The following is a 229,241-nucleotide window of genomic DNA, read 5'->3' on the forward strand; positions in this document are numbered from 1 at the left end:
AAGAAGCACGCGTCGCCCGCGAACGTGAAGAAGCCCGCCTCGCACGCGAAGAAGAAGCACGCGTACGACGCGAACAAGAAGACGCCCGCATACGACGCGAGCAAGAAGCACGACGCGAAGAAGCACGCGTACGACGCGAAGAAGCTCGAGCACGGCGCGAAGAAGAAGCACGCCTACGACGCGAAGCAGAGGAAGCCCGCGTACGACGCGAAGAAGAAGAGGCCCGCGTACGACGCGAAGAAGAGGAAGCCCGCGTACGACGCGAAGAAGAGGAAGCCCGCGTACGACGCGAAGAAGAAGAGGCCCGAGCACGACGCGAAGAAGAAGAGGCCCGAGCACGACGCGAGGAGGAGGAACCGCGTCGTCGCGGTGGGCTCCGTGGTGCGATGGATCGACTGCGTGGGATGGTTGGGCTTGGTGGGGACGATGCTCCGCCGATAGCCCGAGAAGGAGAGAACCAGCCTACCCGGGAGCCGGAACGCGAGCTGGCGCCCCCGCTCGGGTCTCGCAACAACCGTTCGGAAAATCAGCGTCAGTTCATGAAGGACGACTTCATCAAGATGTGGGAGAAAAAGATCGGCCGTGAAATGACCCCTGAGGAGCTGAAAACCCTCGATCGAGGGTGCATCGGTGTTACAGCGGTGCGCCTCGGCGTGGATGGTAACCCGCCGCTGAATCTCTCCTTTGATGACCCTATTGCACATCAGGCGATTGCGAAGGCTCAGAAAGTGTTGGCGCCCGGCGATGCAGCCAACGGCAGGGTGTCGGAGGCAAAGCATTTACTTGCGGATGCGCGCCGAAACCTCGCAAAAATACTAAGGGATGGTGCAACCGAGGACTCCCAAGTCGTGAGAGACGCGCGCACGAGAGTCGAGAGGAATGAAAAGAACGTAGCGGAAGCCGAAGCCACTGCAAAGAAGACTTGGGCGAAGATATCCGACGAATACAAAGCGGAAAAAGCCAGGACGGAGGCGAAAATCGAAGGTGGTATGCGCACCTTCGAGAAGGTATCGAAGTATGCGGAGAAGTTCAACGCGATTCTTGCGACCAAGCCAGCAAATGTCATGGAATTCATGCGACTGGTGAAGGCGGATAAGGACCTCGCGCAGTTGAGCAACGTGGATACGTGGCTGCCGGACGGCAATCCGTCGGAGTGGGAAGCTGTCATCTTCTCCAAACACTTCTGGTCCGGCAGCCGTGACGGCGTACCCGATCCCGCACGCTTTGCCCCCGACCCGATCACCGGCCAGGTGAGTATGTCGGGCCAGTTCACCACCGCGAGTCGCGGCTATATCAACTTCGACTACGGTTGGTACGACCCGCAATCAAAGAGCTGGTGGCATGCCAACCATATGGAGTACACAAATGCTGATAAGCGGGCATCGAGTCCGATGAAAGTTTATCAGAGTTCCCCGAGGACATTCTTCACCGGCTACACGGATTTCGACAGTTCGGTGATTTCTATCGGATTCGTGCGTAGGCCGCCGCAATGACCATCGATACCGACGACCTTGTGAGGAATTATGGATCTTGAACAATACGTCAACAGCACCGTCACTCTGTACGGTTTAGCCGAGGATGCCATGGCCGGGGCCATCCTTCTGTGCGGCCCGAGTTCCCACGTCTATATCGATGGACTTCAAGAATGGAGCGATAGTGACCGGTACAGCGCCTTCGAGGTCACCGGCATGCTCGTCAAGGAGGGTGATGACGCCGATCTCGTCTCCGATGACGGCAGCGTAGCGCACGGTATCGGAGAGCATTATGTGATGAAGAACCCTACTTGGGAACGCATCTCCTGAATCCGGCGGATTACATCGACAGAATTCCGCCGAGCTTTGACCGAGGATGACGACGGCGCGGCCGAACAGCCGACGGCCGTTGCTCGGCGCCCGCTCCATCGCCATGCCGACCGCGGCGGACCATAGCATCAGATCATGGCGCGCACCTGCCCCTGCGGCTCTAGCGGTCAGTGCTGTCGAGTGATACAGGGTGCCGGGGGTGTGAATGGCGTGCTGCAGGCCGACATGGGCGTCGCGTCAGAAGCGCTGCATGACGTGCTGCCGCCGCACCGCACTGCCGCCGGAGCGTACGAATATCTCGTCGACCGCTGCCACCGCTCGCCACGCGCAGCGAATCTGGTTGCGCCGCACCAGCGAACGGTCTTCGAAGGTGATCGGCGTGCCGGTGTCGGCCAGGTCGTGGAGGCAGATGCCGTCCAACAACTGGGTGCGTGAGGCCGCGTCTACTCCACACGTGCCACCACGGGTCGAGTACACCTCACCAAGCCGAGTTGGGCCAGGCCATGCCGAGCCGTTTCGTGACCCCAGATCAAACCCGGGCGCCAATTACCTTGTCCCATAGGGCGTTCGACCGATGACGCTCCGCCCACTCGGCGGCGTCGGATCGGGTGGCCGGAGTCAACCGGCTGCGGGTACTGCTCGGCTCGATCTTCCCCGCACCGGAAGCCGCGTTCGACCACTCGAACCGGACCCCGGTTGTTCGGCGGTGAAGGATGACGCATCCTGTAGGGCGAGCGGCACTCGACGGGTCCGGACACTCGTCAGACGGTCCGGACGCTCGTCAACGGTGTTGCTTACGTAGTGAAGAGAAGAAGCTCGTTGGCCAGTCGCCACACAGGCGGGCGTTCTGCCAGCGGATGAGTGGAGGACCTATGAGAGAGATCCACCCTGACGTTCAAGCCGCGCTCGACACGTCGCGGGAGTTGCGGCACCGCGTTGCCGACATGCGCGAACGAGCCGATCGGATCTTTGCGCGGCGCCCGTCCCCGAGCGGCTTGGTCATCCCCGAGGTCGACGCGATGGGACGGCTGCGCGATCTGTATCTGGCGCCAGGAACCTGTGCCCGGTTCGACAATCAGGAACTGGCCGCCGACATCATGGCCGCCATCAAGGAGAGCGCCGCGGACGCGAAGCAGCAGTACAACATTGCCATGAACGACCCCGCCAATCTGCCGCGCCCGCTCGAGGAAATCATGCGGGAACGCCAAGCCAGAACCGAGGCGGACCAGCAGGTTCCCAACTTTGGGAAGGCAGAACAATGAACCTGGAATAGGTGGCGGGAAGGATTGACCAAACATGCCCAACTACTTGGATGTTAGGCCGGAGGAGCTGCGCGAAACCGCCAAGCAGCACGATCTCGCCGCCGCAAACATCCGGAAGTGGGGTGAGATCCCAGACGGTTGGCTCGCCGGATTCGAATCTTCTTACGGCAAGATGGCCGACCCGGTGCGGGCATCTCTGGTGGACTACTACAACAGGCGCCACGACAAGGCGGAACGCCTCGCCGCTAACCATGAGCGGACGCGAGACCGATTGATCGCGGCGGCAGCGGCACTCGAAGACACCGACCGTACCAACGGGGGCGACATCGTCCGGACGGGTGATGTCGACCGGGAGGGGCCGCCGGTCGGTCCGACACCCGGCGCACCCCCGGATCCCGTGGCGAGGGTGGACACCAGCCCGGTCCACGACACCCAGCCGGAGCAGCCTTCCGCCACCACACCCGCCGCCCCTGGCATGCCGGACGAGACCGGCCACCCCACCCAGGTTGCCCCGCCACCGCCCGCATCGGCACCGCAGACCTACGACACCGCGCCCGCCGGAGCTTCCGCACCGACCTGGACGACACCGCCCACGATCGACATACCGATGACGCCGCCCACGATCGGCATACCGGAGCCGGACGCCGACATACCCGGAACTCCGGCGGTCGAGGCGAACAACGCCCCAGACATGGTCAGCGACGCGAACAATGCCCCAGGCTTGGTCGGCGACGCGAACGATGCGGCGGGCATGACCGGCGGGATAGGTGCACCGCTGGTGCCGGGCCCGTTCGCGGCAGCAGTCGGCGATGCGGGCATGGCCCGCGCATTGCCGACACCACTGGCGACGGGCCCCTTCGCGGCAGCGGTTCACGTGGCCGAGGACAAGCAGACGCTACCGTCGTTCGTGGTAGGCGAACAGACTGAAGACGACTTGGTACTTGCCCGCACTCTGCTCGCCGCAACCCTTGCCGCCGTAGCTGATTCGGCGCACCGTCTGGAATGGGCGGTGGCGGTGCTGCGCACCCCCGTCGGGCCCGTCGTTGTGCTGACCTCTACCGAGGGCCGTGGCTGGCTGCCTCCCGGACTGTTCCTGCCGTCGGAGGTCCTCGTCCCATGGAAGTGGGTCGATGCCGCCCTCACCAACGCGGGTCGAGAGGCCATCGCGGCATTCGAGGGCACCACCGACCCGGCCAGGATGCTCGCCGAGTTCGGCCGAAAGATGCGTCACATAGGTACCCGAATCAGCGCCCTGGTGTCGTCCGTGGCAATCCCCGACGCCCTGCGCGCAGCCCTCGGCGCAAATGTCGCCGTCGAGGACTGGGTGTCGGCGGTCGAGTCCGCCGTCGACTTCACCTTGCCCGGTGTCGGACTGGTCGACCGGCTCGCGCTGGCCGGCTCGGACGAGTTGCTGCGACAGGCTGCGACGGTGCCCGAAACGGAAATTCGGGCCAAGTGCCTCGAACTGGCGCAAGCCGCGGATGCGCGAGTCCGCGCGGCCGTCTCCAGCATCGACGCGGAGCTCTCCACACACCGCGCCCTGCGGCAACGGATCCTCGATGCACTACACGCTGGTTTGCCCATCCCGGCGAGCTGGTGGGATCAGATGCGCGCTGCCGATGACACGGCGGCGGCGACACTGCGGTCGCGGCGGGTGGACGTGTCCCATGTTCCCGCCGACGTCCGCCTGGACTTATCCGACACGGAAGCACTGCGCGGCATGGTTTTCGAGCGCCGTGCCGACGAACTGTTGCTGTTGCTCGCCATAGGCGAATCCGACCGGCAGACTCTGCGCGACGCGTTCTATACCTACGGCCAGATAACTGAGCACCCAATGTTCTCGGCGACAGCATCTGTAGTGGCGACGCGGACAGCAGGAACGACCGATCCAGGTTGGGCGGTCCCGAACGTCGAGATTGCGCGCAATGTCGGGCCAGGCGCCTACGGCGTCAGTTCCGTCAGCGTCAATTTCGTCGATCGCGGCGGAGCTCCGTCGTCCATCGCTGATTTGCTGAGAGGTCCGGCGGAGTCCGAGGGCTCCGGCGAGCAGAGGAGAGCCTGATGGGAAAAGCAGAAGAAGTTGTCGATCAGATAGAAGGCTACGACACTTATGGTGGCGGCGGTTTCAACAAGGGCGAGGCCGAGAAATCACTGAAGGCTCTGCATGAATTGAATGCAGCCGATTTCAAGAAGGTTGTGAATGATCTCGACCCCGGCATTTCACAAATGCTCTTCAACGCATCCCGCAGCAACAATTTGCATGAAAAAGAAGAATACAGGAAAATTGTAGCCGCGATCAAGTCCGGCGATACGACAGATGTCGAAAGAGACAAGACTGCGGCGGCGACAGCGGCGGCGACAGCGGCCGAGACAGCGAAGTTCGAGAAGTACGGCAAAGTCGGAATAGACGACGAGAGCACACATCTGGAGCGAGTTAAATTGTGGCGGCCGAAGGGCCGCAGTGCCGCTCTGGATTTGCTGATCACGGACACCGAGTTCACAATGCAGCGGGGATTCGATACAATCGCCATTAGTGATCCGAAATCCGCGCCCGACTTCACCAAAGTGCTCGAAGGTAACGACGTCACGACCGTGGATGGCTGGTCACACATCAGAAACGAGCACACAAGCCTGAAAACGCAACTGACTGACCGGCAGGATACATACAAAAAAGCTCACGGTGAGGTCAAAATAGAAACCCTCGACACTGAGCTACTGGGCAAGCAAACCGTCAAGAACCTCGTGACAATCAAGGAAGAACTCGACAAGCACCTCAAGTACGAGCCGCCTACCACGAGGGAGGGCGACAATCTCACGGAAAGCTCCGGGGGCCCTGCCCAGTCCCAAACACGGGTCACCGTCTACGCGAAGCACACGGACGCGAATAACAAAGAGCTTGTTGTCGGCAGCTTCTACCTGACCCCTGAAGCGGAACAGCGTTACTACGTCAGACACATCGACGAGGCTGCCGAGAAATGGCATAGCGATTACAAGAAAGCGATCGAGGAATTCCAGAAGAAGGCTGCGGCGGTCGACACAAAGAATGACGACGCCGACGACCACAGCGGCGGTAAAGACACCAAAGGTGGTAAGGACACCAAAGGTGGTAAGGACACGTCCGGCACCACCGGCACCACAGGCACCACCGGCACGACAGGCACCACCGGCACGACAGGCACCACCGGCACGACAGGCACCACCGGCACGACAGACTTCACGGGCGAATTCAAGGACCTGCTCACCACAGGGGAGGAGGGCGCGGACGGCTCTGTCCTCCCGGCTTCGGACACCAGCACAACCGGCGATTCCACTGGCGATGGGTCCAAGAACGACGCTCTTTCCCGTATCGAAGCAATGATGAGCGGGATCGGCACGCAGCCGCAGGTCACGCAGGCGGGCGGGTCGAACTCCGGGGCGTCGGGTGGGGGGCAGGGTTCCGGATTCAATCCGATGTCACTGCTGGGTCCGCTGATGGGGATGGGTGGGATGGGTGGTGGTCTAGGTGGGGACAAAGCCACCGCGGCCAGCTCGCAGATCGCCGAGGAGAACGCGAACCTTCGCAGACGTCTGCGAGAGGCCGAGCAGGGCAAGGCAACTGCGTCGGCGACCGCGACGACTCCTGGTGCACAGGCACAGGCGGTGCCTGCGGTGGCAGCCGATCCGACGGCACCACCGCCACCGGCGACTGGGCCGAACGCCAAGGTGGATTTGAAGTTGGAAGGTGCTTCGCCACAGCAGGTGTCGTCGGCGGTGGCAGAGGCGGTGCAGAAGGCGATGAACGACCCGACTGGCGATGCGCGCTCCGCCTACCAAGGCACGCGAGGAGATTCGACTACGTGGCGCCCGGTCGAACTCGCCGATCTGAAGACCGGCGATGTCGTGGAGTGGGAGGATCGCAGCGGCGTGCTCGTGAAGACCGACGATGGCTGGGGCATCATCTCCAACAAACAGGTGGTGCCGTTCAATCAGCACTTTCCGCCGGACGATGGCCATGGCCGTTTCGGCGCATTCGTACGTTTCGCGCACCCGAGTGGCGCCGACCTCGACAACTCCGGACAAGCGCCTGCCGCGCCGCCCGCGGTTGCGGCACCCGCCTCACCGCCGAGACCGCCGGCCGTTCCCACGCCTACCGGGATCTGACGTGAACGTGGTACTTGACGTGACCGTAGGAGCATCGGTGCCACGGTCGGCCGATTCCTCCGCACTCGCCGCCCTGCCTCAAATCACCGGACCCACCCGACAATTCCGACGATGGTGACGGCTGGAGCTGCCGGAGATCTCCTGGTCGACTTGGCCGAGCGGTTGACGCTGCGTTGCGATCCGACGCCCCTGCGAGCCATGGTGGAACGCGCTTCCGGCGGGCAGTTGGAGCCACTAGCGCCGGATGGACGCCGGGCCAGCACGCTGACCGCCTCTGGTATTCCGCTCGAAGTCAGTGTGACCGGCGGTCTAGGCAAGGTCGCACCCGCCCTTCGCTATGTCACCGAGACCGCGACGCAACAAACGGAGTTCGGCCCTCGCGTCGCTGCTCAAGTCGCGGCTATTCGGGATCTCGTCGCATGGTTGCCGAACGCGGATGAGGCGGTCGCAGACATGCTGCAGACCTTCGTCTCAACGCTGTATCCCGATCCGGCGACAGTTTCGGGACTGCATCGCTCCCCCACGTGGATAGGGGTCGTCCACCATGCCGCGGCGCCACATCATGCAGCCCGCCTCAAGGTATACGGCGGTCCGAAGATCGTGCCGGGGGCGCTGGACCGGTTGTGCAGTGCATGGCCGGGATTCGCCGGTTTGGTGTCCGTACCCGACCACGAGCTGCTCTTCAAGCCTGTCGGTGCTGCGCTCGAGGTGGACGCGCGAGGCGAGGTAAACCACAAGATCTACCTGAGGGCCCGGCTCGACGACGTCGCCGTGCCGATGAAAATGGTCCGCTACTTTGGTGATCCGGCATGGGAAGTGCTGTCCGAGCTCGTTCGGTGTGGCATCGACGCGGCCGAACTCCACCGGCAGAGATTCTTCGTCTGCTGTTCGCGCGGTACCGGCGCCCCCGCCTTCGGGCTCACCCTGATCCCGAAGGAACACGACGACATGACGTGGCTCGTACGCGAACTCGCGTCCCGGCATTACGGCACCCCCCATGCCGTCGACGCCCTCGCCCTGGCAGCAGAATCGTGTGGGGCTACCTTGCGTTACTCGGGAGTCGGATTGGGCTCCTCCGCCGACCACGGCGTCGACAAACTCAACGTCTACGGGACACCCACATGGGGACCCTGTAGTGCATAAGCGATTGACTGCGGGGAGTTCCCCACTCCGGGAAGGCCCATACTCGGGTGCGAGCCGGTTTCCCGAAGGTGCGGCCACTAGTTCCTGTGAGGTTCCCATCGCCGAGTTCACCACTGACTTCGGCGGGTTTCGACGCGCCGTCCCACAGGCCGTGCACCGGATGCCCGCCGCGTTTCCCTCCGCACTGCTCAGCTCTGGTCGATCGTTGACGCTGCGCGGTGCGGGACATTCCGTTGATGGGCAGACTGTCACCGATGGTGAACTACTCGTCACCTACGCGCCGGACACCGCGGCCGCGCAAATACGGGACGTTGGCGAGGGCCTGATCGAAACACCCGCCGGTATGAGCTGGTACGAGCTGGAGCGTTACCTGAACCGCCACGCCAGAGCCTTCCCTGTGCTGACCGACTACCTGCACTTATCGGTAGGCGGAACCCTCTCGGTGGGCGGCATCGGAAGCAACTCGGTGCGGTACGGCATGCAGGTCGATCACGTGGAGCGGATCCAGCTGACCGACGGAACAGGAGCCAGCCGATGGTGCTCGCGGACCGACCATCCGGAGCTGTTCCGGTTCGCACTCGGCGGGCTCGGTACCGTCGGACTGATCGAACGGGCCGTGCTGCGCACCGTGCCGTACCACAGCAACAGCCACGTGCACCGCGCGCAACATGCCGCACTGAACGAACTCGTCGAGCACACCGAACGGATCGCACAGCGCGAAGATGTCGACATCTACTTCGCGTCCCAGCGCGGCAGCATGCTCCGCTCCACCACCGGCTGGAGCGGCAGCGATCTGCAGCGATGCGGCGACGAGAACTGCGCGATTGTGGCCCGCTTACCGTTCAAGATGCACCATGAAGTCACACGGATGGCCACTCAGCCCTCGGACCACGTGCGCCTGTGGACCGATTACCTCGTGCCTGCCGGGCAGCTCGCACCGATGGTCGCGGCCGTGGAGGCACTACAACACCGAGCTCCGCTGAACCGTGGTCTCTCGGCCTTGTACATCTTGATCGTGCGACGCCCCTCCGACCCAACCCAATTCGCCTTCGCCCCAGTCGGCACTGCCCCTGTCTCGATCGGACTGGGCGTGTACACCTGGATCGACCGCGACCCGGCCGCCATCGCCGCCACCCGCCAAGTGTTTCGCGACCTTCTGGCTCGCTGCTGCGAGCTGGGCGGACGTCCTTACCTTTATGGCGTCAACGACATCGACGACTCGCTGGCCGAGCGACTCTACGGAACCGACCTGGATCAGCTTGCAAAGCTGCGCTCCTCGCACCGACTGGAACACATCAACGCCCACCTCCCGCTCGTGAAGGCCACCGTGCCTACCTGATCCTGGCCGGGTCCAGGGTTCCTCCCTGTTTTCAGTCGCCTTCGTAGACCGTCTTGAATGCGTTCTCGGTCAGTCTGACCGGTCTCGCCAGGGTGGATCCGTCGGAGTCGACCATCGTTATCGGCGTGCCGCTGGTGAGAGATCGCGTTCCGTTGGTCGTAAAGGCGATGATCTCGTCGAAGTACACCACGCCGAATCGAGCCAGCGGATTGAACGGGGCGTTGAGCTGGCTTCGGCTGATACCCGCGTCGATTGTGACGGCTGGCGGGAATCCGGTATCCATCTGGAAATTCATGGTCTGGGACGTTGTTTCGTTGGCCAAGAAGTAGGCTGCGGTGCCGGCGGAGTTGGTTTGCAGGCACAGGGTGGCGGTAATCGCATCGCCTGGGCTGACCGGAAGGGCGACTTGCGTTCCGTTGTGGATCTGAATCTGAGCGGTGACGTTCTGGGCGGGATCGACGGTCATTTCCACATGGACATCGAGGAACCCGAGGCCGAGGAATGTGTGGAAATGATTCGGCTCCATGCTGGTGGGCCGGTGGTTCAGGTTCGGTATGGTCCAGGTCGCAAACAGCTCGACGAACGGCTCGGTGCTGAACAGCGTGTATCCGCAATCGTCTCTTTGCGACAGGCCGAAACTCGCTTCCCCGGTGACAGGCTCCGTCGGCGTATCGGCGGGGATCAGCTCGGGCTCCAAGTGCTCGAAACTACCGTAGCGGCGCGCGCCCTGCTCCCACAGCGCTGACAGCCCTGGCTGTGTCCGAGGGTCAGGGCGCGGCGGCAGCCCGTGCCGCGCGAGATCTGTTCTGGTCGCGACGAGCGCGTCGAAACCCTGTGGCGCAGGCGGGAAGACCCGCGCTCCATTCGTATTGGGGACGACTTTTCCGACCATGACATCCGTCCTTCCTGCCGTTGCTCAATGCATTCGGATTGAAAGAGACATCCACTCGCGCTCCCGCGCAGATCGAACGATCCAGATCATCAGTTTTGCGCACAATCGATCATCACGCGCTTCGGCCTCCGGTTCGACGAGTCGGATCCTATGCCTATTCGACAGCAATGCACCGCCGCTACCGGCTAGCCACACTCATATCGAGTGATTCCACGAGCGTCTCACCGACGTCGAACACAACTGCGGTGATCTTCGGCTTGGCCTTTTCCCAGCAGAAGAGTTCTTTGTCAGTCTTAACGACCGCTTGGGCGGGGTGCGGCGACGTCAAGCGAGCCGTAGGACGAACCAAGCTGCTGTGTGGGGCCTCGGAAGGTTTTGCGGTAGGCCGAGGGGGTGGTGCCGATGGCGCGCCAGAATTGTTCGCGCATGGTGACCGCGCTGCCGAATCCGCAGAGTTCGGCGATGCGGTCGATGGGGTAGTCACTGGTTTCGAGCAGGCGCTGTGCCATGACCGTGCGCTGGGTAGCCACCCAGGCGGCGACGCCGGTGCCGACGGTGTCACTGAAGCGGCGGGTGAAGGTGCGGCGACTCATGTTGGCGCGGGCGGCGAGCCGGTCGACAGCGAGGTCCTCGTCGAGGTGTTCTATGGCCCACCGCAGTGTGCTCGTCAATGGATGCTGGGAACCCGTTGCGGGCAAGGGGTGTTCGATGAACTGCGCCTGCCCGCCCTCGCGATGCGGTGGGGTAACCAGGCGGCGTGCGACCCGGTTGGCTAGTTCGGCGCCGTGTTGGCGGCGCAGCAGATGCAGGCAGGTGTCGATCGCGGCCGTGGTCCCCGCCGAGGTGACGATGTCGCCGTCGTCGACGTAGAGGGATTCCCTATCCAGCAGTACATCCGGGAACCGGCGGGCGAACACATCGGCCCATTTCCAATGGGTGGCCGCCGGTCGGTGCGCCAGTAGACCGGTGTCGGCGACGACGAACGCACCCAGGCACAAACCGACCACTCGCGCACCGTTGTCGTGGGCGATGCGGATCGCGTCGATGATGGCAGGCGGGGCCGGTAGGTCCGGATCCGGCCAGCTGGGCACGATCACCATCGACGCACCCGTTACCTCGTCGAGGCCGTGACCGGTCGAGACAGTGAACCCCGCGGTCGTGGTGATCGGCGCCGCCTCGGGCGTGCAAACACGGATTTCGCACGGCGGCAACTCAGGTGAGGGCTGTTCCTCGCCGAATACCAGGCACGGCACCGACAGGTGGAAAGGGTTGATCCGGTCGAACGCCACGACGGCGATCACATCCACCGCTGTCCTCCCCGCAACCTCGTTGGCCCAATTCCGTTGATTGTAGGCACACGAGCCACTGTCGGGCGGGGGCCGGTCACGAGATCGTGGACGCCGACCCTGATATCCCGTGAAAGGAACCCCATGAATTCGCTCGCTCCGAAGCGTGCTCACCACATGCGTCGCATCACTCGCACCATCCTGCCCGCGCTGGCGGTGGCAGTCTCGGCAACCGCGTGCGAGAACACATCTGCCGCCCCCGCACCCGCCACGACTTCACCGACACCGGCCTCGACCGCGCAGGCACCGGCCAACGCCCCTGCCATCTCATTCCCGTCCGGCGATCTGGTCTGGCGCGACCTTCCCGACAGCGGCGGCGTCGAGTTCGCCGATGTCCGCGGCGACCTCGCCGGGCACGGACCGTATGAAGCCTTCGTCAAATTCCCTGCCGGAAAAGACAATCCGATGCACTACCACACGAGCGACCTGCCAACTGTCGTGCTCAGCGGTACGTTTTATGCCGTCTTCGACGGCAAGAGGATCGAGTACCCTGCCGGGTCCTTCTACACCCTTTCCGCCGGCATCCCCCACCTGAGTGGATGCGAACCCGGCACCGAATGCCTGCTCTTCCAATACCAAACCGATAACTTCGACCTCGTCCCCACAGCTGCCCGCTGACCCCTTGCACCGGAGGCTGTCCAGCCCGGGCGGGACAGCCTCTCCGCACGTCTCCACCCCGCGACCCGCAGACCTTTGCGAAAGATCCGGCTGGCAAGTCCGCAACCAACCCCGCCAAGCCGCAGGCCACTCACACCGAGCCGTCCGCATTCATGTCCGGGTCGACGCGGCGCAGCGCTGACGCCAGCCATTCGGTCCGGCGGTGCTCGGCCGGCATCGCAGCCAGCCCCTGTGTCGCCTCCCCGATTGCTTCGGCCGTGTGCCCCAGCAGCGCCAGAACGCCACCGCGCTGCACGGCCCCGAATCCGGTGCTCCACCAATACATCGACGCGGGAGGGTCGATGCCGTCCGCCGCTTCGATCGCCGCATCGGCCAGGGCGAGCGCGCGTTGCGCTTCGCCCGTCTCTCTGTGCGCGGCCAACAGCTCAGCACGCCGCATTCGCCCGTAGGCGGTGATGATGGGGTGTGCGTCCCGCACCGCCAGCGCGGCGTCCGAAAGGGCGACAACCGCGCCGTAATTCCCCGCGCTCACAGTCACGTAGCCGAGAAAACCCAGGCTGTGCGCAAGCCGGTCCGGATCGCGGGACGCCTTCGCCAGGTTCACGGCCGTGCCGAGGCTGCGCCGGGCGGCGGCGTCGGCTCCGATCGCGTGCTCCAGCCATCCCCGATATTGAACGACCTCGGATGCGATGCCCGCCGACGCTTCGGCGCGCGCTGAACGCGCCTGGCCCGCAAACGTCTCGGCCATCTCCGCCATACCCCGGACAGCGGGTAGAACCGTCAAAGCCCCTGCCGCGTCCTCGATTCGGCGCGTAGCTGCCAGCACCACCCCTACGTCGGACAGGGCGGCGGTGTCCACACCGGCTGGCATTCGCGCCACCGCCGTCAGCCGTCCCAGGTCCACGTCCAGCACCCTGTCGTAGGCAGCGGCGACACCGGCAGGCACCGGGCGCTGGCCGGTCTCGATCAGCGACAAGTACGCCTTGCTGTAGTAGCTCCGCTCGGCCATCGCGCGCAGCGAGATACCCGCTGCCTCGCGAGCGGCACGCATCAGCGCACCGGGTTCCATAGGACCAGCCTAACGCGCATTGTCCGGTGTAGACGGCTGTGGACGCCGAACTACCCGGTTCCCGAACTATGCACGCCTAGCGTATTTTTCAGCCCAGCCTCCGGGTCGATGCCTTGGTAGTCCCCGGCGGTGGGTGCATACCAACCGGACGACTGAAGGGGGCGCGAGGTGGACGCGATCGGATGGATAGATCCGTCGTCGCCGATACCGGAATGGGATTCGGCGCAGGTGCGGCGGTTGGCACGGCGGTTGGGATACGCGCTGCGGTGGGCCGATCCTGGTTCACCGCTCGGCCTGGCCGAACAGGTCGAGTCCTCGGGGGCCGATGTGCTGCTGTTGTCGTCATCGGCGCATGCGGACGTGCTGACGTTGGATCGGGTGATGGCGACCGTCGATGTCGAATGTGCCGCTCCTCGCGCATCCTTCGGCCGCTGGTCGCCGGTCGCCGGAGTCCACCGATGATCATGCTCGGGTGGGTGGCCGTGATCGGGCTACCTCTGGCCGTGGTCTTCGCGGTGATCTTCTTGCCCGAGCGCATCCCGAAAGAGCGCACGGTGGAAGCGATTCGGCAGCGGTTGGAGGATGAGGAATCCGGCCGCCCGGTGGGCGCGCAGCGTGTCGTCCGTTCCTGTCACACCTGGCAGGCAGGGCTCATCTTCGGGCGTGGTCGTCGATGATCCCGGTGAGTAGGTTGACCAGCTGGCGGCGCTGGTCTCCCGAAAGGGCGGCGAGCAGTTCGTCCTGGGCACGGTCGAGCCTACGGTCCAACTCCTCGAGATGATCGGTGCCCGGTTCCGTAATGGTGACGACATTGCGGCGGCGATCGCCGGGGTCGGGGCTGCGATCGATCAGACCACGCTCGGCCAGGTCATTGAGCGCGGCCACGATATCGCTGCGATCGATGCGGGTGCGGCGGCCGAGGTCTGCCTGACTGGCGGGACCGAACTCACACAGAGTGGCGAGCAGCGCGTAGTGATGCCGACGTGACCCGGTATCGGCAAGGGCACGCTCGGTGGCGCGATCAGCCAGGACAGCGACCTGGTTGACCAGCCGGGTCGGCAATCCGCGCAACCTGCTCGCTGCGCCGTCATGCGCTATCTCCATGCGCCCAATCTACCAACACTTGTTGGTGACACCCACAACCGCTATTGTTGGTGTCACCCACGTTGGGGTGACCAACAATAATGCCGAAAGGGCCGCCCGATGAACAAGCTCCGCCGCACACTCCCGATCCTTGCGTTGCCGTTGGCGCTACTGGCTACCGCGTGCTCGACCGGCGCCACCGCGACCGAGGATGACTCCACCCGGCGTCAACTGCGAGAACTGCTGGACCGTCAGGAGATCCAGGCCTTGGTCGACCGTCTCGCAACCGCCCTCGACGAAGGTCGATTCGACGCGTTCAACACGATCTACACCGCCGACGTGAAGGCCGAATCCCCCGGCGGCGAGGCGCAAGGACGTGATGCCGTGATCGCGCTGGCCAGCCGGAACCATTCGAACGAACGGCGAGCTCCGCACTACATCAGCAACGTGCAGATCGACTTGGCGGGCGACCACGCGGCGGTCCGTACGAACGCAGTCCTCGCGATCGTTCCGACATCCACCGTGGACGGCAAGATCGCCCCGGAACCCCTGTTCACAGCGGGAGGGACCTACCGATTCGATGCCGTCCGCACTCCCGAAGGCTGGCGATTCTCACGCGTGGAAACCGCACTTGTCTGGACCACAGGCACCCTGCCGTCCTGATCCGGTCACACCGATTCCCGGACTCCTGGCCGACGCGACTACCGCCATGGACGCATCTGGCCGCCGCCGCGTCGGCCATGTTCGATGCGGAACGCTGGAATCGACTGATTGCCTTCATGTTTCGGACCTCCTCAGGCCATCCGGTCGAGCAATAGGGCAAGAACCTCATCAGCGGGCTTCATGGCGGCGATCCTGCGCGCCATCTCGGACGCGGCCACCGCGAACGACGGGGTGCCCAGGACTCGAACGGCGGCAGCACCTGCCTGGCGGGGATCTTGGATGACCGCTGCGGCTCCCACCGCTGCCGCGCGTTCGGCATTGAGCGGCTTGTCCAAGCCCAGCGGCAGGATGACCATCGGAACAGCCGCACCCAACACCGAAAGCACTGTGCCCGCACCTCCGGAGGTGACCACCACATCAACCCCGTCCAGCAGGTAGCGCATGGGGACGAAACCCGTCACGTGGACCCGGCTCGCGTCGACGGTGAGATCCTGCGGGTCCGACGCGGGGTTGACGGCCACAACGACATTCACATCCTGGTCGAGGAGCGACTCGATAATCGCGGCGAGCGTGCCCCCAGGTCGATCCGTGCACCGCCGAAGAACTCGGCCACCGTCGCCAGACTCATATCGGTACTGGCGTCGGCCCCGGTACGGCGGTGCACTTCGGCTAAGGCCGCCCCCAGCGTCGCACCGGCCGAGAGCACCTCGGCGGGAGCGACGATGTCGGCGACGGATCCGTGGGTCAGAAAGGCGGTGACGTGCCCGGCCCGGCGGGCCGCTCTTTCGAGCGGGACCAGTGGCAGCAGATGGCCATGAGCGGGCGTGCTGGAGAACAGAATTCGCGTGCGCATCACTGCGCCGTCGCTGACGTCGACAGCGGCGATGCTTGATCACCCGAGGCAGGGTTCGGTTCTGGCAAGAAGTCCAGTAGCAGTTCGTTGACTTGGTTCGGTGCCTCGAGTTGCATCCAGTGGCCGATGCCGTCGAGACGTTCATATCGCCACGACCCTTTGACGTACTTCTCGTTGCCGAGCATCGATTGCTCGGTGAGGAACGCGTCGTCGCTGCTCCACACGCCCATCATCGGTGCGAGTACCGGTGGAAGGACGGGTGGATCGACGAGGAACTCCGGTCCGGCTCCGGTGCGGTACAGCCCCAGGCTGGTGCTGAGCGCCCGCGGGTCACGCATCCGTTCGATGACCTCGAGCAGGTCCGGATGGCTGGCGAGCCATTGCCGGGTGTTGGCGAAATCGTCTTGCGAGAGCCAGCGTTCGGCGATGCCCAAGGACTGGAACAGCAGGAAATACCAGGACTTCTCGCGTTGCGGCAGGCCTGCGCCCACTACCGCCGCCGGAGTTCCGACCGACAGGGTGGTAAGGCTGTCGACCCGCTCGGGATGCAGCCCGGCGAGCAGCACCGACAGCGAGGCACCCCAGTCGTGTCCGATGACGTGGGCGCGCTGCACGTCGAGGTCGTCCAGCACGCCCACCAGATCGGCGACGTACTCGGCGAGCTCGTACTGCGCCAGTTCCGTGGGTTTGTCCGAGGACCCGAAGCCACGCAGATCAGGCGCGATCGTGCGAAAGCCAGCGGCATTCAACACCGGCACCTGGTAGCGCCACACGGCGTGGGTGTCCGGATAGCCGTGCACCAGCAGCACATCCGGGCCCGACCCGCTGACCTGTACCCGCAGTTCGATGCCATTGGTTTCGATACGCATTACTTCGCTCCGATCACGGTGAGCAGCTCGGCACGGAACGGGCCGGGCTCGGGATAGCCGGCAGCACCGCTGCCGAGTTCCTTGATTCGATCGAGCACGCCGGGTCGCGCGAGCGTTTCCTCGGGGCTGCTCAGTCCCGAACCGACATCGCCGAAGGCCCGCAGTACGTCGGGATCCCACAGCTTCGCGGCCTCCAGCGCCTGCCGCAGGTTCCAGTCCTCATCGTCGGTCCGATAGGTGATGCCGTCTTGATAGGGGATGGCGTCGATTTCCAGGTCGATCTGAGCGAGTCGATGCAGATCCCAGGCGGCCGAGGCCTGCTGGGTGGGTCCGAGCGTGGCGTTGGTGATCTCGTCGAACCGGAGTGCGAGCTTCTCCCGATCGCCGATGCCGACCTCGCGCAGCACGTCCCGCAGCAGCAGGCCGTGTGACATGCCCATCGTGAGGCCGAAGCCGAAGGTGGGATTGGTTGTCGCCCAGGCATCTCCGATGCTGAGCAGTCCGGTCACCACCGGCTTGCCGTCGACGATGAAGCGCCGGTGCCGGGCCTCCATACCGGACATGGCCAGCACCCCGGTAAGGGGCTCGCCGTGCGAAGCCCACTGCGCCATACCGGGATACAGCGCTGCGACCCGCTGCCAGACCTCCGGCTCGCTCAATGCCCGCATGGCGCGGTCCTTGGCCGAGACGAACAGGGCAAGGGCCCAGGTTCCCGCATCGCCGGGAACGGTGGTCAGCCCCAGACTGTCGTGGTGTTCCAGCGGCCACGCTGCCTGTTCCGGATAGGATCCGTCGGCGGACCGGAAGTAGCGGCTGTAGGCCAAGAACCCGGTCTCGTGCTTGTCCAATACCGGGGTGGCCGCGCCGATGTCGGTGAGCATCTTGCTCGCGGGAGAATTGCGGCCAAGGGCGTCGACGACCAGGTCGGCGTGGATCTCCTCGCCCTGCGCGGTCCGCACGCCGGTGATGTGCGGGATCCCGGAGGCCGCCGCGCCGTCGGTCAGGAATCCAGCGACCGCGGTGCCCCGGATCACGGTGACCCCGGCCCGCGCGGCGGCATTGCCGAGTCCCTGCTCGATGACGGGCCGGCGAGCGGCGAGCGTGTCGAACCGTTCGTCGCCGGGTTTGCGGCCGCCGATCGCCGCCAGATCGAAGGCGCCGTCGAGCATATTGTGGGTCCGCGCGCCCAGCGCCCGCAGCTCGGTGATGGCGTCCGGCAGTTCGGTCGAGAGCAGCTGATACCCCCCGGGCAGCATGATGTGCGGATGCCGGAACTGGTTGACGCCCGGTCGCCGCCACTGGTCCCAGGCCTGCTCGGCATCGGTACCGGGCCCACCGGAATCCTTGTCCAGCAATGTGACTCGATGACCTTCACCGGCCAGCAGCATCGCCGCGGTCAGGCCGGTAGGCCCGCCGCCGAGCACTACCACGTGCATCGGCCGGCCTTCCTTGGTGGTTCGCATGATGGATCCTTTCGACTCTTCGGAGCAGGTCTGGTGTAACTCTCGGCTGGAATGGCGCTCAGTTCCCAGACCGGAAACTGCTCATTCGCGCTGACGTCTGGCGGTGCCGCGTGCTCCTGCACGCGGCACCGCATCGACATCGGCAGGGTGATCAGGAAACGGCGCCCGCGGCGTCGACGATGACCTTCGCCACGGCGTCGGGCTGCGAGACCGTGAGCGCGTGCGAGGCGCCTGGGATCTCTACGGTCGCGCGGGCCTTGGCGCGTTCGGCCATGAACCGGTGCGCGGCGACCGGGATGTTGTAGTCGGCATCGGGGTATACGAACCAGGACGGCAGGGTCTTCCAGCTGGGCGCACCGGATTTGCCGTTGAGCGCGCGATCGTTGAGCGGGCGCTGGGTGCGGGCGTCGAGGGTGGCCTGCGCGTTGGGCACGTCGGCGGCGAACTGCTTCTGGTACTTCTCGGGCAGGATGTAGAGGTCGGTGCTGCCGTCGGCGAGCGTGACCTTGTTCAGGGTTTCGCCGAGGGTGCTGCCCGGGAACTTGCCGGACAGCTCGCCGATGGTCTCGCCCTCCTCGGGGGCGAAGGCGGCCACGTAGACCAGACCCTTGACCTTGGGGTCGTTGATCTGCGAAATGACCTGTCCGCCATAGGAATGCCCGACCAGCACGACCGGCCCGTCGATGGAGGCGACCACACCGCGGACAGCGTCGGCGTCGCCCTGGACGCTGCGCAGCGGATTGCCCACCGCGATATTGGCCAGGCCCTGCTGGTTCAGCCGGTCGATGACTCCGTTCCAGCTGGCGGATTCGGCGAACGCGCCGTGGACCAGGACGACGGTCGGCTTCACCGGGGCGGGTTCGGCGGAGGCGCAGCCGGAGCTGGCGAGGGTCGCGCTCAGGCCAACGGCAGCGGCGGCGATCTTGGCGGAGTTGGTGATTCGCATGACGGATTCCTTTGCTGTGCAGGGTGTTTCGTGATGGTTTCGGAAATGGGGGGAGTCAGTTCTTCAGGAACTCGAGCAGGTCCGCTTCGAAGGCGGTCCGGAATTCGCCGTGCAGCCCGTGCGCACCGCCGGGGTAGACGCGCAGAATCGAGTTCTTGATCAGCTCAGCGGATTTCACCGCCGAGTCGTGCAGCGGGACGATCTGGTCGTCGTCGCCGTGGGCGACCAGCACCGGTACGTCGATGCGCCGCAGATCCTCGGTGAAGTCGGTCTCGGAGAACTGGGTGATGCATTCGTAGGCGGCGCGGACGCCGGCCTGCATGCTCAGCCGCCAGAACGCGCGGCGCATCCCTTCCGAGGCGACCGCACCGGACCGGTTGAAGCCGTAGAAGGTTTCGCTCAGATCCCAGTAGAACTGCGAGCGATCAGTGGCGACGCCAGTGCGGATGCCGTCGAACACCTCCATCGGGGTGCCCTCGGGATTGGTCTCCGACTTGACCATGACCGGCGGCACGGCGCCCAGCAGCACCGCCTTAGCGACCCGGCCGCTGCCGTGGCGGCTGAGGTAGCGGGCGACCTCGCCGCCGCCGGTGGAATGTCCGACGAGCACGGCGTCGCGCAGATCGAGCGTCTCGATCAGCTCGGCCAGATCGTCGGCGTAGCGGTCCATGTGGTTGCCGTCCCAGGTTTGGGTGGATCGGCCGTGGCCTCGGCGGTCATGGGCAATCGCGCGGTAACCGTGCTCGGCGACCAGGCGGGCCTGGTCGTCCCAGGCGTCGGCGTTGAGTGGCCAGCCGTGGCTGAAGACGACCGGCTGTCCGGCGCCCCAGTCCTTGAAGAAGATCTCGGCGCCATCTGTGGTGGTGAATGTCGATGTCATGGCTATGAAATTACGAAGTGGGGCACCCCTGCCGAATCCGTCGAACGACTGCATCGGCGACTGAGTCGATGACTGAGTCGCGTTGTCGAACCGCGGCGGTTCTGCCAGGCTTCGGGGATGGGAAGCGAGATTGCGGCACCGGCGTCCTTCACCAGAGACGTGCTGGCGACCACACCCACCGGTGGTCGTGGCCTGGTCGGACGCGACCAATACCTGGCGGCTCTGTGGGAACTGCTCGACCGTGCGGCGGACGGAAACGGGTCCGCGCTGGTGTTGCGCGGTACGGCCGGTATCGGTAAGTCGGCGCTGCTGGCGGCGGTCCGGGACGCCGCGCTGGAACGGAACCTGACGGTCCTGTCGGCGGTCGGCGTGGAGAACGAAGCCGGTTTGTGTTTCGCCGCGCTGCATCAGCTGCTACATCCCCTGCTGCCCGAAGCCGTGAAACTGCCACTGGCACAACAGCGCACGCTGCGCGCAGCGTTCGGGCAGGAGGAGGGCGGCCCGGATCTGTTCAGTGTGGCGCTGGCGGCCTTGCAGCTGATCGGGGAGGCGGCGGCGCAGCAGCCGATCGTACTGATCATCGACGACCTGCACTGGCTCGACCCGGCCAGCGCCGACGCGCTGAGCTTCCTGGCCCGCCGCATCGGCAAGGACGCGGTCCTCGTACTGGCCGCCACCCGCGCCGACCAGGGCGATCCGGCGGACCGGGCCGGACTGCCGGATCTGGTGGTCGAACCGCTCCCCGAGGACGCTGCCGCCGAACTGCTCCAGGCGCAAGCGCCGACGTTGACGACCACCGCGCGCCAGCGGCTACTCGCGCAAGCATCCGGAAATCCCTTGGCGCTGACCGAACTTCCCCGTGCCCTGCGGCGCAGCGGCACCGACCGAGTGGTCGAGGAGTTCCCACTCACCGCTCGGCTGGAGGCCGCGTTCGCGGCCCGGTCCGCCGAACTCTGCCCGGCCGCGCGCACGCTGCTCGTCGTGCTCGCCGCCGATGTCGGCTGCGAGCTGCGCCGGTTGCTGTCCGCGGCCACCGAACTCGCCGGCGCGCCGGTAACCGCCGACCATCTGCAGGACGCCCTCGACATCGGCCTGGTCGAATTGTCCGGCGCGGGAATGCGATTCCGGCATCCGATGATGCGCACAGCCATCTACGCGCGCGCACCGCTGACACAGCGTCTGGGCGCACACTCCTGCCTGGCCGCAGCGCTCGCGGATTTCCCGGACAAGCAGCTCTGGCATCGCGCTGCCGCTACCCTCGGCACCGACGACACCCTGGCCGCGGAGCTGGAGGCGTTCGCCGAACGGTCCCGCCGCCGCGGCGCGATCATGACGGCGGTGAACGCGCTGCACCGCGCGGCCGAACTCGCCGAACGCCCCGATCGCACCACCACGCTGCTGCTCGGCGCGGCCGAACTGGCCAGCGAGATCGGCGCCCGCCGGGAAGCACAGGACCTCGTGGACCGCGCCAACCCGAGCGCACTCGCGCCCATCGATCGCGCCCGGCTCGCGACTGTCCAGGAGGTCATCGCCTTCAGCCATTACGACCCGGAGAACCGGATGCTCGAACTGGTCGACATCGCCGGGGACGTGCACCGGGCGGGCAATACCGATCTCGCGGCAGAGCTGTTGTGGCGGGCCGCTTCCCGCTGCTTCTTCCAGGACGCCGCCAAGTCGGCCCGGACAGCAATCGCCGAGCAACTCGATGTCCTCGAGCTGCCCGCGCAAGATCCCCGCCGCCTCGCCATCGAGGCGTACACGGTGCCGTGGGATCGCGGTCCCGCGGTGCTCGATCAGCTCGCCCGGCTCACGCCGGACCGCTCCGATGCCGACACCATGCGCTACCTCGGCTATGCCGCGCTCTTCCTCGGTGACCTCCGGCGCGGCTCCGCCTACATCGACGCCGCTGCCGGGATCGGCCGCAATCAGGGGCGGCTTGGCCTGCTCGCGGGCATTCTGGGGGCGGGCAACTGGAGCCGCATCTGGCTCGGCGAATGGGATACGGTGCGCGCTGAAACCGAGGAATCCCTGGCCTTCGCCGCCGAGACCGGCGAGGAGTTCTACGGCGTCGCGGGACGCACCAACCTGGCCATGATCGCCGCCCTGCGCGGGGAAACCGAACTCGCCGAGGATCATCTGCGCGAGATCCACGCCAGCCCGATGGCCGTCGGCATGCGCTGCATCCAGGTCACCGCTCAGCAAACCCGCGGCATGATCCAGCTGCTCGCGGGCCGCGCCGAAGACGCCTTCGCGACACTGCGGCGCGTCTACGACCCGGCCGACCCGGTCAGCCATCCGATGCGGCGCTGGTGGATCGCAGCCGAACTCGCCGATGCCGCCTTCTCGGCCGAAAAGGTCGACGAGGCAAGGCAATTGCTGGCCGAACTGCCCGCACTGGCGACCCGGCTACCGGCGCCCATGCTGCTGGTCGTCGACGAATACAGCCGTGCGGTCCTCGCCGCCGACGACGACGCGGACGCCGTCTACGCCGCCGCGCTCACCAGCCACGTCGGCAGCTGGCCGCTCTACCGGGCCCGGCTGCAGTTACACCACGGCCGCCGCCTGCGCCGCCAGCGCCGCATGACCGAAGCCCGTGAACCCCTGCGCGCCGCCCGCGACAGCTTCGACGCCCTCGGCGCCGCCCCCTGGGCCGAGTCCGCGCGCATCGAATTGCGCGCCGCAGGCGAGGCCAGCACCCGGCGCGCCGCGAACGCCCGCGACCAGCTCACCCCACAGGAACTCCAGATCGCCACGCTCGCCGCCGAAGGACTCACCAACCGCCAGATCGCCGAGAAGCTCTACCTTTCGCACCGCACCGTCGGCTCGCACCTGTATCGGATCTTCCCGCGTCTGGGCATCACCGGCCGGGTCGAGTTGGCCGCGGCCCTGGGGAGTGTCGCCGCCTAACGCCGATTCGATCACTACCAACGCCGATTCGAGCACTGCTGGGCAGCCGAATGGGCTGGCAAGTGAGCAGCTTTCGCCGTGATCATGGGCTCCTACCCAGAGTGAGGAGTACGAGGCGGTGTCGAACACGGAGATGACGTTGTTGCGGCTTTCGATGCTCGGACCTGTGGAGGTGTGGTTCGGGGAGGATCCGGTGGCGATCCAGCAGCAGAAGCCGCAGACGCTGCTGGCGATGCTGGCCCGGAACGCGGGCCGGGTGGTGTCGATCGACGAGCTGATCGATGGCCTGTGGGGTGTAGACGAGAGTCCTGATTCGGCGGTCGGGGCCATCCGGAATTTCGTGTGGTCGGTGCGCCGGCAGCTGGCCGTCCACGACCGCGCCGACGCCGTGGTCTCGGTGCGCGGTGGCTACCGTCTGGCGCTACCGGTCGATACCGATGCCGATGCCGCCGAACGGCATCGGCTCGCGGCGGAGATTGCCCGCGCCGCAGGCAATCTCGCGGGCGCCGACCGGGAAGCACTGGCCGCACTGACACTGTGGCGCGGCGATCCGCTGTCCGGGCTGCCGGGGCCGTGGGCGGCGATGGAGCGTGCGCGGCTGCGGCGGCTGCGGCGCACCCTGCAGGAGTCTGCTATCGAAATCGACTTGGCAACAGGCGAATTCGATTGCGCGATCGCGGAGGTCGAGGCGTTGCGGATCACGGATCCGCACTGCGAACGGTTGACGGCGCTGATGATGACGGCCCTGCACGACAGCGGCCGCCGGGCCGAGGCATTGGCGGTCTATCTGGACGCCAGGCACCGCCTGGTGACGGATCTGGGCCTGGAGCCGAGCGCCGCGCTGGCCGCACTGCACCAGCGCATCCTCACCGACGACGTCGTGCTGCACCGCTGCGCGACCTGCGCCTGACCCGGAATTGTCGAAGTGAGCAGCTCCTGGACTGGTGAATGAGCTGTAGAGGAGGCCACGGTAGGTGCCGTGCCGGCTCGGAGTGAGCTGGACGGGCACAACGAGGAGACCACATGCCGATTCCGCTCACCGTTCTCGTCGTCGGGGCCGGGGTCGCCGGGCTGGCTGCCGCCGGTGCGATGGATCGCCACGGGCTGTCGGTGGACATTGTCGAGCGACGGACGCAGCACCCGGCCGGGGCTGGACTTTTCTTGCCGGGCAACGCCGTTCGGGCGCTGACCGAACTCGGAGCAGGGTCGGCGCTCAGCACGAATGGCATACCAATCCACATCCAGCGCATTCAGGACGATCAGGGCCGGACGCTCGCCGAGATCGACATAGACCGTTTGTGGCAGGGCGTCGGGCAACCGGTCGGCATTACTTACGACCGGCTGCGGGCGACGCTGGTGGAGAACCTGCGTGTTCCGGTCCGCACCGGTGTCACCGTGCGCGCGCTCACCGAGTCCGAATCCGGTGTGGATGTGGAGTTCAGCGACGGCAGCAGCGGCCGCTACGACGTCGTGGTCGGCGCGGACGGGGTGCATTCGGAGCTGCGCCGCGTGGTGAATCCGCGCGCCGAGGCACGTTATGCGGGGCAGGTCTGCTGGCGGTTCGTCACCTGCAATCGAGCGAATATCGATGACTGGACCGTGTGGCTCGGACGTGGGGCGACCTTCCTCACCGTGCCGGTCGGCAAGGACCGGCTGTACTGCTATGCCGATCTGTCGACGTCCGCAGCCGCCACCGCAACGCCAGCAGAATCCCCACTGGCCGAGCGCTTTTCGAATTTCGACAGTCGAGTTCGCGACCTGCTCGCGGGGCCGGACGCCGCCGCGGCCCACTTCTCCCCCATCGAGGAAGTCACCGACCCGACCTGGCGGACCCGGCGAATCATCCTGATCGGTGACGCCGCGCACGCCAGTTCACCCAATATGGCCCAGGGCGTGGCGATGGCGGCCGAGGACGCCCTCGTCCTGGCTGAATCTCTCAGCAGGACCGGCGAACTCGAGCATCTCCTGGAACGGTATCGGCTGCGGCGTCTCGCGCGCACCCGGTGGGTTCGGGCGCGGACCCAGCGGCGCGACAGCACCAGAAGCATGGCCCCGATTGTTCGCAACGCGGTGCTTCGTCTGGCGGCGCCCCGCATCTACGAGCGCGACTACGCCCGCCTCCGCGCCCTGCCGTGAGAAAGCCCCGAAACCTTGCTGCTCAGCACTTTCGAAAAGAGGAACTCGAATGACTGTCGTCTTCGTCCATGGCGTCCCGGAAACCGCCGCCCTGTGGGACAGCCTGCGCGCCCACCTCGACGGCGACAGCATGGCACTGTCGCTGCCCGGCTTCGGGAGCGCCAGACCGGAATCGTTCGCCGCCACCAAGGACGCATACGCGGACTGGCTGGCCGCCGAGCTGCACCGAATTCCCGGCCCCATCGACCTGGTCGGCCACGATTGGGGCGCCCTACTGACCTACCGTATCGTCACCAAATACGATGTCCCACTGCGTAGTTGGGTAGCCGACGGAGCGGCCATCATGCACCCGGACTACCGCTGGCACGAGCTGGCCCAAACCTGGCAGACCAGCGGCGCCGGCGAGGAATTCGTGCGGCAAGCGACCGATATCGACACCCGCATGGGCAACTCCATCCTCGATCTCTACCGTTCCGCCACCCCCAATCCCTACCGCGACTGGGGGCCCGACCTGAAGCGCTCCACCGCGCCAGGACTCGTCATCACCCCGCTGCAAGACCCCTACGACGATTACCAACCGGCAGCCGAAATCGCCCGGCAACTCGCGGCGAACCATTACCTGATGCCGGACGCGGGCCACTGGTGGATGGTCGAGCACCCTGCGGCAGCAGCCGAAGCGCTGCAAGACTTCTGGACGTCACTGTTTCCCGCACACGGACCTTGGCTTTCCTGGTGAATCCGCGACCTCAGTGGCCGTTCAACTCGTGATGCCAGAGCAGCTCACTCATGCGCTCCACGGCAGTGCCGAGATGGCGGCGGTAGGTGCTGAACGGCAATCCCAGCAGCTCCGCCGCCACCTCCTGGGTGGGCGCACCCTTGAAATAGGCGACACTGACAGCCCGATGCAACTTCTCGCCACCGCGCTCGTTCAGCAGTGACTGCGCCGCGCCCGCGAGTACCTCGGTCAGCGACTTCCCGCTCTCTTTCACCAGGCGGCTCCGGTTGAGCGGATTGTCGCCGAGCGCAACCGGTCTGCGCAACGTGCGCAGTGCGTCGCGAATGGCCGCGTCGAACTCCGGACGAGACAGCACCACCAGCTCCGCGGGCCCGCGAACCGGCCCATCGGCCATGGAGGCGCCCGCGAGCATGGCGGCGGACTTCTCCTCCAGCCATGGGCCCGGTGGTTGCGTGCGCCAGTCGTGGGCGAACAACGCGTATCGGTGAGCGCCGACGACCGGCGGAGAGTCGATGGGCAGCATATTGATATCGCCGAGATGCCCGTCCCAATAGCCGTCGTCGCGCATGACGACGAAGGACCAGGCAAGCCGTTCACCGCGAACCATCTCACCGGTGGCACGCCACTGGGCAAGGGTGGTGGCGGCCGCAGGCCGCTGGTAGGCGGTGGCATCGATGGTGAAGCGAGCCAGGGCCAGGTACTCCCCCGATCGCAACGGCCCGTTGGCCCGCGCGTATCGCCACGCCGCCGCGACCACCGGATCGACCTCCAGCCCGACGGGATCGGCGACTTCGAGCCAGGCGGAGAACGCGTAGAGTTCGCCGGTCTGCGTGGCGAGGTAGACGCGGAAGGCCTGGGGCTGATGGTCCAGCCAGAATGCCGCGATCGCGACCGATTCCTCTCCTTCGTGGCGTCGCACCAGCTCCAGCACCTGCTCGCGCTGCGACTCGACGTACGGATGGTCCTCGACGAGCCCGACGTCACGCCAGACATTGAATTCCGAGATCTGCCGGTCGGTGCGATACAGGAAGATCAACGCACCGGTCGCCTGCAGCAGCTGTGACTCCGGAACCGAACGCAGTTGTGCCAGATGCACTTCCCGCATCTGGTGATGCATCTCGGCGAATCCCGCTGGGTCGCGCCACTTCAGATCGGCCTCCAGCGCCTCCCGCACCACATCGTGTGGAAACAGCCCGGCGCCGGTGGATTCGATGAACGGCTGCACTCGCAGCCACGCGAACAACTCCGCCGCCCGGACGCCGAATACCGCGCGCAGCAGCGACTCCGAGGTGACATAGGCGTGTGCGCATACTTCGAGCGCCCTGCTGTGCTCGGGACTGGGTGTGCTGCCGATCAATTGGCGCAGCAGCGTCGCGATGGTGTCTTGGCTCGGGCGCCAATCTCCATTCGGCGCATCGTCTTTCACCGCCACCACCGCCGCCAATGCCAGCGCGAGCGGATTGCCGCCGGTGAATTCGAGCACGGCCTGCTGCACACTGGCCGGCACGTGCCGGGCGTGCAGAAACTCCGCGGCCTCCTGCGGCGCCAGATTGCGCAGCGCGGTGACCCGCAGTAGATCGACCCACCCGGGGTCGGAGGTCCACAGCAGATCCGGCTCGGCCCGCCCGGCGACCGCCACCACCGCGCCGACAGGCAACTGCGGCAGAAACCGCTCCCACAGCCAGCCTTCCAACCCCTGGCACTTTTCGAAGGTGTCGATCAGCAGCACCACCCCGGGCTGATGCAGGGCCGTCCCCGCCGCGGCCAGGAACCCTTCGGGCGTGGGAACCACTGTCCGGCCGTCGATTTCGACCACGGGACGACCGGCGCGCTGCGCCATCCCGGCGAATATCCGCAACAACGTCGACTTCCCGATGCCGCCCGGCCCGTGCAAGTAGTGCACGGGCCGAGCCTCCGGTGCCCCGTCGAGTGCCGCGGCGAACCACTCGAGTTCGGCGCGCCGGCCAACGAAAGCCCGGTCCCGCCCGGCGGCCAGGGTGTGCGCCAGCCTGGATGGTGTTCGTGTGGTGTCTGTCGGCATGCCAACAAATGTACGAGTCGACGGCGGGTGTCGAATCAGTCGAATGACTGTGCCGTACCACCGCCTTGTCCCGTATCCGGAGTCCACCCGAACCGATGCTCAGTCCAAGCTAACCTCGATTGACTTTGACGAATTTCAAATCGTGTTCCAGGGAGTTGAACCTGTCGCGGTTGACTACATCTGTCGCATCGGAATCGAACCGCACGCCGTCCTCTTGCCTGAGGACGGTCCAGAACCCGGCGCAGGCAACCCCCGCGATGAAGATGCCCCCAAAGAGCGCGATTCCAGGAAATTCGAACGGGTTTGTGAGCGTGCCGATGCTCAGCGCGACGAGCGCGAGCACGACCGCGCCCGACACCGCAGCCAACCAGCGCCATCGCTTACGCAGTGCCCGAGTGCGATTGGCATCGAACACACGGTAGACCCCGATCGCGCCGCAGCCGCACGGCACTTGGGTAACGACTTCTCCGTTCGAGGGACGCAACGCCGTGACCGGAGCGACCAGATACCTGTTGATCGATGCGATACCGTAATCGCTGCTTCCGGTCTTGTGCGTCTGATAAATATTCGGCTCCGGACCTATCGGAGGCATTGGCATGGTCGTCTCCTGAACTACCGAAACAGCCTGGGCACCAGCATCTTCGATGCGGACTCGGACGCATCAGGGCTAGAGGTCGACTTTACAGTCGACCAGTCGCGCCGAGTGGACGGTTTGTGCAGAAGTTGGGGGCGCTGATCGAACTGGCCACACGGCGGGGCCGACGGCGCACTCTCATGCCGCGTGACGCGCGGTTCGACCGACCACGCGCTACGCCCTAAAGATCAACGGGTCGAGATCTTCTCACGGCAATTGCTACTGAGACCCTAGTGAATTCCACCGAACCCACCGGCTCCGAAGCTGCCGTAGGTGCTGGAGACACCCCCGCGATATCGCGAGTGCAACTCGCTCGGATCCCGCGGATACGGATCGATCAGGTCATCGGTGAGCGCCTTCCAGCCAGCATCCCTGGTCTGGTATTTGTCCTCCAGCGCTTGCCCTGTTTCCGGGCCCGAGATCACGCCGGTGTACGGGTCTGGACGCGTTCGGCGACCAACTCGGCTTGGACCTCGGCCGGAGTGAGCCCGCCTCGCCCCGCGCGGCGATCAAGGTCGGACAGGTAGATCCAGAAGGTGCGGCTGCCGCCGGAGGCGGCAGGTATCTCATAGGCCCACCGGCCGAAACCGAGCGAATCCTTTTGAGCCGTCGGCGCCTCTTACGTGTGGCATCTGGATCAGGACGGTATGGCCGAGGTCGCTGATCGCCGAGCCGGTTGGCGTGCCAACGATCGGGCTGTACCCAGCGGGACACTGTCTCGATTCTGGTCCGTCCCGCAACTAGAAGGAGCCCACATGTCCGCTTTCCATCCGCCGCAACCGACCTCAGTCGCACCCGATGGCGGGTCGTTGCACCTCCGGCCCGCCTCAGGACGCGGGACACCCGTCGCGGCCGTGCTGGCGGCACTGGCCACCAGCATGCTGTTGGTCGGGCCCGGCATCGCCAACGCCGACCCTGCTCCCAATGAGCCCGCCTCCACGACAGATATCGCATGGACAACGGCTGACGGTTTCCGCGGGTCGCCGTCGTTGACAGCGCCCACCCACGTCGTCGATGTCGCTGGGGTACCGATCGCTTACCGCAGCTTCGGACACGGGCCAACCCTGGTGTTGACTCCGTGCCTCGGATTGAGCATGGACGACTGGGATCCGGCGCTGCTCGATCGCCTGGCCGCGACCAACCATGTGGTCATCTTCGACTCCGACGGCGTGGGACGGACCCCGGCGAGCTCTTCGGCCATCTTGACCGTCCGGCAACTGTCCGATCAGGCCGCCGGTCTGATCCAGGCCCTTCATCTGGGCCGCCCCACCGTCGTGGGTTACTCCCTGGGAGGATTCGTCGCGCAACGTTTGGTCGTGGATCACCCCGGTGTTGTCGGCGCCCTGATTCTGATGGGTACGGGCCCCGGCGGATCGCAGCAGGTGCTGCCCGATCTTCCCGATCTGATCGCGGGCGCGCCAGCGTTCAATCCGGTGGCGCCCGCCGACCAGGTCATTCCACTGTATTTCAGCGATCATCCCGACGCTCTGGCTGCGTGGCGTCAACGAACAGCTCTGCGCCCCGACCGGGTCGGGGTGAACTTGACCGGCCTCAACCGGCAACGCGCGGCAATGAGCGACTGGCTCATCAACCCCACCGCCAATGTCATCGCCAGCCTGCCGAACCTGCGGCTGCCCACCCTGATCCTGGGCGCCGACAACGATAAACAAGAACCCGCCGCCAACTCAGTCCTGCTGCATCGCTACATCAACGGTTCGGAACTGCTGATCTACCCCCAGCTCGGTCACGCGTTCCCCTTCGAAGCACCGGCGCGCGTTGCTGAGGATATCGCCGAGTTCACTCGGTAGCAGCCTGACCCACCGTCAGCGCCAGGTACGCGGGTTCCCGGGCAGGCCCGGCCGGAACAGCCCGAGTGCGCGACAGTGTTGCGGTACAAAAGATTCAGCAGGGAGTACGACCCCGCCGAATACCTCACCGGGTACGACCCCGACGCAGGTTCCTCGCCCACTGCAAGCGATCCGCGCATCAGTCATACTGTTGACAGCCTTTGTCTCCCAACATATTTGACAGACGCTAAAGCGGGATCGATCAGTGTAGTCGGCCCGGGCGGCCGCCGAGAGAGGGAAATCATGGGATTGCCAAGTGAATTCGGCAAGGCGGCCGGTGCGGGCGTCGCACTGCTCGCACTGCTCGCGCTGCTGCCCGGTACCGCACAGGCGGCCATTGGCCGGGCCTCCTACGTCACTGTGGCGGGAGAGATCTTGTCGATCACACGGCCGGACAGCGGCGCCTGTATCCAATTGCAGGATGCCACAGTGCGTTTCGAGAACGGCACCAGCGACCGGGCCTACCTGTTCGGCGATTCCGCGTGCGGTGCGGGATCCGAGATCGAGGGTGTCGATCTCATCTGGAAAGCTCCGGCCGGGGTGCAGGCCCTGTCCGTGCGCTTCGAGCCAACCGGGTAGCCCGCGACATCGACGCCGGAAGACCCGAAAACCGCCATCCCGTAATTAGTTGTGCGGCGACGGCGCCGTGGTCGCTAGGCGACCGTGAGCACGACCTTGCCTGCGCGACGCCATCGACGGTGTCGCAGCCAGCACCGCCAAGTACCTGCACCTCGACATCATGGACGGCCACTACACACCCGCGATCAGGTCGGCCTGCGCACCGTCGCCGCCATCCGCCACCACACTTCTCTGCCGCTCGATGTCCACCTGCAAACCCTCAAACCCGAGCGCTACATCGACGACCTCATCGAGATCGGGGCCGACCGGGTCTGCTTCCACGTCGATGCCACCACCGACGTCGGCACTGCCCTCGACACCCTCCAAATGGCCGGCATCCGCAAAGGGCTCGTACTCAACCCCGACCTCGGCCTCGAACTCCTCGATCCCTACCTCGGACGCTTGGACTTCGTCGTCCTCATGACCAGCCGACCCGGCACCAGCACCTTCGATCCCACCGTCCCGGACAAGATCCGCACCCTGCGCACCACCCTGTACAACCTGCACCTCGACACCGTCGAACTCGTCGCCGACGGCGGCATCACCACCATCACCGCACCACAGACAATCGACGCCGGAGCCGACACCCTCGTCGCGGGCAGTGCAATCTTCAGCTCCACCGACCCCGACCTGTCCACAGCAGTCCACCGCCTCGCCCAACCCGTCCAGACCACCGCCACCGTGCGGGAACACTGACCGAATCAGAAGGCAGTCGTGCGAAACAGCGAGACGCACCAGCGCGTGGCCGCCGCAGGCCCACCCGGTACCACACGAGATACGCTGGTGCCAACGCCGCCGCTGCCATCTGGCCGGTTCTAGTGGAATAGTCGAAATCGTTCCGGCCCAGCACTTTTCGACCCATTTCGAGGCGTCGAATCCGTAACGCAACGCAGGAGGAGTCCATGGTTTCGCAGACACCCGAGGCAGTTGTGATCGACATCGTGACTCAGGTAGACGACGAGACGCTGGCGGCGCTGACTGCCCTCCTACCGCAACTGTCCACCACCGCAGCACCTCTGACCCGTGATCTCCTGGAGGCGGTCATCGATTCCTCCTCGACGCGGCTGCTCACGGCACGTGTCGATGGAGCGATCGTCGGCGCGCTGACACTGGTCATGTACACCATCCCCACCGGGCTGCGAGCACGCATCGAAGACGTCGTCGTAGACCAAGCCGCACGTGGGCACGGCGCCGGACGAGCCCTGACCACCGCTGCGCTGGCCATCGCGAGGGACCACGGGGCGCGCACAGTCGACCTCACGTCGACCCCGACAAAATCCGCAGCCAACCAGCTCTACCAACGGCTCGGATTCACCCCACGCCAGTCCACGACATACCGCATGACCCCCTGACCTACGTCGAACAGCCACTGCGACAACGCCGATCCGACCAAAGGACCCCGGATGGACAACACTCAACCAACAGCCGAGACCCAGATCCGCCAACACGCCCTTGCCCTGGCCGCCCTCGCGCACAACGGCCTCGTCTTCGCCACCGACGTCTTCGACCGGCAACGCTACGAACAGGCCAAGCAGATAGCCGCCGACCTGCTGGCCCTCATCAGCAGCGGCACCGTCGAGGACCTTCACCAGAACGTGTTTCTCGAACAGGGCTACATGACACCCAAAGTCGACGTCCGTGGCGGCGTCTTCGATGACAAGGGCCGCATCCTGCTGATCCGCGACCGCAGCGACGAGAAGTGGACCCTGCCCGGCGGCTGGTGCGATGTCCTGGAATCACCCTCACTCGCAGTCGAACGCGAAGTCCACGAAGAATCCGGAATCACCGTGCGAGCCCGCAAACTCGTGGCACTGCACGACCGCGATGTGCAAGGCCACCAGCCCGCCTTCCCTTACCACGTGTACAAGCTGTTCTTCCTGTGCGAGACCATCTCCCACGGCCAACCCAGCCCCGTCGAGACAATGGAAGTCGGCTGGTTCGACGTCGACAAGCTGCCCGAACTGTCGACAACCCGGGTACTCGACACCCAAATCCATCTTCTCCACAACCACTGGAACAAGCCAGAACTGCCAACCGTGTTCGACTGACCACTCGCGCCGACGATCGGCTGGCCGACACTGGCGGTGCTGTTTAGACAGCATCCGACCGCAAGGGGCCTGGCCAGCGGTGCTGCCCTGCATAGCTCTCGGAAGGTGTCGCGCTGACGCGGGCCGATGGCGGTGCCGTTACTCGTTTGCTACGCGAAGGGTCGGCGGCACCATCTGTTCGGGGAAGTTCGCGTTGACGTAGTCGATGGCGTGCTCACGCGAGGCGTCGTAGTTGAGCGCGTCCTTGAAGAAGCGGAGTTGCTCTTCGCGCTCGTCCCGGGTCCGACACACTTCCGGCGACGACTGTGCGCTTGAGATCTCCCGGCGTGTCTACTGCCGTCGTGGTCCATTTGATGTTCTCGCCGAGTGCGAAGCCTCGGATGCGACCTTGGCCATCACGTCCGTTCAAGCGTCGTTGGGTGTTCGGTGAGAGTTTCGCTGTCTTCTTCCACGACCCTCCGAGCCGACCGAAGTGTGTGCCGACCAGTTCCGGAGGAACGCCGTGGCCGTCGTCCTCGATCACGACCCTGGCGACGCCATCCAGGCCGTCCGATTCCACCGCGACGGTGACCGTGTTCGCCTCCGCGTCGAGCCCGTTCCACACGAGCTCGATCACCGCCCGGACCGGGTCATCTCGGTGGGCGATGCGCAGTACGTAGTCAGCTTGCGCGTCGATGTGGAAGCGAGTCGTCACAGAAGTAGTATCTCTGAGGGACCAACACCTTTGCAGCGGGTTGTGATTCGTGTTTGGCGGGTGCGGTCTGCGGGGTCCATACGTCGGCCTACGTGCCCCAGTACCGGGTATCTGCGACTCTCGCTGAAACCGTCACCGCGACAATCGAATTCATCGGCAGGACAAGTACCCCTTCTCGACTATCTGCCTGCTGCCACCGGGGAGCTGCGGCAGTGTCGGATCCGGTTGCTCGGCGTTGTACCAGTCGGTGGCCGCCCGACTCCCGCCCGGGGCGTCGACAACCGTTATCTGCTGGCCGAGGCTGTCACGGGGTGAATGTTGCGCTATTTGCAGATCGGACAGCCTGTTCCGCTTCTGACTCGATATCCGATCCCGGTCGACCATTCATGCCCGTAGGCGCACCGCCACCAGACGTGTCGAGCGGATCCGATCTGCATGTCGTTCGGGGTCAAGGGCTTGTTCCGGTCTGGATGCCACTCGGCGACCAGATTCGGGAAGGCCGCAGCCAGATTGACCGTATTGACCGTCCTGGGCCGACCAGCGCCAGCAGTGACACGAGAAGCCGTTTCGCGACCGCTGACAAGTGCTGCCAGCTGTCTTTTGTACTGCCGCATCGACTCGCGGTCGATCTCCCCCTGGTCGAATCGCCGGTGGCAGTTCGGGCACAACACGATCATGTTGTCGAAGGCGTGTTCGCGGACCCGCGACCAGGGCACGATATGGGCGAAATCCACCGGTGTTGACCGGCACGTCGTGATCGCGCAACGATGACCGGCTTCAACCAGCAGCGCTCGCCGCAGGGGTCTCGGTATCGGTGGACGGCGATCGGGCATAGGCGCAAGTGTATCGCTGGAACCTCCATGTCTCCCTTCAGTTTTCACAACTTCCACAGGGCATCGAGTCCCTCAGACGGCAGGTCCACGTCGATGGACCTGTACGGCATCGGACCCCTGTGCGGCAAGCTTCTCGCCGACACCGGAGACGTCGGCCGGTTCGTCAACCGAGACCGACTCGCCTCCTGGAACGGCACCGCGCCCCTGGACGCCTCCGCCGGAGACCAGAATCGGCATCGGCTCTCCCGCACGGGGAACCTCGAGATCAACCGGGTCCTGCACATCATGGCCGTGGCCCAGCTACGCAACCCCAGCGCCGGGCGCACCTAGTCGCCAAGCCTCTGGTTCAGCACCCTCGCGTCACCACCGAAAACCGCCTGCAAACTGAGGGCGTTACGTGCCATTGTGATCGAGTGTCATCGACTCCGGGCCTCCCCCAGGATCCAATGAACTGCCTCGAACTGGCCGATCCGTATATAGCGTTGGGCCCGGGTTATGTCGAGGTCCTGGTCTTCCAGTACCGACTCTGTGCACTGATCTGGCTGCACAGGACCACAAGCGCAGCGATCGACACAGAACTCGCGCGACTTGCAGAGACGGAGGAGACCGGGTCGCATCGGGTACCCGGATGGGAGGGCGAATCGGACCTGGTGCTCAGCGAACTACAAGGCATACTCAACGGCGAGGCCGCACCCCTGGGTGCGGGCACCATCATGGCATCGTGTTGCAGCGCACTCGAATCGCTGCTGACCGACATGCTCCCCACCTGCTCACGACGCGGACTCCGTCCGAAGGCTCAAGCTGTGGCCAACCTCCTGGCCGACCGGAAGGAGGCGGACGCGATCGTCGAGCACGCCGACTGGCTCGCGAAACGACGCAACTCGTTCGCCCACCGACTGACCGACGAAGGCGGCCACTGGGACGACCCGAACAGCCAGCGGTACGACTTCGACGACGACGCCGTTGAGGAGACCTTCGAACGATGCGGAGAAATCGCCACGCTCCTCGACAAACGACACGAGGAAATTACCCGCTGGCGTGAAGCGAGGCCATAGCGCCGATAACCCCGCCGATCACACGCGCCGCCACCAGATCCTCCACACCGCATCTCAGATCTCCACCGGCAGGATCGAACTGGTACCCAGACATCTCACCAGCTCACTCACTCCCGGCCGCCACAACCGGCAGGACGACACTCCGACAGACTTCGAATTTGCCAAAATTCGGCGATTACGACCGGAACACATACCGGGTCACCGGCGACCGGTCCAGGCAATCCAGGTCGGCTATGCCCTTGGACGTCGTAGCCGACCACCTTCGATCAGCCGCCGAGGCAGGGCTGGCTGGGAGCATAATGGCCTGCCATGCACAATTTCCGCGATTAACGGCCGTGTTCGGAGTCCCGGTTCATGCTCTCACCGCTGAGCGGATCGCCGACGCTATCGCCGCGCAGGTTCCCGAGGCCGAGGATCTCGACTGGAAATCTGAGCTCTACAGTGACAAGGCCGAGGGGCGGCAAGAGCTCGCCCACTGAAAATGCTCAGGTCAAACAGCGCACCGGCGCCTAGCTCTCCGCGAGGAATTCCGCGGCAATCGGTGCGAACTGCTCGTGGTATTGGAAGATGCCGCCGTGGCCGGAGTTGGGGTAGATGATCAGTTCCGATCCCGCGATGCGCCGATGCAGGTCTTCGGACAGCACAGAGGGCACCATACGGTCGTGGTCGCCGTTGGCGATAAGCGTGGGTTGGGTGATCTTCGACAGATCCGATGGCGTTGACCGACCGAAGGCCTTGATCGCCGCGAGTTGGGACCGGAAGGCACTGATCTTGATGTCTTTGTCGCGGTCGGTGGTGCGTTCCTCGAGGCGGCGCACGAACTCCTTACCGGCACGCTTACCCACTGCGTCGCGGTTGAAGAACAGGAACTCCTTGGGATCCGAACGGGTCACCGTGGCCCGCAACATGTCCCAGTAGGTGACGCCGGCGACCTTGTCCACATCCTTGCCGCCACGCGGACCGGTCCCGGTCAGGACGAGCTTGCGCACCAGCCCGGGATGCTCGAGCGTCAGATCCTGGGCGATCATGGCGCCCATCGAGAACGCGAACACATCGATCTTGTCGAACCCCAACGCTGTGATGAACGTGTAGGCATCATCGGCGGCCTCCTCGATGGTGGCGGGCACCTTGCCGGTGGACGCTCCCACCCCCTTGTTGTCGAAGGCGATCACGTGACGGGTCTTGGCGATCGGGTCGATGATTCGCGGATCCCAATTATCCAGGGTCGCCGCGAGGTGCACGAAGAACACCACCGGGATACTGCCCTTGGGGCCCAGCTCACGATAGGCGTACGTGGTGCCATCGGCGATCACGGTACGAGTCGGCGCCTCGGCGTAGGACGTGATGATGGAGTCGTCGCTGGTAGTGCTCATGATGTCCTCGTTTCTTCGAAGTCGGTGCGGGGGAAAAGATTCGATACCGCCGAGCAGTAGCTCAGTCGGCGAGGAACCGAAGTGCGTCGGGAACAAAGGTCGAGTGATGCTGAAATATCCCGCCGTGTCCGGATCGCGGGTAGATTTTCAGTTCCGCGTTGGGGAGTCGGTGCGCCATGTCCGCCGACAGGCTGCTCGCCACCATGAGGTCGTCGTCGCCGTTGGCGACCAGGACGGGCACCGTGATCTGTGACAGATCATCGGGTGCGGCCTTGCCGCCGTTGACGATCGCCTCGAGCTGGGCCAGCCCGGCCTGCGTCGAGATCTTCTTGTCGCGGTCGAAGGTTCGCTCCTGGAGTCGGGCGAGGTAGGCGGATGCGGCTTGCTTGCCTTCGGCTGTGCGGGGGAAGAACAGAAACTCTCGTGGGTCCTTGCGCGACAGGAACGCCTTGGTATAGGCGATGGCGACGATCGTGCGCATCTTGCCGATACCGCCGCCACCGCGTGGTCCGGTACCGGCCAAGATCATTCGCCGGACCAGATCCGGCGCTTGAAGCGCAACCAACTGGGCGACGCCACCGCCGAGGGAGAATCCGACCAGGTCCACCTTCTCCAACCCGAGCGCGCGGATGAACGCGATCGCGTCGTCGGCCATCTGTTCGATGGTATTCGGGACGGCAGATCCGGAGGCTCCGACACCACGGTTGTCGAAGGTGATCACGCGGTGGTGTGCCGCGATTCCGTCGATCACCCGGGGATCCCAGTCGTCGAGCACGGCGGTGAGGTGGTGCAGGAACACGACGGGCACGTCGGACTCGACACCGAGTTCTCGGTACGCGAACGGCACTGAGTCGACGTCGATCGTCTTGGTCGGCGTGTCTTTCCAGGTGAGCATGGTGGGCCTTTCCGCGCTGGTATGTGGTTCGGGGTTCATCGCGTCATCGGATTCCGCGTGTTGGGCGCAGCGCCGCCGTCCCGTTGCGTTTGAGCATTGCCAGGGTGGTGACGAGGCGACCGCGGTCCGGGTCGGGATCGAGTCCGGCGCCGAGGCGGTGTAGCTGATCGGTGTTCCAGCCGATGTTGAGCACGCCGTCGAGAGCTTTGACATCGACGAATCTGCTTATCAGGCTGCGCATTCCGGTCCTGAGTTCGTGTGTCGGAAGCACGCCGATCCGACCGGACAGGATGGCATCCGCAGCGTCGGGCATGGTCACCGTCGGGCGAGCCAGCCCCACCACATCGCAGTCGTAAAGCCTCACCAAACGTTCGTCGGGGGCGTGGCGCGCATCTGCCAGCGCCTCACTCATCGCGGCCTTCATGATCCGGTTGGGCAGCACCAGGCCACCGGGCATCGATCGGTTCCTGCAGGGCGTTCATTCCAGCCTCCCAACTCGGCCCCCTTGAAATTACGATCATACTATTATGACTGTACTACAATCGTCGAGGACGGGCAGACGAGACAGGTGGAGGTGAGTTCCATGGCCAGATACGGCGTGGAGCACAAGGCCGAGACGCGTAGGCGCATTATCGAGGCGGCCGGTCGGCGACTCAAGCAGCACGGTATCGACGGCTCGGGAATCGCCGCGGTGATGTCAGATGCGGACCTCACCAATGGTGCGTTCTACGCGCACTTCGGTTCCAAGAGCGACCTGGTCGCGAATGTCGTCACCGATCAGCTCGAACGGCAGCGTGCCAGTATCGGCGCGTTACCGGCCGATCGGGACTCGCTGGAGGACTACATCCGTGGCTATCTGTCTACCGAACACCGAGACGACCACACGGGCGGCTGCCCGACCGCGGCGCTGCTGAGTGAAATCGGTCGGTGCGACGCCACAGTCAGGGACGCCTATTCCGAGGGCGCACAGTCGATCGTCCAGGAGATAGCCGCGCACCTACCCCCCGGACGATCGGACACGAACCAACTCCAGACGGCGTTGGGCCTGTTCAGCATCCTGGTCACGTCCCTGCAACTCGCCCGAGCCATCAGCGATCCCGCACTGTCCGACCAGGTACTCGACACCGGAATTCACAATGCCCTTCGCATCCTCGACGACCCAGCCTGACCCCGCCGCAAAGCTCAGACAGTGCCCGGGACCCTCAACACTCAATGCTTGACGACGATCTTCCCTTTGGCGTGCCCTTGCTCAACGTAGGCCATGGCCTCGAGAGTCTGATCGAACGGGAATGTGCGGTCGAGAACCGGTCGCAAGGTTCCGTTGTCATAGAGTGCGGCCAGTTCCGCGAGGCGTGCGCCATCGGCCTTCATAAAGAAGAAGGAGTATCGCACTTTCAGCTTCTTCGCCTTCCAGCGAATCTTGAGGCTCAACAGCGCCATAACAGGGGCAAGGATGGGTCGGCCGAGTTGTCTTGCGAAGGAAGAGTCGGGCGGGCCGACCACGCTGATTGCGAGCCCGCCGCTCCTGAGCACTGTTAAGGACTTCTCCAGGTTGGCACCCCCGAGAGAGTCGAGGACGACGTCATATCCCGCCAGGATCTCAGCGAAATCCTGTTTGATGTAATCGATCACCTCATCCGCGCCCAAGAGGCGCGCCTTCTCGACATCGCCGGTGCTCACAGTAGTGGCCACATACGCGCCCAGATACTTGGCGACCTGGATAACGGTCGAGCCGAGGCCGCCCGCACCGGCATGGACGAGGACTTTTTGACCCGGCTCGACGTGTGCGAGATCGACTAGCAGCTGCCAGGAGGCCAGAGCAACCAGCGGGACCGCAGCGGCCTCTTCGAACGAAAGCGATCGCGGTTTGAGCGCTACATCGTCTTCGTCGATCGCGATAAATTCGGCGAAGGTGCCGATCCTGAGATCCCTCGGCCGAGAATAGACTTCATCGCCCACCTGAAATCCACGAACGTCCGCGCCGACTTCCGTCACAACACCGGAGACATCATGCCCCAGAATGAACGGAAGCCTGTACTTCAGCAGCTGCTTGAACTCGCCGTTACGAACCATCTTGTCCAGCGGGTTGATACTGGCGCCGCGAACCTGGACCAGAACATCACGCGGACCTACCGTTGGCTCAGGAACGTCTGCCGCCCGTAGTCCACCCTCACTATAGGACTCGACAAGGAACGCCTTCATGTCAGACTGCCCTCTCTCGAACAATGCGAGTGTGATGGCCGAGGAACAGCTTTGCCACTGTTGATGACGCCACGCTGAGGTGCCGCCCGAAGGTTCGATGAACCACGGCCAAGAAATCAACCAGTAGCTCTTCGACCCGGACGCGACAACGCTTCAGCCTAACCTCTTCCATCTGACCCGACGGGGCTGATCGCCAAGCCGCGCGTGCCGGTGGGCGTCCCGTGCCGCCCGTCGGCAACCGACGCGCAGCACGGGCTGATCAGTCCTACCGCTCAGGCGATAACTCGAATTCGGCTTCAACAATCAGCTGTCCGCCCAAACCTGCTGGTCACGACCGTTCCCATCTGTAGCGTGCCCCGCCGAGGGCTCCATTGAAACGGTAGCGGCGGGCTACCAACGCACCGTCATCGCGACGCTTAAATTGGATAAGTACCCACAATGACCAGGCGTTTTTCAGTTGCCCATGTTTTGCGTGTCCTGCCGAAGGCACCGACCTGCGACAGCGGCTTCTGCATGTCCGCAAGGTTTCCGGGCTCCGGTCAGTTCATATGTGTGGCGTATCGAGGTGACCTCCGCGCTACCGCTGACGGACAGGTGGTCGGTGCTGCAGGGGCCCTTCCGTCCATCGGCGGGTTCAGCGAGGCTTCGAGTCGTGCCAGCACGTCGAGGCCGAGGCAGCTGCGACCTTCGATCCAGTGGCGGTGGACCGTCGGGAATTACTGCGCCTGTGTCAGCCTCATCAGAGACAATCTCGATCGATGGACGATCAAGAACTCGAGAAGCTGCGGACCCTGCTGCACGCACCCTTCGCGCACGACACTCATAAAGAGCTGAGCGCTCGATTCGAACGACTGGGGCTGACCCGGTACGACGTCGAAGGCACCAAACGAGAACGGGTTACCGCCGTCATGAAAGCCATTCCAGCGAGCGAGCTTCCGCGGATCGCAGAACAGATGATGGTCGAGTCGATGGTGACGCACAGCGACGGCATCACCATCCAGGACACGCTCTGGGCAGGATCCGGTCCGACGATCGTCGAACGCACGCGCCGCGAGTTGGCTGAGGCGCTCGATATCGAGGAAATAGTCGGCCTTGACACCCAGCGGTTCCTCGACATGATCGGCCGGTGGTGGGACCTCGACCGATTCGATGGCCTTTTCATCGACGGACAAACCCTGCGCGAGAAGGTGATTCGCCATGTCTTCCGTAACCAGGGTGACTGGTCGGTGTCGTACCTGTTCACCCAACTCGAAGCGTTCGAGGCCCCGAATCCACGGTTCGCGGCCTTCCTGGAAGACCTAGTCTCCCCAAAGGTAGTGCTCGACGAACCCAAGCAACGCAGGCTGGTCGACACGATCAACAACCACCTACGCAGAGACCACCTCGCACTGCGCGAGGACGGCACTCATGCCGGCTACCCAGTCTTCCGCATATCAGCAACGGGAGTCGCGGCGACGCCGCCGAAAACGCTGGTCTTCAGCGGCAAATTCAAGCCCGATATCCGACTCAGCAGCGTGCCCGACAACCGCCTCGAGATCGTCGACAACGGCGCGGATGCCCTGATCTACGACCGACCGACCGATCGGCTCGGACGGCTTGCGCTGGCGTGATCTACACCGCTGGTGGTGCGACCGACACCCAACCATGGACAGCGACACTGCAAAGAACCAGCTCTACCAGCGACTCGGCCAATACTTGCCCGAATCCTCACCACCACAGCGCCTGCTGTACCGGCTCTACCACGAGATTCACGGGCAGCGTGTATGGGACCTCCCAGCGCTGCTACCCGAAGTATGGCTGCACTGGGACCACCAGACCGTGCGCCAACGCGGCGCGCAAGCGCTGCTCAACCAACGAATGGACTTCCTGCTCCTGCACCCTGGCGGGCACCGTGTCGTTCTCGAAGTCGACGGTAAAACCCACTACACCGACCAAGATGGCAACGCCTCACCGCAGGTCTATGCACGCAACACCCGAATCGACAGGAACCTGCGGATGCGCGGCTACGAGGTTTTCCGCTTCGGTGGCGCCGAGCTGACCGACCCCGAAACCGCGAAACCGTTACTCACCGAGTTCTTCACGGCGCTGTTCGACAGATTTACAGACCCCCGCAGACCAGTATGAACTGGACCATCGCGCTGCCAGGCCACAACCACCCGTGCCAATGGACCAACGCCGGGACTGCTGCTGAGATAAGTGAGATCTGGACATGGCCCACCGTTGGGGAAGGCCATGTTAGGCAGCAGCTCGGCACGCCCGCCAGGAGCATGGGAGTAGTCGGCGTCGTCCGGGCTATCAACACTGTTCGCGCGTTCGACCTGCCGGGGTGCGTAACCTATGGTCACCAGCGGGCGACGCCGCAAGCCTGTGCGGCGAACTTGACCCGCCCAAGAATTCCATCCCGCGACCGAAAACAATCACTGGACGGCGAAAAAAGATCCCCCGGACAGGCTTCACTGTCGACTGCGGGCCGCATCGCCCATCGCGGCGGATCGGAACCACGGCGGTCCGCACGCCGCATCCATCAAACACACAACCAAAACGGGGGGTTTACGGGGGGACAGGACCGGAAAAACAGGTCAGGCCCAGTCAATGACTGGGCCTGACCTGCTATTTCTGTGGAGCTAAGGGGACTCGAACCCCTGACCCCCACAAAGAGGTTCATGAGACTAATCGGTCCGGCGAGACCTCGATGTTCGGCACCGACACCAACGATCGCCCCCGCGACGGCAACGAAAGTGGCCGCACCCTCCGACTATGAAGCCGCCGAATTACGTTCGGCCACAACGGAAATACAGCGCACAGCGAGGAACTCCCGTCGAGTCCGAACTGCACGACCTCCCCACCGGGCTACCCCGAACGCACCCCCACAACGGATACTCAACCCTCTATGACCCGCTCGTCAGAACGTCAAGTCGACCGGCGGCAACCCAGCCTCCCGGCCCACTGCGTCCAAGACGGTCCGTGACACCCGAGCAGACGACTGAGCAGGGAAAAAGGCAATACGGCCGACGATCTCCCTTCGGCTCCGCGAGCAGTCCTCCCCCGGTAGGCACCCGACGTCGACGTCACATCGATGACGACAGAGTGGGGTAACCGTGGGGCCGGCTCAAGTCTGCACCCACACCCGCGAACCGCCACCAAACGATACGCAACCTGCACCGCGAGTTACCTCGAACGCTCGGTAGTGCCGATTTCCGTCCAGTCGTCTTGCCTACGGTCTGTGGCGTTGCCACCCTCGGTCGCCGGTCGCATCCCCGGCAGCGAGCGTCAGGATCATGTCCCGTGATGGCGGCCGGGGCCCCGCTCAGGCGGATCAAAAATGCACCCTGAATAGACGTGATAGATCCTCCGACTCGGAGGTCCGCGCCTTGGGCGGGTGGCCTTGGCGGCTGTGTATACCGGCGAAAGCGTGGGGTAACCGCGAGTAGCGGGCGTCGAATAAGTGTGGCCACTCCGCGACGAGATCAAATCCCGGACACGGGGTCAGATCACCGAGTGCTGCCCACCCACGCGTGACCTTCCAGTCGGCAGCGCGAATCGGTTCCGCCTGTTTCGACAGCGGATCGGCCGCCGTTGGTCCGTCACTCCGGCGGGCGCCGATCCTTGCCCCGGCCATCTCGGAGGGTTTGCTGTAGTTCGCTGTTGATGCGCTGGGCTTCGGCGAGCTGATCTTCGAGGATGACGATGCGGCACGCGGCCTCGAGTGGGTTGCCTTCGTCGACGAGTTGCCGGACCCGAGCCGCGATACGCAATTGGTAGCGAGAGTAGCGGCGGTGGCCGCCCTCGGAGCGTTGCGGGGTCAGCAGTTCAGCGGCGTCGAGACCGCGCAGGAAGGCTTGAGTGACTCCGACGATTTCCGCGGCCCGGCCCATGCTGTAGGCGGGGTAGTCATCGTCATCGAGCCGGTCGGCGGGCGTGCTGTCAGGGTTCGCTTGCGGATCTTCCACTACACCTCTTGAGGATTTCATGCCTCCAGGCCCCGGCGCGTACAGCGCCAGGGCCTGGGGTCGATCTATCTGTTGTTTCAATTCCGACTATCGGCCGGCAAGGCCGGTGTCGCACACCGCGTCCGGACATGTGCACAGGGACGCGTAGTGCGTATGTGTTTGCTCGTAGACCACCTCCCGGTTCGTTGGATGCGCACCCCGCGTCAACCAGCGACGCGGTCCCGCCCGGAAACTCGTCGAGACGCTTCCTGCGCTTACTTGCGGTGTTCTTCGTCCCCTCCGGCGGTACAACCAAACATCAACTACTTCACTTCACCCCAGCCGGAGGGGACGGCCGAACCTAACATCTTCCGGGCAGTTCATCTCTGCCACGGCCACCGGACTTCCTACTCTCTGAACAAGAGCGACAGTACAACAGTCCGCATCGGTTGTCTACACTCACCACTACAGATTTCTTCTTCGCCGATCCGTAGCCCACTCCACCATTGACGGCCGCAACCGCTCGACTGTCACGAGCGGCAACCATTGCGAGGCAAGACCACGCCCAACAGCGCTCCCCGGCCTCGGTCAACGCACGTTGGTGCACGAATAAACCCGGCGTACAGGCATTTCCCTGCTGGGACGGCGCGCCCGAAGCAGCGCACCATCCCACAGGGTTACGCCAGGGACGAATCCTGTCGACGCTCGCTGGTTGCACACAGTCACCCCCGGTGCTATAAGAAATATGCACCCACTGGCACAGATTATCTTGCCAGTCGATTCGAGATGAAAGGACAGTTGGAGGTGGCGACCATGTTGATGCGTACCGATCCGTTCCGGGATCTGGACCGGTTCACACAGCAGGTATTCGGCACTGCGGCACGTCCGGCGACGATGCCGATGGATGCGTGGCGCGAAGGCGAGGAATTCGTGGTCGAGCTGGATCTACCCGGCGTCGATCCGGATTCGCTGGATCTGGATGTCGAACGCAACGTACTCACCGTGCGAGCACAGCGTCCGGAGTTGAACGCGGGCCGGGAATTGATCGCCGCGGAACGAGCACGGGGCGTGTTCAGTCGGCAGTTATTCCTCGGCGAGTCCCTCGACACCGAGGCCATCAGCGCCGACTACAACGATGGTGTGCTGCGACTTCGCATCCAGATCGCGGAGAAAGCCAAGCCACGCAAGATCGACATCGAACGCAGCAACCGACGGCAGGTCATCAACGCCTGACGCGAACGAGTACGCCGGAAAACGAACAGGTACTCCGCGAGCCCGGCCATCTCGGCCGGGCTCGCGTCGTGCACGTCCCTGCACAGCACCTCAACCGGCCGAACAACCGCTCGCTGAGACCGACCCGATCGCGTGGGATACCGGAACAACGCGACGAGCGTTCGCTGCCCTCATTACTCCGGTCGACCGTGTCGAGTGCTCGGTCCACGAGCCCCGGACGTGCGGATTCTGCGGTTCATGGCATAGTTGGCTGTTGAGACCGGGCGTATCGAAGTGATCTGCACGGCTCACCTACAGAGAAGAAGTTGTTAATAACATGGCTCAAGGCAGTGTGAAGTGGTTCAACGGTGAAAAAGGCTTCGGCTTTATCGCTCAAGACGGAGGCGGCCCTGACGTCTTCGTGCATTACTCGGCTATCGGCGGGGCGGGTTTCAAGTCGCTCGAAGAGGGCCAGCGCGTGGAGTTCGAGGTAGGCCAGGGCCAGAAGGGTCCGCAGGCCCAGGATGTCCGCGCTATCTGATCCAGCGTGACCTGTAAAGGCTCCGCACCATCGAGGTGCGGAGCCTTTCTCATTCGTGTAGCGCCGGGCTCCGCCAGGCATTCAACAAGCCGGCCCGATCCCGAAAGAACAGCGCGCCCGCAAAAGCGGAACGCGAACACGCCGTGAACGACCGCTCATCAAGCGGCAGTGCCGGGTTCGTCACGCGCCGGTAGGAACGGTGTCGCATCAGGTGACCGTCCTTGCTCGATGCCGCGCCCACGCGCTAGTTCGGCATCGAACGCCGCACCCATCAGCACCGCGAGATTCGTGATCCACAACCACACCAGGAAGACCACCGCAGCGGCCAATGAGCCGTAAACCTTGTTGAACGAACCGAAATTCGCGACATAGACCGCGAATCCGGCTGAGGCAGTGGTCCAGACAATTACCGTAAGCACACTTCCCGGTGTCAGCCAACGGAACCCGGGGTGCCGAACATTCGGCGCGGCCCAGTAGAGCAGCGCGCACACCAAACTCACCAGCACAGCCAACACAGGCCACTTGATTACATCCCAGATCCGGACACCCGCCGAGCCGACACCGAACCACCCACCGATCTCGCGAGCCACCGCTCCGGTGGCGACCACCCCGACCGTGCACGCCGCGACGACGACCAGCAGCGCGACGGTCAATCCAAGCCGCAGTGGCAACGTCTTCCACATCGAACGGCCTTCATCGATCTCGTAGATCGAGTTCGCGGCGCGAATGAACGCGCCGACGTAGGCGGAGGCGGTCCACACCGCGACGGCAAGCCCGGCCACCGCCACGGGCCCCGACAGCGAACGTGCATTCTGCAGATTCTCGATCGCGTCGACGAGAAGGGCGATACCGCTGCCCGGTCCGAGCTGCTCAACGGTGTCGATCAGCGTATCCGTCGAGCTGGGCTCCAGCATGCCGAGAACCGCAGTGAGCACCAACAGACCCGGAAAGAGCGACAGCACGCTGTAATAGGTCAGCGCCGCAGCCCAATCCGTGAGCTTGTCCGACCAGACCGCGCCAATCGTGCGCCACAGCGCATCACGCCAGGACCTCCACCGCAGGTCCGTCGGGCCCGACACCCGCTCAACAGTCATCCACGCACCTCCCGGCCAGCACGCGGATACCCAGGCGCCGTCACCCAAAACACATGGCCGGCTACAGGTCGTGAGCCTCCGGGCCTCGATTGATCGCACTTTGTCGACAAGCCACGCCCGAGACTGGTCGCGGGCAGCGCTGGTGCACCTCGAGCGCAACCCTGAGTCCGGGCGCAAGCCACGGCGTCCAGGTCAGGAACAGCCACCCTCCCACACGTCCCCCAGCATGATGAAAACATTGGGGCGAAACCGTGGGGTAAACGTGGGGTCGGCGCAAATGAAACAGGTCAGGACCAGTGCGATACCGGTCCTGACCTGTATTAATACGTGGAGCTAAGGGGACTCGAACCCCTGACCCCCACACTGCCAGTGTGGTGCGCTACCAGCTGCGCCATAGCCCCTGGTTATTGCTTTCGGGTTTCCCCGACTGCCTGAACGAAGTTACACCACGGGCGCGTCAGCAACCAAATCGCCTTGATTCGGGGCTGGCGGAGGGGGTGGAGGAGTCCGTAGAATCGAACATATGTTCGATAGCGATGACCTCTCGGCGGTGGACTTCAGAGCCATTAGTGACGAGGGGCTTATCGACGCCCTTCGGACGGCACATGGGGCGGCGGCGGCCGCGCAGGCGGCGGAGGTGTTCGCCGTGCGGGAGTTGTATCGGAGGTATCGCGCGGATAGTGCGGATCCGGGGCCGGGCGGGGCGCGGGGTGGGGAGTTCGCGGCGACGGAGGCGGCGGTGGCGCTGCAGGTCGACGAGGCGACCACCGGGGCGCTGATCGATATCGGTCTGGCGCTGGAGGATTCGCTGCCGCGCACGCGGGCGGCGTTCGCGGCGGGGCGGATCGATCTGGCGAAGGTGCGGGTGATCGTCGACAACACACGCGCGGTGGCGCGGGAGGTGCTGGAGGATTTGGAGCCGCGGCTGCTGGAGGTGGCGGGGCGGACCAATCCGGTGCGGCTGCGGCAGGCGGCTCGGCGCTGGGCGGCTCGGCTCGATCCTGGTGGCACGCGGCAGCGGCGGGAACGGCGGCAGGAGGAACGTGACGTCCGGCTGCGCGCTGTTCAGGACAGCATGGCTGTCTTCGATGGGCTACTGCCCGCGCCGGGGGCACAGACAGTGGCGATGCGGCTGCGGGAAATGAGCATGCAGGTGTGCGCGTCGGATCCGCGGACCATGCCGCAGCGTCGGGCCGACGCACTGGTGGCGCTGGCCGATGGGTCGGGACAATTGAGGTGCCAGTGCGGGCGCGGTGGACGGTGCCCGAAGTATGGCGTGCCGATCGAGCAGCCGCGCCGCCCGCTGATCCAGATCGGAATCCCCGCCGACAGCCTGCTCGGATTTCAGGACGCACCCGCCTTCCTGGCCGGCTACGGGCCCATCGATGCGGCGCTGGCCCGACTGCTGGCCGAACATGCCCGATTCCAAGTGATTCCGGAGCAGTCGGACGCCGACGACCCGGCGACCGCCGAAGAAGCCGCACAGTGGCAGCCCGCATCACGGCTGGAACGAGAAGTCCGGGCACTGGACGGAATGTGCCGCTTCCCCGGCTGCGCAATGCCTGCCGCCGAGTCCGAACTGGACCACAACCACCCCTTCGACCACGAGCGACCAGCCCGCGGCGGACCGACCGCGCGCACCAACCTCGCCGTGCTCTGCGGTCGTCATCATCGCCTGAAGACATTGGCCGACAACGACAAACTCCCCTGGAAAGTCTGGCGCGCGGACCTGGAACGTTTGCAGTGGACCGCACCCACCGGCGACATACACACCACCGTCCGAGAGGGAGCCCGATACCTCTTCCCACGCACCGACACCGGCGCACCCACCGTCCCGTACACCGGCGTCCACAGATCCGAGCCGCCCGAAGCGCCACCGATCGACGCGCCCACAGCACTCCCCGACCGCCGCACTGCCGAAGACATGGCATATCCCTTGAACGGCTACGTCGTCATCCACGGGCAACTCCGCCGCATTCCACCCGAAGACGAAATCCCCGACGACAAACCGGCACCCACCCGAAACCACGCGCCTTAATCCATCGTTCGTCGCGCCAGAGCTTCGTCCCTGCACGATTCACTCTGCATGCCTTGGCAGCAGATCCTCCTCGACCCCCGGATCACCTGATGCCCAGCGACTAGGAACAAACAAGCAGTTGTTTCCAGAACAGTGATGCAAATCACGGACGGTCGCTACATTGTTTCCACCCGGCTACTCGTCCTGAACTGCGGATGGTTCAGTCTTCTGCGAAATGCCGTGGCCAGAAAGGCATCTCGACCATGAGTTCGACCACGACTGCGGCCCCGCCGACCCTGATCACCGGGTTATGGCAGCGCAAGCTACCGCACTATCCCGATACGCCCGCCCGCTCCTGGTACCTGGCCGTGGTGGTCATCACCTCGATCGCGCTGTACTACCAATTGTTCGTCACCGGCGCGGTGGGCAATGAGCTCATCGCCTACTTCGATCTATCTTTCGCGTATTTCGTGTGGATCTTCATTATCGGCGCCGCGTTCGGCGCGGTCGCTTCGGTGCTGGCGGGTGTGCTCGATCGGTGGGGGCGGGCGAATATCGTCGCGTACGGCGTGGTGATCTGCTCATTGCTGACGCTCTTCGCGGTACCCGCGACAACCACGAAGGAGGCGTACCTCGTCGTCTACATCCTGGTGAGCATCGTCGAGGGCGCTGTCCTGGTGGCGACACCGGCACTGATCCGCGACTTCTCGCCGCAGCTGGACCGTGCGTCCGCGATGGGTTTCTGGACCCTCGGACCCGTTATCGGCGCCCTTGTCACCACCCAGATCTCCACACGGACCCTCGACGCACATCCGGACTGGCAGTTCCACTACCGGCTGTGCGGCGTGATCAGTCTCGTCATCGCCGTAGTCGCGGTCATCGGACTACGTGAGCTGAGTCCACAACTGCGCGACCAGATCATGGTGTCGCTGCGCGACCGCGCGCTGATCGAGGCACGAGCCCGCGGCATCGATGTCAGCAAGCTGGAGCAGGGTCAGTGGCGGCAGATGTTGCGCCTCAATATCATTGGGTCAGCCCTCGGAATCAGCCTTTTCCTGGCCTTCTTCTACACAATCGTGTCGTTCCTACCGGTCTACATGGCCACGAATTTCGGCTTCAGTCCGGCCAAGTCCAACGCACTCGGCAACTGGTATTGGACCGCCAACGCGATCGCTCTCGTGCTCGCCGGTATCGCGTCGGACAAACTCAAGGTGCGCAAGCCGTTCATGATCGTCGGCGCGCTGATCAGCATCGTCGGCATGTACGTGTTCATCGGCTACACCGACAAGCCCGACACCGGCTACTACGCGTTCGCTACGGTTTTCGTGGTCATCGCGGTCGGCACGGGCATCGCCTACTCCACCTGGATGGCGAGCTTCACCGAAACGGTCGAGGACCGGAGTCCGGCAGCGACCGCCGTCGGGCTCGCGGTGTGGGGCGGCACCCTGCGCGGCGTCGTCACCGTCGTCCTGTTCGGCTTGCTCATAGTGGTGAACGCGGCGGGTCCGCTGGTCAATTACGGCCCCAAGCTCCAGGAAATCCAGCACCGGTTCGGCCCGCAGCTGGCGACCATCCAGCAGGTCGGACCGGAAACCCTTGCGGCGCTCAAAGCCAACCCCAACGATCAGGCCGCACAGCTCGCGGCACTGACGAAGCTGACCGGCGCCACACCGGCCGAAATTCAGGCAGCCTTCGGCCTCAGCATGAAGTACCCGCAGGAGGTTGCGACGCTGCAAGCTATCGACGCAGCCACGTTGGCGGCGCTCGCGGCCAACCCGGCCGATGCGAACGCCGGACTCGCGGCGGTCGGTCAGGTAGCCAAGAAGTTCGGGATTCCGCCGGACCAGGCGATCGCCCGCCTCACCGCCGTCCAGCAGATTCCGCCCGCGGATCTCACGGTGGCCGCGAAGGTGGGGCCGCAACTGGAACAGGCGACGGCGAAACTGCAAGCGGTCGGCACCATTCCCGCCGAGGACCAGGCCTACCTGGCCGAGCACGCCGAGGAAGTGCAGCAAGCGCAAGCCGATTCACCCTCGCAGTGGAAGCGCTGGTGGTGGATCTGCTTGATCGCGCAGATCGCCTTCCTGCCGTTCGTCTTCCTGATGGCCGGACACTGGAACCCGAAGAAGGCCGCGGCGGAAGCCGAGGAGCACGACAAACTGGTCGAGCGCGAACTCGCCACGCTGTCAACGAAATAGCAGTCGCCAGCGGAACCGGATCGGGCGGCGCGGTCGCGTCGCCCGGACCGGGCGCTTCGACGATCAGATCGTCAGCGGCCCTCGAGGTAGCTGTCGGCCAACCGAGCTGGGGCGCAAGCCAGCCAGCCGTCGAGCAGGAGTTCGCGCAGCCGCTCGGCGGTGGTGAGGTTCAATTCGACGAGGACCGCGGCGTAACCATCGAAGTGCGGGATGGTGAACACGCCAGGGCGATCCTCGGCGAGGACGGCTTCCTTGTCGTTGAGATCGGCCAGCCGCACCGCGAGGATCGGCCCCTCGGGCCGCTCGGTATCGCCGAATCGCTTGATATCAGCCTTGCTGAACGGTCGTTCCCACGCGAAAGCCTTGCCCGCGACCGACCACGTCCGGTTGTCATATCGCAGGCCTTCGATGACTTCGGGGAGCTGAAGAGCAATGTCAGCGGCATCGTTCAGGGTTGCCACCTCTACAACGCTAGCGTGTCTCCCAATAGTTTGTTCGACAAAGTCGACGCGGGCAATTGTTGTCGGTGGCTGGGCGGTCCAGCTGATTCGGGCGTTCAGCGTGCGACGTCGGCGACCCACTCCTCGCTATTGACGTCCAGCTTGGTCTTGCCGTCGAACACCGAGGGGGTGGACGCGCGCCCATCGAGGAGTTCATTGAGCGTGCCGAGTGCGACCTGGGCGTTGGCCCGCGCGGCATCGACCTTCGCGCCGGTGGCGATGCACTGCGCCACCTGATCGGATGCGCCCGCCTCCCGTGCCACCGCGGCGAGCTCCTCGTTGTTCAGGTCCGCGCCGCCCTCCTTCGGCTGCTTGGTGGTGAACAACAACGCGTGGAACTTCGAGTACACCGGACCCGAACCGGCCTCGGCGACACACTCGTTCGCGGCGATCGCGCGCGTCGAGTAGTTCTTGCTACTCGACTTGGATTCGAGAAAATTGACCAGGTGATAACGCAGCGCGAGTGTGCCTTCGTCCTGCTGCTGCGCGATTTCCTGACCGTAGACGCGCTCCATCGACCCGCATCCCGGGCACAGTGGATCGGCATACACATCGATCGTCTTCCGCGCGTCCGGGCGACCGACCAGGATCACGCCGTCGGGCTGCAGCGCCGCGACCACCGCCGAGCTGTGCACCGGACCGTATCCGTCGTTGCGCACGGCGGGTTCGTCGCGACCCCACCGCAGCGCCAGGATCACAATCACCACGATGAGCGCGAGCGCCACGCCGCCGAGGGCGTACGTGGTCTTGCTGGACATCGGTCGCGGAGTGTAGTTCGAACGCGATTCGCTCACCCCGAACACTCTGCCGCAACCGTCCGCGGCGACCCTCGCCGGGTGCGCGGCGAACAACCGCGTGTCCTGCTACCCGGACTCGACCTTGGTGCGCCCGTCCGCGTCATCGAACAATTGCTCATCGCCGTCCCCGCACGACTCCGCGGCGCGATGCGCCAGCTGGTATTCGGCGTCGTCGCAGGGCACGCCGCTGACGTGGTCGGACCGATCCGGTTCGGCGGCACGGGTCCGCGTCTGCAACGGCTCCGGCGCCACCACCCACACCACCGCGGCGATGGCGAGCAGCGCACCGGTGACGGTGAGCGCGACCCCGTAGGAGACGTGTTGCGCGAGCGCACCGATCGCGACGGGACCGATGACGGTGCCGAGGTCAGCGGACATTTGGAAGCCCGCGAGCACCGGCCCACCGCGCGCCTTCGGCCCGATCACATCGGCAAGCGCGGCCTGCTGTGTCGGACTCAGCATGCCCGAACCGAGTCCGGCCACCACCGAAGTCACCATCAGCCACAACAGGTTCGGCGCGAAACCGAGCCCGACCGTGCCGACCGCACACACCAGCGATCCGGCGATGAGAAACGGCTTGCGCCCCCAACGGTCCGACAACCGGCCCGAGACGAACAGCACCGCGACATTGCCTGCCGCGAACACCGTCAGCGCGACACCTGCCATCCCCGCGGGCTGATCCAGCACCTCGACCACGAGCAGCGGCACCAACGCCATCCGCACGCCGAAAACCGCGGCGCCGTTGGCGAAGTTCGACCAGAGCACCGCCCGATACTCCGGGCGCTCCCAACCCTGCCGGAAGGTCATCACCCGCACGGCACCGCTCATTTCCGGCGCGGCCAGGTGCGAATTCCGCAAACTCAGGTGGACGGCCGCGGTGACAGCGAGCAGCGCGGCCATGTAGATCACGAACGGCGCCCGCAGCCCGAGCCCGGCCAGCGCGCCACCGACCAGCGGCCCGCTGACGGAGCCGATCAGGAAGCTCGTCGACCACAGTCCGGACACCCGTCCGCGCTGCGCGGGCGGCGACAGCCGAATCACCAGCGCCAGCGAGGAAACGGTGAACATGGTCGACCCGATGCCGCCGACCGAGCGTAAAACCACCAGCTGCCAATAACTCTGGGCCAGCGCACTCGCACCCGTCGACACCGCGACGATCAGCAGCCCGCTCAGATAGACCGCGCGCTCCCCAAGCCGTTGCACCAATCGACCGCTCACCGGGGCGAACAGCAGCCGCATCAAGGCGAATGCGCTGATCATCGCCGAGGCCGCCGCGACACCGACGCCGAAACTGCGGGCGTACTGCGGCAGCACGGGTGCGACCAAGCCGAATCCGATGGCAATGACGAACGCGGCCCCGACCAACACCCAGATCTCGGTGGGCAGGGCCTTCGATCTACTACTCACCCGACAGCGCCTGCCCCACCATCTCCTCCGCGGCGGCCTGCACCTGTGCCAGGTGGTCGGCGCCGTGGAACGATTCCGCGTAGATCTTGTACTTGTCCTCGGTACCGGACGGGCGCGCGGCGAACCACGCGTTCTCGGTCGTGACCTTCAGCCCGCCGAGCGGTGCGCCGTTGCCCCTTGCCCGGGTGAGTACCGCGGTGACCGGCTCGCCCGCGATCTCCTGTGTGGTGATCATGTCCGGCGTCAACTTCGCGAGCAGCTCTTTCTGTTCCCCGGTGGCGGTGGCGTCGATCCGCGCGTAGGCGGGGCTGCCGTAGCGCTTTTCGAGTTCGACGTAGCGTGCCGACGGGCTCTGGCCGGTGACCGCCGCGATCTCCGCGGCGAGCAGCGCAAGCAGCAGGCCGTCCTTGTCGGTGGTCCAGACCGTGCCGTCCATCCGCAGGAACGACGCGCCCGCGCTCTCCTCACCACCGAAAGCCAGGCTGCCGCTGAACAATCCGGGCACGAACCATTTGAAGCCGACCGGCACCTCGTGCACATCCCTGCCGAGCACGCCGACCACCCGATCGATCATCGACGAGCTCACCGCCGTCTTACCGATCTTGGTCAGCGCGTCCCAGCCCATTCGGTTCGCGACAAGGTATTCGATGGCGACGGCGAGGAAATGGTTCGGGTTCATCAGCCCACCGTCCGGCGTGACGATGCCGTGCCGGTCGGCGTCGGCGTCGTTGCCGGTGGAGAGGTCGTAGTCGTCCTTGATCGCGATCAGCGAGGCCATGGCGTAGCGCGACGACGGATCCATTCGGATCTTTCCGTCGCTGTCGAGGGTCATGAACCGCCAGGTCGGGTCGACGAACGGGTTGACGACCTCGAGCTCGAGATCGTACCGCTGGCCGATTTCCTCCCAGTAGTCGACGCTCGCCCCACCCATCGGGTCGGCGCCGAGCCGGATCCCCGCGCCGCGAATGGCGTCCAGGTTCAACACGTTCGGCAGATCCGCGATGTAGTGGTCGAGGTAGTCGTAGCGTTCGACGCTGGTCTCCAGCGCGTGCTGCAGCGTGGTGCGCCGGATACCGGCGAGTCCGCTGCGCAGCAGTTCGTTGGCACGAGCGGCGATGGCATCGGTGGCGACGGTGTCGGCCGGACCGCCGTGCGGCGGGTTGTATTTGAAGCCGCCGTCGCGCGGCGGATTGTGCGAGGGGGTGACCACGATGCCGTCGGCCTGATGGCGGGTGCCGCCGCGATTGTGGCGCAGCACCGCGTGACTGAGCGCTGGGGTCGGGGTGTACCGGTCGCGTGCGTCGATGATCGCGGTCACGTCGTTGGCCGCGAGCACCTCGAGCGCGGTGGTCCACGCGGGCTCCGACAACGCGTGTGTATCTCTGGCCAGGTACACCGGGCCGGTAATGCCGCGGGTGGCACGGTATTCGATGATCGCCTGGGTGATGGCCAGGATGTGCGCCTCGTTGAACGCGGTGTCCAAACTGGAACCACGATGCCCGGAGGTGCCGAAGACCACCTGCTGCGCGGGGTCCTGCGGATCCGGGATGCGGCTGTAGTAGGCCGTCACCAGATGCGCGATGTCCTCCAGGTCGGTGGGTCGCGCGGGTCGCCCGGCTCGATCATGGGCCATGCTCGGGTCTCCCTTCCGGATCGGCTGCGCCCGGCTCGTCATCAGAATCATGTCCACAACCACTGTGTCGCGGACGCCGCGGCGAAAACCGCGGCCAAACAGGCCACGACGCTGATCACGACGTTGCCAACGGCATAGACGTAGGCGCCGTCGGCAACCAACCTGATGGTCTCGTAGCCGAAGGTGCTGAACGTGGTGAGCGCACCGCAGAAACCGGTACCGGCAGCGGTGAGCAGCCAGCTGTTCGCACCCGCGCCGACCAGACCACCGAGCAACGCCGAACCGACAATGTTAACGGTCAATGTGCCCAGCGGCAGCAGAGATCCGAAACGTGCTGCGACAGTGCGGTCTATCAGATATCGAGCGGGTGCGCCGAGCATGGCGCCGAGGACGACGAAGGCGACGTTCACCGGCGCACTCCCACGGTCGGCTGCCAGATCGTGACCTCGGACAAGGTGACGTTCACCGCGGCGAGCAGCTCGGAATTCTGCTCGACGAACGACCGCAGTCGCTGGGCCTCATCGATGACCATCACCTGCACGGGTAGGTGTTCGGCCAGATCGAGTATCCGGCTGGTGTGGATGCGCGAGGAGGCGCCGTAGCCCTCGACTCCGCGCCACACACTCGCGCCTGCCAGTCCGGCATCGCGGGCCCGCTGCACGATCTCGTGGTAAAGGGGGCCGTGTTTCCATTTATCGTCCTCGTCGAGCAGCACCGTCAGCCGTGCGGCCTGCTTCCACTGTCCCGCCGTCGGACGCGCGCCCGCCGGTGAATCATTCATCGTCTGACCCCCTTCCGTCTGCCGTCGTCATGTCCGTCGAGCCGTTCGGGTCGCCCAGCGCGCCGTGCCCATACCGAGCACGACCGCGACCAGCGCCGCCACCACCGTTCCCCCCAAATAGCCGAGCGCCTCGACCGTTGCACCCGATTGGAGCAGTCTACGAACCTCGAGGCTATAGGTGGAAAAAGTGGTGAAGCCGCCGAGCAGGCCGACGCCGAGAAACGGGCGGAGCAGTCTGTGGGCTACCCATACTTCGGTGATCAGAATCATCAGAATGCCGATCGCAAAGCATCCCATGACATTGATCGTGAACGTCGCCCAGGGGACGTGCCCCGGTCGCGGTGGCCACCACACGCCGATGCCGTAGCGCAGCAGGCCGCCGATAGCGCCGCCGACGGAGATCACCAGCAGCACCATCGGCTCGACGGCCGGGGCGTCGGTTCGCTGACCCATGCGCTGACCTCCTGCCGAGCCGAATGTCACCGGTGCGATGCTATCGGCTGTACCGTGCGGTCTTTTCGTCCGGGACGGCGGCACGAATTACGAACAGCGCCGTTCGTTGACATGCGCGTGTGTACGACGTACGAATGCCGGGAAGGTTTCGCCGAGGTTCCACCTATCCCCTACAGACTCAGGTCGGGAGCGATGATGGCGGCACGACGAGCAGTACCCACGATGGCTCGGGAGACGGCGAAACCGCGTCGACCCGGGCGACAGCAACTGTTCGGCAGACAGAATCCGATCACCTCGTGCGGGCGACGATCGCTGCGGCGGCTCGGCATCGCCGCGCTCTCCGTCGCGGCGGCGAGCCTTGCCTACGCGCCACCCGTCGCGTCGGCGGCCATCTTCCCGATCCCCGAGGGCGACGGCTTCTATTCCGCGCCACCGAATCTGGCCGACTTCCAACCCGGTGACGTGATCCGCGGCAGGCCGATGCCCGCCGCCGGATACCCCGGCGCGACGGCATGGCAGCTGGTGTTCCGTTCGACCAATTCGGCGAACGCGCCGATCGCGGCGGTCACCACATTGCTGCTGCCCGTGGGCGGGGGCGGCGACCGGCCGCTGGTGTCCTATCAGCCGTTCGTCAACTCGCTCGGCATGGAATGCGCACCGTCACACAGCCTTTTCAACGGCACCATGCAGGAGGGCCCCGCGCTGAATCTGCTGCTGGCGCGCGGGTGGGCGGTCGCCGTCCCCGACCATCTCGGACCGACGAGCGCCTACGGCGCGGCACGCCTCGGCGGCCGACTGACCCTGGACGGGATCCGCGCGGTCAAGCGTTTCGGGCCTGCCGGTCTCGCGGGTAGCCCGGTCGGTCTTGCCGGATACTCCGGCGGCGGCATGGCCACCGGGTTCGCCGCGTCGCTCGCACCCGAGTACGCGCCGGAGCTACCGATCGTCGGGGTAGCCGTGGGTGGCGTCCCGGTGAATATCGGCAAGCTCGCCCGCGATATCGGCGACCAGCCGAGCCCGCTGTTCGGCCTTGGGTTCGCCGCCGCGGTCGGCCTCGAGCGCGAGTACCCGTCCGAGCTGGCGATGGAGCGGTACCTCAACCCCGCCGGGTTCGCGCTGCGCTCGCAGATCGCCAACGCCTGCACCAGCGAGATCATCAGCGCGGGCGCGAACAAGAGCGTCGACGACGTCTTCACCAGCTCGTTGGACGCCGACCCCATCACGGTGCGGATCGTGCACGAAAACAGCCTGGAGACCTTCGCGGGCGTCCCGCGCGCCCCGCTCTACCAGTGGCACGGCGCTGCCGACGAAGTGTCGCCGCAGCTGGCACAGGAGGTTGCGGGAAGGTATTGCCACTCCGGCACTCCGGTGCTGTTCGAACTGATCCACGGAGCCGACCACGGCTCCGCGATCGCCCCGGGCGCGGCCCGGGCGTACGGCTACCTCGCCGACCGCTTCGCGGGCATCCCCGCACCGAGCAACTGCTGAGAGATTCACCACAAGCACAGCGCCCGCGTCGAAGTGACGCGGGCGCTGTGCTTTTCGGGCGGAACACTCAGTGCGCGAGGACCAGCTCTCCCTCAGCAGGAGCGGGCACCGTGTTCGGCATCAGCACCGCGGTGATCGCGGCACCGACCACGAAAATCGCGGTGGCCCACCAGAAGCTGGTCGTGTAGCTCTCGATCGCGGCCTGGGCCACGTTCAGCGGATCCGGATTCCGGGTGGCCAGGTAGTCGGTCGCGGCCGACGCGGCGATGGTGCTCAGCAGCGCCGTGCCGATCGAGCCGCCGACCTGCTGGCTGGTGTTGATCATCGCCGAGGCGACACCGGCATCCTCGTGGTGCACACCGGCGGTCGCGCCCTGGAACGCGGTCGCCATCGCGCCACCGAGACCGAGGCCCATCAGGACAAGCGCCGGCAGAATGTGCGTGGCATATCCGGTGTCCAGACCGATCTGTGTCAGCCAGGCCATGCCCGCCGCGGCGACCAGGAACCCGCCCGCCACAACAACCTTCGGACCGACCCTCGGCAGCAGCAGCGAGGGCGCGGTGGTCGAGGAGGCGATCATGCCCGCCACCATCGGCAGGAACGCGACGCCGGTCATGATCGGCGAGTATCCCAAGCTCAGCTGCATGTAGTAAGTGAGGAACAGGAAGATCGCGAACATACCGATGCCCATGACGAACACGGTCAGGTACGAGCCACCGCGGGTGCGGTCCAGCAGGATTCGCAGCGGCAGCAGCGGGTGCGCGACCCGGGTCTCCAGCCACACGAACACCGCGAGCAGCGCGGCGCCACCGAAGAGGAAGCCGAGCGTGACCGGGTTGGTCCAGCTGGTCGACTCGGCGTGCGAGAAGCCGTAGACGATGCCGAACAGCGCCGCGGTAACCACGATGGTGCCCGGGATGTCGAGCTTCGGCCGCTCGGCGACCACGTGCTTGGCCAGCAGCAGCACTGCACCGACCAACGCGACCGCGGCGAAAGCCAGGTTCACGAACATCACCCAGCGCCACGAGGCCCACTCGGTAAGCATGCCGCCGAGCAGCAGTCCGATCGCACCACCGGTACCGGCGACCGCACCGAAGATGCCGAAAGCCTTTGCCCGCTCCTTCGGTTCGGTGAAGGTGACGGTGAGCAGCGACAGCGCGGCCGGAGCCAGCAGTGCACCGAACACGCCCTGCCCGACGCGCGCCGCAACGAGCATCTCGAAGCTGGTGGCTGCGCCACCGACCGCAGAGGCGCCCGCGAAGCCGATCAGGCCGACGATGAAGGTATTGCGGCGACCGAAAAGGTCGCTGAGTCGTCCACCGAGCAGCAGCAAGCTGCCGAAGGCCAACGCATAGCCGGTAACGACCCACTGGCGGTCACCGTCACTGAAGCCGAGATCCTGTTGCGCGGCGGGCAGCGCGATATTCACGACAGTCGCGTCGAGCACGACCATGAGCTGTGCGACGCCGAGGACGGCGAGCACCCACCAACGCAGCGCGTGCGAGCCGCGCCTGCCGTTATCCGTTTTCTCGGGGGCGGGTGCCCCACGGTCGATCGCCGTAGTCATGCTGTCCCCTTTGTCTCAGGTCTTGATGCGGAGAATCCATCTCCGCTTACGAAGAAGCTACCATGGTAACGGAGGTAACGCCTCCGCTTAATCCCGATACTTGATAGGATGTGGGTGTGAATCACGCCACGGCCCTTTCTCCACCTCGGCGCTTACGGGCCGACGCCGCGCGCAATCAGCAGCGGATCGTCGCCGCGGCGCGCGAACTCTTCGCCGACCATGGACTCGAGATCACCCTCGATGACGTCGCCGAGCGCGCCGGTGTCGGCGTCGGCACCGTCTACCGGCGCTTCGCCAACAAGAAGGAGCTGATCGCCGAGGTTTTCGAGCAGAACATGGCGGAGTTCGGCGACGCCGCGGATGCCGCCTGCGCGCATCCCGATCCCTGGCGGGGTCTTGTTCAGTTCTTCGAGTACGCGTGCACGCATCTGGCCACCAACCGCGGCTTCAGCGAAGTGATGCTCGAGCTCGAGAACGACATGGAGCGTTTCGCCGCCGTGCGCGATCGACTCAAGCCGACGGTCGCGGCCGTCATCGATCGGGCTCGCGACGCGGGCACCCTGGCTCCCGACGTGGAGGCCTCGGACTTTTTCGCCCTGATCCATATGGTCGACGCGATCGCCGAATTCTCCAGGCCGGTGAATCCCGATGTCTGGCAGCGGTATATGGCGATCGCACTCAACGGGGTACGCGCCGACGCCATGCCGAGACAGCCACTCACCGTGCCCGCGCTGACCGACGAAGAGGTCGAGCTGGCCAAGTCTCACGTCTGCGCAGGCCGCAAGCGGTAATCGCAAAAACCGGACACAAGTAGCGCGCGTCACACGCCATCCCCTACAGTTGGACATATGACCAACTCGTGGGTGAACTGGGCCGGCGATCAGCAGTGCGCGCCGGCGACCATCGCCGCCCCGCGCAGCACCGACGAGCTGGCCGAGATCCTCGGTCGCGCCGCGACGGACGGGCAGACTGTACGCGTCGCGGGCGCAGGCCACTCCTTCTCCGACACCGTCCTCACCGACGGCGTGCTGCTGAACCTCGCGAATATGAACCGCGTCCTGGACGTGGATCGGACCACCGGCCGGGTCCGGGTCGAAGCGGGCATCACCCTCAACGCCGCGAGCAACGCACTGCACCCGCACGGGCTGGCCTTCCCCAACCTGGGCGATATCGACGTGCAGACCGTCGCGGGCGCCACCGCCACCGCCACCCACGGCACCGGCGCCGCGCTACAGAACCTTTCGGCCGCACTGCATTCCATCGAGCTGATGCTCGCCGACGGCAGCCTGGTCGAACTGAACGCCGAGACCGATCCGGAGGGCTGGCGCGCCGCGCGGGTCAGCGTCGGCGCACTCGGCGTCGTGACCGCCGCCACGGTGCAGCTGGTTCCGTCATTCGTGCTCGAGGGCATCGAGCGGCCGGTCCCGGTGGAAGACATCCTCGCCGACCTGGATTCCTACATCGAGGGCAACGAGCACTTCGAGTTCTACATGTTCGCGCACAGCCCGCTGGCCATGACCAAGCGCAACAACCCGGTCGACCTGCCAGAACAGCCGCGCGGCAAGGCCGTCGACTGGTTCGCCGACATCCTCATGTCCAACTACACCTTCGACGCGCTGTGCCGCCTCGGCAAATGGCAGCCGGGCCTGGTGCCGTGGATTCACCGTGGCGCCGCCTACGCGGGCAGCTACCGCCGCCAGGTCGACCGCTCGTACCGAGTGTTCGCCTCCCCCAGGCTGATTCGCTTCACCGAGATGGAATACGCGATCCCGCGCGAGCACTCGATCGCGGCGATCCGCGAAATCAAGGAACTATCCACAAAATTCGCTACGCCGATGCCGATCGAGGTGCGCTGGGTCGCCCCCGACGACGCGTTCCTCTCCCCCGCAGGCGGTCGCGACACCTGCTACATCGCCGTGCACCAGTACCGCGGCATGGACTTCGAGCCGTATTTCCGCGCCTGCGAAGCGGTCTTCGATCGCTACGAGGGCCGCCCGCACTGGGGCAAGCGCCACTTCCAGACCGCTGAGACCCTCCGGCAGCGTTACCCCGATTGGGATCGCTTCGCCGAGGTGCGCCGCCGCTTCGACCCCAAGGGCCGCTTCAGCAACGCCTATCTGAACCGGGTCCTGGGACCGGTCGACTGACCTCGCCGGCGCCGTCAATCGGCGAGGATCTCGGAGACCAAGCGAGGCAGTGCCGTGCCGATCGGGTCGCGAATGATCTCGGTGGCCAAGTCGTCATAGGGCGTCGGCTCGGCGTTGACGATGACTAGGGCGGCACCGCTGTCGACGGCGATCGCGCACATCGAAGCTGCGGGCTCCACCTGTAGCGAGGTGCCGACCGCGAGGAAGATATCGCTGGCTTCGGCTGCCAGTGCGGCCTTCGTCATCGTGTCCGAGTCAAGCAGCTGGCCGAACATAATGGTGGCCGCTTTCAGCACGCCGCCGCATTCGGGACAAGGGGGATCCGCCTCGCCCGCCGCGACGCGGTCCAGGGTCGCTGCCATGGTGGTCTCGAAGTCACACTCGACGCACACGACCTCGAACATATTGCCGTGGATCTCGATGACCCGATTCGGCGAAGAACCGGCGCGCTGATGCAGCCGGTCGATGTTCTGGGTGATGATCGTGACGCTGCGCCCGGCCCGCTCCAGGTCGGCGAGGGCGGTGTGTGCAGCGTTCGGCCTGGCCTGCCACGCCGGGTTGTCGCGGCGGGCGAGCCACGATCGCTGACGCAGCTCCGGATCGGCCAGATAGGTATCGAAGGTCGACAACAGTTCGGCGATGGGGTCTTTCGTCCACACGCCACGCGGCCCGCGAAAGTCCGGGATTCCGGAATCGGTGGAGATGCCCGCACCCGTGAGGACCCCGATCCGGCCGGATCGCCTACGCCACTCGGTCGTCATATCGAAAAGCGTAGGGGGAGATCCTCGGCCGGTGCACTCGGGCGGCGCGCTTACCGTCGGCGCGTTTGTCCTGAGCGGAGCATCGACGCGATCGGCACCGCGAGGATGCCAAGACGGTGAGAGATTGCTACTCTAAATCTCTCAAGCTATTGAGCAGGTCGATCAAAGGAGATCGCAATGACGGCGTCCGTCGCACTCGAGACCAGCGGCCCGCACCCGCTGCCCATCCGCCGCCCGATCGAGCCGGGCACGCGAATGTGGGACGAAACCGGGCTGATCACCTTCTCCCTCACCGCGGGATCCGCCTTCCTGCTACAAACCATGGAACCGACCATCTCCGCGGTCGTCGACGAGCACTCGACCTTCCGCACCGACCCGATGGGCCGCGCCGTGCGCAGCCTCGGCTCGGTGATGATGTGGATCTACGGTGGCGAAGAAGCACTCGCCGAAGCCGATCGCCTGCGCGCAATGCACGCGTCGCTCAACACCACCGATGCCGCCGGGGTCCGGCACAAGGCACTCTCGTCCGGGCCGTGGGCCTGGGTGCTGCACACCGGAACCTTCGCCTTCACCGAGGGCTCGAAGTACTTCGCCCGCCGCCCGCTCACCGCAGCCGACAAGGAGGCGTACTACCAGGAAGTGGTGCAGCTGATGCGCAACTTCTCGGTGGCGCCCAAGGAGATTCCGGAGAATTACGCCGCATTCGAGACGTTCTTCGACGACATGGTGGAAAACCACCTACAGAACACCGACACCGCGCACGACTATCTGCGAGTGATCCGATCCGTCGCGCCACCCGAGCAGCTGCCCCGCGCGCTGCGCCCGATCTGGCGGCGCGCGGTCGCGCCGATCGGACAACTCCAGTACTTCTTCACCGTCGGCACCACTCCCGAGCCGGCACGCCGCAAGCTGGGCCTGACCTGGACCACAGCCGACGAACGCAAGCTGCGCGCACTGGGCCGGCTCATCGGCCGCACGGTACCGCTGCTCCCGGAACGCCTGCGCTACTTCCCGATTGCCTACGAAGCCCGACGCCTGGAACGCGACCGCGCACGGCTGCGAAAGATCATCGACCTGCGCCCTATGTGAGTCACCGCCGTCTGTGAGCCACAGCCACGGCCCGTGGGTAGCCCGCCCGGCGCCCCGCGGGCCGTTTCGTGTGTCTACTATCGAGACATACCTGAAGCGCTGCAACAACTCTCGGACGTGTTGATGATCGAATTCGGCGGCGCGGTGTGCGCCGTAACCCGGTGAGCGTGCATCCGGCCTCCGCGCGCCCTGGTATACGTATCACTCACACTACGGCGCCGTTCGGGCGCCCCGACCGGCTCGAACCCGCCCGCATTGCCCGACTTCGCGTCCAGCATCGCTCGATTCACCCAGTTGAAAGGTATTCCCGCACATGGCTCACAAGCCCAGCGTGCTGTTCGTCTGCGTCCACAATGCGGGCAGATCGCAGATGGCCGCCGGATTTCTCAGCGCGCTCGCCGGTGACCGCATCGAGGTCCGCTCCGCGGGCAGCGCACCGGCCGATTCCCTGAACCCGGCCGTAGTCACCGTGATGGCCGAGGCGGACATCGACATCTCCGATCAGGCGCCGAAGATCCTGACCATCGATGCGGTCGCCATGTCCGACGTCGTAATCACCATGGGCTGCGGCGACGCGTGTCCGTTCTTCCCTGGCATCAGCTACCGAGACTGGGTGCTGCCCGACCCGTCGGGCGAGGACATCGCCATCGTGCGCTCGATCCGCGACCGGATCCGCATTCTCGTGGAGAACCTGATCGCCGAACTCATTCCGGCCACCGCAAGCTGAGCGCTCACCGCTAGCGACTGCTTGCAGGTCGCTCGAAACAACACCGCTAGCGACTGCTTGCGGTCACTGCCGCGGTGTCCGATTTGTTCAAGACCGACCATCCCGAGGCGTCTTAGGCTGCGACTATGACTCCACAACTCGACTTCATCGGCATCGTGGTCACCGATATGGCCGCTTCGCTGAACTTCTACCGACGCCTCGGACTGGCCTTCCCGGAGGGCTCCGAGAACCAGCCGCATGTCGAGGCCGCGGCCGCGGGCGGAGTACGCATCGCATTCGACACCGAGGCCGTGATCAAGTCATTCCATCCGGAATGGCAGCCACCCACCTCCGCGGGCAGGACCGGACTCGCCTTCCGGTGCGCCGACCCCGCCGAGGTCGATCGGGTGTTCGCCGAACTCGTCGACGCCGGTTACCACGGCGAACTGAAGCCATGGGATGCCGTGTGGGGACAGCGCTACGCCTCGCTCGCGGATCCCGACGGCAACGGCGTCGACCTGTACGCCCCGTTGCCCGCTACCGAGTGAGCAACTCACGCAACGGCATTCCCGCCAGCTCGCGCACCTCGCGAGCCAGGTGGGCCTGATCCGCGTAACCGGTGCGGGCGGCGGTGTCCGCGAGCGGCACTCCGCTGCGCGCCGCCGCAAGGGCACGCTGCAACCGCAATACCCGGGCCAGCGTTTTCGGTCCATACCCGAAGGCCGCGAGGGACCGGCGGTGCAGCCGCCGCGCACCGAGCCCGGCCGCTTCCGCCGTCGCCGCCACCGACCACCCCGAATCCAAGGCCACCGCGATTCGGCGCAGGATCGGATCGGGCGGTTCGGTTTCGGCCGCCCGCCGCAGCACCAGCGCCTCGAGCGCGGCAATCCGGTCGTCGGCCGCGTCGAGTTGCTCGGTCAGCTGCCGTACCGTCGCCGACGGCCACAGGTCCGCGAGTTCGACACGCCGATCACGCAATTCGTGCGCGGGCACCCCTAATAGCGCGGGCGCGGAACCGGGAAAGAACCGAATCCCCGCAAAGCTGGTTCCCACCGGCACAGTCGGTCGGTAGGCGCCGGTGTCCGGACCGGCTACCGACAGCTTGCCGCCGCTCCACAGCAGGTCCATGCATCCGTCGGGCAATACCGGTAGCCCGAGATCATGACCGGTTACGGTGCGCGTCCACACCACCGCACCGTCCAACCGCGACGGCCACTCGCGATATCCGAGCGCCGCCGTTACCTCCGCCACGATTCGAGGCTACCGCCGGCCGCTCGACGCAGGCGTCCTGGCTTCCGGTGGAATGGTCGCCTCAGTGCGGGTTGAGCCCGCGGGGTAGGACGCGGATGTAGTCGACGTCGGTGGCGGGAATTTTGGCATCGGGATCCTTGCACCCCACGGTGACTTCGGTCGCGGGTGGAGAAGAAAACGTCCAGATCGTCGTCCAGTCTTTGCCGCCGATGGATTCCTGCTTTTTCACATCCGAGGAGCGGAGGTCTTCGTTTCGTCCTGTGCCGTCGGTTACCGTGCAGCGCAGGCTCGATGACGCGGGTCCCCACTCAGCGGGGACTTTGATATCCATGACGGCGTCGGCGGGTATGAGTACTTTCTTGGTTTCCCCGAGGGTTATCCGCACACCGCCCCCAGGTTCGGCAATGATGCTCGGGTCGGGTGCGGCCACCGAACTCGCTGCCGAGGCAACGGTCGAGGTCGCTGCTGAACTCGACGACTTATCATCGGAGCACCCCGTTACGGCCACGGCCACCAGTGCGGGCGCCGTCATCCAGATCAGTTTCACAGGTCAACCTCTCTTCGCGCCCGACTCACCAGGCGTCGGTATGGATCAGCGATCGAATAGAGCATGACAACTTCTCAGACGAATGCAGACTACATGGCGCGAAAGGCGGCAATTGATCCGCAAATAGCGTCGGCACAACCGAGTTCGAGAGTGCCTAGAAAATGCGGGGCCGCCGCAGCAATAAATGTGACGTGTATCCGTATGTCGTCCGCGAGAATTCGGTCACCTCGAACATGTTCGGTTCAACCTCGCGCCGGGAGCTAGGATCGCGCTGACCGAAGTGATCGCCGTGGTTCGGAGGACGCCGATGACGTTGCCCGTCGTATTCGACTCGGGCGCACCGGCCGTGACGGGCTATTGCATGGGCGGAGGAGCGCAATGGAACTGACCTACCGCGATGTCAAGGCAGCCACCGACCGCGTCGCCGGCCGGGTTCGCCCGGTCGCTCTCGCACCAGCGGACCGCCGGGCCGGGACGGGGTCGGGCGAGGTGTGGTTCGCGCTCGAGTTCATGCAGCACACCGGCACATTCAAGGCCCGAGGCGCCCAGAACTTCATCCAGGCGCATCGGGACGACGGCACGCTACCCGCGGCCGGGGTGACCATTGCCTCCGGCGGCAACGCGGGCCTGGCGTGTGCGTGGGCGGCGCAGCAGCAGGGCGTGCCCGCGACGGTGTTCGTGCCGACAACGGCGCCTGCGGTGAAGGTCGACAAGTTGCGCGGCTACGGCGCGCAGGTGCGACTGGTCGGCGACGAGTACTCGCACGCGCTCGCCGCGTGCCTGGAATACGCGGACACCAGCGGCGCGTTGCTGTCGCACGCCTACGACAATCCGCTCATCGCCGCGGGCGCGGGGACCATGCTGGAGGAGATCCACCGGCAACTTCCCCGCCTCGACACCATCGTCGTCGCGGTCGGCGGCGGCGGACTGTTTGCCGGGATGGCCACGGCCGCAGACCATTACGGCATTCGCACGGTGGCGGTGGAACCGGAGAACTGCCGCGCCCTCAATGCCGCGATCGAAGCGGGGCACGTCGTCGACAGCCCGGTCGACTCTGTCGCCGCCGATTCACTCGGCGCCAGGCGCGTCACCGAGCTGGCGTTGCACGCGGCGCAGCACTACGACGTCGAATCACTGCTGGTCTCCGACACCGAGATCATCGCCGCCCGTCGCGCGCTGTGGCATGATCGCCGCCTCGCCGTCGAGCACGCCGCCGCAACAGCGCTCGCCGTACTGACCGGTGACGATCAGCGCCCCGGCCGGTCCTACCGTCCGGATCCGGACGAAAAGGTCTGTGTCGTATTGTGCGGCGCCAACACCGATCCCTCGGACCTGAGGTAGGCCGCGGGCCTACGTGCCGATCACGGCGTTCATGATGGTGCCCGCGCTCGTCGCGACAACACCGCCGATCATGGCGCCCGCCACCATCTTCGGTGACTGCAGACCGCCGCCGGACCACTTCTCCCATGCGAACCGGCCACCCGCGTAGGTGATGGCGAGAATGCCGGACAGCAGCACAAACCAGGTCATGTAGCGGACCAGCTGCAGAATCTTGTCCGAGATCGGCGGCGCCTCCGGGGTCGGGTTCCCCATCTGGGCGAGGACTGTTCCGTACACATCTTGTGCCGCAGCGAGAATCATGCTCACAGTCGTACCCCTCTTCGAATGCCGGTGACGCCGTCGAACTCCTAGCCAGATGATAGCCGGTCATGTCGAGAAAGATTGCGCAGCAACCTGATTCAACCCAACCTCGGTCGGCGCGCCGGGCCTGACTCGCACGGACGGCCTGTCGCCGTCGCCGTTCTTGCTTAAACATACGACCGGACGTATTCTTTGTTTATGACCACCGTGACCCTCCCTTCGACCGAAGAAACCGATCCGTACTGCCTGCTCCCCTTGGACGCGGCAGCACTGCTCTTCGACGCGCCGTGGCGGCGCTTCGCGGTGATCGGCGACAGCCTCTCCGCGGGCATGGGCGACCCGAGCCCGGGTTACGCGACCATGGGCTGGGCCGACCGGGTCGCAGACACATTGCGCCGGGTCCACCCTGATCTGGCGTATCTCAACACCGCGCAGCCGGGGGCGACGACTGCCCAAGCGTTGCAGCATCAGACCGCGCACATCCGCGCCTTCGCACCCGACCTACTTCACGTGCCCTCCGGCGCGAACGACATTGCCAGGCGCACCCCCGACTTCGAGGACATCGAGGAGACCCTGCGCGACGTATATCGCCTCGCGGCCGACACCGGGGCGCAGTTGCTGACCTTCACCCTCGGCAAAGCGTATGTCGTGCCAGTCTTTCCGGACTGGGACGAGCGGGTGCGTACGCTCAACGACATCACCCGCCGTCTTGCCGCCGAATACCACGCGCTGGTCGTCGATATGTGGGACCACCCGATCAACCACCGAGCAAACCTGTTGAGCGCCGACGGCATCCACTTCTCCGCATCGGGCCAGGCAGTAATGGCCGCCGAGGTCGTCAAACAGCTTGCCCACCACCTCGGGAAGCGGGTGCGGACATGACCTCTGACAAGCGCCTGTTGCGCGGCGCCAGGTCCCGCCAGATCGTGCTGCGGCAAGCCGTCGACACCGCATCGCTCGACGGACTCGACGGACTGAGCTTCGGCAAGCTGGCCACCGACACCGGACTCAGCAAGGCCGGTGTACAGACCCTCTTCAAAACGAAAGAGATCCTGCAGGTCGCCGCCGTCGACTACGCGCGCGAGATGTTCATCGACGCCGTTATTCGCCCGGCCCACTCGCAACCCCATGGGGCAGCACGCCTGCGCGCGCTCGTCGAGCACTGGATCGTCTACGCGGCATCGCCACTGTTCGCGGGCGGTTGCTTGCGAATGGCGAACATCGCGGACTTCGACAGCCACCCCGGCCCGGTTCGTGACGCCTTGGTCCGCGACCAACAGGATTGGGTCGACACCATCGCCGCCGAACTACGGCACGCCGTCACCGCGGGCGAAATCGCCGACCTGGACACCGCTCTCGCCGCTTTCCAGATCGACGCCGTGCTCGGCGCCGCGAATACCGCACTGCGGCTCGGTGACACCGACGTGGTGTCAAGGGTGCGTCGCGTCGTCGAAAGTTTCCTGGTGGCACCGTCGTAGGTCGGCACCTTCTCAGGACACGCTGGTGCGCCGATCGCCCGTTCAATCATGATTGGCGAGCGTTCGCTGGAGCACAATCCGGGTGCGGTCGCTGGTCAGGACCAGCGTGTCGTCGACGACCGCCCAGGTCGGGGCGAGCAGTAGGAATTCGCTCAGCCACGTGTCCTGCCCGGTCAGCTCCGCCGAGCAGGTCAGCACGGTCGAAAACGGCGACCTGGCCTTGATGACTCCGCTGTCGGTGTCCGCGTCGAACATGACCGTATTGCAGCCCGCGTGGGCCGATAGCCTGCGGGTCTCGGACACGAACCACAGGGTGATCCGGGTGCCGCGGACGAGATATCGACGGCGACCGTCCTCGGTCACGGACAACGAAACATAGCGGTGGCCCCAAAGATTGGAGTCGGTCATCGGCGAATCAGCCCTCACTCACGATGTTGAACAACCATTCATCGTGGGCGCCGCGCCGCGAAGCGGGAACGGGTCGGTCCACTGAGCGAACCGATCAGCGAAGATTCTTCTCTATCTCGCGGGCCGCATGGGCCACCAGGCTCGGGAGGTTCGGCGGAAAGCGTGACGCCAGCGACATGCAGCCGACAGCGGCAGCATTACCGGTACCGTTCGGTTTGATTGCCGCTGCCGCACAGCAGATTCCGGATACGAGGTCGTAACGGTCGACGGCGATCATGCCGTCGTCGGCGATGGCCGTCCCGATGCGTCGCCATTCACCCGCCGAATAGGTCGGTGGCGGCGGCGCTTTGTCGGTACGGGCGGCCAGCAGCACCTGCGCCATCGCCGTCCGAAATGTGAGGTCGGTTTCCGCATCGGCCGCGATGAATACCTCCGCACCCTTGAAACCCGCGATCAGGTGCACCTCGTCCCCGTCGAGAACACACACTGCGACAGTCGCTTTGGTGAGGGCGGCCAGCGTCCGTCCCGGTCGTTGCGCGGCTCGCCGCAGCATCGGCGCGGCCTGCCACTGCCGCCCCAGCTCCGCCATTCGAGCGCCGACGAAATACCGCTGCTCCACCCGCTGCACCGCACCGAGCACAACCAACTGCTCGGCAAGCCGGTATGCCGTGGCCTTCGCCAGCCCGGTCGAGCGCGCGAGCTGCGAAAGGCCGCACCCTTCCGGCGCCGCCGAAATCGCCTGCAGCACTTGAAACCCGGCTTCGAGCACGCCGCGTCCGGTATTCTCGGTCTGCACCTCTACGGCCACCGCGCCAGCCCTCCTCGCTCAGCGCGCCGCAGACTCGAGCACGCTCCCCAGCGGGCCCCGCGGCCCCCGATGAATACGCCCGCGACCGCCTCGATCTCGTCGTATCTTATTCATCACAGCGCAAGATCGCGCAGTGCGGGGCCAATTCGACTGTGTCCGTGATCAACTGGACCGCCCGGCCAGGCGATCAGAACGAGCGAATCACCACGCCCCGAGCACAGTTTCAGCGCACCAGCAGCACGACTTTGCCAGGACCGCGCCCGGTTTCGCTTTCCTGCTGGGCGGCGGCGGCCTGGTCGAAGGGGAATACTCGGGCCGAGCCGGGGAGCCGGAATTCACCCTTGGCGACGCGCTCGGCGACTTGCTGGGCGAGCGCGGTGGGACGTGGGGCGCCACCCGCGCTCGTGAAGGTCACGCCGAGCTCGAAGGCCGCCGGATCCGCGATGGTCACGATGCGGTCGGTGCCGCCACGCAGTTCGATGGCGGCGGGCAGGACACCGTGGCCCGCCGCGTCGAATACGGCGTCGATTCCGGTGGGCGCCAGTGCGCGCACTCGGTCGGCGAGGCCGTCGCCGTAGGTGGTAGCGGTGGCGCCGAGGGCGCGCACGATGTCCTGGTTGGCCGGAGAAGCGGTGCCGATGACAATGACGCCATCGGCAACGGCCAGTTGCACCGCCATCGAACCCACGGCTCCCGCGGCACCGTTGATCAGCAGGGTCTCACCAGGTTTCAGCCGCAACGACTTCAGCACGGTGTCCGCGGTGGACACGGCAACGGGGAGTGCGACGGCATCCGCCCAATCCAGCCCGGCGGGCTTGCGGGCAACCGCACCGCTCAGCGCATACTCCGCGTACCCGCCGCGGCGCGCCCAACCGAACACCTCGTCACCGACCGCAACCCCGGTAACCGACGGGCCGACCGCGTCGACCACGCCAGCGACCTCGCCGCCGGGGTACTGCGGAAACACCGGGTCACCGAAGGTCAGTGCGCCGGAGCGAATCTTCCAATCAGCCGGGTTCACGCCCGCCGCACGCACCGCGACGCGGACCTCCCCTTCGCCCGGCTCGGGGATCGGGACATCCACGACCTTCAGCACATCAGGCCCACCGAACTCATCGAACGCGATCGCCCGCATCTCGTCTGCCTCTCTGCCGGTTGCTCTTGATTTCCACCCTATGCGGTGACGCCCTCGCTCAGGCGGAGCGCGGGCTGTCGACCGACTGCGCCAGTTCGGCCGAATTCACGCCTCGGTTGCGGACTGGATCTCGAACCAGCTCGACCACTTGCCCTGCTCGAGGTGAGTGGATCGTTGGTGGAGGCGCGCTGCTGAGGGAACTGGTGTTACTGATCATCCTGGGGCAGGTGCACTTTTGCATCCTCATAAGTGCCGGTGGGCGCAGAATCCGCGAGTGCATAGACCTGGTGCACAACCCCTGATCGGAAGGCCGTCGAGGAGATCATCCGCAGCGGAAGTGGGGCGTCGGACTCCTCGAACAACCGCGCGCCCTTGCGGACGGCGATCGGATGGACGAGCAGGTGCAGCTCGTCGAGCAGCCCGGCTTCGAGGAGCTGTCGTACGACCGATACCGACCCGCTCAAGGCAATGTCCGTCGCGCCCGGCTCGTTCTTCAGCGCCGTGACAGCCTCGATGAGGTCGCCCTTCAGCAGTTCGGAATTGCGCCAGGTGAACTCAAGTTCCTGGTTCGACACCACGATCTTGCGCGCATCACCAAGCGCCTTGCCCATCGCGGCATCTTCCTCACCCGCCAGCTCCCGCTCCGGCCACGCTCCCGCAAAGCTGTCGTAGGTCTTGCGACCGAGCAGCAGCGTGTCGGATTGGCCGAGCTGCGCATCGACCGCCGCACCCATCTCATCGGTGAAGTACGGGAAATGCCAGTTCTGCGGGTCCTCGATCACGCCATCGAGCGAGATGAACAGGCCTGCGGTGATCTTCCTCATGAGACGTCTCCTGGTAGTGGTCGCTTCGTCATCAGATCAGACGAAGCACACCTCGAGAATTCATCGCTCGCACGACACCGGAGCTCGATGCCGCAGGCGACGACGGCGGAGCCGCTACCGTTGCGATGGCCCGGAGTCGACCTCTCAGCATCCACTCAGCACATGATCGCAATACTCGGAGCATGCATCCCATCGCCGTTTTGCAGGGCGCGATCGTCGAGACCGTCACAGAGCCCGCGGCGAAGGACGTCGCGCTCGCCGAGCTGGCGGTAGCGGGAGCCGTGATCGTCGCGGGAATCGTCCAGGCGGGCCGTCGATATGTCTCAGCGGCGCTCTGTGCCTGCGGGTTGCTCATCGCGTTAGCGACACTCGCCGTCCAGGTGTCCGACAATGGCTGGCTGACCAGTGGTGACGGAGCCACTCGGACCTGGTTCGTCGCCCAACGGACGCGCTCGATGGACACCGCGGCGATCGTGATCACCAATCTGGGCAGCCCCGTCGCGGCCGTGACACTCGCCGCCCTGATCGGGGCATTGCTGTCCTGGCGTGCACGAACCGCGTTGCCGATCATCGTGATGGTCGCAACGGTGTGCGCCGCCTCGGCGGCGAGCACCACACTGAAGCTGGTGGTCGGACGGACGCGCCCGCCGATCGAGACACAGCAGGTTCTCGAAACGAACTACTCGTTCCCGTCGGGACACGCCACCAGCACCTCGGCGATAGTCGGCATCACCGTCACCATCCTGATGATCGGGCGCAGCCGGCAGGTCCGTGCGATGCTCGCCGCTGTCGCGGCCCTGCTCATCGCCATCGTGGCGGCGACAAGGCTCTACCTCGGCGTGCACTGGCTCACCGATGTCATCGCCGGAGCCATCCTCGGCACCACCTGCGCGATTATCGGCGCCACCGTGCTGTATGCACTCGATCAGCGGCGCATTCCTGTCGGTGAGCCAGATGCCGTCATTTCGGGTGTCGACAGCCGGACAAGTCACTCACCCAGCGCGCGGAATAACTGACTCTTCGTCATCGCCCGCAACGATAACGGTTTGATAACCCCGACGGCGGGGTATCACAACAGCATGACAGTGACGAGAAACCGAACTCACCGGATTGCCGGTGTGGAGCGGGGAACCGCACTGCTGGCTCTGGCAACCTGCTTCACGTTCACCGCCGGCATCACCGCGATCACCCAATCCTTCACTACCGCAGCAGTTTCCACCGTATGCATCGTCGCAGGGCTGGTGTTGGCCCTCAGAATCCTGCCGCCGAGTCGTTAGCTCTTTTCGACATTCGGGTCGCTCCGATCGAGGCGGCGACCACACAGGTAACCCCTGCCCACTGCGCAAGATTCATGATCTGGCCAAGGACAACGAGACCGGCCAAGGCGGCCGCGGCGGGTTCCAGGCTCATCAGCACCCCGAACACGCGAGCCGGAATACGCCGCAGCGCTTCGAGTTCCGCCGAGTAGGGCAATACCGACGACAGCATCGCCACCCCGAATCCCGCTGCCAGCACGGCAGGTTCGAGCAGCGCGGCACCGGCGTCCGCGATACCGACGGGTGCCATCAACAGACCACCGAAGGCCATCGCCAGCGCGAGGCCCCCGCCCCCACTCGTCCGCTCCCCGAGCGCGGCGCTGAGCAGTATGTAGCCCGCCCAGCACACCGCGGCGGCCAGGGCGAACAGCACTCCCGACCACACCACCTGCCCACCGGCCCTGGTGAGCAGGACTACCCCGGCCGCGGCCAGCAACGCCCACAGCGGGTCGATCCAACGGCGCGACCCCGCGAGCGCGACCGCGAGCGGCCCGAGAAACTCGATCGTCACCGCCATGCCGAGCGGAATGCGATCGATCGACTCGTAGAACGACAGATTCATCAACGCGAGCACGGCACCGTAGCCGAGCACAACGGGCAGCGCGCGCCGATCGATGCGCAATGCGGACCGCCAGAAGATCAGCAACACGATCCCGGCGAAGAACAGCCGCAGGCTGACCGCACCCGCGGCACCGGTCGCGCTGAACAACTGCTTGGCCAGCGCCGCACCGATCTGCACGCTGACGATCCCCGCCAGCACCAAGGCGGTCGGCGGAACGCCACCGAGCCCGCGCTGCGCCACCGCCCGCAGGGCAGGCAGCGGCCACGCCGATTTCGGTGTCCGTTCGAGATCGATCGCTACCACGTCGCGTCCCTCCGTCTACATCACGCAACTGCCTCGACTACCCACCATGCCAACCCGTACCGACAGGTGTCGAAGTTCCCGACTGCCGCCTCGGTCAGGCTGTCGGTTGAGAACCAGTGAGAGCTGAAGGTGGCGGCGCGGAATCGACGGTTGGCGTCCGCGGCGGCGTGACGGACTTCGAGCGCCTTGTCGTGACGACGAACAGTGCGACAAGCAGCACGCTGAGCCAGACATAAGTGTTCCCGACCAGGTGCTGCCACGGTGTCCACGACAATTCTCGTTGCTTGTCGCCGGGCATCCAGTTCTGCGGCCCGTACACGAACGCCGCTGAGGTGACAGCGATCGCGACATACCAGCAGATCGCCTGCCGCAGCGGCAACAGCGTCGCGTAACCGACCATCGCGAGCAGCGCGGGCGCCACCCACACCCAGTGATGCGACCAGGAGATCGGCGACACCAGCAGCGTGAAGACCGCATTGATCGACAGCGCCAACGCGGGAGCCGCGGCCGCGCGCCGCATAGCGACGACGACCAGTGCGAGCAAAGCGGCGCCGAGCACCAGCCACACCAGGGTGAACAGCGGCTTCTCCACACCGAACCTGGCAAGCACAGCCTGGATCGACTGATTGGTATGGAAAGACGAGCCGCTGAGCCCGGAAACATTGCCGAGCCCACCGAACCAGTACTGAACGGATTCGTGAGGCAGCACCGCGAAGCTGAGCGCGGTCGCGGCAGCGCCGGTGATCGCGGCCGTCGCGGCTGCCCGATAGTCGCGGCGCACCAGGAAGTACAGGACGAACGCCGCGGGGGTCAGTTTGATCGCCGCGGCGATTCCGACCAGCATGCCGCGCCGCCACTTCGGCTTCTCGGTCAGGCAGTCGGCCGCCACCAGAACCATCAACAGCAGGTTGACCTGACCGAAGTCCAACGTCGAGCGGATCGGTTCCAGCAACATCGCCAGCGGCGCCGCACAGGAGGCGGCCAGTAGCGCCAGCCTGCTCCCGGACTCCTCCGGCCACCGCCGCCGTGCGACCAGATACAGCGTGACCGCCAGCGCGACCGTGGAGGTGATGAAGAAGGTGAAGGCCGCGGCATCCCACGGCAGCAGCGCGAACGGGCTCAACACCACCGCGGCGAACGGCGGATAGATGAACGGCAGCCCGATACCGATGGTGGTTTGCGGCAGCTGCCCGTACATATCCGCGCCGTCACGCAGCGCCTCGATCCCGAGCCGGTACACCTGCAGGTCGATGAAGCCACCGGTGATCCGCTGGAACGGCCACAGCGGCGACATCAGACATAGTGCGGCGAATCCGGCCAATAGTGGCGGCACCAGCCACACCAAGCGCCCGAATCGGCGGTTCAGTGGCCTCGGTTGGTCACGGGTGGTAGCGCTGCTCATCCGCGGCCACTATACCGACAGGCGGCAACCCCGCCGAATCGGCGGCCGATGTTTCAGACAAGCCCGAACGCTACGTTGCGTTCAGTGAACCTTCGTCGGACTCATGCCCTGCTTGTCAACGACTTTGCCAGTAGATTGGCGATCGTCATTGCAATGGCTTGGCAGCCGAATGCAAGCCTGCGACGGCAGTTGCAATGGAACCAAGGAGGGACGGATCGATGCCCGGCGGCAGACTGACCAAGCAAGATCGCCAACAGATTGCTTCGGGCTTGGCACAACAGCTCGGCTACGCGGAGATCGCCCGGCGACTGGATCGGCCGACCTCGACCGTCAGCCGCGAAGTGACGCGCAACGGCGGTCCCGGTCGTTATCAGCCCGACCGTGCGCACCTGGCGACCGAACGCCGCGCTCGCCGCCGCACACCGCAGCCGCGTTCCGTGAAATCATCCGCCTCCCCACTCGAACATGGCGCGTCGACGCTCGGCGTCGCGACACCGGCCGGCGCCCGACTGAACAGTATGAGCCGGTACTTGGAGTACGTCGGACACGACATGATTCGCTCCGCCGAGCAGGGGCGAAAGATGCTTGCCGCGCAACGCGATACGTGAATCAGGCCGCCTCCTCCGCAGTGAGTCACACATAGCCGGACCTCGACCGAACAGCAGCGTCCACGACATCGAGGGCGCGGCGGCGGATAGCGGAAAGCATGAGTCGACGGATGAGGCCGCTGAACGGGCGGATCAGTAGCCAGTAGCGGCCCATTGTTCGGCGAGATTCGGCGTCCAGGCAGTGAACTCGTGTCTCAGTGGTCAGCCGGGTCGGACCGCCATCGGTGAGCTGCTCCAGCCGGAAACTCACCGTGGCCTTGGCGTAGCCCGGCTCGTCGAATGCCTGGAATTGCTCCGCTGTCTCGACTCGACTTCGGCCGGTTGCACCGAGCTTCCACCATTGGCCGATCAACCCCTCGACGATTTCGCGCTGTGGTTCCTCGGCCAGCCGGATCATCGCGCCCAGCGTCGGAATGTCTTGCTGGCCATGGCCGTGCAGCACGCGGGCGATGACGTCGCGGGCTATGAAAAAGGGGCGGGCCAGCCGAATGTCACGGGGATCGAGCTGATGACAGGCGATCCATACGGCTGACGCGGGCGCCTGAATGGTGATGGAGTGTTGCTCACGGAAATCGGGGGACGGCAAGAATTCATCGACCGAGCTCGTCATGCGCCACCTGCCACTGCCACAGCCTGTGGTTGCGCCTTCCCGCGACTCGCTCGACTGCCGATCTCACGCAGCAACACAACGTATCGGCTCCAACGGGCGGGTGTGCGGATCGCGCCGGTCACCGCACGTTCCGCGCAATCCAGGCTGTCCTCCAACAGCGCGTCGTGCATCCAGCGATAGCACAGCGGCCACGACACCCGCGCAGGACCGCGCACCTTCATCGCAAGCACATGACTGAGCAGGACGGCGCCGTCGCCAGCGCGCCGCACCGAGTACTCGTGGAACCCGTCGAAACCGCGAGGCGCGGTGAAGCGGAACCGAATCCAGCGACCCGGCTCATACGCCTCGACGACGTAGCGGACGGGTCCGTGCCCACCGACAGCACCGACACCCAACGGACGATCGAATCGCACCGCGGGCCAGTTGTCCCGTGGCCACAGGCGGTCGTGATCACTCGCGACGCCGTCGATCAGCGCCCCGGCCTCGGACTCCGACACCGGCAGCCGCCGCGTGTGGATGTTGAGTACCGCCATCTCGATACCTCCAATTGGAATGTTCCCTCTATAACAATTTAGAGGGTACGTTCCAATATGAAATCCGGTCAAGCAGAACCCTGTGTGGTGAACATCGCCCCGGGGAGAATGGCGGGAGTGGGCACGAAAGCCAGTGAGACAGCGCGCCGGTACTACGACCGAGATGACGTCAACGGCTTCTACACCGCGGTGTGGGGTGGCGAGAATATCCACATCGGCATGTACTCCGACGCGGGCGAATCGGTCGCCACCGCCGCGCGACGCACAGTGACGACGATGGCCGGCATGGTCGCCGAGCACCTCGGACCCGGCCGCATGGTGCTGGATCTCGGCGCTGGATACGGCGGCCCCGCCCGACATCTGGCGACGCACTTCGGCGGCCACATAGTCGCTGTGAACATCAGCGGCGTGCAGAACCGCCGACACCACGAGATCAACGCAGCCAGGAGATCGAGCGGGCATATCGATATCGTCACCGCCTCCTTCGAGGAACTGCCCTTCGGCGACGGCCAATTCGATGTCGTGTGGTCCCAGGACGCTTTGTCCCACAGCGACGACCAAGGGAAGGCGCTCCGCGAAGCCAGGCGCGTACTCGAACCCGACGGCCGACTGATCTTCACCGACCTGATGGCCGCAAACGACGCAGCGATGGAAACCCTGCGCTCGGTCATCGCACGCACCTGCGCCGAATCTCTGCCGACCCCTGGCTCCTACTACAGGCAACTCACTGAGAACGGCTTCGCACCCATCGACTTCATCGACTACAGCGGACACCTGCTCACCCACTACCGCACCATCACCGCCGAAACCCGACGCCGAGCCACCGACCTCGCAGCTCACATCAGTCCGCCGTACTTGGAAGGGCTCCTGGAGAACCTCCCCCTATGGGTGAATGCCTGCCGCGACGGCCGCCTGCGCTGGGGCATTTTCCATTGCCGAGCCGCCTGATCCACAAGAAAGTGTTGCCTTGACGTTCGCGGCAAGGTTTACCGTCGATCGCATGCGAATTGGTGAACTCGCCCGGCGGGCCGGGACTACCCCGCGGGCGCTGCGGTTCTATGAGTCACAGGGGCTGCTGGATGCACGACGCTCGGCCAACGGTTACCGCGAGTACGACGAAGCGGACTATCGGCTGGTCGACGAGATCCTGACCTTGCAGGCCGTCGGCCTGAGCCTCGATGACACCAAGCCGTTCGTCGAGTGCCTGCGCGCCGGCCACGAGACCGGCGACGCCTGCGCCAACTCGATCGAGGTCTACCAGCGCAAACTCGCCGAGGTGGAGGCGTGCATGGCTCAACTCGACGCGGTGCGAGCAGGGCTGCAGGACAAGCTGACCCGAGCGCTGGCCAGGCCACATTCGTGCTGCGGCGCGGACTACGCCGACACGAACGAAACTACGGAGGCCTGATGTCGACCATCCACACCTCGGCGAACATCGCCGCGATCACCGACGACAGCTTCGAGCGCGATGTCCTCGAGCACGACAAGCCCGTCCTGGTGGACTTCTGGGCAGCGTGGTGCCCGCCGTGTCGCATGATCGCGCCGGTGCTAGCGCAGATCGCCGACGAGCGCGCCGCATCGCTGACGATCCGCACCATCGACACCGACGAGAACCCGGCCGCGATGCGCGACTACCAGGTCATGTCGCTGCCCACCCTGATCCTCTTCCGCGACGGCAAACCGGTGCAAGCATTCATCGGCGCACGCTCGAAATCCAGGCTCCTCACAGAACTAGATGCGGCCCTCGGCAAGTAACGACACCCACTGTTAGGGATTTCTCTACCGCCCGAGACGCAACCACAGCCAGTCCCCACGCTGGAAGCCGTGCGCGTGCCTCCAAGCGGTGTGGAAGACCAAACTGTCGTCCGAACACCCCGTGTCACAGCTGCACACCCCGTATACCGGGCGTGCAGTCACAACACGGGGTGTGAGGACGCTGTACGGGGGGTGTGCAGCTACGACACGGGGTGTGAGGACGGATTTCTCTACCGTCCGGGAACGCAACCACAGCCAGTCCTCACGCCGGAAGTCGTGGGCGTGCCTTGCAAAGCTGTGGAAGATCAAACTGTCGTCCGAACACCCCGTGTCCCAGCCGCACACCCCGTATACCGGGTGTGCGGTTACAGCACGGGGTGTGAGGACGGGTTTCTCTACCGCTCGAGGACGCAACCACAGCCAGTCCTCACGCTGGAAGCTGTGTGCCTGCCTCGAAAAGGCGCGGAAGACCAGGTCGGGTACGGCACCCGACGTGCCCAGCACTGCCCCCGGCAAAACCACGGATGCAACCAAAACTGGGGTGCGCGCACTGGGTTCGGTAAACCGAGCTCACCACCCTGACGTGCCCCGCTGGAACTCACCGAGGACAGCCAGAGCTGTGGGTAGCGTGCCCTGGTTTGGTGGACCGGGCTCGCTTGCCTGAGGTGCTCGCTGGAATTGACCGGAGTAAGCCAGAGCTGTGGAGACCGTGCCCTGGATTGGCGGACCAGGCTCGCCTGCTCGAGGTGCCCGGTGGAACTCACCGGTGTAAGCCAGAGCTGCACGGAGCGTGCCCCGGTTTGATAAACCGAGCTCACCTTCCAGCGGTGTTCCGGGCAGTGCTGGGCACGTCGTGTGCCGTACCCGACCTGGTCTTCCGCAACCTGAGCAAACAGGCACACAGCTTCCAGCGTGAGGACTGGCTGTGGTTGCGTTTCAAGCGCTTTAGGCGAACGACGGTAGTGGAATGGTGGCGCCACTGTGCCTTGGCAGTCACCATTTCACTACCGTCGATAACCATTTCACTGCCATCATCGGCGCCCTTGGTAGAACTATTGGCACCTGGGGAACGGCTCGCCCTCGGCTATGCCGCGGGTGCCAGTGGCGTGTCACTCCTCGGAGGGAGCCAGCCAGCGGTAGTTCAGGTTTCGCTCCGCAGCGGGAGTGAGGGTGCCCAGGATGCCGAGGCGGGCGATGCCGCCGTCCGGGTAGATATCGACGCGAACGTGGGTAGCGGGGCGGCGTGGGGCATTGGGCAGGCGGAAGCGATGCGGGGTGTCGGGTTGCAGGGGCGTTTCGGGCAGCAGTTCGAACCACGCTGGGTCGTCGAGTGGCGGCACCGGTTCGTCGCCGCGGTGGTCGATACCGAGCACGCGAGCTGAACCTGGGGCATTGAACAGGAGATTCGTGGTGTCCAGCTCGATCAGCTCCGGGAAACCCTGGGCGGCGAGGCGGATTGTCGCCCAGTCGTTTCCGCCGTCGCGGCGGCGGGCGGTCTCCCAGCCTTCGGCCTGGTTGCGGGCAAGACCGGGGGCGAGCATGTTGTCCGGGGCCGAATAGAACATATTGGAGCACGTCACCGCGCGTGCCCCATTGGCCAGCGCGGCGAGGTCCACGGTGAGCCCGGTGAGCAACGCCGGGTCCGGAACCACCTCGCCGTGTACGCGCAGCCGGGCGACGCCACCATCCGGGTAGATATTCAGGCGGACGTGGGTGAAGATGCGTCCGTCCGAGACCGGGAACTCGTGCTTCGCGTCGCCGCCGACCGCGCTGCGCGGCACGATCTCCACCCATTCCGCGGTGCTCAGCTGCTCCGCAGAGGGGTAGTCCGATGACCGGCACGCCTCGACCGAAACATGGGGCGGGTAATTACCTTTGAACCAGGCTGTGTCGACAACGACGCCACGGATCACGCCCGGCATGCCGAGACGGATAATGGCCCAGTCGTCGCCGGGGGTGCGATGGCGGCGGGTTTCCCAGCCGTCGTACTCCTGGCCCTTGGGGCCGAAGGTGTGTTCCTGGAAGCGCGGCTCCCATGGATTGATGAGATTCTCGCGCTCTTCGAAGGATTCGTCGCTCGCGGCGATCACGCTCGCGCGATTGGTGCGCAGCGCCAGGTCGGGCAGGCTCGTGAAATCTGACATGTGTTCTCTCTCAACGATTGTCGGTAACCCAATGGCGACCCGCAGGCGGGTGGCCGTCCCCGGCGACCCGGCCGCCGAGCCAAGTGGAATGGACGACGCCGAGCAACTCGCGTCCGCCGTACGGCGTGATGGGGTTCTTGTGCGCCAACGAGATCGGCTCGACGGTGAACGACGCCGACGGATCGAAGGCGATCAGATCGGCGTCGCAGCCGACCGCGATCCGACCCTTGCGGGTCAATCCCGCCAGGTCCGCAGGCGCGGCCGCCATCCACCGGACAACGTCGGTCAGGCCGAAGCCCCGTGCCCGCGCGGCGGTCCAGACCGCGGGCAGCCCGATCTGCAGCGACGAGATGCCACCCCAGGCGCTGGCGAAGTCACCCTCTTTCATAGCGGGCGGGCATGGCGAATGGTCGGAGACCACGCACGAAAGCACACCGTCGGCCAGGCCTTGCCACAGTGCGTCCTGGTTGGCGGCGTCGCGAATGGGCGGACAGCATTTGAAGGCCGTTGTGTACGCCTCCGCCGCCGACAGGGTCAGATAGTGCGGACATGTCTCCGCGGTGATGCGCACGCCGCGGGCTTGGGCGGCGGCGAGCGGTTCCAGGCAGTCCGCCGCCGAGACGTGCAGGATGTGTGTGCGGGTACCCGTCGCCTCAGCGAGCGCGATGATCTGTTGTACCGCAGAGCTTTCGGCCGCTCCCGGGCGAGAATTCAGGAACGCGCGGTAGGAGCCGTCGACAGGTTCGCCCAACCGCACCGGATCCTCGGCATGCACGATGAGCAGCCCATCGAAGGACGCGAGCTCCCGCATCACCTTGTCGATCTCATCGAGTGTGAGCGGCGGGAACTCGTCGACCCCGGACGGGGACAAAAAGCACTTGAAGCCGACAACGCCGGCCTCGTGCAGCGGCCGCAGCGAGTCCAGATTGCCGGGAATCGCACCGCCCCAGAAGGCCACGTCCACATGGCATTGCCCCTCGGCCGCCGCCCGTTTGGTCGCCAGGTCGGCGACGGAGACCGTCGGCGGCAGCGAATTCAGCGGCATGTCGACGATCGTGGTCACCCCACCCGCCGCGGCGGCCTTGGTGGCCGTGGCGAAACCCTCCCACTCGGTGCGCCCCGGCTCGTTGACGTGGACATGCGAATCGACAAGTCCGGGCAGCACGACGAGGTCGGCGAGATCGGTGATCGTGGTCGCGGGCAGCACCGTCTCGTAGTCCGTCAGCGCCGCGATTCGCCCGTCCTGCACGGCTATCGCGGCGGGCCGGATCCCGTCCGGCAGCGCGACGCGCCGGGATCGGATGACCAGATCATGCATGAGCGCCTGCCTCATTGCTGATTGCCTTGTCTCCCAGCCACTTCTCGGCGATGTCCCGAGCCAGCTCTTCCAGCAGCGGACCGGCCTTCGCCATGCAGATCTCCGGATCCGGCTCGATATCGGTCAGTGCGTATGCCTGCTCGATGTCGGCCCGCCGCAGCTGATCGTCGGAGAGCGCACATTGTCCGGCGACCGCGACGACCGGAGCCCCTGCGGCGACCGCCGCCCGCGCCACCCCGACCGGCGCCTTGCCGTGCAGGGTTTGCCGATCCAGCGAGCCCTCACCGGTGATCACCAGCCGGGCGCCCTCGACCTGCTCGGCGAAACCGAGCTGCTCGAGGATGAGCTCGATGCCCGGTCGAACCTGCGCGCCGAGGAAGGCGAGCGCGGCGTAGCCGACCCCGCCCGCGGCTCCCGCTCCGGGCCGGTCCACGACATCGACGTGCAGATCGCGCCGGACGATCGACGCGAAATGGGCGAGGCCCCTTTCGAGTTCGTCGACCTCGGCGGCCTGGGCGCCCTTCTGCCTGGCGTATACATTCGCCGCGCCACGCACTCCGAGCAGCGGGTTGTCGACATCAGAGGCGACCGTCACCGGAATTCTCATCATGGCGCTGGTATCGATGCGCGCCAGCCTGCGCAGCGACCCGCCGCCTGGCGGCAGCCGCTCTCCGTGCTCGTCGAGGAAGCGGACGCCGAGCGCGGACAGCATTCCGGTCCCCCCGTCCGTGCACGCACTGCCGCCGAGCCCGAGGACGACCCGTCTGGCGCCGCGCTCGACGGCCGCCTTGATCAGCTCACCGGTGCCGAGGCTGCTCGCGGTCAGTGCCACCGTGGAGTTGGGCTTGCCCGGCATCCGGCGCAGACCGGATGCCTCGGCGAGCTCGACGACGGCGGTGTGGTCGCGGATCGCGAACGACGCGACAACCCGATCCCCCACCGGGCCCGTGGCACTCGTCGTGAACCGGGCGAAACCCGATTCCACCACGGCGTCCACGGTGCCGTCCCCACCATCGGCCACCGGCATGGTGACCACCGGAACATCCGGCCGGACTTGCCGAAGTCCCGCCGCCAGGTGCGCGGCGACCTGGGGAGCCGTCAGCGACCCCTTGAATTTGTCGGGTGCGAGGACGCAATGCCCTTCTCGCCACAGTTTCCTGGCCGCTCCCGGCCGACTCAACTGCCACCTCCGACAGGTTCCGGCTCCTCGATCGGGGCGATCGCGGTCGGCGCGTCCGCTGCGGAGCTTGCCAGCTCCTCGAACTCGTTGATGTTGTCGATTTCCAGCCCCATCGACACGTTCGTCACCCGCTCGAGAATGACCTCGACGACCACCGGCACCCGGAATTCGGCCATCAGCTTCTTCGCGTCTTCCAGGGCAGGCCCGATCCACGCTGGGTCGTTGACGCGGATTGCCTTGCAGCCCAGCCCCTCCACCACCTTGACGTGATCGACGCCGTAGCCGTTCAGCTCGGGACTGTTGATGTTCTCGAAGTCGAGCTGGACGTAATAGTCCATCGAGAAGTTCCGCTGCGCCTGGCGGATCAGACCCAGATAGGAGTTGTTCACCAGGACATGGATGTAGGGGATGTTGAACTGGGCGCCGACCGCCAATTCCTCGATGAGGAATTGGAAGTCGTAGTCCCCCGACAGCGCGACCACGGTGGCGCCGGGGTCCGCGGTCGCAACACCGAGCGCCGCGGGCACCGTCCAGCCGAGCGGCCCGGCTTGACCGGCGTTGATCCAGTGCCGCGGCCGATACACGTGCAGCAGTTGCGCCGCCTGGATCTGGGAGAGGCCGATGGTGCTGACGTAGCGGATGTCAGGTCCGAACGCCCTGTTCATCTCCTCATAGACCCGCTGCGGTTTGATCGGCACATTGTCGAAGTGAGTCTTGCGCTGTCCGAGCTGTTTCCGGGCCCGCACCTGCCCTGCCCAGTCGCCGCGGTCGGTGAGTTCCCCCGCCGCCGCGAGCTCGCGGGCAACCTCGACGAACACCGCGAGGGCGGCGCCCGCGTCGGAGGTGATGCCGAAGTCGGGAGCGAAGACCCGGCCGATCTGGGTCGGCTCGATATCGACGTGCACGAAAGTGCGGCCCTGGGTGTAGGTTTCGACGCCACCGGTGTGCCGGTTGGCCCACCGATTGCCGATGCCGAGCACGAAGTCGGATTCCAGCAGGGTGGCATTGCCGTAGCGATGCGATGTCTGCAGACCGACCATTCCCGCGTGCAGGGCGTGATCATCGGGAATGGTGCCCCAACCCATCAAGGTCGGCACCACCGGAACACCGGTCAGTTCGGCGAATTCGACAAGCAGCTCGGCGGCGTCGGCATTGACGATGCCGCCACCCGCCACGATGAGCGGACGCTGCGCCGCGTTCAACATGCGAATGGCCTTCTCCGCCTGCGCCCTTGTCGCGGCCGGGCGATGCACCTCGAGCGGCGTGTATGTCTCGATGTCGAACTCGATTTCGGCGAGCTGCACATCGATCGGCAGGTCGATGAGCACCGGCCCCGGCCTACCCTCCCGCATGAGGTGGAAGGCCTTCTGGAAAGTGCCTGGCACCTGCGCCGGTTCGAGGACGGTGACCGCCCACTTACTGACCGGTGCCGCGATCGAGGCGATGTCGACCGCCTGAAAGTCTTCCTTGTGCAGTTTGGCCACCGGCGCCTGACCGGTGATGCACAGAATCGGGATCGAATCCGCACTGGCCGAATACAACCCGGTGATCATGTCGGTGCCCGCCGGGCCCGAGGTGCCGATGCAGACACCGATATTGCCCGGCACGGCACGGGTGTAGCCCTCGGCCATATGCGACGCGGCCTCCACATGGCGGGCGAGGACGTGCCGGATACCGCCGTGCGCCTTCATCGCACTATAGAACGGGTTGATCGCGGCGCCTGGCAGGCCGAAAGCCTGTGCCGCTCCTTCCTTTTCCAGGATCAGGACGGCCGCGTCTACGGTGCGCATGCGTGCCATCGTCAGCTCTCCCCGTCTGTCTCGGTCCCGCCGGACAACGCGTCCGCGACCAGCAGCAGCGCCGAATGGTCCAGCGAGCCGTAGCCCATGGCCCGAGCCGCGGCGATCAACTGCGCGGTCAGCGCACCCATCGGGATCGATACCTCGGCCTGGCGGGCGGCCTGCAGGATGATGCCCATGTCCTTGTGGTGCAGGTCGATACGGAATCCGGGCACGAAGCTGCGCGCCAGCATCGACTCGCGCTTGAGCTCGAGGATCTTGCTGCCCGCGAGGCCGCCCGCGAGCACGTCCAGGCCCTTCGCCGCGTCCGCACCCAGGTTCTCCATCAGTAGGATCGCCTCGGCGACAAGGGCATACGTGCCACCGACAACCAGCTGATTGGCAGCTTTGACGCACTGACCGGCGCCGTTGCCGCCGACCAGCGCGACGGTCTTGCCGACCGCCCCGAAAATCGGCTTCGCGGCCTCGAAGTCGGCCTCGGCGCCACCGACCATGATCGACAGGGCCGCGTTGACCGCCCCGGTCTCCCCTCCACTCACCGGGGCGTCGAGGACCCGCAGGCCCTTCTTCTGCCCCTCTTGCGCGGTCCACCGCGCCGTCTGCGGGGTGATAGTGGAGAAGTCGATGTACAGCGTCCCGGGGTTCGCGTGCTCGAGGACATCGCCGAAGACCTGCTCGACGTGCTCGTCCTGAGGCAACATCGTGATGACGATGTCCTTGTCGCGCACCGCTTCCGCGGCGCTCGCCGCGGCCGCACCGCCCGCCGCCTTCAGCTTGTCCAGCCCGGTGGGGCCGACGTCGTAGCCGGTGACATCATGCCCGGCCTGGACCAGGTGGCCCGCCATCGGGCTGCCCATGATCCCGAGTCCGACAAATCCGATCTTGGTCATTTGATCCAGTTCCAATCCAGCTCGGGGTCTTTGTATTCGAGGCCGATCCAGCCGTCGTAGCCATTTGTGGCGAGGGTGTCGAAGAGCCTGGAAAAGTCGAGCTCGCCGGTGCCGGGGCGGCCGCGGCCGGGATCGTCGGCGATCTGCACGTGGCCGATGTGCGGCGCATAGGTCCTGATCACCTCGAGCAGGTTCTCGTCCATCCTTGCCAGGTGGTAGAGGTCGCAGAGGAACCGCACATTGGGCTCGCCGGTCTGCTCGATGATCCGCACGGCGTGCGCGGCGCTCACGATCGGATAGTCCGGCGACTCGAAGGAATTGAGCGCCTCCAGCAGCACGGTGGCTCCGATGCGATCGGCAGCCTGAGCGGCGATACGCAGGTTCTCCAACGCGAGCTCGTCCTGCTTCTCCGGGGATTCGCCCGCAATCCGGTTGCCGTAGAGGGCATTCAGCGCCCGGCAACCGGTGCTGTCGGCGATTCCGACGGCCACATCGATGTTGTCCCGGAACTTCGTGACTTCGCTGGGGACCGAGACAAGGCCGCGCCCCGCCGGGATCAGATCGATGAAGTTCAGGCCAACCAACTCGACACCGGCATCATGGATCGCACGGACGAATTCGTCGATCTCTTTGTCACCCGGCGCGGGATTCTCCCCGAACGGCCACCAGAATTCGACCGCGTCGAATCCGGCCCGCTTCGCCGCGGCCGGTCGTTCGAGCAGCGGGAGGTCGGTGAACAGTATCGAGCAGTTGACATCGAATTTCGGGAGTTTCGAACCCCCTGCGTAATTATTCATTCAGCTCCTTCGGCGGTATTTCTGCCAGCTACCGATAGCGGTGATATCGATCAGCTCCGGATACGACGTAGGGGGTCGGCGCAGCACCATCGACAGGACGGAACGACCGTCCTCCAGTTCGATCGCGCCGAGCTCGAGTTCGGGTGGCTCGGCCGGCAGTAACCGGCTACGCAGCACGTCGAGCGGTACGTCGAAGAGCTCTCCCGCGATCGAGTCACCGCCGTCCGCGGCCGGTTCCAGGCCGGGAAAGCGGTCCCCGACAGAGAAGAATCGGTAGCGCGGCGCGGTCTTCACTTCGCCCGCGAACGGCGCGCCGCCCAGCAGGTGGTTCAGCGGCCCGCCACGCATCGCGGAACCGTTCAGAAATATCAACGGCATTATTCGGGTCCTTTGTTCGAAATTTCATCAAGTATGTGGGCAACCACTTCACTTGGAATAGAAGCGATTAACACCGAGCTCGCCGACGATTCCGGAGCTCATTTCGTACGATGCTCCAGCCCCGACATTCCACTGGTCGCTTCGGCGACCACGGACATACCGCACACCCCGTGCGATGGGTGTACGGCAGACAACACGGGGTGTGCGATACGCAGCCCTCACCTGGCCGGGACCAGGTCTCGGTGGATTGGGCCGTCACTGGTGGTCAGCGGTCGGGTCGAGCCACCGCGGCGGACCGCGACGATCTCGGCGGCGACCGCCACCGCGGTCTCCTCGGCCGTGCGCCCGCCGAGATCCAGGCCGATCGGCGAATGTAGTTGGGCGAGTTCGGATTCCGACACACCCGCCGCGCGCAACCTGGCATTCCGATCGTCGTGGGTGCGCCGGGAACCCATCGCGCCCACATAGGCGACCGGCAGCCGCAACGCCACCTGGAGCAGCGGGATATCGAACTTGGCGTCGTGGGTGAGCACACACAGCACGGTGCGTGAATCGACCTGGGTGCGAGCGAGATAGCGGTCCGGCCATTCCACGACGATCTCGTCGGCGTCCGGGAAACGGGCGCGGGTGGCGAACACCGGTCGTGCATCGCAGACCGTGACGTGGTAGCCGAGGAAGCGTCCGATCCGGGTGACGGCAGCGGCGAAATCTATGGCGCCGAAGACGATCATGCGCGGAGCCGGAACGTAGGACTCCACGAAGATCGCGCGCTCGTCGGTGCCACAGCCGATGACCCGCTGGCCCGTCGAGCCCGTGTCGAGCATCGCCCGCGCCTCCGCGACGATCACCTCGTCGAATGTCGCACCGAGGGTCCACCAGGTACCGAGCGCCATTGCCGCCCCGGTATTCAGATCCCGGACCAGCGCGACCGCCTCGGTGGACTGGAGGATCGCCTGCATGGTCCCGTGCTCATCGGGCGTGATCGCCTGGATGAACACTTCGAGCTCGCCGCCGCAGGTCAGACCGATGGCGAAGGCATCCTCGTCGCTGTATCCGAAGGTCTCGCGCATCGACTGGCCGGTGCGCAGCACCTCGCGACAGAGCTCGTACACCGCGCCTTCGACACAGCCACCGGAAATGCTCCCGATGACAGCGCCTTCGGTGTCGACCGCAAGGGCGGCGCCGGGCGGCCGAGGCGCGCTGCCGGTCACACCGATGACGGTGGCGACGGCGTAGGACTTACCCGCCGTGTGCCAGTGCAGGAGTTCTGTCGCGAGGTCACGCATCGTCTTATCCGCCCAGGAGGAGTTCGATGGCCGAGATGCCGAAGTAGCCTGCGAAGACCAGCGCGACAACCCAAACCAGCCAATGGATTTCACTGAACTTGCCGCGCGCCGACTTGATCACCACATAGGAGATGAGGCCTGCCCCGACACCATTGGTGATCGAGTACGTGAACGGCATCAGCACAATCGTCAGGAAGGCGGGCACCGCCACTTCCAGGTCGGCCCAGTCGATCTTGCGGGCCTGGGTCATCATCAGCGCGCCGACCAGCACCAGCGCCGGAGCGGCGGCCTGGATCGGCACCACCGCGGCCAGCGGGGTGAAAAATACCGCGAGACAGAAGAGTCCACCGGTCACGACGCTGGTCAGTCCGGTACGAGCGCCCTCACCGACACCCGTCGCGGACTCGACATAGACCGTGTTTCCCGCGCCGCCGGCGGCCCCACCGATGACCTGCGCGACGCCGTCGATGGTGAGGACCTTGCCGAGACCGGGCATGGTGCCCTTCTCGTCGAGCAAACCGGCCTCATCGCAGACCCCGAAAACCGTGCCCATGGCATCGAAGAAGCCGGTCAGCACCAAGGTGAACAGCACAACGCCGGCGACAAGCCCGCCCGCCTGTGCGAACCCGCCGAACAGGTCGATGTTGAACATCAGGCCGAAATCGGGTGCGGAGAAGAAACCTTTCGGCGACTCGGGAACGACCGGGCCCCACGTCGCCGGGTCGATCTTCGCCAGCGAGTTGACGGCAACGGCGAGCACCGTCGCGAGGATGATGCTGATCAGAATCGCGCCGGGCGCGTTACGGATGAACAGCGCGAGCATCACCAGCAGTCCGACCGCGAAAACCACCACCGGCCAACCCGAGAGGTGACCACCGGCCCCGAGCGTGACCGGCGGGCCGGTCTGCGAACCGTGGCCGACCACCCCGGCCGAAACAAGGCCGATCATCGCGATGAACATGCCGATTCCGACACCGATGGAGTTCTTGAGACTGAGCGGGATGGCGTTGATGATCATCGTCCGCAGGCCGGTCGCGGCGAGCACCACGATGACCACGCCCATCAGGACGACCAAACCCATTGTCTGGGGCCAGGTCATGTGGGGTGCGGCCTGAAAGGCGACCACCGGCACCACACCGAGTCCCGCGGCGAGCGCTAGCGGCACATTGCCGACCACGCCCATGAGGACGGTGCTGAGGCCCGCGGAAAACGCGGTGGCCGTGGTGAGTTGCGCAATGCTCAGCTTGTCGCCGTTGACATCCGCTACCCCGCCGAGAATGAGCGGGACCAAGAGGATGACGTAGGCCATCGCGACGAAAGTGGTTATGCCACCACGAATTTCCCGGGAAACCGTGGTTTTGCGTTCGCTCAGCCGGAAGAAACGGTCGAGCGCAGACCTTCCGGCTACCGGCTCTGGTGCGCTTGGCTTGGTCTGAATTTGGGTCATGGCGTGCCCTCCTCGGGGCGTAGCCGACCTACGGTCCGGAGCTGTCCTTATCGGACTCGAGCCAGACCGCTCGGTTCGGGTACTGCTGTTGTGGGGTCTGTCCCGCCGCTCTTGCGAAAGGCGGGCTGCCCCCGTTGATCAACTGCTCCGGATGATGTCTTCCGGTCGCACCGGCACACGGTTGATGTGCACGTTTCCACCCTGTGATCGGCAGGCGTCACGAATGGCCGAGACGATCGCGGGGGTCGATGAGAGCGTCGGTGGCTCTCCGGCGCCGCGCAGCCCGTAGGGGGCGTGCGGATCGGCGTTCTCGAGAATCTCCAGCTTCTGCGGAGGCATATCGAGGATTGTGGGGATCAGATAGTCCGTGAAGGACGGGTTGAGCACTTTTCCGTTCTTGACCTGAATTTCCTCCATTACTGCCAGGCCGAGGCCCTGTGCGGAGCCGCCATGGATCTGGCCCTCCAGGGACAGGCGGTTCATGATCTTTCCTACGTCTTGGACCGCGTCCAGGGAGACGACCTTGACCAGGCCGAGTTCGGTATCGACGTCGACAACCGCGCGGTGCACGCAGAGCCCGAGCTGGGTATGACTGGTCCCCTGGCCGGTGACCGGGTCCATCCCGGTGGTCGGGCGGTGGTGGTACTCGCGGGTCTCTTCGATGACCCCCTCATTCAGGACATCGACGATCGCTGCGAGCACCTCCCCCGTCTCCGAAACCACCTTGCCGCCGATCAGCTGTGCGGCCGGGCCGTGGCCCTGTGCGACGGCGAGCTCGAGCAACCGCTGTCGCACCGCCTCACAGGCGGTCTTGACCGCACCGCCGGTCATATAGGTCTGCCGGGAGGCGGATGACGACCCGGAATCACCTACCTGGTTGTCGGCGGGATGGATGGTGACTCTTTCGATCCCCAGTTCGGTGCGCGCGATCTGCGCTTCGACGGTGACCAGTCCTTGTCCCACTTCCGCGGCCGCGGTGTGCACCAGCGCAACCGGTTCTCCGGCAATGACTTCCAGTCGCACCCGGGCCGTCGAGTAGTCGTCGAACCCTTCGGAGAAGCAGATGTTCTTGATGCCGACGCCGTAGCCGATGCCGCGCACAACGCCCTCGCCGTGGGTGGTCTGCGAGGCCCCGCCGGGCAGGTTCCGAATGTCGGAGGCGTCCAGCGCCTCGGGCAGCGGCATCTCACGGATCTGGCCGAGCATCTCCGCCAACGGCGCGGGGGCGTGCACCACCTGACCCGTCGCCAGCTTGGAGCCCTGGGAGACGGCGTTGATCTGGCGCACATGCACCGGGTCGAGTTCCAATGCCTCCGCGACCTTGTCCATCATCGACTCGTGCGCGAAACACGCTTGGACAGCGCCGAATCCGCGCATGGCACCGCACGGCGGGTTGTTGGTGTAGACACCGTAGGCGTCGATCTCGATATGCGGAATCTCGTACGGCCCCACCGCGAGCGAGGACGCGTTACCGGTGACATTCAGTGTCGCCGAGGTGTACGCGCCACCGTCGAGGACGATGACAACCTTTGCGTAGGTGAGCTTTCCGGCGGCATTGGCACCGTATTCGTAGAGCATCTTCGCCGGGTGCCGGTGTACGTGCCCGAAGAACGACTCCTCGCGGTTGTACACCATCTTGATGGGCTTGCCGGTGTGCATGGCAAGCATGCCCGCGTGGATCTGCATGGACAGGTCCTCGCGGCCGCCGAAGGCTCCGCCGACACCGGCCATGGTCATGCGGATCTGGTCGTCGGCCAGGCCGAGGCACGGGCCGATCTGGGAGAGATCGTTGTGCATCCACTGGGTGGCGACGTAGAAGTCGAGGCCGCCGTCCTCGGCCGGAATGACCATGCCGGATTCGGGACCGAGGAATGCCTGGTCCTGAATGCCGACCTCGAACTCCTCGGTCACCACCACGGTGGCCAGGGCGCGGCCCACAGTGATATCGCCGACGCGCACCGGCTGGTGACGGGCGATACCGCCGCGCTCCTGCACCTTCAGACGCTTCGGGGCCGAGACCACCGCCATCGGGTCGGTAATGGGTTCCAGTACCTCCCAATCGATTTCGATGGCGGTGAGGGCGCGGCGGGCGATCTCGGGATGGTCGGCGGCGACCAGGGCGATGGGTTCACCGTGGTGGCGCACCTCGCCGATGGCGAGGACCGGCTGATCCCAGGTGTGGTCGAGGCCGAACATCTTGCGGCCGGGCACATCCTCCTCGGTGAGCACCGCGTGTACACCGGTTATGGCCAGCGCAGGAGCGATATTGATGCTCCGGATAATCGCGCGGGGGTGCGGGCTGCGCAGGGTCGCGCCCCACAGCATGCCGTCCATCCACAGGTCCGAGGCGTAGGCGAATTCACCGCGCACTTTGAGGGTGCCGTCGGGACGCAGCGGGCTCTCGCCGATGCCGCCCTTGCCTGGCGCGGCGACCTCGGCGGGGAATCGGGTCGTACGTGGCACAGTCATCGGGACTCCTGTCGCATCAGCCGCTTCCGAGCCGCGGCACCCGCCCGGCCGACCCCGTCGTGCGAGACGGTGCGCAGCTCGTCGTTCTCCACGACGGTCCGGCCGCCGACGAGCAGCCGCGCCAGCGGCGGCGTCGGGCCGAAGACCAGGGAGCAGACCGGGTCCTGCACCGCGGCACGGAACCCGTCGACCCTCCACATGGCGATGTCGGCGAGTTTGCCCGGCTCGAGGCTGCCGATCTCGTTGTGTCGACCGAGATTGCGCGCGCCGCCCAGGGTTCCGATCTCCAGGGCCTGGCGGGCGGTGAACGCGGTCGGGCCGTGCACGGCACGCTGGAAGAGCATGGCCTGGCGCATCTCTCCGGCAAGAGAGGTCAGCTCGCTCGACGCCGCGCCGTCGACGCCGAGGCCGACCGGCGCACCGGCGGCCAGCAGATCGGTGACGCGGGCGATACCGGCGCCGAGCCGGGCGTTGGAGCTGGGGCAATGCGCAGAGCCACTCCCGGTTTCGGCGAACCGGCGGATGTCGGCGTCGTGCAGGTGGACGGCGTGGGCGAACCAGACATCCTCCCCGAGCCAGCCGAGCTTCTCCATGTATTCGACCGGGGTGCAGCCCATCTGCTCGATGCAGTGCTCTTGCTCGTCGAGCGTCTCGGCGAGATGGGTGTGCAGCCGAACGCCTTTCGCCCGCGCCAGCGTGGCGGCATCGAGCATCAGGCCCTCGCTGACCGAGAACGGCGAGCAGGGCGCGACGGCGACCCGCAGCATCGAATCGAACGAAGGATCGTGGTACTTGTCGATTACTTCAGTTGTGTGAGAAAGGATTTCGTCACGATCCTCGACCACCTCGTCCGGCGGCAGGCCACCGTCGGCTTGCCCGCGGTCCATCGAACCGCGGCACGGGTGGAAGCGCAGGCCGATCTCGCGCGCGGCGCGCACCTCGGCCTCGAACAGGTCGCCTCGGCCCTTCGGGAAGATGTAGTGATGGTCGCTGCTCGTGGTGCAGCCGGTCAGCGCCAGCCAGCCGAGGCCCGCCGCGGCAGCGCCATAGACGACTTCGGCATCCATGCGCGCCCAGGTGCGGTAGAGCCCGGTCAGCCATTCGAAAAGCGTCGAGTCCTGGAACAGGCCTTGGCTCGCCCACTGGTAGAGATGGTGGTGGGTGTTGACCAGACCGGGGGTGACCAGACAGCCGGTGCCGTCGATGCGTTGGGCATCCGGCGTAACAGGCGCCTGCCCCGCACCGAGCGACTCGATCCTGCCATCCTTGACGACCAGATAGCCGGAGGCGATCTCCGCCCCGACTACCGGTGCGATGTAGGCGTTCTCGATAACGACCCTGGTCATTTCGCCGCCTTACGTCGTGCCGCGAGCCGTACCGCGTCGAGGATCTTTTCGTATCCGGTACAGCGGCACAGGTTTCCGGCCAGCGCCTCGCGGATCTCCACATCGGACGGGTCCGGGTTGTGCTCGACCAGGTCGTGCGCCTGGACGATGAGACCCGGTGTGCAGAAACCACATTGGACCGCGCCCGCCTCGACGAACGCCTGCTGCATCGGATCGAGCTTGTCGCCCTTGGCCAGACCCTCGACGGTCCGGACCGATCGGCCCTGCGCCTGACCGGCCGCCACAAGACACGAGCAGACCGGGGTGCCGTCCAAATAGACGGTGCACGAACCACATTCACCTTGCTCGCAGGCGTTCTTCGAGCCGGGAAGACCCATACGCTCGCGGAGCATATAAAGGAGGCTCTCCCCCTCCCAGACGTCGTCGACGGTTTCCGTCGAGCCGTTCACATCGAAGGTCACGCGCATCAGGCCGCCCTCCTCTCTGCTAGATGGTCATTCCAGGCCCAGGTCAGGGTGCGCCGCGCCAACACCGACAGGGCGTGTTTGCGGTAGTCCGCGGTCCCGCGGACATCGTCGATCGGCTTCGCGGCAGCGGCGGCCAGCGCGCCGAACTCGCGCAATACTCGTTCGGTGAGCGGGGCAGGATCGTCCCAAGCCAGCTGGGTGGCGAGAAATTCCTCGGCCGGTGTCGCACGCAGCGGTGTCGGCCCTGCCGAGCCGATGCCCGTCCGCGCCGAGCGGGTGTCGGGGTACAGCGCGACCGCGAACGAACACACCGCGATCACCATGGCATTGCGAGTACCGACCTTGGCGAAATACTGCGGGCCCCGCGCCGGCTCCAGCCACACGGCTCGGATCAGCTCGTCGGGTTCCAGCGCGTTCTTCTTCACCCACACGTAGAAGTCGTCGATCGGGATCATGCGGCTGCCGCGCGCCGCAGACTCCACCTCGACCACCGCGTCGCCCGCGAGCAGCGCGGGATGCGCGTCACCGGCTGGGGAGGCGCCGCCGAGGTTGCCGCCGACCGTGCCGCGGTTGCGGATCTGCGGGGAGCCGACCGTGCGGGAGGCCTGGGCGAGGCCGGGCAGCCGGTCGCCGAGCCTGTTGATGATCCGCACGTAGGGAACGCCCGCGCCGATACGGAGTCTGCCGTCGCGCTCCTCGTATTCGAAGAGAGCGCGGCATCGGTTGAGGTCGAGCAATGCGGCCGGACGGCCCTTGTCGAAGTTGAGCTCGACCATGATGTCCGTGCCGCCCTGGATCGGGGTGGCGTCCGGGCGGTCGGCCTTCAGTTCGAGTGCCTCGGCCCAGGTGGCGGGTTGCAGAAAGTCCATTGTCACTTCGATTCAGTCCCAGGCGGGCCCGGCGTCGGGGGCGTCCTCGCACAGGACCGAACCTTCGATGAGGCCGTAGGGCCGGTCGGCGGCCCAGAACACCTCGTTGTCGTTCTCCAGCCCGAACGGGGCCAGATCCACCACGAAATGGTGCTTGTTCGGCAGCGATAGCCGTACCTCGCAGATGTCCGGGCAGGTGTCGAGCACCCGATTGCCCATGGCGTACAGGGTCTGCTGCAGCGACAGGCTGTGGGTCTCCGCGAACGCCTCGAGCAGGCAGCGGCGGGCCTCCCGGTAGGACTTGTCCCAGTCGTCGGGGATGGCGTTGTGCCGCCATTCCGCGTTGACCTCGGTCGCGAGGACGCGGTCGTAGGCCTCGCGCAGGGTCGTGTACTTGTCCTTGATGTAGCCGTGGAACTCCGAGCCGGTGGAGTTGAGGACCACCAGGTTCTTCAATCCCGTGACCACCCAGGCGTCCGTGCCGTTGAAGTGGACGCGGGCGGTCCGAATCTCCTGGTTGGAGCGGACGAAGGAGTGCTGCTGGTTGCCGGGGCCGACGACGATGCGCTCCCAGGCGTATTCCTCGAGGGAGACCCTGGCGTGGTCGATGGTCGGCTGGGAGTCGACGAAATGACGGGCAAGCAGCGAGCCGAACTCCTCCGGTGAGGAGATGCCGTGCTCCTTTGCGAAGGCGAAAACGGTGTTCTTCTGGGTGTCGGTCGGCAGCACCGCGGCGTTGCCGCCGGTGAGGTGGGTGTCGTCCATGTCACCGGACAACGCCACGCTGACGTTGAGATCTCGGATCTCATGGACGCCACCGGTTTTCGTCACCCGGACAACGCGGTTCTCCGACTTGCCATATCTATTGGGGCCTAGCTTGATCGACATTGTTCAGCTACCTCGATAGGTGGAGTAGGAATACGGACTGAGCAGCAGCGGCACGTGGTGGTGCTCGGCTGGGTCTGCGATGGTGAAGTCGATGGAGACCGACGGGTAGAACGGGCTGATGTCACCGGTCTCGAAGGTCAGGCGGTGCACACCGGCCGCGGGGGCAGGCAGGTCTTCGACGCGGCCGTCGTCGTCGGTGCGATGCTCGGCGAGCACGGTGCCGTCGGCCGCAGCAAGCCGGACCAGCAGCCCGGCGGCAGGGCGGCCGGTCGCCGCGTTGAGCACGTGGGTGGAAAGGCTCACCGATCCTCCAGCAGTTTCCGCACCCGCAGCCGGGTGATCTCGGCGAGCTCCGCCTGAATGACCACGCGCTCGTCCTCGACCGCGTTATCCAGGCGTTTACGCAGCTCAGAAAGCATTTCCTGAGCGCTGCGGCCGGTCGCGCGGATCAGGAAGACATGCCCGAACCGTTCTTCGTAGGCAAAATTTTTCGCGGCGAGTTCACGCAGCACCGCGGGGTCGGCGCTCGCGGCGCCGGATTGCTCGTTGCGCGACCAATTCGCCTCGCGTCGCGCCTTTTCCGCACCGCCAGCCGAAAGTCCGGATGCCGCAGCCACTTTGGCTCGTTCGCCGATGCGCGGGTGCGCGGACAGTGCCTCCTCTACATCTGGCCAACTCAACTCGCATACTCCGCTCACCGCGGCCGCTATCAAGCCTTCGCTGTTCTCATAAGGTTTGCGCGCCACCACCTTTCGCGCCCAATTCCGTGACGCGCAACAGGTCAGCAGCTCCGCCTCCGCTTGATCGAGAGGCAGTGAGTTGAGCCATCCAATCTCACCTGACATCCGGTCTCCCATCGGGGGTTCAACGTGTCCGGTAAGTAGACCCGCTGGGGATCGGTGCAGCTAGAAACGAGAAATCCGAACTGTGTGCCAGTTCACAGTGAATTCTTTGTAGGTATGTCCAAGCCCCTCGACTGTTAGCGTCCACACTGTGCGCCTACGTTCCCTACTCACCATGACGGACCTGGGGCTGGAGCTCGTGACCGGCGAGGATCAGCTCGATAGGTTCGTTCGCTGGGTGGTAACCACGGACATGCTCGATCCCAGCCGCTACCTCTCCGGCGGCGAGCTCGTGCTGACCGGCCTGCAATGGCGCACCGACCCCGCCGACAGTGAGGTATTCGTCCGCGCACTGGCCCGAGCCGGCGTGGCAGGCCTCGCCGCAGGCGACGCGAAGTACGGCGGCGCACCACCCGACGTCGTCGCGGCCTGCAGCAAGCACGGCATCCCGCTCTTCCGGGTACCGGAGAACATCGCGTTCGCCACGGTCACCGAGCAAATCACCAGGAACCTCTCTACCGGCCGCGCCGCAGACCTGACCGCGATCCTCGATCGGCACCGCCAACTGGTCGCGGGCACCGGCCTCGGCTCGGTGCTGGAACTCATCGAACGCGACCTCGGCATGCGCTGCTGGGTCATGTCGTCGACCGGCCGAGTGGTGGCAGGCCCACCACCGCCACCCGCCGAGGTGACGGCCGCCTTCCTCAACGCCCGCCGACTGCCCCACGTGCTGACCCACGACAGCCACCGCTACTCCCTCTTCGCCGTCGACGAGCACAGCACGTCCCGAGCGGCCGACTGGTTCCTGGTCTTCGCGGGCGATTGCGGCGACTGGCCGGAAGAACGCCGCGCCCTCACCGGCGAACTGGCCGCCGTCGTCTCCCTCGAACGCGCCCGCCAGGACGACCGGCAAAGCGCCGAGGGCCGCCTCGCCCAAGAACTCATCGAACTGATCGTCTCCGACGCCAAACCCGCCGAGATCATCTCCCGCCTCGAGCTGACCGGCCTCGGCCCTGCCGAGTCCTACATCGCGGTTGTGGCTGCGGCACAAGCGGATACGTTGCGCCCCGGCGAATTACGCGTCCTGCTGCGCGAAATCCTGTATGGCAGAAGGCCCGCAGCCGGTGTCGTCGACGGCGAGGCAATCGCCCTGATTCCCGCGGGCGCCAACGGCTCGGTCATCGACGAAATCCACCGCGCGGTAGCCGCTTTGGAGCCTGGCCTGCGCGGCAGCCAACTCTCGGTCGGCGTCAGCGGAATAGTCGACGGCGAAGGCCTGCGCGGCGCCGTCGAAGAGGCCCGCTACGCCCGCCGCCTGGCGGCCGACCGCCACCAACCCACCAGCGTCGTAGGCCACGACGAACTGGCAACCCACATGCTCCTGCTCGCCAGCGTTCCCGACGAGGTCCGCCGCATGTTCCGCCTACGCCTGCTCGACCCGCTCACCAACTACGACCAGGACAACCGCTCCGACCTGGTCCACACCCTCGAAACCTTCCTCCAGGCCTCCGGCTCCTGGACCAAGTCCGCCGATCTGCTCCACGTCCACGTCAACACCCTGCGCTACCGCATCCAACGCATCGAAGAGCTGACCGGCAGAGACCTCTCCCGCCTGGAAGACCGCGTCGACTTCTTCCTGGCCCTGGCTCTCGGCTGACCCTTACGCCCCTGTGCGTGCAGTCATCCCAGGCGCGGCTTCGGGCTCGAGAAGTGGCGAGAGTGCACGCCGCGCCAATGTCAGCCACCGCTGTTGTTCGGTCGACGACACGGTGTCGTCGGGTGAGGTCGCCAGAAGCAGGATCACGTCCTCGACCGTGGTGTCGCGGTAGACCAAACCGTCTCGGTGTGCCGCAGCGACCAACTGCTCGACCGCGTCGCGGCCACGGCGCTGCAACTCCTGCAATGAATCCTCCGCCAATCCGGTGACAGCGAACCTCAGCAGGCGTTCCTGCCGCATGTCGATTACCACGCTGCGCAGCAACGCGACAATTTCATCGATGGCCGAGCTCGCGCCGCTTGCGACCCTGGAAAGCGCCTCGTCCAGCGATTCGCCGACCACTACCGCCAGATCGGCCACGATTGCCTCGACGAGATCCTTCTTGGTCGGGAAGTGCCGGTAGAGCGTGCCGACCGCGACGCCGGCGGCGGCGGCGATCTCGTCCATGCCGATCGCAGGACCACGGCCGACCACGAGCTCACGTGCGGCGCTGAGGATCGCGTCTCGGTTGCGTTGAGCGTCCGCACGCAGTTTGGGTTGTTCGGTCATCTCTGATCCTCTCGGCCGCCTTGCACAGAACATGAACTACTGGTTCACTTTAATATGAACCAGTAGTTCATCTTAGGAGCATCGCATGAGCAAGTGGACCGAAGTAGACATCCCCCATCAGCACGGCCGCATCGCTGTCGTCACCGGAGCGAATACCGGCATCGGCTTCGAAACGGCAAGGGCACTGGCCGAGCACGGTGCGACTGTCGTTCTCGCCTGCCGAAGTCGAGAGAAGGCCGAGGCCGCGGCCAACCGCATCATGGAGAACACACCGGGCGCCACCATCGAAACCGCACAGCTCGACCTGAACTCCCTCGACTCCATCAGCAGCGCCGCCGATGTGATCCGCAGTCGCCACGACCACATCGACCTGCTGATCAACAATGCCGGGGTCACCGGACTCTCCGGCGTCACCGAGGACGGCTTCGAGATCCAGTTCGGCATCAACCATCTCGGCCATTTCGCCCTCACCGGCCTGCTCCTCGGCCACATCGCGGCCGCACCGGCCGCGCGCATTGTCACGGTCAGCAGCATCGGTCATCGTTTCGGCCGCGTCGACCCCGACAGCCCAGCCGACTCCACCGGAAACGCCTATGCCAAATCGAAACTCGCAAATCTCCTGTTCACCTACGAACTCGACCGGCGCCTCGCGAACACCCCGGCCATCGCCCTCGCCGCCCACCCCGGTGGCGCAAGCACCGAGGTATTCCGATACTCCCCCGCGGCATTCCGACTGCCCAACCTCGCCATCGCCCGTCTCTTCGGCCGCACCCCCGCCATGGGCGCCCTCCCCACCCTCCGCGCCGCCACCGATCCCCACGCAAAAGGCGGCGAATACTACGGCCCCTCAGGACTTTTCGAGATCCAGGGCTACCCGGCCCCAGTGAAATCCAGCCTCCGCTCCCACGATCCCGTGCGCCAAGCCGCCTTGTGGGAGGTCTCCGAGAAACTCACCGATGTGCGCTACCGCAGTTGATCCGAGGTCCAGCTGGGCGTTCCTGGTAGGTCGGTGCCAGGAAAGTCACCCCTCCCGCGCGAGTCCGAATGACCCGAATGACCTTGTCCTACACATTCATCCCCCTAGACAGTTTCGGACATTTTCGACAGGTCGCGCGATCCCGCCCCGCGAATGGCGACGGCCGCACATACTGTGCGGTATAGATCTGGCAATCATCTGGACACCTCGCTCGAGCTAGCCATCAGCTGCCCACCTCGACACGGAACGAGCACATCCATGATCCTGACCGCCGCCTATGACGTCGTCCTCACCCAGATCGGCAACCCCTCCCCCGAAGCCCCGCCCGCCTCGGAGAAGATCCTGCAAATGGTCCGATACCTCTCCTGGTTCGTGCTGCTGTCGGGCGTCACCGGTATCACCTACGCGGGCGGGAGGTTCGCATGGGAAAAGTGGAGCGGCGGCACCCTCGAATCACCGAAGATGATCGCCGGAGCCATGATCGGCGGCGTCGTAGCTACCAGCGCGGGCACCATCATGAACGCCATCGTCGGCGGCTGACCGAATCCACGGCGCAGAGCGTATGGAAGTTGTTCTATAGCAGCTGGCTTCGGTCGTCATCCGCCGAGTGCGTCGAAAGTGCCGCGGATGACAGGGCGAGTTGTAGCACGAATCCGAGGCACCCCTCGATTTTGTAGAATGCGTGCATGACCAAACCCATGCGCCGCGATGCGGCCCGCAATCGCGAGAAGCTGTTGCGCGAGGCCGCCGGTGTCTTCACCGAGCAGGGGCTCGATGGGTCACTCGAGGAGATCGCGCGGCGGGCAGGCGTCAGCATCGGGACGCTGTACAACCACTTCCCCCACCGCGATGCCCTGATCGACGCGCTGCTGCCGCCGCGGCTGGCCGCGCTGGACGAATTCGCTGCCCGAGCCGCGAACGAGCCGGATGCGTGGACCGCGTTCACCGAGTTCGCCGAAGCCCTGCTCGACCAGCTCACAACCGACCGCGGGTTGCTCGACGCCTTCACCGGCGACCATCCCGCCGCCGAACAACTGACGCAGGCATGCCATCGCGGGATGTCGCATCTGTCGACCTTGCTCGAGCGCGCCCGTCGAACCGGAGCGATGCGCGCGGACGCGCGAGACGAAGACGTGGTGAATCTGCTGTGGGCGCTGTCGCTACTCGGGGAGACCGCCGGTACTCCGACCTGGCGCCGATGCCTGGATTTCGTCCTCGACGGTCTGCGCCGGCCGCACGAGCAACCAACGACCTGACACAGGAAGGAACCCGCACACCGTGTCCCACGCCAAGTCCGCCGACGGCGTTCGCATCGCCTACCAAACAGAAGGCGACGGCACACCGCTGATTCTGCTTGCCGGACAATCCAACAACCATCACTGGTGGGACGGTGTTCGCGACGACTTCCACACCGACTATCGGACAATCACTTTCGACTATCGCGGCACCGGTGACAGCGACAAGCCCGATACGCCCTACAGCACAACAGGATTCGCCGATGATGCCATCGCTGTACTCGATGATCTCGGTATCGACCGCGCCGCCGTGTACGGCACTTCCATGGGCGGTCGGGTCGCGCAATGGCTGGCCGCCCGCTACCCGGATCGGGTGCATGCCCTCGTGCTCGGCTGCACCACACCGGGAGATCGGCACGGCGTGGAACGCGGCAACGATGTCCGCCGATCGCTTGCCGATCCCGATCCGGCGGCCGCCAGGCATGCGCTGCTGGAATTGATGTACACCCCGTCGTATCTGGCGACCGCGCCCAGACCTTTCACAACCCTGGGCGACCCGACGATGCCCGCCTTCGCTCGACGACGACATCTCGTCGCGAGCAGCCGCCACGACGCCTGGGATGCCCTGCCCGACATCGGCGTTCCCACCTTGGTCGTGCACGGCACCGACGACCGGTTCAATCCGACGGCGAACGCGGCACTGCTCGCCGATCGCATCCCGGGCGCTCAGCTTCGGCTGATCCCCGGCGCCAGGCACGCGTACTTCGAGGAGTTCCGCAGCACCGCAGGCCCTCTGGTCCTGGAATTCCTTGATTCGGTGCGCCGGTAGTCGGCGGGAAACCGATGACCGAACGGCCTGAGCAATCACTGCTCAACCGTCGGACCCATGTAAGACTGGGGCCGTGAGCGAGCTGAGCGAAGGTAAATCGACGCCGGACCGCGGCGATGTGATCGGCACCGGAGTCCTGTGGCTCGCCAAATGGGCGGTGTGCATCGTCGCGATCGCGGCAGGCGCGTGGGTCATCGGATTCGTCCTGGCGAAGTTGTGGGTGGCAGTGCTGCCGGTCCTGCTCGCGATCGTCGTCGCCACCGTGCTGTGGCCGCCGACGCGATGGCTGACGCGCCACGGCCTGCGTCCAGCCGCGGCGGCTTCGGTCACCCTGATCGGTTTCCTCGGTCTGCTCGCCGGCGTAGTCGGGCTGATCGTGCCCTCGGTGGTCGATCAGGCTCCCGAACTCGCCGACAAGTCGACCGCGGGCATCAATAAGGTGCGCGACTGGTTGCAGGGTCCACCGCTGAACATCCGCCAGGAGCAACTCGATTCGGCGGTCACCGCGATCGTGGAGCGGCTCCAGTCCAGCACCGAGCGGATCGCCACCGGCGTTTTCAGCGGAGTGAGCACGGCGACATCGGCGATCGTCACGCTGGTCCTGGTGCTTGTGCTTGCCTTCTTCTTCATCAAGGACGGCCCGCGCTTCCTGCCCTGGCTGCACAGCACGCTCGGCAACCGCACCGGACTCCATCTCGAGGAAGTGCTGAATCGGATCTGGGCCACCCTCGGCGGTTTCATCCGCACCCAAGCTCTGGTCAGTTTGATCGACGCGGTGTTCATCGGCGTCGGGCTGGTGATCCTCGGTGTGCCGCTTGCTCTTGTGCTCGCCGTGATCACGTTCATCGGTGGCTTCATCCCGATTGTCGGTGCCTTCGTCGCCGGTGCGCTCGCGGTCCTGGTTGCGCTGGTAGCCAATGGTTTCACCACGGCGCTGATCGTGCTCGGCATCATCATCGCCGTGCAGCAGCTCGAGGGTAACGTCCTGCAGCCGGTGCTGCAGAGCCGGAGCATGAAGCTGCACGCCGTCATCGTGCTGCTCGCGATCACCGCGGGCGGATCGCTGTACGGCATCGTCGGCGCGTTCCTCGCCGTCCCCTTCGCGGCGGTCGTCGCGGTGACGATCCGCTACGTCGGCGAGCAGATCGATGTGGCGACAACTCCGCCTCCCGAAGTCGGAGAGGAACTCGAACCCGCCGCCGAATAGTGGTGCGAAAGTCGGTACCCGGCCAACGGATTCGTGACCGGATCGGCCGTCACGGCCCTGTTCGGCGGCACCTGACAACGCGCGGGGCTGTCACCGCTCGCCCGCCATCGACACCATGGCGCACAGGTCGATTCGCTTACCGACACTGAGAACCACTGCGCCCCAACAGACCCGTACGCACTTCTGATCGATCGCCGGTGCGCCGAATATGCACCTTACGGATACTCGTCCGGCACCCGGCCGCCGATAGCTGTTACCTATCTCGAGCCACGCTCGATAATCACGACCGACCCACCCGGCGGCCCGGTCGCTCAGGGAAGGAGCCGGGACATGACAGTACCGGCGCGACACATCCGCATCGAATCCGGCGAACTGACACTGGAATACCGCGCATCGGCCGAGCAGGCCCAGAGCGTGGCCGACGAACTGGCCCAAGGCTTTCCAGAGTTCAGAGTCACCGTCGACGACGAGCTGCGCGACGATCTACCGCCGCTTCCATGCGCCCGTTTGTGGGACTGAGCCACGCCCGCGGACCTGGAGCAACTCCAGCCACCGGGTAGCTTCATCGGCCGAGGCCAGCCGCCGCCAAGGGATGCCACGGAGCGCACCGATCAACAGGTTCGACGCAACACGCGGTCGGTCACGCACCGAAAGTAGGTGTTGCCTTTCTAGAGTGGGGCAACAACGAAGCAACTTTCCCCTAGGACGGCTCGACTAGCAGAAGTGGCGACCGGTCTCGGCATCGGTGGATTGGTAAACAATGGTGATGGGCAGCAGTCCGATGCGTGGCAGCCGATGAGCAACCCGGTACGCCCGCGTCCGGTTCGTTCACGGCGACCCCGGGTAGTCAACCTGCCGCGACTATTGGCGGCGGCCGTCGAGGCCGATCCCGACGGCACCGCGGTGTCGTGCCGCCGATCCGAGCTCAGCTATCGCGAACTGGACGGCGCGTCCTCACGGTTGGCTCGATTGTTGATCGAGCGCAATATCGGCCCAGGAGATCTCGTCGCGTTGGCGATCGGATCATCGATCGAGTCGGTGTCGGCGATGTGGGCGGTCGCGAAAACCGGCGCTGGATTCATCGTCGTCGATACGAACACTGCCGCCGAACATGTCACGCAACTCTTGGCCGACTGGAAACCGGCGATCGGGCTGACAGCAGGCGCGGGAAACCTCCGCGGCTCAGCACAGTGGCTGATGCTGAACGACCCGGAATTCCAGAACGAGCTCGCACTGTCTTCCGCCGACGCGGTACCGCACGAGGAGCGACTACGCCCGATACGCGCCGAAGACATCGCGTACGTGACCTTCTCCGTCGACGCACCTGGCGTAGTCGACGCCGTGGCGGTGACGCAAGCAGCGGTGGCCGGGATCTGTGCACGACGGGGCGAACATCACCTGTCGACCTCCGACTCGATGACGGTATTCCTCTCCACCGCATCCGCCTGTGGCGCACCCCCCACCGTGCCGACCACTCCACTCCCCCAGGCAAAACCCACTCCCGCCGCATTTCCCACCACCATCGAATTCGGCACCCCGGCATCTCCCCACCGTGAGTTGGATATCCAGACCCACCGACTGGCCCGCAGGCTGGTCACCATGTCCGCCGATCGATGAGCGGTGGTTCAGACCGGCGCAACGATCGGGGCGGGACGGCGGTATCGGCCTGGCGGGGTGCCGTATTCACGTTTGAAGGCTTTGGCGAACGCGAACTCCGAGGTGTAGCCGACACGTCGGGCTACCGCGCTGAGCGGGGCATCGGATTCGCGGAGCAGTCGTCCGGCCGTGGTCATCCGCCACCAGCTCAGGTAGGTCAACGGTGGTTCGCCGACCAACCCGGTGAAGCGCTGGGCGAATACCGATCGCGAAAGGCCGCTTCGCGCCGCGAGTTCCTGCACGGTCCACGAGTGCGCGGGGTGGGCGTGAATGTCTTGGAGAGCTCGACCGATCGCCGGATCGGTAAGTGCCAGAGCCCATCCCGAGGATGCCTCGGCACCGGTCTCGGTGGCGGATCGGTCGTCGATCCACGCACGGAGGATGTAGAGCAGCATCGCATCGATCAGCGCGGGCACGATCGCGTCACCGCCCGGCCGCTGTTGGTCGAGCTCGGTGGCGAGCAGGTCGATGAGGTGGCGGAGTTCGCTGTGCTTCGCCGAACGCGCCGGAAGGTGCACCAGGCCGGGGAGCTCGTTCATCAAAGGGTGTGACCGGGTTCTGTCGAGTTCGTAGGCGCCGCACAGAAGTACCGAGTGCGCACCCGATCCATCGATGCGGACCTGCCCGATCGTCGAGGACGGGTCGGCGCGTTCGGGGACGAAGTCGACCTGCGGCGTCGCCGGATCATCGACGAGCGCGTGTGCGCTGCCGTCGCGAAGGAAGACCACATCGCCCGGGCCGAGCGCGAGAGGCGTGGCCGAGCCTTCGGACAGGAGCCAGCAGGTGCCCTGCATCACGACGTGAAAGGTGGTGCCGGTGACCGTGGGGAACCGCAAACCCCACGGGGCACGCACGTCGGTGCGCGCTGAACGGGTCTGTCCGGTACGCATGGCGGCGAGCGCGTCGGAGAGGACATCCATGCGCACTATTCTACGACCGTCCATCCGCGCATCAGGATGATCAGGCATGATTCTCGGACGAAGCAGCATTGAGCATCCCGATTCCCAGTCATAAGTTGATCTCAGTACAGAGAACGACGGATGCAAAGGGAGAACGACAATGACTGTTCTGGTACTCGGAGCGACAGGCAAGACCGGACGGCCCGTGGTCGACGCACTGGTGGCGCGCGGCGTGAAAGTCCGTGCGGCCAGCCGCAATCCCGCGCCGACGGCCGACGGCATCGAGACTGTCCGATTCGACTGGGCAGATCGCGGCACCTGGGAACCAGCCCTGGCGAATGTCGACGGACTGTACGTGGTCGGCCCTTACGCCGAGCCGAACGGCGCGGTACTCGTCCGCGAACTACTGGCCGCCGCACCGCTCATCCGGCGAGTGGTCCTGCTCTCGGTCCTCGGCGCCGACCTGCTGCCCGACGTAGTGCCGATGGCAGGCTGGGAAGCGGACGTGCGCGACTCGGGTAAAGAGTGGACGATCCTGCGGCCCAACTGGTTCCAGCAGAACTTCGGCGAAGGCTTCGCCGCGTCCCTGCGCGACACCGGCTCGCTCGAATTGCCCGCCGCCGACGCCACCCTCGGCTTCGTCGACACCCGCGACATCGCCGACGTCGCTGCCGCCGCCCTCACCGCAGCGGGTCACGCGGGACAGGTCTACGTCCTCACCGGACCCGAATCCCTCAGCCACGCACAGGCAATGACAATCCTGGGTACGTCGGCAGGCCGGAACCTGCAGTACACACCCCTCACAGCCGACCAGTTCGCAGCCCGCCTGCGGGGCGCCGGTGCCGACGACAACTCGATCACCTGGCAGCTGGGCCTGTTCACCCTGATCCGTGACGGCGTGAACGCAACCGTCACCGACACCGTCGAACGCATCACCGGCCACCCGGCCCGGCCGCTCGCGGCCTATGCCGCCGAGCACGCGGTCGCAAAATTCAGCGCACGACGAGTTTGATGCCTGCGCAGGTCACACGCCGATTGCGCAGATATTGTCGATCATGGTCGGCCAGATCTCTCGTGGGAATGCACCGTGTCCCACACCCGGCAACATCACCAGCTTTGCGTTGGGGACGGCCTCGGCGGTCGCTCGTCCGCCGGCCGGTCGAATCATCGGATCGACGGTGCCGTGCATGACGAGTGTCGGCAGCTGGAGTTCGGCCAGCGCCTTGGTCCGGTTGGGAGCCGCGAGCATGGCTGCCTGCTGGCGGAGCTTGCCCGCCGGATCGTAGGCCCGCTCGAAACTCTTCGCACCGATCTCCTCGAGCCATTGTTCATCGAGCGGGTAATTGGCGACCGGCGTGCCGATGATCTTGTACATGGCGATGAATTGCCGGCCGGCTTCCTCCGCGGAGTCGACCGGCTGCTGGAACAATCCGGCGACCTTCATGCTCAGCCTGATCGTGGCGCGTCCGATGCGGGCGGACGGCGAGGACATGATCGAGGTCAACGATCGCACGCGTTGCGGATGTTCGATCGCCATCGTCTGCGCGATCATGCCTCCGAGCGAGCCACCGACCACGTTGGCCGACTGCCACCCGATGTCGTCGAGTACGGCGGTCGCGTCCTGTGCCATATCGCCGAGCGAGTATCGGGCTGCGGCCTTCGGCCGCACGATCATGTCGAACAGGCTCGGCTCGCCGCGATCCGCGAGATGCGTCGAGAGCCCGACGTCGCGATTGTCCATCCGCACCACTTGAAAGCCATGCCGCACCAGCTCGTGGCAGAAGTCCTCGTGCCATAGCAGCATTTGCATGCCTATGCCCATGAGCAGCAAAAGCGGCTTGCCGGTACTCGGCCCGAACACTTCGTAGGCGAGTGAGACGTCACCGTTGCGCGCACGGCCGGGTGTTGGTTCCTGAATCATTTGCCGATCCTTCCAAGGGGTAGCTCGCGGCCAGCGTATCCGAAGATCGTTCTAATGTGAACAGTTCTGAGGTGAACATGACTGGGTAGGATGCAGGCATGTCCCATCCGACGGATCCGTACAGCGAGTTCGGCTACTACATCCATCAAGTCGTCGCCTTGATCGACAAGCGCGGCGACGGGATGTTTCGTCGCGAGCTCGGTATCAGCCTGCGGCAGTTCATGCTGCTGAGACTGTTCGACGCGGGACCAACGGTGCCCTCGCAACAGCTCATCGCGGAGCGCCTCGGCATCGCCAAGAGCGCGGTGAGCAGGCAGATCGACATCGCGAGGCGAAACGGCTGGATCCAGGTCGAGGTATCGCCGCAGTCCCGCAGGCAGAACAGCCTCACCCTCACGCAGACGGGCAAAGAACTACTCGCGGAAGCGAAGTCGCTGATCGACCGGTCCGAAGTACAGGGCTTCGGCGAGCTGCCCGCAGCAGACGTCGAAGCGACGATCCGCACCCTCAAAGTGCTGCACGGGAAGCTGCTGCAGTAACCACCAGCCGTACTAAAGGACTGCGTCAGCCGGCGGTGTGCATCCGAACTCCGGGGTGGTTGGCTCGGATGTTCACCGCCGCGAGCTCGACCGTTCGATCGATCCGGCGTTGCCGGGTTTCCGGCTTCTTCGCTGTCACGATCCACTCCAGGATCAACCGCTTCGAGGACGGCGGAAAGCTCTCGAAGTTGGTGCGGGCAGCTTCATTTCGGTCGAGCAGTGTCCGCAAGTCGTCTGGCACGGCCCAACGCTGCTGGTCCGCGACCAATTCCCAGGTCCCCTTGGTCTTGGCCAGATCGATGAGGGCTTGACCGTGCTCGGTCATCAGACCCTGCTCGATCATGTTCGCCGCGCGCTCCCTGTTCACCCGGCTCCATGTGCTGCGCGGGGTACGCGGGCTGAACCGGAGCTGCGAGCTGTTCTCGTCGCGTTTGCGGTGTAGCCCGTCGATCCATCCGTAGCAGAGTGCGTGTTCGATCGCCTCGTGATACCGCAGGCTCGGCACGCCGCTGTCCTTGTGGTGGATGACCAGCCAGATTTCCTTCTCGGACTGGCAGTTCTGGGCCAACCAGGTACGCCAGTCATCGATGGTGCTCGCGAAGAAAATGTTCATGGCAACCATGCTCCAGCATAAAGTGTTCACCAAATGAGCACTTTGTTCGGACGATCCTCGAGCGGAATGACGAAGGCCCGGTCCGTGTGGACCGGGCCTTTCGAGTGGGACTGATGCACCAGCTTACGAACCGCGCGGTGCCGGTCGATGGCTCTGAAATCGTGATCCTGGCAGGGGGCACCCGCACGACCGGACGCACCCGCAGCCCGTTGGTCAGTCCTGTTTCCAGGCGCCCGACGCAACCGCCTCGCACACGAAATCGGCGAAGTCGACCGGGTCGCGACCCAGCAGACGACGGACGGTGTCGGTCACCTTCGTGTTACGGCTATCCAGGAGCGTGGCGAAGATGTCGATCATCACGTCCACCTCCTCATCCGGCATATCGAACTCCGAGGTCAGCACGGCACCGAACTGGTCACCGCTGACCGGAATATAGGCGACATCCCGGTTGGTCTCCTTCGCGATCGCCTCGGCTGCGTCACCGAAAGTCAGCAATTGGGGACCGGTCAATTCATAGTTCCTGCCCGCGTGCCCGTCCTCGGTCAACGCGGCGGCCGCGACATCCGCGAGGTCACCGGAATCGTTGAAAGGCTCCGACACCTGACCGGCGGGGAACGCATCCGTGAACACACCCTCGTCGAAGTTCTGGTCGAACCACGCTGCCTGCAGCACAGTCCATTCCGCACCACTGTCGCGCACCGCCTGCTCCGCCGCAGCAGCCTGATCCTCACCGCGAGCCGACAACAACACCAACCGACCGACACCGTTCGCCACGGCCAGTTCGCTGAGCGCCCGAATGGTGTCTCCGGCGCGGGGGTCCCGATGCCCGGGGGTGTACATGAGGAACACCGCCCCCACATCCTCGAGCACCGCCGCCCACGTGCTGCGGTCCTCCCAATCGAACGCGACCTCCGCCGAACGGGAGCCGATACGAACCGGGAAACCCTTGGCCGCCAAGCGATCCGCCACCCGGCGACCCACCTTGCCGGTGCCCGCGGTCACGAGAACGGTCTGAGCTGCCGTCTGATACTTCGTTGATGTCATGCCCTGATCCGATTCTTCGTTGATGTCATACCCTCGGGGCTCGACGCCAGCGCCGAAACCGTATGCGCAAGGAGGACGGTGCGGCCTCCGCTGCGCCGGATTGATGCCACCGCGCTGATGGCCAAACCTGACCTGGCCCGAGTCCGCCGTACCCCTGGATTACGACGACGACTGGGACTGAGTTACGTCAGATGTGGATCCATTGGACGGATCTGCCGCACAAAGCCCAGCCGGCGTCGTTCCAGTGCACGTCCGCGCTAGCTCAGTACGCCCCACTTCCGGACCCGCTTCCGGTTGACGGCATGGGCCACATGCCCCAGCCGCCATACCCCGGGTAGCCCGGGTAACGCGGGTAGCTGGGGTAGCTCGGGTAACTGGGGTAGCTCGGGTAACGCGGCTGGTTCCAGAAACCGTGACCGTGACCGTGCCCATAACCGTGACCATGGCGTCCGTGGACCAAGTCGACCTGGTCCGACTCCGCCACCGTCACCGCAACGGCCGGGTCGGCGAACGCCGGGGCGGCAGCGGCGGTAATCGGCATCAGCGCTATCGCGGACACCACTGCGATACGGGCGACCACTGGCCAGGCACGCCCAGTGCGGTTATCTCGACCCATCAGAGCTTCCTCATTTCGGTACGAATCAATCAGTTGTCAATCGACGATCTCGGTGGGCTCGACCTCGACATCCCTAGCGGAGCGGAGAAGAACCCGTGCCACTTAATATACCGCCAGCCAACGGCACGTTCAATGAGTCACTTCTGACCGAGGTGCACCCCAAGGTCATCGCCGATGCTTAAGTGCAGCTCAAGCACTAGAAATTCAACCAGAAGGGGACTTAGTTCAATTAACGTGCCGTTATATGACGGCACGTCATATAACGGGCTTGCGGTTGCTTGAACCGCGACAGGAAGCCGAGCCTGTGTCGAGGAGCCGGAACCGCAGCCGCAGGTTGGCAAGCCCGAGGCGGAGGTGGGGCGAACCCCGCCGGGTGGGAGCTGTGCCGTGGCCTCCGTCGCCACAATCGACTGACGCGGCCGTGCGGTCGGCGCTACTTGTCGTGGTGTCGGCAGGGTCAGCGGGTCACGCCAGGGATTGCAGTGCGGCGTGCAGGCGGTCGAGTGCCGCGGAGATCCAGGGCAGGGACGTTGGATCGTTGCTGCCCAACGCTTCCCAGCGCTGATCGGTCGTTTGTCCATAGAGGAGACTGGTCGCCGCTCGGAAACGCAGACTCCCCTGCGTGTCACCGAAATGTTCACCTGCCAGTACGCCGATGCCGTACTCGTCGAGGAGATAGTCGGCGAGGGCGACGCTCGTTTCGATGCCGCGGTCGGCCAGTGCGGGACGGAATGGCTCGAGGTCGGGATAGAGGTAGAACCCGGCTTGCGGTGCCCGGCAGGCGGCACCGGCTATCGCGAACACTGCATGCGCGGCGCGGGAGACCTTCGCGTGTAGCCGTCGGCTCGCGGCGATGTGCTCGGTCACCGCCGCAGGCGCTTCGAAGGCGAAGGCTGCCGCCGCCTGCATGGGGCCCGCCAGACAGGACCAGACCTCGCTGCCGAGCCCGGTGATGCGGTCCGCCAGTTGCTGTCCCGCAAGGCCGGGCGGGGTTCGGAGGAACCCGATTCGCCATCCACCGAGGGCCATGGACTTGCTCAGTCCGCCGGTGACGATGGTCCGGTGCGGCAGCAGAGTCGCCGGGCTGTGCATCGCCTCGGGGTCGTATGCGAGGTCGCGATAGATCTCGTCGCAAATGATGGTCATGCCGTGCCGGTCGGCGATCTCACAGACCCGCCCGACCAGGTCCGCGCCCGCGATGGTTCCAGTCGGGTTGTCCGGCACGGTCAGAATGAGAATCCGCGGATCGGCGCCATCTTTGCGGGCCGTCACGAGCGCCGATTCGAGCAGGTCTGGATCCGGGATACCGCCCGCGATGCGAGGTATCGGCACCCCGATGGCCCGCTTGCCGATCAGCCCGATCTGCGCCGGATAACTGACCCAGGAGGGGACAGGCAGCACCACGTCGCCGGGCAGCACCGCGATGGCGGCGTATAGCAGCGCCTTACTGCCTGGAGCAAGGATGACCTGGTCGGCGCTCGTGCGCAGACCGCGACGCGAGAGATACCGCGCGGCGGCCTCGCGCGCCCGGACTGTCCCGGCCACCGGGGTGTACGCGTTCTCCATGGCCCCCTCGGCCAGTGCGGCAGCGACCTCGGGCAGCACCGGCAGCCCCGCCTCGCCGAACCCGAGATGCAGGATGTCTTGGCCGGCCGCCCGGCGTGCGTTGATCGTTTCATTGAGGGCCAGCGTGGCCGAGCGCGGAACCAAGAGTCTTCTCCTGAAGTCGAAGTGATTCGAAGAGTTGAGGGGGACAGGACCACACCCCAGCTGGTCATTCGTCCGCGACGGGCAGGTGATACTCGCGGCGGATGCTGGTACCGAGTTTGCCGATGTGCGCGCCGTATACGTGGATCGAGATCACCGTCGATGTACCGGAATTGCGCACCAGGTGAATGTCACCGGGCGGGGCGAAGCCGCAGGCGGTTCCAGCGTTGTTGATCGCGTCGTCCGCCGCGACGAGACGTGCGGTGACACCTTCGCCACGCAACTCGTATCGCCGTTCGGTCTCGGCGCCCTCGTAAACCCCGGCCACGCACCAGGCCACATGGTCGTGGATCGGCGTCTGCTGCCCGGGCTGCCACACGAGTGCCACCACCGAGAAACTCCCGTCGTCTTCGGTGTGCACGAGGTGCTGCCGATACCGATCCGGCGCGCCCTCGCGGTACTCGGCGGGCAGCAGATCCGGCTGCGCGAGGAACCCCTCGATCCGACCGGCGACGAGCCGTGCAGCCTCGGCGGGCGGACGTTCGAGCCGGACAATTTCTCGCACTGCGCACACGAGATCAGCGAGGACCGGTGTGCTCGGGGCGGCGGTGCTGATGGACATGTCGACTCCGATCAACGAGTGAGACGAACGAAAACGGGCCGAACATCTCGATCAGCGACTCGACACTGCCGAAGAAACTCGACGAGTATGAAACTCCTTGCCTTGCAACGGAAGATCGTCGATGACAAGGGCGTCGAATCCGTGGAAGCGGCTCATGCCGATCAGCATGCAGCCCACCGACCTCTTCGGTCTACTCAGATATTCTTGCCGCTACCAAAGGAACGCTTATGAGTGGAACTCTGGGTGCAGCAACATATTTCACATCCCGCTCATCTCGTTGGCGGCAAACTGAAGGGCTTCCATCATGAGCCGGGTGACCGGAATCTTCTGATGGCCGGCCAGTGCGTACGCGGCCACCGTCCGGGAGTCCACGGGGATCACCGGGCGGCTGACGACCTTCGGGTGGCGGATGAACGACTGCACCATGCTCGGCATGACCGCGATACCCGTGCCGGTGGCGACCAGGCTCTGCACGGCGAGGTTGTCATCTGTCGTGAAATCGATGTGCGGTTCGAAACCGGCAGTCGCGCATGACTCGATGAAGTGGCTACGGCAACGCACACATCCGGCGATCCACCGTTCCTCGGCGAGCTGCGCCAACTCGACCGATCGGCGCCGTGCCAGCGGATGACCCCTGGGCAGCAATACGATCAACGGGTCATCGAGCAGCGAAACCTTGTACAGGTCATCCGATTCCGGCTGCTCACTCGATGCGTCGTAGGTGAAGGCCAGTGTGATGTCACAGTCCCCGCGACGCAGCGCCTCCACCGAGTCCGGTGGTTCTGCGTCGAACAACTCGATCCGGATTCCAGGATGCCGGGTCTTGATCGCCGCCACAGCCGACGGGACCAGCGTCGCGCTCGCACTGGGGAATGCGCAGACCCGAACACGCCCAGATTTCAACCGGGTGATCGCCGTCATCTGCTGCTGCGCCGCGGAGATGGTCCCGAGTATGCCCGCAGCATGCTGAGCAAGGACCTGGCCGGCATCTGTCAGCCGCAGCCCCCTGCCCACCCGCACGAACAGCGGAGTGCCAACGGACCGCTCGAGCGCCTTCATCTGCTGGCTGATCGCGGGCTGGGTATAGCCGAGATTCCGCGCCGCCGCAGCGAATGAACCGGTCCGCACGACCTCGTCGAAAACCCGAACGTGCCGTGAGTCGAACATCAATCCAGAATAAGCATTTCTTTGCCTCCCATAGCAATTCGCACTATCTGCGGCACGGCTTCAGCCAGCCGAACCGGGGACGAGGGTCCGAGGCCCGGCTCCGGGGAGGCGAACCAGCATGTCACGCCGAATCGCGCGTAGTAGTCTGCCGCTCACGAGTTCACGCAGGTGCCGCAGGCTGCTTCCCCCAAGACGCGGTGAACCGCCGCCAACCTGCGGAAACACGCATCTCAGTGGTTCGGCGCTTCTTGTGACCTGAGACGCTACCGAGCAGTGTTGACGTGGTCAATGCAGCTCCCGGTACACGACCGCTTCGTGCGTTCCCAGGTCCGGGAACATCCGATAATCGACATGTGTCGACGTGTGTCGACGTTGTCTGTCCGGGTGAGAGCGAGGCGCCGATGAGCCCCAACGACGCCAAGCGGCTGGGCGATTTGCACAAACTTCCGGCCTGCGCGCCGCCTGGATTGAAAGCTCTGTTCACTGCGGCCGAGGGGATTATTCAAGCCCAGGTCAAGCAGCTGGGGTCGGGCACACCGTCCAAGGCTCCCGATCTGCGTAAGCTGCTGCGCGACAGCGGAATCGCCAAACCCGAGGACCAGTCGACGATGATCGACAAATATAGCGATAACAAAGACGAGCTGGAGAAGGCCACGTCGGGCATCCACGGGAAGGACGAAGGCATCGTCGTAAAAACCGCTGGGATCGGCGAGGTTGTGACGAAGGCCTACAGTGCCATCGACACCTCGGTGGGGGAACTCAACGGGAAAATCGATGCCTCCTACAACGCGGTGCAGACCGTGATCGACGACAGAACCCGCAAGCCGGTGACCGATGAGCAGGGCAACGTCCAGAAAGAACTGCCGACAGAAATAATCAACGGCCTGTTCAAGGGTGTGTGGGATACGATGAACACGACATTCACCCAGGTCAACGGGGTCTCTGATCGAGCAGCGGCCGAGGCGCTCAAAATCATCGGCGACGGGGCGAGCTTCGACCCCAAATCCAGGAAAAACGGCGGCGGCACTCAGCCGGTGTCGTCCTCCGGCTCGGGGTCCGGCGGACCCACCTCGTCGACCCCCAACTCGGGTTCGATGGGCACCGCGATCATTCCCACCACAGACAAGCCTACCGCGATGGCAATGATGGAATACCTCATCAAGGAACACCACTTCACCCCGGCACAGGCAGCGGGAATCGTCGCCAACGCGAAGTTCGAGTCAGGTTTCGACGTCGACGCCACGGGTGACAACGGAACAGCCAAGGGCATATTCCAGTGGCGTTTCGGGCGACAGGCGGCGCTCATGGATTTCGCGAGCAAGCCGGGTGAGGATATCGGCGACTGGAGGACCCATGTCGATTACATGGTTCAGGAGTTGCGCGGCGTGGACGCGTATCAGCGTGCCGAAACCCTTATCGACTCGAACAGCAACGACCCCCGCGAGGTGGCGGAGGCCTTCGACCGGTACTACGAGATAAGCTCCGGATCCACGATCGACAAACGGCGCGAGTACGCAGGTGGGCTCCTGACTGAGTGGAACAACTCGAGTATCGCCGTCTGAAGCCGGGGTATGTGAGCGCACATTTCAGCTATAGCTCGCAGGCGCGCTCACGCGCGGTGTGGCTGCGGCAAGCCACCGTCCGTCAACGGTAAAGACCCGTCCGGTTGGACCGGGCCTTCATTGTGGAGCTGCCGGGAATCGAACCCGTTCCAAGCCGCTGGCCACGCAGCCAAAGTGTCATCTAACTGCGTAAATACATCATGTCCGATCACACCGACATCAGAGCGCCACCACCGGTATCCGGTTCACCCAAGCCGACAAGACCCTCGTCGACAGGCTCGCCAAACCGGGGGAAACCAAGGCGGATGTAATCCGTCGTGCCTTACACGAGCTGGAACGCCAGGAATGGGTCATTGCCGCCCAGCAGGAAGCCGAACGAATCGATGCCTGCGGTGAAGACCTCAACCAGGAGCCGGACGCCTGGTGATCCGCGCAGCCGTCCATCAGGTGGATCTCGGTCAGGTCAGTCGCGGCCGCGAGCAATGCGGCAGACGCTACGGGGTAGTCCTATCCGAAATCGATTGGTCCATGGTCACGGTGGTACCCACCTCGACCTCGGCTCGAGATTCACCATTTCGTCCGCGGGTTGAATTGCTCGGCAGCTCAACGCTTCTGCTGGTGGACCAGATCCGTTCCTTGGATACCCAATATGTCCAGGACATAGTCGGGTACCTATCCCAAGAAGACATGGAGAGCTTGGAACGCGCCGTGCGGCTGTACCTCGGGCTGTAGACAAACCCACTGGTTCGAGACAGCCCGGCTCGCGAGGCAGCGACAACGTTCTGGAACAGATACCCGACAAACGGGCGTCCGGGAGCGAAGCCCGCCACCTGAAGCACGGCTTGTTGCCCTTGGCCTATTGCTCGCGAACTGCCGGAACAGTCCCGGCGGAGCCACGTTGCAGAGGTGTGGGTCGTGCGGCATTCTGCTGGCGCGGGGGATGCCGCAATTCCTGGAGAGTTCGTCGCCGCCGAGTGGCTGGTGTAAATTGCTGTGTCACTGCACGAGGGGGAGGGCTGTCGTGTCGCAATCGTGGGACGGGAAGTTCGATGTCGTCCCGGCTGAGGTCACCGACGCCGGTCGCTACGTCCAACTGACGGCTGAGGAGCTGGTGAACGGTCTCCGTTCCATCGATGCCGACGTCAACAGGTTGCTGGAGAACTGGACCGGCAACGCCGCTACCTCCTATCGCTCCGGCTGGGATGAGACGCGCAAGGGTGCGGAAACCGTCCTGGAGGCGTTGGCGACGTTGGCCGAACTACTCGGCGTGGTCGCCGATACGCACGTCGATCTCGACACACAGCGTGCCGCCAGCACAAGCTCACTGGATTTGCCGTAAGGCGTTGGGGGAGGAAGAAGTTCATGGCTGACTCGTTCCGGGTGGATCTAGAGGAGCTCGACGACATCGCCACGCAGCTAAGGGGGTTCGTCGGGTTCCTTACCGAAAGCGTCTCCGGTATTCAGCAACGCACAGCGGCATTGCAGTCCAGCTGGACCGGCCCGTCCGCCACTGCGGCCAACGATGCGATCACGAAATGGGTGGCCGGCGCCCAAGATGTCGCCGAGGGTATCGAGACCATGCGCGCCACCGCCACGGCCGCGCGGGACCGCTACCAGGCCGCAATAACCACGAACCTGCAGATGCTCGGCCGCACTACGGGCAGCCAGTCGTGACGGTCCTCGACGTCTCCGCACAGACCTACTACGACGCCGCAGACATCTGCGGCAAAGCCGCCTCGGGACACTTCGAAGCATTCAAAGCCGCGATGAGGTCTTTCGGCGACACCACCAATATGGCCGGCAGTGTTGGCGACGGTAAGAAGTGGGCTGAGTCCTATGACCAGCAATGCAAAGACATCTACACGATGTCCATCGACATGGTGCTGGCGCTCGACGGCTACGCCCAGGTACTCAAACAGGCCGGGTACAACCATGCCCTTGCGGACCACGACCCGAACAGCGGTCAACCGGAGCCCGCCGCTCCCAACCTGAACCCATCCTTCACTCTCTCCCCGCAAGAGCTCACCTCGCTGCTGGTACCACCTTCTGCGGGCGGACCCGGCCGCGGACTCGTCGATGACGGTCTCGAACTGGCAGCGAAAGTCGGCATCCCTATCCCTGACGGCGACACGACCAAGCTGTCCCACTCCGGCGACGTCTGGCACAACCTCGCCAACAACGGCACCGTAACTGCCTCCCCGGGTGAGCTCGAACGCGCGGCAGCGCTGTTCGAGCAAGTGACCTCCCCGGACGCGAACTTCATCGACGAAGACCTCCGAGAACTCAAAACTGCCGCCGGCGATCTCGCGGGTGCCTACGGCGAACTCGCCCAAGCCTGCCGCGATCAGAAAAAAGCCCATGACGACATGCGAGCCGATCTCGAGCAACTGGTCAAAGACCTCGCTACAGAACTCGCCACAGAAGTTGCCGTCAACCTCGCGCTCTCGGTAGTCGCCTCCTGCGTCAGCTTCGGCGTCGGCGCCGCGGCAGTGGCCGCCAAGACCGCGGTCGCAGTCGCCAAAATCATCGACAAGTTCGCCGGCCTGATCAAGAAGGCCGTAGAAGCGGCGAAGCTCCGGGCGGCGGTCACGGTCGAACGCATCGGCACCAAAACCAGAGAAACCATCCAGCGCATCAAAGAACTCAAAGACAAGCTGGTCGAAAAATTCGAAAACTGGAGGAAGGACAGAAAGAAGGGGGACGGCAACGTTAGGGACGACAAGTTCTGGGATGAGATCAAGGCTACACAGGATAACTATCCCGGAACTGAACTGCCGCGTTCATATGAAATGCAGGTCGGCGAAAATAGAGTATGGGTCCATGGAAACGCTACTGAACATATGGCGGAATACCTGCAGCACATGGCTGGCCGTGGATCCACGAAAGCCCAGCTGGATTTGGCGGCGCAGGCTCAGATGAAAAGTCTGCAGGCTGCGGTTGAGGAGGCCAGCCGCAACGGTATGGTTTACAATCAGCTGGTTCGATATGGCGGGTGGGAATTGAAGTTCGGTGAACCGCGTGGAGCTGGTCAACTTCCGGCGGTTGTTCATGCGCTCTATGTGGGATGAAGGAGAAACTGTGGTCAAAGTCGTGGGGACTGAACTTTGCGCCGAGGCGACGGTCGAGCATGACCCGTGGATTCCGATGAAGGTGTCTTGGCTGCCTCGACCGTCGACAAGCTTGCTGTACCTTCGGGTTTCCGGAAGCAGGGGTGGCGAGGTCGAGTTGAAGGTCGATTTGGAGACCGGGATGCTGGTCTCAGCAATTGTCCTTGTCGAACCGCCGTCCCCCCTCGTGTCCGCAGCGGCAACCTTGGGCGTAGCTGATGATTCTGTACGTTCGTCTCCCGTTGTTGACCGGCGACCGTGGTACACGAATGGTGATAACAGTGCCCAGAGTCTCGCCCACGGAGCTGTAGTCGAGTTGCAGGAAGATCTCGGGTTTATTGTGAATGAACACGAAATCCGACTGTTGTTCACTGGACACGAATCCTCCTCCATTTTCGAATGCGGGCCGGTATGGGTCGGCGTTTCGCGAGAGGGGCACCTCGCGGAGATTGGCGCAAAGTTCTAGAGTTGACGGAAGGGCGGGGCTTTCCCGACGAGCAGCTGCCCACGGAGTTGACTTCTCACAATCCGGCGGAGAGCAGGTCTCGCAGGCAAACCGCGCAAGCACTGGCATTCGACCGGCGCAGCGAGCGGTACAAGACCACATTCCCGCATCGGGCATGTCTGTTCGGTACCTGAGCCAATAGCTGGTGCCGCACGATTCGCCCCATCGCCCGTGGTTCCAAGAACGCGCCCGAATGGTCGGCGCTGTTGCTCTGCACGGCAACTCGCCGACGTTGAACAACTGCTCGAATCAGTCCCAACCTACTCGGCACTGCGGTTCAGCTATAACTGTCCGGCTCACCAGCGATGACGTGGGCGGTGCCGCCCGCGGGAAGACCCCCGGTACCTGGGTAGCGCGCCCATGTGTTGACGCCGTCAACAGCTGAACAACGAAAAACACCCCCGCTCCCAGCATTATCGCTGGTTACAAGGACACTTCCCGAGTGGACATGGCGGGAAGATACTCGAACCGACCGATCTTCTAGAGGACTTCGCTGAGCTGCGGCAACGGTTCGAGCGAAGCGGACCGCGTAGGTCAACACTGTCCCGCAGGGGCGCGTCTGGCGGTCCGAAGAAGCAGCTGACCCCAGAGGGGGCTGCGGCGATCGTGGCCAAATACAAAGCTGGCGCTCCATGGCTCAGCTGAAGGTGCAGCACCACATGGCCAAGCGAACAGTGGCCAAGGTGCTGCGGGAAGCTGGAGTGACGATTCGTCCGAGGGGCGGGCAGTACCGCTGAGGGGGTGGGTTCCTGCAATAGCGATCATCCAGATGGACAACTGGCGTCGAAACCGACCTAGCCGGCACCTTGCTGCATGTCGTCGACGACATATATCGTTGGTGTCGTGAGCGAACTGTTCACCATCGAAATCGAGCCCGAGGTGCGGGACTGGCTGGAAGCGCTGCCGGCCAAGCACTTCCTCAAGATCGACGAATACGTCGGCCTACTCGCCGAACAAGCAGAGTCGCTGAGCGAACCCTACGCCCGATATCTTGGCGACGGGGTCCGCGAGCTACGCCCAACACTGGATGGCGCAGCCATCCGCATCACCTACTGGCTCGCACCTGGACGACGAGCCATCCTGTTGACGGTGTTCCGCAGGACCCACCGATGAGCCACGCACGCTGGAAAACCCTCCGGGAACGCAAACTCGCCGAGGGCTACACCGAACCCGACGATGTCACCGAGACCCGCCGCGAAATCCGGCTCTCCATGGCACTGGCCCAAGCCGTCTACGACCGCCGCACCGAACTCGGCCTCACCCAAGCCGACCTCGCCGAACGTGCTGGCCTGACCCAAGCCAAAATCTCGCGCATCGAAGGCTCCGACACCGTGCCAACCCTCCCCCTACTCGCCAAACTCGCCGACGCCCTCGACGCCACCCTCAACATCGCCCTCGACGCCGACGAAACCCGAGTGAACTTCACCAGCCACCACACCGACGCAGCCTGAACCTGGCTGCGTCCGAGCTTTAACGGCGGCGCTGGATCGCTCCAGTCGTAAACAACTGAACGAGAGCCACAGCGAGCGTCGATGCCATCTGGGCAGCCTCCGGCGTGATCGGAATCGCAGGTGTGACGCCTTCGTGCCGATCTGTGTGCCCTTCCCACAACAGCCCAATCATCAGTGCCACTGCCGTCACGGGGATTGAGACACCGGATTTGTCGCGGATGGCAAGCGCGTACAAATGACCCTGCTTGCTGAGTTGCCCCAGCACATGCCCCAAGGTCGCGCCAGCCTGGGTAGGTACAACAACAGGGATCGCCGCCGCCTCGACAGCAAGAATCGCTTCCCGGTATGCCGTAGACGGATCAGGATGGAACCGGTACGCGGCATCCCACGCAACCTGCAGGTGAGCGGCGGCGGCATTGCGATTGGCAGCCGCGGCGTTCTGGTATGCCTCGCGCACTGCTCTGGTGACTACCGGGTCTTGGCGGCGTTCCAACGAGTTGCCAGCTTCGCTGACCTTCCAGACCGAGCGCCCATCGCGCAAGACAGCATCAACCAGCTTCACCTGATCCCCAAGCAAATCTCCGAAGTCAAAGTGCTGGCCGTCAGTCCTGACGTGCAGAGTTGCATCGATCCAATCCAACAACTCCTCCGTCGGCACCCCACACATGTTGTCGTGATACCAGTACTTCTCGGTCGGCACGTACCGGAGCCGCGCGGCAACCTGCTGCCGGATTCCGGGGTTGAGCAAATACTGGCGGTCGAGCCACTCTCGAAGCGGGTGCTCCAACGATTTCGGAACATCTTCATGCCAGCTCAGATCGATGGGCTGACCCGCATTACGGCTGCTGAATGGCTGCCAAGCCTGGGAATCGTTGACTGTCACACGGTGGAGATTAGTGGCCAAACCACCACTGTGCGAAGGACTTTCGAACAGGAAAAGCAAGTAGGACACATCTCGTGAATCGAACCTAAGACATTCGGAAAAGACCTGTTCAGCGAGGCTACGTGCAGCAGATACGAGAAATCGCAGGTTGTCGACCTGCGATTTCTCGTCTTGTGGACATGGCGGGAACTTACTCGAACCAGACCGACATCCTGGCGAACTTCGCTGAGCTGCAACGACACATCGCAATAAGCGGACCGCGCAGGTCAAAGCCATCTCAGCCGAAACCACCCGGCGGAACGAAGAAGCAACTGAGTCCTACCGAGGCGGCTGAGATCATCGCCAAGTACAACGCGGGCGCGGCGATGACGCAGCTGAAGGTGGAACACCACATGGCGAAGCGGACGGTGGCGAAAGTGCTTCGAGAGAACGGGGTAACGATCCGACGGTTGGAGGTCAGTGAGGAATTCACAGAGCGTGAGCCCGTGGCGGGAATCATCCCAAGGGGGCACGCACCACAGCTCCCCCAAGGCCACTGACAACCCGTCGCCAAGCCACAGTCATAACCAAAGCGACGACACTTGGCATTACGCCCGTGCTAGAGTCGAACGATCCCGCAACGGGGCCACCGGACGAACCGTGGCAGCCAGCAGGAAACCCTTGATCGAACCCCCGGCCAGCAGGGCTGTGCGCTCTCATGCGTCCATTTCCAGAGCGGCCAGGCATCGATCGGTGTACCCGAAAACGTCACCAACACATAAGGATTCACTCCGAGATATGAGTTACAACAACCCCTACAAGCTGTTCCTGCCGCAGCACACGCCGAGTAAGCATCGCGTCGTCGCGGTGTACCACGACGACGGCTGGGATGAGCTGAAAGCAATCGCAACCTTCGAACGCCGTTGGGAAGCAGTGCGGTTGGCCGACGCGCTGAACGACCTCCTACAAGGCGTCGGCCTGGCGCGCGAATTCCTAACCGAAGCAATCGCCGCGGCTCCCGGACCGGTGCGTGCGGAAGTGGAGCGGATCGCCAAGACCATCAGCGCCAACGTCGAGTCCGACCTGAAGTTGTTCGGCGAGCTGAACGATCCCTACCTCAAAGCTCTGGTCCGGCCGTCCATCTGCGGTGTGATGCGTTTTCCCGTGACGTCGGCACCTCACGACCCGAGTGGCAATGAAATCAGCGAGGACGAGCTGAGCGTGCTCGAAGAGGACGATTACTTCCGGCCGACGATCATCACGCCGCGCACCGCCGAGATGTTGCGGACTTCCGGATGCGTCATCGGCGACGAGGTTCGAGACAAGGATTTCGGGTTCGGCGAGAACCACCTGCCAGAATCGATGCACGGGCAGAAGGCGAAGTTCTATCAGCGTTTGGCGCGATGTTTCGACAATCTGGTCGACGACTTGGAGCGCGGTGACTACCCTCTACCACGCTCTATGGCCGAAGAAATAGCACTCTGGTCGATGCTCGCCGACGCTCGGACGGCATGTGACGAGCTCGACGAGATGCAGCCCGCATCGATCCGGGATCTACCCGAATCCGAATACGATTACAACTTCCAGGATTTGGAGGAAGCTCTCTATCAGGATCACGACTTCCACGGTCTGCTGTATCCCGATCAAAATTTCATGGGACTGCGCCTGGACGAGATCTTCGAGCCGTTCCAATACCCGCCACCGCGACCACGTAAGCGCCCGACGGCCGCAGCTCACTAGACGACCTGCCTATGCGGATGGGTGTCCACACCCTGAAGTGCGACGTCGAGACCGGCAATCGGGGTAGGCCCGAGAGGGCAGACAACTCTAGGACCGCGCCTGGGAGTTCGGGGCGGGCGAGGCAGCAGGTCTGGCGAGCCGAGGTGGGGTGTGATGGAGGGCAGCCGGCGAGGGCTTCCATGAATGACGAAGGCCCGGTCCGTATGGACCGGGCCTGCCGAGTGGAGCTGCCGGGAATCGAACCCGGGTCCTCCGCCGCGTCTTCAGGGCTTCTCCGTGTGCAGTTCGCTATGTCTCTGCTCGGATCTCCGGGTCTCGCGAACAAGCTCGGATGACGATCCCAGTCACTGTTTGATGTCCCGTCCGACTCCGTGACCGAGCCGGACGGTAATTCCCTCTAGCTGATGCCAGTACCCGGGTCGAGGGACGAACCCGGACTGACAGAGACGACCTGGCTACTTAGGCAGCGAGGGCGTACTCGCGCTGATTGGAATCGGCGCTTAATTGGTTGCAACGACGCTTACGGTGGTCTCTTGCCTGCACCGACACGCTTCCCCTAAATCTACGTACGCAGTCGAAACCGTTCAGCCCCGTACGTCCCGACACCTTGTCGGGCTAGTCATGTTAACACCTGGCGATGCCTGATTCATTCCATTATCCGGGGCGCTGTGTCAGGCCAGGTGGTGATCAGTTCACGGCGATGAGGCCGACGGAGGTGAGCGCCAGCAGCATGCCGACCTGCTGCATACGACCGACCCGTTCGCCGAGCAGAACCATGGCCAGCAACACGGTCGCGGCTGGGTAGAGCGAGCCGATCACGCTGACCAGCGACAGCAGCGACCCGTGGAAGGCATACAGCAGCGCCGCGTTGGCGATGGTGTCGAGTACGCCGATGTAGGCCGCCAGTCGCAGCGGTTCGCCGCGCAGCGTCCGAAACTCCCCGGTGCCCAGCGCGGTCAACCACACGACCGCGATGGCCGCGACACGTTGCGCGACCAGAGGCCAGAGGCCGGCGCTCGCGTGTGTTTCGTGCAGGAAGAAGAACGCGAAGCCGAAGGCCGCACCCGATCCGACGGTCAACAGCGCGACACTGCGGGTGAATCGCAGCTCGCGGCCGCCGGTGATCTCGTCGGTGACATCATCCGGCGCTTCCCGGCTGACCAGCACCACGGCCAGCAGCGCGACCGCGATGCCGCCGAACGCGAGTGCGCCGGGACGTTCTCCGATCACCAGACCGGCGAGCACCGGAATACCCGCAACCAGCACCGCGGTCAACGGCGACACCACAGCCATCGGACCGCGTGCCAATGCGGCGTAGAACCACCACACCGCGAGGCCGCTGGCCACTCCCGCCGCCAGACCCCAGCCCATCGACGCGAGGTCCGGGCTGCCTGCGACCAATGGCACGAGGGCAAGCACCAACAGCCCCGAAATCGGATAGGAGACAACGACGATCCGCAGTGCGGTCACCCGCCGTGCCGCCACTCCGCCGAAGAAGTCGCTGACGCCGTAACTGGCGGCGGCGACCAACGCCAGCAGGACAGCTGTCACCGCATGCCTTTGATCCGCCGCCCTAGCTCGCGGGTGACCTCTCGCTCGGCATCGCGCTTGGCGAGATCCTGCCGCTTGTCGTAGTCCTGCTTACCCTTGGCCAGCGCGAGCTCGACCTTCACCTTGCCGTCGGAGAAGTACATCGACAAAGGCACCAGCGTCTGATTACCCTCGCGCGACTTGCCGACCAGCCGCTCGATCTCACGCTTGTGCAGCAGCAACTTGCGCACCCGGCGCGGCGAGTGGTTGGTCCAGGTGCCGTGGCTGAACTCCGGAATGTGCAGCCCGCGCAGCCACACCTCACCGTTGTCGACGGTCGCGAAGGCATCCACCAGCGAGGCCTTGCCCTCGCGCAGGCTCTTGACCTCGGTACCCACCAGCGCGATCCCGGCCTCGAAGGTTTCCAGGATCGTGTAGTTGTGCCGCGCCCGGCGGTTGGTCGCGATGACCTTGCGCCCTTGTTCCTTCATAACGAGAAGCTTAAAGTGGCCCCGCAACGGGATTATCCCCAGGTCGTGACCCGGTAGCCAACAGCGTCGCGTGCTATCCGCCCGGCCGCAGCATCAGGTACAGCAGGAGTACGGCAATGAAGGCGGCCACCAGCAAGATCGTGGAGGCGCGCGGAAGCGCGGGATGGCGGCGCAGCGGCGGCGGGCGATGGCGCAGCCACACCGATTCGACCGTGAGATCGTGAGTGCCGCGCTGATGTGGCGGCGCGTCCACTGGTTCGCGGGCGGAGATGTCGCCGGAGCCGCCGGCCCCGTCGTCGGTTGGGCCATCACCAGATGCCATACGCAGCACCGTAGCCGCCGGGTCGGAGCTGCGCCGAAATTAGCGCGCAGCGCAATGCACTCGAGACTCAGGCGAGGCGGCGGGCAAAAGCCTCGTCGGCGCCACCACTGGCGAGGTCGACGGTGACGACCTTCAGATCGGCGGTGCTCGCGGTGAGCTCCATGACCATGAAGCCGAGCTGGTGATAGTTCTCGAACAGGGCGGGGTGCGTGCCGCCGGGGGTCAGCTTCGGCTCGGCGCCGACCGTTTTGGCGGCTGCTCCGGAAACGATCTGCCTGGTGCCCTTCGATTCCGGCGTCGGCTCGAGGACCTGCAGCGAATGGTCGTGACCGGACAGGATGAAGTGGCACTTACCGACGATGTGGTCCTCGAAGAACCGCTTGGCGTGGACGCCGTTCAGCGGCTCGATCGCGAGCCCCTCATAGCGTCCTGCGTCGCCGTGCGGGCCGTTGTTGAGATAGGGATGGTGCGTGCAGGCGATCTTCCACTTCGCCGGGGATTCGGCGATGGCGCGATCCAGCCAGGCGCGCTGCTCGTTCATGAACTGGCCGTCGACCGCCCAGTACGGGTCGAAGATCGGCGGGATGTAGGCGGCAAGCGGATTGATATCGAGCACGAAGAATTCGACCACCGGGTTCTCTTCGGGCACCCGCACCGAGTAGTACCTGCTCGGCATCCACCAGCGCGCGGAATGCGCGTGATACTCGACCTCGTTGTTGCCGCGCAGCAGCCAGCCGCCATCGCCGCCGAACACCGAGCTGTTGTCATGATTGCCGAGCACCATCAGCCACGGGAAATCCAGTCCGGCATTGGGGTTTTCGAACTTGTCCGCGAACTGGACGTCGACGCCGCTGTTCGGACCGCTCTCGTAGATATTGTCGCCGAGCCCGAGTGCCAGCGAAAACGGTTGGCGGCGATGGTGATCGCGCATGGCGTCGGCGACGGCCCACTGGTTGCGGGTGCCGGTGCCCGCATCACCGGTGACGAGCACACGCACGCCGCGTTCGTCCGGAAGGGCGAACTTCGACACGCCCGCCTCGACCGGCACCGCGTTGGCGGGCGACAAACCCACCAGCGACGCTCCCGCCGCGACAGTCGCGGCGCCCGCTAGAAAACCACGCCGCCCGATCGTGCTGTCATCTGTCACGCGATGTCCTCCACCGTGATTCACATTCGGATGTTCCGGCGCCCATCCTCACTCATCGGGAGCGAGGACGGGCATGCGGTCCTTCGTCATCGGCAAACGTCGGGGCCGATTGGTGGATCCCGACGGTCGCGCGCGGCGTCATTTGCCGGTCGTCGCCTTCTTGTTCCGATCCAGACCGAGCGCGTCGGAGATGGTGAAGAACATGTCGGTCTGGTCGGTGAGACCGACCACGTTCGCGGCGCGCGGGCCGTAGGCGGCGACACGCAGCTGGGTGCCGGTGTGCTCCTGGGAGCCGCCTTCTTCGCCGTTGCCATAGGAGATGCCGATCTCGGCGCCGTCCTTGGTGACGACCTTGCTGGTCAGCGCTGCCGACTTGGTATCGAGGGGCACGATCTGGCTGCTGTGCGCGTGGTCCGCCGTGACGATCACCAGGGTGTTGCCGTCGTTCTCGGCGAATTCGAGGGCCGCCTGCACCGCCTCGTCCAGATCGACGGTCTCGCCGACCTGCCCGCAGGGGTTCGCGGCATGGTCCTGCTTATCGATCGACGCGCCCTCCACCTGGAGGAAGAAGCCGTCCTTGCGATCCTTCAACAGATCGATCGCCTTGCGGGTCATGCCGGCCAGATCAGGCTGGGTGGCGGGCCGATCCGCGTTCGGACGGCACGTCTGAGCGGGCTGGTTCAGCCCGTCGCGCACGGCCTTCGCGCCGTCCCAGCGGACCGGCATCGTGCCTGTGGCGAAGAGACCGAGCAGCGGTGCGTCCTGGTCGGCCTTCGACACCGCGTCCAGACCGGCCCGGTCGGCAACGAGGTGGTAGCCGCGCGCCTCGGCCTGGTCGCGCAGCGTCTGTCCCTGCCACTGGCCGGCTGCGGCCTTCTGCTCGAAGCTCTTCGCGCCGCCACCGAGGGTGATATCGGCGCGGGTGTCGAGCAACTGCTCGCTGATCGAGCCGAGGCCGCCCTGTTCCAGCGCGTTGGTCGGGCACTTCAGCGCCGTTTCCTCGGGGCCGTAGCACTTGCGATCGGTGACGTGCGCACCGATCGCGGCGGGGGTGGCGTCCTGGATCTCGGCGGTGGTCACGTTGCCGGTGGCCTTGCCGTTGGCCTTCGCGATCTCCAGCAGATTGGTTCGTGCGGCGCCGTGGATGTCGACGCCGATGGCGCCGTTGTAGGTCTTGGTCCCGGTCGCCCACGCGCTGGCACTGGCCGCGGAATCGGTGACGTAGTCCGGCTTTCCGGTGGCCTTGTCGAGAGAGTAGTGGGTGTAGGAACCGGTGAGCGGCAGCGCGTCGATGCCCTTGAAGTAGCCGCCAGCGCCCTCGGCAACATTGCGCGCCACCGTGATTTCCGAATCGCCCATACCGTCACCGATCAGCAGGATGACGTTCTTGGCCTGGTTGCCGTTGAGGGAGGCGCGCAGCGCATCGGTACGGTCACCGGTGGTCCGGCGAGCGCCGCCGGTCTGGCTCAGGTCGCCCTTGGCGTCGGGGCTGATGAGCTCACCATTGCTCTGTCCAGCGGAGTCGGAGGACCCGCAGGCGGCCAGTACCCCGACGAGAAGGGCGGCGCCGATAGCGGCACCGGCCCGGAGCCGACGAGGTGTGGGGCGCGACGAGACAGCGGGCATGATCGAGACTCCATAGTGTTCGTAGCTACCTCGGGTACACCGAGCTTTGCGATGGGCGCGGCAGACAGCCGAAATGCTCAGCAGCACAGCCACTTTCGAGTGATCCGAAGAGCGGACACGCAGCACGCACAGACTTCCATCAGGTGCAGAATGTCACTCTCCGGCCAACACCTCCAGCACCTGTTCCCCATACTTGGCAAGCTTGTTCTCGCCGACACCGGCGACCGTGCCCAACTCCGCCAGGCTCTTCGGCTTACGGCCTGCGATCTCGCGCAGCGTGGCGTCGTGGAAGACGACGTAAGCGGGTACGCCCTGCTCCTTCGAGGTCGCCGCACGCCATTCACGCAGCTTCTCGAACAGCCCGACATCCGCGGGCGCCAGATCGACGGGCGGGGTCTTGGCCGATTTCGCCGACCGGGCGGCGCGTGCCGGGGTAGCGCGCTCCGGCTCACGGCGCAGTAGCACCTGCCTGCTGTCGAACAGCACGCCGTCGCTTGCCTCGGTGAGCGTCAGCACGCCGTAGTCCCCATGTACGGTCAACAGCCCCTGGGCGAGCAATTGCCGTACCACGCCACGCCATTCGACGTCGCGCAGTTCTGTGCCGACTCCGAAGACCTTCAGCTCATGGTGATCGTGCTGCAGCACCTTGGGATTCTTCTTGCCGATCAAGATGTCGACGATGTGGCCCGCACCGAAGCTCTGGCCGCGTTCGCGTTTCAACCGCAGCACCGCGGACAGCACCTTCTGTGCGGCCACCGTGCCGTCCCAGGACTCCGGCGGGGTCAGGCAGGTATCGCAATTGCCGCACGCCGCACCGGGCTGGCCGAAGTAGGCCAGCAGCTGTGTGCGGCGGCACTCCACGGTTTCGCACAGCGCGAGCATCGCGTCCAGATGCAACTGCAGCAGCCTGCGATGGGCGGCGTCGCCGTCGGAGGCGTCGATCAATTTGCGTTGCTGCACAACATCACTGAGCCCGTACACCATCCACGCCGTCGACGGCAACCCGTCGCGGCCCGCGCGGCCGGTCTCCTGGTAGTAGCCCTCTACCGATTTCGGCAGATCCAGGTGCGCGACGAACCGCACGTCCGGCTTATCGATGCCCATGCCGAAGGCGATGGTGGCGACGACGATGAGCCCGTCCTCACGGAGGAACCGTGACTGATTCGTCGCACGAGTCCTCGCGTCCAGCCCGGCGTGATAGGCGACGGCACTGATCCCGTTCTCGTTGAGGAATGCCGCGGTCTTCTCCACCGAGTTGCGCGACAGGCAGTAGACGATCCCCGCATCCCCCGCATGCTCGGCCTTGATGAACTCCAGCAACTGGCGCTCCGGCCGGTTCTTCGGCTCGATCCGGTACTGGATATTCGGCCGGTCGAAGCTGGCGACGAATCGCTTGGCGGCACCGAGTTCGAGGCGCTGAATGATCTCGTCGCGGGTCTTGTCGGTCGCGGTCGCGGTCAGCGCGATGCGCGGCACATCCGGCCAGCGCTCGTGCAGCATCGACAAGCCGAGGTAGTCGGGGCGGAAGTCGTGGCCCCACTGCGAGACGCAGTGCGCCTCGTCGATGGCGAACAGCGCGATCTTGCCCCGGTCGAGCAGGTTCGCGGTCGATTCCAGCCGCAGGCGTTCCGGCGCCAGGTACAGCATGTCCAACTCGCCCGCGACGAACTGGGCCTCCACCATCCGCCGCTCGTCCGGGAACTGCGTGGAGTTCAGGAACCCGGCCCGCACGCCGAGCGCGCTGAGCGCATCCACCTGGTCCTGCATCAAGGCGATCAGCGGTGACACCACCACCCCGACGCCGGGACGCACCAACGCGGGCACCTGGTAGCACAGTGACTTACCGCCGCCGGTCGGCATCAGCACCAGCGCATCCCCGCCGCCGACCACATGCTCCACGATCTCCTGCTGATCACCGCGGAAGCTGTCGTAGCCGAACACACGACGTAGAACCTGTTGCGCCGCACCGGATTCGGTACCGAGGTCGCCGTCGGTCAGCAGCCCGTAGCGACTGCTTGCGGGTCGCTCGAAAGAGTCAGCCGGGAAAGCATCGGGGGATTCCACCCGGCCCATCCTACGAGCGCCATCCCGGAGAGAAACCCTTACACCGTCCCCGACCCTGGGCCACACGGCAGGTACTCCACATGTGCATAACCAATCTCGTCATCCGCGGGGTCGCGCCCCGATCCTGCGCGGAGTGCCGGAGCCAGTGACAGCCTCGGCGTCCCCGGTCCCGGCGTTCGCGGCAGTCTCGGCTATTCGCGCACGTAGTAGCGCAGCGTGGCGTAGGCGGTGATCGCGGCGAAAACCACACCGATCGGCGCGATGGTCAGCGCGACCACCGCGATGTCGTCGCCGGTGACATGCGGGAAGACATTGCTGTCGAACAGCTGCCCGAGCGCCCGATCGACCACCATGGGCCGTGCGATGAGCAGGCCCAGGATCGCGAGCACGGAACCGATGACCGCCGCGGCAACCGCCTCGAGCAGGAACGGCAGCTGCGTGTACCAGCGGGTCGCGCCGACCAGCCGCATGATCCCCACCTCCTCACGGCGGGTGAACGCGGCGATCTGCACCATGTTCGCGATCAACATCAGTGCCGCGAGCGCCATCACCAACGCCAAACCGAATGCCGCGTTGCGCAGCCCGTCGAAGATGCTGACCAGCCGGTCGACAATCTGCTTGTCGTTGAGGACTTGCTGCACCCCGGGTCGCGAATGGTACGTCTCGAAGATCCGCTCGTATTGGTCGGCGTCGGCCATCTTCACGCGTAGCGACGCGGGCAGCCTGGTGTCCTTGATCATGTCGATCATCTCGGGCTGGCCCTTGAAGGTCACCTCGGTGGCTTCCTTCATCGCCTCTTCGCTGTTGACGAACTGGACCGACACCACGCCGCCGGTCTTCTTGAGATCGGACGTCAGCGTCTGGCACGGCTCCTTGGAGCACTCGAGGTCGCTCTCCGAGACGGCATCATCGAGATACAGCCGAATCTCGACCCGATCCATAAAGTAGTTCTCGGTCTTGTCGGCAATCCGTACCGAGAGCAGGCCACCGCCCAACATGGTCAGTGACACCGCGGTGGTGAGGATCATCGCGATGGTCATCGTCACATTGCGGCGCAGTCCGGTGAGAACCTCGCCGAACAGGAATCCGAATCGCATTACCGGCCCACCCCGTACACACCGGTCGCGTCGTCGCGCACCAGGCGGCCGCGATCGAGCTCGACCACGCGCCTGCGCATCGCATCGACGATGTGGTTGTCGTGCGTGGCCATCACCACCGTCGTACCGGTGCGGTTGATCCGCTCCAGCAGCAGCATGATGTCGCCGCTGGTGTCGGGATCGAGATTGCCGGTCGGCTCGTCGGCGAGCAGTACCAGCGGATGGTTCACGAACGCCCTGGCGATCGCGACGCGCTGCTGCTCACCGCCGGACAGCTCGCTCGGCAGTCGATCGGCCTTACCACCGAGACCGACCATGTCGAGTACCTCGGGAACCGTCCGGTCGATGAACTGGCGGCGCCTGCCGATCACCTCCAGCGCGAACGCGACATTCTGCTGGACAGTCTTCTGCTGTAGTAGTCGGAAGTCCTGGAATACGCAACCCATGCGCTGACGCAACTTCGGCACCCGCCGCCCAGGAAGCCGGTCGACTCGGAAGTCGGCGACCTGTATCTCGCCGGAGGTGGGTGCCTCCTCCTTGAGTAGCAGGCGCATGAAGGTCGACTTGCCGGAACCGGACGGTCCGATGATGAAGACGAATTCGCCCTTGTCCACATCTACGGTGATGTTGTCCAGCGCGGGTCGCGTCGAGGTCTTGTATGACTTGGTGACGTTCCGCATGGTGATCACGGGGAGCCAGTGTAACCAGCAACCCTTCGACGACCCCACGGCCGAGGACCTACCGCGGCGCACGCGCGCTGCCGACGGCCCCGCCTCAACGGTTGGGTACGGCCGGAAGCACTGCTGCCGGAACGGTGTTCAGATTGGGATTCGATCCGGCTGGCATCGGGTTATCCGGCTTGACGAACAGATACAACACGAACGTGACGACCCAGGTTGCCATCAGGATCGCCGTGGATCTACGAGGTCTCACTGATTCCCTCCCGGCGCAACGCTGCGGCTACCCGCACCCGCAGTTCGCGACCGACTTCGAATTGTTTGCCTGGCAACGTGCGGGCAACCATCCGGATGTTCATCTGGTCGACCGTCAGGTCTTCGACACCCATCACGCTGGGCTCGTCGAGTAGCAGTGGCCGCAGCCGACTGTCTTGGTACGCCTGTGTACCGACTTCGTGCAGGATCTCGTTGACCCTGGTGATGTCCGCGCTTGCGGCCACCGGCACATCGATCGCGGCGCGGGCCCAATCCTTCGACAGATTCGTCACTTTCACGATCTGACCGTTGGGCACGATGATCACTTCACCGTCCGCGTTACGCAACGTGGTGATCCGCAGCGTGACATCTTCGACCGTACCCTCGGCGTGCTCCGCGGATCCAGTCACCGCGATGCGAACCACGTCACCGAACCCGTACTGACGCTCGGTGATCAGGAAGAACCCGGCCAGAATGTCCTGCACGATGCGCTGCGCGCCGAAACCGAGTGCGGCACCCAACACCGCGGCGGGCGCGACGAGTCCGGTCACCGCGAACCCCATGCGCCGCAGCACCTCGATGCCGACAAGGACGTACACGATGGTCAGCACCACCCAGGTGACCACCTGCGCCAACGCGTGCCGATGTTTGGCCGCTTCGGTCCGGACCAGCGCATCGCTGCTGCGGAAGCCGGCGTCGATCTTGCGGGTGATTCGATCCCTGATGAAGGTCGCGAACCGGCTGAACAGCACCGCGCCGAGCAGGTAGAGCACGATCTCCAGGCCCGAAGAGCGCAGCCAGGTCGTGAAATCGGTGGACGAGGCGAAGGCCTGGATCCCCGCGATGTTCATTTAGCTTGCCTGCTCTCGCATTCGCCAGCGGATTCCGGATTCGATGAAACCATCGATGTCACCGTCGAGCACGGCAGACGGATTATTGACTTCGTAGTTGGTCCGCAGATCCTTGACCATCTGGTAAGGGTGCAGCACATAGGAGCGCATCTGGTTGCCCCAGGACGCGCCCTCGTTCGTCTTCAGCGCGTCCATCTGGGCGCGCTCCTCCTGCCGCTTGCGTTCCAGCAGCTTGGCCTGCAGCACGCGCATCGCCGAAATCTTGTTCTGCAGTTGGGATTTCTCGTTCTGGCAGGTAACGACGATGCCGGTCGGGATGTGCGTCAGCCGCACCGCGGAGTCGGTGGTGTTGACGCTCTGGCCGCCGGGGCCGGACGAGCGGTAGACGTCCACCCTGATCTCGGTGTCGGGAATCTCGATGTGATCGGTGGTCTCGACCACCGGCAGCACCTCGACCTCGGCGAAGGAAGTCTGGCGGCGGCCCTGGTTGTCGAACGGGCTGATCCGCACGAGCCGGTGCGTGCCCATCTCCACCGAGAGGGTGCCGTAGGCGTAGGGCGACTTCACCGCGAAAGTGGCGCTCTTGATGCCCGCTTCCTCGGCATAGGAGGTGTCGTACACCTCGACCGAGAACTTGTGCCGGTCCGCCCAGCGGATGTACATGCGCATCAGCATCTCGGCCCAGTCCGCGGCGTCGACGCCGCCCGCGCCCGATCGGATGTTGACCAGCGCGTCACGCTTGTCGTACTCGCCCGACAGCAGCGTACGAACCTCCAGGGCCTCCACGTCGCCGTGCAGCGCGGCACGTTCGGCGTCGGCGTCGGCCAGCGCGGAAACCTGCGCCTCGCCTTCCTCGCCATCGGCCAGTTCGTACAGCACCGGCAGATCTTCCAGCCGCTGGCGCAGTTCCTCGACCCGGCGCAACTCGCTCTGCGCGTGCGACAGCTCACTGGTGACCTGCTGCGCGTGATCCTGGTCATTCCACAGGTCCGGATCGGCGGCCTGGTGCTCCAGCTCGTCGATACGACGACGCAGCTCCTCGATGTCGAGGACCGACTCGACCGTCTTGAGGGTTGCGTCGAGTTCGGCGAGATCAGCGGAGACGTCAGGATGCACGATGTCCTAGCCTACTGTGCTGCTCCGCCTGCCCCTAAACCCAGCGTGCCGCCGAGTGCGACGCGGCTTGCGTGGCGAGCCCGTGGTCAGCGCGGGCCAGGGTTCGGTGGCGTGTGCTGAGCGGATCAGCCCGGTCGTCGGGTCAGTTGGATACCGCGCGCAAACCGCCGGGGCGGCGGCCGGTGAGCGCATCGAGGGCATGCGCGGTCGACTCGTCGGCGGGCAGGTAGACGATCAATTGCTGGTCGTCGTCCGCGGACAGGTCGAGGGTTTCGTAGGACAACCGCAGGTTGCCCGCGTCAGGATGCGCCAGGCGGGTGATGCCGGTGGCGGCGGCGAGACTGGGAACGTTCTGTACCCGTCGGGTGAACTCCGCACCAGCGGCGACGGTGAGTTCGTCGGCCAGTGCGGCAATGTGCGGGTCGGCGCGGAACGGGCCCTGTTTGAGAGCGGCCACCAATTCGTCGGCGACATGTTCCCAATCCGGATAGACGGTCCGGGCGCGCGGATCGGTGAAGACGTACAGCGCGAGACTGCAGCCCTCGTCATCGAGCAACCCGGTCGAGCCCATCAGACGTTCGTAGCCTTCGGTCCAGGCAAGCGCGTCGCGCAGTCGATTGACCACTACCGCGGGTGCGGGCTCCAAGCGGTCGAGGACGGCGCGGACGGTGGGGCGCACCTCGCGCGGCGGCTGGGCGCCGCCCATGCAGCTGAATCCGGCATCGGCGGCCTTGGTCAGTCGGTGCAGGTGCACGCGTTCGCTCGGCGCCAGGTGCAGTGCGTCGGCGAGGGCGCCGAGCACCGGCGGCGAGGGACGGCGATCGCGCCCCTGTTCGAGTCGGGTGATGTATTCGACACTCACCCCGGCCAGGGTGGCCAGCTCCGCGCGACGCAGTCCGGGGGTCCTGCGGCGCGCTCCGGTCGGCAATCCGACCTGGGCCGGAGTAACCGCCTCGCGCCGGGTGCGCAGGAAGAGGCCCAACTCGTTGTCACTCACCCTTCGAACGGTACAAGCGTTGGCCGGCGCGAGGGTGACCCTGCCGCTACCACTCTCCGCGCGGTCTTCCTGGCAGCCACGGCGGGCAGCAGATTGGGGGATGCCACGGCCGAACGGTCGTGGCGAGGCTTCCTAAAAGGAGAATGGCATGCCCGCACTGAAGCTCGCGGTAATCGTCGGCAGTGTCCGCGAGGGACGCTTCGCCCCCGTGGTGACCTCCTGGTTCACCGAACATGCCGCCCGGCACGGCGGGTTCGATATCGACGTGATCGATCTGGCGGATTTCGAACTGCCGCTGGAATTACCCGCGGTCTCCCCCGCCATGGACCCGAACCCGGAGCGCCCGGCCGGGATGACCGACCTCACCCGGCGACTGGACGCGGCCGACGCGTTCGTCATCGTCACCCCGGACTACAACCGCAGCTTCCCCGCCTCACTGAAGGCCGCCATCGACTGGCACTTCACCCAGTGGGACAGCAAGACGATCGGCTTCGTCGGCTACAGCGGCGCCAGCGGCGGCCTGCTCGCGATCGAAGGACTGCGCCAGGTCTTCAGCGAACTCAACGCCCACACCGTCCGCAACTACGTCTCCTTCCCCCGCTACTACCTGCTCTTCGATGCCGAAGGAAACCTCCTCGACCCCGAAGAGCCCGCCGCCGCCGCCCAAGCAATGCTCGACCAATTGCACTGGTGGGCAAGCGCCCTCACCGCCGCCCGATCGGTCCCGCAAGCAGCGTGAGCACCGCGTGCCCGCATTCGGCCCGCCGCACCTTCGCTGCTGGACCGGCCGCGAGCGGCACACCATGGCGGGACGCTCTCGACGGTTACCGCAGCCATGCGCCACTCGCGGTGCCGGTTGGCGGGGTGGCTGCTGGTCGGGTGGGTGGGGGCAGGTCGATAGGGTGCGGGTGTGGCTGTGGATTCTTCCGATCTCGAACTTGCCCTGCGGCTGGCCGATGAGGCCGATGCGATTACTCGGGCGCGCTTCGGTGCGTTGGATTTGAAGGTGGATTCGAAGCCGGATCTGACGCCGGTCTCCGATGCCGATCTGGCGGTGGAGAAGGCGATCCGGCAGGTGCTCGGGCAGGAACGGCCCGGCGATTCGGTGCTCGGCGAGGAGTTCGGCGGGGACGTGGAGTTCACGGGACGGCAGTGGGTGATCGATCCCATCGACGGCACCAAGAATTTCGTGCGCCGGGTGCCGATCTGGGCCACGCTGATCGCGTTGCTCGAGGACGGAGTGCCGGTGGTCGGCGTGGTGAGCGCTCCTGCGCTGACCCGCCGATGGTGGGCGGCGGCGGGCGCCGGCGCCTGGTCCACCTTCGATCACGATGCGCCGAAACCGCTTTCGGTGTCCGCGGTGGCCGAGCTGAGTTCGGCGAGCCTGGCGTTCTCCAGCCTGTCCGGTTGGCGCGAACGCGGTCTGCGCGAACACTTCCTCGGACTCACCGATGACGTCTGGCGAGTCCGCGGCTATGGCGACTTCCTCACCTATTGCCTGCTGGCCGAGGGCGCGGTGGACATCGCCACCGAACCCGAGGTCTCGCTGTGGGATCTGGCCGCCCTCGACATCCTCGTCCGCGAAGCGGGCGGCCGCTTCACCGCTCTCAACGGCAATTCCGGCCCGCACGGCGGCGACGCCATCGCCACCAACGGGCTCCTGCACGACGAGGTGCTCTCCCGCCTCGGCGCCGACTAACTCCCCGGCGCGAGCGGCTTCTCCATGAGCACCACCCTGGCGGTGCCGTGGAACTGTGGTGGCAGCTGCGTTTCCCGAACCTCGATGAAACCCTGTGCGCCGTAGTACTTGCGGAGCACCGGATTGTCCGCGGCTGCGTCCAGGCGTTGCACAGTGACGCCTCGGGCAAGCGTGTAGTCGGCACAGAACTGGATGATGCGGGAGCCGAGATCACGCCCCCGATACTCCGGGGCGACCATGAGCCCGTGGATGTATCCGGCTTCGGCGTCGTCCGCGCCCCAGAAGTCCGGGTCCCGCCAGACGATCCGGACCGCGGCGGTCAGCTCGGTCAGGCTCTCGCGCCAGATGAACCATTCGCCCCGCGTCGCCTCTTCGGCCACGACCGCGGCGGGGTATTCGCCGGGCAACCATTGCGCGATGCCGTTGCCGACCATCCACTCGGCGAGTCGATCGCGTAGTTGCGCAATGTCGACCGCGTCAGCGGGAGTCGCCACGACCATGGGGGCAGATTCGGGCACGGTACTCCTTCGGGTTACGTCCGAATCGAGCATGCCTACGAACCGCCCTCGCCGCCACCGTCCGAGCGATCGACGGACTGTCCGGGGCGGACAGCATATCCGCCCCGGACAGCTCCACTCACGGAATGAACAGCACAGCGATCAGGTTGGTTATCCCGGAGACGAATTGATCGACAATGCGAATTACCATGACATCTCCATTCGTTCGCAGCGGGAATGACAGTCCTGCCGAAACCGGGCGCCGAGCTCTACCGGACGGCACCTACGACAGGCCTCGATAGATCTTCGTTGCGGTAGATGTTCCGGATGGCAGTCGATTGTCACCAATCTTGCTGCCTATCAAGATCATTGACCAAAGCGCTGTCCGGTCCGAATCTCAGCCGAGATGTTTCATTTGTGGCCACACTTCCGACCAGGCCGTTCGCGGTTCGCGACAGCGGAAGATCGGCTCACCTTGTTCGTCATTGTCGATGCCGAGGCCATTGTCGATACGGCCCATCGGTTCGATGTCACGACAGAAGCGGACCAGCTGGTCGCGGTCGATACCGACGGTCAGCACAGTAGTGGCGGTGTCACTGGGCGGACCCCACCACCAGTAGGCGTTGTGGCCGCTGTGGGGTGTCGGCAGACCGTATTGCCCGCCGAAGCGTTCGATGGCGCCTGCCTCGCCGGAGTCGGCGGTGAGAATGGCGACATCGGCACCGAGGGCGGCATGCGCGTCGGCAATCCGGCGCACGAATTCCGGCCAGCCGATGGTTTCGCCCGCGTCGTAATTGATGGCGAGCACCGGCGAATCCGGCAATGCGGAAATCGGCAACACCGGCAGGAACAATATCGCCGAGGCGATGGCATTGACCGCGAGCGCTGAACCCGCTGCCGCCCAACGTTTTCGCCGGTTCCCGAGCCAGACTGCGGCCGGCGCCGCAGCCGCGGCAAGCAGAATCGGATACATCCCGCCCATGTAGTACGCCTTGCCGCCGGTGACCGCGAAGACCACGAACATCAGCGCATACCCGATCGGAAAGGCACGGTACCGAAGGTCGCGCCACAGCCGCCACAGCCCGAATGCCCACAGCGGCACCAACAACGGCCCCATCAGCCCGAGCTGTAGCAGCACGAACGCCGCGGGCGAGTCCGAGGTGCCCGACGATCCGCTTGCGATCGCCCGACTCATTTCCCATTGCGGCCAACCGTTCCCGGCCTGCCACCACAGGTAGGGCAGCCAGATCAGCACGGCGAGTCCGACCGCGATCGGGAAGTACTTGGTAGCGAATATCTTTCGCGGTCCGACCAGAGCCAGCGCCAGTACGAGCGCACCGACGGGAAAGATCAGCAGCAACTTGTTCTGCAACCCGATCCCGACCACCAACCCCACCGAGATCCACCATCTCGGGTCTCCGTCACCCTGCAGTTTCAGCACCAGCAGGCACACCAGTGACCATGCGGCCATGTCGAAGGTGGTGGTGGTGAGCAGGTGCCCGACGCCCATCACCAGCGCCGCACTGGCCACGGCCGCCGCCGCGAGCGCCTGCGCACCGCGCCCGCCGCCGAGCTCGCGCGCCATCAGACCCGCGCAGATGACGATGAACGTGGCCGCCACGATCGACGGAAGACGCAGGAGCAGTATCGAATCGGGATCGATTGCGGACATTGCGCGGGCGAGCAGTGGCAGCAGAGGCGGTTGATCCGGGTAGCCCCAGTCCAGGTGCCGGCCCGCCGCCAAAAAATACAGCTCGTCCCGGTGGTAGCCGTAGCGCGCGGCGAAGGCAATGAGCAGAGCAGCAAACAGACCCGCGACGGCGGTCAGCTGTCGCACCGCAACAGCGGGCACCTGTCGCACCGCGACGTTGGGCACTTGTCCAGCCTGACACAGATCAGCCGCGTATGCTGCACCTCGACGCAGTTCTTACTCTGGAGTAAGATAGCCTTACTCAGGAGTAAGATAGCTGGGACAAGATCTCACCCCACCCACCCGAGAAAACAGGTGATGATGAGCACTCGAGACAGCGCAACGAAGCGACGTCCAGACACGTCCGCCGTTGGCCTGAACCATCCCAAGCGGGACTGGATGGGCGCGGCCATGCGGATCATGACGACCTTCACCGGGTCGGAGCTCGCCGAGAAGTACAACCTGCGCAAGCCGCTCGAGCGAGTCACCTACGAAGGCACCAAGACCGGCTTCCGTACCCTCGGCGCGGCCACCCGCGCCTTCGCCAAGGTCGCGGGCAACGGCGCACCGAAGCGACTGGCGGACAACGAGTCGAAGAACAAGGACTTCTTCGACCTCACCCCCAGCGACGAGCAGCAGATGATCGTCGAGACGGTGAAGGAATTCGCGGCCGAGATCCTGCGCCCGGCCGCCTACGAAGCCGACGGTGCCGCGAAGGCGCCACGCGACCTGCTCGAGCGGGCCGCCGAACTCGGTATCACCCTGATCAACGTGCCAGAGGAGCTCGAAGGCGCGGCCGCCGAGCGCGGCGCGGTCACCAACTCGCTGGTCGCAGAGGCCCTCGCACACGGTGACATGGGCCTTGCCCTGCCGATCCTCGCGCCGAGCGGCGTCGCGGTCGCCCTCTCCCAGTGGGGTACCGACGCGCAGCAGAAGACCTACCTGCCCGCCTTCACCGGCGAGAACGTGCCGCAGGCCTCGGTCGTGATCAGCGAGCCGCGCGCCCTGTTCGACCCATTCGCGTTGGAGACCAAAGCAACTCGCTCCCCCAGCGGCTACCGCCTCAATGGGGTGAAGAGCCTGGTGCCCGCCGCCGCGGATGCCGAGCTATTCCTGGTCGCCGCCGAGCTCGACGGTCGCCCTGCCCTGTTCATCGTGCCGTCCGACACCCAGGGTCTGGTCGTGGAGGCCGACCCGAGCATGGGTCTGCGTGCCGCGGGCCTCGGCCGCCTGATCCTCGACAACGTCGCGGTCGGCACCGACGCCATCCTCGGCGACGGCGATGCCAAGCAGCGCGCCGAGGAGTACGCGGACGCGGTCCGTCTCGCCCGCCTCGGCTGGGCCTCGCTGGCCATCGGCACCGGCCAGGCCGTGCTGGACTACGTGATTCCGTACGTGAACGAGCGTGAGGCGTTCGGCGAGCCGATCAGCCACCGCCAGGCGGTCGCCTTCATGGTCGCCAACATCGCCATCGAACTCGACGGCCTTCGGCTCGTGACCCTGCGTGGTGCGTCACGCGCGGAACAAGGCCTGTCGTTCGCTCGCGAAGCGGCGCTGGCGAGAAAGCTCGCCACCGACAAGGGCATGCAGATCGGTCTCGACGGCGTGCAGTTGCTCGGTGGCCACGGCTTCACAAAGGAACACCCGGTCGAGCGCTGGTACCGCGACCTGCGGGCCATCGGCGTCGCCGAAGGTGTCGTGCTCATCTAAACCGGCTGGTTCCTTAACTTCCAGGAGACATTCCATGATCAATCTCGAACTCCCCAAGAAGCTCCGGGCCAGCGCCAACCAGGCCCACCAGGTCGCCTCGGAGATCTTCCGTCCGATCTCGCGCAAGTACGACCTCGGCGAGCACGACTACCCGGTCGAGCTCGACACCATGGCCGCCATGGTCGAAGGCCTCGCCGACTCCGGCACCCAGAAGATCGGCGGCGCGGCCGGTGGCCGTGCGGCCGGCAGCGAGTCCGACGACCACGCCACCGAGCTGCTCGGAAACACCAACGGCGGCAACATGTCCGCACTGCTGAACGCCCTGGAAACCTCCTGGGGCGACGTCGGCCTGATGCTCTCGATCCCCTACCAGGGTCTCGGCAACGCTGCCATCGCGGCCGTCGCCACCGACGAGCAGCTCGAGCGCTTCGGCAAGGTGTGGGCCTCGATGGCCATCACCGAGCCGTCGTTCGGCTCCGACTCGGCCGCGGTCACCACCACCGCCGTCCTCGACGGCGACGAGTGGGTTCTCAACGGCGAGAAGATCTTCGTGACCGCGGGCCAGCGTTCCACCCACATCGTGGTGTGGGCGTCGGTCGACCGCAGCCTCGGCCGCGCCGCGATCAAGTCGTTCGTCGTGCCGCGCGACGCTCCTGGCCTCTCGGTGGCTCGGCTCGAACACAAGCTCGGCATCAAGGCTTCCGATACCGCCGTGCTGCTGCTGCAGGACTGCCGGATTCCGAAGGACAACATCCTCGGCAGCCCGGAAGTCAACGTGGAGAAGGGCTTTGCCGGGGTCATGCAGACCTTCGACAACACCCGCCCCCTCGTTGCCGCCATGGCCGTCGGCGTCGCCCGCGCCGCCCTCGAGGAGCTGCGTGCGATCCTGACCGACGCCGGTGTCGAGATCTCCTACGACACCCCCGCCAACAACCAGCACGCCGCGGCCGCCGAATTCCTGCGTATGGAGGCCGATTACGAGTCCGCCTACCTGCTGTCGCTGCGCGCCGCATGGATGGCCGACAACAAGAAGCCGAACTCCTTGGAAGCCTCCATGTCCAAGGCCAAGGCCGGCCGCACCGGCACCGACGTGTCGTTGAAGGCCGTCGAACTCGCCGGCGCCATCGGCTACTCCCAGCGCACCTTGCTCGAAAAGTGGGGCCGCGACTCGAAGATCCTCGACATCTTCGAAGGCACCCAGCAGATCCAGCAGCTCATCGTGGCGCGGCGGGTCCTCGGCAAGACCAGCGCCGAGCTGAAATGACGCAGAAGTAAGAGCTGGAACGAAAACCGGTGCGAGTCCACGCTGTGATTCGCACCGGTTTCTGTTCGTTCGGTGACGGCGAGTCCGATCGCCCGCTAGTCGAAGATCACGAGGTCAGGGACAGCGGCGCCGCCGAAACTCCCTGACGCTCCTGGGTATATCACCAGACGGGAGCCACGGCTGCCTCGCTCCTTGCACAGGATTGCCCTGGTGTTGGTGCGATTGACCACGCGCAGTGCACCACCGACCAGCTCGAGGTATTTGCCGCTGCATGGGTTGCGCAGGGTGTAGTCATCCCCTGACGTATTGACATAGCTGAAATCGCCTGTAGTCATGAAGCTCTCCGCAATGCCGCGATAATCCACACGCGGACAAGGAATTCAGCTTACTGCTATCCATTCTGCGATGGCCCAATTCGTCTCGGTTTTCAGACACATGCCCTGGCTTACGACCAGTCGGTCGAGCGGTCCACTACGTTGCTGCACGGGCACGCGGTTTGACAAAGCTAACGGCCTGCGTGTTGAGTCCGAAGAATTCAGCGGACGAATTTTCCATCGAGCTGTACCAAGACCCCCCATGAGGAGACTGGTTATGCAGAAGTTGGGTTTGATACGTCGCTTCACCGCCGCACTCGCGGCAACGACCGCAGTTGCTGTCGTATTCGCAGGTCAGGCCGCCGCCGACCCGGCGGAAGTCGATTGGAATACGGCAGCTCGGCAACTGCGGGCAGCAGCTGCCGGCAACCCCGCGGCCGAGCAGGCCGTCGATCGGCTGATCGCCTCCGGCCAGGTCGCCACCGCAGGGCAGGTGGCATTGCCCGCGCAACCGTTCCAGGTACCGGCGCAATCCGACATCGGCCGCGGTGACGGCCCCGGTGTCTACGGGTCCGGCATCGCGCTCGGCTACGACGGATTCCGGTTCGGGTTCTTCGGCGGGCCCGGCACGATTTCGCCGAACCAGAACGGAGCCAAGCTCGAGGTGATGTGGATCAACCTGTCCAACGGCCGCAGCGGTACCGAGGTGCTTTCCGAGCACAACGATGTCCCCGTCGACACCACCATCCGCACCCGTCCGCTGGACATCGGCGGCGGCATGATCGTGACCGCGGTGTACGGAACCCTGTGGCACCGCTCGCCCGCCCCGGTCAGCGATGCGAACCCCGATGGCTTCCGGTACCAGCGCGGCACCATCTCCATCCCCTCCTTCGGAGTCATCTACAACTGACCGCTCCAGCACCACGCCCGAGAGCCGATGCGGGTCCGCCCTGGACTTGCATCGGCTCTCGCCACGCACAGCCGTCTCGGGTTGCCTGATGCGTGAGCACCATTCGCCGACGGCGGGGTGAGGGCAGCCGGGTGTCCTCTTGTCCGGGATTACGTAGTTCCGTAATTTTGGGGCGTGGGTCTAGAGGAACGGGTTGCGGAGCTCGAGTGGCGGCTCAGCGCGCTGGAGGCAGGCGGAAGCCGGCGCGACGACGCGTCGTCGGAGAAATGGGCGGTGGAACGGCTGCAGGAGGATTTCGCCGCGGCCGACGAGCCCAATGGTGGGGTGCTGTTCGCCGGGTCGGTTCGACTGCCGACCGATGAGCACTACGGATGGCAAGCGCGGTTCACCACCGGTGAGATCATCGAGGACGACTGGTCGGAAGCGGCCGAATGCCTGGCCGCCCTTGGCAGTCCGGTACGACTACGGCTTTTGCGTGAGGTCATGGGCGGCCGCAGGACCGCGGCCGAACTCGTCGGACTCGAAGGGGTCGGCACCTCCGGCCAGGTGTATCACCACCTGCGCCAGCTGGCCGCCGTCGGCTGGTTGCACACCGCGGGCCGTGGACGTTTCGAAGTGCCCGAGGCTCGGGTCATCCCGCTACTGGTAGCCCTCGCCAGCGCCCGACGCTGACACCGCCCGACTCGGCGATCGACGGCGAGTACAACGCGGCGGATCGCCATTCAGCAGCTGAACAGCACGCCCGCATTGTCGTTCTGGGTGGCCGCCTGCTCTTTGAGGCAACCGAACGGAATGACACCCGCGTCGCTCATCTGCACGCCCGAACCCACTGCGGGGTTCACACAGGTGAGTCCGCTGGAGTCCATGCGGCAGGTGAAGCCACGCATGGACAGCGCACTGCCGTAGGGCAATTCGGGGCCGCGGCCCTGCACGAACGGACCGGGGTCGCCGCGGAATGCGCCGACAGTCAGCTTGCTGCCGGTGTAGCGGATCCATCCGCCCTTCCAGTTGCCCATGCCGTCGTGTGGTTTCGCGGGCGGATTCTTCAACTCGACCAGACAGACAATGCCCTGATCACCATGCTCGTAATCGGTGATGCAACTGATCTTTCCCGAGGGGCTGGTGAAGGCGCGGTCGCTCTTCAGGTCGGTAACGGCGCCACTGTCCAGGCGTGCGGTGCTGTACTCGGAGGCTTCGACTTTGTGTCCCGCCCGGGTCCAGGACTCCAGATCCGCCACCGAAGCGCCCTGCGTCGGCGCCGATCGCGTGGTGGGCACTGCCGACGACTCATCCGCCGCGGCGGTGGTCGAGCTCGGCGTGCCATGCGACCGATGATCCGATTCCGCGGCACAACCGGCCGATAGCAGGACGATAGCCGTCAAGGCCACGATACGCATGTCCCGAACCTTAGTGGTCAACCGGACAACCTGCCGCTGATCCGGAGGCCGTCGCGCACCCTGGCCAATTCCCGTGTCGCCAAGAATGGCTCACACCACATCTGGACGATCATCTACCGGTTTACCGACTTTTGTGATTCGCCCCACTCTCGCTGATACGGTGAGCTGGCATACACGCCCATTCAATATCGCTAGGTCGAGTGCCGACGCGAGTTCTTTTGTGGAGGAGTTCGACGATGAAGTTGGCGCATGCCTTGGAGGTAGTCAAGGCATTAGGAGTGCTGCGGGCCCGCGGGATCAGTGATCCGCGCAAGCCGCTCGAAACGCTGCGGACGATGAAGGAGTCCCAGGTTTACGGCCCGCAGGCGACATTGATCCAGCACTCCGCGCGGATCGCGCCTGATGCGCCCGGGCTGGTGGATGAACGTGGCGAGCTGAGTTACCGGGAACTCGACGAGCAGTCGACTGCGATCGCCCGCGGGCTGCAGCCCGCGGGCCTGACCGAGGGTTCGGTGATCGGCGTCCTGGCTCGCGACCATCGCGGCCTGATTCTCGCTATGGCCGCCGCGGGCAAGTTGGGCGTTCGGGTCGCGCTGATGAATACCGGTTTCGCCAAGCCGCAGTTCGCCGAGGTCTGCGAGCGCGAGAAGGTCAAGGCGGTGCTGCACGACAGCGAGTTCCTCGGCCTGCTCGATGCACTGCCCGCGGACCTGCCGCGCTACCTCACCTGGGTCGATGAAGGTACGACACTGCCCGAGGGCGCACAGACGATCGACGACCTGATCGCCGCCAACTCGACGGAACCACTGCCCGCACCGAGCAAGCCCGGTGGCTTCGTCATCCTCACCAGCGGCACCACCGGCCTGCCGAAGGGCGCACCGCGCAGCAAGGTGACCCCGCTGGCCACCGCGCAGATGGTCGACCGAATCCCGTTCCCGGTCAGAGGAACTCAGGTCATCGTGTCGCCCATCTTCCACAGCACCGGCCTCGGCACCTATCTGGTCGCCTCGGCGATGACCAACAAGGTGGTGGTGCGTCGCCGCTTCGACGCCGAGGCGACGCTGAAGATGATCGCCGACCACAAGGCGGAAATGCTGGTTGCCGTGCCGACCATGCTGCATCGGATGACCGAGCTGGCGCCCGAGATCCGCGCGAAGTACGACACGTCCTCGCTGAAGTGCATTCTGCTGGCCGGCTCGGCACTGTCACCGGAACTGTGCGACAAGGCCACGCAGGTCTTCGGGCCCGTCCTGTACAACCTGTACGGCTCGACCGAATGCGCCGTCGCCACCGTCGCCAACCCCGAGGATCTGGCGCTGGCGCCAGGCACCGTCGGCCGCGCACCGATCACCTGCGAGGTGCGGTTGTACGACGACAACGACAAGCGGGTCAATGAGGTCAACACAACCGCGCGCATCTTCATCCGCAGTGGCGCACCCTTCGAGGGCTACACCGACGGCAGGCACAAGCAGATCATCGACGGCTACATGTCCAGCGGCGATGTCGGGCACTTCAACGAACACGGCCTGCTGATGGTGGACGGCCGCGACGACGACATGATCGTCTCCGGCGGCGAGAACGTCTTCCCGCAGGAGGTGGAGAACCTGCTGCTGGAGCGCCCCGACGTCTTCGACGCCGCGGTCGTCGGCGTCGACGACGCCGAATTCGGAAAGCGCCTGCGCGCCTTCATCGTCCCCGAGCCGGGCCGCACTCCGGACCCCGAGGAGATCAAGACCTACGTCAAGGAGAACCTGGCTCGCTACAAGGTCCCACGCGAGGTCGTCTTCCTCGACGATCTGCCCCGCAACCCCACCGGCAAGCTGCTGCGCCGCGTCCTCGTCGAGTACGAAGTACCGGCCTGATCGCAGGACTCGGAACCCGCCGGATCCGGGAATTCAGCAAGGCTGCGTCCAGCGCGGCCTGCAACTGATCCGTCGCAATGACCGATCGAGTTCACGCGTTTGCCCGCCCGTCAGCGACGGGCGGGCAAACGCGGCAGTCCGCATCGGCCCGATTCGCGAGGTGGAAGGCTCCGCCACCTGGCCGAATCGACCAACTGAGATACATGCCACATTGAGTCACAGTTGCTTGCTATTGTTAGCACCAGCACTGGATCTCGAAGTTGCGGTCCACACCACCCCCGGTCCCGGTGGGTGGACTGCGGAAGGCGTTGTCGAATGTCTCTATCTCTGCCCGCGTTGAATGGCTCCGTCCGAAAGGCGGGCGATTTCGCCCAGGGCGTGAATGTCATGGTCAAGCGGCACTTGTTCAATCCGCTCCGACCTGATCACGCGGCTCGGTCCGCATTCAACGTGCTCAAGTTCGGCCCGTTCGCCGGCGTCGTGATGCACGCGGCCCAGACCCGGCCGGGCGCGGCCGCCATCGTCGACGAACGCGGCGAGGTGACCTTCGGTCAGCTCAACGAACAGTCGAGTGCCCTGGCACGTGGCCTGGAGTCGCAGGGCATCGAGCCCGGCGACGTCGTCGCGTTGCTGGCGCGCGACCATCGCGGCATGGTGCTGAGCCTGCTCGCGGCGGGCAAGCTCGGCGTACGCACGGTCCTGATGAATACCGGCTTCGCGAAACCGCAGTTCGCCGACGTCTCCAAGCGCGAGAACGTCAAGGCCGTGCTGCACGACAGCGAATTCCTCGACCTGATGAGCGCCATCCCTGCCGATATTCCCCGCGTGCTCACCTGGGTCGACGAGAAGGACAACGCCGATCCGTCGATCCCCACCATCGAATCTCTGATCGTGGGCCGCTCCACCGAACCGCTGCCCGCGCCCGCCAAGCCCGGCGGCATGGTCATCCTGACCAGCGGCACGACCGGTACCCCGAAGGGCGCGCCGCGCGACCGGGTGAGCCCGTTCGCCTCGGCCCAGTTCGTCGACCGGGTGCCGCTGCCCAACAACGGCACCATGATTATGGCGGCACCGATCTTCCACGGCACCGGACTCTCGCAGTTCACCATCGGCCTCGCTCTCGGCAACCGGGTGATCTTCCAGCAGCGCCGGTTCGACCCGGAGAAGACGCTCGCGAATATCACGCAGTACCGGGCGGATTCGCTGGTCGTGGTCCCGACCATGCTGCAGCGCATCCTCGATCTCGGTGACGACGTGCTGGCGAAGTACGACCCGAGCACCATCAAGGTGATCTTCGCGGCCGGTTCGGCGATCGCTCCGGACGTCGTCACCCGCACGCTCGACTACTTCGGTGACAGCCTCTACAACCTCTACGGCTCCACCGAATGCGCCGTCATGACGGTCGCGACTCCCGAGGACCTGCGCAAAGCCCCGACCACCGCGGGCAAGGCGCCGGTCGGCATCCGGATCGTGCTGCTCGATGAGGACCGCAAGCCGATCACCGAGCCGAACGTCACCGGCACCATCTTCGTGGACAACGGCTTCGCCTTCACCGGCTACACCGACGGCCGCACCAAGGAGATCGTGGACGGCATGATGTCCAGCGGCGATGTCGGGCACTTCGACGCCGACGGCCTGCTCTATATCGACGGTCGTGACGACGACATGATCGTCTCCGGCGGCGAGAACGTCTTCCCGCTCGAGGTGGAGAACCTCATCGCGGGCCGCGAGGACATCTTCGAGGCCGCCGTGGTCGGTGTGGACGACCGGGAATTCGGAAAGCGGTTGCGCGCGTTCGTCGTTCCCGGTCCGGAGTCGAAGCGGGACGCCCAGGAAATCAAGGAGTTCGTCAGGGCGAACCTGGCCCGCTACAAGGTGCCGCGCGAGGTGATCTTCCTCGACGAACTGCCCCGCAACGCCACCGGCAAGCTGCTGCGCAAACCGCTCATCGAGATGGTGGTCGACGCGGACTGACGTCCGGCCGCTCGCGCCTCTGCTGATTTCCCGCACATTCGACCGCATGCGATCGGGTGTGCGGGAAATTCGGCGATGCACGATCCACAATTTGTTTCCACATGGAAACTGCAGCGCCCACTGGAATTCAGCGATCTATCATCTCCGGAATCTGTGCGTTACCTGTCAGTTATCATCAGCGGGTGAGTATCGAGTCCGGCCGCGCTGTTGCGGGGCAACGCAGTGCCGTCGCGCGTTTGCGCGGTGCCGCGGCCGGATCGATTTCGGGAGCCATTTCGGTTGCGGCACACGGCTGGGCATCCGGCGGAATGACACCGGACAGCACCACATTTGCCCTACTGGCCGCAGCCGCTGCGGTGATCGGCGCACTGGTCGCCGATCTCGCGCCGCTGCGTAACACCTCGACCGGCTTGGTCGCCGCGCTCATCGCGGGTCAGCTGCTCGGCCACCTGACCATGGGCTGGAGCTCCGGGCACATGCATCACGGCGATGCGCAACTCACCCCCGCCATGTTCACCGCGCATACCGTCGCCGCCCTGCTGGCCGCAGTCGTGATCCGCGGCGCCGAAGCCGCCTACCTGATCGGCTGCGCCGTCTTGTCGCGCGTGCTGCCGATGCGCTACCGCCCGCCCGTCATCACCGGACCGGCACTACTGCGCGACACCCATCGCGATCGCGTCATTCTGCGGGTCTTCGCGGCCGAATCGCTGCGCACCCGCGGTCCGCCACTCACGGTTCGTCTCTGACCAATACCTTTACCCGGTGCACGAGCCTCGTCGCTCGTGCGTCGTCGCCACCTCGGCGAATATCCAGCCGAGGGTCGATCGCGCAATCGTCGTCGGATCAATATCGCCGCCGCGCACGCCAGATCGTTGCCCTTGGTCGGTGATTCGCCGCCGGATCCTCTGCTGCGATACCCACCATCGGTCGGCGCGAGCCACAGGCACATCGCTGTCGATGCGGGAAAAACAGCCGACCCGAGTTGAGCCGCACGATCAGCGCGGCCCGACGCGTTGCCGTGTCCGCGACGGACTCGCGAGTCCGGAACCGGTGGCTTTCATCGGCAACGAAGCGACGCGCATCCGGGTTTCCTAGAACTCCAGAAACGAATCGAACATGAGCATCATCGACGCCAGTCCTCCCGATACCGAATCAGAGGCGATACCACCGGAATCCAGCACTCCGGGCAAATCCACTCGCCGCCGCAACGGTCTCTACCCGCTTGCCATGCGGCTGCATTTCTACGCGGGCATCTTCATCGCCCCGTTCATCCTGATCGCCGCGGTCACCGGCGCGCTCTACGCGATCGCCCCGACCCTCGAAACGATCGTCTCTCGTGATCTGCTGCAGGTCGACCCGAGTGGCACACCGAAGCCGCTGTCGGAGCAGATCACCGCAGCCGTCGCGACCCAGCCGAACCTGGCGCTGGTTGCCGTCGCCCCGGCCCCCGGTTCACAGGACACCACCCGGGTGATCTTCAGCGATCCGTCGCTCGGCGAGTCCGAGCGGCGCGCGGTGTTCGTGAACCCGTACACCGCACAGCCGGTCGGCGACTCGGTCGTCTACGGCAGCTCGGGCGCGTTGCCGCTGCGCACCTGGATCGACCAGTTGCACAGGGATCTTCATCTCGGCGAGCCGGGCCGTATCTACAGCGAGCTCGCGGCGTCCTGGCTGTGGATCATCGCACTCGGCGGTCTGGTGCTGTGGTTCCGCCGCGTCCGCAGTCGCCGCAACCGCAATTCGGCGGGTTGGCTGCTGGTTCCCGACCGCTCGCAGGGCGATCGTGGTCGGCGACTGAATTGGCATGGCGCCGTGGGTATCTGGATACTTCCAGTGATCCTGCTGCTGTCGGCGACCGGTATGACCTGGTCCACCTATGCCGGCGAGAACATCACCGAATTGCGCCAGCAGCTGAGCTGGACCACACCCGCCGTGAGCACCGCCCTGCCGGGGGCGGCCGCACCATCGCAGGCTTCGGGTGGTGACCACCATGGCGGCGGTCACGAGGCGACGCCGACGATTGCCGGCCCGAGTGATCGGATCGCCCAGGTCGATCGGGTCTATGAATTGGCCCGCGCCGATGGCGTGACCCAACCGGTCGAGATCAGTGTCCCGGCCATGCCAGGTAAGGCGTCCGTGGTGAAGGAACGACGACTGCCCGGCGTGTACACCGTCGACGCAATCGCCGTTGATGGCGCGACCGGCACGGTTACCGACAAGCTGGCCTACACCGACTGGCCGCTGATGGCCAAGCTCACCAACTGGGGCATCCAGTTCCATATGGGTCTGATGTTCGGCCTGCTCAACCAGTTGCTGCTGCTCGTTGTGATGATCGGCCTGATCACCGTGATCGTGCGCGGCTACCTGATGTGGTGGAACCGGCGGCCGACCCGCAACGGACCACGTATTGCCATGGGGCGCGCACCACGCCGGGGTGCGCTGCGCAAGACCTCGCCGTGGCTTGCGGTGCCGTTGGTGGCCGCCGCGTTGGTGGTCGGCTGGTTCGTCCCGTTGGTCGGGCTGAGCCTGCTGGCCTTCCTCGCCATCGACCTGGTGGTCGGTCTCGTCGGACGCGTACGCGCCACGCCATAACCCAGTACTGATCCGCCGGAGCAACGACTCCGGCGTTACCACAACGACCTACCGGACGTCAGAGGTATGGCCGCTGATTCGCCATGCCTCGAACTCCCTAGTCAAGGATTCATACGCACCATGAAGATCACGAAGTTCGCCCTGGCCGCCGCGTTCATGACGACCGCGGTGAGCATTGCCGCGGGCGCGAGCTACGCAAGCCCGCTGCCTGCCGCGGAGCCCGCCACCATTGGGTTCACCGCCCATGCCACCGAGAAGTCCTCGATCATCGAAACCGACGCGGGCTCGCTCACCGCCGAAGACGGAGTGCTCGAGGTCAAGGCCGCGGACGGCACCGTCGTCGCGGGCACCCCGCTGACGTTCCGTGTCGACGAGTTCGAGTTCCCGATCGCCGCCGAAATCTCCGGCCGCACCGCGACTCTCACGCCGCAGATGGACCTTGCGAAGGCCAGCTACAAGCCGGTCGCCCTGCCCTTCGAGGACAAGGCGCCCTGGAAGACCGAGTACGACTGCGAGCAGGCGGCCTGGAGCCGCATGGCCAGCACCATCGGCATGGGCGCCTCCATCGGCACCCTCGTCGGTGGCATCGGCGGCGCGACCGTCGGCTGTGTCCTCGGTGGCATCCTCGGCGGCGCGGCCGTCGGCGGCACCATCATCGGCCTGTTCGGCCCGTTCCTCCCCGCCGCCGCCGTCGGCTGCATCGCGGGTATCGCCCTTGTCGGCGCCATCGGCACCGTCGCGGGTCAGATCTTCGTCACCGCCCCGGTAGCCATCGGTGCGGCGATCCAGTACTTCACCACGATCAACCAGCCGTTCGCCCCGCCCGCCAAGTAGTCCGGAAATAACCCCTCACAACAGAATTCGGCACCAGAGCCCCGTCCGGTCACACCGCCGGACGGGGCTTTCCCATACATGCGCCCAACTTGCTGGCGGGTTGCGCGACACCTCACCCGCGTGTCGGCAAACTCGCCGCACTTTCACGCTCAACTCGAATTCTTCGAACATAGTTGCGATCGGATCGCCTACTGTCGCCGCCATGGTCAGCTCCCCACATGAGGCGATGCACCGGCTCTTCCAACACGATCCAGGAGTCTTCACACGAGCGTTCCACGAATTGGATCTACCTTCGACGACCCTCTCGAGGTCGCCTTGTTGTCAACCGATCTCACCGAATCCAGACCGATCGAACGACGGGTCGACACCGTCATGCGAATCGTCACCGCCAGTGGTCCATTCCTGCTTCTGGTGGAAGCACAGGGCGATAAAGACCACGCCAAACCAGCGTCCTGGGCGTACTACCTGTCCCACCTACTCGCCAAGTTCGGGCTGCCGCCAGTGCTGCTGGTCGTATGCCAGGACCAAGCGACCGCAACCTGGGCGGCGGGTCCATGGCAGCTGGGTCCACCGCAATGGTCGAGCCTGACAGTGCGGCCGCTGGTACTGGGCCCGCACAATGTGCCGGAGGTAACCGATGTAGAGACCGCTGCCGCGGACATTCCGCTCGCCACCTTGTCCGCAATCACGCATGCCAAAGACCCCTCCATCGGTGCAATACTGAAGGCGCTGGTCACCGCGTTGAGGGACATCGGCGACACAAACGAAGCGCAACTCTTCGCCGAACTCACCGAACTCGGCCTGGGCAGCAGCCCGGCCATCGAGACCTGGAGGAAACTGATGACCATGGATCTGTCCTTCTTCCGCTCGGAAACCTCCCAACGCCTGCGCGCGGAGGGCATCGAGAAGGGGCGCGCCGAAGGTATCGCGGAAGGGCGCGCCGAATACATCCTGCGGAACTTGTACCGACGCGGCATCGCCGTGCCCGAGCACGCCCGAACACGAATCCAGGCTTGCACAGACCAAGACCAACTGGACAAGTGGTTCGATCGCTCCGTCACGGCTACCGCAATCGCTGACCTCTTCGCCGACGAGACCTAGCATCGGAATCAGCGGGCGGTAGGCACTGCGGCACAACCGAATTCAGCCAAGAGTCCCCGATCGTTCTACCGAACCCGGAGGCAACTGATGTCCATTGATCTGTCCTTCTTCCGCTCGGAGACGTCGCAACGGATCCGGGCGGAAGGTCGCGCCATCGGCCGGGCGGAAGGCCGCGCCAAATACATCCTGCGCATCCTCGGTCAGCGTGGCATCGCATTGCCCGACGACATCAGGGACCGCATCACTACCTGCCTGGATCTCGACCAGCTCGATCGATGGTTCGACCGTTCCTTCACCGCCACCACGATCACTGATCTCTTCATCGAGGAGACCTGAATGGCCTCACGTATCGGCTGATGAATCTTCCTCGGCGGTAGGAGATTCAAGGGTCGGAGGGACGACCGGCCGCAGTAGGACCCAGACCAGGAAGGCGAGGGCTACTGCGGCCATCCCGACGCCGGACCACAGGTTGATGTTTATGCCTCCGGTTTTGGCTTCCTCGGCAGCCGTGTCGTGGACCAGCCCGGTGATGATCAGGATGACGCCGTAGCTGCCGAGCAGGGCGCCGACGATGGTGCGGATGTCGAAAAGCATCGGCTGGCCTCCTTATCCGACGAAGATGTTGAGGGCGATGACCAGGACCAGGGCGATACCGGCGAGCAGGACCGGGCGCTGGTACCAGGGCAGGGAATCGGACTCGGGGTCGGTGCGCATTTCCTTCGGGGTTTCGGAATAGACCAGGCCGACAAGTTCGGCGGCGGGCTTCGGCTGGGTCACCATGGTGACAGCGACGCTGACGATGATGTCGACGATGAAGGCGACACCCGCAGCGACGAAACTCGCACCCTGGCCGGATAATTCGAAGACATTGGACCTGTGCAGCACGAAAATCACCATGGCCGAACCGGTTCCGCAGACCAGGCCCATCCAGCCCGCCGTCGGTGTCATCCGCTTCCAAAACATGCCCAGAATGAATGTCGCGAACAACGGCGCGTTGAAGAAGCTGAACAACGTTTGCAGATAGTCCATCATATTGCTGAAACTCCCCGCGATGAACGCGGTGAAGATCGCGGCGACGGTGGCGCCGACGGTGGCAAGCCGACCGACGGTCAAGTAGTAACCATCGGGCCGATCACGGCGCACGTACTGCTGCCAGAGGTCATAGCTGAACACTGTGTTGAAGGCCGAGATGTTCGCGGCCATGCCCGCCATGAACGCCGCGAGCAGACCGGCGAGCCCGACACCGAGCAACCCGTTGGGCAGTACGTCTTTCATCAGATACAGCAGCGCCTGGTTGTAGGTGACATCGCTGGTGTAGTCCGGATTCGCGGTCACCTGATTCTTGTACTCGGCCATCTGCGGCACCAGAACCGCGCTGGTCATTCCCGGAATCACCACGATCAGCGGGATGAACATCTTCGGGTAGGCGCCGATGATCGGGGTGCGTCGCGCCGCCGAGATGGAGTGCGTCGCCAGTGCCCGCTGCACTTCGACGAAGTTGGTGGTCCAATACCCGAACGAGAGCACGAACCCGAGCCCGAACACGATGCCGACGACGGAAAGGAAGTTGTTGGTGAAGCCGCTGAGCGCGTTACCCGGCCAGGACTCCAGCTGCGCCGCACCGCCCGGTGACGCGGTCACCTTGTCGTGCAGACCTTCCCAGCCGCCGACCTTGTGCAGCCCGACCAGGGTCAGCGGCAGCAGCGCGGCCACGATGACGAAGAACTGCAGCACTTCGTTGTAGATCGCCGCGGACAACCCGCCGAGGGTGATGTAGGACAACACGATCACCGCCGCGACGATCACCGAAACCCACAGTGGCCAACCGAGCAGCACATTCACGATGGTGCCGAGCAGGTACAGGTTCACCCCGGCGATGAGTACCTGCGCGACCGCGAAGCTCAAGGCGTTCACCAGGTGCGCGCCGGTACCGAATCGCCTGCGCATGAACTCGGGAACACTGCGCACCTTGGAGCCGTAGTAGAACGGCATCATCACCACGCCGAGGAACAGCATGGCCGGCACGGCGCCGATCCAGAAGTAGTGGAAAGTCGGAAAGCCGTACTCGGCGCCGTTGGCCGACATGCCCATGATCTCGACCGCGCCGAGGTTGGCGGAGATGAAGGCAAGCCCGGTCACCCAGGCAGGCAGTGACCGTCCGGACAAGAAGAAGTCGATGCTGGAGGAGACGCGCCGCCTGGCCAGCAGTCCGATACCGATGACGAAGATGAAATACAGCGCGACCAGGGCATAGTCGACGGGATCCGCATCCAGTTGCAGGGACGATGCCGCATCTAGGTGCACGGTCGGCGCGTTCGATCGCAGTATCGCGACGTCGAGCGCGAAGCTGAACACGGGTGAATCGGCAAGCGGCACAGCGTCGTCCCTCCAGGCGATGAAACCGGGCGTCGAGCGATGTCGGGCATCGTGCGCGTACCGCGTGTGGTGGCCGCGACTTGTCTACTTACTGTCGGTGATTGTGCCGCATCCCCGCAGCGCAATCACGCACAAAACCTGGACATTCGCTCAGTCGACGCGGTGCGCGCCTGCTCCCGGCACCACGACGAAGGTGCGCGGATCGGCGAAACCAGCACGGGCGAAACGATTTCGCACCGCGTCCGCGACAGCCGCGGTCCGCTCACAATCCACCAGCGCGATAACGCTGCCGCCGAACCCGCCACCGACCATGCGCGCGCCGTGCGCCCCAGCTTCGACCGCCGCCGCGGCAGCGACGTCCAGAGCAGGGGTGGAGACCTCGAAATCATCGCGCAACGAAGCATGCCCCGCGTTGAGAATCGGGCCTATCGAGCGCGGATCGACACCGTTGCGCAACTTTTCGGCAACTGTCAACACGCGGGAATTCTCGGTGACCACATGCCGAGCCCGGCGTCGCAGTACCGGGTCGGCGATGCGTTCGAGCGCGTCGACCGTTTCGACATCCCGGAGTGCGGGCACGCCGAGTTCCGCGGCCGCCGCGTCGCATTGCGCGCGTCGGGCGGCGTACCCGCCATCGACCAATTCGTGCGCCTGTCCGGTATCGATGACGAGCAGTTCCAACCCGAAACGGTCCAGATCGAAGGGGATCTGTTCGTGCGCGCCGTCGTCATCCGGGTCGGTGCAGCGGCGCACGTCGAGAAACAGTGCGTGTCCTGCGGTGCACAGAATCGCCGCCGACTGGTCGAGCAGTCCGGTCGGCGCACCGGCGTAGTCGTTCTCGGCGGCGTGGGCTATGTCGATCAGCTCCCGATCGACGACCATGGGCGCGAACAGATCTCGCAGCGCGACCGCCACGGCGCACGACAGTGCCGCCGACGAGGACAGTCCGGCACCGATCGGCACGGCGCCGTCGAGCTCGATGTCCACTCCCGCGATCCGATGCCCGCGTCGCACGAATTCGGACACAACGCCCAGCGGATACCGCGACCAGGCAGGCACCCGATCCCGTTCGGCGGCAAGCGCGCCCACCGCGACGAGCACCGGCTCCCGTGGACGCTGGCGCGAGCCGACACGCACCTGCCCGCTGCCGTTGACTACCGCGAAACACTCGACAACCAGCGGTAATGCAATGGGCAACACGAAGCCGTCGTTGTAGTCGGTGTGCTCACCGATGATGTTGACCCGCCCCGGCGCCACCCACTTCTGCACTGGTCCTCGCTTCATCGTTCGGAGTGTGTCCGATGGCTCGCCGGCACACGTTACGAGACACGCCGCAGGAGCACTGCTTTCGGGCGGTGCGCGTGCGAGATCACCGTTTGTGAAGCACAGTCGATTTTGACGCAATATCGGCCTGCAAAATGGGCCGGGAGTTTCGGGAGGGCATTATGATTCACACGACCCTACGCAGCGGCCTACTCGGGCTGCAGTGGATCGATCGACTACTCCCGCCCCTGGGTAGGCCGGATCGCGACGGCCGGCAACTGCCCGAGGCACCACTGACGATCGAGATCGGCGCCGCGACCGGGGTGGGCCCGACAGCCATGTCGGCCTTCGATGCGGCTCTGCGTGATCTGGGAGTGGGTGATGCCAACTTGATTCGCCTGTCATCGGTGATTCCGCCGCGCGCCACTCTGGAGCGCACCGCCCGTGTCCGCAAGCCGATCCCATGGGGCGATCGGCTCTACTGCGTATACGCGGCCCAGCACGCGATCGGAAAGGGCCAGCGGGCCGCCGCGGGCATCGGCTGGGTGCTGCGCGACGACCATTCCGGTGCGGGGCTTTTCGTCGAGCACGAGGCGCAAACCGCCGAGGAGGTCGAGCGGCTGATCCGGTCAAGCCTCGCCGATATGACCCGCAATCGACCGGAACGCTTCGGCCCGATCCAGCTGTGCACCAGCGAGGCGCGATCCGAGGGGAATCCGGCCTGCGCCATGGTGCTCGCCGCGTACCACACCACCCCGTGGACCAGACGATGAGCGACCTACACGTCACCGTCGAAACCACGATCCCGGACGACCGGATCGACATGTTCCACCTGCTCTACGAGGAAGCGTTCGGTCCACTGCGCACCAAGGCCATCGCCAGGCAGGTGCTGCACCAGGACGAGTTCCGCGAGGAGATGGTCGATCCCCGAGTCCTCAAGCACGTCGCACGCACCGCCACCGGTGAACCCATCGGTGTGACAACCCTGACCAGACATCTGGAGACAGTGCCGTGGATCAGCCCCGAATACTTCGCCGCACGCTACCCGGAGCACGCCACCAGGAATGCGATCTATTACGCAGGTTTCACCCTTGTTTCCTCGAGTGCCCGACAGGGGGCCGCGTTCCATGCCATGATCAAATCAGTTGTCCAGGTGCTTGTGGCCGAGCGCGCGGCGGTGGGCTGGGACATCTGCTCGTACAACAACACTCGGTTCTCGTTCGCCGACAGCATCCGGGCAGTGCTCGATGAGCAAGAAGCGAACTTCGAAGTCGCGGTAGAGGATTCGCAGACCTACTATGCGGCTCGGTTCACAGGGGATGGAGCGACCAAGGGGGGCTGATGACACCGACCGAAAAGCAGCCGACAAGCCAGCGTCACCACTTCGGATTACGGTGGTACGCAATGCTTTTCGGTGGAATCGCGGGCGCTGCCGGGCTCAATATCGTGATCGATTCGCGACTGCTTTCGCTGTTGACGATGCTGACCGTCGTCGGCTGCGCGCTCACCATGATCGGCTTCGGCCTGCGGCGCCATCGGCCCGCGCAGCCGCTGCCCTGGTACCTGATCGCGGCGTCAGCGCTGTTGTTCGCCACCGGCACCGTGCTGCGCGGCATCGAAGACCATGCGATGCATCCCATCGATGACCTGTTCACCCTTGCCGGTTACCTCGCGATCGGCGTCGCTGCCACCCTGTGGCTGCGGCCGCGCCAGGTCCGGAGCAACTACGACCTCCTGCTGGACTCCGGGCTCATCGGACTCGGCGCACTGCTGGCCTCCTGGACCTTTCTCATCTCCCCGATCCTGCAGTCGCATGCCACCACCATGAACACCGTTGTGGCGGCGACCTATCCGGTACTCGATGCGCTGCTGCTGACGCTGGTCACGCATTCGGTGGCCACGGCGACCCGTTCCGAGACCTCGCTGCGACTGCTGCACGTGGGCCTGATCGCAGTGTTGCTCGGCGATCTCGGCTACAGCCTGGAAACCGTCGGCACCGCGACGATCGGACGAGACGTACTGCTGGCGCCGCTGCTGGCCGCCTACGTGACCGTCGGTATCGCGGCGCTGCATCCGACCATGGCAAGCCTCGGTACCCCGCGGCCCATCCACCCCCATCATTCGCGTCAACGCGCCAGTTTCATCGCGGTCGCACTGATCATGGCCTCACTGGTTCCGGTGGTCGGGTCCAGTCTCGACACCCTCGACCGGGTGGTCGTCTCTTCGCTGTTCGCGCTCTTGCTGATCGGAGTCCTTGCCCGCAGCGAACGCGCCATCGTGCGCAGTGCCCGCAGCGAACGCCGTGCGCAGTACCAGGCCGACCACGACATGCTGACCGGACTGCTGAACCGGTCCGCACTGTTGCGCGCGCTCAATCGCAATCACGAGCATTGGCTGGAGCAGCCGTTGAGCCTGCTGTTCATCGACCTGGACGGCTTCAAAATGGTCAACGACAGCTACGGCCACGCCGTCGGCGACGAACTGATCGCGAACGCCGCCTCCCGGATTCGTCGGGTCATCCGCCGCGAGGACGTGGTGGCCCGCTACGGCGGCGATGAATTCGTGGTGCTCGCCCCGCTGGACAGACAAGCGGCAGCCATGCTCGCCGAACGACTATTGGGCGCCTTCGTGCGCCCGTTCGAATTGAGCGCGGGCGAGGTCCCGATTACGGCCAGTGTCGGCATCGCCTGCGGCAGCCCGCGCAGTTACGACGCCAGCATCTATGACCTCATCCGAGACGCGGATTCGGCGATGTACCACGCGAAGGAGTACTCGCTCGGATACGCGTTCCACGACGAAGTGCGGCACGGGGCCCCCGATGCGGGGCGCCGGAATTGGCGCCCCGGCAATCGGTCGACGAGCACCGCCGTCTGATCAGTCGGTCAATTCCTCGAGCAGGCGCTTGGCTTCCTCTAACTCCGCGGCCAGCTGCGCGACCTTGACCTGCTGCACTTCGCGCGCGGCCTCGAGGATCCCGGCCACCACCTCGGCCACCTCCGGATGCAGCACCTTGGCGGCCTGCGCCACCGCGGAGCTGGTCACCGGCAGACCGCGCACGGCCCGCTTCTTGCCGCTGATCACGTCGACCGACCACTCCCCGTCGGCGGTTCCGGTCAGCGTCACCGTGACCTCCGGCGCCTTGGTCTTGCGTGCGGCGGCAGGCGCCTTCGCGGCAGGCTTCGTTCCTGGCGCGCCAGCGGCGGGCTGCTTGGCCGCGGCGGACTTGGCGACAGTGTCGGCCTCGCTCGTTCCCGAGACGGCCGGGCTGGGCGTGGGCACCGACGGTGTCACCGCGGCGATTCCGAGGGAGCCGGGACTCGGCGGGGTGGACGGTGTCGCAACGCTCGTCAAGGTCGACGGCTGGGTCACGGTGGAATCCTTCCTGGTTGTCGACTTCGGCTGGGCTGTGGAAGCTGTCGCCGCCCGGGGCGGCTTGGTCAACGTCACTTCGGTAGGAGAAAAGGACAGTACATCCTTCGATCCGGCCGGCCGGACCCGCAGGAAGTCTCCTACGGATGGATCATCGAGTTCGATCACCTTTCCCGATCGTCCCGCCGGCACGCCCACCGCGGCAGCGGTGAACCACACCATCGGCGGTCGGCCGTCGGCAATGTCCGTGGCGATCTGCTGAATCTCAGTGTCCGACAAGGGCTGTGGTTTGGTTCTGGGCGAGGGCATGGTGACTCCGAGCGAATTCGTGGATGGCTGCGTGCACAGATGATGCCGCACGCCACCGACAGATTTGCAAGCTGCTACCAAATCGACTCAGCGAAACGCCCGAGCCGCAGATCCAGCGAACCCTTGGCTACACCAAGAAATCCCGTGCCGACGCTACCGTCCCGTCGGCGCCCGCAAGGCCGGGAACCAGATATCGGCGAGGACGGCGGCGGCCTGATCGGCGGTGACATCGATGGTGCCCTGCATGGCCCAGCGGGTGAAGAAACGTTCGAGTTGGGCGACAAGGAGTTCCACGCGTAGGCGGGCCTCGTCCTGGCGGTCGGCGGGCCAGCGCGCGAGATAGGACGTCATCGCGTTGGGCAGGGCCAGGATGCCCTGGCGCGCGATTTCACGGAATTCCGGTTCGAGTGCGGTGGCCTCGTCCCATGCCGGCAGCAGGTCTTTGTACTCCTGGAACCAGCCGATGGCGCGGGTCATCCAGCCGACGAACGCGGCGCGCGAGCCGGTGTCGAGGACCCGATCCAGGTCCTCGTAGAAGTGCAGCGCACTCGGGGCGGTGCTCTGTTCGGCGACCGCGCGCAGCACCTCGAGCTTGCTGGCGAAGTGCAGATAGAAGGTGGCGCGGCTGCAACCGACGGCGGCAGCGATGTCGTCGACCCGGACCGCCGCGTAGCCCTGAGTGCTGAACAGGTTCTTCGCACCCTCGAGCAGCTTGGCTCTGGTCTGCAGTTTCTGTTCGTCCCGCAGGCTGATTCCGGCCTGTTTCGACTTCGTTGGCATGTGTGCGGCTACCTCGTGTCGGTCGGAAACTATTGCTGACGTGCGACTTCCGGTGAGCAAGTGTACGTCCGGCCGAGGCCGGCCGCCGCTGGCGACTGCTTGCAGGTCGCTCGAACAACCAGCTCTCGCTAGACATACTGTCATTCACTAGACACACAGTCTACTCAGTGTTACTTTGTTGTCTACGTCACTACGGAGCCCCACGGCTCCGGATACTCGCCCGCCGTGTCCGGCGCCACCGCGAGCCGTGACGGCAGCTTCGGATGAGGACTACTGAATTGACTCCACGCACGCTTCCCAGGGTCTGCGTCATCGGCGCGGGACCGTCGGGCATCACTACCGCCAAACGCCTACAGGACTTCGACATCCCGTTCGACCTCTTCGAGGCCTCCGACGAGGTGGGCGGCAACTGGTACTTCAAGAACCCCAATGGCATGTCGGCGTGCTACCAGAGCCTGCATATCGATACGTCCAAGTGGCGCTTGGCCTTCGAGGACTATCCGGTACCCGAGGGCTGGCCGGATTTTCCGCACCACTCGCAGCTGTTCCAGTACTTCAAGGACTATGTCGATCATTTCGGCTTCCGCGACAAGATCCTGTTCAACACCAAGGTGACCGGCGCCGAACGGCAACCCGACGGTCGCTGGCTGGTGACGTCCAACGACGGCCGCACCCGCGACTACGACGCCCTGATCGTGTGCAATGGGCACCACTGGGATCCCAACATCCCCGACTACCCCGGTGAGTTCGACGGCGTACTGATCCACAGTCACGCCTACAACGATCCGTTCGATCCGGTGGACATGCGCGGCAAGAAGGTCGTGGTCGTCGGCATGGGCAATTCCGGCCTCGACATCGCCTCAGAGCTGTCCCAACGCTTCATAGCCGAGCGGCTGACCGTGTCCGCGCGGCGCGGTGTGTGGGTGCTGCCGAAGTACGTCAACGGCAAGGTAGGCGACAGGCAATCGGTGCCGCCGTGGATTCCACGCAAAGTGAGCATGAAGCTCAAGCAGCGGTTCGTCCGAAAATTCCGTGGCGACATGGAGTTCTACGGGCTGCCGAAACCCGATCACAAGCCGTTCGAGGCACACCCGTCGGCCAGTGAGGAGTTCCTGCACCGGGCGGGCTGCGGCGACATCGCCTTCAAGCCCGCCATCACCGCGCTGGAGGGCAAGCGGGTGCGCTTCGCCGACGGCAGCACCGAAGAGGTGGACGTGATCGTGTGCGCGACCGGCTATCACATCAGCTTCCCGTTCTTCTCGGATCCAGAACTGGTGCCCGACAGCGGCAATCGCATCCCGCTGTTCAAGCAGATGATGAAGCCGGGTGTCGACAATCTGTTCTATATGGGCCTGGCGCAGCCGCTGCCGACCCTGGTGAACTTCGCCGAGCAGCAGAGCAAGCTCGTCGCCGCCTACCTGACCGGCGCATACCTCCCGCCGCCGGAGCCGGAGATGAACGAGGTGATCCGCACCGCCGAGGAGCGGCGCAGCGGTCGCTACTACGACTCGCCGCGACACACCATCCAGATCGAGTTCGAGGCCTATGTACGCGATATGACGCGCGAAATGGCCAGTGGCGCAAAGCGAGCCGCCGCGACGGGCAACGCCCTTCCGGTGCCGGCCCGAGTGCTCGAGAACGTGTGAGGCGGCGATGACAACGACGATGGGATGCTGCGCCGACCGTTTCGAGGCCGTGCGACAGGAACTGGAGAACCAGCTCGCCTCGGGCGAGGAGTTGGGTGCCTCGATCTGTGTGACGATCGACGGTGAACCGGTCGTCGACATCTGGGGCGGGCACCGCGATATCGAGCGCACGACGCCGTGGACCGAGGACACCCTGGTCAATGTCTTCTCCATCAGCAAAACCATGACCGCACTTTCCGCTCTGCTGCTCGTCGACCGCGGCGAGCTGGATGTGCAGCAGAAGGTGGCGCACTACTGGCCGGAGTTCGCCGCGAACGGCAAGGGCGATATCGAGATTCGCCATCTACTCGGGCACACCTCCGGCGTCTCGGGCTGGCAGCGGCCGATCGAACTCGCCGATATCTACGACACCGAGGCGGCCAGCGCCCGGCTCGCGACCCAACCGCCGTGGTGGGAGCCGGGCACCGCTTCCGGCTATCACGCACTGAACTACGGGCACCTGATCGGCGAGGTGATTCGCCGCATCACCGGCCGCACCCTCGGGCAGTTCTTCGCCGAGGAGCTCGCCGGGCCGCTGGACGCCGACTTCCATATCGGCACCGGCCCCGAGCACCACCACCGCATCGCACCGTTGGTGCCGCCGCCGCTGCTGGAATTCGATATGGCCTCGCTCGATCAGGAGAGCATTCTGGTCAAGACGCTTACCAGCCCTCTCCTCGATATCCCTGAGGCCAATGGCGCCGCGTGGCGGCAGGCCGAGATCGGTGCGGTGAACGGCCACGGCAACGCTCATTCGGTGGCGAAAGTTCAGTCGCTGGTCTCCTGCGGCGGCGAGCTGAACGGCCGAAGGCTGTTGTCCGAGAAGACGATCGACCTGATCTTCGAGCAACAGTCCGATGGTGCCGATCTGGCGCTGCTGCTCCCGCTTCGCTTCGGTATGGGCTACGGTCTGCCGCAGCCGCAGACCGCACCGGAGGTCCCCGACGGCCGTGTCTGCTGGTGGGCCGGATTCGGCGGCGCCATCGTCGTCAACGATCTGGAGCATCGAGTCACCTTCGCCTACACCATGAACAAGATGGCGGCCGGACTGATCGGCTCCGACCGCGCGGACGCCTACCTGCGGTCGGTGTTCTCGGTAGTACGGGGAGATCGCTCATGATGCGGGCACTACAACTCACCGATCCCGGTGTGCTCGAACTGCGTAAAGTTCCGGTCCCCGAGATCGGTCCCACCGATCTGCTGCTGCGCGTCGGTGCGGCGGGCATATGTCACTCCGATCTGCATGTGCTGCATATCCCGTTCAAAATGCGTGAGGAACCACTCACCCTGGGACACGAGGTCGCGGGCACTATCGAAGCCGTCGGCAGTGCTGTCGACGGCTGCGTGGCCGGTGCGCGCGGGATCGTCTATCTGTGCTGGTCGTGCGGCGTGTGCCGGGAGTGTGTGAGCGGCAACGAGAATGTCTGCCTCGCCGCCGGTCGCACCGCGATGCCGCCCTGCCCCGGCCTGGGACCCGACGGTGGGATGGCCGAGTACATCAGGATTCCGGCCACCTCCTTCGTGCCGATCGGCGACCTGGACTTCCTCCAGGCCGCACCGCTGGCCGACGCCGCACTGTCGAGTTATCACGCGATCAACGGTGCGCGTGAGCAGCTGCGGCCGGGATCGGTCGCGGTGGTCATCGGTATCGGCGGGCTCGGCCACGTTGCGGTGCAGATCCTTGCCGCGACCAGCGCGGCGCACGTGATCGCGGTCGACGTCAGCACGGACAAGCTCGACCTCGCCGCCCGCTGCGGAGCGGCCGAAGGTCTACTCGGTGGACCGGACACCGCGCGCGAGATTCTCGACCGCACCGAAGGTCGCGGCGCCGACGCGGTATTCGACTTCGTCGGTACCGACCAAACCGCGACATTGGCCGTGGAATCGGTGGCGCCCAACGGCGCCTACCGCATGATCGGCCTCGGCGGTGGCGCACCGGAAATCACCGCGGGTCCGGCGGGTGGACCGGGGTGGCCATGGGGCGCATCGATCCGAAAGTCCTACGGCGGCACCAAATCCGACCTGATCAACTCCATCGCCCTGGCGCAGGCGGGCAAACTCGAGGTCGAAGTCGAACGCTATGACCTTGCCGACGGCCGCGCGGCACTCGACCGCCTGGAACGCGGGCTGGTCACCGGCCGCGCTGTTCTGGTGCCGTAGGCAGTTAACGCTTCCCTTGCTTGAAGGCAGGAGATTTCCAGCTCAGACCGCAACCGAACCACCCACCCGAGGGAGGTGATCCGCTTGTCTCACGTCGTCGACACTGATGTGGCCGCGTTCTGCCCCAACACCACCGACAAACTCTCCTGACCCAACCCCTGAAAGGAGGATGGCGCTTCCCCTCCCCCGCGAACGAGGGAGTAACCGCGCCAAACACCCTATGACACAGCCTATGGACCTGCAGGCCATGGCGGCCGCCGCAATCGCTCGGCTGACCGGACCCGGCGGGCAGTTCGAGATGGTGGTCGAAGAGGTGCTCGGCGCACCGATGCCGGTGATGCGGCATCGCGGCCGCTCGCTCGGCGACGTGCTCGAGGCATCCATCGGGTTGGCCGACCGCGAATATCTGGTCACCGAGGACCGCCGGATGTCCTATGCCGAGCACGCGGACGCGGTCGGCGCGCTGGCCCGCGCGCTGCGGGATCGGCATGGCGTCGGAAAGGGCGACCGGATCGGCATTTTGGCGGCGAACACCCCGGAATGGGTGGTGGCGTTCTGGGCGGCGCAATGCCTCGGTGCTATCGCGGTGGGGTACAACGCCTGGTGGGCTCCTCGCGAAATCGCCTACGGCGTCGACCACACCCGTCCCGCCGTGTTGATCGTCGACGCGAAGCGGGCGGCGCAGGTGGCGGAGCTGGGTATCGATGTCCCGGTGCTGACCATGGAGCAGGACCTACCCGCCCTGATCGCCGAATTCGACGACGGCGAACTGCCTCGCACGCCGGTGGCCGAGGACGACCCGGCGGTCATCCTCTACACCAGCGGCACAAGCGGACGACCGAAGGGTGCGGTGCACACGCAACGAAACCTGTTGGCGGTCATCGACTATCACAAATTCAACGATGCGCTGGCCGCGGCGTTTCAAGGCCGCACCGACGACGGCAGCCCGAAGGGCAGGCGGTTCCTGCTCACCTCGCCGCTTTTTCACATCGCCAGCCTGCACAACCTGGTGATACCGCGGATGGTGACCGGCGATACCACCGTCATACACCAGGGGTCGTTCGACGCGGATCGGGTGCTGCGCCTGGTCGAACGGGAGCACATCACCAACTGGGGCGCGATGCCGACCATGGCCAGCCGGATGCTCGAAACCGATCTGTCCCACTACGATCTGTCCTCGCTGACGTCGTTGTCGCTCAACTCGGCGCCGTCCTCGGCCGCCCTGCAACAGCGACTGCGCGACCAACTTCCCGTGGCGAAGAACGCGCTGGTGACCAGCTATGGCCTCACCGAATGCAGCACCGCCGCTACGCTCGCCGCGCCCGCCGAGCTCGCCGCGTTCCCGGATACCGTCGGCCGCCCCGTCATCGGGGTCAGCATCGAGATACGTGACGCCGCGGGCAATGCCGTCCCCGAGGGCACCGAGGGCGAGATCTGTGTGCGCAGCCCCTATGTGATGCTCGGCTACTGGGAAGACGATGCCGCGACAGCCGCCGCCATCACCCCTGACCGCTGGCTGCGCACCGGCGATATCGGGGTCGAGGAGCAGGGCCGACTTCGCTTGTCCGGCAGGCGTTCCGATCTCATCCTGCGCGGCGGCGAGAACGTCTATCCCACCGAGATCGAGCAGTGCCTCGAGGAACACCCCGCGGTGCGCGAATGCGCCGTCGTCGGTGTGCCCGACGACGATCTCGGCCAGCAGGTCGCCGCGCTGGTCGTCGTCGACGAGGACACCGCGACAACCGAACAGGAGCTGCTCGCGTTCGCCGAAGAGCGGCTTGCCTATTTCAAGGTGCCCGCTCGCTGGCGGCTCACCACCACCGCACTGCCACGCAATGCGACCGGCAAGGTCATGCGCACCGGTATCGAGGTTTGAGAAAACATGTACGACACCATCATCAAGGGCGGGCGCTGGTTCGACGGCGCGGCTTCGCCCTCCGCGGTCCGCCACCTCGGCATCCGTGACGGTCGGATCGCCGTCGTCTCGATCGAGCCGCTCGATGAAACCGACTGTCCGACCGTCATCGATGCCGCCGGGAAATGGGTGATTCCCGGGATGATCGACATCCATACGCATTACGACGTCGAGGTGCTGCAGACCCCGGCGCTGCCGGAATCGGTCCGCCACGGCGTCACCACCGTGCTGCTCGGCTCGTGCTCGCTGTCGACGGTGCACGTCGACGCTTCCGATGCCGGTGATCTGTTCGGCCGCGTCGAAGCCATTCCACGCAAGCACGTGATCGAGGCCGTCACCGAAACCAAGACCTGGACCTCGGCGCACGAGTTCGTCGACGCGTTGGAGGCGCTGCCGCTCGGCCCGAACCTCGCCGCGTTCATCGGACATTCGGATATCCGCGCCGCGCAGCTGGGTCTGGAACGATCCACCAGCAAAGACATTCGCCCCACCGACGCCGAGCTCGATGCCATGGCGGCGAAGCTCAGCGAGGCGCTGGATGCGGGCTTCGTCGGTATGTCCTCACAGCAACTGCTGTTCGACAAGCTCGACGGCGACGTGTGTCGCTCACGCACCCTGCCCTCGACCTATGCGTCCGCTCGGGAACGGCGCAGGCTCAACGCGATTCTGCGGCGTCGCGGTCGCGCACTGCAGGGCGGGCCCGATGTCGCACGGCCACAAAGCCTGGTCGCCATGGCGGCCAGCAGCGTCGGGATCTTCCGCAAGCCGCTGAAGGTGAGCCTGCTGTCCGCGGCCGACATCAAGGCCATTCCCGCGGTGGCACATATCTTTCCGTTGATCGCCCGGGTGCTCAACGCACTGGGCGGTGACTTCCGGTGGCAGCATCTGCCGGTGCCGTTCGAGGTCTACTCCGACGGGATCGATCTGCCGGTCTTCGAGGAATTCGGTTCGGGTGCGGCCGCACTGCATCTGGCCGACCAGCTGGAGGAGCGCAGGGAACTGCTGCGCGACGAAAGCTACCGCCGCAGCTTCCGCAAGGACTACGACAAGAAGTTCGGCCCACGGGTCTGGCATCGCGACTTCTTCGACGCCGAGATCGTCGAATGCCCGGATCCGGCCGTGCTCGGTAAGACCTTCGGCCAGGTCGGTGTCGACCGGGGTGGACTGCACCCGGTCGACGCCTTCCTCGACCTCGTCGTCGAACACGGCAGCAAGGTTCGGTGGCGGACTACCATTTCCAACCATCGACCGGCGGTCTTGGACAGGTTCGCCGCCGATCCCGGTGTGCAGCTGGGCTTCTCCGATGCAGGCGCACATCTGCGCAATATGGCGTTCTACAACTTCGGCCTGCGGTTCCTCCGCCGAGTTCATGATGCCGAGCGCGCAGGTCAGCCGATCCTGTCGCTGGAACGCGCCGTGCATCGCATCACCGGCGAACTCGCCGACTGGTACGGCATCGACGCTGGCCATCTGCGCACCGGCGACCGCGCCGACCTGGTCGTGATCGATCCCGAACATCTCGACGACACCACCGACGCCTATGCCGAAGCGCCGATCGCCCAGTTCGACAACTTGTCGCGCATGGTCAACCGCAATGACGCCACAGTCGCCGCGGTGCTGGTCGGCGGCGAATACGTGTTCGGCAACGGCGAATCCGCACCCGTGCTCGGCACCCGCCGGACCGGCCGCTTCTTGCGGGCAGGCGCGAACGACAGCTGAGCACTCGACCGCCGCGAGTCTGTTTTGCCCGAAGCTCGTCCTGATCCGCGCAGCGGGGCGTCAATTCACGCTCGCGGTAGCCGAATTCGAGCTATCTTTATCTATAACCGGCGTTCACACTCTGTTCGCCCGCCCACTCGCAAGGAGGCGACGTGGAGACATTCGTGCATCAGGGCCGGTCTGTGGCCTTCGACCGAGTAGGTAGCGGTCCGCCGATTGTCCTGCTGCACAACGCAGGCACCCAACGTCACATCTGGGACGATCAGATCGCGGTACTGCGCCGTGACCACGAAGTCTTCGCACTCGACCTGCCCGGTTACGGGGAATCCGACCAGCCCGCCGACGGCTACCAGCTCGACAGCTACGTCAGCATGCTCGGCGCTTTCCTCGACGCACACCTCCGCACGGACGTCGTCCTGGTCGGCAACTGCCTCGGCGCGGCCACCGCGCTGCGCTACACGATGGCGCACCCCACCGGAGTCCGCGCGCTGGTCTTGATCAACCCGCTGACCTGGAACACCGTCCGCGCCGGCCGCCAGAGCGCGTTGGCATGGGTCGATGCCCGACTCCCCCTCGCTCCCGTGGCGCGCCGACTCGCGCTGCCCGACATGATCGTCTCCCGGATCATCGCCGACCAGCTCGGCGCCCGCGGCCGACGCCAGAAACTGCACCGGTCACCGCGGCTGCGTGCCCACTGGTCCGACCGCGGCCGCCTCCAAGCTCTCCACGGCCTGGTCCAGGACTTCCCCACCTTCATCGGCCTCGACACCTTCACTCCGCCCCCGGACTTCCCGCCGATCTGCACCATCTGGGGCAAGCAGAACCGCATCCTCTCCGCTCGCGCAGGCGCCCGCCTCAACCACACCCTGCGCCCGCACACCGAAGTCGAGCTCTCCGACTGCGGCCACCTCCCCATGGTCGAAGACCCCGCGACCGTGACAACAACGATCACGTCGTTTCTCGCCACGGCTCAGCCGCGCCCATCCAGGTTGACGCGACCGGCCGAATAGCCCTCGAGACCGCTCGATCCAACCGCAGAACCACTGCCCTTTCACAGACCCGATAACTGCCCCAGCGAGTACCTCGGTAACTTCCCGGCTATCTCCGCGAGCTGATTTACACTCGAACCGCCTGCCGACTTTCATCGCACCCAGTGGTGCACTGCACATGCGGAGAGGCAGGCTAGCTGGTGTTGTTTGATGACATATGTTGCGGGAACCCGGTCGATAAGCCATCGAGAAAGGGTTTGATGCTATGTTGCTGCGCCGACTTGCCCGACCGCTGCTTGCGGCCTCCTTTGTCGCCGACGGAGTCGACACCCTGATGCATCCGGAATCACGCGCTAAGGCGGCCTCTGCGCTCGTGCAGCAAGGCGAGCAGCGGCTCCCGGACAATCTCGCCGCGAAATTGCCGTCGGATACCGCCATGGTGGTCCGGGTCAATGCCATAGCGCAGGTGTCGGGAGGCGTGCTGTTGGCGCTCGGCAAGATGCCGAGGCTCGCATCCGTTGTGCTTGCCGCGACCGTGATTCCCGCGACAGTCACCGAACAGGACTTCTGGGCCGAGCAGGACCCAGGGCGCAAGGCCGCTAAACGAAATGCGTTTCTGAAGGATATGGGCCTGCTCGGGGGTTTGATGATCGCGGCCGCCGACACGGCGGGCAAGCCGTCGCTCGGGTGGCGCGGCAGGCGGGCTGCCCACAGTGCGGCCGCCGCGGTATCCGCGACGCTGCCCTTCGGTGCGGCCGACAGCGCGACGGGTGAGGCGCTGCGTCAGCACGCGTACGAGGCCGCCGATCGCGCACGCACGCTGAGCGGAATCGCCGCGGTGAAGGGGTCTGAGGTCGCGGAGGTCGCGCAGCAGCACGGCTCCGAGTGGGCCGACGTCGCGAAAGAGCGTGGCGCCGAACTGGCCGAGGTCGCCAAGGAACACGGGGCGGATTGGGCGGAGATCGCTAAAGAGCACGGTTCGGAATGGGCCGAGATCGCCAAACACCGAGCCGCGATTCTCGCCGATATGGCCCGACGCCGTGGCGTAGAACTGGCCGAGGTTGCCAAAGAACGCGCACCCGAACTCGCCGAGACCGCCCGGCGGCGCGGTTCGGATTGGGCCGAGGTTGCCAAAGAACGCGCACCCGAGCTCGCCGAGACCGCCCGGCGGCGCGGTTCGGATTGGGCGGAGATCGCCAAGGAACGTGGACCCGAACTCGCCGCGAACGCACGTGAACGTGGCGTACATATCGCCGAGGCAGCCCGTGATCGTGTCGAGGCACGGCGCGGCTGAGTCCGGCGGGACGCTACGCCGTCGCTTCGTATCCTTCGGCGAGTGCGGCATCGAGCGAGCCGACACAATGCAAGCTGGCGGACAGGCCGGTGATCTCGATGACGCGACTGACGCTGCGCCCTGTCGTGATCAAAAACACTCGGCGAGCGGACTTTTCGGCCTCCGCCTGTACCTCGATCAACGCGGTCACCCCCGCAGCGGCGAAGAAGGTCACCGGCGACAGGTCGACCACCATGGTGGACGCCTGAAAACCGAAGGCACGCACCAGGTTCTCCCGCAGTGTCGGTGCGGTGCACAGGTCGATTTCGCCGGCCACCTCGATCAGTGTCACATCGCCGCGTGGACGGCTCACACAGAACTGGATCACGCCACTTCCGCCGGTGGCACAAACAGCGGTGCACTCAACAACATTCACACAATGCGTGGACATGGGCTGGCTCCTGAGACCCGTCACCTACGCGGGGACAGACCTGTCTCTCTAGTGAAGCAGGATCGCACAGCTCTGTACAGAGATAGAGTATGACTATGTCTGCCAGCAACGACCCAGTTGTCGGCGCTCGCGAGCGAATTCTGGCCACTGCCTACGAATTGTTCACTCGACGCGGTATTCGAGATGTCGGCATCGACGAAGTGATCGCCAGGGCCAGTATCGCGAAAGCCACTTTGTACCGCCATTTTCGGACAAAAGACGACCTGGTCATCGCCGTACTCGAGCGCCGTGAGCAACTGTGGACCTTCGGCTTCGTCGAGCATCGATCGCACCTGCTCGGTACCACCGCGGAAGAGCGTTTGCTGGCCATTTTCGACGTCTTCGACGAATGGTTTGCTACCGCGGATTTCGAGGCGTGCACCTTCATCAATGTCCTGGTGGAAATGGGCCCGAGCCATCCCGCAGGTCTGGCCAGCATCGAGCATCTCGACCGGATTCGTGGCGTCGTGCGCGCCAGAGCGGTCGAAGCCGGTCTGCGGGATCCGGAGGAGTTCGCGCATTCCTGGCACATCCTGATGAAGGGCTCCATCGTCGCCGCGACCGAAGGCGATCGCGGCGCCGCCCGCCGCGCTCAGCGGATGGCGGCCGCCTTGATCGATCGATATCGGGCCGATGCGGCTTAGTAGCCACTGAATTCGAAGGTCGCCACCACCGGGGCGTGATCGGACTCCGGGTATTTGATATCGGTGGCGAAGGCGCCGGATTCGTCGTGCAGCACCTCGTTGTGGATCTCCGTACCTCGGTAGTGGGCAAGCAGATTGCGGGTGACCAGGATGTGGTCGAGCATCTGCCCCCTGCCGTGATGGAACAGCGAATACCGGGCAGGCTCGGGAATGGTGTTCTCGACCGGCACCAGCACCCGACCGGCCAACGCGCCGTTGCCGGTCTCCTCGACATCACCCCGGATGGCGACCAACGGCACCTCGTCGGCGGTGGCGTTGAAATCGCCGGCCACCACGATGCGCGCCCCCGAATCCTGGTCGAGGATCGAATCGACCAGCCGCCGCACTTCCACGGCCTGACTCATCCGCTTCATCGACGAGATGAACGAGCCCTCAGCCACCGCGTCGGCGCTGCGCCAGGTGAAGTCGTCGACCTTCTGGCCCGGAATGTTGCTGGGCAGCTTCGATTTCAGATGCACCACGATCACGTGCAGCGGCGCGCCTTGAAGATCGAGTTCCACGTGCAGTATCGGTCGCTCCAACAAAATCGGCACGGGTTGCGGCGCGGGCGGATTCGCAGTCAGGATCTGGTACATCGGCGGCGCGATCAGCGTGTTCAACAGCTGAGCCCGCGCCATCACCGGCAATGAGGTGACCACCACCAGATTTCGTTGATCGAACACCTGCCCGTTGGGATCCCGTGTCGATACGACATTCGCCCCCGCCTGCTTGGTCCCCGCGAGCAGTTCCGCCAGGGCGAGCAGTGCCCGCGGCTGCCCCGCACGCTCTTGGCCGTGCACCTCTTGCAGACACAGCACATCGGCCTGCAGCCGCTCGATCTGCGGCCGCATCACCGTTATCCGTTCCGCCAGTGACGGCCGGACATTCGGCGGCACCTCATCGAAGTTTTCCAGATTGAATGTGGCGATACGCAGGGTAACCATCTTATGCACCGATCTTCAGGCCCCGACAACGAACTGTTGACCATGGTCCTCCGCCCGCCACTCGGAATCCTGAGTACCGACTACTCGAAATCCCAGTTCGAGACCTCGGGCCTGCTCGACGTTCGGTAGGTGTGGGGAACTTCGGTGTTCCCGTGGACGACAATCTTGGCGTGGAGTGCAAGGTATGCCGGACAGCGGTGTCGGCTCGGATCGATGGCGAACGTGAACCCGTTCCCGCGGCGCGGGTGGACGAGCACCTGGAGCAGTGCGCCGAGTGCTGCTCCTGGTACATCGCGGCCGTCGAGACCTCGCAGTTGCTACGCGGCGGCTTCGCATACACCCCCGATCTCACCGACGCGATCTTCGCCGCCGCCGACCTCGACCGGCTGCGGCAGTCGATCGGGTCCGCGGCGGCCGACCGGTTCGCATCGTGGCGCACCGCGCTGACCTCCTCCCGCACAGCGTGGACCCGGCTGCTGCTCGGCTTACTCGGCGCTGTGCAGTGTGGCCTCGCGATCAGTCAGGCCGCGGGCTTCGACTTCGGTATGAGCCACCAGCACGGCAGTGAAATGACCAGGCACCTGCTGAACGAGAGCACCGCATGGAGTCTCGCGATCGGCATCGGATTCATCTATTGCGCGCTGCGGCCACACGCCACCGCCGGCGTCCTGCCGGTGCTCGGTGTGCTGGTAGTGGCACTGACGGCGTTCGCCATCGGCGATCTGACCTCAGGGGTCGTACCGATCTCCCGCGTCCTCTCCCACGGTGTCCTTGTCGTCGCGCTCGTTCTGGTCGTGGTCGTGCACCGCGCCCGCCGACCCGAAGCCTCACCGCCGTCGCGCACTAGCCGCACCGTGCCCACCGAACTCGTCCTGCCGCCCGGCGCCCAGTTCGGCCGCCGCACCGGCCACCTCGGATCGACCCAAGATCCTGCCGCCTGACCGAACGGAATCATGAGTACTGACGTCGCTTTTCCGGAATCCGTCACCCGCACCGAAACCACCACCCGCATCTCGCTCGCCGTCTCCGGTATGAGCTGCGCGGCCTGCGCGACCCGGGTGGAGCGCAAGCTCAACAAGGTGACCGGGGTGACCGCCTCGGTGAACTACGCGACCGGCGTGGCGACTATCGATGCCACCGACAATGTGACGGCCGAACAACTGTGCGCCGACGTCGAATCGGCCGGTTACGGCGCGGAACCGGTTGTCGCACACACGGGCCGGGTCGATTCGGCTCCCGAAGACGCCGCCGTCGGTGATCTGTTCCGCCGCTTGGTCGTCGCGCTACTGCTGTTCTTCCCCCTGGCCGACCTGTCGGTGATGTTCGCGACCGTGCCCGCCACCCGAATCCCCGGCTGGCAGGCGATTCTGACGGTGCTGGCGTTGCCGGTGGTGGTGTGGTCGGCGGCGCCGTTCCACCGGCGTGCCTTCCATGGCGCGAAAAACCTTGCCGCGAGCATGGACACGCTGGTCTCGGTGGGTGTTATCACCGCGACGCTGTGGTCGCTGGACACCATGTTCCTGCATCAGGACCGACCGCAGCCTGCACCGGGCGGTGTGTGGGACGCGATCTGGTCCAGCGACTCCATCTACCTCGAAGTCGCCGCGGGCGTCACCGCATTCGTCCTCGCCGGTAGGTATTTCGAGGCCAAGGCCAAGCGTTCGGCGGGCAGCGCGCTGCGGGCGCTCGCCGCCCTCGGCGCCCGCGAGGTCACCGTGCTGACCCGCGGCGATCGCGAAATGCGGGTTCCGATCGACGAACTCGTCGAAGGGCAGCGGTTCGTCGTACGCCCCGGCGAGACCATCGCGACCGACGGCCTCGTGGTGTCCGGCGAATCCAGCGTCGACGCCGGCGCGATGACCGGCGAATCCATCCCGGTGGATGTGACACCCGGGATGGAGGTGATCGGCGGCACCACCGCGTTGACCGGACGGTTGATCGTGGAAGCCGCCGCGGTGGGCGCGGATACGAAGCTGTCGGGAATGATCCGGCTGGTCGAGCAGGCACAGACCGGGAAGGCACGCATGCAGCGCGTGGCCGACCGGGTGTCGTCGGTGTTCGTGCCCTTCGTTTTCGCGGTAGCCGCAAGCACCTTCGTGACCTGGCTGCTGACCGGCACGGGCACAGAAAAGGCCGCGGCAGCGGCACTGGCGGTGCTGGTCGTCGCGTGCCCGTGCGCGCTGGGGCTGGCGATTCCGACAGCATTGATGGTGGCGTCCGGACGCGGCGCGCAGCTCGGCATCTTCATCAAAGGCCATCAGGCGCTCGAGGCCACGCGGGACGTGGACACCGTGGTGCTCGACAAGACCGGCACCGTCACCAACGGCGCTATGAGCGTTGTCGCGGTGACCGTGGACAGCGCGCCGACCGCGAACGCCGCAATGACTGCGAGCGCACCGACTGTGCACGATGGGACGGCTGCGAGCGGCGCGATGACACTGGGTGGCCCCGTGTCCGTCAACGGCGCAATGACCGAATCCGACGTGCTGCGGCTGGCCGGTGCGGTCGAGGCGGCCTCCGAGCACGCCGTCGCGGCGGCCGTCACCAGGTATGCGCGGGAGCTGCTCGGCGAGCTGCCCGAGGTCGAATCCTTCACGGCACTACCAGGATTGGGCGCCCGCGGCCGCGTCGAGGGCAAGGCGGTGTCGGTCGGCCGGCCGCGGCTGCTGAACCAGCAGGGCGTGACAGTTCCCCCGTCGTTGAATCGTGTGGTGCGACAACAGCAGCGGGCTGGACGCACGGCGGTCCTCGTCGTCGTCGACGGCGTCGCATGCGCCGTGATCGCGGTGGCCGACACCGTCAAGGACTCGGCCGCGGAGGCCGTCGCCCGGCTGCATCGGCTCGGACTGCGCACCATGATGTTCACCGGCGACAACGCCTACGCCGCGCAGTCGGTTGCCGACGATATCGGCATCGATGAGGTTGTCGCCGAACTACTTCCGGAGGGCAAGGTCGAACTGATCGCCCGCCTGCAGGAACAGGGCCACCGCGTCGCCATGGTGGGCGACGGCATCAACGACGGCGCCGCCCTCGCCACCGCCGACCTAGGCATGGCGATCGGCGCGGGCACCGACGTCGCCATCGCCGCCGCCGATGTCATCCTGGTCCGCGACGACCTCGGCGCCGTAGCCGACGCCATCGAACTGGCCCACGCCACCCTGCGCACCATCAAAGGCAACCTCGTGTGGGCCTTCGGCTACAACGTGGTCGCTATCCCCGTCGCCGCCCTCGGCTACCTGAACCCCCTCATCGCCGGTGCGTCCATGGCATTTTCGTCATTCTTCGTAGTCTCCAACAGCCTCCGCCTGCGTCGAGCCCACTTTCGACACTGAAACACAGGCGCGGCAACGAGTTCCGCGACTCAGCGGCGGGAGGCGGCCAGCTTCTCCAGCATCGCGTTGTAGGCGGCTAGGTCGGAATCTCCGTACTCGTCGTCCTTGCGGTCGGTGCGTACGGCGGTGCGGCGGTCCTGCGCCATCCATTGCGACAGCAGGGCGCCGACCACGAGCAAAATCGGGACTTCGCCTGATACCCAGGCGATTGCGCCGCCTATCCGTTGGTCCGACAGCAGATCGGCGTGCCATGGTAGATCGAGTTGGTTGTAGAAACGCTCGCCGATCACCGTGTTCATCGACATCACCGCGACACCGAAGAAGGCGTGGAAAGGCATGACGGCGAACAGCATTCCCAGTCTGCCCAGATGCGGCAGTCTGCGCGGGCCTGGGTCGATGCCGATGATGCCCCAATAGAACAGGTAACCGATGATCAGGAAGTGCACGTTCATCAGCACGTGTCCCCAGTGGAATCGGATCAGGTTCTCGAACAGCGGCGTGAAATACAGCCCATAGAGCGAGACGACGAACGCGGCGATCGCCGTGGCCGGGTGGGCGACTACCGCGGTCGGGCGCGAATGCAGGATCCGCAGCACCCATTCGCGCACACCGGGAATCTCGTCTCGACCCGCCGCGGGCACGGCGCGCAGCAGCAGCGTCACCGGAGCGCCGAGCACCAGCAGTACCGGCACGAACATATTCAACGCCATGTGCGTGATCATGTGCATGCTGAACATGGCGTAGCCGTAGGAGCCGATGCCCGATGACGTCGCAATCAGCAGGGCCACACAGCCACTCACCCAGGACAGCGCACGCCAACGCGACCAGTCGTCGCCACGCCGTCGCAATCGCAGCGCGCCTGCGGCGTACACGGCGATGCCGGCGACGGCCGCGGTGCCGAGCACGATGTCGAAGCGCCACAACGTCATCAGCCGGACCACGTCCGGCCGTTGCGGCAGGTCGAACCCGATGAACACCTCTTGCGCGGTAAACGTGCGGTCGGCGAACGCGGGCGCGGGCTGGACGGCCATGGCCACCAACGCCGTCATCGCTGTCGCGGACAGCGCTGCGACGCAGGCGAATAGGAACGCTATTCGGCCCCGAACATCGCGTTTCGCCACGGCGATCTGCCACAACACCATCCCGATTCCGATCGCCAGTGCCGCCGTCAGCAGCATGAGCCGCCCGTACCCTGTCGACAGCACCATCGACCACGGCAGCAGCAACGCGGCGAGCACCAACCCACTGAACACCGCCGCCACCAGGCACAGCCACGCGATCGCCACGCAGCGCCGTATCGCGGTCTCGAGGTGGGATCCGTTGCGCCGCACATGCGCCGTGACACACCAGGCCGAACCGGGCAGTATCGACGCCGCGATCTGGAAGACGATCATCGCGCCGGTGGCGAAGTCGTGGTCGGGCCCTTCCCCCGCATTACCGACCAGCGCAGGCGGCAAGACGGCGAGGGCAGCCAACGCTGTCCATGCCGCCAAACCGGTCCAGGACAATGTCAATCGAGTGGCAAGGGTCAAGACACCGGCACACGCCGCCACGGCGATCCATGCCTTCGGTTTCTCACTCGCATCGATCAGCGCGCCGAGCGCGCCGAGCCGAAAGACCGCCGACGTCGACAAACCCGCCGCGTTGCCCGCGGTGACCGGGATCAGCAGCAACGCCGACACCAACCACACCGCGGCCGCCCGCTCGGCGACCCGGACTCCGGCATAGCCATCGACGTCGACACGACCACGCGCGGTGACGGCGGTGCAGCACACCGCGTAGACCAGGGACCCGAGCGTCGCCGCGCCCGCCAGCGCGGCCACCACTCGCAGCACCACATACCCGAGCACAGCCCCGATACCGGGGTAGGCGGTGCCCGCTTCTCGATAGGGCATATCGTCCGCGTCGAGAACCGATCCCACGACGAGAACCAGCGATACGAGCGCCGCGGCACACCAGATGAAGTGGACTGTCGAGCGCTTCACCTGCACGTTGTGTCCACCATCCCTTTGCGACGAAAGACCATGTCCTGCGTGCGAAACCGGCCCTCGTCCAGCTGTCGGATGAACTCGTGCGAAAGTTCCCACGTTCCAGTGAAATCGGGTCGATGCGACGAGCGGGACAGTTCGACTCAGGTGATGCTCGCGCTCATACCGCCGGAGATCGTCACGGCCTCGCCGTTGAAGTGGCGGCCTTGGTCGGACACCAGCAGCAGCACGGCCGCTGCGACCTCGGCGGGCTCGATCAGACCGCCGTTCGGTGGTCCCGAATTGAACATCTTCATGGCGTCTTCGCGGGTCGGATTCTCGATATCCGGCAAGAGGTGCCGCCACATGGCGGGGTTCTGGATCATGTCGGTGTCCACGCCCGCGGGCAGCACCGCGTTGACGGTGATCCCGTGCTCGGCCACCTCCAGCGACAGCGATTTGACCAATCCGAGCACCGCCCATTTGGCCGCCGCGTAGTGGCCCGCGGTCTTGACGCCCATCCGACCGACAATCGAGGAGGTGGCGACGACTCGACCGCACCGGCGTTCGATCATGTATGGCACTACGGCACGGAAGCTGTGGAAGACGCCGGTGAGGTTGACGTCGATCATGTCCTGCCAGGTCTGTTCGGCCATCTCCGCAATGGGCGAGTTGGACGAGATGCCCGCATTGGCGATCAGGATATCGATGCGCCCGAACTCGTCGATCGCCTGCTCGGCCACCCCGTTCATCTCGGGTTCGCTGCGCACGTCGGCCTTGATCGCCAGACAGCGGCGGCCGGCTTCGGTCACGAGTTCGGCGGTTTCGGCGAGGTCGGAGTCCGAGCTCAGCGGGTAGGGCACGCTGGCGATCGGTCCGGCGATGTCGCATACCACGATGTCGGCGCCCGCGGCGGCAAGCGCTACGGCATGAGCGCGGCCTTGGCCGCGCGCTCCACCGGTGATCACGGCTACTTTTTCGTCGAGATTCCCCATGGGTCTACCCCTTATCCGCGCGTAGTCCCGGTAAGGCCCATCCATCGTCGCACGATCGAATCGGCCCCGGCGCCAATGGCGGAAAGCGCCCATCTCGGAGATCGAAAAGGCGCATAATCCGGTCACAGGCTGGTCGGCGTTTGGGAAGGTGGCGACGGCCGTGAGCGTAACTCCGATAGAAGCTGTTCGACCGTATCCGCAGCGGGTGGGGCCGAAGGGTTCCTACCTCTGGAAGATGATCACCACCACCGATCCGAAGGTGCTCGGGGTCATGTATCTGACCACCGCGATGACCTTCTTTTTCATCGGCGGCTTGATCGCTCTGCTCATGCGCGGCGAGCTGGCGCGACCGGGTATGCAATTCCTCTCGCCGGAGCAGTTCAACCAGCTGTTCACCATGCATGGCACGATCATGCTGCTGTTCTATGCGACCCCGATCGTGTTCGGTTTCGCCAATGCCGTGCTGCCACTTCAGATCGGCGCGCCCGACGTCGCGTTCCCCCGGCTGAACGCGTTCAGCTACTGGCTGTATCTGTTCGGTGCGACCATGGCGACCGCGGGGTTCATCACCCCGGGTGGCGCCGCGGACTTCGGTTGGACCGGCTATACCCCGTTGAGCACCTTCGAGCACGCGCCCGGCGCGGGTGCGGACCTGTGGATCATGGGTCTCGCGGTGTCGGGGCTCGGCACCATCCTCGGCGGCGTCAATATGATCACCACAATCGTCTGCCTGCGCGCGCCGGGTATGACCATGTTCCGGATGCCGATCTTCACCTGGAACATTCTGGTCACCAGCATTCTCGTGCTGCTCGCGTTTCCGATTCTGACGGCGGCGTTGATGGCGCTGGCGTTCGACCGGCATCTCGGCGGACACATCTACGACACGGCCACAGGCGGAGTTCTCTTGTGGCAGCACCTGTTCTGGTTCTTCGGCCATCCCGAGGTGTACATCGTCGCGCTGCCGTTCTTCGGGATCGTCACCGAGATCTTCCCGGTGTTCAGCCGCAAGCCGCTGTTCGGATACAGCACGCTGGTGTACGCGACGATCTCGATCGGCGCACTGTCGATGGCAGTGTGGGCGCACCACATGTACGCCACCGGATCTGTGCTGCTGCCGTTCTTTTCGATGATGACCTTCCTGATCGCGGTCCCGACCGGGGTGAAGTTCTTCAACTGGATCGGCACCATGTGGCGCGGGCAGCTGACCTTCGAATCACCGATGCTGTTCTCCGTCGGCTTCCTCGTCACCTTCCTCTTCGGTGGTCTTTCCGGCGTCGTCCTGGCGTCGCCGCCACTCGACTTCCATGTCACCGACAGCTATTTCGTGGTAGCGCACTTCCACTACGTGCTGTTCGGCACCATCGTGTTCGCCACCTTCGCGGGCATCTATTTCTGGTTCCCCAAAATGACAGGAAGGATGCTCGACGAGCGGTTGGCCAAGTGGCACTTCTGGACCACGCTGATCGGGTTCCACACCACCTTCCTGGTGCAGCACTGGCTCGGCGCCCAGGGCATGCCGCGCCGGTATGTCGACTATCTGCCCAGCGATGGCTTCACCACGCTGAACATGATCTCCACGATCGGGTCGTTCATTCTCGGTGCCTCGATGCTGCCGTTCATCTGGAACGTCTTCAAGAGTTTCCGCTACGGCGAGGTCGTCACCGTCGACGATCCGTGGGGTTATGGCAACTCGCTCGAATGGGCGACCACCTGCCCGCCGCCGCGGCACAACTTCTACGAACTGCCGCGCATCCGGTCGGAGCGTCCCGCGTTCGAGCTGCACTACCCGCACATGGTCGAGCGGATGCGCGCTGAGGCGTACAGCGGCTGGGGAGCCGCCGGGCGGCACGCCACCGCACTGCAAGAGGAGAAACCCGCGCCGATCAGCGCCGACGGCGAGCCCGATGCGCCGACTCCGGACACCTCCGCGCCGGACGCCTCCGCACCGTAGCCGACCATGCTCGCTAGGGTCGTGCCGTGACAGCGCCCACCCCCCGCACCTACGACGGGCTTCCTGTCGCAGATCGCAGGGCCCAGCGACGTGCGCAGTTCCTCGCGGCGGGTCTGGAGGTATTCGGTGAGAGCGGCTATCAGGACAGTTCGATCACCGCGCTGTGCCGGACGGCGGGCCTTGCTCGCAGCCAGTTCTACGAGCACTTCCACAACCGCGAGGATCTGCTGCTCGCCGTCTTCGACATGATCCAGGAGGAAGCGAGGCAGGCGGTTGCCGAGGCCGTTGACCTTACTGAACCCGGTGACGGCGTCGGCTGGGCACAGACCACCGTGCGGGCCTATGCCGAATCGCTCGGGCGCGATCCACGCCGGGCCCGGATCTCGCAAATCGAGATCGTCGGCGTCAGCGAGCGGGTCGAACAGCACCGTATCGATCAGCGCGAGGTGTGGATGACGTTCTTCGCCGATCAGTGCAAGCGCACCCTCGGACCGGACTTCATCCCGCCGGGCGGCTACCGCGCGGCGGCGACCGGATTCGTCGGCGCGCTGAACGCCCTTGTGCACCAGTGGAGCACTGGCGACTCGCGCACCGATCTCGTGGCAGTCATCGAGGTGCTCACCCGATTCCTGACCAGCCTGACGAGCGTCAGCGAGTAGCACGACCATTCGTCGTCGCCCGAATGTTCTCCCGCACCGTGGCCAGGTCCGGATAGCCGTTGACGGCCATCAACAGGTCCGCCTCCGCCAGGATCATCCGCAACACGTGGACCAGACCGGGCACCCCGGCAAGTGCCAGGCCATAGACATACGGACGGCCGATGCCGACCATCGTGGCGCCGAGCCCCAGCGCCTTGACCACGTCCGTGCCCGATCGCACCCCGGAGTCGAAAAGCACCGGCACGCGGTCATCACAGGCCGCTACCACGGCGGGCAGTGTCTCCAGCGCGCTGAGTCCGCCATTGGCCTGCCGACCACCGTGATTCGAACAGTAGATACCGTCGACGCCCTGGTCGATGGCGCGCCGGGCATCATCGGGATGCGAGATGCCCTTGAGCACGATCGGCAGGTCGGTCAAGGACCGTAGCCACTCCAGATCCGACCAGGACAGTGGGTTACCGAAGGTCTGAATCCAGTTCAGGATGATGGTCTGCGGGTCGTCGGACCCCACCATCTTCTGGAACACCGGATCAGATGTGTAGTTCCTCAGTACGTGGCCACGCAGCTGCGGGAAGTTACCGGTCGCGAGATCGCGCGGACGCCAGCCGGGAATCCAGGTGTCCAGGGTGACCGTGATACCGCGATAGCCGGCCGCCTCGGCCCGGCTCACCAGGCTCGCGGCGAGGTCGCGATTCTTGGGTGTGTAGAGCTGGAAGAAACTGGGGGTCGCACCGGCATGCGTGACGACCTCTTCCAGCGGGTCCTCCATCAGCGTGGAGAACACCGCGGGGACACCGGTTTTCGCGGCGGCCTGTGCGACCGCGATGTCGCCGTGTTTGTCGCCGACCAGCCCGATGACGCCGACCGGGGCCATGAAGATCGGGCTGGGGAACGTGTGTCCCCACGCGGTGACCGACAGGTCGCGTTCGGTCGCGCCGACCAGCATGCGCGGCACCAGGCCCCAGTCCGCGAAAGCGTCCACGTTGCGCCGCTGCGTCAGCTCGTCGCCCGCACCACCGGCAATGTAGGAATGCAGGGACTCGGGCAGCGCGGCGGCGGCCTTTGCCTCGAGCGTGGCATAGTCGGCAGGGAACTCGGGCGGATGCCCGCCCAGCGCGCCGAAATAGATCTCGTTCTGATAATCGGCGAACGCCATCGTTGCGCCTTTCCTTCGTTCAGCTGGACGATAGGAGGGCCGAGCCTCCATTGCCGAATATTAGACGCTACTGTCCATCATCAAGGGCGGAGAAGTCGCGAACCATTCGACAACGGCGCAGCGCAAGCAGACTGTGCGATGCATCACAGTTCCGCAGGCCGACCGGCCATCCCAGGTGGTGTCCGGAACTGAAACAGATTGCGAGTACCCCGCCGTGGATCCCGACTACCTCGACAGACACAGTGACCACGACGCCGCCCTGGTTTGTCAGATCACCAGCATGCCGCTGCGCCGTCTGGTGCGCCATGCGCTCGGTCTATCGGAGGAGTCCATGGACCTGCTCACCGCGGTGACCGACCGGCTACGGACCGCCGAGGGTGCGCTGGCAGACCCCGCGACCCTAGGTGAGTGGTAGTCCCGATCGGTTCGGGACCGCCTCGATAATCGAATGCGGGCCGATCGTCGGCACAATCCGCCGCACAAGGAAGCCCGCGCGAGCGAGCAATTCGGTGTACTCCGCGCCGGTGCGCTCCCGGCCGCCGATGGCGAGCATCACCTCGATGTCCAGCCACACACTCAGATGCGCGCTGTTGCGGCGCGGGACCACACATTCGATCAGCAATAGCCGTCCGCGCGGCGCGATCGCCCTGCGCACCGAATGCAGGATTTGCAGCGCTTGTTCGTCGGGCCAGTCGTGGATGATGTGTTTGAGCACGTAGGCATCGGCGCCCGCCGGAGTGGCGTCGAAGAAGGAACCGTTCTCGATCGCGGCCCGCTCGGTGACACCGGCGCCGGTGAAGATCTTCCCGGCTTCGGCGGTGGCCGCCGTCAGGTCGTAGACGATGCCCTTGGCGCGCGGCGCCGAGCGCAGGATCGCCGCCAAGAGATATCCGCTGCCGCCGCCGACATCGACGATCCGCGCGAACCGGGAGAAGTCGTAGGCGGACAGGATCGCCCGTTCGGCCATCTGGGTCGTCACCCGCATCGCATCGTTGAAGCCGCTGGCAAGCTCGGGATTCGCGGCCATCTGATCGAATGCCTGTATCCCGTGGGCCAATTCGTGGCCGGATCGTCCGGTCGCGACGGATTCGACCAGTTGCCCGCGCGCCGCCCAGACGATCGGATGGCCCACCATCAGCAAAACCGGCCGCACCGTCCGTGGCGAGTCCGCGCGCAGCGTGTCGGCCATCGAGTTGAGCGCGAAGCAGCGGTCGGGCAGCTCGATGAACACCCCGTGACCGGCGAGCGCGCGTAGCAATCGGTAGGTGGCGTCCGGGTCGGCGCCGACTTCGGCCGCAATGCGGTCGGCCGAGCGTGGGCCGTCGACGAGCACGTCCGCGATGCCGAGCGCGGCCGCGGCGCAGAGCGCCTGCGTCATCATCCAGCCGGAGGCCAGCTCCAGAACGCCGAGCGGTGCGGGTACGACACGTTGGATGAGCCGCCGCGTCTTGCCGCGAGCCCATTCGATGGCGTGGGTAATTCGCGGGGGTGGCATGACTTTCGGCGTGTACATCGTTGTCTCCTCCGTACATCGCGGCCACCCCCGCCGGGTGCTGGATGAGGCTTCCGCGACCATGGCACCCCAGCGGCAGGCCCGGGCCAACCCCTATCACCGACCCCTATGTACCGCACATACGTCCGCATACGCATCAAACATCGCTGCCACCAACATATTTCATGGTTACTGATCGATTACCACTGGCAGATACCGTGATTTCGTCCGCATCACACCCGTGGGGAGCGCGCCATGATCATGCAGTCCACAACGGAAACCAGCCCCGGCACGATCGGACTTCCGACGGTGATCGGTGAGCATGCGGCGCATCGGCCGGACGCGGTGGCCCTTGTCTGCGGCGACCGAGTGACGAGTTATGCGACGCTGCATCGGATCTCCCGACAGGTGGCCAACGCGCTGCTGGCCGAGAAGCTGCGGCCGGGTGACCGTATCGGTTATCTCGGCCGCGACAGCGAACTGTTCTACGCACTATTGATCGCGGCGGCTGGCACCGGAATCGTTCTGGTACCGATCAATTGGCGGCTGACCGCTGCCGAGCTCACACATATTCTCGGGGATTCGGGCGCTCGACTGCTCTTTGTCGACGCGGGCAGCGCGGCCGACGCCGATGGTGCGCTGGCGCGATTGCCAGGTGAGATCACCGTGCTCGGCATGGACCGGGACGGTGTCGCCGGTGCCGGCTTCGCCGAATGGCATGCCGGACAGCCGGATTCCGCGCCGGAGTTCGAGGCATCGCGGCTGAATCCGCTGCTTCAGATGTACACCAGCGGAACGACCGGCAAGTCGAAAGGGGTCGTGGTGTCACAGCAGAGCCTGTTCGCGGTGCGTGACGTGCGGCATGGGTCGGAGATGGCATGGCTCGAGGTCCCCGAGGACGATGTGGCGCTGGTGATCATTCCCGGCTTCCACATCGCCGGGCTGGCATGGGTGGTACAGGGACTCATCGACGGTATCGTGAATGTGATCCTGCCCGAGTACACGCCCGGCCTCGCGCTGCGGGCCATCCGGAACCGCGGAGTCACGGCGCTCTACGGCGTGCCGATCATGTTGGCGCTCATCCTCATCGAGCCGGGAGTGCGCGACGAGGATTTCGCCGACCTGCGCTTGGTCGCCTACGGCGGATCGCCGATACCGGAGGACATGCTCGCCCAGTGCATGGAGCGTTTCGGCTGTGAGTTCTTGCAGTTCTACGGCATGACCGAAACCGCGACCCCGATCGCGTTTCTCCCGCCACAGGACCATTGGCTCGGCAATCCACGGCTGCGCTCGGCGGGGTTCCCGTATCGGGGCGCGCAGATCGCGGTGCTCGACAAGGCCGGAAATCGGCTGCCGCCCGGCGAAGTCGGTGAGGTGGTGGTGCACGGCCCCGCTCCGATGGTGGAGTACTGGAACCGGCCCGAGGCCACCGCGGCCACCCTCATCGATGGCTGGATCCACACGGGTGACGCTGGTTATCTGGACGCCGACGGCTACCTGTTCATCAGCGATCGCATCAAGGACATGATCATCGTGGCGGGCGAGAACGTCTATCCGGCGGAGGTAGAGAACGTGATCGTCTCGCACCCGGCGGTGCGGGAGGCCGCGGTGGTCGGCGCGCCCGACGCCCGCTGGGGCGAGACCATCCATGCTTTCGTCGCGCTCACGCCCGGCCAGTCGGTGACACCCCGTGAGCTCGCGTTGTTCCTGCGCGACAAGCTCGCCTCCTTCAAACACCCACAGCACTTCGCCATCGTCGACGCCCTGCCCCGCAATGCCAGCGGCAAGATCCTGCGCCGCGAACTGCGCGAGCAGTTCTGGCAGGGTCGCGAGCGCGCGGTGAATTGAGCCCTCCGGGTCCGACAAACCGAGCACGACCGGCATAAGGGTCCCGAACGTAGGGGTACCTCGCCGCCAGCCGGTGCTGATACACCTTGGTGAGTACCCGACAGTGGACGAACCGGGAGGCGGCACAATGGAATTCCGTGTGCTCGGCGCGCTGGACATCAGCGCCAACGGCTGCGAGATCGATCTCGGCGGGGTCACCCGCCGGGCCGTGCTCGGATATCTACTCCTACACGACAATAAGGTCGTACCGACCAGCCGGATCCGCGCTGCGCTGTGGCACGGGGATCCGCCGCCGACCGCGCGCAAGATCGTGCAGAACGCGGTGTCGGCCATCCGCAAGGTGCTCGCCGTCGAGGGCGAACCGGCATCGGAACCCGGGCTCTGCTCGACCGCGCTACTGACCCAACTGCCCGGCTACCGACTGCGCGTCGACCCGGAATCGGTCGACCTGCACCGCTTCCGCACACTGACCAGGCTCGGCCGAGCCGAATTGGACGCGGGCGCCGTCGCCCGCGGCAGGCTGCACCTTCGGGAGGCGATCGCCATGTGGTCGGGCAACGCACTCGCCGACCTGGTGGAGAACGGCATCCTGTGGAGCGAGCTCACCGCCATCGAGGACGAACGCCTCAACGCCTACGAGGACTGCTTCGACGCCGAACTCGCGTGCGGCCGACACCGAGAGATCACCCCGGAACTCGAATTGCTCACCACCACAGCACCATTGCGCGAAGGCTTCCATCGCCAGTACATGCTCGCGCTGTACCGGTCGGGCCGCCAAGGCGACGCACTCAACGTCTACCACCGCTCCCGCGCCGCGCTGGTCGACACCCTCGGCATCGAACCCGGCCGTGAGTTGCAACGCCTGCACCAACAGATCCTCGCCCAAGACTCCTCGTTGCACCCTCGCGCATTCCGTTCGCCCGCCTGACCAGCGCGCACCCTTCGATCTCCACACCTGAATCGCAGGCCACAGCGTGTGCGGTGGGGCCTACGCCGGGACCGCGGCGGGCAGTTGTGCCAGCAGCATCTCCGCGGCCTCGATGCCAGAGCGGCATGCGGCCTCGAGGGGCGCGCCGCGGAGGTAGTCGCCAGCCAATTCGAGGCCTGGAGTCGCGGCGACCTCAGCGTGCACCTTCGACAGGAACTCGCCGTGGAACGGGACATAAGCGCAGTACGCGGCGTCCCAGATGCGCTTGCACACGTTGACTCGTTCGACATGGTCGACACCGAGCAAGCCGGTGATCCGCCGTTCGGCTTCGTCGATCCACGCGTCGAGCACATCGTCGGTCGGGGTGGGACGCGCCAGGCGGCCGCTGAAGGTGTAGCGGACGATGTGCAGGTCGTTGATGCCGTATACACCGGCGTTGCTGCACGGTCCGTCGTCCAGGACGATGGCACGGACTTCCGCATCGAACACCGGGCGGTCGTACTCCACCAGCACCACCGCGGCGGGGAAATACGTGACTTCCATCAATAATTCGCTCAATGTGGGTAGGCCGGATTTGACGATCTCGGCGGTGGCGTAGGCGGGCGAAGCGAGTATCACTCCGTCGTAACGGTTTTCGATCACCGGTCCACCATTGTCGGAAATACCGAGGCCGATCACCTCGCCGTCGCCGGTGATCACCTGCTCCACCCGCGCGCCGGTACGGACGTGGACGAGCTTCGACAGCTGGTCGGTGACCGGAGCGATGCCCTCGGTGAGTTGGTCGTAGGTGTCCATGATCATCGAAAGGTTCGTGCCGAAGGTGCCGAGATACACCTCGTCTGGTTCGGCGCCGTTCATCCGAACATTCATGGGGCGGAACATATTTCGTACGATCCGGGCGCCGAAGTGCGCGCTCAGCGGCTTGTCGTCGTTGCGCGCGGCGATCCTGACGAACGCCGCCGAACCGAGGAATCGGTTCTCCTCCGCGCGGCGCACCAGAAATCCGAGATAGGCGAGTTTCAGCAGATCTGGAAGGGGGGCGAGGCGGCGCAGCCGACGCATCTTGTCCCACCCGCTCTGCTTGCTGTCCAACGTCATCAGCTTGCCGTCGAACACCCGTGAGGTATTGATGCCGAACTCCTCGTAGTCAGTCGCGCCGAGCTCCGCCAGGAACCCGCGCAGCGCACTGTATTTGCGGCCGAGGTTCTTGCCGCCGGTCATCACGGTGCGCTCGCCGAGCCGGTCCAGACCGAAACGGCCACCGATCACATCCATCTGCTCGATCAATTCGACTTCATAGCCCGCCTTGTGCAGGCGCAGCGCGGCGGCCATGCCTGCGATACCGGCGCCGACGACGGCGAGCCGACTGCCGGACGAGGTTGGGTTTTCCATCGCGGTCTCCTCAGTTCTGCGCGTCGGATGAGTGCGCTTCGGACGGATAGGTCGTGAGTTCGATTCGGCAGTCGGCGATCTGGATGCCGAACTGGCTCAGCGTCAGCTCGGCATCGGCGCCGAAATCGGGGTCGGCCTCGACCTGACAGGTGAAAGTCAGCGAGCCATCCAGCTCGGCGAACCCCGTGAAGTTCGCTTCGAATGCCGCGAGCGCGAACGGAGCACCCGCGGCCACCAGCGCCGCCTGGCGGAAGCCCTCCAGCATCAGCGGTCCTGGGACGTGATCGTAGGGGTGGTCGAAGAAGGACGGATGCCGCCGGTCGGCCACGAGCTCGAGCACCGAGCCGACCTCGGCGACAACGACATTGCGGGAGTCCCTGCGCCCCACCAGTTCCGGCGGCACCGGTACCGCAGCGCTCACATCGACCACCGGCCCGGAACGGTCGCGCCGCTGATGGGCTCGGAATTCGGCGTAAGTCTCCGGCGGGAAGGCGACACCGCTCCCCCGGACCGTCAGCGCCGTGCCCACCCCGACCGTCAAGGTGCCATCGAAGGAATGATCGGCAAGATATCCCGGGCCGCCGCCCGACCCGAGCTCGCTCCGGATCCGCACGATCCCTTCCAGCGGCGCCGTACCGGTGTTCCGCAGCGCGCTGCGGTCCTCGACCTCGGCCGTCATCCGCTGCAAACTGAACGCCGTACCCAAGGGCAGGCCCTGATAGCGATGCCCGACCACCGTCATGGCCTGGCGAATGGCTTCTACCGCCGCCAGCGGATCGTGGTAGTCGGCCAGGTGGTCCGACCAGAGCGAATGCGCGCGCGGGATCTGGATGGCCGCGAGGTATTCCCCCGGCCCCGAAGCCACGGTGTCCGCTACGAAAACCTCACCGAGGCAACGACGATGCGCGAGCGAGCACGGTACGGTCTGCTCGAAACTCAGTCCGCCCGTTCGCGGTGTGCTGGTCGGCTCCGGTGACGGCACACGCATGGAGTCTCCGATCCCCCTGGCGGGCGTGGTGAGTTTCTCCGGCATCGGCATGTCACACCGCCGACCGGGGCATCGGTCCGGCAGGCGTCGGCTCGAGCCCCGAACCACCGATTCCGGCGCTCGCCGCTATCGCGCCGGTCAGTTCGGATCCAGACAGTGCGGCGACCGGTCGCGAAACGCCGACAGGCTCGCCACCGCCGGACTCCGAGCCGGCGAGCTCGGCGTGGATCAGGGCGGCTAGCGCCCGCGGCGTGGGGTTAGCGAGGAAGGCATCGATCGGAATGGCCGTCCCGGCAATCGCGTTCAGGCGGTTGCGCAGCTCGAGCACCGACAGTGAGGTGAGACCTGCTGCGATGACACCGGTGTCGTCGTCGATCTCCCCGGCGTCGGTGCGGTCGACCAGGATCGCGGCGATCTGGGACCGCACTGCGGCGCGCACGAGAGCCGCATGCTCCGGCTCCGGTAGCGCCGCGAGTTGCGCGCGGAGCTCGGCACTGTGGTCTGGCGCATCGTTCGGCGACCCGCCGTCGACGACAGGCTCGCGTGGTTCGCTGCCGCCGTCGTGCAGCGGCGCGGCGCTCACCTCGCCGTCGCACCAATAGTGTTGGGTGCCACGCCAATACCGGCGATGCTGAAAGGCATAGGTCGGTAGATCGACCGGGCGGGCGCCGGATTCGGCGAAGACGGCTGCCCAGTCCATCGCGATACCGCGCACCCACGCACCTGCTGCCGCGCGTAAGAGGCCACGTGGTTCGAGTTCACCGTTGCCCAGCGTGGGCATCGACACACAATGGCCGTCGCCCGCGGACTCGTAGCTCATGCCGGAAAGCACGTCACCAGGGCCGATCTCGATGAACGTGTCGACCCCCGCGCCGATCAGGTAACGCATGCAGTCGTGGAAGAGCACGGCTCGGCGGGCTTGCTGGACCCAGTACACGGGGGAGCAAATCTCCGCCGCGACAACCGGTTCGCCGGTGACGTTGGACAGCAACGGAATCGACGACGGCCTCAGTTCGGCCTCGGCGACGACCGCGGCCAACTCGTCGAGCACACCGTCCAGATGCGGTGAATGAAAGGCGCGCTCGACCCGCAGCCGCCGCGTCCGTCTACCCCGTCCGCGCCATTGTTTGGCCAACGCGGCGATAGCGTCCGGATCGCCGGAGATCACTGTCGCGTTCGGGCCGTTGCTCGCGGCAACCGACAACTGCCCGTCGTATCCGGCAAGCGATTCGGTGACCTCGTCAAGCGTGGCTCGCACCGCGAGCATTGCTCCCGGGCCGAGTTGCTGCATCAGCCGACCCCTCGTCGCCACCACGGCCGCCGCGTCGGTCAGCGAGAACACGCCGCCGATATGCGCGGCGGCAAGTTCGCCGATCGAATGACCGAGCAGAAAATCCGGTGCAAGACCCCAGGATTCGAGCAGCCGATAGATCGCGACCTCGACGGCGAAGAGCGCGGGCTGGGTGTACTCGGTGCGATCCAACACTGCTTCGGTATCCGCTCCGAACACGACCGCGCGCAACGGCTTGTCGAGATGGGCGCCGAAGGCGGCGCACAACTCATCGAACGCTGCACGAAAGACCGGAAATGTCTCGTACAGCTGTCGTCCCATGCCAGCCCGCTGGCTACCCTGACCGGGAAGCAGCAGCGCAAGCTTTCGGCTGGGAGTAGCGGTCCCCACCACCACCGACCCGTCCACCGCGCCCATCGCCGCCGCCGACGCCGACGCCCGCAACGACTGATAGTCCGAGGCCAACAGCACCGCCCGGTAATCGAACACCGTGCGTGTGGTCGCCAGCGAGAACCCGATGTCCGCGACGCCGACTGTCGCAGCGGGTGCGTCGAGGCTGGGTTGATTCCCAGCGCCGCCGGTGCCGTGAATCCCGACACCACCAGCGGGCAGAGTCCCGGCACCACCGGTCGGCTGAATCCCGTTGACACCGGTGGCCGGAACCAGGTCCGGACCAATGGTGTCGAGGCGGGCCGCCTGGTCGCGCAATGCCTGTGCCGTTCGACCCGACAGTACGCAAGGGTAGAGCGGAAGCTGCTCTACCTGGCGGGAAGCGCGCTCACCCTCGGTGCCCGAGTTCGGCCCGACCTCGCCCGAATAGATCCCCATGGGGTCGTACTCGACGAGGACGTGCGCATTGGTGCCGCTGAATCCGAACGCGGAAACCCCGGCTCGTCGTGGCCGTCCCGTCTCCGGCCATGGTCGCGATTCGACTGCCACCCGGACTCCGCCGGTCGCCCAATCGATGTGCCCCGAGGGTCGATCGACGTGCAACGTCGCGGGCACTACCGCTCGCCGCATCGCCAGTACCACCTTCATCAATCCCGCTGCCCCAGCGGCGGATTGGGTGTGGCCGATATTGGACTTGACGGACCCGAGCCACACCGGCCGCTCCGGGTCGCGATGCCGGCCATAGGCGGCAAGCAGGGCGTGCGCTTCGATCGGATCACCGAGCGGTGTCCCGGTGCCATGGCCCTCGACCACGTCCACGTCGGCCGCGGACAGTTCGGAGTTTGCCAGCGCCTGCCGGATAACTCGTTGTTGCGCTTGCCCATTGGGTGCGGTCAGGCCGTTGGAGGCGCCGTCGGAGTTGATCGCGCCACCACGGATCACGGCGAGCACCTGGTGACCGTTGCGCCGAGCGTCGGAGAGTCGTTCCACCACGAACATGCCGATGCCCTCGGACCACGCGGTCCCGTCGGCCGACTGCGCATACGGTTTGCAGCGGCCGTCCGGCGCCAGCGCCCGCTGACGGGAGAAGGTGACGAACGGCGACGGCAACGGCATGGCGGTGACGCCGCCGGTGACCGCCAGCGAACACCCACCGCCGCGCAGGGCTTCGACAGCTTGCAGCAGCGCGACCAACGCTCCCGAGCACGCGGTGTCGACGGTGACGGCGGGGCCTTCCAGACCGAGCACGTAGTTGATCCGGCCGGTGGCGAGGCTGGCCTGGTTGCCGAGCACGTAGTACGAGTCGAATCCGTCCCAGTCCGGTGACCATTCCGAGTAGGTCATGTCGCTGACCGCGGCCCACACTCCGGTGTCGGTGCCGCGCAACGTGGTCGGGTCGATCCTGGCACGCTCGATCGCCTCCCACGACACCTCGAGCAGCAGCCGTTGCTGCGGGTCCATTGCCCCGGCTTCACGTTCGGACACACCGAAGAATCCGGCGTCGAAATCGGCCATGCCGTCGAGGAATCCACCGCGACCCACTGTCTGCATCCCCGGCTCGTCGTGCGCGGACGCCGGGCGCCAGCCCCGATCGGTGGGGAACTCCGACACCACGGTGCGCTCCGCGGCGATCAGCTCCCACAGTTCCTCCGGTGAGCGAACGCCACCTGGAAACCGGCAGGCCATCCCGACAATGGCAATCGGCTCGGTCTGTTCGGCTCGCAGGTCGCGCAGCCGCTGTCTGGTCTCGTGCAGTTCCCGCACGGCTCGTCGCAGGTACTCCCGTAACTGTTCGTCCTCGGCCATCACGATCCACCTCCCCTCGACTGTGGTGACCGTCAGTCCAGCTGGTCGATGAACTCGAATAGTTCGCTGTCGTCGGCCGCCGCGAGGTGACCGATGCTTTCGTTGTCCGGCACGCCGTCGAGTTCGCGAAGCACGGCCCGCAGGCGGGTGGCGATATCGCGTCGATCGTCGGGATCCAGCTCCGCCCCCGCGCAGCTGCGTGCCAGCGATTCCACCTCGGACTTGATGCGGGCGGGCGCATCGTCGGCCGGTGCGATCTCCTGGCGGATGTAGGCCGCCAACGCGGCGGGCGTCGGATGGTCGAAGACCACCGTCGTTCCCAGGTTGATGCCGACCGCCGACTTGACCCGGTTGCGGAACTCCATCACGCCGAGTGAATCGAAACCCAGTTCCTGGAAGGGGCGTTCGACATCGATCGCGTCCGGCGATTGGTGCCCGAGCACGGCCGCGGCCTGCGCGCGAATTGCCTCGACGATGACGCGATCCTGGTCGGCGGGACCGAGCCCGATCAGTCCGGCCGCGAACTTCGCCGATTCGCTGGACCGGGCGGCCGCGGCGCGCCGTGACGAACGAGCGAGGCCACGCAGCATCGCCGGTAGGTCGGCCGCGTCCATGGCCGAGAGCACCGACATATCCAGCCTGGCCGCCACGGCGGCGGGCTGACCACCGGCGAGTGCAGCCTCGAACAGCGTCATGCCGTGGACGTCATCGATGGGCAGCATGCCTTCGCGACGCATCCGCGCCCAATCCTGGTCGCCCAACTGCGCGGTCATGCCGCTCGCGCCGCGCCACGCACCCCAGGCGAGCGCGGTCGCCGGTAGTCCCGCGAGGTGGCGGCGCCGGGCCAGTGCGTCCAGATATGCGTTGGCCGCGGCGTAGTTGGCTTGGCCGGGTCCACCGATCACGCCCGCGATCGACGAATACAGCACGAACGCCGCGAGATCGAGATCCTTGGTCGCCTCGTGCAGATGGTGCGCGGCGTCGACCTTGGGGCCGAACACGGTGGACAGGTTCGCGGCGGTCATCGACTCGAACATGCCGTCATCGATGACACCGGCCGTGTGCACCACCGCCGTCAGCGGGTGCTCCGCGGGGATGGTGGCGAGCAGCGCCGATACCGCCTCGGGATCGGCCACATCGGCGGCGACGATCTCCACTTGCACACCGTGCGCGATCATTTCGGCGGCCAGCTCCGCCGCGCCCTCGGCGGCCGGACCACGGCGACTGGCCAGCACCAGGTTGCGTACTCCGCGCTCGGCGACCAGGTGCCGGGCCACCACCGCACCGAGACCACCGGTGCCACCGGTCACCAGCACCGTGCCCGCTGGATTCCACGGCACCGGGATGGTCAGCACGTTCTTTCCGATATGGCGGGCCTGACTCATGAACCGGAATACCTCCGGCGCCTCACGCACATCCCATGCGGTGACCTGAATCGGCTGCAACACGCCGGACTCGAACAGCACGAGCAGTTCGGTCATGATTTCCTGCAGCCGGTCGGGACCCGCGTCCATCAGATGGAAGGCGCGGTAGCGGACGCCGGGATGGTCTTGCGCGACCGTGCCCGGGTCACGTCGGTCGATCATGCCCATCTCGATGAAACGTCCGCCGCGTGGTAGCAATCGCAGTGACGCGTCGACGAATTCATTGGCCAGCGAATCGAGAACCACGTCGACACCACGGCCCTCGGTCGCGGCGAGGAACTGCTGCTCGAAGTCCAGCGTGCGCGAATCACCGATGTGGCCGTCGTCGAATCCCATGCCGTGCAGCACATCCCACTTCGGCTTGCTCGCCGTGACGAACAGCTCGGCGCCGAGATGCCTGGCAAGCTGCACCGCGGCCATGCCGACACCGCCGGTCGCGGCGTGCAGCAGCATGGTCTCCCCCGGCCGCAGCGCGGCGAGGTCTACCAGTCCGAAGTAGGCCGTCGCGAACACGACGGGTGCCGCCGCGGCCTGCGCGAACGACCAGCCGCGCGGCATCGGCACCACCAGCCGCCGGTCGACGACGGCGGTGGAACCGACCACCGGAAGGAACCCGAACACGCGGTCACCGGTCACGAATTCGGTGACATCCGAGGCGACTTCGACGATGACGCCCGCGCCCTCGCCGCCGATCGGCGCGTCCGGATCGGGATACATGCCGAGCACGATCAGCACATCGCGGAAGTTGACGCCCGACGCGCGTACCGCCACCCGCACCTGGCCCGCTGCCAAGGGTGTCGCGGCGTCGGGGTCCGTTGTCAGCGCGAGGTTGTCGGCGGTCAGGGTGCCCTTGCCGAGTGGAAGCAGCCGCCAACCACCGGCGTCCAGCGGCTGATTCGCCTCGATGACATCGCCGCCCGACCGGCTCAGCCGCGCCGCGTGCAGTCCGCCCCGACGCACCGCGAGCTGCGGCTCGGTCGCCACCGTGAGCGCTTGTTCGACCGCGTCCCGGTAGTCGGCCAGTTCGTCGACATCGACGAGCAGGATCGCGCCTGGGTTCTCGTTCTGCGCGCTGCGCAGCAGGCCCAAGGCCGCCGCACCCGCGGGATCGGGGGTCTCGGCGCCGTGCACGGCCACCGCGCGTCGGGTCACTACCGCCAGGACTCTTCCGGCAGCGGCGTCTTCGGTCACCAGCCGCTGAACAGTCGTCATCAGGCCACCGACCCACTGGCGCACCGATTCCGGCGTGGCGTACTCGGACACACCGGCAGGCGCGCACACGACAGCGGCCTGCTGTCCGGCCACAGTCACCGTCTCCACGCCGGGCTCGGTCGTGTCGCCCAGCCGTGCCCAGGGGTGTTCGACCGACACGGTCTCGGTGCGGGGCACCGTCGTCCAGATCGCGGTGAGCAGATCCGCACCCGCCGCCGACTTGATCGCGAGCGCTTCACGCGGCAGCGCCCGCAATGCCAGCGCCGTTACCTCGGCAACCGGGCCGCCGCTCGCATCGGCAAGGGTGAGCGCGATACGGTCCGGCGCCGAGACATTCAGCCGCACCCGCAGCGACGAGGCGCCCACTGCGTGTAGCGACACCCCTTCCCAGGAGAACGGAACCGACACCTCGCCGTCGCTTTCCGGGGGCGCTCCGAGGGCAATGGCGTGCAGTGCCGCATCCAGCAGGGCGGGATGCACGCCGAAGCGTTCGGCCGAGGACCTGCCGTGCTCGGGCAGATCCACCTCGGCGAACAGCTCTTCGCCTCGACGCCACAACGCGGTCAAGCCCCGGAACAGCGGACCATATCGGTAGCCCGCTGCGGCCAGGTCCTCGTAACCGCCCTCGAGCTCGACGCGCTCCGCACCCCGCGGTGGCCAGACGGTGAAATCCGCCGCGGCCGACTCCGCTGCCGTCTCCGCGGCTGGTTCGATGACACCAACGGCATGACAAGTCCATTCGGACTGCTCGGCGTCGGGCTCGGCCTGCGGACGCGAATAGATGCTCAACGACCGTCCACGGGTGTCCTCCGTGGCCCCCGCGACGACCCGCAGTTCGATGGCACCAGCCGCAGGCAACAACAACGGTGCCTGTAGCACCAGTTCGGCGAGTCGAGTGCACTCCACCAATGCACCGGTGTGTAAGGCCATTTCGACGAACGCGGTGCCCGGCAGCAGCACGGCGCCACCGATGTCGTGGTCGGCCAGCCAGGCATGGGTGCGCAGCGAAAGCCTTCCGGTGCAGATGATCTCGTCGGATGCCGGCAACCGGACGACGGCACCGAGCAGAGGATGCGCCGCATCCTCGAGACCGGACTGGCGCACGTCGGCAACACCGGCGGGCTGCAACCAGAAACGCTCGCCTTGGAACGGATAGGTCGGCAGGTCCACCACCGTCGCGCCGCTGCCCGCGAACATCTCGGACCAATTCAGCTGCGCCCCAGCGCAATATCCGGCCGCGAGCGCACCGACGAGACCCAAGACTTCACCGTCGTCTCCTGGTATGCGCAGGACCGGCTTGGTAGTCGGCACCGGCTTGTCCGCGGCCGCGGCCGTCTGGTGGACCAGTGTGGTGAGTGCCGCGCCCGGACCTGCCTCCCACGCGACGGTGACCCGTTCGGCACCGATCAGTCGCTGCGCGGCCGCCATGAACCGGACCGGCTGCCGAACCTGGCCGACCCAGTAGGCAGCCGAGCACAATGCATCGTCACCGGCAGGTTCGCCGGTGACCGTGGAAATGATCGGGATGGTTGGCTTGTGATAGGTCAGGCCCGTACACACCCGCTCGAACTCGGCAAGCATCGGATCCATGCGTGGCGAGTGGAACGCATGGCTGACCGCGAGTCGCTTGGTCTTGGCGCCGCGTTCGGCCAGGCTCGCCGCGATCTCCTCGACAGCGTCCTCGTCGCCGGACAGCACCAGCGAGCGTGGTCCGTTCACCGCACCGATACCGACACTGTCGATCCGGCCACCGATGAGTTCGACCACCTCGGCCTCTTCGGCGGTGACCGAGACCATCGCGCCGCCCACGGGCAACGCCTGCATCAGCCTGCCCCGCGCGGCGACCAATGTGCAGGCGTCCGCCAGCGACCACACCCCGGCCACGAAGGCCGCGGCGATCTCGCCGATGGAATGGCCGACCAGGTAGTCCGGGCTCACGCCCCAGGACTGCAGCAGGCGGAACAGCGCGACCTCGATCGCGAACAGCGCGGGCTGGGTGTACTCGGTGTGATCCAGCAATGCGGCCGTCTCGCTGCCCGGCTCGGCGAAGATGACGCTACGCAGGCCCACCGTCCAGTCCGGATTGGCGGCGTCGATCTGCCCGCACACCTCGTCGAAGATCTCGGCGAACAGCGGGTATGCCCGGTACAGCCCGATACCCATGCCCACCCGCTGCGCACCCTGTCCGGGGAACAGCACCGCGGTGCGCACATCGCGTCCCGCGACCGCGCGCTGCACCTTTGCCGAGTCCTGCTGAGCTGCCAGCGATTCCAGTGCCGAGATCAGTTCGGTGCGATCGGCGCCGAGCAGTACGGCGCGGTGCTCGAACTCCGACCGCGTAGTCGTCAATGAGTATCCGATGTCGGTCGGGTCGGTGTCCGGGTGCTCCTTCAGCAGAGCCAGTAGCCCCTCGGCTCGGGCGGGCACCGCGGCGTCGGTGCGCCCCGACAGCACCCACGGCGTCACTGGCAACGTAATCCGTTGCGGCGGTCCCGACTCGGACTCTTCCTCGACCGGCGGTTCCTCGATGATGACGTGGGCGTTGGTTCCGCTGATGCCGAACGACGAGATAGCGGCACGGCGCGGTGTCGCCCGGCGCGGCCACGGCTGCGGCTCGGCGAGCAAGCGCACGTTGCCTTCGGTCCAGTCCACGTGGTCGGTCGGCGTCTCGGAATTCAATGTGCGCGGCAATGTTTCGTGCCGCATCGCCAGCAGCGTCTTCACGATTCCCGCGACGCCGGCGGCGGCCTGGGTATGTCCCATGTTCGATTTGATCGACCCGAGCCACAGCGGGCTGCCATCGCTCGGCCGCAACCGGCCGTAGGTGGACAGCAGCGCCTGCACCTCGATCGGATCGCCGAGTACCGTCCCGGTGCCGTGGCCCTCGACCATATCGACTTCGGCGGCGGTGATCCCGGCATCGGCGAGCGCGTCCTGGATGACGCGCTCCTGGGCGGGTCCGTGCGGCGCGGCCAGACCATTCGACGCGCCGTCCTGATTGACCGCGGTGCCACGCACCAGGCCGAGAATCCGACGGCCATGCGCACGGGCCCGCGAAAGCCGCTCCAGCACAAGCACTCCGACACCTTCGCCCCAGACGGTGCCGTCGGCGCCGTCTCCGTAGGACTTGCATCGACCGTCAGGGGCGAGCCCACGCTGCATGCTGAAGGCGACGAACGGCGCGACCTTCGCCATTACGGTGACGCCACCGGCGAGCGCGGTATCGCACTCACCCCTGCGCAACCCCTGCGCGGCCAAGTGCAGGGCGACCAGTGACGACGAGCAGGCGGTGTCGATCGTGAGCGCCGGGCCCTGGAGGCCGAGCGAGTACGAAATCCGGCCCGAGGCAACGCTTCCCGTCATCCCGGTCATCACGTATCCCACCAGCTCCGCGGGCGCGGTGTCGTCGGCGTAGTCGTTGCCGAACATTCCGGCGTACACGCCGGTGCGGCTGCCATGCATCGAGCCGGGGTCGATTCGCGCATGCTCCAGCGCTTCCCAGGACACCTCGAGCAGCAACCGCTGCTGTGGGTCGGTCGCCAACGCCTCACGCGGCGAGATCCCGAAGAAGTCCGCGTCGAAGGTGTCCGCGCCGTCGAGGAAACCGCCGGTACGCACGTAGGTCTTGCCCTCCGCACCGGGTTCGGGATCGTAGGCGTCGTCCCAGCCCCGCTCCGGAGGGAAGTCCGTAGTCACCTCGCGGTTTTCGACGAGCATCCGCCACATGTCCTCGGGCGAGGCGATGCCGCCCGGATAGCGGCAGGCCATGCCGACGATGGCAATGGGCTCTTCGGGATCGGACAGCGGTGCGTCCGCGGGCCCGGCAGGTTCGCTGCCGGTACCGAGCAGCCGCATCCGGAGCAGGCCGGCCAGGCGCTCGATCGTCGGATAGTCGAAGGCGATCGCGGCGGTCAGTTCGACGCCACTTGCCGCGTGCAGTCGGTCACGCAGCGCGACCGCCGATCGCGAGTCGAAGCCCAAGTCCTGGAACGACGTCGACACATCGATGACCTCCGGCGCGACGGCGCCGAGCACGGCCGTCACCTCCCGGACCACCAGATCACGCAGCAGGCGCCGCTGTTCGTCGGGGGTTCGGTGCGCCAGTTCCTCTCGCACCTGCGCCGCGCCGTTTTCACCATTCGCCTGTGACATCTGGACTCCTCGAATGTGGTTGCGCCACCTGATGACAAAGGTAAAGAGGGCACGGTCTGTGGCTATCCACCATGAGGTAATCGTCCGGCCACCGCCGAGTCCGACCCGCTCATTCGCGCGGTAGTTTGCCTTTCGAGGGCGCCCATTCCATTCGGGTGCGCAGCGAGGCAGGAGTGTGCTGATGCCGGTGCCGGAATCCACTGTTTTCCAGCGTTTGGGACGGCTGGCCTCGGTCACCGATATCGGCCGCTGCCCGACGACCACGATCGACGAGGTATTCACCGGGAATACGCTCGGTCATGTCCCGGTCGGCGATGCCGACGATGTACACGCGGCGTGTACCGATGCCACAGCGGCGCAACGCGATTGGTCGGAGTTGGCGGTGCGCGATCGGGTCGCGATCATCGAGCGTTATCGGTCGCTGGTACTGAAACGTCGAGATCTGTTGATGGACATCATTCAGGCCGAAACCGGCAAAGCCAGGTGGACCGCACAAGAAGAAATTCTCGGAATCCTGGCCAGCTCCAGGTATTACGCGCGCAAGGCCCCGAAATTTCTGAAACCGCGTCGAGTACCGGGACCGCTCCCTGGATTGACAAGGGTGCGCGTGCACGCACAGCCGAAAGGCGTCGTCGGTGTGATCGCACCGTGGAACTACCCGATGTTCCTCGCCATCGGCGATTCGATTCCAGCACTGCTCGCGGGCAATGCGGTCATACTGAAGCCGGCCGCCCGAACACCATTCGCCGCCCTGGCGAATGCCGAGCTGCTCTACGAAGCGGGGTTGCCACGCGAACTGTTCGCGGTCATACCCGGCTCCGGATCAACCGTTGGACGCGCCATCGTCGACGACTGCGACTTCCTCATGTTCACCGGCTCCTCGGCCACCGGCCGCCTGCTCGCCCGGCAATGCGCCGATCGCCTGATCGGCTGCTCCGCCGAGCTCGGCGGGAAGAACCCGATGATCGTCACCGCGGGGGCGGACCTCGACAAGGTCTCCAAAGCCGCACTCCGAGCGTGCTTCTCCAATGCGGGCCAGCTCTGCTTGTCCGTCGAACGCGTCTATGTCGAGCAGGCGGTCGCCGAAGAGTTCACCGAGAAGTTCGTCGCCGCCACTGAAGCCATGCCCCTCGGTGCCGGCTACGACTTCACCACCGCCATGGGTAGTCTCAGCTCCGCCGACCAACTGGCCACCGTCTCCAAACACCTGGCGGACGCGAAATCCAAAGGCGCGCGGGTACTCACCGGCGGAAATGCCCGCCCCGACCTCGGTCCATTGTTCTTCGAGCCGACCGTGATTACCGGCGTCACCTCCGAAATGGACTGCAGCCGCGAGGAAACCTTCGGTCCACTGGTCTCGATCACCCCGTGCGCCGACGTCGACGAGGCCGTCGACCAGGCCAATGACACCGAGTACGGCCTGTCGGCCAGCGTGTGGGCCGCAACGCCCGCGCGTGGCGAAGCCATTGCCCGCCGACTGCGTTGCGGCGCGGTCAATGTGAACGAGGGCTACGCCGTCGCCGCCGCGGCACCGGCCGCCCCCATGGGTGGCATGGGGATTTCGGGCCTCGGTCGCCGTCACGGTCCCGACGGGCTGCTCAAATACACCGAACCCCAGACGATCGCGACTGCCCTGCTGGTCAACCTCGATCCACCGCCGCGTCTGTCGCCCGAACGATGGCAGCGCGGCCAGGTGCCGATGGCCGAGCTCATCGCCAAGCTACCCGGCAGGTAGCGCCCTAGACTGCCCGAGGTGACGAGCGACCCACTCCATCTCACGATCCTCGGATCCGCGACACCGTACCCGAGCCCGGACAACCCGTGCTCCGGCTACCTGGCGTCCGCGGGCGACACCCGAGTTTGGATCGACGCGGGCACCGGCTACCTGGCGTCCGCGGGCGACACCCGAGTTTGGATCGACGCGGGCACCGGAACACTGGCCCAACTCCGCCGCCACACCCAATTGGACGAGCTGGACGCGATCTGGATCTCACACCTGCATGCCGACCACAGCGCGGACCTACTGACCGCCTTCTACGGCGCCCTCTACAGCGACATCCGCCTCCCCGCCCCGATCCCCCTGTTCGGCCCGCCCGGCATCGCCGACCGGTTGGCACACTTCCTCACCAACACCCCGGTCCGCAGCCCCATCGAATCCGCCTTCAAGATCCACGAACTCCACGACGGCCACCGAGTACAACTCGACTCACTCACCCTCACCACTAGCGCCGTCACACACGGCATGCCCGCCTTCGCCCTGCGCATCGACACCGCGGCCGGATCATTGACATATTCCGGCGACACCGCACCCTGCGCACCCCTGACCAGCCTGGCCGCCAACTCCGACGTCCTACTGTGCGAAGCCGACCTCATCGACCACCCCACCGACGAAGAACCGCTCCACCACACCCCAGAAGACGCGGGCAACACCGCCACCGCAGCCAAAGCAACCAGACTCATCATCACCCACATCAGCCCCTTCCTCACCCCGACCGAAGCCATTACCCGCGCCACCACTCGCTACTCCGGCCGGATCGACTACGCGACCCCCGGCACCACCTTCACAATCGATAACCCAGCCAAGCGGTGAACTAGCCTGTGGAACAACGTGATTGGCCGAGCCGATTCTTGACAACAAAGCCGATCTCGGATCCGACCGACCTGCCACCAAACACCGACGGCAGAGAATGGCGACCAACCAAAGCCCCAAACACCAGCACCAGCTCGTTGCCTAAAGCGCCTGGAATGCAACCCTAGCCAGTCCCCACGCCGGAAACCGTATGCCTGTTTGCTCAGGGCCACGGAAGACCAAGCCGGGTGTACCGCACAGGACGCACCAGCACTGCCCCGAACAACCGCCAGGAAGTGAGCCCGGGCCACCAACCCAGGACAAGCTCCCCAACACCTGCTGCCTTCACCACCTAAAGCGCCTGAAACGCAACCACAGCCAGTCCTCACGCCGGAAACCGTGGCCTGCCTACCCAGGTTGCGGAAGACCAGGTCGGGTACGGCACCCGACGTGCCCAGCACTGCCCGGAACACCGCTGGAAGGTGAGCTCGGTTTATCAAACCGGGCACGCTACCCACAGCTCTGGCCTACTCCGGTGAGTTCCAGCGGGCCACCTCAGGTCAGGCGTGCTCGGTCCACCAATCCAGGGCACGCTCCCAAACGCTCGGGCTGTCCTCGGTGAGTTGCACGGGGCACGTCAGGGTGGTGAGCTCGGTTTACTGAACCCAGGGCGCGCTCCCCAGTTTTGGTTGCCTCCCCGTGGTTTTGCCGGGGGCAGTGCTGGGCGCGTCGGGTGCCGTACCCGGCTTGGTCTTCCGCAGCTTTTCGAGGCAGGCACACGGCTTCCGGCGTGAGGACTGGCTGTGGTTGCGTTCTCGAGCGGTAGAGAAATCCGTCCTCACACCCCGTGCTGTAACCGCACACCCGGTATACGGGGTGTGCGGTTGTGACGCGGGGTGTTCGGACGACAGTTTGGTCTTCCACAGCTTTGCGAGGCACGCCCACGACTTCCGGCGTGAGGACTGGCTGTGGTTGCGTTCCCGGACGGTAGAGAAATCCGTCCTCACACCCCGTGTCGTAACCGCACACCCGGTATACGGGATGTTCGGCTGTGACACGGGGTGTTCGGACGACAGTTTGGTCTTCGACCCCTACAGCTCTGGCTTACTCCGGTGAGCTCCAGCGGAGCACCTCAGGCAGGCGAGCTCGGTTTACCGAACCTGGAGCACGCTCCCCAGTTTTGGTTGCATCCCGTGGTTTTACCGGGGGCAGTGCTGGGCGCGTCGGGTGCCGTACCCGACCTGGTCTTCCGCAGCTTTTGCAGGCAGGCACACAGCTTCCAGCGTGAGGACTGGCTGTGGTTGCGTTCTCGAGCGGTAAAGAAATCGGCCTCACACCCCGTGTCGTAGCTGCACACACCCCGTACAGCGTCCTCACACCCCGTGTTGTGACTGCACGCCCGGTATACGGGGTGTGCAGCTGTGACGCGGGGTGTTCGGACGACAGTTCGGTCTTCCACCCCTACAGCTCTGGCTTACTCCGGTGAGCTCCAGCGGAGCACCTCAGGCAGGCGAGCTCGGTTTACCGAACCCACGGCGCGCACCCCAGTTTTGGTTGCATCCCCGTGGTTTTACCGGGGGCAGTGCTGGGCGCGTCGGTGCCGTACCCGACCTGGTCTTCCGCAGCTTTGGGCAGGCAGGCACACGGCTTCCGGCGTGAAGACTGGCTGTGGTTGCGTTCTCGAGCGGTAAAGAAATCCGTCCTCACACCCTGTGTCTTAGCTGCACACCCCCGTACAGCGTCCTGACACCCCGTGTTGTGACCGAACACCCCGTATATGGGGTGTTCGGCTGTGACGCGGGGTGTTCGGACGACTGGGGGTGCGGGGTGGTCGGGAAATTGTCTCCACACCCTTTGTTGTGGCCTCGCACCCTGTATAGGGGGTGTGTGGCTGTGGGCCGGGGTGTTCGGATGGCAGTGGGTCGGGTGTAGGGCCGCGCGGGGTATTCGGGCGGCGTTCGGGTCAGGTGTCGATTCCCAAGCGGTGGGCCAGCTCTGCACCGATCGGGTAGGTCCGTTCTCTGGGGAGTAGGTCTTTGGCGCGGTGGTCCTGGCCGTCCTGGAGTAGCCGGTGGATCTTTCGGACCGTCGGGGTGAGGTCGTCGATTGCCACCGTCCAGTCGTCGAAGTAGCGGCCTACGACATGGCGGCTGATTCCTACTTGGATGCTGCGCGCATCTAAAGTTGCTCCGCGCAAAGTCTTCTCCGGATCCCACTGCACACGCACGAGCGCACGAGCGAACCGCTCGCGCCACTCGTCCGTGCTGCGGTAGACCCGCTTGTCCGCGTGGGTGAGCTCCGCGGATCCCAATGCCTCTTCCCAGCCGCTGCGGGTGATCCGCACGGCGAGAACCATTTCCTGGCCCGGCTTGCGTCCCCAGTCGCTCCTGGCCATCATCCACAAGAACGACGGTTTGATCCACGTCATCCGCCCCCGTGAAAACGGTTCGACGAAGCGGCCGTTCGCGACCGCGGGCTTGCCGATCCCTGGCTGGTAGGCCTGATAGACGACGATGGTGTCACGGTCGTAGTCGGCCCGAATCTCATGCCCATTCATGCGGTTGACAATGATCGCAGCCCAGGCCGACGGCAAGCTATTTTTGGTCGATGACACCGAAACCGAGAGTGCCGCTCTCCCGATGCGGGACTACGTCCTCGACTTCAGTTCGGTCTCGGTAGCTCCCACGGAAGGATGGGGTTCGGGATGAGGGGGCCGGGGCCGCACGGCCACTGGTCGCGAATCGGGTCGGGACAGAGGTTCTTCAGGAAATCGGGGAGGCCGAGGTTCAGGTTGCACAGCAAGTCGCAGGTCATTATTGCGAGGGAATGCTGGTGGCCCGCAGCGATAGCGGTGTATCGCGCACCGAAAAGAGGTGGGGGAACGGCGTTCTGCTCAGGGAAGCGCCCGAAGTAGACTACTTGCCCGTCGGATCGCAGCGCCAAGGAATGGAAGATGCCGGCGGCCACCGCGGTATACGTCACCCCCACCGGCAGCGGAGGAACGTCGAGTTGCCCTACGCCGTTGGAACCGATGCCAAAAATCCGACCGTCCCACCGCAACACCAAGGAATGTCCGAATCCGGCGGCAATCGCGGTGTAGGTACGGCCGAAGTCGATGCAGATCGGTGGGCACACAGTGCTGGTGACCGGGGCGCAAGTCCGTGCGCACACGCCCGGCGGCGTCGAAGGCGGAAGAGCCGCGTCACTGAACAGTATGACCTGCCCGTCGGAGCGAAGCGCAAGGGAGTTGGCTCCGCCGGCCGCTATTGCCGTGTACGTCAGGCCCGCCGGCAGTGGGGGCACATCGGTCTGTCCGGCTTCATTTCTACCGAACCCCTCTACCCAACCGTCGGAGCGCAACGCCAGCGAATGCCCTTGTCCAGCCGCAATCGCTGTATATCGGATTCCGGTCGGCAGCGTTGGCACGGTGGTTTCCCCGGACTCATCTCTACCGAACCCCTCTACCCGACCGTCGGAGCGCAACGCCAGCGAGTGGTAATTGCCACCTGCGACTGCCGTGTACGTGACCCCTGCGGGGAGCGCTGGCACATTCGTCTCCCCGGCCAGGTTCCTACCAACCGCGACGACCTGACCGTCCGACCCCAATGCGAGCGAATGCTCTTGTCCGGCGGCTATCGCGGTGTATCTCACTCCAACAGGCGGCGGAGGAATGTCGAGCTGCTCCAAAGAGTTGTCCCCCCAAGCGACGACGCTGCCGCCAGGAGGAACGGGGACACCAACCGGGTTTGCCGCCGCACTCGTAGTGGCCGCGGCAAACGCTCCACAGATTGTCACCAATACCGTCACGTACCTGCGCAACAGTGGCATTGCCTCAGTTAACCACTGTGTCCTGCAGGCCGCGGAAATTTCACCATTCTTGTTACACCGAGCTCTACTGATCGGAATGGAGCCCCACATACAGCGTCGACCTCGGCACGAGGCAAAGACGGTCACGTGGGACACGGCCCAGCCGACGGAGCACCTTTTCGACGTGCTGGTCGGCCAGCGCCCGGAACTCGAGGTCAGTGTCGCTGGATTTGTTTGTTCCGAGCGGTATTCGTTAATCGAGGACGGTTCGCAATACGAGGTCGTAGAGCACATTGTGCGCGGCGCACGGTCTCCTCCAGATAGTCGTAGTCACATCCGCTCGGCGGCCACTGTGTTCGACACCGCAGGGGTTGCCGATTCCCGGCTGGTGCGCGGATAGCGTGGCGGTATGACGGGAGAATCGGTGCGCGGCTTCTACGATCAACTCGCTGAGAGCTATCACCTGCTCTACCGGGATTGGTCCGCCGCGATAGTTCGGCAGGGCGACGTGCTCTACGGTCTCATTCAGCAAGAGATCGGGGATGGATCGGCGACAATTCTCGATGCTGCCTGCGGGATCGGGACTCAATCCCTCGGTTTGGCCGCGCACGGTCATCGGGTCGTTGCCGTCGACCTCAGCCCGGTCGCGGCGACTCGGGCAGCCGGGGAAGCAGCGGTCCGTGGGCTGGCTCTGCCCACCGCGGCAGCTGATATGCGAGCCTTGCCTTTTCGCGCCGACAGCTTCGACGCGGTCGTCTGCGCGGACAATGCGCTGCCTCATCTGCTGACCCCGGCTGACCTGCGCGCCGCCCTCGGCGAGATGCGCCGCATACTGCGACCCGGCGGGCTGCTGATGGCCACTACCCGCGACTACGACGCGCTCCTCGAAACCCATCCACAGAGCACTGCACCGCAGGCGACCACCACATCCCATGGCAGAGCCATCAGTTTCCAACTGTGGAACTGGCACAACGACGGAGAGCACTACGACCTGGAACTCTTCCAACTCACCTCACACCACGACGTCTGGTCGACTCACATCGGGCGCGCCACCTATTGGGCACTGACCAGGCAACAGCTCACCGACTTCGCGCGCACCGCGGGCTTCGAAAGGCCTGTCTGGCACTTCCCCGAGCAAACCGGGTTCTTCCAACCGGCACTCACCGCACGAAATCCGATGTCTCCCTGACGTTCGCCCTGCGGGAAATAGGCATCAATCACACCGCCGCCGCCGTTCTGATGGTGTGATGGTCGACGCCGCATACGACGAGATTGCCGACTGGTACGAGGAGGAGTTCCTCGCTCGTTCCACGGACGAAGATCCACTCGGAATCGACCGGGCGCTCGCGGATCCGCTCGGAGTCGGGAATGTGTCTCGAGATCGGCTGTGGTACAGGCGTACACGCCGCTCATATCCGCGCATTGGGCTGGGATCTGGTCGGCATCGATATCTCCGCGGCGCATTCCTCGACGCCGGTCTGGTGCTCGAAGGTTTCACCGAGGGCGGCGACCCGACCCCGACCGTTCTCGCGGTCAGCGCACGCAAGCCCGTCGACTGACGTCAGCTCAGGCGCGCGAGTACGTCGGCGGCGGCGACGGTGCCGGAACGGAAGCAGGCTTCCAGGGAGGTACCGAGTAAGTAGTCGCCTGCCAGGGCTGTGCCGGTGGCGACGGTGGCCTCGTGACGCAGTTTGGCGGTGAATTCGGCGTGGAAGGGGAGGTAGGCACAGTGGGCGGCGTCCCAGCGGCGGGTAATCATGCCGCGACGGGCGGCGCCGGTGATGCCGCACAGGGCGGCGGTGAGCCGCTCGGCGCGGGTCAGCCAGTGGTCGAGGACTGCGGGCGACGGCAGCGGGCGGGCGGCGCGGCCGGTGAAGGTGTAGCGGACGATGTGGCGACGGTCGGCGGCGTAGGGGGCCACCTCGCGGCACGGGCTGTCGTCGATGGCGAATCCCCAGAGGCCCGGTGCGAAGATGTCGCGGTCGTATTCGACGAGTGCGATCGCCGAGGGCAGGTATCTGACTTGAGTGAGCAGTTTCGCCAGTGCCGGGAATTCGTCGGAGACGAGGTCCGCGGCGACGCGCGCGGTCGTCGCGAGGACCACGGCGTCGTAGCTGTGTTCGGTTGCCGGGCTGCCTTTTTCGGATAGTGCGAGGCCGCGCACCCGCCCGTTGCGGACGAGCAAGCGGTGGGCTGTGGTGTGTCGTCGCAGCGTGACCCGTTGGGCCAGTTCGGCAATGGCCGGTTCGATGCCGTCGGTGAGTTGCTCGAAGTGGTCGAATACGGTGCCGAGCGTCGCGCCGAAGGCACCGAGATAGACCTCGTCCGGCTCGGCGCCATGGGTCCAGATGGTCATCGCGCGCAGCAGGGTGTCGGTCAGGGTGGTGCCGAAATGCTCGCTCAGCGGCTTATGGTCGCTGTGCACGGCCAGTTTGGTGAAATATCCCGGTTCAAGCATGCCGTTCTGTTCCCGGGCGTGACCTGCCAGATAGGAGAATTTCGCGACGTCGGGGGCCGGAGCGCCCGCCTCGATCAGATAGCGCAGACCGGTGGATCGGTCGCGATTGTCGAGGGTGACGAGCCGTCCCTCATCGATGCGGGACAGCCGCAACGGATACGACTCGAGCCGGTAGGGCCCGAGTTCGGCGAGGAACGCGCGCAGCTCGACGTATTTGCTGCCGATGAGCCTGGCGCCCGTCATGACCGGGAGATCGCCGAGCCGGTCGATGCCGAAGCGCCCACCCGGTGCGCCGTCGCGTTCGATCAGGTCGACGCGGTGGCCTGCCCGCTGAAGATGGTAGGCGGCCGCGAGTCCGGAAACGCCCGCGCCGACAACAGCGACATGCCGCCCGTCCCCCACGGTCACCGGTCACCTACCGAGCCAGTAGGTCCGGTGCTGAAAGCTGTAGGTAGGCAGGTCGATTCGGGTCGCGCCAGAGTACGTGTACAGCGCGGACCAATCGACCGTTGTTCCCGAGACAAATGCACCGGCGAGCGCGTTCAGGAATGAGGTCGTCTCGTCGACCGCTGGATCCAAGGTTGCCACCGTCACCACCTCCGACTCCGTAGCTGCTGGCGCCCGGAGCTGCCGTGCCATGGCTCCATCCCCCAACTCCACCAGGATCATTCCGCCGCGAGACGCGGTCAGGTCGGTCCCCATCGGAATCCTCGGACCGGGACGGCCGGCGGCGCCCGATTCACCACCGCCCGTGATGATTTCGACGACCGCGGCGATCGAGTACACGCCGGACACATGGGCAGCCGCAAGTTCGCCGACCCCGCGGCCGACAAGCCGCTTCGGCCGGACCCCGAACGATTCCACCAACCGATACAACGCGACCTCGACCGCAAACATGGCCGCCTTCACCATATTTCCGCTATTCCACAAAGAGCCGGGCGTGGCCCTGTCAGATGCCACAGCCGTGTCGAGGGCCCAAGTCCGGTCTACCACCACACCACGACCCGACACCGCACCATCAGCCACCGCGCCATCGGTAACCGCGGCTCCAGCCACCGCTGCACCCTCGGCCACCAGAACGCCGGCTACCGCAGGCCCGGCCACCTCAGCGCCGACCACCTCGGCCCCAGCCAGCGCTGCACCAGCCACCGCAGTGCTGTCGGTGCGAAGTGCGTCAAGGAGAGGTCGGCCGAGCCGGTCTCCGAACGCCTCGCACATCTCGTCGAATGCTGACCGAAACACAGGGAACTCGGCGTACAGCGCGCGACCGAGGCCCTGACGCCAGCCCGAGCCCGGAAAAACCACAACCGTCTCGGCAACCGGCGACGCCTGACCGATTGCCACCGCAGGCGAGTTGCTCTCGGCCACTATGGATTCCAGTCCGGCTATCAATTCATCGGACTTGCGGCCGACAACCACGGCCCGGTGTGGCAGTCGGGCGCGCGAAACCACCAGCGAGTGCCCGACATCCACCGGGTCTGCCTCCGGGTTATCGTGCAAGAACGCCGCGAGCCGCTCGCCCTGTCCGGTCAGCGACCGTGCCGATCGCGCCGAAATCACCCAGGCGAGCACCGGCGGCGCAACCCCCGGCGTGGTGAGCGTCTCGTCCTCGGACGGCGCCTGCTCCAGCACCACATGCGTATTGGTTCCGGTGATACCGAACGACGACACGCATGCCCGGCGCGGGCGACCCGTCTCCGGCCACGGCCGCGACTCGGTGACCAGCTCCAGCCGACCCGACGCCCAATCGACGTGTGGGGTCGGCTCGTCCACGTGCAGGGTCGGTGGGACGATCCCGTGTCGCATCGCCATGACCATCTTGATCACGCCGGCGACTCCGGCGGCGGCAAGGCAGTGCCCCATGTTCGACTTGATCGAACCGAGCAGCGCGGGCCGGTCCCGATCCTGCCCGTAGGTGGCCAGCAGTGCCTGTACCTCGATGGGGTCGCCGAGCACAGTGGCGGTGCCGTGGCCCTCCACCACGTCTATTTCCGCGGCCGATAGTCCCGCGTTCGCGAGCGCATCGCGAATGACCCGACGCTGCGCCGATCCGTTCGGGGCGGTGAACCCGTTGGACGCGCCGTCCTGGTTCACCGCGGACCCGCGCAATACGCCGACTACCGGATGCCCGTTTCGCCGCGCATCCGAAAGACGTTCCAGCAAAATCAGTCCCGTACCCTCGGACCAAATCGTGCCATCCGCCGCGGCGGCGTAGGAACGGCAGCGGCCGTCCGTCGCCGAGCCGCGCTCGCTCGACGAGGCGAACATGTCCGGCGTTGCCATCACTGTCACCCCACCGACCAATGCGAGGGTCGATTCGCCCGCCCGCACCGACGCGATGGCTTGATGCAGCGCGACCAGCGACGACGAGCACGCTGTATCCACCGTGAAGGCAGGCCCTTCCAGACCGAAGACGTAGGAGATCCGGCCCGAGCCCGCGCCTGAGGCCTTTCCCGTCATCAGCCACCCGGTCAGCCCGGCCAGCTGCTCCGGCTCCAGTGCCCGGTAGCGGCCGTCGACCATGCCGTAGGACTGTCCGATCAGCCCGATGAACACCCCGGTTCGGCTGCCGCGCAAAGTAGTCGGGTCGATACCCGCCCGCTCGAAGGTCTCCCATGCCACCTCGAGCAGCTGCCGCTGCTGCGGATCGATCGCCAGCGCTTCGCGTGGACTGATGCCGAAGAACCGTGCGTCGAATCCACCTGCGTCATCGATGAATCCGCCTTGTCGAACCATCGCGGTTCGATCCGGATGGTCGGATTCGTCGAAGTCCCACCCGCGATCCGACGGCCACGCGGACACGACATTGCGTCCATCGGCCGCCACCTGCCACAGGTCCTCCGGCGAGGCGATACCACCGGGGTAGCGGCACCCCATCGACACGATCGCCACTGGTTCGGAAGCCCGAGCTTCCAACTGCCGCACCCGATCCCGTGCCTTCTGTAGTTCGCGCGCCGCGGTCCGCAGGTAATCGCGCAGCTGCTGCTCCTCGGCCATCGCCCCGATACCTCAGGCCGGGTCCGCACGCACCGCCGTGAGGTGCATGAACGAGATAATGAACCGGCCGGATTCCGGCACCATGCACACCAGGGTGTCGCCGTCCTTGATCATGCCCTCGGTCATCATCTCGTCGAGGATGATGTAGATGCTCGCGCTGCCGATATTGCCGACCCTGGTCAGATTGCTGAACCAGTTCATGTTCTCGACCATCTTGCGGCGCTTGAACTCCCCGATCATCAGGTCTTTCATCCGCTCACTCGAATAGTGGACCGGGAACCAGGTGACCTTCTCGGGATCGAACTTGCCCGCCTCGACGAGCCGCTGATATTCGGCGATGCCGACCTCGACCAGATGTGGCAGCAGCGACAGCTTCTGCCGCGCGACCAGCGCGCCGTCGCGCGCCGCCGCCGACGGCGTCGGATAGTCACCCCAGGTCTTCGTACAGGAATTGTCGTTGCTGCCGAAGAACATGCACGCCTGTTCGGTATTGGCGTAGGAGGTCAGCGAGATCCAGTCGATCCGCAGGCTGATCTGGCCGGGTTCCGGCTCCGGCTTGAGCACCGCGGCACCCGCACCGTCGGAGAGCATGTAGCGCAGGAACGCCGTCTCCATCGGCAGCGAGCCTTCCTCGATCACCTGCTGCATCTCGTCGTAGCGGGAGCTCTTGAAACCTCGCGAGGCGAATTCGCTCGCCACGGCGACGGCATTGCTCTTCTCGCCGATGGCGACCTGGAGGTAGGCGTCCTTCAACGCCATCATTCCCGAGCTGCAGATCCCGTGCGCGGTCATGACTTCCATCGGCGCGTAGCCGAGCTCGCCGTGAATCATGCTGGCGTGACCGGGTCCGAGCAGATCCGGCACCGTGGTTGCGGCGGCAAGCAGGTCGACGTCGTCCGGGCCGAGCCCGGCGCGGCCGACCGCCTCACGCACCGCGGCGGCGGCCATCGCCGCGTTCGACATGACCGTCTCCTGATTCTTGTCGATCGCGTAGTGCCGGGTCTTGATGCCGCTGTTGTTCAGGATCATCTCGCGCAGATCCGACGAGGCCAGGCCGGCTTTACCGATGTAGTTCTCGATCTCGTCGTTGGTTATCGGGTCACCGGGCAGGAAGCGGCCGGTGGCGGTGATGTAGGCAGTCATCAGCTTTCGGCTCCGATCGCGGCCTGTTTGGCCGCCAGCTTCCGCTCCAGCAAGTCGGTGAAATCCTGAAAGGTTCGCACCGAGGCGATCCGCTCGTCGTCCAGGACGATTCCGTACTTCTTCTTCACAATGTCAGCAATGGCGAGCAGGCCGAGTGAATCGACCCCCAATTCATTCAGTGCCGAATGGCCCTTGATCTCGTGCTGCTCTATCCCGTAATGCGAATCCAGATATTCGAATATGTCTTTCTGGATTTCGTCTACTATCGACATGCGCTACCCCATTTCGTACGCCTGGCATGCCCCTGAAGTCGTCTCGACGACTTGGACCCAGTGTTCCACCGGCACTAACACCCGTCAAGATGATCAGCTCGAAATACGTTGCGTGACATTACAATTCATCTGCGTCAACCCCTATTCGGACACCCCTACCGAGATATTGCGATCCTTGACCGTGCACTGCGGGCACCGATACAGTTCTGCCGACGCAAGTTCCGAATTCGCCCGGAGAAAGTGGGCACCATCATGGTCGCCGAAAAGCGTGCAGTCGTATTTTCCTACTCCCAGACCGGCCAATTGACCGAAACGGTGCGGGCATTCACCGATGCGCTGGTCGAGGCAGGCTGGCAGATCCGCCGGGTCGCGGTGACACCGGCCGAGCCTTATCCGTTTCCATGGCCGGTACGGAAATTCTTCGGCGTGTTTCCCGACAGCGTCGACGAACAGGCCGTCATCGACCTGGACACAACGAGTTCGGAGCTGCGCGTGGAGCCGGGCGAGCTGGTCATTCTCGCCTACCAGGTCTGGTTCCTCGCGCCGTCGCTGCCGATGCGCACGCTGCTCAACGCGCATCCCGATCTCTTCGCCGATCGCGACGTGCTGTCGGTCATCGCGTGCCGGAACATGTGGTACTCCGCCGCGGTCGAGGTCGGCCGCAGGCTGGAGACGCTCGGCGCCCGGCATCTCGGGGCCGTCGTCGCGACCGACACCCGCCCACAGTTCGTCACCATGGTCACCACACTGCGTTGGCTACTCGGGGGTAAGCGGGAGGCGGGTGGGATCTTCGGCAGGGCCGGTATCGACGACCGTGAGCTGACGAGGGTCCGCGACTGCGGAACCGATTGGGCGGCAGGCACTCCCGACGTCACCGGCACGCAGGTGGTCTATCCCATCGCAGGCGCCGACCTCTTCGCGGGCAAGCTGTTCCGGCGATGGGGCGCGCTGATTCGAGCGGCGGCACGGCGCGGACCGGTGCTGCGCGCCATTACGCTCACCGCGTTCGTCGGCACGCTCGCCACCTCCGTGCTGCTGATGCCACTGCTCGCGTTGCTCGCGCTGCCCATGCACCGCCGCATCGATCGGGCAACCGATCGTGCGCTGACCGGGATCGTCGGCCTGCGCGGTCTGCCGGGTTCCGAATCCACCGACAGACCGACGGCAACATCGAGCCACCTCGCGAACAGCGCGGTCGACCGTGTACCCGAGCTGTGCCGCGACGGTTATCTGCTCATGTACGGCGAGGACCGCGAGTCCGCCTGGCTCGACGCCGTCGGCTACGTCCGAATGATGAACACCACTCCGGTTGCCTGCATTGCGGTCTCCCGCGATCGCGCATCCGACGACAGCACCCTGTCGGATCCCTCCGGCGAAGTCCTGGCCGGCTACGGACTCGGCGGCAGTACCGCGGTGCTCCTTCGTCCCGACGCGAAGGTTGCGGCAGTGCTACCCGGCACGGACCCGCACCAGGAACTCATCCGCGCCATCCAGGACGCCGCCCGCAACGGCACCGTGACCGCACAGCCCGACCAGATCGCTCAGCGCTGACTCCGACCACCACGTCGGAGCGCGAAACGACCGCACACCCCGTCTGGTGAGACGCGATGTGCGGTCAGGTCTATACCGTGCTCACGCAGTGACCGGAGCCAACTGATTTTGCACCGTGGCGGCGACCTCCCCGACGTGCTCCCACAGGTAGAAGTGCGCGCCACGCCACACCCGAAGGTCGAACGACCCCGTGGTGTGCGTGCGCCATGCCGTGGCCTCGGCGCGGGTCACCCTCGGGTCCTGGTCCCCGATCAGCGCGGTCACCGGGCAGTCGACCCGTGCGCCGGGTTCGCAACTGTAGGTCTCCACTGCCCGGTAATCGCTGCGGATGGCGGGCAGGAATTCGCGCGCCACCTCGGGATCATCGAACAGTTCGATGCCCGGTCCACCGAGCAGTCGCAGCTCGGTCAGGATGCCCGCATCCGAGCGCCGGTGAACGGACTCCGCCCGAACGGTCGACGGCGCTCGCCTGCCGGACACGAACAAAGCCTCGGGCGTAATGCCTTTCGCCTCGAGCAGCCTGCCGACCTCGAATGCGACGATCGCACCCAGGCTGTGCCCGAACAAAGCGATCGGAACGTCGGTACGCTCCAGCACCGCGGGAAGTACACCGGCGGCAAGATCGGAGACGCTGTCCAGGCAGGGTTCGCGCCGCCGATTCTGCCGACCAGGACTCTGCACTGCCAGCACCTCGATCGGCCCGTCGAAGGCCCGCCCCAGCTTGGCGAACGAACTCGCCGAGCCACCGGCGTGGGCGAAACAGATCACCCGCACCTGGGGTTCGGGGTGCGCCCGCAACCGCTGGATCCACAGCTCGGACGCTGCCGATTCAGTCATCATCGACCACCTTCGTCATTCTTCCTCAGCATTTGGTGCTCAACATGAAGCGGAGCTCGGTACGCCTGCGCACCTTCAGCTTGCGGTACACCCGCGTCAGATGCTGCTCCACTGTACTGGTGGTGATTTCGAGGGCTTCGGCAATTTCTCTGTTGCGAAGGCCCTTTGCCGCCATTTCCGCGACCCGATGCTCGGCCGCACTGAGAGATCCGATGTCGACCGGGTCGGCGACGCCGTCGCGCACCGGTTCGACCACCTCGTCCTGGTCACCGGACAATCGACGGATCAATGGCTCCGCACCACAGTGGACGGCGAGCCGCAGACCCGACCGACGCAGCGACCGGGACCGCTCCACCTCGCCGATCAACTCGTAGGCACGGCTCAGATCGGCCAGCACCGCGGCCAATTCGAGCCGATCATCGCTACGTCGCGCGATCACCTCGGCTTGACGCAGCAGCGGCACCCGGTCCGGTGGATCTGCGGTGGCGGCGATCACGCGCAACGACACCGCTCCCGTGCCGTGCCTGCGTGCGTCCCCGAGCCGCTCCAGATGGCGTTCGGCATAGACCCGCGCCCGGCGATGATCGCCGACCAGCAGGTAACCGAGCGCGACATCGTTGCGCCACGGCACCAGACCCGGCAGATCCGTATTCCACCGCCGCATCAGCGAACCGCACAGCTGGAAGTCCAGCAGCGCGTCCTCGACCCGCGCGGTGGCCAGTGCGTGGTGCCCGCGGGCATGCAAGTAGGGCAGTGCGAGCCGGGAATCGAACAGGCTCAAGGGAACCTCGCGGTCGAGCTGGGCCTGTGCCTCGTCGTGCCGGCCCGCGGCGGTCAGTGCCCGCACGTAACACCACAGCGGTCTGCCGACGACGGTGCCGAGATTGCCCGCGGGCACCTGGTTCAACGCCTGCATCGCATAGCCGCAGGCATCGTCCAAGCGTCCCTGCCGTAGCGCGATCTCCGAGCGCAGACCGGCGAAGATCGCCTGCCAGGTCGGCGAGGCTCGGGCAACCGACTCGGCGAGCAGCGCATCGCTCCACGCCGTCGCCACCTCCAACTTGTCGGCGTAGATGAGACCGTCCAGGGCGGTCGTCAGCGCCTCGACGGTCGAAGAATCGAGCCGATGCCGGGACAGGATCTGGTGTGCGACCGGCACCGTCGCCTCGCGGCCGGCGTCGGTGGCGATGGCGGTCAACAGGTTTGCGGCGAGGTGGTGCGCGGTCGCGGAGCCGGTCGGACGATCGTCGCCGGCCGTTGCCACAGCGACAGGTGTCGCGGGCTCGGCGATAGCCCGACGCAGTGGCAATTCCGGGTAGGTGTACGCAATCCAAGACCGCAGGAACGCCAGTTCCGTGCGGGCCTGGTTCCCGGCGGGCGCGGTTCCCACGGCGTGCGAATCTCGTTCCAGCAGCATCCATGCCGCCTTGGCGTCGTCCACCCGGCCGTGCCACAACAGATACCGAACCGCCGCGTACAGCGCGGGCGGCGACAGCGTGCCCGCCCGGACCGCCGCGTGCAGCCTGGCGAAATTCCTGGTGGCCGTCGATGGATTCACCCGCCACTCGATCGAGGCGAGCACCGCGGCGATATCCGCACGATCGACCGGTTGCGCGGTCGCGCGATAGGCCAGCTCCAGGCAATCCACCGCGCGGTCGATCTGATCCAGCGCCAACGCTTCGTCGGCCGCGATCCGCAGTACCGCGGGCGCCCACGGGTGGCGCGTATCCCCCGACCGCACCAGGTGTTCGGCGATCGCGGCCGCCGGTGCGCCGCATTCGCGCAGCGCGAGAGCCGCCCGGCTGTGCAGTTGTCTGCGGGCGTCGACCCGCATCCCCCGCAAGATGAACCGACCGACCTCTCGATGCCGGAACCGTCCGTCCTCGACGAGACCGGTCGCGGTCAACGTCGCGACGATCCGACCGATCACCGCCGGATCATGATGCAGCACAAGGCCGATCGCCCGCGGGCTGCTTGCCGCACCGAGCACCGCGATGGCCTCGCCGACCCGCATGTGCTCGGCGCCGCCCCTGCGCAGCCGGTGAACGACCGCCTCCGCGATATCGCTGACATCGTGGCGAGATACCCGCCGTGCTGCCGCGCCCCCCGCTCGTAGCTGACCTTCGTATTCCTCCGCGACGAAAATATCGTCGGCCAGCGCCGCGGACAGACCGGTCGCCCTGTTCACTGCCAGAACCGGATTGACAACCAGTGGCACTCGGTGTTTCCGCGCAGGCGGTTCGAGCTTTCCCATTTTATGTCCCAGAATCGCAGGCCAATTGCATGGCAACGTCACGGCGGCTCTGTCGCAACTGAGTAGCAGAATATTAACTGTCGCTGCATCATTCAGACACCCAAGCAAACCCCACCCCGAGGAATGCTGTCAAGACTTCGTGAAACGGCTAACAGTTCATTATAGGGGAAGGTTTAGGGGTTTCTGCGTGGCAATGTTCTTCGCGAAACTCACGTCATGAGACAAGAACGCACGCCGACCCGCGCGGGCATACCGCGCCGGACCGCCCCCGCGGCGCCGCGATGCTGACCGATGTCGCGGCGGAGGCACTGGTGCGCAGGCACTTTCATGCCCCGTTCGCGCGACCGCCCGGCTGGCAGGACATCGCCGCCGCGGAGCTGAGCCCCTACCACCGCGCAGTCCTGCTGACCGACGGCACCGTGACCCGCACGCTGGAGGCCCACGTGCTGGAACCCGTTGAGGCGCAGTGTGTTGCGCAACGCGAGACCACCGCGGCCGCCGACCGCGACGGCTGGCTCGATGTACCTCCCGAGGAAAAAGTACTTGTCCGGGAGGTGGACCTGATCGGCGCAAGAACCGGGACCCGCTATGCCCGCGCCGAGTCGTTGATCGCGCTCGGCAGGCTGCCCGCGGCGTTCTCCGACGCACTGGCGACCGAATCCGCTGGGATCGGCGCCGCGCTGCAGACCACCTCCTCCGAGTCCTACCGGCAGCTGCTGTTCTATGGGCGCACCAGTGACGCGGTGTGCGCCAGGTGTTATCGCATATACATCAACCGAAGACCTGCGCTGGTGATCCGCGAGTGGTTCTTGCGTTGAGCATGCGGAAGCCCGCTATTCGACTATGAAACCAACCGCAATGAAACGCGAAGCAATAGCGGCAATCGAATGGCAATGGAATCGCCACTGCGAGCGAATCAGCGGGGAGGTGAAATGTTTCGTACTGAACTACTTCGTCCCGTGCCTGCCCTGCTGACCCAGCGAGCGGTGCAATCGGGCGATACGGTCGCATTCGAGGACAGGCTACGGGCCGTCGACTATCGGACGCTGGACGCCCGCACCGCGCGGCTGGCCGGTCACCTGGTGGCGGCCGGACTGCGACCGGGCGACCACGTGGTGAGCTGCCTCGGCAACCGGGTGGAGTCGATCGAGGCCACCCTCGCGGTGACCAGAGCGGGCGGAGTCGGCATTCCCGTCAGCCCGAACCTGGACGCGGGCGAATTGCGCTGGCTCGTCGAGGAACATCGGCCGTTCGCGGTGTTCGGCACGCCGGTCGCTGCCATGGAAGTCCGGCAATCGCGGTGGCCGCAGCCACCGTTGCTGGTCGTGCTGCCGGACGATGGCGCGACGACCGCGCCGATTCCGGCACGCTGCGCATACTTCGAGGACCTGGCGAGCACCGAACCCACCGCCCTCCCGCGCGACGACTACGGCATCGACGATCCCGCCTGGGTCCTGTACGCGGCCCGCACCGCGGCGCGCCCGACCGGTGTTTCCGCGACCCAACGCAGTGCGGTCTGGTCGGTACTCGCTTGCTTCGAGCGCATGTTCTCCGGCGGCGGCCTGCACCTGCTTCCGGTGCCGTTGTCCTACAGCTATGCCCACATCCTGTGCCTACTCGGCGTCACCGCGCTCGGCGGCAATGCCCGGCTGGCCGGATTCGTCCCCGACGAGATCCTCTACCGGGCAGGCGGACCCGACTACACGCTGATTGCCGGGGTCGACGCTCCCGCAAAGGTGTGCCTCACCGCTGGCCTTGCCGGCGGCCCCGCCGAACTGCTCCGCCAGGCCCCCCTCTTCAATCTCCTGGTGCCGTAAGAGCGTTCGAGCCGCTCAACCGTCCTGCTTTCCGAGTAATTCGTCCACGAGCGCGGTCGAATGGGTGGCCGATCGCATCCGGGGATGGTCGAGCACCTCACGTAAGAAGTCCCTGGTCGTCTCCACCCGCGCACCGGAAATCCGAAATTCGGCCAGCGCTCGCTGCATTCGCGCGAGCGCTCCGTCACGATCCGGCGCCCAGACGATGACCTTCGCCAACAGCGAATCATAGTGCGGCGGTATCTGATAGCCCGCGTGCACATGCGAATCCACTCGAACGAATGGTCCACCCGGCGGCGTGAACTCGGCCACCATTCCTGGGGCCGGTGCGAATTCGGCAGTCGGGTCCTCGGCGTTGATCCGGCATTCGATGGCCGCGCCGCGCACCGAAATCTGATCTTGGGTGTACCCGAGCGGCGCACCGGCGGCGATTCTGATCTGCTCGGCGATCAAGTCGATGCCGGTCACCATTTCGGTGACCGGATGTTCCACTTGGATACGGCAATTCACCTCCATGAAGTAGTAATTGCCTGCGGCGTCCACCAGGAATTCCACCGTGCCCGCGCCGACATATCCCGCCTCCAGCACACCGTCGACGGCCGAACGGCCCATTCGCTCGGCCAGCCCATCGGGCAGCCGCGGTGCGGGTGACTCCTCGATGAGCTTCTGGTGGCGGCGCTGCACCGAGCAATCGCGCTCACCGAGGTGGACGCCAGCTCCGTGCCCGTCGCACAACACCTGGACCTCGACGTGTCTGGCGCCTTCCAAGTACCTCTCGAGGTAGACCCTGCTGTCTCCGAAGAGCATTCGCGCGGTTGCCCGGGTCTCCTGGAACGCGTGCGGGAATGCCGAACTGTCACGAACCACCTGCATGCCGCGGCCGCCGCCACCCGCGGCGGCCTTGATGATCACCGGGTAGCCGATCTGATCGGCGAGTGCGTGGGCCGCGTCGGGCTCGAGTGGGTCGAGGCTGCCGGGCAGCAACGGCAGCCCGGCCTTCGCCATCAGTGTGCGAGCGGACTGCTTATCACCGAGTTCGGCCATCACATCGGCGGGTGGGCCGATCAGCGTAACGCCCGCCGCACGGCAGGCATCCGCGAAATCCGGTGACTCCGAGAGGAATCCGTAGCCGGGATGGATCGCGTCCGCCCCGGTCAGCTCGGCGGCGGTCAGCACCGCCGCGGCATTGAGATAACTGCGTTTCGCCGCCGCCGGACCGATCTGCACCGCCTCATCGGCGAGGCGGACCACCGCCGAATCGCGGTCCGCGACCGAATGCACGGCCACGGTACGCACTCCCATTTCCCGGCAGGTGCGCGCGACCCGCAAAGCGATTTCGCCACGATTGGCGATCAGAACCTTGTCGAACATGACGTCTCCCGATCCCCTACGCCACCGACCGGACCCTGGCCTGCCGCCGCGCACCGAAGCGCCGGAAGCGCGCCCGCCGTTCGGCCGCGATGTCCTCGCCGTCGCGGCCGCTCAACTCGCGCAGGTTCGCGACAAGGGCGCGGTGCAACTGGTTCGCGGCCGCCACCGGCGCGCTGCCCACGTCGTCGCCGGGTTCGGGCAGCACCGCGTCCACCACACCGAGCCGAAGCAGATCGCGCGCCGTGAGACACAGTGCCGCAGCGGCATTCGGGGCCGCGGCGGGATCGTTCCAGACTATTGCAGCGCACCCCTCCGGGCTGATCACCGAATAGGTGCCGTTGGCGAACATCAGCACCCGATTGGCGACGCCGAGTGCCAGCGCGCCACCGCTGCCGCCCTCACCGATGACCACGCTGATCACGGGCACCCGCAGCGCGGACATCAACCGGATGTTCTCGGCGATGACAATCGCCTGCCCCTGCTCTTCCGCGGTCGCGCCCGGATAGGCGCCCGGTGTATCGATCAAGGTGATCACCGGCAGTCCGAGTTTCTCGGCGAGGCGCATGAGTCGTGCCGACTTGCGGTAGCCGGCCGGCGTGGGCATGCCGAAGTTGCGTTCCATCAACTCCTTCGGCTCGTGTCCCTTCTGCTGCCCGATTACCATGACCGGCTGATCGCCCAACCAGGCCGGACCACCGACCACGGCGGCGCAATCACCGGAGATCCGGTCGCCGCGCAGTTCCCGAAACCCGTCGAAGGCGAGCGCGAAGTAGTCGAGCGCGGTCGGTCTGCTCGGCGAGCGTGCCCGACGCACCTGGGCCCATGGATCGGTTTCCGAGACGAGATCGGGATCGGTGATGGTGCCCGGATCGGCAAGTGCGGGCCCCGCGGCCGATTCCACCGGTGTCGCGACGCGCAGCAGCGCACCGAGCGCCTGCCGCAGTCCCGCCCTCGGCACGATCATGTCGATAAGTCCGCAGGCAAGCAGGAATTCCGCGGTCTGGAACTCGGCGGGCAGTTCCTGCCGGATGGTCTGCTCGATCACCCGACGCCCAGCGAATCCGAGTCGAGCGCCCGGCTCGGCGATGAGGACGTCGGACAGGGTCGCGAAGGAGGCCGCGACGCCGCCGTACGTGGGGTCGGTGATCAGGGTGATGGTGAGTATGCCCGCGCGATCGAGTTGTTCGAGCGCCGCGCTGGTCTTGGCCATCTGCATCAGCGACAGCGCGCCCTCCTGCATGCGAGCGCCGCCGGAGGCGGTGACGATCAGCAGCGGCGTGCGCTCGGCGAGTGCGGTTTCCGCGGCCTCGGTGATCATTTCGCCGACCGCGGTGCCCAGGCTGCCGCCGAGGAAACGGAAATCCATGGCCGCGATGATCACCGGGCTGCCCTCGATCGTCGCGAAGGCGCAAAGCACCCCGTCCCGCATCCCGGTGCGGGCCCGCGCCGCCGCGAGCCGGTCCCGGTAGGACTTGGTGTCGGTGAAGTCGAGCGGATCGTCGTCGGTCGACGCCACAGCGAGCGGTTCGAAGCGGCCTTCGTCGGCGAGTTGCTCGATGCGCTGCTCGGCGGTGATCGGGGCGTGCCTGCCGCATTCGGCGCAGACGCCGAGGTCGCGGACGAATCGTTTGCCGTACACCGGAATCCGGCAGCCGGGGCAGAGAATCCACTCCGCTGCGCCGTTACGGCCGTCTGCTGACATCTTCACGCGTGTCTCCTGTGCTCGGTAACGCCGGCCACGTGATTACCCCCAACAGCTTCCGCGCGCCCGCTAGAGAACAACTCGACTCCTGGACTCGAGTGAGGTTCGAGGACGCCGTCGGATGCTTGGTGCCGATCAACGCTGGAATGGCGAGAACCTCGTCGGCGTGAAGGGAGATACAGCTATGCACACCTTCGTCACCGGTGGTGCGAGATGACCCGCCGAGTTGTTGTCACCGGACTCGGTGTCCGCGCGCCGGGTGGATCCGGCAAGGACGAGTTCTGGAAGCTACTGTCCTCGGGCCGCACCGCCACCCGCCGAATTTCGTTCTTCGACGCCGCGCCGTACCGATCCCAGGTAGCGGGCGAGGCAGACTTCGATCCGGTCCTGGAGGGATTGTCGCCACGAGAGATTCGGCGGATGGACCGCGCCGTCCAGTTCGCCGTCGTGTGCGCACGGGAAGCCGTGGCCGACAGCGGGCTGGACATCGGGTCGCTCGACCCGCACCGGCTCGGCGTGAGCCTCGGCAGCGCGGTGGCAGCGGCCACCAGCCTGGAGCAGGAGTACCTGGTGCTTTCGGACTCAGGGCGGAACTGGCTGGTCGACGAGAACTACCTGTCGCCGCACATGTTCGACTACATGATCCCGAGCGTGATGCCCGCGGAGGTGGCCTGGAGCGTGGGCGCCGAGGGACCGGTCGCGATGGTCTCCAACGGCTGCACCTCCGGCCTCGACTCGGTCGGCCACGCGGTGCAGCTGATTCGCGAGGGCTCCGCCGACGTCATGCTCGCGGGCGCGTCCGACACTCCGATCACCCCGATCGTGGTGGCCTGTTTCGACGCGATCAAGGCGACCACCTCGCGCAATGATGAGCCCGAGGTAGCCTCGCGGCCATTCGACAACTCTCGCAACGGGTTCGTGCTTGCCGAGGGCGCTGCGATGTTCGTGCTGGAGGAGTACGACAGCGCCCGCGCCCGTGGTGCGCACATCTACGCGGAGATCTCCGGCTACGCGACCCGGTGCAACGCCTACCACATGACCGGTCTCAAGGCCGACGGCCGGGAAATGGCCGAGGCGATCCGGGTGGCGCTGGATGAATCGCGAATCGACCCGACCGAGGTCGACTACATCAACGCGCACGGCTCGGGCACCCGGCAGAACGATCGGCACGAAACAGCGGCGGTGAAGCGCAGTCTCGGTGCGCATGCCTATGAGACCCCGATGAGCTCGATCAAGTCGATGGTCGGCCACTCGCTCGGCGCGATCGGATCGGTCGAGATCGCGGCCTCGCTGCTCGCGCTCGAATATCAGGTGGTGCCGCCGACGGCGAACCTGCACGAACCCGATCCGGAGTGCGATCTGGACTATGTGCCGCTGGTCGCGCGGGATCACCGGATGGACACGGTGCTCACCGTCGGCAGCGGGTTCGGGGGATTCCAGAGCGCGATGGTGCTGCGCCACCCGAAGGGTGCGGCGGCATGACTCTGGTGACGGGAATGGGAGTGATTGCCCCGAACGGTCTCGGGTTGGAGCGGTTCTGGGACGCGGTATTGGAGGGTCGTGGCGGGATCGCGCCGCTGACCCGGTTCGACACCAGCGGGTCCACGGCGCGGTTGGCCGGGCAGGTCGCCGATTTCGACGCGGCCGAGCACCTGCCGAGTCGGTTGCTGCCGCAGACCGATGTGTCGACCAGGATGGCGCTGGTCGCGGCGCAGTGGGCGTTGGACGACGCGAAGGTGGACACCGCCGCACTCACCGATTACGACATGGGTGTGGTGACCGGAAACGCCTCCGGCGGTTTCGAATTCACCCACCGCGAATTCAACAAGCTGTGGTCGCTCGGCTCGCAGCACGTGAGCGTGTACGAATCCTTCGCCTGGTTCTACGCGGTGAACACCGGCCAGATCTCGATCCGGCACGGCATGCGTGGACCGAGCAGTGCGCTGGTGGCCGAACAGGCCGGCGGCTTGGACGCGGTCGGGCATGCGCGGCGCACGGTGCGGCGCGGCACCCCGCTGGTGGTGACCGGCGGCGTCGATTCGGCGCTCGACCCGTGGGGTTGGGCCTCGCATGTGTCCAGCGGCGCGGTCAGCACCGCGACCGAACCGTCGCGTGCCTACCTGCCTTTCGATGTCACCGCCGAGGGTTATGTGCCAGGCGAGGGCGGTGCGATGCTGGTGGTGGAGGATGCGGCGGCAGCGCGAGCGCGCGGCGTGCCCAAGGTGCACGGCGAAATCGCCGGATACGCCTCCACATTCGATCCGCCCCCCGACTCGCAGCGGCCCTCCGGCCTGCGCCGTGCGGCCGAACTGGCGCTCGCGGACGCGGGCCTTCGCCCCGGCGATGTCGATGTCGTGTTCGCCGACGCCTCCGGGATTCCCGACCGCGACCGCGACGAAGCCGCTGCAATCGAGGGGATCTTCGGCGCGGGCGGCGTACCGGTGACCGCCACCAAACCACTGACGGGACGGCTGTTTTCCGGTGCCGGCCCCCTCGACATCGTGACCGCGCTGCTGTCGATGCGCGACGCGCTGATCCCACCGACCGCCAACACCACCGAGCTCGCCGAGGACTGCCGGATCGATCTGGTGCTCGGTGAACCACGGCCCGCCACTGTCGGCGCGGCCCTCGTCCTGGCCCGTGGCCGTTGGGGTTTCAACTCCGCGGTCGTCGTCCGCAGCATCCCCGCCTAATCCGTATCACCCCCAGGAGCCGATCATGACCATGACCATCACAGCACTGCGACAGATCCTCGTGGATTGCGCGGGCGGCGACGAGATCGCCGAACTGAACGGTGATATTTCGACCGTCGATTTCGAACAGCTCGGCTACGACTCGCTGGCGTTGATCGAGACCGCGTCGCGGATCCAGCGCGATTTCGGGGTGATGATCCCGGAGGAACAACTCATCGATGTCAAGACACCGCAGGAACTGATCGACATCGTCAACAACCAGCTGCGGGGTGCGGCATGAGCGCGCCTGGCCGGGACATGAGGCATACCCAGGTCGTCAAGGCGGCGCCGGAAGTCGTTTATGACCTGGTGGCCGATGTGAGCTGCTGGCCGGTGGTTTTCGGGCCCAGCGTGCTGGTGCGCCACCTGCACCGCGGACCGGATGAAGAGCGATTCCGGTTGTGGGCCACCGTCAATGGCGAGGTGACGAACTGGACGTCGCGGCGGGTGCTCGATCGCGACCAGCGCCGGATCTCGTTCGAACAGGAGCGCAGCCGGGCGCCGATCTCTTCCATGAGCGGCAGCTGGGCCTTCCGCGAGATCGAAACCGGCATGACCGAAGTGACGTTGGACCACCGCTTCACCGTGGTGGACGGTGTCGATGCCGAGCTGGTCGCCGGTGCGGTGGATCGCAACAGCGTGAGCGAGCTCGCGGCGCTCGGTCGCATCGCGGAACTCGGCCAACCGGTCGACGATGTCATCCACACCTTCGAGGACACCGTCGTGCTCGACGCGTCCGCTGCCGAGCTCTACGACTTCATCTATCACAGCGAGCGATGGCCAGAGTATGTCCCGCATGTCAGCCGGATCGAGCTCACCGAGGATGCCGATGGCGTCCAGCTGATGGAGATGGACACGGTGACCGCGGGCGGAATCGCGCACACCACCAAGTCGGTGCGTGTCTGCTTCGATGGCACCCGGATCGACTACAAGCAGCTGATGCCGCCCGCCATGCTGTTCGGGCACAGTGGCGCTTGGGAATTCGCCGACGGCCCGGACGGCGCGGTGGTGACCGCGCGGCACACTGTCGCCATCAACCCGGAGAAGGCACGCGAAATCCTCGGCGCCGAAACCGATCTGGCGGACGCGAGGGCCTATCTCGGTGAGGCGCTCGGGACGAACAGCCGCAATACGCTGCTGTGCGCGGTGCGGTATGCCGCGGCGCAGCAGGCCGACGTCACGAAGTCGGCGACATGACATCGACCGGACTCCCCCAGCTCGCCGCGCCGGTCGTGCGCGAGGTCGCCGATGGTGTCTTCGCGTACACCCATAGTCGCGGCGGCTGGTGCGTCAGCAATGCGGGCGTACTGGCAGGCCCGAACGGCGCCTTGGTGATCGATACCCTGGCCACCGAGGGCCGCACTCGCGCATTGGTCGACTTCGTCGACGCACTGGGCGTCGGCCCGGCAAGGACGATCGTGAACACCCATCACCACGGTGATCACAACTTCGGCAATCATCTCTTCGGGCCAACCGCGGTCGTGCTCGGCCACGACCGCATCCGCCCCGAGATGATCGAAACCGGCCTCGCACTGACGCAACTGTGGCCGGATGTGGCGTGGGGCGACGTGCGAGTCACCCTCCCCACCATCACCTTCGCCAGTCGAATCACCGTGCACGTCGGCGATCGACGAGTAGAACTGATCCACCTCGGTCCCGCCGCCCACACCACCAACGACGTGGTGGCCTGGCTCCCGGAAGAGCGCGTGCTGTTCGCGGGCGACATCGTGATGTCCGGCGCGGCGCCGTTCTGCCTGATGGGCTCGGTCAGTGGATCCCGCACCGCCGTCCGCAGACTGGCGGCGCTCGGTGCGAAAACCGTTGTCTCCGGACATGGCCCGGTCACCGGCCCGGAAGTACTCGACCGAACGGCCCGCTACCTGCAATGGATCCAGGAGTTGGCCGCCGAGGGCCGCTCGCTGCGGCTGACCCCGCTGGAGGTCGCGCGGCAGGTCGACCACGGCGAATTCGCTGACCTCGTCGACGCCGAACGAATCGTCGGAAACCTGTACCGCGCTTATGCGGAGCTCGACGGCGGCCCGGTAGGCGAGCCACTCGATGTGCTGTCGATATTCGACGAGATGGTTGCCTACAACGGCGGCAGCCTACCGACATGCTTGGCATGACAACAAGGACATAGACTCCCCGCCGTGGGCTACTTCCTGAGTCTCTACATAGTTGACCTGGACACGGTCGCCGGGGTGGTCGGATCCAAGGACGACGGTCACTTCGAGCGCATTTCGG

General features: G+C 65.6%; 214 protein-coding genes, 1 tRNA gene, 1 other RNA gene and 2 pseudogenes (1 of these 218 running past the window's edge). 109 read left to right on the plus strand and 109 right to left on the minus strand.

Annotated features, from left to right (window positions below; all coding sequences use genetic code 11):
• From ACFQZZ_RS18505 to ACFQZZ_RS18515, 3 genes and pseudogenes are all read left to right on the plus strand, one after another.
• Positions 1–441, plus strand: a pseudogene (locus ACFQZZ_RS18505) (hypothetical protein); the annotation flags it as partial.
• A 98-nt stretch (positions 442–539) separates the two neighbouring features.
• A complete protein-coding gene (locus ACFQZZ_RS18510) occupies positions 540–1,493 on the plus strand; it encodes a hypothetical protein (RefSeq protein ID WP_378681918.1) in 954 nt (317 codons plus the stop codon).
• 30 nt (positions 1,494–1,523) lie between these two features.
• Complete coding sequence (locus ACFQZZ_RS18515) at positions 1,524–1,802, plus strand: hypothetical protein (RefSeq protein ID WP_378681921.1); 279 nt, start codon at positions 1,524–1,526, stop codon at positions 1,800–1,802.
• A 237-nt stretch (positions 1,803–2,039) separates the two neighbouring features.
• Here ACFQZZ_RS18515 and ACFQZZ_RS18520 read toward each other — a convergent pair whose 3' ends face one another.
• Positions 2,040–2,279 (minus strand): hypothetical protein, encoded by a 240-nt coding sequence (locus ACFQZZ_RS18520; protein WP_378681924.1) that lies wholly within the window; start codon positions 2,277–2,279, stop codon positions 2,040–2,042.
• Between the two features lie 395 nt (positions 2,280–2,674).
• Between ACFQZZ_RS18520 and ACFQZZ_RS18525 the strand changes: the two genes are divergently transcribed.
• The 5 genes from ACFQZZ_RS18525 (at position 2,675) to ACFQZZ_RS18545 (ending at position 9,686) form a co-directional block, all read left to right on the plus strand.
• Entirely contained in the window at positions 2,675–3,064 is a 390-nt protein-coding gene (locus ACFQZZ_RS18525) for a hypothetical protein (RefSeq protein WP_378681926.1), read from the plus strand.
• Positions 3,065–3,098: 34 nt separating this feature from the next.
• The gene (locus tag ACFQZZ_RS18530; protein ID WP_378681929.1) at positions 3,099–5,126 is read left to right on the plus strand and encodes a type VII secretion target; all 2,028 of its coding nucleotides are present in this window, start codon (positions 3,099–3,101) and stop codon (positions 5,124–5,126) included.
• Positions 5,126–7,204, plus strand: a complete 2,079-nt coding sequence (locus ACFQZZ_RS18535; protein ID WP_378681932.1) for a hypothetical protein — start codon at positions 5,126–5,128, stop codon at positions 7,202–7,204. The genes ACFQZZ_RS18530 and ACFQZZ_RS18535 overlap by 1 nt, the downstream gene beginning before the upstream one ends.
• Positions 7,205–7,315: 111 nt before the next feature.
• Positions 7,316–8,347, plus strand: a complete 1,032-nt coding sequence (locus ACFQZZ_RS18540) for a hypothetical protein (RefSeq protein ID WP_378681935.1) — start codon at positions 7,316–7,318, stop codon at positions 8,345–8,347.
• 160 nt (positions 8,348–8,507) lie between these two features.
• Positions 8,508–9,686, plus strand: coding sequence for an FAD-binding protein (locus ACFQZZ_RS18545; protein ID WP_378681938.1), 1,179 nt, complete (start codon positions 8,508–8,510; stop codon positions 9,684–9,686).
• Between the two features lie 31 nt (positions 9,687–9,717).
• Here the strand turns inward: ACFQZZ_RS18545 and ACFQZZ_RS18550 are convergent, their stop codons facing one another.
• Together ACFQZZ_RS18550 and ACFQZZ_RS18555 are read right to left on the minus strand one after the other, a co-directional pair.
• Positions 9,718–10,383, minus strand: coding sequence for a G1 family glutamic endopeptidase (locus ACFQZZ_RS18550; protein ID WP_378681940.1), 666 nt, complete (start codon positions 10,381–10,383; stop codon positions 9,718–9,720).
• A 488-nt stretch (positions 10,384–10,871) separates the two neighbouring features.
• Positions 10,872–11,885 carry a GlxA family transcriptional regulator gene (locus ACFQZZ_RS18555; protein ID WP_378681943.1) on the minus strand — a complete coding sequence of 338 codons (1,014 nt, stop codon included), beginning with the start codon at positions 11,883–11,885 and terminating at the stop codon, positions 10,872–10,874.
• 123 nt (positions 11,886–12,008) lie between these two features.
• Between ACFQZZ_RS18555 and ACFQZZ_RS18560 the strand changes: the two genes are divergently transcribed.
• Entirely contained in the window at positions 12,009–12,542 is a 534-nt protein-coding gene (locus tag ACFQZZ_RS18560; RefSeq protein WP_378681946.1) for a cupin domain-containing protein, read from the plus strand.
• A gap of 130 nt (positions 12,543–12,672) precedes the next feature.
• Here the strand turns inward: ACFQZZ_RS18560 and ACFQZZ_RS18565 are convergent, their stop codons facing one another.
• Positions 12,673–13,611: a helix-turn-helix domain-containing protein gene (locus tag ACFQZZ_RS18565; protein WP_378681949.1), complete on the minus strand. Its 939-nt coding sequence runs from the start codon at positions 13,609–13,611 to the stop codon at positions 12,673–12,675.
• A gap of 168 nt (positions 13,612–13,779) precedes the next feature.
• Between ACFQZZ_RS18565 and ACFQZZ_RS18570 the strand changes: the two genes are divergently transcribed.
• Both ACFQZZ_RS18570 and ACFQZZ_RS18575 read left to right on the plus strand, forming a co-directional pair.
• Entirely contained in the window at positions 13,780–14,073 is a 294-nt protein-coding gene (locus ACFQZZ_RS18570) for a hypothetical protein (protein WP_378681952.1), read from the plus strand.
• A complete protein-coding gene (locus ACFQZZ_RS18575) occupies positions 14,070–14,288 on the plus strand; it encodes a hypothetical protein (protein WP_378681955.1) in 219 nt (72 codons plus the stop codon). The genes ACFQZZ_RS18570 and ACFQZZ_RS18575 overlap by 4 nt, the downstream gene beginning before the upstream one ends.
• Here the strand turns inward: ACFQZZ_RS18575 and ACFQZZ_RS18580 are convergent.
• Positions 14,263–14,715, minus strand: a complete 453-nt coding sequence (locus tag ACFQZZ_RS18580; protein ID WP_378681958.1) for a MarR family winged helix-turn-helix transcriptional regulator — start codon at positions 14,713–14,715, stop codon at positions 14,263–14,265. The two genes, ACFQZZ_RS18575 and ACFQZZ_RS18580, sit on opposite strands and share 26 nt — an antisense overlap.
• A 99-nt stretch (positions 14,716–14,814) precedes the next feature.
• Here ACFQZZ_RS18580 and ACFQZZ_RS18585 point away from each other — a divergent pair, with 99 nt between their 5' ends.
• Positions 14,815–15,357 (plus strand): nuclear transport factor 2 family protein, encoded by a 543-nt coding sequence (locus ACFQZZ_RS18585; protein WP_378681961.1) that lies wholly within the window; start codon positions 14,815–14,817, stop codon positions 15,355–15,357.
• Positions 15,358–15,488: 131 nt separating this feature from the next.
• Here the strand turns inward: ACFQZZ_RS18585 and ACFQZZ_RS18590 are convergent, their stop codons facing one another.
• The 6 genes from ACFQZZ_RS18590 to ACFQZZ_RS18615 form a co-directional block, all read right to left on the minus strand.
• Positions 15,489–15,890 carry a glycosyltransferase gene (locus tag ACFQZZ_RS18590; protein WP_378681964.1) on the minus strand — a complete coding sequence of 134 codons (402 nt, stop codon included), beginning with the start codon at positions 15,888–15,890 and terminating at the stop codon, positions 15,489–15,491.
• Positions 15,887–16,210, minus strand: a complete 324-nt coding sequence (locus ACFQZZ_RS18595) for a hypothetical protein (RefSeq protein ID WP_378681966.1) — start codon at positions 16,208–16,210, stop codon at positions 15,887–15,889. Before ACFQZZ_RS18595 ends, ACFQZZ_RS18590 begins: the two co-directional genes overlap by 4 nt.
• On the minus strand, positions 16,210–17,079 hold the full coding sequence (locus ACFQZZ_RS18600; RefSeq protein WP_378681969.1) for an alpha/beta fold hydrolase: 870 nt from the start codon (positions 17,077–17,079) through the stop codon (positions 16,210–16,212). Before ACFQZZ_RS18600 ends, ACFQZZ_RS18595 begins: the two co-directional genes overlap by 1 nt.
• Entirely contained in the window at positions 17,079–18,542 is a 1,464-nt protein-coding gene (locus ACFQZZ_RS18605; protein ID WP_378681971.1) for an NAD(P)/FAD-dependent oxidoreductase, read from the minus strand. The genes ACFQZZ_RS18600 and ACFQZZ_RS18605 overlap by 1 nt, the downstream gene beginning before the upstream one ends.
• Before the next feature lie 151 nt (positions 18,543–18,693).
• Positions 18,694–19,488 carry an alpha/beta fold hydrolase gene (locus tag ACFQZZ_RS18610; RefSeq protein WP_378681973.1) on the minus strand — a complete coding sequence of 265 codons (795 nt, stop codon included), beginning with the start codon at positions 19,486–19,488 and terminating at the stop codon, positions 18,694–18,696.
• A gap of 55 nt (positions 19,489–19,543) precedes the next feature.
• On the minus strand, positions 19,544–20,368 hold the full coding sequence (locus ACFQZZ_RS18615) for an alpha/beta fold hydrolase (protein WP_378681976.1): 825 nt from the start codon (positions 20,366–20,368) through the stop codon (positions 19,544–19,546).
• Between the two features lie 117 nt (positions 20,369–20,485).
• Between ACFQZZ_RS18615 and ACFQZZ_RS18620 the strand changes: the two genes are divergently transcribed.
• The 4 genes from ACFQZZ_RS18620 to ACFQZZ_RS18635 all read left to right on the plus strand — a co-directional run bounded on the left by ACFQZZ_RS18620 (position 20,486) and on the right by ACFQZZ_RS18635 (position 26,147).
• Positions 20,486–23,275, plus strand: a complete 2,790-nt coding sequence (locus ACFQZZ_RS18620) for an ATP-binding protein (protein WP_378681979.1) — start codon at positions 20,486–20,488, stop codon at positions 23,273–23,275.
• 118 nt (positions 23,276–23,393) lie between these two features.
• Positions 23,394–24,185 carry a BTAD domain-containing putative transcriptional regulator gene (locus tag ACFQZZ_RS18625; RefSeq protein ID WP_378681982.1) on the plus strand — a complete coding sequence of 264 codons (792 nt, stop codon included), beginning with the start codon at positions 23,394–23,396 and terminating at the stop codon, positions 24,183–24,185.
• Between the two features lie 113 nt (positions 24,186–24,298).
• The gene (locus ACFQZZ_RS18630; RefSeq protein ID WP_378681985.1) at positions 24,299–25,411 is read left to right on the plus strand and encodes an FAD-dependent monooxygenase; all 1,113 of its coding nucleotides are present in this window, start codon (positions 24,299–24,301) and stop codon (positions 25,409–25,411) included.
• A 49-nt stretch (positions 25,412–25,460) separates the two neighbouring features.
• Positions 25,461–26,147: an alpha/beta fold hydrolase gene (locus ACFQZZ_RS18635; protein ID WP_378681988.1), complete on the plus strand. Its 687-nt coding sequence runs from the start codon at positions 25,461–25,463 to the stop codon at positions 26,145–26,147.
• A 10-nt stretch (positions 26,148–26,157) separates the two neighbouring features.
• Here the strand turns inward: ACFQZZ_RS18635 and ACFQZZ_RS18640 are convergent, their stop codons facing one another.
• Together ACFQZZ_RS18640 and ACFQZZ_RS18645 are read right to left on the minus strand one after the other, a co-directional pair.
• Entirely contained in the window at positions 26,158–28,188 is a 2,031-nt protein-coding gene (locus tag ACFQZZ_RS18640) for an ATP-binding protein (protein WP_378681991.1), read from the minus strand.
• Positions 28,189–28,297: 109 nt separating this feature from the next.
• The gene (locus tag ACFQZZ_RS18645; RefSeq protein WP_378681994.1) at positions 28,298–28,603 is read right to left on the minus strand and encodes a hypothetical protein; all 306 of its coding nucleotides are present in this window, start codon (positions 28,601–28,603) and stop codon (positions 28,298–28,300) included.
• A 1,097-nt stretch (positions 28,604–29,700) separates the two neighbouring features.
• Between ACFQZZ_RS18645 and ACFQZZ_RS18650 the strand changes: the two genes are divergently transcribed.
• The 5 genes from ACFQZZ_RS18650 to ACFQZZ_RS18670 all read left to right on the plus strand — a co-directional run bounded on the left by ACFQZZ_RS18650 (position 29,701) and on the right by ACFQZZ_RS18670 (position 33,335).
• Complete coding sequence (locus ACFQZZ_RS18650) at positions 29,701–30,630, plus strand: alpha/beta fold hydrolase (protein ID WP_378683121.1); 930 nt, start codon at positions 29,701–29,703, stop codon at positions 30,628–30,630.
• Positions 30,631–30,912: 282 nt separating this feature from the next.
• On the plus strand, positions 30,913–31,248 hold the full coding sequence (locus ACFQZZ_RS18655) for a hypothetical protein (protein WP_378681997.1): 336 nt from the start codon (positions 30,913–30,915) through the stop codon (positions 31,246–31,248).
• Positions 31,249–31,332: 84 nt separating this feature from the next.
• Positions 31,333–31,983, plus strand: coding sequence for a ribulose-phosphate 3-epimerase (locus ACFQZZ_RS18660; protein ID WP_378682000.1), 651 nt, complete (start codon positions 31,333–31,335; stop codon positions 31,981–31,983).
• 206 nt (positions 31,984–32,189) lie between these two features.
• On the plus strand, positions 32,190–32,639 hold the full coding sequence (locus ACFQZZ_RS18665) for a GNAT family N-acetyltransferase (protein WP_378682003.1): 450 nt from the start codon (positions 32,190–32,192) through the stop codon (positions 32,637–32,639).
• Between the two features lie 51 nt (positions 32,640–32,690).
• The gene (locus ACFQZZ_RS18670; RefSeq protein ID WP_378682006.1) at positions 32,691–33,335 is read left to right on the plus strand and encodes an NUDIX hydrolase N-terminal domain-containing protein; all 645 of its coding nucleotides are present in this window, start codon (positions 32,691–32,693) and stop codon (positions 33,333–33,335) included.
• A gap of 214 nt (positions 33,336–33,549) precedes the next feature.
• Here ACFQZZ_RS18670 and ACFQZZ_RS18675 read toward each other — a convergent pair whose 3' ends face one another.
• Complete coding sequence (locus ACFQZZ_RS18675; RefSeq protein WP_378682009.1) at positions 33,550–34,029, minus strand: ATP-binding protein; 480 nt, start codon at positions 34,027–34,029, stop codon at positions 33,550–33,552.
• Positions 34,030–34,352: 323 nt separating this feature from the next.
• Entirely contained in the window at positions 34,353–34,862 is a 510-nt protein-coding gene (locus ACFQZZ_RS18680; RefSeq protein WP_378683124.1) for a zinc-ribbon domain-containing protein, read from the minus strand.
• Positions 34,863–34,955: 93 nt separating this feature from the next.
• Here ACFQZZ_RS18680 and ACFQZZ_RS18685 point away from each other — a divergent pair, with 93 nt between their 5' ends.
• The 3 genes from ACFQZZ_RS18685 (at position 34,956) to ACFQZZ_RS18695 (ending at position 36,396) form a co-directional block, all read left to right on the plus strand.
• The gene (locus tag ACFQZZ_RS18685; protein ID WP_378682012.1) at positions 34,956–35,192 is read left to right on the plus strand and encodes a transposase; all 237 of its coding nucleotides are present in this window, start codon (positions 34,956–34,958) and stop codon (positions 35,190–35,192) included.
• A 116-nt stretch (positions 35,193–35,308) separates the two neighbouring features.
• Complete coding sequence (locus ACFQZZ_RS18690; protein ID WP_378682015.1) at positions 35,309–35,917, plus strand: hypothetical protein; 609 nt, start codon at positions 35,309–35,311, stop codon at positions 35,915–35,917.
• 335 nt (positions 35,918–36,252) lie between these two features.
• Positions 36,253–36,396 carry a hypothetical protein gene (locus ACFQZZ_RS18695; protein WP_378682018.1) on the plus strand — a complete coding sequence of 48 codons (144 nt, stop codon included), beginning with the start codon at positions 36,253–36,255 and terminating at the stop codon, positions 36,394–36,396.
• A gap of 30 nt (positions 36,397–36,426) precedes the next feature.
• Here ACFQZZ_RS18695 and ACFQZZ_RS18700 read toward each other — a convergent pair whose 3' ends face one another.
• From ACFQZZ_RS18700 to ACFQZZ_RS18710, 3 genes are all read right to left on the minus strand, one after another.
• Complete coding sequence (locus ACFQZZ_RS18700) at positions 36,427–37,290, minus strand: alpha/beta fold hydrolase (protein ID WP_378682021.1); 864 nt, start codon at positions 37,288–37,290, stop codon at positions 36,427–36,429.
• Between the two features lie 61 nt (positions 37,291–37,351).
• Positions 37,352–38,185, minus strand: a complete 834-nt coding sequence (locus ACFQZZ_RS18705; RefSeq protein WP_378683127.1) for an alpha/beta fold hydrolase — start codon at positions 38,183–38,185, stop codon at positions 37,352–37,354.
• A gap of 43 nt (positions 38,186–38,228) precedes the next feature.
• Positions 38,229–38,642 (minus strand): hypothetical protein, encoded by a 414-nt coding sequence (locus tag ACFQZZ_RS18710; protein WP_378682024.1) that lies wholly within the window; start codon positions 38,640–38,642, stop codon positions 38,229–38,231.
• 126 nt (positions 38,643–38,768) lie between these two features.
• Between ACFQZZ_RS18710 and ACFQZZ_RS18715 the strand changes: the two genes are divergently transcribed.
• Positions 38,769–39,353, plus strand: coding sequence for a TetR/AcrR family transcriptional regulator (locus tag ACFQZZ_RS18715; RefSeq protein WP_378682026.1), 585 nt, complete (start codon positions 38,769–38,771; stop codon positions 39,351–39,353).
• A 41-nt stretch (positions 39,354–39,394) separates the two neighbouring features.
• On the opposite strand, the gene ACFQZZ_RS18720 is transcribed toward ACFQZZ_RS18715, so the two are convergent.
• On the minus strand, positions 39,395–40,387 hold the full coding sequence (locus ACFQZZ_RS18720) for an NADP-dependent oxidoreductase (protein WP_378683130.1): 993 nt from the start codon (positions 40,385–40,387) through the stop codon (positions 39,395–39,397).
• Between the two features lie 758 nt (positions 40,388–41,145).
• Here ACFQZZ_RS18720 and ACFQZZ_RS18725 point away from each other — a divergent pair.
• Both ACFQZZ_RS18725 and ACFQZZ_RS18730 read left to right on the plus strand, forming a co-directional pair.
• A complete protein-coding gene (locus tag ACFQZZ_RS18725; RefSeq protein ID WP_378682029.1) occupies positions 41,146–41,997 on the plus strand; it encodes a hypothetical protein in 852 nt (283 codons plus the stop codon).
• A gap of 34 nt (positions 41,998–42,031) precedes the next feature.
• Complete coding sequence (locus ACFQZZ_RS18730; RefSeq protein WP_378682032.1) at positions 42,032–42,511, plus strand: hypothetical protein; 480 nt, start codon at positions 42,032–42,034, stop codon at positions 42,509–42,511.
• 1,460 nt (positions 42,512–43,971) lie between these two features.
• Here ACFQZZ_RS18730 and ACFQZZ_RS18735 read toward each other — a convergent pair.
• A complete protein-coding gene (locus tag ACFQZZ_RS18735) occupies positions 43,972–44,262 on the minus strand; it encodes a MerR family transcriptional regulator (RefSeq protein ID WP_378683133.1) in 291 nt (96 codons plus the stop codon).
• Positions 44,263–45,129: 867 nt separating this feature from the next.
• Here ACFQZZ_RS18735 and ACFQZZ_RS18740 point away from each other — a divergent pair.
• The gene (locus ACFQZZ_RS18740; protein WP_378682035.1) at positions 45,130–45,549 is read left to right on the plus strand and encodes an Hsp20/alpha crystallin family protein; all 420 of its coding nucleotides are present in this window, start codon (positions 45,130–45,132) and stop codon (positions 45,547–45,549) included.
• Positions 45,550–45,865: 316 nt separating this feature from the next.
• Complete coding sequence (locus tag ACFQZZ_RS18745; protein ID WP_328404798.1) at positions 45,866–46,069, plus strand: cold-shock protein; 204 nt, start codon at positions 45,866–45,868, stop codon at positions 46,067–46,069.
• Between the two features lie 158 nt (positions 46,070–46,227).
• Here the strand turns inward: ACFQZZ_RS18745 and ACFQZZ_RS18750 are convergent, their stop codons facing one another.
• The gene (locus ACFQZZ_RS18750) at positions 46,228–47,163 is read right to left on the minus strand and encodes a YihY/virulence factor BrkB family protein (RefSeq protein ID WP_378682038.1); all 936 of its coding nucleotides are present in this window, start codon (positions 47,161–47,163) and stop codon (positions 46,228–46,230) included.
• 328 nt (positions 47,164–47,491) lie between these two features.
• Positions 47,492–47,564, minus strand: a tRNA-Ala gene (locus tag ACFQZZ_RS18755).
• Between the two features lie 122 nt (positions 47,565–47,686).
• On the opposite strand from ACFQZZ_RS18755, the gene ACFQZZ_RS18760 reads away from it, so the two are divergent.
• Positions 47,687–49,201: a DUF222 domain-containing protein gene (locus ACFQZZ_RS18760; RefSeq protein WP_378682041.1), complete on the plus strand. Its 1,515-nt coding sequence runs from the start codon at positions 47,687–47,689 to the stop codon at positions 49,199–49,201.
• Positions 49,202–49,443: 242 nt separating this feature from the next.
• The gene (locus tag ACFQZZ_RS18765; protein WP_378682044.1) at positions 49,444–51,378 is read left to right on the plus strand and encodes an MFS transporter; all 1,935 of its coding nucleotides are present in this window, start codon (positions 49,444–49,446) and stop codon (positions 51,376–51,378) included.
• Positions 51,379–51,449: 71 nt separating this feature from the next.
• Here the strand turns inward: ACFQZZ_RS18765 and ACFQZZ_RS18770 are convergent, their stop codons facing one another.
• The 7 genes from ACFQZZ_RS18770 to crcB (ACFQZZ_RS18800) form a co-directional block, all read right to left on the minus strand.
• On the minus strand, positions 51,450–51,839 hold the full coding sequence (locus ACFQZZ_RS18770; RefSeq protein ID WP_378682047.1) for an MmcQ/YjbR family DNA-binding protein: 390 nt from the start codon (positions 51,837–51,839) through the stop codon (positions 51,450–51,452).
• Positions 51,840–51,934: 95 nt separating this feature from the next.
• Entirely contained in the window at positions 51,935–52,636 is a 702-nt protein-coding gene (locus ACFQZZ_RS18775; protein ID WP_378682050.1) for a DsbA family protein, read from the minus strand.
• A 105-nt stretch (positions 52,637–52,741) separates the two neighbouring features.
• Positions 52,742–54,082, minus strand: a complete 1,341-nt coding sequence (locus ACFQZZ_RS18780) for an MFS transporter (RefSeq protein WP_378682053.1) — start codon at positions 54,080–54,082, stop codon at positions 52,742–52,744.
• Positions 54,075–55,715: a phosphoglucomutase (alpha-D-glucose-1,6-bisphosphate-dependent) gene (gene pgm, locus ACFQZZ_RS18785; protein WP_378682056.1), complete on the minus strand. Its 1,641-nt coding sequence runs from the start codon at positions 55,713–55,715 to the stop codon at positions 54,075–54,077. Before pgm ends, ACFQZZ_RS18780 begins: the two co-directional genes overlap by 8 nt.
• A gap of 47 nt (positions 55,716–55,762) precedes the next feature.
• Positions 55,763–56,125: a fluoride efflux transporter CrcB gene (crcB, locus tag ACFQZZ_RS18790; protein ID WP_378682059.1), complete on the minus strand. Its 363-nt coding sequence runs from the start codon at positions 56,123–56,125 to the stop codon at positions 55,763–55,765.
• Positions 56,122–56,496, minus strand: coding sequence for a DUF190 domain-containing protein (locus ACFQZZ_RS18795; protein WP_378682062.1), 375 nt, complete (start codon positions 56,494–56,496; stop codon positions 56,122–56,124). The genes crcB (ACFQZZ_RS18790) and ACFQZZ_RS18795 overlap by 4 nt, the downstream gene beginning before the upstream one ends.
• Before the next feature lie 27 nt (positions 56,497–56,523).
• Positions 56,524–56,949: a fluoride efflux transporter CrcB gene (gene crcB / locus ACFQZZ_RS18800; protein WP_378682065.1), complete on the minus strand. Its 426-nt coding sequence runs from the start codon at positions 56,947–56,949 to the stop codon at positions 56,524–56,526.
• 222 nt (positions 56,950–57,171) lie between these two features.
• Between crcB (ACFQZZ_RS18800) and ACFQZZ_RS18805 the strand changes: the two genes are divergently transcribed.
• Entirely contained in the window at positions 57,172–58,437 is a 1,266-nt protein-coding gene (locus ACFQZZ_RS18805; protein ID WP_378682068.1) for a lipase family protein, read from the plus strand.
• Positions 58,438–58,504: 67 nt separating this feature from the next.
• Here ACFQZZ_RS18805 and ACFQZZ_RS18810 read toward each other — a convergent pair whose 3' ends face one another.
• Positions 58,505–60,004 (minus strand): MFS transporter, encoded by a 1,500-nt coding sequence (locus ACFQZZ_RS18810; RefSeq protein ID WP_378682071.1) that lies wholly within the window; start codon positions 60,002–60,004, stop codon positions 58,505–58,507.
• 116 nt (positions 60,005–60,120) lie between these two features.
• On the opposite strand from ACFQZZ_RS18810, the gene ACFQZZ_RS18815 reads away from it, so the two are divergent.
• On the plus strand, positions 60,121–60,795 hold the full coding sequence (locus ACFQZZ_RS18815; RefSeq protein ID WP_378682074.1) for a TetR/AcrR family transcriptional regulator: 675 nt from the start codon (positions 60,121–60,123) through the stop codon (positions 60,793–60,795).
• 57 nt (positions 60,796–60,852) lie between these two features.
• The gene (locus tag ACFQZZ_RS18820) at positions 60,853–62,151 is read left to right on the plus strand and encodes a D-arabinono-1,4-lactone oxidase (protein ID WP_378682077.1); all 1,299 of its coding nucleotides are present in this window, start codon (positions 60,853–60,855) and stop codon (positions 62,149–62,151) included.
• A gap of 14 nt (positions 62,152–62,165) precedes the next feature.
• Here the strand turns inward: ACFQZZ_RS18820 and ACFQZZ_RS18825 are convergent, their stop codons facing one another.
• A complete protein-coding gene (locus tag ACFQZZ_RS18825; RefSeq protein ID WP_378682080.1) occupies positions 62,166–62,912 on the minus strand; it encodes an NAD-dependent deacetylase in 747 nt (248 codons plus the stop codon).
• A 177-nt stretch (positions 62,913–63,089) separates the two neighbouring features.
• On the opposite strand from ACFQZZ_RS18825, the gene ACFQZZ_RS18830 reads away from it, so the two are divergent.
• The 3 genes from ACFQZZ_RS18830 to ACFQZZ_RS18840 all read left to right on the plus strand — a co-directional run bounded on the left by ACFQZZ_RS18830 (position 63,090) and on the right by ACFQZZ_RS18840 (position 65,255).
• A complete protein-coding gene (locus ACFQZZ_RS18830) occupies positions 63,090–64,001 on the plus strand; it encodes an oxygenase MpaB family protein (protein WP_378682083.1) in 912 nt (303 codons plus the stop codon).
• A 313-nt stretch (positions 64,002–64,314) separates the two neighbouring features.
• On the plus strand, positions 64,315–64,728 hold the full coding sequence (locus ACFQZZ_RS18835; RefSeq protein WP_378682086.1) for an arsenate reductase ArsC: 414 nt from the start codon (positions 64,315–64,317) through the stop codon (positions 64,726–64,728).
• 125 nt (positions 64,729–64,853) lie between these two features.
• Positions 64,854–65,255 (plus strand): VOC family protein, encoded by a 402-nt coding sequence (locus tag ACFQZZ_RS18840; protein ID WP_378682089.1) that lies wholly within the window; start codon positions 64,854–64,856, stop codon positions 65,253–65,255.
• Here ACFQZZ_RS18840 and ACFQZZ_RS18845 read toward each other — a convergent pair.
• Together ACFQZZ_RS18845 and ACFQZZ_RS18850 are read right to left on the minus strand one after the other, a co-directional pair.
• Complete coding sequence (locus tag ACFQZZ_RS18845) at positions 65,245–65,958, minus strand: helix-turn-helix domain-containing protein (RefSeq protein ID WP_378682092.1); 714 nt, start codon at positions 65,956–65,958, stop codon at positions 65,245–65,247. The two genes, ACFQZZ_RS18840 and ACFQZZ_RS18845, sit on opposite strands and share 11 nt — an antisense overlap.
• 61 nt (positions 65,959–66,019) lie before the next feature.
• Positions 66,020–66,505 carry a hypothetical protein gene (locus ACFQZZ_RS18850; protein ID WP_378682095.1) on the minus strand — a complete coding sequence of 162 codons (486 nt, stop codon included), beginning with the start codon at positions 66,503–66,505 and terminating at the stop codon, positions 66,020–66,022.
• A gap of 378 nt (positions 66,506–66,883) precedes the next feature.
• On the opposite strand from ACFQZZ_RS18850, the gene ACFQZZ_RS18855 reads away from it, so the two are divergent.
• The gene (locus ACFQZZ_RS18855; protein WP_378682098.1) at positions 66,884–67,846 is read left to right on the plus strand and encodes a threonine/serine dehydratase; all 963 of its coding nucleotides are present in this window, start codon (positions 66,884–66,886) and stop codon (positions 67,844–67,846) included.
• Positions 67,847–67,855: 9 nt separating this feature from the next.
• On the opposite strand, the gene ACFQZZ_RS18860 is transcribed toward ACFQZZ_RS18855, so the two are convergent.
• Positions 67,856–68,146: a hypothetical protein gene (locus ACFQZZ_RS18860; protein ID WP_378683136.1), complete on the minus strand. Its 291-nt coding sequence runs from the start codon at positions 68,144–68,146 to the stop codon at positions 67,856–67,858.
• Positions 68,147–68,344: 198 nt separating this feature from the next.
• On the opposite strand from ACFQZZ_RS18860, the gene ACFQZZ_RS18865 reads away from it, so the two are divergent.
• Both ACFQZZ_RS18865 and ACFQZZ_RS18870 read left to right on the plus strand, forming a co-directional pair.
• A complete protein-coding gene (locus ACFQZZ_RS18865) occupies positions 68,345–69,028 on the plus strand; it encodes an SGNH/GDSL hydrolase family protein (RefSeq protein ID WP_378682101.1) in 684 nt (227 codons plus the stop codon).
• On the plus strand, positions 69,025–69,624 hold the full coding sequence (locus ACFQZZ_RS18870) for a TetR/AcrR family transcriptional regulator (RefSeq protein ID WP_378682104.1): 600 nt from the start codon (positions 69,025–69,027) through the stop codon (positions 69,622–69,624). Before ACFQZZ_RS18865 ends, ACFQZZ_RS18870 begins: the two co-directional genes overlap by 4 nt.
• A gap of 42 nt (positions 69,625–69,666) precedes the next feature.
• Here the strand turns inward: ACFQZZ_RS18870 and ACFQZZ_RS18875 are convergent, their stop codons facing one another.
• The 4 genes from ACFQZZ_RS18875 to ACFQZZ_RS18890 form a co-directional block, all read right to left on the minus strand.
• Positions 69,667–70,032, minus strand: a complete 366-nt coding sequence (locus ACFQZZ_RS18875; RefSeq protein ID WP_378682107.1) for an META domain-containing protein — start codon at positions 70,030–70,032, stop codon at positions 69,667–69,669.
• Positions 70,033–70,126: 94 nt separating this feature from the next.
• Positions 70,127–70,840, minus strand: a complete 714-nt coding sequence (locus tag ACFQZZ_RS18880; RefSeq protein ID WP_378682110.1) for an IclR family transcriptional regulator — start codon at positions 70,838–70,840, stop codon at positions 70,127–70,129.
• A 223-nt stretch (positions 70,841–71,063) separates the two neighbouring features.
• Positions 71,064–71,975, minus strand: a complete 912-nt coding sequence (locus tag ACFQZZ_RS18885; RefSeq protein WP_378682112.1) for an NADP-dependent oxidoreductase — start codon at positions 71,973–71,975, stop codon at positions 71,064–71,066.
• A 206-nt stretch (positions 71,976–72,181) separates the two neighbouring features.
• The gene (locus ACFQZZ_RS18890) at positions 72,182–72,799 is read right to left on the minus strand and encodes a dihydrofolate reductase family protein (RefSeq protein ID WP_378682115.1); all 618 of its coding nucleotides are present in this window, start codon (positions 72,797–72,799) and stop codon (positions 72,182–72,184) included.
• A 182-nt stretch (positions 72,800–72,981) separates the two neighbouring features.
• On the opposite strand from ACFQZZ_RS18890, the gene ACFQZZ_RS18895 reads away from it, so the two are divergent.
• Positions 72,982–73,815: a phosphatase PAP2 family protein gene (locus ACFQZZ_RS18895; protein WP_378682118.1), complete on the plus strand. Its 834-nt coding sequence runs from the start codon at positions 72,982–72,984 to the stop codon at positions 73,813–73,815.
• Between the two features lie 235 nt (positions 73,816–74,050).
• On the opposite strand, the gene ACFQZZ_RS18900 is transcribed toward ACFQZZ_RS18895, so the two are convergent.
• Positions 74,051–74,980 (minus strand): DMT family transporter, encoded by a 930-nt coding sequence (locus ACFQZZ_RS18900; RefSeq protein ID WP_378682120.1) that lies wholly within the window; start codon positions 74,978–74,980, stop codon positions 74,051–74,053.
• 94 nt (positions 74,981–75,074) lie between these two features.
• Positions 75,075–76,382 carry a glycosyltransferase 87 family protein gene (locus ACFQZZ_RS18905; protein ID WP_378682123.1) on the minus strand — a complete coding sequence of 436 codons (1,308 nt, stop codon included), beginning with the start codon at positions 76,380–76,382 and terminating at the stop codon, positions 75,075–75,077.
• A gap of 218 nt (positions 76,383–76,600) precedes the next feature.
• On the opposite strand from ACFQZZ_RS18905, the gene ACFQZZ_RS18910 reads away from it, so the two are divergent.
• Positions 76,601–76,990 (plus strand): helix-turn-helix domain-containing protein, encoded by a 390-nt coding sequence (locus ACFQZZ_RS18910; RefSeq protein ID WP_378682126.1) that lies wholly within the window; start codon positions 76,601–76,603, stop codon positions 76,988–76,990.
• A 25-nt stretch (positions 76,991–77,015) separates the two neighbouring features.
• Here ACFQZZ_RS18910 and ACFQZZ_RS18915 read toward each other — a convergent pair whose 3' ends face one another.
• Both ACFQZZ_RS18915 and ACFQZZ_RS18920 read right to left on the minus strand, forming a co-directional pair.
• Positions 77,016–77,600: a hypothetical protein gene (locus tag ACFQZZ_RS18915; RefSeq protein WP_378682129.1), complete on the minus strand. Its 585-nt coding sequence runs from the start codon at positions 77,598–77,600 to the stop codon at positions 77,016–77,018.
• A complete protein-coding gene (locus ACFQZZ_RS18920; protein WP_378682132.1) occupies positions 77,597–78,133 on the minus strand; it encodes an SRPBCC family protein in 537 nt (178 codons plus the stop codon). Before ACFQZZ_RS18920 ends, ACFQZZ_RS18915 begins: the two co-directional genes overlap by 4 nt.
• A 117-nt stretch (positions 78,134–78,250) precedes the next feature.
• Here ACFQZZ_RS18920 and ACFQZZ_RS18925 point away from each other — a divergent pair, with 117 nt between their 5' ends.
• Genes ACFQZZ_RS18925 through trxA form a run of 3 tightly spaced genes read left to right on the plus strand, consistent with a single transcriptional unit; the run spans position 78,251 to position 79,888 of the window.
• The gene (locus tag ACFQZZ_RS18925; protein ID WP_378682135.1) at positions 78,251–79,081 is read left to right on the plus strand and encodes an SAM-dependent methyltransferase; all 831 of its coding nucleotides are present in this window, start codon (positions 78,251–78,253) and stop codon (positions 79,079–79,081) included.
• Between the two features lie 52 nt (positions 79,082–79,133).
• Positions 79,134–79,541 carry a MerR family transcriptional regulator gene (locus ACFQZZ_RS18930; RefSeq protein ID WP_378682138.1) on the plus strand — a complete coding sequence of 136 codons (408 nt, stop codon included), beginning with the start codon at positions 79,134–79,136 and terminating at the stop codon, positions 79,539–79,541.
• Positions 79,541–79,888 (plus strand): thioredoxin, encoded by a 348-nt coding sequence (gene trxA, locus ACFQZZ_RS18935; protein ID WP_378682141.1) that lies wholly within the window; start codon positions 79,541–79,543, stop codon positions 79,886–79,888. Before ACFQZZ_RS18930 ends, trxA begins: the two co-directional genes overlap by 1 nt.
• Positions 79,889–80,997: 1,109 nt before the next feature.
• Here trxA and alc read toward each other — a convergent pair.
• The 16 genes from alc to uraD form a co-directional block, all read right to left on the minus strand.
• Complete coding sequence (alc, locus tag ACFQZZ_RS18940) at positions 80,998–82,032, minus strand: allantoicase (RefSeq protein WP_378682144.1); 1,035 nt, start codon at positions 82,030–82,032, stop codon at positions 80,998–81,000.
• Positions 82,033–82,042: 10 nt separating this feature from the next.
• A complete protein-coding gene (gene allB, locus ACFQZZ_RS18945; RefSeq protein WP_378682147.1) occupies positions 82,043–83,365 on the minus strand; it encodes an allantoinase AllB in 1,323 nt (440 codons plus the stop codon).
• Positions 83,343–84,530 carry a glycerate kinase gene (locus tag ACFQZZ_RS18950; RefSeq protein ID WP_378682150.1) on the minus strand — a complete coding sequence of 396 codons (1,188 nt, stop codon included), beginning with the start codon at positions 84,528–84,530 and terminating at the stop codon, positions 83,343–83,345. Before ACFQZZ_RS18950 ends, allB begins: the two co-directional genes overlap by 23 nt.
• Positions 84,527–86,329, minus strand: a complete 1,803-nt coding sequence (gene gcl / locus ACFQZZ_RS18955; protein ID WP_378682153.1) for a glyoxylate carboligase — start codon at positions 86,327–86,329, stop codon at positions 84,527–84,529. Before gcl ends, ACFQZZ_RS18950 begins: the two co-directional genes overlap by 4 nt.
• A 2-nt stretch (positions 86,330–86,331) precedes the next feature.
• Positions 86,332–87,219: an NAD(P)-dependent oxidoreductase gene (locus ACFQZZ_RS18960; RefSeq protein WP_378682156.1), complete on the minus strand. Its 888-nt coding sequence runs from the start codon at positions 87,217–87,219 to the stop codon at positions 86,332–86,334.
• Positions 87,216–88,016, minus strand: a complete 801-nt coding sequence (locus ACFQZZ_RS18965) for a hydroxypyruvate isomerase family protein (protein ID WP_378682159.1) — start codon at positions 88,014–88,016, stop codon at positions 87,216–87,218. Before ACFQZZ_RS18965 ends, ACFQZZ_RS18960 begins: the two co-directional genes overlap by 4 nt.
• Complete coding sequence (locus ACFQZZ_RS18970) at positions 88,017–88,394, minus strand: gamma-glutamylcyclotransferase (RefSeq protein ID WP_378682161.1); 378 nt, start codon at positions 88,392–88,394, stop codon at positions 88,017–88,019.
• A 218-nt stretch (positions 88,395–88,612) separates the two neighbouring features.
• Entirely contained in the window at positions 88,613–89,680 is a 1,068-nt protein-coding gene (locus tag ACFQZZ_RS18975; RefSeq protein ID WP_378682164.1) for an XdhC family protein, read from the minus strand.
• Positions 89,681–89,684: 4 nt separating this feature from the next.
• Positions 89,685–91,127, minus strand: a complete 1,443-nt coding sequence (locus tag ACFQZZ_RS18980; protein ID WP_378682167.1) for an NCS2 family permease — start codon at positions 91,125–91,127, stop codon at positions 89,685–89,687.
• 138 nt (positions 91,128–91,265) lie between these two features.
• The gene (locus ACFQZZ_RS18985) at positions 91,266–93,596 is read right to left on the minus strand and encodes a xanthine dehydrogenase family protein molybdopterin-binding subunit (RefSeq protein WP_378682170.1); all 2,331 of its coding nucleotides are present in this window, start codon (positions 93,594–93,596) and stop codon (positions 91,266–91,268) included.
• Positions 93,593–94,942 (minus strand): 8-oxoguanine deaminase, encoded by a 1,350-nt coding sequence (locus ACFQZZ_RS18990; RefSeq protein WP_378682173.1) that lies wholly within the window; start codon positions 94,940–94,942, stop codon positions 93,593–93,595. The genes ACFQZZ_RS18985 and ACFQZZ_RS18990 overlap by 4 nt, the downstream gene beginning before the upstream one ends.
• Complete coding sequence (locus tag ACFQZZ_RS18995) at positions 94,939–95,409, minus strand: (2Fe-2S)-binding protein (RefSeq protein WP_378682176.1); 471 nt, start codon at positions 95,407–95,409, stop codon at positions 94,939–94,941. The genes ACFQZZ_RS18990 and ACFQZZ_RS18995 overlap by 4 nt, the downstream gene beginning before the upstream one ends.
• Positions 95,409–96,278 carry an FAD binding domain-containing protein gene (locus ACFQZZ_RS19000; RefSeq protein WP_378682179.1) on the minus strand — a complete coding sequence of 290 codons (870 nt, stop codon included), beginning with the start codon at positions 96,276–96,278 and terminating at the stop codon, positions 95,409–95,411. Before ACFQZZ_RS19000 ends, ACFQZZ_RS18995 begins: the two co-directional genes overlap by 1 nt.
• A gap of 12 nt (positions 96,279–96,290) precedes the next feature.
• Entirely contained in the window at positions 96,291–97,166 is an 876-nt protein-coding gene (gene pucL / locus ACFQZZ_RS19005) for a factor-independent urate hydroxylase (protein WP_378682182.1), read from the minus strand.
• A gap of 3 nt (positions 97,167–97,169) precedes the next feature.
• Complete coding sequence (gene uraH, locus ACFQZZ_RS19010; RefSeq protein WP_378682184.1) at positions 97,170–97,469, minus strand: hydroxyisourate hydrolase; 300 nt, start codon at positions 97,467–97,469, stop codon at positions 97,170–97,172.
• Positions 97,466–98,023, minus strand: coding sequence for a 2-oxo-4-hydroxy-4-carboxy-5-ureidoimidazoline decarboxylase (gene uraD / locus ACFQZZ_RS19015; protein WP_378682187.1), 558 nt, complete (start codon positions 98,021–98,023; stop codon positions 97,466–97,468). Before uraD ends, uraH begins: the two co-directional genes overlap by 4 nt.
• Positions 98,024–98,183: 160 nt before the next feature.
• Here uraD and ACFQZZ_RS19020 point away from each other — a divergent pair, with 160 nt between their 5' ends.
• Positions 98,184–99,665 (plus strand): PucR family transcriptional regulator, encoded by a 1,482-nt coding sequence (locus ACFQZZ_RS19020; protein ID WP_378682190.1) that lies wholly within the window; start codon positions 98,184–98,186, stop codon positions 99,663–99,665.
• 3 nt (positions 99,666–99,668) lie between these two features.
• Here the strand turns inward: ACFQZZ_RS19020 and ACFQZZ_RS19025 are convergent, their stop codons facing one another.
• Positions 99,669–100,274, minus strand: a complete 606-nt coding sequence (locus ACFQZZ_RS19025) for a TetR/AcrR family transcriptional regulator (protein ID WP_378682191.1) — start codon at positions 100,272–100,274, stop codon at positions 99,669–99,671.
• Positions 100,275–100,359: 85 nt separating this feature from the next.
• Between ACFQZZ_RS19025 and ACFQZZ_RS19030 the strand changes: the two genes are divergently transcribed.
• The 7 genes from ACFQZZ_RS19030 (at position 100,360) to ACFQZZ_RS19060 (ending at position 106,138) form a co-directional block, all read left to right on the plus strand.
• Positions 100,360–101,250 (plus strand): oxidoreductase, encoded by an 891-nt coding sequence (locus tag ACFQZZ_RS19030; protein ID WP_378682193.1) that lies wholly within the window; start codon positions 100,360–100,362, stop codon positions 101,248–101,250.
• Positions 101,251–101,508: 258 nt separating this feature from the next.
• Positions 101,509–101,790, plus strand: coding sequence for a hypothetical protein (locus ACFQZZ_RS19035; protein ID WP_378682195.1), 282 nt, complete (start codon positions 101,509–101,511; stop codon positions 101,788–101,790).
• A 146-nt stretch (positions 101,791–101,936) separates the two neighbouring features.
• The gene (locus ACFQZZ_RS19040; RefSeq protein WP_378682198.1) at positions 101,937–102,506 is read left to right on the plus strand and encodes a TetR/AcrR family transcriptional regulator; all 570 of its coding nucleotides are present in this window, start codon (positions 101,937–101,939) and stop codon (positions 102,504–102,506) included.
• A 22-nt stretch (positions 102,507–102,528) separates the two neighbouring features.
• Positions 102,529–103,314, plus strand: coding sequence for an alpha/beta fold hydrolase (locus tag ACFQZZ_RS19045; RefSeq protein WP_378682201.1), 786 nt, complete (start codon positions 102,529–102,531; stop codon positions 103,312–103,314).
• Positions 103,315–103,387: 73 nt separating this feature from the next.
• Positions 103,388–104,521, plus strand: a complete 1,134-nt coding sequence (locus tag ACFQZZ_RS19050) for an AI-2E family transporter (RefSeq protein WP_378682203.1) — start codon at positions 103,388–103,390, stop codon at positions 104,519–104,521.
• A gap of 330 nt (positions 104,522–104,851) precedes the next feature.
• Positions 104,852–105,040 carry a hypothetical protein gene (locus ACFQZZ_RS19055; RefSeq protein WP_378682206.1) on the plus strand — a complete coding sequence of 63 codons (189 nt, stop codon included), beginning with the start codon at positions 104,852–104,854 and terminating at the stop codon, positions 105,038–105,040.
• Between the two features lie 204 nt (positions 105,041–105,244).
• Positions 105,245–106,138, plus strand: coding sequence for an AMP-binding protein (locus tag ACFQZZ_RS19060; protein ID WP_378682209.1), 894 nt, complete (start codon positions 105,245–105,247; stop codon positions 106,136–106,138).
• 8 nt (positions 106,139–106,146) lie between these two features.
• Here ACFQZZ_RS19060 and ACFQZZ_RS19065 read toward each other — a convergent pair whose 3' ends face one another.
• Complete coding sequence (locus ACFQZZ_RS19065; protein ID WP_378682212.1) at positions 106,147–107,097, minus strand: AraC family transcriptional regulator; 951 nt, start codon at positions 107,095–107,097, stop codon at positions 106,147–106,149.
• A gap of 139 nt (positions 107,098–107,236) precedes the next feature.
• Here ACFQZZ_RS19065 and ACFQZZ_RS19070 point away from each other — a divergent pair, with 139 nt between their 5' ends.
• Positions 107,237–108,088: an NAD(P)H-binding protein gene (locus ACFQZZ_RS19070; protein WP_378682215.1), complete on the plus strand. Its 852-nt coding sequence runs from the start codon at positions 107,237–107,239 to the stop codon at positions 108,086–108,088.
• Between the two features lie 12 nt (positions 108,089–108,100).
• On the opposite strand, the gene ACFQZZ_RS19075 is transcribed toward ACFQZZ_RS19070, so the two are convergent.
• Positions 108,101–108,997, minus strand: a complete 897-nt coding sequence (locus tag ACFQZZ_RS19075) for an alpha/beta fold hydrolase (protein WP_378682218.1) — start codon at positions 108,995–108,997, stop codon at positions 108,101–108,103.
• A 98-nt stretch (positions 108,998–109,095) separates the two neighbouring features.
• Between ACFQZZ_RS19075 and ACFQZZ_RS19080 the strand changes: the two genes are divergently transcribed.
• Positions 109,096–109,536 (plus strand): MarR family winged helix-turn-helix transcriptional regulator, encoded by a 441-nt coding sequence (locus ACFQZZ_RS19080; protein ID WP_378682221.1) that lies wholly within the window; start codon positions 109,096–109,098, stop codon positions 109,534–109,536.
• A 25-nt stretch (positions 109,537–109,561) separates the two neighbouring features.
• Here ACFQZZ_RS19080 and ACFQZZ_RS19085 read toward each other — a convergent pair whose 3' ends face one another.
• The 6 genes from ACFQZZ_RS19085 to ACFQZZ_RS19110 form a co-directional block, all read right to left on the minus strand.
• Positions 109,562–110,149 (minus strand): YdeI family protein, encoded by a 588-nt coding sequence (locus ACFQZZ_RS19085; RefSeq protein ID WP_378682223.1) that lies wholly within the window; start codon positions 110,147–110,149, stop codon positions 109,562–109,564.
• 213 nt (positions 110,150–110,362) lie between these two features.
• Positions 110,363–111,193 carry an NAD(P)H-binding protein gene (locus ACFQZZ_RS19090; protein WP_378682225.1) on the minus strand — a complete coding sequence of 277 codons (831 nt, stop codon included), beginning with the start codon at positions 111,191–111,193 and terminating at the stop codon, positions 110,363–110,365.
• Positions 111,194–111,455: 262 nt separating this feature from the next.
• Positions 111,456–111,809 (minus strand): hypothetical protein, encoded by a 354-nt coding sequence (locus ACFQZZ_RS19095; RefSeq protein ID WP_378682228.1) that lies wholly within the window; start codon positions 111,807–111,809, stop codon positions 111,456–111,458.
• 465 nt (positions 111,810–112,274) lie between these two features.
• Complete coding sequence (locus ACFQZZ_RS19100) at positions 112,275–113,519, minus strand: pyridoxal phosphate-dependent aminotransferase (protein WP_378682230.1); 1,245 nt, start codon at positions 113,517–113,519, stop codon at positions 112,275–112,277.
• A 64-nt stretch (positions 113,520–113,583) separates the two neighbouring features.
• A complete protein-coding gene (locus tag ACFQZZ_RS19105; RefSeq protein ID WP_378682233.1) occupies positions 113,584–114,138 on the minus strand; it encodes a cysteine dioxygenase in 555 nt (184 codons plus the stop codon).
• Between the two features lie 258 nt (positions 114,139–114,396).
• The gene (locus ACFQZZ_RS19110) at positions 114,397–115,305 is read right to left on the minus strand and encodes a LysR family transcriptional regulator (protein WP_378682236.1); all 909 of its coding nucleotides are present in this window, start codon (positions 115,303–115,305) and stop codon (positions 114,397–114,399) included.
• Between the two features lie 401 nt (positions 115,306–115,706).
• Between ACFQZZ_RS19110 and ACFQZZ_RS19115 the strand changes: the two genes are divergently transcribed.
• The 7 genes from ACFQZZ_RS19115 (at position 115,707) to ACFQZZ_RS19145 (ending at position 121,930) form a co-directional block, all read left to right on the plus strand.
• Positions 115,707–116,867 (plus strand): phage tail tip lysozyme, encoded by a 1,161-nt coding sequence (locus tag ACFQZZ_RS19115; protein ID WP_378682239.1) that lies wholly within the window; start codon positions 115,707–115,709, stop codon positions 116,865–116,867.
• 423 nt (positions 116,868–117,290) lie between these two features.
• Entirely contained in the window at positions 117,291–117,599 is a 309-nt protein-coding gene (locus ACFQZZ_RS19120; protein ID WP_378682242.1) for a type II toxin-antitoxin system PemK/MazF family toxin, read from the plus strand.
• Positions 117,600–117,888: 289 nt separating this feature from the next.
• The gene (locus ACFQZZ_RS19125) at positions 117,889–118,206 is read left to right on the plus strand and encodes a WXG100 family type VII secretion target (protein WP_378682244.1); all 318 of its coding nucleotides are present in this window, start codon (positions 117,889–117,891) and stop codon (positions 118,204–118,206) included.
• Positions 118,207–118,229: 23 nt separating this feature from the next.
• Positions 118,230–118,541: a WXG100 family type VII secretion target gene (locus tag ACFQZZ_RS19130; RefSeq protein WP_378682247.1), complete on the plus strand. Its 312-nt coding sequence runs from the start codon at positions 118,230–118,232 to the stop codon at positions 118,539–118,541.
• Positions 118,538–119,935: a hypothetical protein gene (locus tag ACFQZZ_RS19135; protein WP_378682250.1), complete on the plus strand. Its 1,398-nt coding sequence runs from the start codon at positions 118,538–118,540 to the stop codon at positions 119,933–119,935. Before ACFQZZ_RS19130 ends, ACFQZZ_RS19135 begins: the two co-directional genes overlap by 4 nt.
• Before the next feature lie 1,387 nt (positions 119,936–121,322).
• A complete protein-coding gene (locus tag ACFQZZ_RS19140) occupies positions 121,323–121,592 on the plus strand; it encodes a type II toxin-antitoxin system RelE/ParE family toxin (RefSeq protein WP_378682253.1) in 270 nt (89 codons plus the stop codon).
• Positions 121,589–121,930 carry a helix-turn-helix domain-containing protein gene (locus ACFQZZ_RS19145; protein WP_378682256.1) on the plus strand — a complete coding sequence of 114 codons (342 nt, stop codon included), beginning with the start codon at positions 121,589–121,591 and terminating at the stop codon, positions 121,928–121,930. The genes ACFQZZ_RS19140 and ACFQZZ_RS19145 overlap by 4 nt, the downstream gene beginning before the upstream one ends.
• 19 nt (positions 121,931–121,949) lie before the next feature.
• On the opposite strand, the gene ACFQZZ_RS19150 is transcribed toward ACFQZZ_RS19145, so the two are convergent.
• A complete protein-coding gene (locus ACFQZZ_RS19150; RefSeq protein WP_378682258.1) occupies positions 121,950–122,813 on the minus strand; it encodes a hypothetical protein in 864 nt (287 codons plus the stop codon).
• Positions 122,814–122,992: 179 nt separating this feature from the next.
• Between ACFQZZ_RS19150 and ACFQZZ_RS19155 the strand changes: the two genes are divergently transcribed.
• Together ACFQZZ_RS19155 and ACFQZZ_RS19160 are read left to right on the plus strand one after the other, a co-directional pair.
• Positions 122,993–123,352: a hypothetical protein gene (locus tag ACFQZZ_RS19155; RefSeq protein ID WP_378682261.1), complete on the plus strand. Its 360-nt coding sequence runs from the start codon at positions 122,993–122,995 to the stop codon at positions 123,350–123,352.
• A 238-nt stretch (positions 123,353–123,590) separates the two neighbouring features.
• Positions 123,591–124,532: a hypothetical protein gene (locus ACFQZZ_RS19160; RefSeq protein ID WP_378682264.1), complete on the plus strand. Its 942-nt coding sequence runs from the start codon at positions 123,591–123,593 to the stop codon at positions 124,530–124,532.
• Between the two features lie 219 nt (positions 124,533–124,751).
• Here ACFQZZ_RS19160 and ssrA read toward each other — a convergent pair.
• From ssrA to ACFQZZ_RS19220, 12 genes are all read right to left on the minus strand, one after another.
• Positions 124,752–125,124: a transfer-messenger RNA gene (gene ssrA, locus ACFQZZ_RS19165) on the minus strand.
• A 95-nt stretch (positions 125,125–125,219) separates the two neighbouring features.
• Entirely contained in the window at positions 125,220–126,083 is an 864-nt protein-coding gene (locus ACFQZZ_RS19170; protein ID WP_378682266.1) for an EamA family transporter, read from the minus strand.
• Positions 126,080–126,553, minus strand: a complete 474-nt coding sequence (gene smpB, locus ACFQZZ_RS19175) for an SsrA-binding protein SmpB (protein WP_378682269.1) — start codon at positions 126,551–126,553, stop codon at positions 126,080–126,082. Before smpB ends, ACFQZZ_RS19170 begins: the two co-directional genes overlap by 4 nt.
• A 73-nt stretch (positions 126,554–126,626) precedes the next feature.
• Positions 126,627–126,875, minus strand: a complete 249-nt coding sequence (locus ACFQZZ_RS19180; RefSeq protein WP_378682272.1) for a hypothetical protein — start codon at positions 126,873–126,875, stop codon at positions 126,627–126,629.
• 67 nt (positions 126,876–126,942) lie between these two features.
• Complete coding sequence (locus ACFQZZ_RS19185; protein ID WP_378682275.1) at positions 126,943–128,022, minus strand: metallophosphoesterase; 1,080 nt, start codon at positions 128,020–128,022, stop codon at positions 126,943–126,945.
• A gap of 138 nt (positions 128,023–128,160) precedes the next feature.
• The gene (gene phoA / locus ACFQZZ_RS19190) at positions 128,161–129,648 is read right to left on the minus strand and encodes an alkaline phosphatase (RefSeq protein WP_378682278.1); all 1,488 of its coding nucleotides are present in this window, start codon (positions 129,646–129,648) and stop codon (positions 128,161–128,163) included.
• A gap of 153 nt (positions 129,649–129,801) precedes the next feature.
• Positions 129,802–131,712 (minus strand): DNA helicase RecQ, encoded by a 1,911-nt coding sequence (gene recQ, locus ACFQZZ_RS19195; protein ID WP_378682281.1) that lies wholly within the window; start codon positions 131,710–131,712, stop codon positions 129,802–129,804.
• A 191-nt stretch (positions 131,713–131,903) separates the two neighbouring features.
• On the minus strand, positions 131,904–132,809 hold the full coding sequence (ftsX, locus tag ACFQZZ_RS19200) for a permease-like cell division protein FtsX (protein ID WP_378682284.1): 906 nt from the start codon (positions 132,807–132,809) through the stop codon (positions 131,904–131,906).
• Entirely contained in the window at positions 132,809–133,498 is a 690-nt protein-coding gene (gene ftsE, locus ACFQZZ_RS19205) for a cell division ATP-binding protein FtsE (protein WP_378682287.1), read from the minus strand. Before ftsE ends, ftsX begins: the two co-directional genes overlap by 1 nt.
• Before the next feature lie 230 nt (positions 133,499–133,728).
• A complete protein-coding gene (locus ACFQZZ_RS19210; RefSeq protein ID WP_378682290.1) occupies positions 133,729–134,592 on the minus strand; it encodes a mechanosensitive ion channel family protein in 864 nt (287 codons plus the stop codon).
• Positions 134,593–135,708: a peptide chain release factor 2 gene (prfB, locus tag ACFQZZ_RS19215; protein ID WP_378682293.1), complete on the minus strand. Its 1,116-nt coding sequence runs from the start codon at positions 135,706–135,708 to the stop codon at positions 134,593–134,595.
• 142 nt (positions 135,709–135,850) lie between these two features.
• Complete coding sequence (locus ACFQZZ_RS19220) at positions 135,851–136,705, minus strand: helix-turn-helix transcriptional regulator (protein ID WP_378682296.1); 855 nt, start codon at positions 136,703–136,705, stop codon at positions 135,851–135,853.
• A 148-nt stretch (positions 136,706–136,853) separates the two neighbouring features.
• On the opposite strand from ACFQZZ_RS19220, the gene ACFQZZ_RS19225 reads away from it, so the two are divergent.
• Complete coding sequence (locus ACFQZZ_RS19225) at positions 136,854–137,444, plus strand: NADPH-dependent FMN reductase (RefSeq protein WP_378682299.1); 591 nt, start codon at positions 136,854–136,856, stop codon at positions 137,442–137,444.
• Between the two features lie 171 nt (positions 137,445–137,615).
• Entirely contained in the window at positions 137,616–138,404 is a 789-nt protein-coding gene (gene hisN / locus ACFQZZ_RS19230) for a histidinol-phosphatase (RefSeq protein ID WP_378682301.1), read from the plus strand.
• Here hisN and ACFQZZ_RS19235 read toward each other — a convergent pair.
• Both ACFQZZ_RS19235 and ACFQZZ_RS19240 read right to left on the minus strand, forming a co-directional pair.
• Positions 138,401–138,922, minus strand: a complete 522-nt coding sequence (locus ACFQZZ_RS19235) for a GNAT family N-acetyltransferase (protein WP_378682304.1) — start codon at positions 138,920–138,922, stop codon at positions 138,401–138,403. The two genes, hisN and ACFQZZ_RS19235, sit on opposite strands and share 4 nt — an antisense overlap.
• A gap of 376 nt (positions 138,923–139,298) precedes the next feature.
• Positions 139,299–140,777: a glycosyltransferase family 39 protein gene (locus ACFQZZ_RS19240; RefSeq protein ID WP_378682307.1), complete on the minus strand. Its 1,479-nt coding sequence runs from the start codon at positions 140,775–140,777 to the stop codon at positions 139,299–139,301.
• A gap of 129 nt (positions 140,778–140,906) precedes the next feature.
• Here ACFQZZ_RS19240 and ACFQZZ_RS19245 point away from each other — a divergent pair, with 129 nt between their 5' ends.
• Positions 140,907–142,301, plus strand: coding sequence for an acyl-CoA dehydrogenase family protein (locus tag ACFQZZ_RS19245; RefSeq protein ID WP_378682310.1), 1,395 nt, complete (start codon positions 140,907–140,909; stop codon positions 142,299–142,301).
• Between the two features lie 34 nt (positions 142,302–142,335).
• Positions 142,336–143,565 carry an acyl-CoA dehydrogenase family protein gene (locus tag ACFQZZ_RS19250; protein WP_378682313.1) on the plus strand — a complete coding sequence of 410 codons (1,230 nt, stop codon included), beginning with the start codon at positions 142,336–142,338 and terminating at the stop codon, positions 143,563–143,565.
• Between the two features lie 95 nt (positions 143,566–143,660).
• Here ACFQZZ_RS19250 and ACFQZZ_RS19255 read toward each other — a convergent pair whose 3' ends face one another.
• The gene (locus tag ACFQZZ_RS19255) at positions 143,661–143,900 is read right to left on the minus strand and encodes a hypothetical protein (RefSeq protein ID WP_378682316.1); all 240 of its coding nucleotides are present in this window, start codon (positions 143,898–143,900) and stop codon (positions 143,661–143,663) included.
• A gap of 256 nt (positions 143,901–144,156) precedes the next feature.
• On the opposite strand from ACFQZZ_RS19255, the gene ACFQZZ_RS19260 reads away from it, so the two are divergent.
• Both ACFQZZ_RS19260 and ACFQZZ_RS19265 read left to right on the plus strand, forming a co-directional pair.
• Positions 144,157–144,789, plus strand: coding sequence for a hypothetical protein (locus tag ACFQZZ_RS19260; protein WP_378682319.1), 633 nt, complete (start codon positions 144,157–144,159; stop codon positions 144,787–144,789).
• 174 nt (positions 144,790–144,963) lie between these two features.
• The gene (locus ACFQZZ_RS19265; RefSeq protein ID WP_378682322.1) at positions 144,964–145,461 is read left to right on the plus strand and encodes an ArsR/SmtB family transcription factor; all 498 of its coding nucleotides are present in this window, start codon (positions 144,964–144,966) and stop codon (positions 145,459–145,461) included.
• 50 nt (positions 145,462–145,511) lie between these two features.
• On the opposite strand, the gene ACFQZZ_RS19270 is transcribed toward ACFQZZ_RS19265, so the two are convergent.
• Positions 145,512–146,186, minus strand: a complete 675-nt coding sequence (locus tag ACFQZZ_RS19270) for a hypothetical protein (RefSeq protein WP_378682325.1) — start codon at positions 146,184–146,186, stop codon at positions 145,512–145,514.
• 236 nt (positions 146,187–146,422) lie between these two features.
• Here ACFQZZ_RS19270 and ACFQZZ_RS19275 point away from each other — a divergent pair, with 236 nt between their 5' ends.
• From ACFQZZ_RS19275 to ACFQZZ_RS19305, 7 genes are all read left to right on the plus strand, one after another.
• Positions 146,423–148,048: an acyl-CoA synthetase gene (locus ACFQZZ_RS19275; protein WP_378682328.1), complete on the plus strand. Its 1,626-nt coding sequence runs from the start codon at positions 146,423–146,425 to the stop codon at positions 148,046–148,048.
• A gap of 315 nt (positions 148,049–148,363) precedes the next feature.
• On the plus strand, positions 148,364–150,022 hold the full coding sequence (locus ACFQZZ_RS19280; RefSeq protein ID WP_378682331.1) for an acyl-CoA synthetase: 1,659 nt from the start codon (positions 148,364–148,366) through the stop codon (positions 150,020–150,022).
• A 182-nt stretch (positions 150,023–150,204) separates the two neighbouring features.
• Positions 150,205–150,768: a hypothetical protein gene (locus ACFQZZ_RS19285; protein WP_378682334.1), complete on the plus strand. Its 564-nt coding sequence runs from the start codon at positions 150,205–150,207 to the stop codon at positions 150,766–150,768.
• Between the two features lie 370 nt (positions 150,769–151,138).
• Positions 151,139–152,614 (plus strand): PepSY-associated TM helix domain-containing protein, encoded by a 1,476-nt coding sequence (locus ACFQZZ_RS19290; protein ID WP_378682337.1) that lies wholly within the window; start codon positions 151,139–151,141, stop codon positions 152,612–152,614.
• Positions 152,615–152,734: 120 nt separating this feature from the next.
• Positions 152,735–153,448: a hypothetical protein gene (locus ACFQZZ_RS19295; RefSeq protein WP_378682340.1), complete on the plus strand. Its 714-nt coding sequence runs from the start codon at positions 152,735–152,737 to the stop codon at positions 153,446–153,448.
• A gap of 318 nt (positions 153,449–153,766) precedes the next feature.
• A complete protein-coding gene (locus ACFQZZ_RS19300) occupies positions 153,767–154,549 on the plus strand; it encodes a hypothetical protein (protein WP_378682343.1) in 783 nt (260 codons plus the stop codon).
• An 87-nt stretch (positions 154,550–154,636) separates the two neighbouring features.
• The gene (locus ACFQZZ_RS19305) at positions 154,637–154,885 is read left to right on the plus strand and encodes a hypothetical protein (RefSeq protein ID WP_378682346.1); all 249 of its coding nucleotides are present in this window, start codon (positions 154,637–154,639) and stop codon (positions 154,883–154,885) included.
• Between the two features lie 6 nt (positions 154,886–154,891).
• Here ACFQZZ_RS19305 and ACFQZZ_RS19310 read toward each other — a convergent pair whose 3' ends face one another.
• The 3 genes from ACFQZZ_RS19310 to galK form a co-directional block, all read right to left on the minus strand.
• Positions 154,892–155,143, minus strand: coding sequence for a hypothetical protein (locus tag ACFQZZ_RS19310; protein ID WP_378682349.1), 252 nt, complete (start codon positions 155,141–155,143; stop codon positions 154,892–154,894).
• A 12-nt stretch (positions 155,144–155,155) separates the two neighbouring features.
• Positions 155,156–156,853, minus strand: a complete 1,698-nt coding sequence (locus ACFQZZ_RS19315; RefSeq protein WP_378683139.1) for a sodium:solute symporter family protein — start codon at positions 156,851–156,853, stop codon at positions 155,156–155,158.
• A gap of 222 nt (positions 156,854–157,075) precedes the next feature.
• Positions 157,076–158,209, minus strand: coding sequence for a galactokinase (gene galK, locus ACFQZZ_RS19320; protein ID WP_378682352.1), 1,134 nt, complete (start codon positions 158,207–158,209; stop codon positions 157,076–157,078).
• Between the two features lie 161 nt (positions 158,210–158,370).
• On the opposite strand from galK, the gene ACFQZZ_RS19325 reads away from it, so the two are divergent.
• Genes ACFQZZ_RS19325 through ACFQZZ_RS19335 form a run of 3 tightly spaced genes read left to right on the plus strand, consistent with a single transcriptional unit; the run spans position 158,371 to position 161,062 of the window.
• Positions 158,371–158,961 (plus strand): pyruvoyl-dependent arginine decarboxylase, encoded by a 591-nt coding sequence (locus ACFQZZ_RS19325; RefSeq protein ID WP_378682355.1) that lies wholly within the window; start codon positions 158,371–158,373, stop codon positions 158,959–158,961.
• Positions 158,958–159,530 carry a hypothetical protein gene (locus ACFQZZ_RS19330; RefSeq protein WP_378682358.1) on the plus strand — a complete coding sequence of 191 codons (573 nt, stop codon included), beginning with the start codon at positions 158,958–158,960 and terminating at the stop codon, positions 159,528–159,530. Before ACFQZZ_RS19325 ends, ACFQZZ_RS19330 begins: the two co-directional genes overlap by 4 nt.
• Entirely contained in the window at positions 159,530–161,062 is a 1,533-nt protein-coding gene (locus ACFQZZ_RS19335) for a diguanylate cyclase domain-containing protein (RefSeq protein WP_378682361.1), read from the plus strand. The genes ACFQZZ_RS19330 and ACFQZZ_RS19335 overlap by 1 nt, the downstream gene beginning before the upstream one ends.
• Here the strand turns inward: ACFQZZ_RS19335 and ACFQZZ_RS19340 are convergent, their stop codons facing one another.
• The gene (locus tag ACFQZZ_RS19340) at positions 161,063–161,467 is read right to left on the minus strand and encodes a DUF6319 family protein (RefSeq protein ID WP_378682364.1); all 405 of its coding nucleotides are present in this window, start codon (positions 161,465–161,467) and stop codon (positions 161,063–161,065) included.
• Between ACFQZZ_RS19340 and ACFQZZ_RS19345 the strand changes: the two genes are divergently transcribed.
• On the plus strand, positions 161,460–161,819 hold the full coding sequence (locus ACFQZZ_RS19345; protein WP_378682366.1) for a hypothetical protein: 360 nt from the start codon (positions 161,460–161,462) through the stop codon (positions 161,817–161,819). The genes ACFQZZ_RS19340 and ACFQZZ_RS19345 overlap by 8 nt on opposite strands.
• Before the next feature lie 200 nt (positions 161,820–162,019).
• On the opposite strand, the gene ACFQZZ_RS19350 is transcribed toward ACFQZZ_RS19345, so the two are convergent.
• Positions 162,020–162,646 carry a TetR/AcrR family transcriptional regulator gene (locus ACFQZZ_RS19350; protein ID WP_378682368.1) on the minus strand — a complete coding sequence of 209 codons (627 nt, stop codon included), beginning with the start codon at positions 162,644–162,646 and terminating at the stop codon, positions 162,020–162,022.
• Between the two features lie 278 nt (positions 162,647–162,924).
• On the opposite strand from ACFQZZ_RS19350, the gene ACFQZZ_RS19355 reads away from it, so the two are divergent.
• From ACFQZZ_RS19355 to ACFQZZ_RS19385, 7 genes are all read left to right on the plus strand, one after another.
• Positions 162,925–164,292 carry a flavin-containing monooxygenase gene (locus ACFQZZ_RS19355; RefSeq protein WP_378682371.1) on the plus strand — a complete coding sequence of 456 codons (1,368 nt, stop codon included), beginning with the start codon at positions 162,925–162,927 and terminating at the stop codon, positions 164,290–164,292.
• Between the two features lie 7 nt (positions 164,293–164,299).
• The gene (locus tag ACFQZZ_RS19360) at positions 164,300–165,451 is read left to right on the plus strand and encodes a serine hydrolase domain-containing protein (protein ID WP_378682374.1); all 1,152 of its coding nucleotides are present in this window, start codon (positions 164,300–164,302) and stop codon (positions 165,449–165,451) included.
• Positions 165,451–166,491, plus strand: coding sequence for an NAD(P)-dependent alcohol dehydrogenase (locus ACFQZZ_RS19365; protein WP_378683142.1), 1,041 nt, complete (start codon positions 165,451–165,453; stop codon positions 166,489–166,491). The genes ACFQZZ_RS19360 and ACFQZZ_RS19365 overlap by 1 nt, the downstream gene beginning before the upstream one ends.
• 220 nt (positions 166,492–166,711) lie before the next feature.
• The gene (locus tag ACFQZZ_RS19370; protein WP_378682377.1) at positions 166,712–168,367 is read left to right on the plus strand and encodes a class I adenylate-forming enzyme family protein; all 1,656 of its coding nucleotides are present in this window, start codon (positions 166,712–166,714) and stop codon (positions 168,365–168,367) included.
• Between the two features lie 6 nt (positions 168,368–168,373).
• Positions 168,374–170,125 carry an amidohydrolase family protein gene (locus ACFQZZ_RS19375; RefSeq protein WP_378682380.1) on the plus strand — a complete coding sequence of 584 codons (1,752 nt, stop codon included), beginning with the start codon at positions 168,374–168,376 and terminating at the stop codon, positions 170,123–170,125.
• Between the two features lie 152 nt (positions 170,126–170,277).
• Positions 170,278–171,135, plus strand: a complete 858-nt coding sequence (locus tag ACFQZZ_RS19380) for an alpha/beta fold hydrolase (RefSeq protein ID WP_378682383.1) — start codon at positions 170,278–170,280, stop codon at positions 171,133–171,135.
• 244 nt (positions 171,136–171,379) lie between these two features.
• The gene (locus tag ACFQZZ_RS19385; protein ID WP_378682385.1) at positions 171,380–172,408 is read left to right on the plus strand and encodes a DoxX family membrane protein; all 1,029 of its coding nucleotides are present in this window, start codon (positions 171,380–171,382) and stop codon (positions 172,406–172,408) included.
• A gap of 13 nt (positions 172,409–172,421) precedes the next feature.
• On the opposite strand, the gene ACFQZZ_RS19390 is transcribed toward ACFQZZ_RS19385, so the two are convergent.
• The gene (locus tag ACFQZZ_RS19390; RefSeq protein WP_378682388.1) at positions 172,422–172,760 is read right to left on the minus strand and encodes an STAS domain-containing protein; all 339 of its coding nucleotides are present in this window, start codon (positions 172,758–172,760) and stop codon (positions 172,422–172,424) included.
• A gap of 167 nt (positions 172,761–172,927) precedes the next feature.
• On the opposite strand from ACFQZZ_RS19390, the gene ACFQZZ_RS19395 reads away from it, so the two are divergent.
• Positions 172,928–173,521, plus strand: coding sequence for a TetR/AcrR family transcriptional regulator (locus tag ACFQZZ_RS19395; RefSeq protein WP_378682391.1), 594 nt, complete (start codon positions 172,928–172,930; stop codon positions 173,519–173,521).
• Here the strand turns inward: ACFQZZ_RS19395 and ACFQZZ_RS19400 are convergent.
• Positions 173,518–174,504 (minus strand): endonuclease/exonuclease/phosphatase family protein, encoded by a 987-nt coding sequence (locus ACFQZZ_RS19400; protein ID WP_378682394.1) that lies wholly within the window; start codon positions 174,502–174,504, stop codon positions 173,518–173,520. The genes ACFQZZ_RS19395 and ACFQZZ_RS19400 overlap by 4 nt on opposite strands.
• Before the next feature lie 152 nt (positions 174,505–174,656).
• Between ACFQZZ_RS19400 and ACFQZZ_RS19405 the strand changes: the two genes are divergently transcribed.
• Both ACFQZZ_RS19405 and ACFQZZ_RS19410 read left to right on the plus strand, forming a co-directional pair.
• On the plus strand, positions 174,657–175,445 hold the full coding sequence (locus ACFQZZ_RS19405) for a zf-HC2 domain-containing protein (RefSeq protein ID WP_378682397.1): 789 nt from the start codon (positions 174,657–174,659) through the stop codon (positions 175,443–175,445).
• Between the two features lie 12 nt (positions 175,446–175,457).
• Entirely contained in the window at positions 175,458–177,836 is a 2,379-nt protein-coding gene (locus tag ACFQZZ_RS19410; RefSeq protein WP_378682400.1) for a heavy metal translocating P-type ATPase, read from the plus strand.
• A 29-nt stretch (positions 177,837–177,865) separates the two neighbouring features.
• On the opposite strand, the gene ACFQZZ_RS19415 is transcribed toward ACFQZZ_RS19410, so the two are convergent.
• Positions 177,866–179,821, minus strand: coding sequence for a cytochrome c oxidase assembly protein (locus tag ACFQZZ_RS19415; RefSeq protein ID WP_378682403.1), 1,956 nt, complete (start codon positions 179,819–179,821; stop codon positions 177,866–177,868).
• Between the two features lie 146 nt (positions 179,822–179,967).
• The gene (locus ACFQZZ_RS19420) at positions 179,968–180,798 is read right to left on the minus strand and encodes a mycofactocin-coupled SDR family oxidoreductase (RefSeq protein WP_378682406.1); all 831 of its coding nucleotides are present in this window, start codon (positions 180,796–180,798) and stop codon (positions 179,968–179,970) included.
• 160 nt (positions 180,799–180,958) lie between these two features.
• Here ACFQZZ_RS19420 and ctaD point away from each other — a divergent pair, with 160 nt between their 5' ends.
• Complete coding sequence (ctaD, locus tag ACFQZZ_RS19425; protein WP_378682408.1) at positions 180,959–182,749, plus strand: cytochrome c oxidase subunit I; 1,791 nt, start codon at positions 180,959–180,961, stop codon at positions 182,747–182,749.
• Positions 182,750–182,775: 26 nt separating this feature from the next.
• Positions 182,776–183,408: a TetR/AcrR family transcriptional regulator gene (locus ACFQZZ_RS19430; RefSeq protein WP_378682411.1), complete on the plus strand. Its 633-nt coding sequence runs from the start codon at positions 182,776–182,778 to the stop codon at positions 183,406–183,408.
• On the opposite strand, the gene ACFQZZ_RS19435 is transcribed toward ACFQZZ_RS19430, so the two are convergent.
• The gene (locus ACFQZZ_RS19435) at positions 183,398–184,564 is read right to left on the minus strand and encodes an alpha-hydroxy-acid oxidizing protein (protein ID WP_378682414.1); all 1,167 of its coding nucleotides are present in this window, start codon (positions 184,562–184,564) and stop codon (positions 183,398–183,400) included. The two genes, ACFQZZ_RS19430 and ACFQZZ_RS19435, sit on opposite strands and share 11 nt — an antisense overlap.
• A 178-nt stretch (positions 184,565–184,742) precedes the next feature.
• Here ACFQZZ_RS19435 and ACFQZZ_RS19440 point away from each other — a divergent pair, with 178 nt between their 5' ends.
• Positions 184,743–184,979: a hypothetical protein gene (locus ACFQZZ_RS19440; RefSeq protein ID WP_378682417.1), complete on the plus strand. Its 237-nt coding sequence runs from the start codon at positions 184,743–184,745 to the stop codon at positions 184,977–184,979.
• Here the strand turns inward: ACFQZZ_RS19440 and ACFQZZ_RS19445 are convergent.
• The gene (locus ACFQZZ_RS19445) at positions 184,965–186,077 is read right to left on the minus strand and encodes a methyltransferase (protein ID WP_378682419.1); all 1,113 of its coding nucleotides are present in this window, start codon (positions 186,075–186,077) and stop codon (positions 184,965–184,967) included. The genes ACFQZZ_RS19440 and ACFQZZ_RS19445 overlap by 15 nt on opposite strands.
• Before the next feature lie 234 nt (positions 186,078–186,311).
• Here ACFQZZ_RS19445 and ACFQZZ_RS19450 point away from each other — a divergent pair, with 234 nt between their 5' ends.
• Positions 186,312–187,904, plus strand: a complete 1,593-nt coding sequence (locus ACFQZZ_RS19450; protein WP_378682422.1) for a long-chain-fatty-acid--CoA ligase — start codon at positions 186,312–186,314, stop codon at positions 187,902–187,904.
• 127 nt (positions 187,905–188,031) lie between these two features.
• Positions 188,032–188,832, plus strand: a complete 801-nt coding sequence (locus tag ACFQZZ_RS19455; protein WP_378682425.1) for a BTAD domain-containing putative transcriptional regulator — start codon at positions 188,032–188,034, stop codon at positions 188,830–188,832.
• A gap of 60 nt (positions 188,833–188,892) precedes the next feature.
• Here ACFQZZ_RS19455 and ACFQZZ_RS19460 read toward each other — a convergent pair whose 3' ends face one another.
• Genes ACFQZZ_RS19460 through ACFQZZ_RS19475 form a run of 4 tightly spaced genes read right to left on the minus strand, consistent with a single transcriptional unit; the run spans position 188,893 to position 201,487 of the window.
• Positions 188,893–190,224, minus strand: coding sequence for an FAD-dependent oxidoreductase (locus ACFQZZ_RS19460; protein ID WP_378682428.1), 1,332 nt, complete (start codon positions 190,222–190,224; stop codon positions 188,893–188,895).
• A gap of 10 nt (positions 190,225–190,234) precedes the next feature.
• Positions 190,235–191,212, minus strand: a complete 978-nt coding sequence (locus tag ACFQZZ_RS19465; protein ID WP_378682431.1) for an AfsA-related hotdog domain-containing protein — start codon at positions 191,210–191,212, stop codon at positions 190,235–190,237.
• 52 nt (positions 191,213–191,264) lie between these two features.
• On the minus strand, positions 191,265–194,699 hold the full coding sequence (locus ACFQZZ_RS19470; protein ID WP_378682434.1) for a type I polyketide synthase: 3,435 nt from the start codon (positions 194,697–194,699) through the stop codon (positions 191,265–191,267).
• Between the two features lie 32 nt (positions 194,700–194,731).
• Entirely contained in the window at positions 194,732–201,487 is a 6,756-nt protein-coding gene (locus ACFQZZ_RS19475) for an SDR family NAD(P)-dependent oxidoreductase (protein WP_378682437.1), read from the minus strand.
• A 181-nt stretch (positions 201,488–201,668) separates the two neighbouring features.
• On the opposite strand from ACFQZZ_RS19475, the gene ACFQZZ_RS19480 reads away from it, so the two are divergent.
• Positions 201,669–203,222 (plus strand): succinic semialdehyde dehydrogenase, encoded by a 1,554-nt coding sequence (locus tag ACFQZZ_RS19480; RefSeq protein ID WP_378682439.1) that lies wholly within the window; start codon positions 201,669–201,671, stop codon positions 203,220–203,222.
• Positions 203,223–203,240: 18 nt separating this feature from the next.
• A complete protein-coding gene (locus tag ACFQZZ_RS19485; protein WP_378682442.1) occupies positions 203,241–204,077 on the plus strand; it encodes an MBL fold metallo-hydrolase in 837 nt (278 codons plus the stop codon).
• Positions 204,078–206,019: 1,942 nt separating this feature from the next.
• Here ACFQZZ_RS19485 and ACFQZZ_RS19490 read toward each other — a convergent pair.
• Positions 206,020–206,613 (minus strand): DUF4291 domain-containing protein, encoded by a 594-nt coding sequence (locus ACFQZZ_RS19490; protein WP_378682445.1) that lies wholly within the window; start codon positions 206,611–206,613, stop codon positions 206,020–206,022.
• 104 nt (positions 206,614–206,717) lie between these two features.
• Positions 206,718–208,157 carry an RCC1 domain-containing protein gene (locus ACFQZZ_RS19495; protein WP_378682448.1) on the minus strand — a complete coding sequence of 480 codons (1,440 nt, stop codon included), beginning with the start codon at positions 208,155–208,157 and terminating at the stop codon, positions 206,718–206,720.
• A 115-nt stretch (positions 208,158–208,272) separates the two neighbouring features.
• On the opposite strand from ACFQZZ_RS19495, the gene ACFQZZ_RS19500 reads away from it, so the two are divergent.
• Both ACFQZZ_RS19500 and ACFQZZ_RS19505 read left to right on the plus strand, forming a co-directional pair.
• On the plus strand, positions 208,273–209,052 hold the full coding sequence (locus ACFQZZ_RS19500) for a methyltransferase domain-containing protein (protein WP_378682451.1): 780 nt from the start codon (positions 208,273–208,275) through the stop codon (positions 209,050–209,052).
• 179 nt (positions 209,053–209,231) lie between these two features.
• Positions 209,232–209,279, plus strand: a pseudogene (locus ACFQZZ_RS19505) (hypothetical protein); the annotation flags it as partial.
• Positions 209,280–209,424: 145 nt separating this feature from the next.
• On the opposite strand, the gene ACFQZZ_RS19510 reads toward ACFQZZ_RS19505, so the two are convergent.
• Genes ACFQZZ_RS19510 through ACFQZZ_RS19525 form a run of 4 tightly spaced genes read right to left on the minus strand, consistent with a single transcriptional unit; the run spans position 209,425 to position 214,733 of the window.
• On the minus strand, positions 209,425–210,729 hold the full coding sequence (locus tag ACFQZZ_RS19510) for a protoporphyrinogen/coproporphyrinogen oxidase (protein WP_378682454.1): 1,305 nt from the start codon (positions 210,727–210,729) through the stop codon (positions 209,425–209,427).
• 3 nt (positions 210,730–210,732) lie between these two features.
• Positions 210,733–213,318 carry a type I polyketide synthase gene (locus ACFQZZ_RS19515; RefSeq protein ID WP_378682457.1) on the minus strand — a complete coding sequence of 862 codons (2,586 nt, stop codon included), beginning with the start codon at positions 213,316–213,318 and terminating at the stop codon, positions 210,733–210,735.
• A gap of 12 nt (positions 213,319–213,330) precedes the next feature.
• Entirely contained in the window at positions 213,331–214,461 is a 1,131-nt protein-coding gene (locus tag ACFQZZ_RS19520; protein WP_378682459.1) for a 3-oxoacyl-[acyl-carrier-protein] synthase III C-terminal domain-containing protein, read from the minus strand.
• A complete protein-coding gene (locus tag ACFQZZ_RS19525; protein ID WP_378682462.1) occupies positions 214,461–214,733 on the minus strand; it encodes an acyl carrier protein in 273 nt (90 codons plus the stop codon). Before ACFQZZ_RS19525 ends, ACFQZZ_RS19520 begins: the two co-directional genes overlap by 1 nt.
• A gap of 240 nt (positions 214,734–214,973) precedes the next feature.
• On the opposite strand from ACFQZZ_RS19525, the gene ACFQZZ_RS19530 reads away from it, so the two are divergent.
• Positions 214,974–216,284 (plus strand): hypothetical protein, encoded by a 1,311-nt coding sequence (locus ACFQZZ_RS19530; protein ID WP_378682464.1) that lies wholly within the window; start codon positions 214,974–214,976, stop codon positions 216,282–216,284.
• Between the two features lie 81 nt (positions 216,285–216,365).
• Here the strand turns inward: ACFQZZ_RS19530 and ACFQZZ_RS19535 are convergent, their stop codons facing one another.
• Positions 216,366–217,124, minus strand: coding sequence for a thioesterase II family protein (locus ACFQZZ_RS19535; protein WP_378682467.1), 759 nt, complete (start codon positions 217,122–217,124; stop codon positions 216,366–216,368).
• 22 nt (positions 217,125–217,146) lie between these two features.
• On the minus strand, positions 217,147–219,309 hold the full coding sequence (locus ACFQZZ_RS19540; RefSeq protein ID WP_378682470.1) for a LuxR C-terminal-related transcriptional regulator: 2,163 nt from the start codon (positions 219,307–219,309) through the stop codon (positions 217,147–217,149).
• A 347-nt stretch (positions 219,310–219,656) separates the two neighbouring features.
• Between ACFQZZ_RS19540 and ACFQZZ_RS19545 the strand changes: the two genes are divergently transcribed.
• Together ACFQZZ_RS19545 and ACFQZZ_RS19550 are read left to right on the plus strand one after the other, a co-directional pair.
• Positions 219,657–220,193 (plus strand): chorismate--pyruvate lyase family protein, encoded by a 537-nt coding sequence (locus ACFQZZ_RS19545; protein WP_378682472.1) that lies wholly within the window; start codon positions 219,657–219,659, stop codon positions 220,191–220,193.
• A gap of 114 nt (positions 220,194–220,307) precedes the next feature.
• On the plus strand, positions 220,308–221,192 hold the full coding sequence (locus ACFQZZ_RS19550) for an AMP-binding protein (protein WP_378682475.1): 885 nt from the start codon (positions 220,308–220,310) through the stop codon (positions 221,190–221,192).
• Positions 221,193–221,207: 15 nt separating this feature from the next.
• Here ACFQZZ_RS19550 and accC read toward each other — a convergent pair whose 3' ends face one another.
• Complete coding sequence (accC, locus tag ACFQZZ_RS19555; protein ID WP_378682477.1) at positions 221,208–222,563, minus strand: acetyl-CoA carboxylase biotin carboxylase subunit; 1,356 nt, start codon at positions 222,561–222,563, stop codon at positions 221,208–221,210.
• Positions 222,564–222,579: 16 nt separating this feature from the next.
• Positions 222,580–224,265 carry an acetyl-CoA carboxylase, carboxyltransferase subunit beta gene (accD, locus tag ACFQZZ_RS19560; RefSeq protein WP_378683145.1) on the minus strand — a complete coding sequence of 562 codons (1,686 nt, stop codon included), beginning with the start codon at positions 224,263–224,265 and terminating at the stop codon, positions 222,580–222,582.
• 213 nt (positions 224,266–224,478) lie between these two features.
• Here accD and ACFQZZ_RS19565 point away from each other — a divergent pair, with 213 nt between their 5' ends.
• The 6 genes in view from ACFQZZ_RS19565 to ACFQZZ_RS19590 are tightly spaced (at most 25 nt apart) and all read left to right on the plus strand, a layout consistent with a single transcriptional unit that may run on beyond the window.
• Positions 224,479–225,747 (plus strand): beta-ketoacyl-[acyl-carrier-protein] synthase family protein, encoded by a 1,269-nt coding sequence (locus ACFQZZ_RS19565; protein ID WP_378682479.1) that lies wholly within the window; start codon positions 224,479–224,481, stop codon positions 225,745–225,747.
• Entirely contained in the window at positions 225,744–226,958 is a 1,215-nt protein-coding gene (locus ACFQZZ_RS19570) for a ketosynthase chain-length factor (protein ID WP_378682481.1), read from the plus strand. The genes ACFQZZ_RS19565 and ACFQZZ_RS19570 overlap by 4 nt, the downstream gene beginning before the upstream one ends.
• A gap of 25 nt (positions 226,959–226,983) precedes the next feature.
• On the plus strand, positions 226,984–227,238 hold the full coding sequence (locus ACFQZZ_RS19575; RefSeq protein ID WP_378682484.1) for an acyl carrier protein: 255 nt from the start codon (positions 226,984–226,986) through the stop codon (positions 227,236–227,238).
• Entirely contained in the window at positions 227,235–228,194 is a 960-nt protein-coding gene (locus ACFQZZ_RS19580; protein WP_378682487.1) for an aromatase/cyclase, read from the plus strand. The genes ACFQZZ_RS19575 and ACFQZZ_RS19580 overlap by 4 nt, the downstream gene beginning before the upstream one ends.
• On the plus strand, positions 228,191–229,123 hold the full coding sequence (locus tag ACFQZZ_RS19585; RefSeq protein ID WP_378682489.1) for an MBL fold metallo-hydrolase: 933 nt from the start codon (positions 228,191–228,193) through the stop codon (positions 229,121–229,123). The genes ACFQZZ_RS19580 and ACFQZZ_RS19585 overlap by 4 nt, the downstream gene beginning before the upstream one ends.
• Positions 229,124–229,147: 24 nt before the next feature.
• Positions 229,148–229,241, plus strand: the 5' end (the start) of a protein-coding gene (locus tag ACFQZZ_RS19590) for a hypothetical protein (protein WP_378682492.1). Its footprint extends 500 nt past the window's final position; 94 of the gene's 594 nt are visible here — the first part of the coding sequence; its start codon is at positions 229,148–229,150; its stop codon lies beyond the right edge, outside the window.

Origin of the sequence: Nocardia sp. GCM10030253 (assembly GCF_042675075.1) — a bacterium.
In the GTDB taxonomy this organism is placed as follows: Bacteria; Actinomycetota; Actinomycetes; order Mycobacteriales; family Mycobacteriaceae; genus Nocardia.

Excerpts from the sequence above, each read along its gene's own strand:
- ACFQZZ_RS19550 (WP_378682475.1), top strand. The coding sequence starts at position 220,308 with ATGTTTCGTACTGAACTACTTCGTCCCGTGCCTGCCCTGCTGACCCAG.
- ACFQZZ_RS18725 (WP_378682029.1), top strand. The coding sequence starts at position 41,146 with ATGGACGATCAAGAACTCGAGAAGCTGCGGACCCTGCTGCACGCACCC.
- ACFQZZ_RS18610 (WP_378681973.1), bottom strand. The coding sequence starts at position 19,488 with ATGCGAATCACCAACTCCGCCAAGATCGCCGCCGCTGCCGTTGGCCTG.
- ACFQZZ_RS19480 (WP_378682439.1), top strand. The coding sequence starts at position 201,669 with ATGCCGGTGCCGGAATCCACTGTTTTCCAGCGTTTGGGACGGCTGGCC.
- ACFQZZ_RS19065 (WP_378682212.1), bottom strand. The coding sequence starts at position 107,097 with ATGGATGTCCTCTCCGACGCGCTCGCCGCCATGCGTACCGGACAGACC.
- ACFQZZ_RS18825 (WP_378682080.1), bottom strand. The coding sequence starts at position 62,912 with ATGACGACCGAGTGGCGTAGGCGATCCGGCCGGATCGGGGTCCTCACG.
- ACFQZZ_RS18840 (WP_378682089.1), top strand. The coding sequence starts at position 64,854 with ATGACTCCACAACTCGACTTCATCGGCATCGTGGTCACCGATATGGCC.
- ACFQZZ_RS18595 (WP_378681966.1), bottom strand. The coding sequence starts at position 16,210 with ATGCGCACGCGAATTCTGTTCTCCAGCACGCCCGCTCATGGCCATCTG.
- ACFQZZ_RS18895 (WP_378682118.1), top strand. The coding sequence starts at position 72,982 with ATGCATCCCATCGCCGTTTTGCAGGGCGCGATCGTCGAGACCGTCACA.
- ACFQZZ_RS18760 (WP_378682041.1), top strand. The coding sequence starts at position 47,687 with ATGTTCGATAGCGATGACCTCTCGGCGGTGGACTTCAGAGCCATTAGT.
- ACFQZZ_RS19545 (WP_378682472.1), top strand. The coding sequence starts at position 219,657 with ATGCTGACCGATGTCGCGGCGGAGGCACTGGTGCGCAGGCACTTTCAT.
- ACFQZZ_RS18995 (WP_378682176.1), bottom strand. The coding sequence starts at position 95,409 with ATGCGCGTGACCTTCGATGTGAACGGCTCGACGGAAACCGTCGACGAC.
- ACFQZZ_RS18580 (WP_378681958.1), bottom strand. The coding sequence starts at position 14,715 with ATGGAGATAGCGCATGACGGCGCAGCGAGCAGGTTGCGCGGATTGCCG.
- ACFQZZ_RS19110 (WP_378682236.1), bottom strand. The coding sequence starts at position 115,305 with ATGTTCGACTCACGGCACGTTCGGGTTTTCGACGAGGTCGTGCGGACC.
- ACFQZZ_RS19580 (WP_378682487.1), top strand. The coding sequence starts at position 227,235 with ATGAGCGCGCCTGGCCGGGACATGAGGCATACCCAGGTCGTCAAGGCG.
- ACFQZZ_RS19450 (WP_378682422.1), top strand. The coding sequence starts at position 186,312 with ATGATCATGCAGTCCACAACGGAAACCAGCCCCGGCACGATCGGACTT.
- ACFQZZ_RS19145 (WP_378682256.1), top strand. The coding sequence starts at position 121,589 with ATGAGCCACGCACGCTGGAAAACCCTCCGGGAACGCAAACTCGCCGAG.
- ACFQZZ_RS18560 (WP_378681946.1), top strand. The coding sequence starts at position 12,009 with ATGAATTCGCTCGCTCCGAAGCGTGCTCACCACATGCGTCGCATCACT.
- ACFQZZ_RS19070 (WP_378682215.1), top strand. The coding sequence starts at position 107,237 with ATGACTGTTCTGGTACTCGGAGCGACAGGCAAGACCGGACGGCCCGTG.
- ACFQZZ_RS18745 (WP_328404798.1), top strand. The coding sequence starts at position 45,866 with ATGGCTCAAGGCAGTGTGAAGTGGTTCAACGGTGAAAAAGGCTTCGGC.
- ACFQZZ_RS18670 (WP_378682006.1), top strand. The coding sequence starts at position 32,691 with ATGGACAACACTCAACCAACAGCCGAGACCCAGATCCGCCAACACGCC.
- ACFQZZ_RS18585 (WP_378681961.1), top strand. The coding sequence starts at position 14,815 with ATGAACAAGCTCCGCCGCACACTCCCGATCCTTGCGTTGCCGTTGGCG.
- ACFQZZ_RS19470 (WP_378682434.1), bottom strand. The coding sequence starts at position 194,699 with ATGGCCGAGGACGAACAGTTACGGGAGTACCTGCGACGAGCCGTGCGG.
- ACFQZZ_RS18765 (WP_378682044.1), top strand. The coding sequence starts at position 49,444 with ATGAGTTCGACCACGACTGCGGCCCCGCCGACCCTGATCACCGGGTTA.
- ACFQZZ_RS18705 (WP_378683127.1), bottom strand. The coding sequence starts at position 38,185 with ATGCTCACCTGGAAAGACACGCCGACCAAGACGATCGACGTCGACTCA.
- ACFQZZ_RS19465 (WP_378682431.1), bottom strand. The coding sequence starts at position 191,212 with ATGCGTGTGCCGTCACCGGAGCCGACCAGCACACCGCGAACGGGCGGA.
- ACFQZZ_RS19290 (WP_378682337.1), top strand. The coding sequence starts at position 151,139 with ATGAGCATCATCGACGCCAGTCCTCCCGATACCGAATCAGAGGCGATA.
- ACFQZZ_RS18860 (WP_378683136.1), bottom strand. The coding sequence starts at position 68,146 with ATGATTCTCGCTGCGGCACAAGATGTGTACGGAACAGTCCTCGCCCAG.
- pgm (WP_378682056.1), bottom strand. The coding sequence starts at position 55,715 with ATGGCCCATGATCGAGCCGGGCGACCCGCGCGACCCACCGACCTGGAG.
- trxA (WP_378682141.1), top strand. The coding sequence starts at position 79,541 with ATGTCGACCATCCACACCTCGGCGAACATCGCCGCGATCACCGACGAC.
- ACFQZZ_RS19445 (WP_378682419.1), bottom strand. The coding sequence starts at position 186,077 with ATGTACACGCCGAAAGTCATGCCACCCCCGCGAATTACCCACGCCATC.
- ACFQZZ_RS19360 (WP_378682374.1), top strand. The coding sequence starts at position 164,300 with ATGACAACGACGATGGGATGCTGCGCCGACCGTTTCGAGGCCGTGCGA.
- ACFQZZ_RS18990 (WP_378682173.1), bottom strand. The coding sequence starts at position 94,942 with ATGACCAGGGTCGTTATCGAGAACGCCTACATCGCACCGGTAGTCGGG.
- ACFQZZ_RS18930 (WP_378682138.1), top strand. The coding sequence starts at position 79,134 with ATGCGAATTGGTGAACTCGCCCGGCGGGCCGGGACTACCCCGCGGGCG.
- uraD (WP_378682187.1), bottom strand. The coding sequence starts at position 98,023 with ATGGGAGACCGGATGTCAGGTGAGATTGGATGGCTCAACTCACTGCCT.
- ACFQZZ_RS19130 (WP_378682247.1), top strand. The coding sequence starts at position 118,230 with ATGGCTGACTCGTTCCGGGTGGATCTAGAGGAGCTCGACGACATCGCC.
- ACFQZZ_RS19335 (WP_378682361.1), top strand. The coding sequence starts at position 159,530 with ATGACACCGACCGAAAAGCAGCCGACAAGCCAGCGTCACCACTTCGGA.
- ACFQZZ_RS18640 (WP_378681991.1), bottom strand. The coding sequence starts at position 28,188 with ATGCCGACAGACACCACACGAACACCATCCAGGCTGGCGCACACCCTG.
- accC (WP_378682477.1), bottom strand. The coding sequence starts at position 222,563 with ATGTTCGACAAGGTTCTGATCGCCAATCGTGGCGAAATCGCTTTGCGG.
- ACFQZZ_RS18865 (WP_378682101.1), top strand. The coding sequence starts at position 68,345 with ATGACCACCGTGACCCTCCCTTCGACCGAAGAAACCGATCCGTACTGC.
- ACFQZZ_RS19275 (WP_378682328.1), top strand. The coding sequence starts at position 146,423 with ATGAAGTTGGCGCATGCCTTGGAGGTAGTCAAGGCATTAGGAGTGCTG.
- ACFQZZ_RS19575 (WP_378682484.1), top strand. The coding sequence starts at position 226,984 with ATGACCATGACCATCACAGCACTGCGACAGATCCTCGTGGATTGCGCG.
- ACFQZZ_RS19460 (WP_378682428.1), bottom strand. The coding sequence starts at position 190,224 with ATGGAAAACCCAACCTCGTCCGGCAGTCGGCTCGCCGTCGTCGGCGCC.
- alc (WP_378682144.1), bottom strand. The coding sequence starts at position 82,032 with ATGTCAGATTTCACGAGCCTGCCCGACCTGGCGCTGCGCACCAATCGC.
- ACFQZZ_RS18685 (WP_378682012.1), top strand. The coding sequence starts at position 34,956 with ATGGACCTGTACGGCATCGGACCCCTGTGCGGCAAGCTTCTCGCCGAC.
- ACFQZZ_RS19325 (WP_378682355.1), top strand. The coding sequence starts at position 158,371 with ATGATTCACACGACCCTACGCAGCGGCCTACTCGGGCTGCAGTGGATC.
- ACFQZZ_RS19180 (WP_378682272.1), bottom strand. The coding sequence starts at position 126,875 with ATGGCATCTGGTGATGGCCCAACCGACGACGGGGCCGGCGGCTCCGGC.
- ACFQZZ_RS19435 (WP_378682414.1), bottom strand. The coding sequence starts at position 184,564 with ATGGCGTTCGCCGATTATCAGAACGAGATCTATTTCGGCGCGCTGGGC.
- ACFQZZ_RS18740 (WP_378682035.1), top strand. The coding sequence starts at position 45,130 with ATGTTGATGCGTACCGATCCGTTCCGGGATCTGGACCGGTTCACACAG.
- ACFQZZ_RS19090 (WP_378682225.1), bottom strand. The coding sequence starts at position 111,193 with ATGACATCAACGAAGTATCAGACGGCAGCTCAGACCGTTCTCGTGACC.
- galK (WP_378682352.1), bottom strand. The coding sequence starts at position 158,209 with ATGAAGCGAGGACCAGTGCAGAAGTGGGTGGCGCCGGGGCGGGTCAAC.
- ACFQZZ_RS18960 (WP_378682156.1), bottom strand. The coding sequence starts at position 87,219 with ATGACCAAGATCGGATTTGTCGGACTCGGGATCATGGGCAGCCCGATG.
- ACFQZZ_RS18775 (WP_378682050.1), bottom strand. The coding sequence starts at position 52,636 with ATGTCCAGCAAGACCACGTACGCCCTCGGCGGCGTGGCGCTCGCGCTC.
- ACFQZZ_RS18510 (WP_378681918.1), top strand. The coding sequence starts at position 540 with ATGAAGGACGACTTCATCAAGATGTGGGAGAAAAAGATCGGCCGTGAA.
- accD (WP_378683145.1), bottom strand. The coding sequence starts at position 224,265 with ATGTCAGCAGACGGCCGTAACGGCGCAGCGGAGTGGATTCTCTGCCCC.
- ACFQZZ_RS18910 (WP_378682126.1), top strand. The coding sequence starts at position 76,601 with ATGCCCGGCGGCAGACTGACCAAGCAAGATCGCCAACAGATTGCTTCG.
- ACFQZZ_RS18750 (WP_378682038.1), bottom strand. The coding sequence starts at position 47,163 with ATGACTGTTGAGCGGGTGTCGGGCCCGACGGACCTGCGGTGGAGGTCC.
- ACFQZZ_RS19420 (WP_378682406.1), bottom strand. The coding sequence starts at position 180,798 with ATGGGGAATCTCGACGAAAAAGTAGCCGTGATCACCGGTGGAGCGCGC.
- ACFQZZ_RS19270 (WP_378682325.1), bottom strand. The coding sequence starts at position 146,186 with ATGCGTATCGTGGCCTTGACGGCTATCGTCCTGCTATCGGCCGGTTGT.
- ACFQZZ_RS19570 (WP_378682481.1), top strand. The coding sequence starts at position 225,744 with ATGACTCTGGTGACGGGAATGGGAGTGATTGCCCCGAACGGTCTCGGG.
- ACFQZZ_RS19040 (WP_378682198.1), top strand. The coding sequence starts at position 101,937 with ATGACCAAACCCATGCGCCGCGATGCGGCCCGCAATCGCGAGAAGCTG.
- ACFQZZ_RS19105 (WP_378682233.1), bottom strand. The coding sequence starts at position 114,138 with ATGTCCATCAGCACCGCCGCCCCGAGCACACCGGTCCTCGCTGATCTC.
- ACFQZZ_RS18810 (WP_378682071.1), bottom strand. The coding sequence starts at position 60,004 with ATGACTACGGCGATCGACCGTGGGGCACCCGCCCCCGAGAAAACGGAT.
- ACFQZZ_RS18615 (WP_378681976.1), bottom strand. The coding sequence starts at position 20,368 with ATGACATCGACATTCACCACCACAGATGGCGCCGAGATCTTCTTCAAG.
- ACFQZZ_RS19350 (WP_378682368.1), bottom strand. The coding sequence starts at position 162,646 with ATGCCAACGAAGTCGAAACAGGCCGGAATCAGCCTGCGGGACGAACAG.
- ACFQZZ_RS18730 (WP_378682032.1), top strand. The coding sequence starts at position 42,032 with ATGGACAGCGACACTGCAAAGAACCAGCTCTACCAGCGACTCGGCCAA.
- crcB (WP_378682065.1), bottom strand. The coding sequence starts at position 56,949 with ATGGGTCAGCGAACCGACGCCCCGGCCGTCGAGCCGATGGTGCTGCTG.
- phoA (WP_378682278.1), bottom strand. The coding sequence starts at position 129,648 with ATGCCCGCTGTCTCGTCGCGCCCCACACCTCGTCGGCTCCGGGCCGGT.
- ACFQZZ_RS18965 (WP_378682159.1), bottom strand. The coding sequence starts at position 88,016 with ATGAATAATTACGCAGGGGGTTCGAAACTCCCGAAATTCGATGTCAAC.
- gcl (WP_378682153.1), bottom strand. The coding sequence starts at position 86,329 with ATGGCACGCATGCGCACCGTAGACGCGGCCGTCCTGATCCTGGAAAAG.
- ACFQZZ_RS18870 (WP_378682104.1), top strand. The coding sequence starts at position 69,025 with ATGACCTCTGACAAGCGCCTGTTGCGCGGCGCCAGGTCCCGCCAGATC.
- ACFQZZ_RS18600 (WP_378681969.1), bottom strand. The coding sequence starts at position 17,079 with ATGCGTATCGAAACCAATGGCATCGAACTGCGGGTACAGGTCAGCGGG.
- ACFQZZ_RS18975 (WP_378682164.1), bottom strand. The coding sequence starts at position 89,680 with ATGCGTGACCTCGCGACAGAACTCCTGCACTGGCACACGGCGGGTAAG.
- ACFQZZ_RS19020 (WP_378682190.1), top strand. The coding sequence starts at position 98,184 with ATGACGGACCTGGGGCTGGAGCTCGTGACCGGCGAGGATCAGCTCGAT.
- ACFQZZ_RS19095 (WP_378682228.1), bottom strand. The coding sequence starts at position 111,809 with ATGGGTCGAGATAACCGCACTGGGCGTGCCTGGCCAGTGGTCGCCCGT.
- pucL (WP_378682182.1), bottom strand. The coding sequence starts at position 97,166 with ATGTCGATCAAGCTAGGCCCCAATAGATATGGCAAGTCGGAGAACCGC.
- ACFQZZ_RS19000 (WP_378682179.1), bottom strand. The coding sequence starts at position 96,278 with ATGGACTTTCTGCAACCCGCCACCTGGGCCGAGGCACTCGAACTGAAG.
- ACFQZZ_RS19310 (WP_378682349.1), bottom strand. The coding sequence starts at position 155,143 with ATGCTTTTCGACATCCGCACCATCGTCGGCGCCCTGCTCGGCAGCTAC.
- ACFQZZ_RS18855 (WP_378682098.1), top strand. The coding sequence starts at position 66,884 with ATGGAACTGACCTACCGCGATGTCAAGGCAGCCACCGACCGCGTCGCC.
- ACFQZZ_RS19495 (WP_378682448.1), bottom strand. The coding sequence starts at position 208,157 with ATGTGCTCTACGACCTCGTATTGCGAACCGTCCTCGATTAACGAATAC.
- ACFQZZ_RS18655 (WP_378681997.1), top strand. The coding sequence starts at position 30,913 with ATGGGATTGCCAAGTGAATTCGGCAAGGCGGCCGGTGCGGGCGTCGCA.
- ACFQZZ_RS19455 (WP_378682425.1), top strand. The coding sequence starts at position 188,032 with ATGGAATTCCGTGTGCTCGGCGCGCTGGACATCAGCGCCAACGGCTGC.
- ACFQZZ_RS19160 (WP_378682264.1), top strand. The coding sequence starts at position 123,591 with ATGAGTTACAACAACCCCTACAAGCTGTTCCTGCCGCAGCACACGCCG.
- ACFQZZ_RS19030 (WP_378682193.1), top strand. The coding sequence starts at position 100,360 with ATGAGCAAGTGGACCGAAGTAGACATCCCCCATCAGCACGGCCGCATC.
- ACFQZZ_RS18905 (WP_378682123.1), bottom strand. The coding sequence starts at position 76,382 with ATGAGCAGCGCTACCACCCGTGACCAACCGAGGCCACTGAACCGCCGA.
- ACFQZZ_RS19400 (WP_378682394.1), bottom strand. The coding sequence starts at position 174,504 with ATGGTTACCCTGCGTATCGCCACATTCAATCTGGAAAACTTCGATGAG.
- ACFQZZ_RS18605 (WP_378681971.1), bottom strand. The coding sequence starts at position 18,542 with ATGCGAACCACCAAGGAAGGCCGGCCGATGCACGTGGTAGTGCTCGGC.
- ACFQZZ_RS19525 (WP_378682462.1), bottom strand. The coding sequence starts at position 214,733 with ATGTCGATAGTAGACGAAATCCAGAAAGACATATTCGAATATCTGGAT.
- ACFQZZ_RS18620 (WP_378681979.1), top strand. The coding sequence starts at position 20,486 with ATGGGAAGCGAGATTGCGGCACCGGCGTCCTTCACCAGAGACGTGCTG.
- ACFQZZ_RS18650 (WP_378683121.1), top strand. The coding sequence starts at position 29,701 with ATGCTGTTGGTCGGGCCCGGCATCGCCAACGCCGACCCTGCTCCCAAT.
- ACFQZZ_RS19080 (WP_378682221.1), top strand. The coding sequence starts at position 109,096 with ATGTCCCATCCGACGGATCCGTACAGCGAGTTCGGCTACTACATCCAT.
- ACFQZZ_RS19565 (WP_378682479.1), top strand. The coding sequence starts at position 224,479 with ATGACCCGCCGAGTTGTTGTCACCGGACTCGGTGTCCGCGCGCCGGGT.
- smpB (WP_378682269.1), bottom strand. The coding sequence starts at position 126,553 with ATGAAGGAACAAGGGCGCAAGGTCATCGCGACCAACCGCCGGGCGCGG.
- ACFQZZ_RS19585 (WP_378682489.1), top strand. The coding sequence starts at position 228,191 with ATGACATCGACCGGACTCCCCCAGCTCGCCGCGCCGGTCGTGCGCGAG.
- ACFQZZ_RS19305 (WP_378682346.1), top strand. The coding sequence starts at position 154,637 with ATGTCCATTGATCTGTCCTTCTTCCGCTCGGAGACGTCGCAACGGATC.
- ACFQZZ_RS19155 (WP_378682261.1), top strand. The coding sequence starts at position 122,993 with ATGGCGGGAACTTACTCGAACCAGACCGACATCCTGGCGAACTTCGCT.
- ACFQZZ_RS19280 (WP_378682331.1), top strand. The coding sequence starts at position 148,364 with ATGTCTCTATCTCTGCCCGCGTTGAATGGCTCCGTCCGAAAGGCGGGC.
- ACFQZZ_RS18535 (WP_378681932.1), top strand. The coding sequence starts at position 5,126 with ATGGGAAAAGCAGAAGAAGTTGTCGATCAGATAGAAGGCTACGACACT.
- ACFQZZ_RS18795 (WP_378682062.1), bottom strand. The coding sequence starts at position 56,496 with ATGAATGATTCACCGGCGGGCGCGCGTCCGACGGCGGGACAGTGGAAG.
- ACFQZZ_RS18575 (WP_378681955.1), top strand. The coding sequence starts at position 14,070 with ATGATCATGCTCGGGTGGGTGGCCGTGATCGGGCTACCTCTGGCCGTG.
- ACFQZZ_RS19375 (WP_378682380.1), top strand. The coding sequence starts at position 168,374 with ATGTACGACACCATCATCAAGGGCGGGCGCTGGTTCGACGGCGCGGCT.
- allB (WP_378682147.1), bottom strand. The coding sequence starts at position 83,365 with ATGAGGCAGGCGCTCATGCATGATCTGGTCATCCGATCCCGGCGCGTC.
- ACFQZZ_RS19035 (WP_378682195.1), top strand. The coding sequence starts at position 101,509 with ATGATCCTGACCGCCGCCTATGACGTCGTCCTCACCCAGATCGGCAAC.
- ACFQZZ_RS18805 (WP_378682068.1), top strand. The coding sequence starts at position 57,172 with ATGGCTCGGGAGACGGCGAAACCGCGTCGACCCGGGCGACAGCAACTG.
- ACFQZZ_RS19520 (WP_378682459.1), bottom strand. The coding sequence starts at position 214,461 with ATGACTGCCTACATCACCGCCACCGGCCGCTTCCTGCCCGGTGACCCG.
- ACFQZZ_RS19395 (WP_378682391.1), top strand. The coding sequence starts at position 172,928 with ATGACTATGTCTGCCAGCAACGACCCAGTTGTCGGCGCTCGCGAGCGA.
- ACFQZZ_RS19025 (WP_378682191.1), bottom strand. The coding sequence starts at position 100,274 with ATGACCGAACAACCCAAACTGCGTGCGGACGCTCAACGCAACCGAGAC.
- ACFQZZ_RS19255 (WP_378682316.1), bottom strand. The coding sequence starts at position 143,900 with ATGACTACAGGCGATTTCAGCTATGTCAATACGTCAGGGGATGACTAC.
- ACFQZZ_RS18820 (WP_378682077.1), top strand. The coding sequence starts at position 60,853 with ATGACCAACTCGTGGGTGAACTGGGCCGGCGATCAGCAGTGCGCGCCG.
- ACFQZZ_RS19500 (WP_378682451.1), top strand. The coding sequence starts at position 208,273 with ATGACGGGAGAATCGGTGCGCGGCTTCTACGATCAACTCGCTGAGAGC.
- ACFQZZ_RS18915 (WP_378682129.1), bottom strand. The coding sequence starts at position 77,600 with ATGACGAGCTCGGTCGATGAATTCTTGCCGTCCCCCGATTTCCGTGAG.
- ACFQZZ_RS18885 (WP_378682112.1), bottom strand. The coding sequence starts at position 71,975 with ATGCGGGCGATCGCGTTCGATGAGTTCGGTGGGCCTGATGTGCTGAAG.
- ACFQZZ_RS18540 (WP_378681935.1), top strand. The coding sequence starts at position 7,316 with ATGGTGACGGCTGGAGCTGCCGGAGATCTCCTGGTCGACTTGGCCGAG.
- ACFQZZ_RS18830 (WP_378682083.1), top strand. The coding sequence starts at position 63,090 with ATGACGGCGTCCGTCGCACTCGAGACCAGCGGCCCGCACCCGCTGCCC.
- ACFQZZ_RS19385 (WP_378682385.1), top strand. The coding sequence starts at position 171,380 with ATGTTGCTGCGCCGACTTGCCCGACCGCTGCTTGCGGCCTCCTTTGTC.
- ACFQZZ_RS19515 (WP_378682457.1), bottom strand. The coding sequence starts at position 213,318 with ATGGCCGAGGAGCAGCAGCTGCGCGATTACCTGCGGACCGCGGCGCGC.
- ACFQZZ_RS18630 (WP_378681985.1), top strand. The coding sequence starts at position 24,299 with ATGCCGATTCCGCTCACCGTTCTCGTCGTCGGGGCCGGGGTCGCCGGG.
- ACFQZZ_RS18875 (WP_378682107.1), bottom strand. The coding sequence starts at position 70,032 with ATGACCGACTCCAATCTTTGGGGCCACCGCTATGTTTCGTTGTCCGTG.
- ACFQZZ_RS18525 (WP_378681926.1), top strand. The coding sequence starts at position 2,675 with ATGAGAGAGATCCACCCTGACGTTCAAGCCGCGCTCGACACGTCGCGG.
- ACFQZZ_RS19055 (WP_378682206.1), top strand. The coding sequence starts at position 104,852 with ATGACAGTACCGGCGCGACACATCCGCATCGAATCCGGCGAACTGACA.
- ACFQZZ_RS18985 (WP_378682170.1), bottom strand. The coding sequence starts at position 93,596 with ATGACTGTGCCACGTACGACCCGATTCCCCGCCGAGGTCGCCGCGCCA.
- ACFQZZ_RS19225 (WP_378682299.1), top strand. The coding sequence starts at position 136,854 with ATGCCCGCACTGAAGCTCGCGGTAATCGTCGGCAGTGTCCGCGAGGGA.
- ACFQZZ_RS18680 (WP_378683124.1), bottom strand. The coding sequence starts at position 34,862 with ATGCCCGATCGCCGTCCACCGATACCGAGACCCCTGCGGCGAGCGCTG.
- ACFQZZ_RS19295 (WP_378682340.1), top strand. The coding sequence starts at position 152,735 with ATGAAGATCACGAAGTTCGCCCTGGCCGCCGCGTTCATGACGACCGCG.
- ACFQZZ_RS18920 (WP_378682132.1), bottom strand. The coding sequence starts at position 78,133 with ATGGCGGTACTCAACATCCACACGCGGCGGCTGCCGGTGTCGGAGTCC.
- ACFQZZ_RS18890 (WP_378682115.1), bottom strand. The coding sequence starts at position 72,799 with ATGAGGAAGATCACCGCAGGCCTGTTCATCTCGCTCGATGGCGTGATC.
- ACFQZZ_RS18720 (WP_378683130.1), bottom strand. The coding sequence starts at position 40,387 with ATGAAGGCGTTCCTTGTCGAGTCCTATAGTGAGGGTGGACTACGGGCG.
- ACFQZZ_RS19365 (WP_378683142.1), top strand. The coding sequence starts at position 165,451 with ATGCGGGCACTACAACTCACCGATCCCGGTGTGCTCGAACTGCGTAAA.
- ACFQZZ_RS19085 (WP_378682223.1), bottom strand. The coding sequence starts at position 110,149 with ATGAACATTTTCTTCGCGAGCACCATCGATGACTGGCGTACCTGGTTG.
- ACFQZZ_RS19210 (WP_378682290.1), bottom strand. The coding sequence starts at position 134,592 with ATGAACATCGCGGGGATCCAGGCCTTCGCCTCGTCCACCGATTTCACG.
- ACFQZZ_RS18970 (WP_378682161.1), bottom strand. The coding sequence starts at position 88,394 with ATGCCGTTGATATTTCTGAACGGTTCCGCGATGCGTGGCGGGCCGCTG.
- ACFQZZ_RS18735 (WP_378683133.1), bottom strand. The coding sequence starts at position 44,262 with ATGGGCCGGGCCGCGGAAATCGTCGGAGTCACTCAAGCCTTCCTGCGC.
- ACFQZZ_RS18530 (WP_378681929.1), top strand. The coding sequence starts at position 3,099 with ATGCCCAACTACTTGGATGTTAGGCCGGAGGAGCTGCGCGAAACCGCC.
- ACFQZZ_RS18700 (WP_378682021.1), bottom strand. The coding sequence starts at position 37,290 with ATGAGCACTACCAGCGACGACTCCATCATCACGTCCTACGCCGAGGCG.
- ACFQZZ_RS18690 (WP_378682015.1), top strand. The coding sequence starts at position 35,309 with ATGAACTGCCTCGAACTGGCCGATCCGTATATAGCGTTGGGCCCGGGT.
- ACFQZZ_RS19410 (WP_378682400.1), top strand. The coding sequence starts at position 175,458 with ATGAGTACTGACGTCGCTTTTCCGGAATCCGTCACCCGCACCGAAACC.
- ACFQZZ_RS19370 (WP_378682377.1), top strand. The coding sequence starts at position 166,712 with ATGACACAGCCTATGGACCTGCAGGCCATGGCGGCCGCCGCAATCGCT.
- ACFQZZ_RS19490 (WP_378682445.1), bottom strand. The coding sequence starts at position 206,613 with ATGAATGGGCATGAGATTCGGGCCGACTACGACCGTGACACCATCGTC.
- ACFQZZ_RS19535 (WP_378682467.1), bottom strand. The coding sequence starts at position 217,124 with ATGATGACTGAATCGGCAGCGTCCGAGCTGTGGATCCAGCGGTTGCGG.
- ACFQZZ_RS18710 (WP_378682024.1), bottom strand. The coding sequence starts at position 38,642 with ATGCCCGGTGGCCTGGTGCTGCCCAACCGGATCATGAAGGCCGCGATG.
- ACFQZZ_RS19475 (WP_378682437.1), bottom strand. The coding sequence starts at position 201,487 with ATGTCACAGGCGAATGGTGAAAACGGCGCGGCGCAGGTGCGAGAGGAA.
- ACFQZZ_RS18715 (WP_378682026.1), top strand. The coding sequence starts at position 38,769 with ATGGCCAGATACGGCGTGGAGCACAAGGCCGAGACGCGTAGGCGCATT.
- ACFQZZ_RS18545 (WP_378681938.1), top strand. The coding sequence starts at position 8,508 with ATGCCCGCCGCGTTTCCCTCCGCACTGCTCAGCTCTGGTCGATCGTTG.
- ACFQZZ_RS19260 (WP_378682319.1), top strand. The coding sequence starts at position 144,157 with ATGCAGAAGTTGGGTTTGATACGTCGCTTCACCGCCGCACTCGCGGCA.
- ACFQZZ_RS18665 (WP_378682003.1), top strand. The coding sequence starts at position 32,190 with ATGGTTTCGCAGACACCCGAGGCAGTTGTGATCGACATCGTGACTCAG.
- ACFQZZ_RS18835 (WP_378682086.1), top strand. The coding sequence starts at position 64,315 with ATGGCTCACAAGCCCAGCGTGCTGTTCGTCTGCGTCCACAATGCGGGC.
- ACFQZZ_RS19075 (WP_378682218.1), bottom strand. The coding sequence starts at position 108,997 with ATGATTCAGGAACCAACACCCGGCCGTGCGCGCAACGGTGACGTCTCA.
- ftsX (WP_378682284.1), bottom strand. The coding sequence starts at position 132,809 with ATGCGATTCGGATTCCTGTTCGGCGAGGTTCTCACCGGACTGCGCCGC.
- ACFQZZ_RS18515 (WP_378681921.1), top strand. The coding sequence starts at position 1,524 with ATGGATCTTGAACAATACGTCAACAGCACCGTCACTCTGTACGGTTTA.
- ACFQZZ_RS18635 (WP_378681988.1), top strand. The coding sequence starts at position 25,461 with ATGACTGTCGTCTTCGTCCATGGCGTCCCGGAAACCGCCGCCCTGTGG.
- ACFQZZ_RS18565 (WP_378681949.1), bottom strand. The coding sequence starts at position 13,611 with ATGGAACCCGGTGCGCTGATGCGTGCCGCTCGCGAGGCAGCGGGTATC.
- ACFQZZ_RS19330 (WP_378682358.1), top strand. The coding sequence starts at position 158,958 with ATGAGCGACCTACACGTCACCGTCGAAACCACGATCCCGGACGACCGG.
- ACFQZZ_RS19115 (WP_378682239.1), top strand. The coding sequence starts at position 115,707 with ATGAGCCCCAACGACGCCAAGCGGCTGGGCGATTTGCACAAACTTCCG.
- ACFQZZ_RS18980 (WP_378682167.1), bottom strand. The coding sequence starts at position 91,127 with ATGACCCAAATTCAGACCAAGCCAAGCGCACCAGAGCCGGTAGCCGGA.
- ACFQZZ_RS19250 (WP_378682313.1), top strand. The coding sequence starts at position 142,336 with ATGATCAATCTCGAACTCCCCAAGAAGCTCCGGGCCAGCGCCAACCAG.